The organism is Bradyrhizobium sp. LHD-71 (assembly GCF_031157255.1).
Classification (GTDB): Bacteria; Pseudomonadota; Alphaproteobacteria; order Rhizobiales; family Xanthobacteraceae; genus P52-10.
Window position 1 is genome coordinate 1 of the sequence record NZ_JAVIFX010000003.1, and the last position, 228,090, is coordinate 228,090.

The 228,090-nt window shown below is 63.0% G+C and carries 213 protein-coding genes, 1 other RNA gene and 2 pseudogenes; 126 read left to right on the forward strand and 90 right to left on the reverse strand.

Annotation, left to right across the window (positions count from 1 at the left end):
• Positions 1-569: 569 nt before the first annotated feature.
• The 3 genes from RCO31_RS02730 to RCO31_RS02740 all read right to left on the reverse strand — a co-directional run bounded on the left by RCO31_RS02730 (position 570) and on the right by RCO31_RS02740 (position 3,473).
• Entirely contained in the window at positions 570-1,571 is a 1,002-nt protein-coding gene (locus RCO31_RS02730; RefSeq protein WP_308966684.1) for a DUF808 domain-containing protein, read from the reverse strand.
• Between the two features lie 327 nt (positions 1,572-1,898).
• Positions 1,899-2,672, reverse strand: coding sequence for an acetoacetate decarboxylase (locus RCO31_RS02735; protein WP_308966685.1), 774 nt, complete (start codon positions 2,670-2,672; stop codon positions 1,899-1,901).
• 12 nt (positions 2,673-2,684) lie between these two features.
• The gene (locus RCO31_RS02740; RefSeq protein WP_308966686.1) at positions 2,685-3,473 is read right to left on the reverse strand and encodes a 3-hydroxybutyrate dehydrogenase; all 789 of its coding nucleotides are present in this window, start codon (positions 3,471-3,473) and stop codon (positions 2,685-2,687) included.
• Between the two features lie 271 nt (positions 3,474-3,744).
• Here RCO31_RS02740 and RCO31_RS02745 point away from each other — a divergent pair, with 271 nt between their 5' ends.
• Both RCO31_RS02745 and RCO31_RS02750 read left to right on the forward strand, forming a co-directional pair.
• Entirely contained in the window at positions 3,745-4,917 is a 1,173-nt protein-coding gene (locus RCO31_RS02745) for a patatin-like phospholipase family protein (protein WP_308966688.1), read from the forward strand.
• A gap of 31 nt (positions 4,918-4,948) precedes the next feature.
• Complete coding sequence (locus RCO31_RS02750; protein WP_308966690.1) at positions 4,949-5,953, forward strand: hypothetical protein; 1,005 nt, start codon at positions 4,949-4,951, stop codon at positions 5,951-5,953.
• A gap of 104 nt (positions 5,954-6,057) precedes the next feature.
• On the opposite strand, the gene pstS is transcribed toward RCO31_RS02750, so the two are convergent.
• The 5 genes from pstS to dusA form a co-directional block, all read right to left on the reverse strand.
• On the reverse strand, positions 6,058-7,152 hold the full coding sequence (gene pstS / locus RCO31_RS02755) for a phosphate ABC transporter substrate-binding protein PstS (RefSeq protein WP_308966692.1): 1,095 nt from the start codon (positions 7,150-7,152) through the stop codon (positions 6,058-6,060).
• 58 nt (positions 7,153-7,210) lie between these two features.
• The gene (locus RCO31_RS02760) at positions 7,211-8,314 is read right to left on the reverse strand and encodes a transporter substrate-binding domain-containing protein (RefSeq protein WP_308966693.1); all 1,104 of its coding nucleotides are present in this window, start codon (positions 8,312-8,314) and stop codon (positions 7,211-7,213) included.
• Complete coding sequence (locus tag RCO31_RS02765) at positions 8,311-9,204, reverse strand: phosphate ABC transporter substrate-binding protein (protein ID WP_308966694.1); 894 nt, start codon at positions 9,202-9,204, stop codon at positions 8,311-8,313. Before RCO31_RS02765 ends, RCO31_RS02760 begins: the two co-directional genes overlap by 4 nt.
• A gap of 93 nt (positions 9,205-9,297) precedes the next feature.
• Positions 9,298-11,016, reverse strand: a complete 1,719-nt coding sequence (locus RCO31_RS02770; RefSeq protein WP_308966696.1) for a Na/Pi symporter — start codon at positions 11,014-11,016, stop codon at positions 9,298-9,300.
• Positions 11,017-11,155: 139 nt separating this feature from the next.
• Positions 11,156-12,154 carry a tRNA dihydrouridine(20/20a) synthase DusA gene (gene dusA / locus RCO31_RS02775; RefSeq protein ID WP_308966698.1) on the reverse strand — a complete coding sequence of 333 codons (999 nt, stop codon included), beginning with the start codon at positions 12,152-12,154 and terminating at the stop codon, positions 11,156-11,158.
• Positions 12,155-13,113: 959 nt separating this feature from the next.
• On the opposite strand from dusA, the gene RCO31_RS02780 reads away from it, so the two are divergent.
• Positions 13,114-13,674 carry a hypothetical protein gene (locus RCO31_RS02780; RefSeq protein WP_308966699.1) on the forward strand — a complete coding sequence of 187 codons (561 nt, stop codon included), beginning with the start codon at positions 13,114-13,116 and terminating at the stop codon, positions 13,672-13,674.
• 22 nt (positions 13,675-13,696) lie between these two features.
• A complete protein-coding gene (locus RCO31_RS02785; protein WP_308967049.1) occupies positions 13,697-14,128 on the forward strand; it encodes an SDR family oxidoreductase in 432 nt (143 codons plus the stop codon).
• 139 nt (positions 14,129-14,267) lie between these two features.
• On the opposite strand, the gene RCO31_RS02790 is transcribed toward RCO31_RS02785, so the two are convergent.
• Positions 14,268-15,161, reverse strand: coding sequence for a LysR family transcriptional regulator (locus RCO31_RS02790; protein WP_308966700.1), 894 nt, complete (start codon positions 15,159-15,161; stop codon positions 14,268-14,270).
• 293 nt (positions 15,162-15,454) lie between these two features.
• Between RCO31_RS02790 and paoA the strand changes: the two genes are divergently transcribed.
• The 5 genes from paoA to RCO31_RS02815 all read left to right on the forward strand — a co-directional run bounded on the left by paoA (position 15,455) and on the right by RCO31_RS02815 (position 20,286).
• Positions 15,455-16,117 (forward strand): aldehyde dehydrogenase iron-sulfur subunit PaoA, encoded by a 663-nt coding sequence (paoA, locus tag RCO31_RS02795; protein ID WP_374991413.1) that lies wholly within the window; start codon positions 15,455-15,457, stop codon positions 16,115-16,117.
• Positions 16,114-17,064 carry a xanthine dehydrogenase family protein subunit M gene (locus tag RCO31_RS02800; protein ID WP_308966702.1) on the forward strand — a complete coding sequence of 317 codons (951 nt, stop codon included), beginning with the start codon at positions 16,114-16,116 and terminating at the stop codon, positions 17,062-17,064. Before paoA ends, RCO31_RS02800 begins: the two co-directional genes overlap by 4 nt.
• 4 nt (positions 17,065-17,068) lie before the next feature.
• Positions 17,069-19,333: a xanthine dehydrogenase family protein molybdopterin-binding subunit gene (locus RCO31_RS02805; RefSeq protein WP_308966704.1), complete on the forward strand. Its 2,265-nt coding sequence runs from the start codon at positions 17,069-17,071 to the stop codon at positions 19,331-19,333.
• Positions 19,334-19,420: 87 nt separating this feature from the next.
• Positions 19,421-19,789, forward strand: coding sequence for a carboxymuconolactone decarboxylase family protein (locus RCO31_RS02810; protein ID WP_308967051.1), 369 nt, complete (start codon positions 19,421-19,423; stop codon positions 19,787-19,789).
• Positions 19,790-19,860: 71 nt separating this feature from the next.
• The gene (locus tag RCO31_RS02815) at positions 19,861-20,286 is read left to right on the forward strand and encodes a cupin domain-containing protein (protein WP_308967052.1); all 426 of its coding nucleotides are present in this window, start codon (positions 19,861-19,863) and stop codon (positions 20,284-20,286) included.
• A 120-nt stretch (positions 20,287-20,406) separates the two neighbouring features.
• Here RCO31_RS02815 and RCO31_RS02820 read toward each other — a convergent pair whose 3' ends face one another.
• Together RCO31_RS02820 and RCO31_RS02825 are read right to left on the reverse strand one after the other, a co-directional pair.
• A complete protein-coding gene (locus RCO31_RS02820) occupies positions 20,407-20,838 on the reverse strand; it encodes a DUF1772 domain-containing protein (RefSeq protein ID WP_308966705.1) in 432 nt (143 codons plus the stop codon).
• The gene (locus RCO31_RS02825; RefSeq protein ID WP_374991414.1) at positions 20,835-21,257 is read right to left on the reverse strand and encodes an SDR family oxidoreductase; all 423 of its coding nucleotides are present in this window, start codon (positions 21,255-21,257) and stop codon (positions 20,835-20,837) included. Before RCO31_RS02825 ends, RCO31_RS02820 begins: the two co-directional genes overlap by 4 nt.
• A 55-nt stretch (positions 21,258-21,312) precedes the next feature.
• Between RCO31_RS02825 and RCO31_RS02830 the strand changes: the two genes are divergently transcribed.
• The 15 genes from RCO31_RS02830 to RCO31_RS02900 all read left to right on the forward strand — a co-directional run bounded on the left by RCO31_RS02830 (position 21,313) and on the right by RCO31_RS02900 (position 38,386).
• A complete protein-coding gene (locus RCO31_RS02830) occupies positions 21,313-21,696 on the forward strand; it encodes a DUF2946 family protein (protein WP_308966707.1) in 384 nt (127 codons plus the stop codon).
• A 107-nt stretch (positions 21,697-21,803) separates the two neighbouring features.
• On the forward strand, positions 21,804-24,005 hold the full coding sequence (locus tag RCO31_RS02835) for a TonB-dependent siderophore receptor (protein WP_308966709.1): 2,202 nt from the start codon (positions 21,804-21,806) through the stop codon (positions 24,003-24,005).
• Between the two features lie 71 nt (positions 24,006-24,076).
• Complete coding sequence (locus RCO31_RS02840) at positions 24,077-25,441, forward strand: PepSY domain-containing protein (RefSeq protein ID WP_308966710.1); 1,365 nt, start codon at positions 24,077-24,079, stop codon at positions 25,439-25,441.
• Between the two features lie 399 nt (positions 25,442-25,840).
• A complete protein-coding gene (locus RCO31_RS02845) occupies positions 25,841-27,259 on the forward strand; it encodes an amidase (protein WP_308966711.1) in 1,419 nt (472 codons plus the stop codon).
• Between the two features lie 12 nt (positions 27,260-27,271).
• Positions 27,272-27,496, forward strand: coding sequence for a hypothetical protein (locus RCO31_RS02850; protein ID WP_308966712.1), 225 nt, complete (start codon positions 27,272-27,274; stop codon positions 27,494-27,496).
• A 140-nt stretch (positions 27,497-27,636) separates the two neighbouring features.
• A complete protein-coding gene (locus RCO31_RS02855) occupies positions 27,637-29,262 on the forward strand; it encodes an ABC transporter substrate-binding protein (RefSeq protein WP_308966713.1) in 1,626 nt (541 codons plus the stop codon).
• A gap of 67 nt (positions 29,263-29,329) precedes the next feature.
• Positions 29,330-30,283 carry an ABC transporter permease gene (locus tag RCO31_RS02860; protein WP_308966714.1) on the forward strand — a complete coding sequence of 318 codons (954 nt, stop codon included), beginning with the start codon at positions 29,330-29,332 and terminating at the stop codon, positions 30,281-30,283.
• Between the two features lie 13 nt (positions 30,284-30,296).
• Positions 30,297-31,199 (forward strand): ABC transporter permease, encoded by a 903-nt coding sequence (locus RCO31_RS02865; protein ID WP_308966715.1) that lies wholly within the window; start codon positions 30,297-30,299, stop codon positions 31,197-31,199.
• Between the two features lie 50 nt (positions 31,200-31,249).
• On the forward strand, positions 31,250-32,314 hold the full coding sequence (locus tag RCO31_RS02870) for an ABC transporter ATP-binding protein (protein WP_308966716.1): 1,065 nt from the start codon (positions 31,250-31,252) through the stop codon (positions 32,312-32,314).
• Positions 32,314-33,333, forward strand: coding sequence for an ABC transporter ATP-binding protein (locus RCO31_RS02875; RefSeq protein ID WP_308966717.1), 1,020 nt, complete (start codon positions 32,314-32,316; stop codon positions 33,331-33,333). Before RCO31_RS02870 ends, RCO31_RS02875 begins: the two co-directional genes overlap by 1 nt.
• Before the next feature lie 11 nt (positions 33,334-33,344).
• Positions 33,345-34,784: an amidase gene (locus RCO31_RS02880; RefSeq protein WP_308966718.1), complete on the forward strand. Its 1,440-nt coding sequence runs from the start codon at positions 33,345-33,347 to the stop codon at positions 34,782-34,784.
• Between the two features lie 16 nt (positions 34,785-34,800).
• A complete protein-coding gene (locus RCO31_RS02885; RefSeq protein WP_308966719.1) occupies positions 34,801-34,998 on the forward strand; it encodes a hypothetical protein in 198 nt (65 codons plus the stop codon).
• A gap of 6 nt (positions 34,999-35,004) precedes the next feature.
• Positions 35,005-36,333, forward strand: a complete 1,329-nt coding sequence (locus RCO31_RS02890; RefSeq protein WP_308966720.1) for an amidase — start codon at positions 35,005-35,007, stop codon at positions 36,331-36,333.
• 14 nt (positions 36,334-36,347) lie between these two features.
• On the forward strand, positions 36,348-37,682 hold the full coding sequence (locus RCO31_RS02895; protein WP_308966721.1) for an amidase: 1,335 nt from the start codon (positions 36,348-36,350) through the stop codon (positions 37,680-37,682).
• Positions 37,683-37,696: 14 nt separating this feature from the next.
• On the forward strand, positions 37,697-38,386 hold the full coding sequence (locus RCO31_RS02900) for an isochorismatase family protein (protein ID WP_308966722.1): 690 nt from the start codon (positions 37,697-37,699) through the stop codon (positions 38,384-38,386).
• 749 nt (positions 38,387-39,135) lie between these two features.
• On the opposite strand, the gene RCO31_RS02905 is transcribed toward RCO31_RS02900, so the two are convergent.
• Both RCO31_RS02905 and RCO31_RS02910 read right to left on the reverse strand, forming a co-directional pair.
• The gene (locus tag RCO31_RS02905; RefSeq protein ID WP_308966723.1) at positions 39,136-39,468 is read right to left on the reverse strand and encodes a hypothetical protein; all 333 of its coding nucleotides are present in this window, start codon (positions 39,466-39,468) and stop codon (positions 39,136-39,138) included.
• A gap of 309 nt (positions 39,469-39,777) precedes the next feature.
• Entirely contained in the window at positions 39,778-43,005 is a 3,228-nt protein-coding gene (locus RCO31_RS02910) for a calcium-binding protein (protein WP_308966724.1), read from the reverse strand.
• Positions 43,006-43,541: 536 nt separating this feature from the next.
• On the opposite strand from RCO31_RS02910, the gene RCO31_RS02915 reads away from it, so the two are divergent.
• Positions 43,542-45,833, forward strand: a complete 2,292-nt coding sequence (locus tag RCO31_RS02915) for a mechanosensitive ion channel domain-containing protein (RefSeq protein ID WP_308966725.1) — start codon at positions 43,542-43,544, stop codon at positions 45,831-45,833.
• A gap of 21 nt (positions 45,834-45,854) precedes the next feature.
• Here the strand turns inward: RCO31_RS02915 and RCO31_RS02920 are convergent, their stop codons facing one another.
• From RCO31_RS02920 to RCO31_RS02935, 4 genes are all read right to left on the reverse strand, one after another.
• Positions 45,855-46,766: a cation diffusion facilitator family transporter gene (locus RCO31_RS02920; RefSeq protein WP_308966726.1), complete on the reverse strand. Its 912-nt coding sequence runs from the start codon at positions 46,764-46,766 to the stop codon at positions 45,855-45,857.
• A 59-nt stretch (positions 46,767-46,825) separates the two neighbouring features.
• On the reverse strand, positions 46,826-47,161 hold the full coding sequence (locus tag RCO31_RS02925) for a YnfA family protein (protein ID WP_308966727.1): 336 nt from the start codon (positions 47,159-47,161) through the stop codon (positions 46,826-46,828).
• 25 nt (positions 47,162-47,186) lie between these two features.
• On the reverse strand, positions 47,187-48,029 hold the full coding sequence (locus RCO31_RS02930; protein WP_308966728.1) for a LysM peptidoglycan-binding domain-containing protein: 843 nt from the start codon (positions 48,027-48,029) through the stop codon (positions 47,187-47,189).
• A gap of 125 nt (positions 48,030-48,154) precedes the next feature.
• Entirely contained in the window at positions 48,155-49,078 is a 924-nt protein-coding gene (locus RCO31_RS02935; protein WP_308966729.1) for a LysR family transcriptional regulator, read from the reverse strand.
• Between the two features lie 89 nt (positions 49,079-49,167).
• Between RCO31_RS02935 and RCO31_RS02940 the strand changes: the two genes are divergently transcribed.
• Genes RCO31_RS02940 through RCO31_RS02955 form a run of 4 tightly spaced genes read left to right on the forward strand, consistent with a single transcriptional unit; the run spans position 49,168 to position 54,535 of the window.
• A complete protein-coding gene (locus tag RCO31_RS02940; RefSeq protein WP_308966730.1) occupies positions 49,168-50,142 on the forward strand; it encodes a tripartite tricarboxylate transporter substrate binding protein in 975 nt (324 codons plus the stop codon).
• A gap of 27 nt (positions 50,143-50,169) precedes the next feature.
• The gene (locus RCO31_RS02945; protein ID WP_308966731.1) at positions 50,170-52,167 is read left to right on the forward strand and encodes a hydantoinase/oxoprolinase family protein; all 1,998 of its coding nucleotides are present in this window, start codon (positions 50,170-50,172) and stop codon (positions 52,165-52,167) included.
• Positions 52,167-53,849 (forward strand): hydantoinase B/oxoprolinase family protein, encoded by a 1,683-nt coding sequence (locus RCO31_RS02950; RefSeq protein WP_308966732.1) that lies wholly within the window; start codon positions 52,167-52,169, stop codon positions 53,847-53,849. Before RCO31_RS02945 ends, RCO31_RS02950 begins: the two co-directional genes overlap by 1 nt.
• A gap of 11 nt (positions 53,850-53,860) precedes the next feature.
• Positions 53,861-54,535, forward strand: coding sequence for an FMN-binding negative transcriptional regulator (locus tag RCO31_RS02955; protein ID WP_308966733.1), 675 nt, complete (start codon positions 53,861-53,863; stop codon positions 54,533-54,535).
• A gap of 14 nt (positions 54,536-54,549) precedes the next feature.
• Here RCO31_RS02955 and RCO31_RS02960 read toward each other — a convergent pair whose 3' ends face one another.
• The 5 genes from RCO31_RS02960 to RCO31_RS02980 all read right to left on the reverse strand — a co-directional run bounded on the left by RCO31_RS02960 (position 54,550) and on the right by RCO31_RS02980 (position 60,446).
• Entirely contained in the window at positions 54,550-55,611 is a 1,062-nt protein-coding gene (locus RCO31_RS02960; protein ID WP_308966734.1) for a glycoside hydrolase family 5 protein, read from the reverse strand.
• Positions 55,566-56,768: an O-antigen ligase family protein gene (locus RCO31_RS02965; RefSeq protein WP_308966735.1), complete on the reverse strand. Its 1,203-nt coding sequence runs from the start codon at positions 56,766-56,768 to the stop codon at positions 55,566-55,568. Before RCO31_RS02965 ends, RCO31_RS02960 begins: the two co-directional genes overlap by 46 nt.
• A gap of 246 nt (positions 56,769-57,014) precedes the next feature.
• Positions 57,015-58,304: a lipopolysaccharide biosynthesis protein gene (locus tag RCO31_RS02970; RefSeq protein ID WP_308966736.1), complete on the reverse strand. Its 1,290-nt coding sequence runs from the start codon at positions 58,302-58,304 to the stop codon at positions 57,015-57,017.
• A gap of 75 nt (positions 58,305-58,379) precedes the next feature.
• Positions 58,380-59,495: a GNAT family N-acetyltransferase gene (locus RCO31_RS02975; RefSeq protein ID WP_308966737.1), complete on the reverse strand. Its 1,116-nt coding sequence runs from the start codon at positions 59,493-59,495 to the stop codon at positions 58,380-58,382.
• 9 nt (positions 59,496-59,504) lie between these two features.
• A complete protein-coding gene (locus tag RCO31_RS02980) occupies positions 59,505-60,446 on the reverse strand; it encodes a hypothetical protein (RefSeq protein ID WP_308966738.1) in 942 nt (313 codons plus the stop codon).
• A gap of 310 nt (positions 60,447-60,756) precedes the next feature.
• On the opposite strand from RCO31_RS02980, the gene RCO31_RS02985 reads away from it, so the two are divergent.
• Positions 60,757-61,137: a VanZ family protein gene (locus RCO31_RS02985; protein ID WP_308966739.1), complete on the forward strand. Its 381-nt coding sequence runs from the start codon at positions 60,757-60,759 to the stop codon at positions 61,135-61,137.
• 16 nt (positions 61,138-61,153) lie between these two features.
• On the opposite strand, the gene RCO31_RS02990 is transcribed toward RCO31_RS02985, so the two are convergent.
• The 3 genes from RCO31_RS02990 to RCO31_RS03000 are packed head-to-tail and all read right to left on the reverse strand — an operon-like array spanning position 61,154 to position 65,194.
• Positions 61,154-62,611 carry a hypothetical protein gene (locus RCO31_RS02990; protein WP_308966740.1) on the reverse strand — a complete coding sequence of 486 codons (1,458 nt, stop codon included), beginning with the start codon at positions 62,609-62,611 and terminating at the stop codon, positions 61,154-61,156.
• Positions 62,612-62,633: 22 nt separating this feature from the next.
• Complete coding sequence (locus RCO31_RS02995) at positions 62,634-63,794, reverse strand: glycosyltransferase family 4 protein (protein ID WP_308966741.1); 1,161 nt, start codon at positions 63,792-63,794, stop codon at positions 62,634-62,636.
• On the reverse strand, positions 63,791-65,194 hold the full coding sequence (locus RCO31_RS03000; RefSeq protein WP_308966742.1) for a polysaccharide biosynthesis C-terminal domain-containing protein: 1,404 nt from the start codon (positions 65,192-65,194) through the stop codon (positions 63,791-63,793). The genes RCO31_RS02995 and RCO31_RS03000 overlap by 4 nt, the downstream gene beginning before the upstream one ends.
• A 245-nt stretch (positions 65,195-65,439) precedes the next feature.
• Here RCO31_RS03000 and RCO31_RS03005 point away from each other — a divergent pair, with 245 nt between their 5' ends.
• Complete coding sequence (locus tag RCO31_RS03005) at positions 65,440-67,497, forward strand: GumC family protein (protein ID WP_308966743.1); 2,058 nt, start codon at positions 65,440-65,442, stop codon at positions 67,495-67,497.
• Between the two features lie 76 nt (positions 67,498-67,573).
• On the opposite strand, the gene RCO31_RS03010 is transcribed toward RCO31_RS03005, so the two are convergent.
• The gene (locus RCO31_RS03010; RefSeq protein ID WP_308966744.1) at positions 67,574-68,491 is read right to left on the reverse strand and encodes an AraC family transcriptional regulator; all 918 of its coding nucleotides are present in this window, start codon (positions 68,489-68,491) and stop codon (positions 67,574-67,576) included.
• A gap of 165 nt (positions 68,492-68,656) precedes the next feature.
• On the opposite strand from RCO31_RS03010, the gene RCO31_RS03015 reads away from it, so the two are divergent.
• Positions 68,657-69,502, forward strand: coding sequence for an SDR family oxidoreductase (locus tag RCO31_RS03015; RefSeq protein WP_308966745.1), 846 nt, complete (start codon positions 68,657-68,659; stop codon positions 69,500-69,502).
• Between the two features lie 24 nt (positions 69,503-69,526).
• Positions 69,527-70,270, forward strand: a complete 744-nt coding sequence (locus RCO31_RS03020) for an SDR family oxidoreductase (RefSeq protein WP_308966746.1) — start codon at positions 69,527-69,529, stop codon at positions 70,268-70,270.
• A 167-nt stretch (positions 70,271-70,437) separates the two neighbouring features.
• On the opposite strand, the gene RCO31_RS03025 is transcribed toward RCO31_RS03020, so the two are convergent.
• Entirely contained in the window at positions 70,438-71,361 is a 924-nt protein-coding gene (locus RCO31_RS03025; protein ID WP_308966747.1) for a WecB/TagA/CpsF family glycosyltransferase, read from the reverse strand.
• Positions 71,362-71,562: 201 nt separating this feature from the next.
• The gene (galE, locus tag RCO31_RS03030) at positions 71,563-72,573 is read right to left on the reverse strand and encodes a UDP-glucose 4-epimerase GalE (protein WP_308966748.1); all 1,011 of its coding nucleotides are present in this window, start codon (positions 72,571-72,573) and stop codon (positions 71,563-71,565) included.
• A gap of 52 nt (positions 72,574-72,625) precedes the next feature.
• Between galE and cyoA the strand changes: the two genes are divergently transcribed.
• From cyoA to RCO31_RS03055, 5 genes are read left to right on the forward strand one after another with little or no spacing between them, the layout of a single operon-like run.
• A complete protein-coding gene (gene cyoA, locus RCO31_RS03035) occupies positions 72,626-73,633 on the forward strand; it encodes a ubiquinol oxidase subunit II (protein ID WP_308966749.1) in 1,008 nt (335 codons plus the stop codon).
• 16 nt (positions 73,634-73,649) lie between these two features.
• The gene (cyoB, locus tag RCO31_RS03040; RefSeq protein WP_308966750.1) at positions 73,650-75,683 is read left to right on the forward strand and encodes a cytochrome o ubiquinol oxidase subunit I; all 2,034 of its coding nucleotides are present in this window, start codon (positions 73,650-73,652) and stop codon (positions 75,681-75,683) included.
• Positions 75,680-76,291: a cytochrome o ubiquinol oxidase subunit III gene (cyoC, locus tag RCO31_RS03045; RefSeq protein ID WP_308966751.1), complete on the forward strand. Its 612-nt coding sequence runs from the start codon at positions 75,680-75,682 to the stop codon at positions 76,289-76,291. Before cyoB ends, cyoC begins: the two co-directional genes overlap by 4 nt.
• Complete coding sequence (cyoD, locus tag RCO31_RS03050; protein WP_308966752.1) at positions 76,292-76,630, forward strand: cytochrome o ubiquinol oxidase subunit IV; 339 nt, start codon at positions 76,292-76,294, stop codon at positions 76,628-76,630.
• 33 nt (positions 76,631-76,663) lie between these two features.
• Positions 76,664-78,853: a glycogen debranching N-terminal domain-containing protein gene (locus RCO31_RS03055; protein WP_308966753.1), complete on the forward strand. Its 2,190-nt coding sequence runs from the start codon at positions 76,664-76,666 to the stop codon at positions 78,851-78,853.
• 42 nt (positions 78,854-78,895) lie between these two features.
• Here RCO31_RS03055 and RCO31_RS03060 read toward each other — a convergent pair whose 3' ends face one another.
• Genes RCO31_RS03060 through RCO31_RS03075 form a run of 4 tightly spaced genes read right to left on the reverse strand, consistent with a single transcriptional unit; the run spans position 78,896 to position 83,321 of the window.
• On the reverse strand, positions 78,896-80,446 hold the full coding sequence (locus tag RCO31_RS03060; protein WP_308966754.1) for a GMC family oxidoreductase: 1,551 nt from the start codon (positions 80,444-80,446) through the stop codon (positions 78,896-78,898).
• A gap of 12 nt (positions 80,447-80,458) precedes the next feature.
• A complete protein-coding gene (locus RCO31_RS03065) occupies positions 80,459-81,226 on the reverse strand; it encodes a glucose 1-dehydrogenase (RefSeq protein ID WP_308966755.1) in 768 nt (255 codons plus the stop codon).
• 12 nt (positions 81,227-81,238) lie between these two features.
• Positions 81,239-83,068 (reverse strand): glycoside hydrolase family 15 protein, encoded by a 1,830-nt coding sequence (locus RCO31_RS03070; RefSeq protein ID WP_308966756.1) that lies wholly within the window; start codon positions 83,066-83,068, stop codon positions 81,239-81,241.
• A 28-nt stretch (positions 83,069-83,096) separates the two neighbouring features.
• A complete protein-coding gene (locus RCO31_RS03075) occupies positions 83,097-83,321 on the reverse strand; it encodes a PsiF family protein (RefSeq protein ID WP_308966757.1) in 225 nt (74 codons plus the stop codon).
• A gap of 362 nt (positions 83,322-83,683) precedes the next feature.
• On the opposite strand from RCO31_RS03075, the gene RCO31_RS03080 reads away from it, so the two are divergent.
• From RCO31_RS03080 to RCO31_RS03100, 5 genes are read left to right on the forward strand one after another with little or no spacing between them, the layout of a single operon-like run.
• On the forward strand, positions 83,684-84,250 hold the full coding sequence (locus tag RCO31_RS03080) for a hypothetical protein (RefSeq protein ID WP_308966758.1): 567 nt from the start codon (positions 83,684-83,686) through the stop codon (positions 84,248-84,250).
• A 60-nt stretch (positions 84,251-84,310) separates the two neighbouring features.
• Complete coding sequence (locus RCO31_RS03085; protein WP_308966759.1) at positions 84,311-84,793, forward strand: YidB family protein; 483 nt, start codon at positions 84,311-84,313, stop codon at positions 84,791-84,793.
• An 11-nt stretch (positions 84,794-84,804) separates the two neighbouring features.
• Positions 84,805-85,062, forward strand: a complete 258-nt coding sequence (locus tag RCO31_RS03090) for a GlsB/YeaQ/YmgE family stress response membrane protein (RefSeq protein ID WP_308966760.1) — start codon at positions 84,805-84,807, stop codon at positions 85,060-85,062.
• 25 nt (positions 85,063-85,087) lie between these two features.
• Complete coding sequence (locus RCO31_RS03095; RefSeq protein ID WP_308966761.1) at positions 85,088-86,545, forward strand: OmpA family protein; 1,458 nt, start codon at positions 85,088-85,090, stop codon at positions 86,543-86,545.
• A gap of 33 nt (positions 86,546-86,578) precedes the next feature.
• Complete coding sequence (locus tag RCO31_RS03100) at positions 86,579-87,784, forward strand: lipase family protein (protein WP_308966762.1); 1,206 nt, start codon at positions 86,579-86,581, stop codon at positions 87,782-87,784.
• On the opposite strand, the gene RCO31_RS03105 is transcribed toward RCO31_RS03100, so the two are convergent.
• On the reverse strand, positions 87,785-88,336 hold the full coding sequence (locus RCO31_RS03105) for a hypothetical protein (RefSeq protein WP_308966763.1): 552 nt from the start codon (positions 88,334-88,336) through the stop codon (positions 87,785-87,787).
• Positions 88,337-88,886: 550 nt separating this feature from the next.
• Complete coding sequence (locus RCO31_RS03110; protein WP_308966764.1) at positions 88,887-89,336, reverse strand: hypothetical protein; 450 nt, start codon at positions 89,334-89,336, stop codon at positions 88,887-88,889.
• A gap of 366 nt (positions 89,337-89,702) precedes the next feature.
• Between RCO31_RS03110 and RCO31_RS03115 the strand changes: the two genes are divergently transcribed.
• Together RCO31_RS03115 and RCO31_RS03120 are read left to right on the forward strand one after the other, a co-directional pair.
• A complete protein-coding gene (locus tag RCO31_RS03115; protein WP_308966765.1) occupies positions 89,703-90,041 on the forward strand; it encodes a hypothetical protein in 339 nt (112 codons plus the stop codon).
• A 24-nt stretch (positions 90,042-90,065) separates the two neighbouring features.
• Positions 90,066-92,027: a pyrroloquinoline quinone-dependent dehydrogenase gene (locus RCO31_RS03120; RefSeq protein WP_308966766.1), complete on the forward strand. Its 1,962-nt coding sequence runs from the start codon at positions 90,066-90,068 to the stop codon at positions 92,025-92,027.
• Positions 92,028-92,074: 47 nt separating this feature from the next.
• On the opposite strand, the gene RCO31_RS03125 is transcribed toward RCO31_RS03120, so the two are convergent.
• Positions 92,075-92,848 carry an enoyl-CoA hydratase-related protein gene (locus tag RCO31_RS03125; protein ID WP_308966767.1) on the reverse strand — a complete coding sequence of 258 codons (774 nt, stop codon included), beginning with the start codon at positions 92,846-92,848 and terminating at the stop codon, positions 92,075-92,077.
• 417 nt (positions 92,849-93,265) lie between these two features.
• Here RCO31_RS03125 and RCO31_RS03130 point away from each other — a divergent pair, with 417 nt between their 5' ends.
• Together RCO31_RS03130 and RCO31_RS03135 are read left to right on the forward strand one after the other, a co-directional pair.
• Positions 93,266-94,771: a caspase family protein gene (locus RCO31_RS03130; RefSeq protein WP_308966768.1), complete on the forward strand. Its 1,506-nt coding sequence runs from the start codon at positions 93,266-93,268 to the stop codon at positions 94,769-94,771.
• A 564-nt stretch (positions 94,772-95,335) separates the two neighbouring features.
• Positions 95,336-95,716, forward strand: coding sequence for a hypothetical protein (locus RCO31_RS03135; RefSeq protein WP_308966769.1), 381 nt, complete (start codon positions 95,336-95,338; stop codon positions 95,714-95,716).
• 52 nt (positions 95,717-95,768) lie between these two features.
• Here RCO31_RS03135 and RCO31_RS03140 read toward each other — a convergent pair whose 3' ends face one another.
• On the reverse strand, positions 95,769-95,996 hold the full coding sequence (locus RCO31_RS03140; protein ID WP_308966770.1) for a hypothetical protein: 228 nt from the start codon (positions 95,994-95,996) through the stop codon (positions 95,769-95,771).
• A 264-nt stretch (positions 95,997-96,260) separates the two neighbouring features.
• On the opposite strand from RCO31_RS03140, the gene RCO31_RS03145 reads away from it, so the two are divergent.
• Positions 96,261-96,893 (forward strand): CoA pyrophosphatase, encoded by a 633-nt coding sequence (locus RCO31_RS03145; protein WP_308966771.1) that lies wholly within the window; start codon positions 96,261-96,263, stop codon positions 96,891-96,893.
• 461 nt (positions 96,894-97,354) lie between these two features.
• Here the strand turns inward: RCO31_RS03145 and RCO31_RS03150 are convergent, their stop codons facing one another.
• Positions 97,355-97,717 (reverse strand): hypothetical protein, encoded by a 363-nt coding sequence (locus RCO31_RS03150; RefSeq protein WP_308966772.1) that lies wholly within the window; start codon positions 97,715-97,717, stop codon positions 97,355-97,357.
• A 555-nt stretch (positions 97,718-98,272) separates the two neighbouring features.
• On the opposite strand from RCO31_RS03150, the gene RCO31_RS03155 reads away from it, so the two are divergent.
• Together RCO31_RS03155 and RCO31_RS03160 are read left to right on the forward strand one after the other, a co-directional pair.
• A complete protein-coding gene (locus RCO31_RS03155) occupies positions 98,273-99,253 on the forward strand; it encodes a tripartite tricarboxylate transporter substrate binding protein (protein ID WP_308966773.1) in 981 nt (326 codons plus the stop codon).
• Between the two features lie 31 nt (positions 99,254-99,284).
• Complete coding sequence (locus tag RCO31_RS03160; protein ID WP_308966774.1) at positions 99,285-100,487, forward strand: hypothetical protein; 1,203 nt, start codon at positions 99,285-99,287, stop codon at positions 100,485-100,487.
• Between the two features lie 260 nt (positions 100,488-100,747).
• Here the strand turns inward: RCO31_RS03160 and RCO31_RS03165 are convergent, their stop codons facing one another.
• Positions 100,748-101,578 (reverse strand): TauD/TfdA family dioxygenase, encoded by an 831-nt coding sequence (locus tag RCO31_RS03165; RefSeq protein ID WP_308966775.1) that lies wholly within the window; start codon positions 101,576-101,578, stop codon positions 100,748-100,750.
• Between the two features lie 123 nt (positions 101,579-101,701).
• Between RCO31_RS03165 and RCO31_RS03170 the strand changes: the two genes are divergently transcribed.
• The 4 genes from RCO31_RS03170 to RCO31_RS03185 all read left to right on the forward strand — a co-directional run bounded on the left by RCO31_RS03170 (position 101,702) and on the right by RCO31_RS03185 (position 104,628).
• Complete coding sequence (locus RCO31_RS03170) at positions 101,702-102,532, forward strand: helix-turn-helix domain-containing protein (RefSeq protein ID WP_308966776.1); 831 nt, start codon at positions 101,702-101,704, stop codon at positions 102,530-102,532.
• A gap of 170 nt (positions 102,533-102,702) precedes the next feature.
• On the forward strand, positions 102,703-103,167 hold the full coding sequence (locus tag RCO31_RS03175) for an Lrp/AsnC family transcriptional regulator (RefSeq protein WP_308966777.1): 465 nt from the start codon (positions 102,703-102,705) through the stop codon (positions 103,165-103,167).
• A gap of 114 nt (positions 103,168-103,281) precedes the next feature.
• Positions 103,282-104,223 (forward strand): TAXI family TRAP transporter solute-binding subunit, encoded by a 942-nt coding sequence (locus RCO31_RS03180; protein ID WP_308966778.1) that lies wholly within the window; start codon positions 103,282-103,284, stop codon positions 104,221-104,223.
• A gap of 21 nt (positions 104,224-104,244) precedes the next feature.
• Positions 104,245-104,628 carry a DUF1850 domain-containing protein gene (locus tag RCO31_RS03185; protein ID WP_308966779.1) on the forward strand — a complete coding sequence of 128 codons (384 nt, stop codon included), beginning with the start codon at positions 104,245-104,247 and terminating at the stop codon, positions 104,626-104,628.
• Positions 104,629-104,693: 65 nt separating this feature from the next.
• On the opposite strand, the gene RCO31_RS03190 is transcribed toward RCO31_RS03185, so the two are convergent.
• Entirely contained in the window at positions 104,694-106,055 is a 1,362-nt protein-coding gene (locus RCO31_RS03190; RefSeq protein ID WP_308966780.1) for a hemolysin family protein, read from the reverse strand.
• A gap of 248 nt (positions 106,056-106,303) precedes the next feature.
• Between RCO31_RS03190 and RCO31_RS03195 the strand changes: the two genes are divergently transcribed.
• From RCO31_RS03195 to RCO31_RS03205, 3 genes are all read left to right on the forward strand, one after another.
• Entirely contained in the window at positions 106,304-106,870 is a 567-nt protein-coding gene (locus RCO31_RS03195) for a hypothetical protein (protein WP_308966781.1), read from the forward strand.
• Positions 106,871-107,008: 138 nt separating this feature from the next.
• The gene (locus RCO31_RS03200) at positions 107,009-108,925 is read left to right on the forward strand and encodes a propionyl-CoA synthetase (RefSeq protein WP_308966782.1); all 1,917 of its coding nucleotides are present in this window, start codon (positions 107,009-107,011) and stop codon (positions 108,923-108,925) included.
• An 80-nt stretch (positions 108,926-109,005) separates the two neighbouring features.
• The gene (locus RCO31_RS03205; RefSeq protein WP_308966783.1) at positions 109,006-109,263 is read left to right on the forward strand and encodes a hypothetical protein; all 258 of its coding nucleotides are present in this window, start codon (positions 109,006-109,008) and stop codon (positions 109,261-109,263) included.
• An 82-nt stretch (positions 109,264-109,345) separates the two neighbouring features.
• Here RCO31_RS03205 and RCO31_RS03210 read toward each other — a convergent pair whose 3' ends face one another.
• The gene (locus RCO31_RS03210) at positions 109,346-110,047 is read right to left on the reverse strand and encodes a cell cycle transcriptional regulator TrcR (RefSeq protein WP_308966784.1); all 702 of its coding nucleotides are present in this window, start codon (positions 110,045-110,047) and stop codon (positions 109,346-109,348) included.
• 276 nt (positions 110,048-110,323) lie between these two features.
• Between RCO31_RS03210 and ispH the strand changes: the two genes are divergently transcribed.
• The 4 genes from ispH (at position 110,324) to dapA (ending at position 113,850) form a co-directional block, all read left to right on the forward strand.
• Positions 110,324-111,298 carry a 4-hydroxy-3-methylbut-2-enyl diphosphate reductase gene (gene ispH, locus RCO31_RS03215; RefSeq protein WP_308966785.1) on the forward strand — a complete coding sequence of 325 codons (975 nt, stop codon included), beginning with the start codon at positions 110,324-110,326 and terminating at the stop codon, positions 111,296-111,298.
• Positions 111,299-111,307: 9 nt separating this feature from the next.
• Complete coding sequence (locus tag RCO31_RS03220; protein ID WP_308966786.1) at positions 111,308-112,288, forward strand: homoserine kinase; 981 nt, start codon at positions 111,308-111,310, stop codon at positions 112,286-112,288.
• 17 nt (positions 112,289-112,305) lie between these two features.
• A complete protein-coding gene (gene rnhA / locus RCO31_RS03225) occupies positions 112,306-112,749 on the forward strand; it encodes a ribonuclease HI (RefSeq protein ID WP_308967053.1) in 444 nt (147 codons plus the stop codon).
• Between the two features lie 198 nt (positions 112,750-112,947).
• Complete coding sequence (gene dapA, locus RCO31_RS03230; protein ID WP_308966787.1) at positions 112,948-113,850, forward strand: 4-hydroxy-tetrahydrodipicolinate synthase; 903 nt, start codon at positions 112,948-112,950, stop codon at positions 113,848-113,850.
• An 11-nt stretch (positions 113,851-113,861) separates the two neighbouring features.
• Here dapA and RCO31_RS03235 read toward each other — a convergent pair whose 3' ends face one another.
• Positions 113,862-114,347 carry a peroxiredoxin gene (locus tag RCO31_RS03235; RefSeq protein ID WP_308966788.1) on the reverse strand — a complete coding sequence of 162 codons (486 nt, stop codon included), beginning with the start codon at positions 114,345-114,347 and terminating at the stop codon, positions 113,862-113,864.
• A gap of 21 nt (positions 114,348-114,368) precedes the next feature.
• A complete protein-coding gene (locus RCO31_RS03240) occupies positions 114,369-115,205 on the reverse strand; it encodes a protein-disulfide reductase DsbD domain-containing protein (protein WP_308966789.1) in 837 nt (278 codons plus the stop codon).
• Between the two features lie 124 nt (positions 115,206-115,329).
• Between RCO31_RS03240 and RCO31_RS03245 the strand changes: the two genes are divergently transcribed.
• Positions 115,330-116,022 (forward strand): YqgE/AlgH family protein, encoded by a 693-nt coding sequence (locus tag RCO31_RS03245; protein ID WP_308966790.1) that lies wholly within the window; start codon positions 115,330-115,332, stop codon positions 116,020-116,022.
• Between the two features lie 29 nt (positions 116,023-116,051).
• Here RCO31_RS03245 and RCO31_RS03250 read toward each other — a convergent pair whose 3' ends face one another.
• Positions 116,052-118,925, reverse strand: coding sequence for an EAL domain-containing protein (locus RCO31_RS03250; RefSeq protein WP_374991419.1), 2,874 nt, complete (start codon positions 118,923-118,925; stop codon positions 116,052-116,054).
• 107 nt (positions 118,926-119,032) lie between these two features.
• A complete protein-coding gene (locus tag RCO31_RS03255; RefSeq protein WP_308966792.1) occupies positions 119,033-120,010 on the reverse strand; it encodes an NAD(P)H-quinone oxidoreductase in 978 nt (325 codons plus the stop codon).
• 141 nt (positions 120,011-120,151) lie between these two features.
• On the opposite strand from RCO31_RS03255, the gene RCO31_RS03260 reads away from it, so the two are divergent.
• Entirely contained in the window at positions 120,152-120,343 is a 192-nt protein-coding gene (locus RCO31_RS03260) for a DUF1192 domain-containing protein (protein WP_308966793.1), read from the forward strand.
• A gap of 388 nt (positions 120,344-120,731) precedes the next feature.
• Positions 120,732-121,247 carry a DUF1465 family protein gene (locus RCO31_RS03265; RefSeq protein WP_308966794.1) on the forward strand — a complete coding sequence of 172 codons (516 nt, stop codon included), beginning with the start codon at positions 120,732-120,734 and terminating at the stop codon, positions 121,245-121,247.
• 126 nt (positions 121,248-121,373) lie between these two features.
• On the opposite strand, the gene rpmE is transcribed toward RCO31_RS03265, so the two are convergent.
• The gene (rpmE, locus tag RCO31_RS03270; protein ID WP_308966795.1) at positions 121,374-121,598 is read right to left on the reverse strand and encodes a 50S ribosomal protein L31; all 225 of its coding nucleotides are present in this window, start codon (positions 121,596-121,598) and stop codon (positions 121,374-121,376) included.
• A gap of 223 nt (positions 121,599-121,821) precedes the next feature.
• Here rpmE and RCO31_RS03275 point away from each other — a divergent pair, with 223 nt between their 5' ends.
• Positions 121,822-123,690 (forward strand): ABC transporter transmembrane domain-containing protein, encoded by a 1,869-nt coding sequence (locus tag RCO31_RS03275; protein WP_308966796.1) that lies wholly within the window; start codon positions 121,822-121,824, stop codon positions 123,688-123,690.
• Positions 123,691-123,734: 44 nt separating this feature from the next.
• On the opposite strand, the gene RCO31_RS03280 is transcribed toward RCO31_RS03275, so the two are convergent.
• Both RCO31_RS03280 and RCO31_RS03285 read right to left on the reverse strand, forming a co-directional pair.
• Positions 123,735-124,763, reverse strand: a complete 1,029-nt coding sequence (locus tag RCO31_RS03280) for a peptidoglycan -binding protein (protein WP_308966797.1) — start codon at positions 124,761-124,763, stop codon at positions 123,735-123,737.
• Positions 124,764-124,772: 9 nt separating this feature from the next.
• Positions 124,773-125,777, reverse strand: coding sequence for a flagellar motor protein MotA (locus tag RCO31_RS03285; RefSeq protein WP_308966798.1), 1,005 nt, complete (start codon positions 125,775-125,777; stop codon positions 124,773-124,775).
• Between the two features lie 324 nt (positions 125,778-126,101).
• Between RCO31_RS03285 and RCO31_RS03290 the strand changes: the two genes are divergently transcribed.
• Complete coding sequence (locus RCO31_RS03290; RefSeq protein WP_308966799.1) at positions 126,102-127,487, forward strand: MATE family efflux transporter; 1,386 nt, start codon at positions 126,102-126,104, stop codon at positions 127,485-127,487.
• 14 nt (positions 127,488-127,501) lie between these two features.
• On the opposite strand, the pseudogene RCO31_RS03295 reads toward RCO31_RS03290, so the two are convergent.
• Together RCO31_RS03295 and RCO31_RS03300 are read right to left on the reverse strand one after the other, a co-directional pair.
• Positions 127,502-127,926: pseudogene (locus RCO31_RS03295) on the reverse strand (alpha/beta fold hydrolase); the annotation flags it as partial.
• Between the two features lie 48 nt (positions 127,927-127,974).
• Positions 127,975-128,478: a MarR family transcriptional regulator gene (locus RCO31_RS03300; RefSeq protein WP_308966800.1), complete on the reverse strand. Its 504-nt coding sequence runs from the start codon at positions 128,476-128,478 to the stop codon at positions 127,975-127,977.
• 36 nt (positions 128,479-128,514) lie between these two features.
• Here RCO31_RS03300 and RCO31_RS03305 point away from each other — a divergent pair, with 36 nt between their 5' ends.
• The gene (locus tag RCO31_RS03305; RefSeq protein WP_308966801.1) at positions 128,515-128,949 is read left to right on the forward strand and encodes an ester cyclase; all 435 of its coding nucleotides are present in this window, start codon (positions 128,515-128,517) and stop codon (positions 128,947-128,949) included.
• Between the two features lie 130 nt (positions 128,950-129,079).
• Here the strand turns inward: RCO31_RS03305 and RCO31_RS03310 are convergent, their stop codons facing one another.
• From RCO31_RS03310 to RCO31_RS03320, 3 genes are all read right to left on the reverse strand, one after another.
• Positions 129,080-129,874, reverse strand: coding sequence for an inositol monophosphatase family protein (locus RCO31_RS03310; RefSeq protein ID WP_308966802.1), 795 nt, complete (start codon positions 129,872-129,874; stop codon positions 129,080-129,082).
• 116 nt (positions 129,875-129,990) lie between these two features.
• Positions 129,991-131,034 carry a tetratricopeptide repeat protein gene (locus RCO31_RS03315; RefSeq protein WP_308966803.1) on the reverse strand — a complete coding sequence of 348 codons (1,044 nt, stop codon included), beginning with the start codon at positions 131,032-131,034 and terminating at the stop codon, positions 129,991-129,993.
• Positions 131,035-131,263: 229 nt separating this feature from the next.
• Complete coding sequence (locus RCO31_RS03320; protein ID WP_308966804.1) at positions 131,264-131,947, reverse strand: thiamine phosphate synthase; 684 nt, start codon at positions 131,945-131,947, stop codon at positions 131,264-131,266.
• 48 nt (positions 131,948-131,995) lie between these two features.
• Here RCO31_RS03320 and RCO31_RS03325 point away from each other — a divergent pair, with 48 nt between their 5' ends.
• Positions 131,996-132,427: a GNAT family N-acetyltransferase gene (locus tag RCO31_RS03325; RefSeq protein WP_308966805.1), complete on the forward strand. Its 432-nt coding sequence runs from the start codon at positions 131,996-131,998 to the stop codon at positions 132,425-132,427.
• A gap of 216 nt (positions 132,428-132,643) precedes the next feature.
• Here RCO31_RS03325 and RCO31_RS03330 read toward each other — a convergent pair whose 3' ends face one another.
• From RCO31_RS03330 to tkt, 5 genes are all read right to left on the reverse strand, one after another.
• The gene (locus tag RCO31_RS03330) at positions 132,644-133,669 is read right to left on the reverse strand and encodes a class I fructose-bisphosphate aldolase (RefSeq protein ID WP_308966806.1); all 1,026 of its coding nucleotides are present in this window, start codon (positions 133,667-133,669) and stop codon (positions 132,644-132,646) included.
• 152 nt (positions 133,670-133,821) lie between these two features.
• A complete protein-coding gene (gene fba, locus RCO31_RS03335; protein WP_308966807.1) occupies positions 133,822-134,889 on the reverse strand; it encodes a class II fructose-bisphosphate aldolase in 1,068 nt (355 codons plus the stop codon).
• A gap of 26 nt (positions 134,890-134,915) precedes the next feature.
• Entirely contained in the window at positions 134,916-136,106 is a 1,191-nt protein-coding gene (locus tag RCO31_RS03340; protein ID WP_308966808.1) for a phosphoglycerate kinase, read from the reverse strand.
• A gap of 134 nt (positions 136,107-136,240) precedes the next feature.
• Positions 136,241-137,248 carry a type I glyceraldehyde-3-phosphate dehydrogenase gene (gene gap / locus RCO31_RS03345; protein ID WP_308966809.1) on the reverse strand — a complete coding sequence of 336 codons (1,008 nt, stop codon included), beginning with the start codon at positions 137,246-137,248 and terminating at the stop codon, positions 136,241-136,243.
• A 147-nt stretch (positions 137,249-137,395) separates the two neighbouring features.
• Entirely contained in the window at positions 137,396-139,384 is a 1,989-nt protein-coding gene (gene tkt / locus RCO31_RS03350; protein WP_308966810.1) for a transketolase, read from the reverse strand.
• Between the two features lie 275 nt (positions 139,385-139,659).
• Here tkt and RCO31_RS03355 point away from each other — a divergent pair, with 275 nt between their 5' ends.
• From RCO31_RS03355 to RCO31_RS03405, 11 genes are all read left to right on the forward strand, one after another.
• Positions 139,660-139,971: a DUF4164 domain-containing protein gene (locus RCO31_RS03355; protein WP_308966811.1), complete on the forward strand. Its 312-nt coding sequence runs from the start codon at positions 139,660-139,662 to the stop codon at positions 139,969-139,971.
• Complete coding sequence (locus tag RCO31_RS03360; RefSeq protein ID WP_308966812.1) at positions 139,968-140,351, forward strand: cell division protein ZapA; 384 nt, start codon at positions 139,968-139,970, stop codon at positions 140,349-140,351. Before RCO31_RS03355 ends, RCO31_RS03360 begins: the two co-directional genes overlap by 4 nt.
• 68 nt (positions 140,352-140,419) lie before the next feature.
• Positions 140,420-140,577: non-coding RNA, 6S RNA (gene ssrS, locus RCO31_RS03365), on the forward strand.
• A gap of 133 nt (positions 140,578-140,710) precedes the next feature.
• Entirely contained in the window at positions 140,711-141,304 is a 594-nt protein-coding gene (locus RCO31_RS03370) for a 5-formyltetrahydrofolate cyclo-ligase (protein ID WP_308966813.1), read from the forward strand.
• Complete coding sequence (locus tag RCO31_RS03375) at positions 141,305-142,126, forward strand: TIGR00282 family metallophosphoesterase (protein WP_308966814.1); 822 nt, start codon at positions 141,305-141,307, stop codon at positions 142,124-142,126.
• A 171-nt stretch (positions 142,127-142,297) separates the two neighbouring features.
• Positions 142,298-143,044 (forward strand): YebC/PmpR family DNA-binding transcriptional regulator, encoded by a 747-nt coding sequence (locus RCO31_RS03380; RefSeq protein WP_308966815.1) that lies wholly within the window; start codon positions 142,298-142,300, stop codon positions 143,042-143,044.
• A 6-nt stretch (positions 143,045-143,050) separates the two neighbouring features.
• On the forward strand, positions 143,051-143,512 hold the full coding sequence (locus RCO31_RS03385) for an NUDIX domain-containing protein (RefSeq protein WP_308966816.1): 462 nt from the start codon (positions 143,051-143,053) through the stop codon (positions 143,510-143,512).
• Positions 143,513-143,564: 52 nt separating this feature from the next.
• Positions 143,565-144,089, forward strand: a complete 525-nt coding sequence (gene ruvC / locus RCO31_RS03390) for a crossover junction endodeoxyribonuclease RuvC (RefSeq protein WP_308966817.1) — start codon at positions 143,565-143,567, stop codon at positions 144,087-144,089.
• Between the two features lie 142 nt (positions 144,090-144,231).
• Complete coding sequence (gene ruvA / locus RCO31_RS03395; RefSeq protein WP_308967054.1) at positions 144,232-144,849, forward strand: Holliday junction branch migration protein RuvA; 618 nt, start codon at positions 144,232-144,234, stop codon at positions 144,847-144,849.
• Between the two features lie 13 nt (positions 144,850-144,862).
• On the forward strand, positions 144,863-145,906 hold the full coding sequence (gene ruvB, locus RCO31_RS03400) for a Holliday junction branch migration DNA helicase RuvB (protein ID WP_308966818.1): 1,044 nt from the start codon (positions 144,863-144,865) through the stop codon (positions 145,904-145,906).
• 65 nt (positions 145,907-145,971) lie between these two features.
• The gene (locus tag RCO31_RS03405) at positions 145,972-146,913 is read left to right on the forward strand and encodes a metallophosphoesterase (protein ID WP_308966819.1); all 942 of its coding nucleotides are present in this window, start codon (positions 145,972-145,974) and stop codon (positions 146,911-146,913) included.
• A 119-nt stretch (positions 146,914-147,032) separates the two neighbouring features.
• Here RCO31_RS03405 and RCO31_RS03410 read toward each other — a convergent pair whose 3' ends face one another.
• On the reverse strand, positions 147,033-147,428 hold the full coding sequence (locus tag RCO31_RS03410; protein WP_308966820.1) for a hypothetical protein: 396 nt from the start codon (positions 147,426-147,428) through the stop codon (positions 147,033-147,035).
• 530 nt (positions 147,429-147,958) lie between these two features.
• On the opposite strand from RCO31_RS03410, the gene RCO31_RS03415 reads away from it, so the two are divergent.
• The 5 genes and pseudogenes from RCO31_RS03415 to RCO31_RS03435 all read left to right on the forward strand — a co-directional run bounded on the left by RCO31_RS03415 (position 147,959) and on the right by RCO31_RS03435 (position 152,941).
• Positions 147,959-149,245, forward strand: a complete 1,287-nt coding sequence (locus RCO31_RS03415; protein WP_308966821.1) for a glycosyltransferase — start codon at positions 147,959-147,961, stop codon at positions 149,243-149,245.
• A complete protein-coding gene (locus tag RCO31_RS03420) occupies positions 149,212-150,246 on the forward strand; it encodes a glycosyltransferase family 2 protein (protein WP_308966822.1) in 1,035 nt (344 codons plus the stop codon). Before RCO31_RS03415 ends, RCO31_RS03420 begins: the two co-directional genes overlap by 34 nt.
• Before the next feature lie 4 nt (positions 150,247-150,250).
• On the forward strand, positions 150,251-151,747 hold the full coding sequence (locus RCO31_RS03425) for a lipopolysaccharide biosynthesis protein (protein WP_308967055.1): 1,497 nt from the start codon (positions 150,251-150,253) through the stop codon (positions 151,745-151,747).
• 318 nt (positions 151,748-152,065) lie between these two features.
• Positions 152,066-152,515, forward strand: a complete 450-nt coding sequence (gene ybgC / locus RCO31_RS03430; protein WP_308966823.1) for a tol-pal system-associated acyl-CoA thioesterase — start codon at positions 152,066-152,068, stop codon at positions 152,513-152,515.
• 46 nt (positions 152,516-152,561) lie between these two features.
• A pseudogene (locus tag RCO31_RS03435) lies at positions 152,562-152,941 on the forward strand (YbgC/FadM family acyl-CoA thioesterase).
• Positions 152,942-152,944: 3 nt separating this feature from the next.
• On the opposite strand, the gene RCO31_RS03440 reads toward RCO31_RS03435, so the two are convergent.
• The 3 genes from RCO31_RS03440 to hisS form a co-directional block, all read right to left on the reverse strand.
• The gene (locus tag RCO31_RS03440; RefSeq protein WP_308966824.1) at positions 152,945-153,556 is read right to left on the reverse strand and encodes a hypothetical protein; all 612 of its coding nucleotides are present in this window, start codon (positions 153,554-153,556) and stop codon (positions 152,945-152,947) included.
• A 139-nt stretch (positions 153,557-153,695) separates the two neighbouring features.
• Positions 153,696-153,890, reverse strand: a complete 195-nt coding sequence (locus RCO31_RS03445) for a tautomerase family protein (protein ID WP_308966825.1) — start codon at positions 153,888-153,890, stop codon at positions 153,696-153,698.
• Positions 153,891-153,921: 31 nt separating this feature from the next.
• On the reverse strand, positions 153,922-155,424 hold the full coding sequence (gene hisS, locus RCO31_RS03450; protein WP_308966826.1) for a histidine--tRNA ligase: 1,503 nt from the start codon (positions 155,422-155,424) through the stop codon (positions 153,922-153,924).
• A 220-nt stretch (positions 155,425-155,644) separates the two neighbouring features.
• Between hisS and RCO31_RS03455 the strand changes: the two genes are divergently transcribed.
• From RCO31_RS03455 to RCO31_RS03470, 4 genes are all read left to right on the forward strand, one after another.
• Positions 155,645-156,544, forward strand: coding sequence for a hypothetical protein (locus RCO31_RS03455; protein WP_308966827.1), 900 nt, complete (start codon positions 155,645-155,647; stop codon positions 156,542-156,544).
• Between the two features lie 126 nt (positions 156,545-156,670).
• The gene (locus tag RCO31_RS03460; RefSeq protein ID WP_308966828.1) at positions 156,671-158,017 is read left to right on the forward strand and encodes an aspartate aminotransferase family protein; all 1,347 of its coding nucleotides are present in this window, start codon (positions 156,671-156,673) and stop codon (positions 158,015-158,017) included.
• 208 nt (positions 158,018-158,225) lie between these two features.
• Entirely contained in the window at positions 158,226-159,662 is a 1,437-nt protein-coding gene (locus tag RCO31_RS03465; RefSeq protein ID WP_308966829.1) for an EAL domain-containing protein, read from the forward strand.
• Between the two features lie 33 nt (positions 159,663-159,695).
• On the forward strand, positions 159,696-160,559 hold the full coding sequence (locus RCO31_RS03470; RefSeq protein ID WP_308966830.1) for a TIGR01459 family HAD-type hydrolase: 864 nt from the start codon (positions 159,696-159,698) through the stop codon (positions 160,557-160,559).
• Positions 160,560-160,584: 25 nt separating this feature from the next.
• Here RCO31_RS03470 and RCO31_RS03475 read toward each other — a convergent pair whose 3' ends face one another.
• Complete coding sequence (locus RCO31_RS03475; RefSeq protein ID WP_308966831.1) at positions 160,585-162,243, reverse strand: SGNH family hydrolase; 1,659 nt, start codon at positions 162,241-162,243, stop codon at positions 160,585-160,587.
• A 173-nt stretch (positions 162,244-162,416) separates the two neighbouring features.
• Positions 162,417-163,844 carry a lytic murein transglycosylase gene (locus RCO31_RS03480; RefSeq protein WP_374991415.1) on the reverse strand — a complete coding sequence of 476 codons (1,428 nt, stop codon included), beginning with the start codon at positions 163,842-163,844 and terminating at the stop codon, positions 162,417-162,419.
• Between the two features lie 383 nt (positions 163,845-164,227).
• On the opposite strand from RCO31_RS03480, the gene galU reads away from it, so the two are divergent.
• On the forward strand, positions 164,228-165,103 hold the full coding sequence (gene galU / locus RCO31_RS03485) for a UTP--glucose-1-phosphate uridylyltransferase GalU (RefSeq protein ID WP_308966833.1): 876 nt from the start codon (positions 164,228-164,230) through the stop codon (positions 165,101-165,103).
• A 119-nt stretch (positions 165,104-165,222) separates the two neighbouring features.
• Here galU and RCO31_RS03490 read toward each other — a convergent pair whose 3' ends face one another.
• Entirely contained in the window at positions 165,223-166,083 is an 861-nt protein-coding gene (locus tag RCO31_RS03490) for a DMT family transporter (protein WP_308966834.1), read from the reverse strand.
• Positions 166,084-166,236: 153 nt separating this feature from the next.
• On the opposite strand from RCO31_RS03490, the gene RCO31_RS03495 reads away from it, so the two are divergent.
• The gene (locus RCO31_RS03495; RefSeq protein WP_308966835.1) at positions 166,237-167,583 is read left to right on the forward strand and encodes a PLP-dependent aminotransferase family protein; all 1,347 of its coding nucleotides are present in this window, start codon (positions 166,237-166,239) and stop codon (positions 167,581-167,583) included.
• Between the two features lie 116 nt (positions 167,584-167,699).
• Positions 167,700-167,969 carry a hypothetical protein gene (locus tag RCO31_RS03500; RefSeq protein WP_308966836.1) on the forward strand — a complete coding sequence of 90 codons (270 nt, stop codon included), beginning with the start codon at positions 167,700-167,702 and terminating at the stop codon, positions 167,967-167,969.
• Between the two features lie 6 nt (positions 167,970-167,975).
• Here RCO31_RS03500 and RCO31_RS03505 read toward each other — a convergent pair whose 3' ends face one another.
• The gene (locus RCO31_RS03505) at positions 167,976-169,676 is read right to left on the reverse strand and encodes an outer membrane beta-barrel protein (RefSeq protein WP_308966837.1); all 1,701 of its coding nucleotides are present in this window, start codon (positions 169,674-169,676) and stop codon (positions 167,976-167,978) included.
• Between the two features lie 229 nt (positions 169,677-169,905).
• Here RCO31_RS03505 and RCO31_RS03510 point away from each other — a divergent pair, with 229 nt between their 5' ends.
• Positions 169,906-170,925, forward strand: a complete 1,020-nt coding sequence (locus RCO31_RS03510) for a KpsF/GutQ family sugar-phosphate isomerase (RefSeq protein ID WP_308966838.1) — start codon at positions 169,906-169,908, stop codon at positions 170,923-170,925.
• Between the two features lie 112 nt (positions 170,926-171,037).
• Here the strand turns inward: RCO31_RS03510 and RCO31_RS03515 are convergent, their stop codons facing one another.
• A complete protein-coding gene (locus RCO31_RS03515; protein WP_308966839.1) occupies positions 171,038-171,583 on the reverse strand; it encodes a carboxymuconolactone decarboxylase family protein in 546 nt (181 codons plus the stop codon).
• A gap of 102 nt (positions 171,584-171,685) precedes the next feature.
• Here RCO31_RS03515 and RCO31_RS03520 point away from each other — a divergent pair, with 102 nt between their 5' ends.
• The 6 genes from RCO31_RS03520 (at position 171,686) to glcF (ending at position 177,609) form a co-directional block, all read left to right on the forward strand.
• Positions 171,686-172,030: a helix-turn-helix domain-containing protein gene (locus RCO31_RS03520; RefSeq protein WP_308966840.1), complete on the forward strand. Its 345-nt coding sequence runs from the start codon at positions 171,686-171,688 to the stop codon at positions 172,028-172,030.
• A gap of 103 nt (positions 172,031-172,133) precedes the next feature.
• Positions 172,134-172,835 carry a TetR/AcrR family transcriptional regulator gene (locus tag RCO31_RS03525; RefSeq protein WP_308966841.1) on the forward strand — a complete coding sequence of 234 codons (702 nt, stop codon included), beginning with the start codon at positions 172,134-172,136 and terminating at the stop codon, positions 172,833-172,835.
• A 113-nt stretch (positions 172,836-172,948) separates the two neighbouring features.
• Entirely contained in the window at positions 172,949-174,442 is a 1,494-nt protein-coding gene (locus tag RCO31_RS03530) for an FAD-linked oxidase C-terminal domain-containing protein (RefSeq protein WP_308966842.1), read from the forward strand.
• Between the two features lie 22 nt (positions 174,443-174,464).
• The gene (locus tag RCO31_RS03535; RefSeq protein ID WP_308966843.1) at positions 174,465-175,049 is read left to right on the forward strand and encodes a hypothetical protein; all 585 of its coding nucleotides are present in this window, start codon (positions 174,465-174,467) and stop codon (positions 175,047-175,049) included.
• Positions 175,046-176,272: an FAD-binding protein gene (locus tag RCO31_RS03540; protein WP_308966844.1), complete on the forward strand. Its 1,227-nt coding sequence runs from the start codon at positions 175,046-175,048 to the stop codon at positions 176,270-176,272. Before RCO31_RS03535 ends, RCO31_RS03540 begins: the two co-directional genes overlap by 4 nt.
• Complete coding sequence (gene glcF, locus RCO31_RS03545; protein ID WP_308966845.1) at positions 176,269-177,609, forward strand: glycolate oxidase subunit GlcF; 1,341 nt, start codon at positions 176,269-176,271, stop codon at positions 177,607-177,609. Before RCO31_RS03540 ends, glcF begins: the two co-directional genes overlap by 4 nt.
• 23 nt (positions 177,610-177,632) lie before the next feature.
• Here glcF and RCO31_RS03550 read toward each other — a convergent pair whose 3' ends face one another.
• Complete coding sequence (locus RCO31_RS03550) at positions 177,633-178,019, reverse strand: hypothetical protein (RefSeq protein ID WP_308966846.1); 387 nt, start codon at positions 178,017-178,019, stop codon at positions 177,633-177,635.
• Between the two features lie 498 nt (positions 178,020-178,517).
• Between RCO31_RS03550 and RCO31_RS03555 the strand changes: the two genes are divergently transcribed.
• Positions 178,518-179,534: a TorF family putative porin gene (locus RCO31_RS03555; RefSeq protein WP_308966847.1), complete on the forward strand. Its 1,017-nt coding sequence runs from the start codon at positions 178,518-178,520 to the stop codon at positions 179,532-179,534.
• Positions 179,535-179,714: 180 nt separating this feature from the next.
• Positions 179,715-180,239, forward strand: a complete 525-nt coding sequence (locus RCO31_RS03560; RefSeq protein ID WP_308966848.1) for an HPP family protein — start codon at positions 179,715-179,717, stop codon at positions 180,237-180,239.
• Between the two features lie 30 nt (positions 180,240-180,269).
• Here RCO31_RS03560 and RCO31_RS03565 read toward each other — a convergent pair whose 3' ends face one another.
• Positions 180,270-182,015 (reverse strand): ABC transporter ATP-binding protein/permease, encoded by a 1,746-nt coding sequence (locus RCO31_RS03565; RefSeq protein ID WP_308966849.1) that lies wholly within the window; start codon positions 182,013-182,015, stop codon positions 180,270-180,272.
• A gap of 334 nt (positions 182,016-182,349) precedes the next feature.
• Between RCO31_RS03565 and RCO31_RS03570 the strand changes: the two genes are divergently transcribed.
• A complete protein-coding gene (locus tag RCO31_RS03570) occupies positions 182,350-182,712 on the forward strand; it encodes an META domain-containing protein (RefSeq protein ID WP_308966850.1) in 363 nt (120 codons plus the stop codon).
• Between the two features lie 113 nt (positions 182,713-182,825).
• Here the strand turns inward: RCO31_RS03570 and RCO31_RS03575 are convergent, their stop codons facing one another.
• A complete protein-coding gene (locus RCO31_RS03575) occupies positions 182,826-183,035 on the reverse strand; it encodes a cold-shock protein (RefSeq protein WP_308966851.1) in 210 nt (69 codons plus the stop codon).
• A gap of 256 nt (positions 183,036-183,291) precedes the next feature.
• Here RCO31_RS03575 and RCO31_RS03580 point away from each other — a divergent pair, with 256 nt between their 5' ends.
• Both RCO31_RS03580 and RCO31_RS03585 read left to right on the forward strand, forming a co-directional pair.
• Entirely contained in the window at positions 183,292-183,498 is a 207-nt protein-coding gene (locus RCO31_RS03580) for a hypothetical protein (RefSeq protein ID WP_308966852.1), read from the forward strand.
• 34 nt (positions 183,499-183,532) lie between these two features.
• Entirely contained in the window at positions 183,533-184,675 is a 1,143-nt protein-coding gene (locus tag RCO31_RS03585) for a fatty acid desaturase (protein WP_308966853.1), read from the forward strand.
• Positions 184,676-184,690: 15 nt separating this feature from the next.
• Here RCO31_RS03585 and RCO31_RS03590 read toward each other — a convergent pair whose 3' ends face one another.
• From RCO31_RS03590 to groES, 7 genes are all read right to left on the reverse strand, one after another.
• Positions 184,691-184,837 (reverse strand): hypothetical protein, encoded by a 147-nt coding sequence (locus tag RCO31_RS03590; RefSeq protein ID WP_308966854.1) that lies wholly within the window; start codon positions 184,835-184,837, stop codon positions 184,691-184,693.
• A gap of 83 nt (positions 184,838-184,920) precedes the next feature.
• Entirely contained in the window at positions 184,921-185,118 is a 198-nt protein-coding gene (locus RCO31_RS03595; RefSeq protein ID WP_308966855.1) for a hypothetical protein, read from the reverse strand.
• 77 nt (positions 185,119-185,195) lie between these two features.
• Positions 185,196-185,552: a DUF1488 domain-containing protein gene (locus RCO31_RS03600; RefSeq protein ID WP_308966856.1), complete on the reverse strand. Its 357-nt coding sequence runs from the start codon at positions 185,550-185,552 to the stop codon at positions 185,196-185,198.
• Positions 185,553-185,704: 152 nt separating this feature from the next.
• Positions 185,705-187,246, reverse strand: coding sequence for an FAD-dependent oxidoreductase (locus tag RCO31_RS03605; protein ID WP_308966857.1), 1,542 nt, complete (start codon positions 187,244-187,246; stop codon positions 185,705-185,707).
• A 208-nt stretch (positions 187,247-187,454) separates the two neighbouring features.
• Complete coding sequence (locus tag RCO31_RS03610; protein WP_308966858.1) at positions 187,455-188,660, reverse strand: hypothetical protein; 1,206 nt, start codon at positions 188,658-188,660, stop codon at positions 187,455-187,457.
• Between the two features lie 161 nt (positions 188,661-188,821).
• Complete coding sequence (gene groL / locus RCO31_RS03615; protein WP_308966859.1) at positions 188,822-190,465, reverse strand: chaperonin GroEL; 1,644 nt, start codon at positions 190,463-190,465, stop codon at positions 188,822-188,824.
• A 99-nt stretch (positions 190,466-190,564) separates the two neighbouring features.
• Entirely contained in the window at positions 190,565-190,861 is a 297-nt protein-coding gene (gene groES, locus RCO31_RS03620; protein WP_308966860.1) for a co-chaperone GroES, read from the reverse strand.
• Positions 190,862-191,167: 306 nt separating this feature from the next.
• On the opposite strand from groES, the gene RCO31_RS03625 reads away from it, so the two are divergent.
• Together RCO31_RS03625 and RCO31_RS03630 are read left to right on the forward strand one after the other, a co-directional pair.
• A complete protein-coding gene (locus RCO31_RS03625) occupies positions 191,168-191,692 on the forward strand; it encodes a hypothetical protein (protein WP_308966861.1) in 525 nt (174 codons plus the stop codon).
• Between the two features lie 93 nt (positions 191,693-191,785).
• A complete protein-coding gene (locus RCO31_RS03630) occupies positions 191,786-192,973 on the forward strand; it encodes an MFS transporter (protein ID WP_308966862.1) in 1,188 nt (395 codons plus the stop codon).
• A gap of 42 nt (positions 192,974-193,015) precedes the next feature.
• Here RCO31_RS03630 and RCO31_RS03635 read toward each other — a convergent pair whose 3' ends face one another.
• Positions 193,016-193,771, reverse strand: a complete 756-nt coding sequence (locus RCO31_RS03635; protein WP_308966863.1) for a protein phosphatase CheZ — start codon at positions 193,769-193,771, stop codon at positions 193,016-193,018.
• Between the two features lie 322 nt (positions 193,772-194,093).
• Here RCO31_RS03635 and RCO31_RS03640 point away from each other — a divergent pair, with 322 nt between their 5' ends.
• Positions 194,094-194,837, forward strand: a complete 744-nt coding sequence (locus tag RCO31_RS03640; protein WP_308966864.1) for a L,D-transpeptidase — start codon at positions 194,094-194,096, stop codon at positions 194,835-194,837.
• 162 nt (positions 194,838-194,999) lie between these two features.
• The gene (locus RCO31_RS03645; protein ID WP_308966865.1) at positions 195,000-195,815 is read left to right on the forward strand and encodes a hypothetical protein; all 816 of its coding nucleotides are present in this window, start codon (positions 195,000-195,002) and stop codon (positions 195,813-195,815) included.
• A gap of 116 nt (positions 195,816-195,931) precedes the next feature.
• Here RCO31_RS03645 and RCO31_RS03650 read toward each other — a convergent pair whose 3' ends face one another.
• From RCO31_RS03650 to RCO31_RS03675, 6 genes are all read right to left on the reverse strand, one after another.
• Positions 195,932-196,699, reverse strand: coding sequence for a DUF2076 domain-containing protein (locus tag RCO31_RS03650; RefSeq protein WP_308966866.1), 768 nt, complete (start codon positions 196,697-196,699; stop codon positions 195,932-195,934).
• 274 nt (positions 196,700-196,973) lie between these two features.
• Positions 196,974-197,819, reverse strand: a complete 846-nt coding sequence (locus tag RCO31_RS03655; protein WP_308966867.1) for a ChbG/HpnK family deacetylase — start codon at positions 197,817-197,819, stop codon at positions 196,974-196,976.
• Positions 197,816-198,880 (reverse strand): glycosyltransferase family 2 protein, encoded by a 1,065-nt coding sequence (locus RCO31_RS03660; RefSeq protein ID WP_308966868.1) that lies wholly within the window; start codon positions 198,878-198,880, stop codon positions 197,816-197,818. Before RCO31_RS03660 ends, RCO31_RS03655 begins: the two co-directional genes overlap by 4 nt.
• A 96-nt stretch (positions 198,881-198,976) precedes the next feature.
• On the reverse strand, positions 198,977-199,954 hold the full coding sequence (gene hisG / locus RCO31_RS03665) for an ATP phosphoribosyltransferase (protein ID WP_308966869.1): 978 nt from the start codon (positions 199,952-199,954) through the stop codon (positions 198,977-198,979).
• Complete coding sequence (locus RCO31_RS03670) at positions 199,951-201,096, reverse strand: ATP phosphoribosyltransferase regulatory subunit (RefSeq protein WP_308966870.1); 1,146 nt, start codon at positions 201,094-201,096, stop codon at positions 199,951-199,953. Before RCO31_RS03670 ends, hisG begins: the two co-directional genes overlap by 4 nt.
• 289 nt (positions 201,097-201,385) lie before the next feature.
• The gene (locus RCO31_RS03675) at positions 201,386-202,123 is read right to left on the reverse strand and encodes a 16S rRNA (uracil(1498)-N(3))-methyltransferase (RefSeq protein WP_308966871.1); all 738 of its coding nucleotides are present in this window, start codon (positions 202,121-202,123) and stop codon (positions 201,386-201,388) included.
• Positions 202,124-202,393: 270 nt separating this feature from the next.
• On the opposite strand from RCO31_RS03675, the gene RCO31_RS03680 reads away from it, so the two are divergent.
• Together RCO31_RS03680 and ubiA are read left to right on the forward strand one after the other, a co-directional pair.
• Positions 202,394-203,161, forward strand: a complete 768-nt coding sequence (locus tag RCO31_RS03680) for a hypothetical protein (protein ID WP_308966872.1) — start codon at positions 202,394-202,396, stop codon at positions 203,159-203,161.
• Positions 203,162-203,296: 135 nt separating this feature from the next.
• Positions 203,297-204,229 carry a 4-hydroxybenzoate octaprenyltransferase gene (ubiA, locus tag RCO31_RS03685; protein WP_308966873.1) on the forward strand — a complete coding sequence of 311 codons (933 nt, stop codon included), beginning with the start codon at positions 203,297-203,299 and terminating at the stop codon, positions 204,227-204,229.
• Positions 204,230-204,341: 112 nt separating this feature from the next.
• Here the strand turns inward: ubiA and RCO31_RS03690 are convergent, their stop codons facing one another.
• Positions 204,342-204,866 carry a DUF6101 family protein gene (locus RCO31_RS03690; protein ID WP_308966874.1) on the reverse strand — a complete coding sequence of 175 codons (525 nt, stop codon included), beginning with the start codon at positions 204,864-204,866 and terminating at the stop codon, positions 204,342-204,344.
• A 270-nt stretch (positions 204,867-205,136) separates the two neighbouring features.
• Here RCO31_RS03690 and RCO31_RS03695 point away from each other — a divergent pair, with 270 nt between their 5' ends.
• The 6 genes from RCO31_RS03695 to lpxK all read left to right on the forward strand — a co-directional run bounded on the left by RCO31_RS03695 (position 205,137) and on the right by lpxK (position 210,844).
• Positions 205,137-206,531 (forward strand): TldD/PmbA family protein, encoded by a 1,395-nt coding sequence (locus tag RCO31_RS03695; RefSeq protein WP_308966875.1) that lies wholly within the window; start codon positions 205,137-205,139, stop codon positions 206,529-206,531.
• Positions 206,518-207,309 carry a 3'(2'),5'-bisphosphate nucleotidase CysQ gene (locus RCO31_RS03700; RefSeq protein WP_308966876.1) on the forward strand — a complete coding sequence of 264 codons (792 nt, stop codon included), beginning with the start codon at positions 206,518-206,520 and terminating at the stop codon, positions 207,307-207,309. Before RCO31_RS03695 ends, RCO31_RS03700 begins: the two co-directional genes overlap by 14 nt.
• Positions 207,310-207,576: 267 nt before the next feature.
• Positions 207,577-207,819 carry a DUF4170 domain-containing protein gene (locus RCO31_RS03705; protein ID WP_308966877.1) on the forward strand — a complete coding sequence of 81 codons (243 nt, stop codon included), beginning with the start codon at positions 207,577-207,579 and terminating at the stop codon, positions 207,817-207,819.
• An 8-nt stretch (positions 207,820-207,827) separates the two neighbouring features.
• Positions 207,828-208,529 carry a lysophospholipid acyltransferase family protein gene (locus tag RCO31_RS03710; protein ID WP_308966878.1) on the forward strand — a complete coding sequence of 234 codons (702 nt, stop codon included), beginning with the start codon at positions 207,828-207,830 and terminating at the stop codon, positions 208,527-208,529.
• A complete protein-coding gene (locus tag RCO31_RS03715) occupies positions 208,522-209,826 on the forward strand; it encodes a 3-deoxy-D-manno-octulosonic acid transferase (protein WP_308966879.1) in 1,305 nt (434 codons plus the stop codon). Before RCO31_RS03710 ends, RCO31_RS03715 begins: the two co-directional genes overlap by 8 nt.
• Positions 209,819-210,844 (forward strand): tetraacyldisaccharide 4'-kinase, encoded by a 1,026-nt coding sequence (gene lpxK / locus RCO31_RS03720; RefSeq protein WP_308966880.1) that lies wholly within the window; start codon positions 209,819-209,821, stop codon positions 210,842-210,844. Before RCO31_RS03715 ends, lpxK begins: the two co-directional genes overlap by 8 nt.
• A gap of 272 nt (positions 210,845-211,116) precedes the next feature.
• Here lpxK and RCO31_RS03725 read toward each other — a convergent pair whose 3' ends face one another.
• On the reverse strand, positions 211,117-211,335 hold the full coding sequence (locus RCO31_RS03725; protein WP_308966881.1) for a DUF2093 domain-containing protein: 219 nt from the start codon (positions 211,333-211,335) through the stop codon (positions 211,117-211,119).
• A gap of 120 nt (positions 211,336-211,455) precedes the next feature.
• A complete protein-coding gene (xseA, locus tag RCO31_RS03730) occupies positions 211,456-213,048 on the reverse strand; it encodes an exodeoxyribonuclease VII large subunit (protein WP_308966882.1) in 1,593 nt (530 codons plus the stop codon).
• A 96-nt stretch (positions 213,049-213,144) separates the two neighbouring features.
• On the opposite strand from xseA, the gene purD reads away from it, so the two are divergent.
• Positions 213,145-214,425 (forward strand): phosphoribosylamine--glycine ligase, encoded by a 1,281-nt coding sequence (gene purD, locus RCO31_RS03735; RefSeq protein WP_308966883.1) that lies wholly within the window; start codon positions 213,145-213,147, stop codon positions 214,423-214,425.
• 64 nt (positions 214,426-214,489) lie between these two features.
• Complete coding sequence (locus RCO31_RS03740; protein WP_308966884.1) at positions 214,490-215,899, forward strand: MFS transporter; 1,410 nt, start codon at positions 214,490-214,492, stop codon at positions 215,897-215,899.
• 159 nt (positions 215,900-216,058) lie between these two features.
• Here the strand turns inward: RCO31_RS03740 and RCO31_RS03745 are convergent, their stop codons facing one another.
• Both RCO31_RS03745 and RCO31_RS03750 read right to left on the reverse strand, forming a co-directional pair.
• Positions 216,059-216,616 carry a helix-turn-helix domain-containing protein gene (locus RCO31_RS03745; protein WP_308966885.1) on the reverse strand — a complete coding sequence of 186 codons (558 nt, stop codon included), beginning with the start codon at positions 216,614-216,616 and terminating at the stop codon, positions 216,059-216,061.
• A 132-nt stretch (positions 216,617-216,748) separates the two neighbouring features.
• Complete coding sequence (locus RCO31_RS03750) at positions 216,749-217,489, reverse strand: crotonase/enoyl-CoA hydratase family protein (protein ID WP_308966886.1); 741 nt, start codon at positions 217,487-217,489, stop codon at positions 216,749-216,751.
• A gap of 258 nt (positions 217,490-217,747) precedes the next feature.
• Here RCO31_RS03750 and RCO31_RS03755 point away from each other — a divergent pair, with 258 nt between their 5' ends.
• Positions 217,748-219,379, forward strand: a complete 1,632-nt coding sequence (locus RCO31_RS03755; RefSeq protein ID WP_308966887.1) for a mucoidy inhibitor MuiA family protein — start codon at positions 217,748-217,750, stop codon at positions 219,377-219,379.
• A gap of 118 nt (positions 219,380-219,497) precedes the next feature.
• Here RCO31_RS03755 and RCO31_RS03760 read toward each other — a convergent pair whose 3' ends face one another.
• Positions 219,498-220,118 carry a pyridoxamine 5'-phosphate oxidase family protein gene (locus RCO31_RS03760; protein ID WP_308966888.1) on the reverse strand — a complete coding sequence of 207 codons (621 nt, stop codon included), beginning with the start codon at positions 220,116-220,118 and terminating at the stop codon, positions 219,498-219,500.
• 39 nt (positions 220,119-220,157) lie between these two features.
• Positions 220,158-221,303: an alpha-hydroxy acid oxidase gene (locus RCO31_RS03765; protein ID WP_308966889.1), complete on the reverse strand. Its 1,146-nt coding sequence runs from the start codon at positions 221,301-221,303 to the stop codon at positions 220,158-220,160.
• Between the two features lie 220 nt (positions 221,304-221,523).
• On the opposite strand from RCO31_RS03765, the gene RCO31_RS03770 reads away from it, so the two are divergent.
• The 8 genes from RCO31_RS03770 (at position 221,524) to RCO31_RS03805 (ending at position 228,048) form a co-directional block, all read left to right on the forward strand.
• A complete protein-coding gene (locus tag RCO31_RS03770; protein WP_308966890.1) occupies positions 221,524-221,727 on the forward strand; it encodes a hypothetical protein in 204 nt (67 codons plus the stop codon).
• A gap of 24 nt (positions 221,728-221,751) precedes the next feature.
• Positions 221,752-221,937, forward strand: coding sequence for a hypothetical protein (locus RCO31_RS03775; RefSeq protein WP_374991416.1), 186 nt, complete (start codon positions 221,752-221,754; stop codon positions 221,935-221,937).
• 170 nt (positions 221,938-222,107) lie between these two features.
• Positions 222,108-223,454 carry a phosphoglucosamine mutase gene (glmM, locus tag RCO31_RS03780; RefSeq protein ID WP_308966891.1) on the forward strand — a complete coding sequence of 449 codons (1,347 nt, stop codon included), beginning with the start codon at positions 222,108-222,110 and terminating at the stop codon, positions 223,452-223,454.
• Positions 223,451-223,945, forward strand: a complete 495-nt coding sequence (locus RCO31_RS03785) for a MaoC family dehydratase (protein ID WP_308966892.1) — start codon at positions 223,451-223,453, stop codon at positions 223,943-223,945. The genes glmM and RCO31_RS03785 overlap by 4 nt, the downstream gene beginning before the upstream one ends.
• Before the next feature lie 93 nt (positions 223,946-224,038).
• The gene (locus tag RCO31_RS03790) at positions 224,039-225,295 is read left to right on the forward strand and encodes an MFS transporter (protein WP_308966893.1); all 1,257 of its coding nucleotides are present in this window, start codon (positions 224,039-224,041) and stop codon (positions 225,293-225,295) included.
• Between the two features lie 215 nt (positions 225,296-225,510).
• Positions 225,511-226,341 (forward strand): outer membrane beta-barrel protein, encoded by an 831-nt coding sequence (locus RCO31_RS03795; RefSeq protein WP_308966894.1) that lies wholly within the window; start codon positions 225,511-225,513, stop codon positions 226,339-226,341.
• Positions 226,342-226,483: 142 nt separating this feature from the next.
• A complete protein-coding gene (locus tag RCO31_RS03800; protein WP_308966895.1) occupies positions 226,484-227,380 on the forward strand; it encodes an outer membrane beta-barrel protein in 897 nt (298 codons plus the stop codon).
• 89 nt (positions 227,381-227,469) lie between these two features.
• Positions 227,470-228,048 carry a glutathione S-transferase family protein gene (locus RCO31_RS03805; protein ID WP_308966896.1) on the forward strand — a complete coding sequence of 193 codons (579 nt, stop codon included), beginning with the start codon at positions 227,470-227,472 and terminating at the stop codon, positions 228,046-228,048.
• The last annotated feature ends 42 nt before the right edge of the window (positions 228,049-228,090 follow it).

Sequence of the window (228,090 nt, forward strand, 5' to 3'; positions counted from 1 at the left end):
TGCGGAGCGGGATGCGGTGGCCGTTACGATGCCGGGCCTTGGAAAGCGCCGGAGAAATCCGTGTGATGCCCGAAGGCAATCAAGACGCCGGTACGACGGACGGACGGTCCAAGTGCATGCCCGGGCGACAGTTCGCACGAACCGGGCGAAGCCAGCGAAAGTGGCGAGGCCCGGGGGCATGCAGCAAGCCGTGCAAGAACCATCGCGTGCGGAGCGCAGGCGTTGAGCCTCCTCCGTGGCTTGCCGTGTGCCCCAAAAGGCATACGGCCGCCGTGTGCTTCCCAAAGGCATACGGCTGCCGTGTGGTCCAAAGCCACACGGCGCCGCGGGCGCGGTGAAACGCCCTTGCGTTCCGCACAGCCCTTTCGGGCCAAAGGAAAGCACAAGACGACCGGCAAGCCCCAGGCCGGACATGAACAGGGGGCGATAAGTTACGCCTGTAGCCCGCATGAGCGCAGCGATATGCGGGGCTGACTATCGTTACAGCGAGGCTTCCCCGGATGTCGCTGCGCTCATCCGGGCTACAGGCACAGGTTCTTCGACAATTGAACAGACGACGACGCAGCCACCTACGCCGTCCGCTCCTTTCGCGGCAGGAGGCCCTTGAACGCCTTCCATGCCGGCGCCAGCACGTAGCCGATCAGCGGGATCAGCGCGCCGCCGATCGCGAGTCCGACAACACCCGCGCACGCCGCGGAGACGATCCACTCGACCGCACCGGCTATTGCCGGCAGCGCGCGCGCGGCGGAAAGCGCCGCCTCGTGGATGATGTGCTCCAGCGTGTGCAGGCCGTAAGAGTCGAGGCCGTGTACGATGATGCCGCCGCCGACCCAGATCATCGCCGCGGTGCCGACGATGCTGAGCGCCTTCAACAGCACCGGCATGGCGAGCACCAGGCCGCGGCCGATCGCCCGGCTCGCCATGCCGAGCGCATGCGGGCTCCGGTTGCTGGCGAGCGCAACGCCGAAATCGTCCGCCTTGACGATCAGCGCCACCACGCCATAGACGGCCACCGTAATGCCGATGCCGACCACGGCCAGGATCACCGCCTTGCTGACGAAGCTGCCGTCCGGAATCGCCGCGAGCGCGATCGCCATGATCTCGGCCGAGAGGATGAAGTCGGTCTTGATGGCGCTGGCGATCTTCTCGTCCTCGAGCGTCTTCGGGTCGATCGCCACCGAGCCGAGTTCGGCTTCATGGGCGTGCGCCGCATGCGGCACGATCGCCTCGTACACTTTCTCGGCGCCCTCGTAGCAGAGGTAGGCGCCGCCGATCATCAACAGCGGCGTGACGGCCGCGGGAAGAAAGTAGGCGAGCGCCAGTGCCGCGGGAAGCAGGATCAGAAGCTTGTTGCGCAGCGAGCCGAGCGCGATGCGATAGACGATCGGCAGCTCGCGCGCCGCGGTGAAGCCGACCACATAGCGCGGCGTCACCGCCGCATCGTCGATCACCACGCCCGCAGCCTTCGCCCCGGCCTTGGCGGCCTGGGTCGCCACATCGTCGAGCGACGCCGCCGCCACCTTGGCAATCGCAGCGACATCATCAAGAAGGGCGATCAGTCCAATGCTCAACGAAAAGTCCTCACTCTATCTTGTTGGGCGCCTTTGCGCCTGTCTCCGCCCGCCATAGGGTGTCGCATATCGATTCCTCAGAGATCGCAGCGAACTCGGCGCGCTCCCTCTCCTTGGGGAGAGGGTTGGGATGAGGGGCACAGGCGTCGATGGTGTCGCACAGCTTATCGCCAAACATATCCTCCTCGGGTCGTGGCGAAGCTCGACCTTCGCATCACAACTGCCGAACGCCCTCACCCTAGCCCTCTCCCCCGGGAGAGGGGACACCGCCGAGCGCGTGGTCCTGGTGCACATTCGATAGCCTGCCAGATGCTTGGTCGCGGCTCTCTACTCCGCCGCCAGCGAAAGCGCGTCGGTCTCCTTGTTATAGTCGTACACGACACGCCCATAGGGCAAGGTCAGGTCGGCGAGGAAGTGATGCGCGCCGACAATCCGTCGCACCGGAAAATCGGCGACCGGGGCGTTGACATGCGGAACGAGATGCAGGCGGCCCGGGCCGATCCACGAGCCCTTGACGTGGATGTCGGTGAGATTGATCGCCACCAGCTGGCAGATCTCGGCGCGGCCGTCGACGCCCGGAATGAGCTTCAGGTTGATCTGCGTCTTCGCCAGCGCGGCCCGGGTCAGCTCGCCGTTGCCGGCCATCGCTTCGTGCTTGTAGCCCATCGTGCCCATGGCGACCTGCTGGCCCGCATACTCCAGCGTACCGGTGAGCGTATCCTTCACCACCTCGAGCTTCGGGTGCGCGTACTTCTTCGGAAAGCCCCAGATCTCGCGGCCCGCCGCGATCGGCGGGTCGTCGTCGAGATACATCTGCGAGACGTAGTTCACCTCCTCGCCCTTGAAGCGGGCGGGGACGACGAGGCCAGATTCGGTATAGCTGCCGAAACCGGAGGAGTCCGGCATCTTGATCCACTCGTAGTGCACGAGCGGCCTGTCGATCGGCTCCAGCGGCTCGGGCAATTCCTCCCTGATCAGCTCCGGGTCGGTCTCGAAGGTGATGATGAGGAATTCGCGGTCGATGAATCGGTACGGGCCGGCCGGATAGCAGGGCTGCGTGGCCGGCATCGACGAAAGCTTCAGAACCTCGTCCTTGCGCATCGGTCGGCTCCCTTAATGCGCGGTCCAGCCGCCGTCGACCGGCAGCGCGATGCCGGTGATCGAGCGCGCATCCTCGGTGCACAGGAACGCAACCGTCGCTGCGATCTCCTCGACGGTGACAAAGCGCTTGGTCGGCTGGGCTGCGAGCAGCACGTCGGCGACCACCTGTTGTTCGCTGATGCCGCGCGCCTTCGCCGTCTCCGGGATCTGCTTCTCGACCAGCGGCGTCAGCACGTAGCCGGGACACACGGCGTTGACGGTGATGCCGTGCTCGGCAACTTCGAGCGCCGCCGTCTTGGTCAGTCCGGCGATGCCGTGCTTGGCCGCCACATAGGCCGACTTGAAGGGCGAGGCGACCAGCGCATGCGCCGAGGCGACGTTGACGACGCGACCCCACGCATTGCGCTTCATCGCCGGCAGCGCCAGGCGCGTGGTGTGAAACGCGCTCGAGAGGTTGATGGCAAGAATCGCATCCCACTTCTCGACCGGGAATTCCTCCATCGGCGCGACGTATTGGATGCCGGCATTGTTGACGAGGATGTCGACGCGTCCGAACTCGCGCTCGGCCTCGGTGATCATGGTGGCGATCGCCGTGCTGTCTGCCATGTTCGCGCCGCTGTAGAGCACCTTGACGTTATGCCCGTTCGCGATCTCGCTGCGGACGGTTTCGATCTCGTCCTTGTCGCCAAGCCCGTTGAGCATCACGTTCGCGCCGCTCGCGGCCAGCTTGCGCGCGATGCCAAGCCCGATGCCGCTGGTCGAGCCGGTGACGATGGCGGATTTTCCGGAAAGCGAAGTCATGCAAGCCCCCTTCTGATGCATCGCAAATCTGTAGGTGGCCTGTCTGACGCCGCTGTGACGCGAGCCTCTCACCCGTCATTGCGAGCGATGGACTGTAGCCCGGATGAGCGAAGCGACATCCGGGAGACTGGCCTGCCGAGTCACACCCGGATGTCGCTTCGCTCATCCGGGCTACGCGTCTCGCGCAACGACAATCGCAACGAATCCGTCACATCGGCGTCATTGCCAGCGGGAATCGTAATGGCCGTGCATTCAGGAACAGGGGGCTGACATGGACGCACGGACATCGGACACGCTCGATCGAGGTGTTGCCATCGCCGCACGGCAGTGGCGGCCGGAGCGCTGCGATCGGGTGGCGCTGGTATTGCAGGGTGGCGGCGCGCTCGGCGCCTATCAGGCCGGCGTCTACGAGGCGCTGCACGAGGCGGGCCTCGAGCCGGACTGGCTGTGCGGCGTGTCGATCGGCGCGATCAACAGCGCCATCATCGCCGGCAACCCGCCGGAGCGTCGCCTGGAAAACCTGAAAGCCTTCTGGAACAGGATCACCAGCCGCAAGGTCTGGCACTACACGCCGGATGGCGACGTCTATCGCAAGGCGCGCAACCTGACGAGCTCGATGATGACGGCGACGCTCGGCCAGCCGGGCTTCTTCACGCCGCACCAGGTGACGCCGTGGTTCAGCCCGGCCGGCGCGCAGACCGCGACCAGCTACTACGATACCTCACCGCTGCGGCAGACGCTGCTCGAGCTGGTCGACTTCGACCTGATCAACGCGCGGAAAGTGCACTTCGCGGTCGGTGCGGTGAACGTGCTGACCGGCAACTTCCTTTACTTCGACAACGTCAAGGAAGTGATCGAGCCGGAGCATGTGATGGCGAGCGGCGCGCTGCCGCCGGCATTGCCGATGGTGCGGATCGGCACCGATCATTTCTGGGACGGCGGCATCGTCTCCAACACGCCGCTGCAGCACCTGCTCGATCAGGACGACCGGTTGAACTCGCTGGTGTTTCAGGTTGATCTTTTCAGCGCGCGCGGCGTGCTGCCGCGCGACATCCAGGAGGTGATGGCGCGGCACAAGGACATCGTCTACTCCTCGCGCACGCGCTACAATACCGACGTCTACCGGCGCATGAACGACCTGAAGACCAGCCTCTACCAGGCGCTGGCGAAGGTGCCGGAGGAGTTGCTGACAGAGCAGGAGCGCGCCACGCGCGATCATCTGGCCGATCTGCCCGAGATCGCCATCCTGCAACTGATCTACCAGCAGACCGCCTATGAAGGGCACGCCAAGGACTACGAATTCTCGGCGACGTCGATGCGCGAGCACTGGCAGAGCGGTCTCGACGACACGCGCCGCACCCTGAAGCGGCGGGACTGGCTGGAGATGCCGCCGCAAGGTGGCGGCGTCGTCATCCGCGACGTGCATCGGGAGAGGGACTACTGACTCCATCGGCCATCACGACGATGTATCCGTCATGTGTGTATCGCGTTCGTTCCTGCTCGCCGCCTTCTTTCTCCAGGGTGCCGATGCGCTGGCCGCCGATCGAAGCATCAAGGCGGCGCCGGCCGTCACCATGTTGCCCGCCGTGTGCGTCAGATCCGAGCCATCGCCCGGCACGCCCGAGGTGCCGGGCGGCGACATCTTCGGGATGCTCAGTCCGAGCGACATCGGCGATCCGTGCAGTCTCAGTTATGCGGCTGAAATCACCGGCCGCACCGGCAAGCGCGACGGCCGCTACGTCGCGACGACCAAGAAATCGCAATTGACCTACACGCACTCGCAGCAGCTGTCGTTTGCCGCTTCGCCATTCGTCAGCGCCTTCCAATGGAAGGATGTCGGCGGCAATCACGATGCGCTCAAGGGGGCGGGCGCGGGCGTCGAGCGCAGCAGCCTGAACACGGTCGACTTCGACGGCGTGTCGTTTGAGGCCAGCTGGCGGGTGCTGTCGCGCTCGTTGCAGCAGCCGCTCGCCGTGACGCTGTCGACGGAGCCGCGCTGGTTTCGCCGCGACGCCATCACCGGCTACCGCGCCGATTCCGGGCAGGTCGAGTTGAAGCTGTTCGCCGACATAGCGCTGAGCGAGCACTGGTTCGTGGCGGTGAATGCGAATTACGGCTTCGGCACCCAGCGGCTGAAGATTCCCAGGGCCGAACTGCAGAAGGGATCGGCCTACGGGGTGGCGACCGCGCTGACATTCCAGGCCTGGAAGGACGAGACGGCCGCTGTGCAGGCCGTGTTCATCGGCGTCGAGGCGCGCTACGTGCAGGGGTTCTCGGGGCTGACCCTCAATTTCCGGGTCGGCGAGGCGCTGTTCGCCGGCCCGACGCTGGCGATCGCGTTCAAGGGCGGATCAATGCTGAACCTCGTCTGGTCGCCGCAGCTTGGCGGCCACGCCTGGCCGCCAAGCGCGCCCGGTCCGCTCGATTGCGACAACTTCGAGCGACATCAGTTCAGGATCAAGTTCGCGACGCCGTTGTGATGATCGTCATTGCGAGGAGCTGTAGCCCGCATAAGCGAAGCGCCATGCGGGGCCGACTCTCAACCCGGATGTCGCTTGCGCTCATCCGGGCTACGGTCTTGAGCTCAGCTCGAGAACTTGAAGCTCGTCGCCCAGTACGCCTTGATGTCGGAGACGAGCGACGACGGCAGCGGCACGTAGCCGAGATGCGCTGCGTCGGCTGCGCCACGCTCCAGCGCCCATTGCAGGAAGTTGAGCGTCGCGCGCGAGCGTTGCGATCCGCCGCTCTTCTTCATCTGCGCGAACACCGTCACCACCATCGGATAGGCGGTCTCGCCGGGCGCATCGACCAGCAGCTGGTCGAAATCGGTCGTGCCGCTCCAGGTCGCGCTGCTCGCTGCGGCCTGGAAGGCGAGCGGCTCCGGCTTGATGAACTGGCCGGCGCGGTTCTGGATGCTGGCATAGCTCAGCTTCGCCTGAAGCGCCTGGGCGAACTCCACATAGCCGATGGCATTGGCTGTCTGCTTCACCGTCTGCGCCATGCCGTCGTTGCCCTTGGCGGCGGCGCCGACCGGCCATTTGACGAGGAGATCCGAACCGACCTTGTCCTTCCAGTCCGGGCTGACGCGCGAGAGATAGGCCGTGAAGTTGAACGTGGTGCCCGAGCCGTCGCTGCGCCGGACGACCGCGATCGGCGCATCGGGCAGCTTCAGCGTCGGGTTGATCGCCTTGATCGCCGGGTCGCTCCAGGTCGAAACCTTGCCGAGGAAGATGTCGGCGAGCAGCGGTCCGGTGAACTTGATCTCACCAGGGGCGACGCCGGGGAGATTGACGACCGCGACCACGCCACCGATCACGATCGGAAACTGGCCAAGCCCGAGCTTTGCGAGCTCGGCGGAATTCAGCGGGGCGTCGGACGCGCCGAAATCGACCGCGCCTTCGCGCGCACGCATGGTCCCGGCGAGCGAGCCGCTCGGCTCGTAGTCGAGCACAGGTCCTGCCGGCGGATCCTCAAGTCCGGAGTTCGGCGCCGGATAGTCGCCGCCGCCCGCTTTCCAGCGCTGGTAACCGACCGCCCACTTGGAAATGATCGGAAATGCGAAGGTCGAGCCGGCGCCGGTCACTGCGGCGTTTCCGGCGATCTCCTGCGCACGCACCGGCGCGGTGGCGAGACCGGCGACAAGCGACAGGGCGAGACACGATGCGGCCAGCAATCTCATGGGGAGGCTCCTTCGTTTCGAATTCGATTAGGGACGACGGGTGACACGGGCATGACGCTCACGGCTCGTTGGCTGTTCCGACATATTTCTGAACGACATCCTTCCAAGCTGGCCCATGCACGATCTTCAAGAGCGCGCGGTTGATCGGCTCCGTCAGCGGGCTGCCTTGCGGCAACGCGATGGCGTAGTCGCGCACGGCGAGCGTGTGCGGCAGGATCTGCAGCTCGCGCCAACCATAGGTCTTGATCATATGGCCGAGGATCGCGCGCTCGTGCACCAGCGCTTGCACGTCGCCCCGCTGCAGCGCCTTGCTGGCCTGGATCACAAACGGGTAGTTGCGCACGGTCAGGCCCTGCAGCGACGACCATTCCTCGCCCGTCGTGCCTGCGACGACCGCGACCCGGGCGCGTGGCAGATCGTTCGGACCGGTGACGCCGGTCTTGAGCTGGCCGACGACGAACGACGACGCCAGCGTTGCCGAAAACACCGAAACGAGAAAGATGCTGGAGAACATCCAGAGCAGCGCCAGAGTGCGGCCGCCCCAGCCGATCGGCACCTTGTCGCCGTAGCCGGTCGTGGTCATGGTGACCGCCGCCCACCAGATACCGTCGCCGACGCCTGGCAGGAAGCGCTGATCGAAGTGAGCGCCCTGGCGGCGCTCCAGCAGCCAGATCGATGCGCCGACGGCGACCAGCAGCGCGACCAACCCGCCGACGATGGCGGCCGTGCGAAGCGTCATCAGGTTGCCGATCGTCGCCAGCAGGCCGCCGTCCGGTTCGGTCCGCACCAGGATGCCAAGGCCTGCGGAGAAGTAAGGGTGCGTGAAGTCGAAATGGGTCTCGGCGTCATGGGTGATCGGGATCGCCGCCAGCGCCGCATCGATCTCGCCTCGCTCAAGCGCTTCGAGCAGGCCCGCAGGATCGTAGTCGAACTCGCGCAACTCGATCGGCGCCTTCAATTCGGCGGCGATCTGTTGCCCCAGCTCGATGCTGAGGCCGTGCCACTGGCCATCGTCGCCGCGAAGCACGAACGGCGGCACGCGCATGGTGCCGACGACAATCTTGCCGGCCTCGGTGCCGACACGGGCCTGTGCCAGTGACGGGTCTGCACCGGTGCACAGGATGGCCGCGATCAGGGCGAAGATTCGGGCTAGCGACCTCATTCGCCGTCCTGGGTGATGCTGACATAACCGGCCTTGCGGACCAGCGACTGGCCGGCGGGGCTCAGGCAGAAGGCGACGAACGCGCTCGCCGTATCGGTCGAGCGGCGAGGTCCGATCAGATGCAGCGTGCGCGCCAGCGGATAGCGCTGCGACCGGACCTGCTCCGCCGTGGGCGTCGCCGCCTGCAACTGTTCGTCGACGCGCAGCGCGATCGACTTGACGCCGTTGCGTGCAGACCTCAAAGCGCCGAGGCTGGTGTAGCCGATGGCGCCGGCCCGCGCGCCGACCTCGGCGACGATCGCCTCGTTCGTCGGCAGCTGCGTAACGGATGGCGCATAAGCGGCGTCCTTGAGCACGCGGTCGCCGAACAGCGACGCCGTGCCCGACCCGGCCGCGCGGGCGAAGGCCGTGATCTCCAGGTCCTCGCCGCCGAGTTCGCGCCAATTGCGGATGCTGCCGGCGAAGATGGCTTGAAGCTGCTCGAGGTCGAGCGCGTCGATCGGGCTTGCGCGGTTGACGATGATGGTGACGCCGTCGCGCGCCAGCGCGAATTCCGAAAGTTCGATGCCTTTCGAAGCGGCGTAGTCGCGCTCACGTTGCGACAGGTCACGCGACGCCATGCCGATATCGGCAATGCCGTGCAGAACTGCTGCCACGCCGTCGCCGGAACCTCCGCCCTTGACGATGACATCGGCCTTCGGATTCCGGCTCATGAATTCTTCGGCGCACGCCGACACGACGGGACGCATGGTCTCGGAGCCTGCGACCTGTACCGAGCCTGTAGCGCCGGTCGCTGCCTGCCGTTCGCGGAGAAAAAAGAAAAGCGCTGCAACGGCCGCCAGGACAACGAACGCGGCAAGCGCGATGGTGCGTGAAATGGGCGAGGCCATGGCTGAGGCCTCCTTCGAAAACAGACGCTTAAAAATGAGCGAGTGGTTGGCGGACGCCACAGGCGTCCGCCAGGATTGTCGTCGAGCTTGAGGTCAGGCCGGCGCGACCGCCGCGCTGCCTGGACCTTCGAGCACCGGGCTGGTGCGGCTTGCCTCCGCCGCCGGCAGCACGCGTGCAACCGAACGTCGTTCGGCGTCGATCCGGTCGATCAGGTAGAACGCGCGCTCGGCGCTGCCGAGGATGGCGATGATCGCGCCGCGATCTTCCGCGGGAAGTTCGGACCCGAGCTTCAGGCAGCGTTCGCGCAAGGCGACGAGCTTCGGCATGCGGTCGTCCATGTTGGCCGCTGCCGGCTTGGGCGATCCGCTGGCCGGCTCGATCGACTGAAGGCCTGAGGAAATCTCGTCGATCACGCTGTTCACCAGCTCGCGGCCGGTGGCCGAGAAGGGATGCCGCTCGATACGACGCGCAACCTGATAGAGCGTCTCGCCGAGGCTCGCCGTGAAGTCCTCTTCCTCGATCAGGCTCGCGACAACGTCGGCGCGCGCGTAGGGGAGGTTCGGTGCGAACAGCACCGACGTGTATTGCCGGATTTCGCGGCTGAGCACGTCGATCGCGCCGGCATGCTCCTCCACGTCGTCCGGCGCATTTTCGGCGCCGCGCGCGATGTCGAGGAATTTGGCCGCAGCCCCGACGTAACGCTTTGTCTCGTTCTGGATCGCCGACAGCGCGTGCGCCGGATCACCCGCCAGTCGCGGATCGAGGTAGCGCGGCTGCGAGTAATCCTCCACGTCTTCCGCCGAGGTATGGCCGACCCGCGACAGCACGCGTTCGAACACGCCGACGAATGGGAACAGGAGCACCGTGTTGAAGACGTTGAAGAAGGTCGAGTAGAGGCCGACCGCCACCGGCACCAGCGGGAAGGTCTCCTTGCCGTTGACGATGACCGGAACGCCCGGATCGCCGCCGAAGAAGCCCATGGCCCATGTCAGCACCATCATGGACGGGAAGAACAGCGGGATCGTCACGCAGACGCCGATGATGTTGAAGGATATGTGGGCGTAGGCTGCACGCTTGGCATTCTTCGACAGATTGAGCGAGGCCATCCAAGAGGTGATGGTGGTGCCGAGATCGGCGCCGAGCGAGAACGCGACCGCGGTGGTCCAGTCGAGCACGCCGGCGGCGCCGAGGCCCATGACGATGCCGATCGTCGCCGACGAGGAGTGGATCATGGCCGTCACCAGCGCTGCGATCAGCACGCAGTAGATCAGGCTCAGGAAGTTGTCGGCCTTCAGCGCCGAGAGCACCTGCATCACCTCGGGCATGTTGCGCAATGGCCGGAGGCCACCGGTCATCAGGTTGAGACCGTAGAAGATCAGCGCGAAGCCCATGCAGGCCAGCGCGATGTTGCGGACCTTGTCGCTCTTCGCGAACACGTAGACGAGGGCGAAGATGCCGGCCAGTATCAAGCCGAGCGGTCCGAGCGGCAGCGCGATCAGGCCGTTGCCGAGCGTGGTGCCGATATTCGCGCCCATGATGACGCTGATCGCGGGGCGCAGCCCCATGACGCCCGCGTTCACAAGGCCGACCACCATTACTGTCATGGCGGTGGACGACTGGATGATGCCGGTGATCGCGGTGCCAGCGAGCACGCCCTTGATCGGCGTTCCCGCGATCTTCGCGAGCAACGCCCGCATCTTGTTGACCGCAAGCGACTGGATGCCGTTGCTCATGAATTCCAGCCCGAGCATGAAAATGCCCAAGCCGCCAATAACCGGCACCAGGATGTCCTTGAAGATATCCGACTGCATAACCCACCCCATTTGTGAATGCGACGGAATGTAGCCGCGGCTTCATGACAGGCGCGCGACATCGGCAAGCCCGCTACAAATCATTCGCGAGAGGCGGGCGGTGAGAGCCTTAGGGGCGTTGCTGGAGGTATCCTGGACCTTACGCAGCCACCGAAGCTTCGATGCGTTCCGCGACGAGGTCCATCGCATCGCGCAGCACTGTGGCGATAGCGCCGGGCTTCACCGCGTGCTCGGCAAGATGCCGGCGGAACGCCCGCGCGCCGGGCACCGCGTGGAACGCGCCGACGAGATGACGCGTCATTGCATGCAAGCGGATGCCGCGGGCGAGTTCGCGCTCGACATACGGAATGAAGGCCTCGATCGCATCCTTCATGCTTCGTTGCGGGCCCGGGTCGCCGAACAAGTCACTGTCGGCGTCCAACAGCCGCCATGGCTCCTGATAGGCGGCGCGGCCGAGCATCACACCATCGACATGCTGCAGATGCGCCTTCGCCTCCGCGATCGATCCGATGCCGCCATTGATGATGATCGGGACATCCGGCATCGCCGCCTTCAGCCGATAGACCAAGCCGTAGTCGAGCGGCGGGATATCGCGATTTTCCTTCGGCGACAGTCCCTTGAGCCAGGCTTTCCGGGCATGCACGACGAGCGCGTCGGCGCCGGCCGCGACCACGGCGCGCGAGATCGTCTGAAGCGCGATCTCCGGCTCTTGGTCGTCGATGCCGATCCGGCATTTCACTGTGACCGGCACGCAAACGGCCTGCTTCATCGCCGCGACGCAGTCGGCGACGAGATCCGGCTCGGCCATCAGGCACGCGCCGAAGCGGCCGTCCTGCACGCGGTCGGACGGACAGCCGACGTTCATGTTGATTTCGTCGTAGCCGAAATCCTCGCCGATCTTCGCCGACGTTGCGAGGTCGGCCGGGTCCGAGCCGCCAAGCTGCAGCGCGACCGGATGCTCGCTCGCGTCAAAGCCAAGCAGACGCGCGCGGTCGCCACGGATGATGGCGCCCGTCGTCAGCATCTCCGTATAGAGCCGTGCCCGACGCGACAGCAGTCGATGGAAGACGCGACAGTGTGTGTCGGTCCAGTCCATCATCGGCGCGACGGTAAATCTATATGACTGAAATCGCTGCATTTTTTGTGTGAATTTAAGCGCTGGGCCGGTCGTGTGTACCCGATTTTAGATCACGGCGCGCCCCCAATTTACGGTTCTTCGACGTCAGCGCGCACCCCCTGAATGGTCTCGGTCGCAAGGATGCTGCGGAACCTGTCTCCAAACATGGAAGACGTAAGCATCACTTTGCGCCGCTCCAAGGACTGCAGCCTTCGCGCTCCTCACTCTTGCGGCGAAGCCGGGGCGAACTCTCGACCATGACTCGACCGACACACAAGAGTGCTGCTCCGAGCTCTCCGCGCAGGGTTCTGGAATAGCATCGGACATGGTCTCATTCACTCATCACCACGGATACTCCATGACGAAATGAATGATGATCGCCAGAATCAGCGATGGGAGCATGAGCCCTGCATGTGCGCTATCCACGACGAGCCTTTCTGATGTTGAACCACTTGCCATTCGGTGTGCTTGTGCACGATTGCAGCTTGACTGAAACTGGCCGGGCAGCGCATTCGGACCCCCTGAGTGTTAGCGCTGCGCGTTTGATAAAGGGATCACGTGGTCCGAAATCTGGTCGCACATGACCGAGTGTTTCTGTCGGATCGAATTTTGTATCGAAAGATGTCTAACCGGATTGAAGACAGCCTTCGTTACAAAAATTTCTTCCATCCCTGCGCGGCGAATGGATCGTGATCCTCGCCGCCCGAGTGCGGGGGCTCGGTCCCTCGTTGAATGCTCTCGCCGCTGGACAGCCCACGCGCGGAAGCCAGTCCGGATTCCCGATCTTTGATTCGGTTAGTCGTTGCCTTCGTTCGGTAAACGCAAGTGATCGTCTTGACCGACGCTGCGATCGTTCGTCAAATAGTATCGATATGGTCGCATGGCGTAGCCGTGATTCGATACACACCGAACCGGCCGGACACTGAGTAACGTTGAGAGATGCTCGGCAACGTAGGGAACAATGTTTCCGCACGGTTGCAATGAAGGTTTCCGCTGAGTTCAACAACCGGCCGACGAAGATCGCGCCATCAAGGATCAAGATCATGTTTCGGCATGGAATGTTCGTCTTGCGGCTTCTGGGATTGTCACTCCTGACGGTGGGCGTATCGATTGCGCCGGCTTACGCGCAACAGAGCTTCAATGAACTGGCCGGCTCATGGTCGGGTGTGGGTTCGATGAAGCCGTCGGATGGGCCGCGCGAGCGGATCCGTTGCAAGGTCAATTACGCTGTCAAAAATGAAGGGCGGTCGACGAAAATGAATGTGCGTTGCGCGAGCGATGCTTACAAGCTGGAGCTGACTGCCAATATCGATCAAAGCGGCTCCGCGCTTTCAGGCAATTGGTATGAAAGCCAGTACCGACAGGGAGGCAAGATTTCGGGTCGGAACGTCAATGGTTTGATCGAAGCGAGAATCGAGGGCGATACGGTTGCGGCCTTGCTGACCGTCCGGACAAAAGGGAACCGTCAATCGTTCGCTATGGAATCGCCGGGGGCATGGGTTTCACAAGTCTCGATCGATCTTCTCAGAGATTCTCGATGAAGCCGTCGCGGGCCGATCGGTCATCGGCGCGACGCAAACTGTAGGCCTCCCGACACCCGAAGAGGTGGCGAACATCTTTGTATTTCTCACGTCCGATGGAGCGAGCTTCGTCACCGGCGCCCTCTATCTCGTGGATGGCGGCACCAGGATCGCAAAGGGCGGGCCGGGTGAAGTCGCTCCAAACTTCGTCAAGGAGGAGCCGAAGTCGATACTCGATCTCAAACACAACCGCGACGGCTTTAACAGCAAAGGATCGAAACCCCGCCTGCCGCTAGCGCCTGACTCTAACGTTTGCGTCAGTTGGAGGCAGGTGAGCGATAGGTGCGCGACAGCCAGGCGCTTTCCTTACTCTGATGTGCGAGTCCGCAAAGATCCATCGTCTCCAGGGTCGCCAGACCAAGGAAGATCGCCGCCGGAAGGACGAGGGACAATTTGTTTCGCGAAGCGCGCCTAGTGAGCGATGGCATTACCGAACTTTCTGTCAAGGTTACGGATTCTGCGTCCCAAATAGGCCTACGACACACAATCGATTAGGCTGAAAAATATGAATGGCCTTATGACCTACTCTCACCAATGAGGTCGTCGTCGGCATTTCAGCCGCGGTAGCGAAGCGCTTCAATCAGCAAGGCAAAAGCAGCGGTGGGCTGACGGCGGCTGGGATAGTAGACGTGATATCCCGAGAAAGGTGCGCACCAGTCATCTAATACTCGAAGGAGGGCGCCTTTGTTGAGGTGTTCTACGACGGCATCTTCGGGCAAATACGCGAGCCCAAGCCCAGCCAGTGCTGCGTCGATTCTCAGGGCCAGATTGTTGAATACAAGCGGACCTTCCGTGCGCACTTTCAGCTCGCGCCCGCGCTTCTCAAATTCCCAGGCGTAGATGCCGCCATATGTCGGCAATCTCAGATTGATGCAGCTATGCTCGGTAAGGTCTTGGGGTTTCTTGGGCGGCTTCCGCTGTTTGAAATAAGCAGGTGCGCCCACGACGGCCATGCGCATATCGGGTCCGATGCGCACCGCAATCATATCTTTTGCGAGCTGCTCTCCCAGTCGCACACCAGCGTCATAGCGTTCCGCAACAATGTCGGTGAGGCCATAATCCACCATGATTTCGACGGAGATCTCCGGGTATTTCGGCAAAAAAGTCTTTAGCGCAGGCCACAGTATGCTCGAGGCCGAATGCTCGCCGGCATTGATGCGGATCGTTCCGGACGGACGCTCCCTGAAATCACTTAAGCCTGCCACGGCAGTATCGATGCCGTCGAAATGCGGCTGAAGAATACTGAACAGGCGCTCACCGGCTTCAGTCGCAGACACACTGCGTGTCGTCCGGGTAAGGAGCCTGAGCCCGAGCCTTGCTTCCAGTCCGCTAATCGTATGGCTCAACGCCGATTGCGATACCCCGAGCTGGGCCGCTGCGCGCGTGAAGCTTCGTTCGCGGGCGACGGCAACAAAAGCGACGAGATCATTGATATTCGCGCGGGGCATTCATGAGGCCTCCTCATAACCATATGCGAAAGTCTTACGCTAATCGCAATAGTCCCGCGGTCCTACATTCGCTTTGACGTCAGCCTGGCCGAGGCTCGTTGAACGACTGGGCGAACTGAAAGGGATTAATGAAGTTTCCTCATGACCGTATGTTCGATTTGGTCGTAATGGGTTCTTCTTCCCGAAAATCAACGTGCTCCAGCGCTTCGCAGATCGGGCATCGACCGACTGCGACAAACCGCGTTGGGAACAAATCTAATGACTACAGCGCTGCCTGTTTGCCACCGCCAGGAATGGAATCGATGCAAAAACCAAATCTCGTGCAACTCTCGCGCCGCGCCTGGTTAGGCGGCACCGCAGCCACGCTGGCATTGTCTACGCTGTCATCGCAGGTCTCAAGCCAGCCAGGTTCAACGCCCATCGCTGCGGGTACCGACGCCCCGGTGACAAATAAGGTCTCGCTGACGGTGAATGGCACTCCGCGAGAGCTGTCAATCGACACGCGCACGACCCTTTTGGATGCGCTGCGGGAGCATCTGCATTTAACCGGTTCGAAGAAGGGATGCGATCAGGGGCAGTGCGGCGCTTGCACCGTCATAGTCGGCGGAAGGCGCATCACCTCATGCCTGACGCTGGCGGTCATGCATCAGGGTGACGAGGTCACGACCATCGAAGGTCTCGGGTCGCCGGAGAACATGCATCCGATGCAGGCGGCTTTCGTGAGGCACGATGGCTATCAGTGCGGATACTGCACGCCGGGACAGATTTGTTCGGCAGTAGCGATGCTCTCCGAGATCAAGGCGGGTATCCCAAGCCATGCAAGTGCGGATCTCCTCGCGCCAGCGCAGGCCACAACCAGCGAAATCCGGGAGCGCATGAGCGGCAATATCTGTCGCTGCGGCGCGTATTCCAACATCGTCGATGCCATTGCTGAAGTTGCCGGGAGGCAGGCATGAAACCGTTCTCTTATGAGCGCGCTGAAACTGTAGAGCAGGCGGCAGCGTCGGCCGAGCGCAATCCGAACGCGAGGTTTGTGGCCGGCGGAACTAATCTTCTGGATCTCATGAAGCTTCAGATTGAGACGCCGAGTCATCTCATCGATGTCAACAAACTCGCGCTCTATAAGATCGAGCCCACGCCTGACGGTGCATTGCGCATTGGTGCGTTGGTCCGAAATACGGACCTAGCCGCCAATGAGCGGATCCGCCGGGATTATGCGGTGCTTTCGCGCGCTCTATTGGCCGGTGCGAATGGCCAGTTGAGAAATCAGGCGACAACGGCAGGCAATCTGCTGCAGCGGACGCGCTGCCCATACTTTTACGACACCAATATGCCCTGCAACAAGCGAAAGCCGGGCGGTGGTTGCTCGGCCATTGGCGGCTTTACACGCCACCACGCCATCATAGGTGCGAGCGATGCCTGTATCGCCACGCATCCCAGCGACATGGCCGTGGCGCTGCGGCTTCTCGACGCGACTGTAGAGACCGTGCGCGGAGATGGCACAAAGCGCACCATTCCTGTAGCCGACTTTCACCGCTTGCCAGGAGACACACCGCATATAGAAACCGTGCTGGAGAAGGGCGAACTCATTACAGCAGTGGTGTTGCCCAGGCCGCTGGGCGGCGTCCACGTCTATCGCAAAGTACGCGACCGCGCCTCCTTCGCCTTCGCGCTTATATCGGTGGCAGTTGTAGTTCAACGCGACGGCGCAGGCCGTATCGCGCTGGGCGGCGTCGCGCACAAGCCATGGCGTGTCGAAGCCGCAGAAGCCGAACTTCCGCGCGGTGTGAAATCGGTAATGGAACCGCTGCTGGCGGGCGCCAGAACCACTCAAGACAACGCTTTCAAGCGGCCGCTCGTTCAGCGGACGCTCGCGTCGGTGCTCGCTGAAGCGAAGGGTTGAACACATGCGATTTGATGAGCCAGCAGAAACCAATCCAATCGACCAGCTCAAAGTGATCGGGCAGCCGTTGAGCCGCATTGACGGCCCGCTGAAAACCACCGGCCGGGCGCCCTACGCCTATGAGCGCCACGACGTCGCGCCTAACGCCGCCTATGGCTACGTTGTTGGTTCGGCCATCGCCAAAGGCCGCATCCGCAGTCTGAACGTAGAGGAGGTGCAAAAGGCCTCTGGCGTGCTGACCGTCGTCACGGCGGAAAACGCCGGCGCGCTCGGCCAGGGTAACTTCAACTTTGCTAAGCTTCTCTGTGGACCTGAGATTCAGCACTACCATCAGGCGCTTGCCGTCGTCGTCGCGGAAACTTTTGAGCAGGCCCGTTCCGCCGCATCGCTTCTGCGCATCGACTATGGGCCAGAACGAGGCTCCTATGATCTGGAGGAGGTGAAAGACACAGGCAGGCCTGCACAAATCACCAGCGGTCCCGGCGATTCCAGCGTCGGCGATTTCGCGGGCGCGTTTGCCGCCGCAGCGATGAAGTTCGACGAAACCTATAGGACACCCGACGAAGCACACGCGATGATGGAGCCGCACGCCACGACGGCTGCCTGGGATGGCGATCGGCTGACAGTGTGGACGTCCAATCAGATGGTCGACTGGGGCCGATCTGAACTGGCGCGCACGCTCGGCATGCCAAAGGAGAATGTAAGGCTAGTTTCGCCCTTCATTGGCGGCGGCTTTGGCGCCAAGCTTTTCCTGCGCTCAGACGCGCTGCTCGCGGCGCTCGGAGCGCGCGCGGTGCAGCGCCCGGTCAAGGTCGCGTTGCAGCGGGCACTGGTGATCAACAATACGGTCCACCGGCCGGCGACGATCCAGCGTATCCGCATCGGCACGACCGCTTCTGGCGAAATAACCGCCATCGCGCATGAGAGCTGGTCAGGCAATCTTCCGGGCGGAAAGCCGGAAGCGGCCGTCCAGCAGACGCGCTATCTCTACGCGGGAGAGCACCGGCTGACCGCCACACGCCTTGCGTTGCTGGATCTTCCCGAGGGCAATGCCATGCGCGCGCCGGGAGAAGCGCCTGGCATGATGGCGCTGGAAGTGGCCATCGATGAGATGGCTGAAAAGCTGAAGCTCGACCCTATCGAGTTTCGCTTGAAGAACGATACGCATTACGTGCCCGACAATCCTGTCCGCCCCGTCTCGCCGGATCCGCAATCCATCGCCGACCGGGAGAAACCGGAGCCGAACAAGCGCCCATTCTCGCAGCGTCGGCTGGCCGAGTGCTTCCGTGTGGGTGCGGAACAGTTCGACTGGCAAAAACGCAGCGCAACGCCGCGCCAGGTGCGGGAAGGGCGCTGGTTTATCGGCATCGGTACCGCTGCGGCGTTCCGAAACAATCAGCTTACGAAATCTGCGGCGCGCGTAAGACTCGATGGTCAAGGCGTCATCACTGTCGAAACGGATATGACGGATATCGGCACGGGCAGTTACACGATCATCGCGCAGACCGCAGCGGAGATGATGGGTGTGCCCGTCGAGAAAGTGGTCGTTCGTCTTGGTGATTCGATGTTTCCGGTGTCGGCCGGCTCCGGCGGGCAATGGGGCGGCAATTGCTCGACGGCCGGCGTTTATGCGGCGTGTGTCAAATTACGTGAGCTGCTTGCTCAAAAGTTTGGCGCAAACTCCGCGGATGTGCAGTTTACTGACGGACTGGTCAAAGCCGGAAACCGTTCGGCGTCGCTTGCGCAGCTCGCAGGCGACGCTGGCGTGGTCGCTGAAGACGCTATCGAGTTTGCCAACCTGCGCGATTCCTATCAGCAGTCCACATTCGGCGCGCATTTTGTCGAAGTAGGTGTTGACGTTGCGACCGGCGAAACGCGTATCCGCCGAATGCTCGCTGTGTGCGCGTCAGGCCGGATTCTCAATCCCAAGACGGCGCGGAGCCAGGTTATTGGCGCCATGACCATGGGAGCAGGGGCCGCATTGATGGAGGATCTCGTTGTCGACAAGCGCTTCGGGTTTTTCGTCAATCATGACCTCGCATCATACGAAGTGCCGGTTCACGCCGATATCCCGCATCAGGATGTCGTCTTCCTGGATGAGACAGACCCTGTGTCCTCGCCCATGAAAGCCAAGGGTCTGGCCGAACTGGGCATCTGCGGCGTCGGTGCGGCTGTTGCCAACGCCATCTATAACGCCACGGGCGTGCGCATCCGCGATTATCCAATAACGCTCGACAAGCTCTTGGAAAATTTGCCTGAGCTGAGCTGAGACCGGAACAAAGGAGCTACGGAATTGAATCGCTTGAGGCAATCAGTCGCCGCAACAATTATAATCACGACAGCAGTCGTTCCAACAATGGTGCATGCTCAATCCAATACTCCGGCGACGCCGTCCGCCAGCCCGCGGCAGCCATCGGCTGCACAGCAGCTGATGGGTGACGTTGCTCCCAAGTTGGCGGAGCTTACCGATGGTGTGTTGTTTGGAGATGTCTGGGAGCGGCCACAGCTTTCCAAGCGGGACCGCAGCCTAGTGACGATAGCGGCCCTGATTGCGCTCAATCGTCCGGACCAGCTTCGCTCCCACCTAAATCGAGCGCTTCAGAACGGGGTTACACAGGAAGAAATCGTCGAGGCGATTACCCACCTGGCATTCTATTCGGGATGGCCGAATGGCGTAACTGCGGTCGGCATTGCAAGAGACGTGTTTCAACAGCAGAAGCGTTAGGCCCAGCTATTCGGTCCTCTGCATTTCCTGGATGCGCCATGAGAAGCACTCTATACGCAGGCCTTCTTGCCATGATCATTCCAAATGCGGCCAACGCCGAAATCGTCATCACGCGCGTTGGTACGCAACCCTCCAGCGCAGGTCCCACCGAAAACTTCACCGGCAGCGTCCGTGTCGATTCACGTTTCCAGGCCAAGGCTCCCGCCCGCATTGGGGGCGGCTTGGTGACGTTCTCGCCCGGCGCACGCACCGCATGGCATACGCACCCCTTGGGTCAGACACTCATCGTCACCGCGGGCGCGGGCCTTGTGCAGGAGTGGGGCGGACCGGTGCAGGAATTCCGGCCGGGCGATATCGTTTGGATACCGCCGGGCGTGAAGCACTGGCATGGTGCAACCCCGACGACGGGGATGTCACACATCGCGATTGCGGAAGCGCTCGACGGCAAAGTGGTGGAATGGCTGGAGCACGTTACGGACGATCAGTACCAGCGCTGACGACCGTTTGGTCAGGCACGCGATCGGCTCGGACGGGTTCGCAAAATATCTTCACCGCATACGCGGGCATCATCATCTCTCTGTCGCCGACGGGTCTCGAGTGAATCGGCGGGGCGGGCGTCAGTCTGCTGATGCCCACGCAAAAAGCAGCACCGCGATCGTCCCCAGCGCGCTTCTGACGTTGTGAAGTTTGCCCCACTGGACCAGCATCCTTCGGCTTTCGGTGCCTGCTTGATTTTGATCCATCGCCAGCAGACGCTTGTTAATCGGCATGATCATCAAAAGCGTGAAAGGCCAATTAGCAAGGAGCGCAACGCTCCCTATGATCCAACGCCAGTCCGACGAGAGATAGCCGGCGGCTATTCCGGCCAGACCGCCAATCACAGCCAGTCCGGACTGGATTGGGAGGGCTCGCTTGTAACTCGGCTGCCATTGCCGAAGAAGCGGCGCATCGTCCAGACAAAGCCGAGCAGGATGCTCGACAAGCGTAATGTAGAGCGCGGCCCCAGCGAACAGTGCAGCGCTGATCAGAGCAACCAACGAAAATATCATGACCGTTCCTCGGCTTTGCCGGAGGAGGCGCGGAACCCAAATAACTGCAAATCTATTGGCGCGTCGTCAAGGCTTAAGGACCGCCGCGCTCGCTGGCCGCACCAAACACCTGCCCGGTCGCTTCGTTTGAGGCCAGAACGACAAAGAGCGAGGCGAGCTCGTCCGCCGGCCCGCCCCCCGGCGGCGTCGTGGCGCCGAAGCTCTTCAGATTTTCCTGGGTCCTGACCGCCCGTGACCTGCAACGGCGTCCACACTGGGCTGGGGGCCACCGCGTTCACGCGGATTCCGTTCTTTGCCAGCTGCTTTGCCAGACCCTTCGTGAAGATCAGGAGCGCGCCCTTGGTGGCGGCGTATTGCCGGACATTTCGTTCACCCGAGAACGGATAAGGACGGCGAGGACGTCCTTGCTGGATTTTCAAACGATATCGGACATGCTAGGCATTTTTTGGGATCAACCGAAGGGCAGGGCGGCTCGTGAGCAGGCGAAAGGGGTGGACCGCGTGGATTGCGCTCGTCGCAGCCTATGCGTTCGCAATTCAGTCGCTGTTTGCAGCGTTTGCGATTGGCGCCAGCGCCACTCCATCTCACTCTGAGATTCAAGGCGCGATCTTCTGCATCGCCAATGGTGAAACCGCGCCGACCGGTGATGCGCCGCCGAACAGCAGACACCTGCTTGACTGCTGTACTCTTGCGTGCGGCATGTTCGCGGCCGCGGTCGATGCGCCGCCCGATGCGGCTGCGGTCCCGTTGCCGCCGCGCGCCCAGGCGATCGTCCTTTTTCCCGCCGGCCATGAGTCCGTTCGTTCGAAAGGCGAGGGACGTCTCGGCAATCCCCGCGCTCCACCTCTGATGATCTGATCGGAATCGTCGGCGCACGACTAGCTGTGCCGACATGTATCCGTGCTCGTTGCGGCGGTGACCCGCCTCAACGCCGCATGTTCTGTCATCAGTGATGAGAATCAATCATGTCTGCCCGTCAAGCGCCCGCCCGGGCGACGCGGCGCATGTGCGTCGCCGTGCTGCTCGCGTCCTCCGCTACACCTCCCGCATTCGCGCAAGAAGCGCCGGCGCAATCGACGTCGGCAGCTGTCGAGTTGCCGACGATTGCCGTCGAAGGATCTGCCAGCCCATCGAATCTCGATGTGCCGAATTCCGTGGGCAGCCTGGTCGGGCTGACGCCGCGCGAGACGCCGGCGACCGTCAATATCGTCACGCAGAAGGATATGCAGGAGAAGGGGCTCCGCACTGTCGTGGAAACCCTCAACTCGGTGCCCGGCGTAACCTCTGGAAATCTCCCCGGCGAACCGGCCGTCATTTCCATGCGCGGCTTCTCCCGCGCCGCTACCGGGTATGCGATCGACGGCGTGCGTGCGGTCGATCCGCTGATCGTGGCGCGCGACTACGACACGTTCAGTTTCGAGCGGATCGAGATCCTCAAAGGGCCGGCGTCTGTGATCCAGGGCACTGGCGCGCTGGCCGGCGCTGTGAACCTCGTCACGAAGCAGCCAAGACTGCAGGAAACAAGCGCCGAGGGTCTGATCAGCTACGGCAGTTTCAATTCGCTGCGGACGGGCATCGACGTGAATGCGCCGATCGGGCCGGAGGCGGCCGTGCGATCGACGCTGAGCTACGGGCAGTCCGATGGCTATATCGACGACACTAATTCGAGGAAGGTCGGCCTGACCACAAGCGGTGCCTATGCGCCGACCGACAGACTCTCGTTCTCAGGCTCGGTGAACTATTTTCATGACGAGTTCAAAACGCCCTACCAAGGAATACCGCTGATCCCGCGTTCGGTGGCGCGTGATCCCACAAATCTTGTCTCGGCCCCGAACGGGCTCGTCGTCGACCGGTCCATCCGCGATCAGAACTACAATGTCATCAATGGACTGATGGAGTCCGATACAGTTTGGCTGCGCGGCGGCGCCGAGTACAAGCTGACCGGCAGCTGGACGCTGAAGAACGAACTGAGCTTCTTCAAGGCCGATCGCATCTGGGCGAATTCCGAGGACTTCACATTCAATGCGATGTCGGGCCTGCTTGATCGTACAACGACAAAGATCACCCACGATCACCAGTTCTGGTCCGAGCGCGCGACGGCCGCCCATGATGGCATGATCGGCGGGTTTCGTAACCGCTTTAGCGCCGGTGTCGAATACATCGACACGGCGCTTCAGTCGGACAGAAGGTTTGGGACGACCGGCGCGGTCGACCCATTCAATCCCAGTCGTGGTTATTTTCCCGCTGATACCGCTGCGAACTTTGCGACTCGACAGGACTTCGACAGCGCTCTCAAGACGTTTGCCGTGTTTGCGGAAAACGCGATCAATCTGACGCCGGACTGGCTTGTGCTCGCCAGCATCCGACACGAAAGCATGAAGCTCGATCGCCGGATCGACGACCTGAACACGGGCGCGATGTCACGTTTCGACAAGACGTTCGAAGATCTCTCATGGCGCATTGGAACGGTCTACAACGTGACGCCTGGGACGGCGCTGTTCGCCCAGTACAACGAAGCCGCCATTCCGGTTGCAACGCTGCTGCTCAGCAACACGGCTAACGGGCGCTTCGAGCTCTCCACGGGCCGTTCCGTGGAAGGTGGAATCAAAGCATCTTTCTGGAGCGATCGCGTCGTTGCAACTGCCTCGGTGTATCAGATCGAGCAGGACAATATCCTGACACGTGACCCGATCAACCCGGCGCTGACCGTGCAAGGCGGCAGCCAGCGCTCGCGCGGCATCGAGCTGGATGTCTCGGTCGCGTTGACGGAGCAGTGGAAGGCTGGCGGAAACGCATCGTTTATCGACGCTGAGTTCACCGAGCTGCGCAGTGCCAGTCGCGATCTGCGAGGAAACCGCCCGGTCAATGTCCCGGCTGAGGCATTCATGATCTGGACCAGCTATCGGTTCGCGCAGATTCCGTTGACGATCGGTGCATCGATCCAGCGCGTCGGTTCATTCTATACCGACACCGCCAACACGATCGAGGTCAGCGGCCGCACGCTGCTCGATGCCTGGCTGGCCTACGACATCGCTGGCGGGACGCTCCGGCTGCGTGGTCGCAATCTCACCAATGCTTTCTACGCGGACTGGTCAGGATACAGCTCCACCCAGGTGTATCTTGGTGCGCCGCGCAGTTTCGACGTCTCCTACAACATCAAATTCTGAGCCAACACCGACGTGCCTCGCCTGCTTCGCTGGCGAGGTCACTGTCCGGGCGTCTTCAAATGCATACGGCAATGACTTCTTTCTTCTCGCCCGCAGACCTCTACCGAACCGTCTGGCGCTGGCATTTCTATGCCGGCCTGGTCGTTGCGCCCTTTCTGTTCGTGCTGGCGGTGACGGGCGCGATCTATCTCTTCAACGACGAGATCAACGACGTGCTTCATCGCGACCTGCGCATCGTCGCGCCTGTGTCCCACCCGGTGCCACTCGGCCAAATCGTTGAGGCGGCCGTCGACGCCTATCCGGGAGGGAAAGTCACCCGCATCGACACCCCGCGCGGAGCCGATCGCAGCGCAGAGGTGTTCGTCACGCCAGCATCAGGCGAGCCGCTGCGCGTATTCGTCGATCCCGGAACGGGTCAGGTTTTGGGATCTTACATCTACACGCACACGCTGGTAGGCTTTGCCGACGTCGCACACGGATCGCTGATGCTGGGCGATTTCGGCGATGGTATCGTCGAACTCGCCGCCTGCTGGGGCTTCATTCTGACGGTGACCGGACTCTATCTCTGGTGGCCGCGCGGACGACGATGGTTTGGTGGCGCTCTCTATCCGCGATGGAACAGGCAGGGACGGTCCTTCTGGAAGGAATGGCACTCCGTGCTTGGCATTTGGTGCGCACTCCTCATCATGTTTCTGATTCTGACTGGCCTGCCATGGGCGAGTTTCTGGGGCGACCTGCTGCGCCGGGGCACCGATTTGGTCGGCATCGGCTACCCGGCAAGCCACAGATTGCATGGGACGCCATCGACCTCGACGATCAAGGATGCCACCGGCCAAGCCGCCCCATGGACGTTGGAAAAAGCGGTGATCCCGCACTCGGACCCGCATGCCGGCCATCACGGGCACGGCGTCGCATCCGACCAGTCGACCGCCGACGCATTGGGCGTGAACGACGTTGCCGTGATCCTGGAGCAGCAGGGCATGAAATCCCCGTATCGGTTGAGCCTGCCGAGAGATGCCAGGGGAGTCTTTACGGCCTTCTCCTACCCCGACCAGCCGGAAACACAGCGCACCCTGCACATCGACCAATACTCGGGCCGCGTTCTCGGTGACATCCGCTTTCAGGATTACGGATGGGCAGCAAAAGCGGTCGAGCTCGGTGTTCAGATCCACATGGGCAACTATTTCGGGCAGCTCAATCAGATCGTCATGTTGATTCCCTGTATCGGAATCGTCGTTTTGACGGCGACTGGCCCCATCATGTGGTGGCGACGACGCCCGAAGGCGCAGTTCGGCGCACCACAGCCAACGTCGTCGCTGAGCGCGCGCACCTTGACGATGATTGTGGTGGGACTTTGCGTGGTCTTCCCGCTCGCCGGTGCGTCGTTGGCGATTGTCCTCATTGCGGATAACGTAGGTCGTCATCTGCTGGCGTGAAGCAGATCGTGCGTCCGCTACGTCGCGATGCCTGGGGGCGCCTCGTCATGCCATCTCCGCCTCCACGACAGGCACCGCCGGCCATCTCACCGCGCGTGCAATCCTGCTGCTTATTGGCTTTCAAATAGGCAGACCTATCGACGTCGCGCCTTTTCGGCATCGTCGCTGCCCGACCGCTCGGCGAGACCTCATCGCCGGGGCCTGCGTCGGGATGATCCGAAAAACGCATTCGCGATAGACACTTACGCGCGAGGTTCGCCGTTGCAGTGAGATCATGCCGCGTTTGGCACGGTGATTGCTCTGATCTGATGTGCGCATGATCCGTTGTGCGCATGGATCTGGCGAAGGGTGCGCGACGAGAAGCTGGGCAATCCAGCCGACCGGCGTGGAGGTGCAGGCATGTCGGTGATTGAAAGCGAAACGCTGGAGAGGAGCGAACTCCTGGACTTCAGCATCGCTGACCTTGGGCGGATGATGCGCAACGGCTCGGTTTCGCCCGTCGAGCTGACGACAGCCTGCCTCGAGCGGATTGCGCGTCACGACGCTGCTCTCAACAGTTTCATCACCGTCACGGCTGAAACCGCGCTTTCGCAGGCGCGTCGCGCCGAAGCGGAACTCGCGAGTGGCCGCGATCGTGGGCCTTTCCACGGCATTCCATATGCCTTGAAGGACAATGTGGACACGGCCGGCATTCTGTCTTCTTCCCATTCGAAGATATTCATCGACCGCAAGCCGGCCGAGAGCGCGACCGTCGCGCAAAAGCTCGAGCAGGCCGGCGGCATCCTGATCGGAAAGACATCGACCTTCGAATTCGCAATCGGCGGCCCGTCCTGGGATCTTCCCTGGCCGCCCGCGCGCAACCCCTGGAATCGCAACTACCTGCCCGGAGGTTCGTCGTCCGGCTCCGGCGCTGCTGTCGGGGCGCGTTTTGTGCCGGCTGCGATCGGGACCGACACCGGCGGCTCGATCCGTTGGCCGGCTGCGATGTGCGGCATCACTGGTCTCAAGCCCACCTACGGCCGGGTCAGTCGACGCGGCGTACATCCGAACACCTATTCGCTCGACCATTGCGGGCCGATGACGCGCTCGGCAGAAGACTGCGCGATCATGCTCGCCGCTTGCGCCGGCTATGATCCGCTTGATCCCGGGTCGATCGACGAGCCGGTGCCCGACTATCGGGCTGCCCTCTCCGGCTCGATACAGGGGCTGCGCATCGCTCTCGTGCGACACTGGTACGAGGAGGATGCGACCGAAGAGGTCATTGCCGCCGTCGACGCTGCGGTGAATGTGTTGCGTGAACTCGGCGCTGTTGTCGAGGTGGTGACGCTCGATCCGCTGCGCGACTATGTCGATGCCAAGACGACGATCTCCATCGCCGAGCTCTTCTCTGTACACGAGAAGGATCTGCGAACACGTCCGCAGGATTTCGGAAAGCTGCTGCGCAGCCGTGTGATGGTTGGAGGCCTCGTCCGCGCCGAAGATTATGTCCAGGCCATGCGCTGGCGCGCCGAGCTGTCGACACGGATGATGGCGCAGTTCTCTCGCTTCGACTTGCTCGCCACCGCCGGCTGGCTTGCGCCGGCTGATCCGGCCGATCCCGACGGGGTCGATTTCTTCAAGAAGCGGCAACTCGTGACCATGCCCTTCAGCCTCGCCGGCCTGCCGGCGCTCGTCGTGCCCTGCGGCTTTTCGCAGACCCGTCTGCCGCTTTCGTTGCAGATCGCCGGCCGCCCGTTCGACGAGGCCACGGTGCTCCGCGCGGGCGATGCCTACCAGCGCGTGACGGATTGGCACCGCACGAAGCCGGCGCTCGGCTGAACGGAGACCGACATGGCCAAGCAGACGACTGTTCCACCTTCGCCCGCCACCCGCGAAGACATCGCAGGTCTCGCGAAGAATGCCGGCCTGGATCTGCCACCCGATCTCTTCGAGGAACTGGTGGTCGCTTACGGCAACATCGAGCCGATGCTGATGCGGTTGCGCCGCGGGCGCGATCGCGCCGACGAACCTGCGCATGTCTTCGATCCACGAAAATTCATGCCAACGAGACCATGAACGCAATGTCCGACGTCGATCGATACTTCAGGAGATGGGACTGACCGCTGCTGCATAAGGATCAAGAGCGGTCACGGAAGGCCGCCGTCACGAGGAAGCCCATGGGGGATCGAACAAGAACAAGGAAAAAGGCTCCGTCGATGATCAGACGTTCGTTTCTTTGGCTGCTGTCGGCAGCCTCGCTGACGGCAGTGATGTGCGTAGCCGCCCGTCATGATTCAGCGCTGGCGCAAAGCAAGCCGGGCGTGCTGCGCGTGGCAATGACTGCCGGTGACATTCCACTGACGACGGGCCAGCCGAGCCAGGGCGGCGAAGGCATCCGTTTCATAGGCATTACGCTTTATGACGGGCTGACCCGTTGGGACCTGTCCAAATCGGACAAAGCGGCCGAGGTCATTCCGGACCTTGCGGAAAGCTGGACCGTCAATCCCGGCGATCAGAAGATCTGGACGTTCAAGCTTCGCAAGGGCGTGAAATTCCACGACGGCTCGGAATTCAATGCCGATGCGGTGGTCTGGAATCTCGACAAGCTGATGAACAAGGAGACCCCTCAGTTCGATCAGGCGCAGGCCAACCAGGCCGCCTCGTACAGCGCGCCGATCGCCAGCTGGCGCAAGATCGACGACTGGACCGTCGAGATCACGACCAAACGTGTGGACGCGGTGCTGCCGTACAATCTTGCGAACCTGTTCATGTCGAGCCCCAAACGCTGGGAAGACCTTGGAAGGGACTGGAGCAAGGTTGCCGAGAAGCCCTCGGGCACCGGCCCGTGGATGCTCGAATCCTTCAAGCCTCGCGAGCGCGCCGAGCTCGTGCGCAACCCGGACCACTGGGACAAGACCCGCATCACCAAATCCGAGCGGCTGATCCTGCTGCCGATGCCGGATCCCAACACGCGCGTTGCCGCATTGCTCTCCGGTCAGGTCGACTGGATCGAGGCGCCACCGCCGGACGCGGTGCCTCGCCTCAAGCAGCAGAAGATGCAGATCGTCACAAACCTCTATCCGCATATCTGGCCGTATCAGCTCTCCTTTCTCGACGACTCGCCGTTCAAGGATATCCGCGTCCGCAAGGCGGCCAATCTGGCGATCGACCGCGACGGTCTTGTCAAAATGCTGGGCGGGCTCGCCGTGCCGGCGAAAGGCATGGTCAACGAAACGCATCCCTGGTTCGGCAAGCCGACCTTCGAGATCAAATACGATCCGGAGCAGGCGAAGAAGCTATTGAAGGAAGCCGGCTACGGTCCGGAGAAACCGGCCAAGGTCAAGATCGTCATCTCGCCCTCCGGTTCCGGCCAGATGCAACCGCTGCCGATGAACGAGTTCATCAAGGAGAACTTCGCGGATGTCGGCATCGACATGGAGTTCGAGGTCCTGGACTGGGAGGCGCTGCGCACGCGCCGGCGGCTCGGTGCCGAGGCGCCGGAGAACAAGGGCAGGCACGGCGTCAACAATTCCTGGGGCTACTGGGACCCTGATATCGGCTTGATCGCGGCAGCAGGTTCGTTCGCGCGCGTGCCCGTGGGTTTCAACTGGGGTGACTACAAGAATGAGAAGGCCGATGCACTCGCCCTCAAGGCGAAGGCAACCTTCGATCCCGTCGAGCAGGCCAAGATCCTTGGAGAGCTGCATAGCGTGATCGTGGACGACGCCATGTGGGTGTGGATGGTCCATGACCTCAATCCCCGTGCCATGCGGCCAAACGTCAAAGGCTTCGTCCAGGCGCAGAGCTGGTTTCAGGATCTGACACCAGTCGTCGTCGAATAACCCGCTCGGCGGGCGGCGTCTCCCTCGCCGCCTCGCCGCTCCGCCGTCGGCCGAAGGCAAGGTCTCCATGTTCGTCTACGCACTGCGCCGCATCCTCTATACGATCCCGATCGCGATCGGTGTTTCGTTGGTCTGCTTCGCCCTGATCCATCTCGCGCCCGGCGATCCGCTGAGCTCGGTGATTCCGGAAGGCGCGTCGGCAGAGATGATCGCGCAAATCCGGACGGCCTATGGCTTCGACCGGCCGCTGCCCGTCCAATATCTGAAGTGGCTCGGCCATGTCGTTACCGGCGACTTCGGCACCTCGATCATGACCCGCAGGCCGGTTCTGGCCGAGGTGTTACCCGCCGTCCTCAATACCCTGACGCTTGCATCAGCCGCGGTCCTGTTCGGCTTCGCGCTCGGTTGCCTGTTCGGCGTGATCTCGGGATATGTCGCCGGCACCCCGACCGACCGCTCCGTCGCCGCGTTTTCGATCACCGGCGTATCGATTCCGCATTACTGGCTTGGAATGGTTCTGATCGTCATCTTCGCGGTCAATCTCAACGTGCTGCCCGCAACCGGCATGGGGGAGGGCGGCTCGGGCTCCTTCGGCTTCAACTGGGACAGCCTTCAGTACCTCATCCTGCCGGCGCTGACGCTCTCGGTCATTCCCGCCGGCATCATCGCACGGGCTGTGCGCGGTACGGTTGCCGAGGTGCGCAAGCAGGACTTCATGCAGACCCTCTACGCCAAGGGGCTGCCGGGTCGACGCGTCTTTGTTCATGTCGTCAAGAACGCGCTCCCGGCGGTGCTGGCGGTGATGGGCTTGCAACTCGCGCAATTGCTCGGCGGCTCCATCCTGGTCGAGACCGTGTTCGCCTGGCCGGGGACCGGCTTTCTTTTGAACAACGCCATCTTCACGCGTGATCTGCCGATGCTCCAGGGCACGATCCTCGTGCTGGCCATGTTCTTCGTGCTGATCAACCTGCTTGTGGACATCCTGCAGACCGCAGTCGATCCGCGGATCAAGCGCGCCTGAAACGGAAGCCTTCATGTCCCAGACATCCATCGCCGTCGCAGGTCTAGGTGCTCCGCTGAAGGGCAAGCGGCCCGTCACACGCAGCTTCTGGCAGAACGTTTTTCGCCGCTTGACGCGTGATCCGGTCACGATGATCTGTCTCGCCATCCTGGTGCTGATCATTATCGCCGCGGTCTTTGCGCCGCTGATCGCACCGCACGATCCTTATCGCACCAGCATGGCGCGGCGCCTGATCGCTCCCGGCGACGCTCGTTATTGGCTCGGCACCGACGAGCTTGGCCGTGATCTGCTCTCGCGCCTCATCTATGGAGGCCGGCTCTCGCTCTTCACCGGCTTTACGCCCGTGCTGCTCGCGACCGTGATCGGCGGCACGCTCGGTATCATCGCCGGTTATCTCGGTGGGGCGATCAACATGGCGATCATGCGCGTGATCGACATCTTCTATGCCTTCCCCTCCGTGCTGCTCGCGGTCGCGATCTCCGGCGTGCTCGGAGCCGGCATTGGCAACACGATCCTCTCGCTGACCCTGGTCTTCATTCCGCCGGTCGCGCGTGTCGCCGAAAGCGTTGCGACACAGATACGCGCTCAGGACTTCGTCGAAGCGGCGCGCGCAACCGGCGCGGCGAACTGGCGGATCGTTTCGTCCCATGTCGTGCCGAACGTGACCGGGCCGATCTTAAGCTATGCGTCGAGCCTGATCAGCGTTTCGATCGTGCTGGCCTCGGGCCTGTCGTTCCTGGGGCTCGGCATTACGCCGCCGGAGCCGGAGTGGGGGCTGATGCTGAACACGCTGCGCCAGTCGATCTATGTCGCCCCGCTCAACGCGGTGATGCCCGGGGTCATGATCTTCATCACTTCCATGTGCTTCAACCTGATGAGCGATGGTTTGCGCAGCGCCATGGACGTCAAGCAGTGAGGGCGACCCGCCTGACATCCATCCCTTCAGCCCATGCGCGCGGTCCGATCATGACGCAGGTCCTGAGTGATGCCGACGCGCGTGACCGCGGTGGCCCGGCCCAACCGCTCCTGATCGTCGAAGGTCTCAAGAAGCACTTTCCCATTCGCGGCGGCCTGCTCGGCCGGCCGCAGGCCTGGGTCCAGGCCGTGGACGGCGTCGATCTCGTCGTCAGGAAGGGCGAGACGCTCGGCATCGTCGGTGAATCCGGTTGCGGCAAGTCGACGACCGCGCGACTGCTCATGCACCTGATCGCGCCGGATTCGGGCGAGATCATTTTCGACGGTGAGGCGGTCGGCGCCATGCGCGGGCTGACGGTCCGCGATCTGCGTCGGCAGATGCAGATGATCTTCCAGGATTCGTACTCATCGCTGAACCCGCGCATGACAATCGAGGACTCGATCGCCTTTGGCCTGATCGCACAGGGTACGGCAGCGACGGAAGCGCGGACGCGGGCGGGGACGATGCTGCGCATGGTCGGGCTGACGCCCGACATGTTTGCCCAGCGCTATCCGCACGAACTCTCTGGCGGGCAGCGCCAGCGCGCCAATATCGCCCGAGCGCTGACAATGAGCCCGCGCCTTTTGATCCTCGATGAGGCCGTCTCGGCGCTCGACAAGTCGGTCGAGGCGCAGGTGCTGAACCTGTTGCAGGATTTGAAGCAGAAGCTCGAGTTGACCTACATCTTCATCTCGCACGACCTGAATGTGGTTCAGTACATCAGTGATCGCGTGCTGGTAATGTATCTCGGTAAAGCGGTCGAGATCGGCCCGGTCGAGGCGATCTACCGGGCGCCGAAGCATCCCTATACACGCGCGCTGCTCTCCTCGCGTCCGTCGATGGATCCGCGCCGCCGGATGCAGACGCCGCCGCTCTTCGGCGATCCACCGAACCCGATCAATCCGCCGAGCGGTTGCCGTTTCCGGACACGCTGCCCGATTGCTGAAGCCGTCTGTGCGGAAAAGATGCCCGCGCTGGGCAGCATGACGGACGCAGAGGCGCATGTCGTCGCCTGCCATGCGCATCGTCCAGGCTCCGGGCACAGCAATGCCCCATCGGAAGGAGCGGTGCATTGATGTCCGCTGTGTCGAAACAGGCGCCGCTCGTCGAGGTCGAAGACCTGACGGTTCGCTTCACCGGGCGAGACCTCGACATCCGTGTCGTCAATGGCGTGTCGTTCACGCTCGACCGCGGCTCCTCGATGTGCGTGCTCGGTGAATCAGGTTCCGGCAAGAGTGTGACTCTTCGCGCGCTGATGCGGCTGTTTCCGCCGACAGCGACGCTCGACGGACGCATCCGCGTCGACGGCGTAGATGTGCTCGCGCTCGGTGAAAATCAGCTCCGGCAGATCCGCGGCGGCTTGATCTCGATGATCTTCCAGGAGCCGATGACGGCGCTTGACCCGGTGTTCACCATCGGCCAGCAAATCGCCGAGACGCTGGTCTATCATGAGGGCATTTCCTTCCGCGCGGCACATGCGCGGGCGCTTTCCTTGCTGGAACTGGTGCAGGTCCCCTCGGCCAAGCGCCGCCTCGAGGCCTATCCGCACGAATTATCGGGCGGTTTGCGCCAGCGCGCCATGATCGCGCTGGCGCTCGCCTGCAAGCCGAAGCTGCTGCTCGCCGACGAGCCGACGACGGCGCTCGATGCCACCGTGCAGATCCAGATCCTTTTGCTGTTGCGCGAGCTGCAGCATGAACTCGGGATGGCGACGATTTTCGTGACGCACGATCTCGGCGTCGCCTGCGAGGTCGCAGACAAAATTGCGGTGATGTATGCGGGCAAGTTCGTCGAGGCGGGCTCGGCCGAACAGATCATCGGCGCGCCGCGCCATCCCTACACGCAGGGACTGATGAACTCGACGATCCACGCCGATATGCGCGGCGTCAAGCTGGACCCGATTCCCGGCGCGCCGCCGGACCTGACCGATCTTCCGCCGGGCTGCCCGTTCGCGCCGCGCTGTTCCGTGGCGCGCGAGCCCTGCCTCGGCCTGCAGCCGGAGCTGGTCGCTCTCGAAGGCGGCCAGAAGGCGCGCTGCCTGCAGTACGGCGCCGCGCCGAGTTTTGCGCACGCGCCGCTGCTTCAGGCGAGTTGAAAGGAGGTGTCATGAACAAGCCGAATACCGCTTCGGAATTTACCGATACGACAAGCCCGCTGCACTTTCTCACCGTGACCGAAGCTTCCAGGCTGATCGGCAGCCGGCAGCTTTCGCCTGTCGCTCTGATCGAGGCGTTTCTCGCGCGAATTACGGCGGTCGATGAGACGCTTCGCAGCTATATCACGGTGACGGCCGAGCGTGCGCTTGCCGGTGCCAGACGCGCCGAGCGCGAAATCGCTGCCGGGCGCTGGAAGGGACCGCTGCACGGCATCCCTTTCGCCGTGAAGGACAACTACTACACCAAGGATATCCTCACCACCGCCGGCTCGCGTCTGATGCTGGATCATGTGCCGACGACGACTTCGACCGCCGTCGCCCGGTTGGAGCAGGCCGGCGCCATCCTGCTCGGCAAGCTCAACACGTGGGAGTACGGCACCGGCAACGGCGGCGTCTACCACGACCTTCCCTTCCCAGTTGCCCGCAATCCGTGGGATCTCGCGCGCTTCACCGGGGGCTCCTCGACCGGGGCGGGTGCATCGGTTGCCGCCGGCACGGCGATGTTCGCGCTCGGCTCCGACACCGGCGGTTCGATCCGCCTGCCTGCCGCCGCTTGCGGCCTGCAGGGTTTCAAGGCGACGTTCGGGCGTGTCAGCCGCGCGCACTGCCTGCCGAACTGCTGGACGCTCGACCACACCGGACCGTTGACCTGGACGGTCGAGGACAACGCGATCGTGATGCAGGCGATTGCCGGTTACGATGCCGACGATCCGTCCAGCGCAGACGTGCCGGTCCCCGACTATCGCAAGGCGTTGCACGCCGGCGTGAAGGGGCTCGTCATCGGTTTCGTGCGTGATCTCGGGTCGGAGGGCGCGGCGCTCGACGCCGCCAACGCGCGCGCTCTCGAGCAGGCGGCGTTGCTGCTGGAGCAGCAGGGCGCGATCATTCGCGAGGTCAGGCTGCCGGCGCCGCTGACGCATTATCGAAACGTCACCAAGGTCATCAACTGGGCGGAATCCTTTTCGATTCACGAGAAGGACTTCCTGGAGCGGAGCGCGCTGATGGGCCAGGCGCTGCGCGAGAAGATGATGTCGGGGTTCACCACTCGCGCCGCCGATTATCTCGCGGCGACGCGCCTGCGCCGCACGCTGATCGCCTCAACCGACGCTGTGGTGCGTTCCTGTGATGCGTTGCTGATCGCCGGCGCCTTCCACGTCGCGCCTCGCTTCGAGGACGAAGAGACGATCTCGCCCTTCACCGCGGACACGGCGACGACCGTTTTCAATGTCACCGGCCATCCAGCCCTGTCGATCTGCACTGGTTACGACGACACGGGCCTGCCGCTCAATGCGCAGATCGTCGGACGCTTCTTCGACGAGCCGATGGTGCTGCGCGTGGCTCAGGCCTATGAATCGGCGACGCGCTGGCGCGAGCGCCGCCCCATGCTCTGATCCGGAGGACATTATTATGTCGAACGTCCAATCGACCAGCGAAGCTGAGGTCAGGCTCTATGCCGAACGCTGCGGGCTGAAGGATCTTCCGCAGGAGCAGTTTGCGCGGCTGGCCGAGCTCACGCAGACTGTCCGCGAGACCGGGCTGGCCCTGCCGCGCATGCCCTCGGAAGAAGACGAGCCGGCCCATCTGTTCACCGTACTGCTGAAGTGAGGCGCGATGCTCCAGACCGATCCCTGTTTCCTCACTGCCGCAGAAGCGGCTGCGGCCATCAAGGCCGGCACATTGACCAGCGAACGGCTGGTGCGGTCCTGCCTCGAGCGGATTGCTGTGCGCGACGCTGACGTGAAGGCCTGGCTGCATGTCGATCCGGCGCACGCCATCCGTCAGGCCCGCGAGCTCGACAAGCGTTCGCCCATGGGGCCGCTGCACGGGCTGCCGTTCGGCGTGAAGGACATCATGGATACGGCGGATATGCCGACGACGCAGAACTCCGCCGCGTATCAGGGCCACCGGCCCACGCGCGACGCCGCCTGCGTTGCCATCGTTCGCCACGCCGGTGCGGTGATCCTCGGCAAGACCGACACGGTCGAATTCGCGTTCAACGCCCGCAAGGCGGCGAGCCGCAATCCCTACAATCTCGACCATACGCCGGGCGGTTCGTCGTCAGGATCGGGAGCCGCGGTCGGCGACTACCAGGTCCCGTTTGCGTTCGGCACCCAGACGGCCGGTTCTCACATCCGCCCGGCCTCGTTCAACGGCATCTACGCACTGAAGCCATCGTGGGGCACAATCAGCCGCGAGGGCGTGCACCTGATCTCGGTCATGCTCGATACGGTTGGCTGGTACGGCCGCAGCGTCGACGACCTGACCCTTGCGGCTCAGGCATTCCGTCTGCCAGGCATCGATGACTCCCCGACGAAATCGGTTGCCGACATGAAGATCGGCTATTGCGAGACGCCGTACTGGTCACGCGCAGAAAAGGGCGCGCAGACGGCGATGACGGCCGCGGCTGAACGCCTGCGGCGTGCCGGCGCCTCTGTCGAAGAGATCGTGCTGCCGGCTCACTTTGCTGATCTGGCCGATGCGCACAGCACGATCATGTTCGGCGAGGGCCGTGTCGCCTTCTACAACGAGTATCTTGCCAACGGGCACGTGTTGCATCCCGAACTCCGCAAGACCGTCGAAGGTGGCCGCGGTGCCACGCCGGAGCGGCTGGTGGCGGCCTATGACCTCGCGGATGTCTGCCGCAAGGAGTTCGATGCCATCGCTGCGCGCTACGACGCGGTGCTCGCGCCGGCCGCAACAGGTGAGGCGCCCAAGGGGATCCTCAATGTCGGCGACTGGATTTTCAATGGCCTTTGGACGTTGCTGCACACGCCATGCGTTGCCATTCCGGCTGTCCGCGGCGATCAGGGCCTGCCAGTCGGCATCCAGCTCGTCGGGCCGCGTTTGTCGGATGCGCGTCTCCTCGCCGGCGCACGCGCTGTCCAGCACGTCATTGATGTCGAAGCCGAAGAGCGCCTGCGCGTTCTTCTTGCCGCCTGAGGAAGCCCGCTGTCATGCATACCCGTCTGCAGCCATCTCCGGAGCCCTGTTTTCTGACCGCTGCCGAAGCGGCCACGCGAATCCGTGAGGGCAGGCTCACCAGTGAGACTCTCATTCGCTCCTGCATCGAACGCATCGAGGCACGGGATCCGCTGGTCAAGGCCTGGCTCTATCTCGACAAGGCGCAGGCGATCGCCACGGCGCGAGAGCTCGACAAGCGCCCGTCGCTTGGCGCACTGCACGGCCTGCCCATCGGCGTGAAGGACATGATCGACACGGCCGACATGCCGACGACCTACAACTCGCCGGTTTTTCAGCATCACCGGCCGGCACGTGATGCTGCCTGCGTCGCCGTCGCACGGCTGTCAGGGGCGGTCATTCTCGGCAAGACCGACACGGTTGAATTCGCCGCGGCCGGACGCCGTGCCGCCACGCGCAATCCGAAGAATTTCGCCCACACGCCTGGCGGTTCATCATCCGGCTCAGGCGCAGCCGTCGGCGACCGGCAGGTCCAGCTTGCCTTCGGCACCCAGACCGGCGGGTCGCATATCCGCCCGGCCTCCTTCAACGGCATTTACGGACTGAAGCCGACCTGGGGCTCGGTCAGCCGCGAGGGTGCGAAGCAGTACTCCAACATGCTCGATACGATCGGCTGGTACGGTCGCTCGGTCGATGACCTCGCGCTCGTGGCGTCCGCCTTTCGTCTGCATGCTGTCGGCGAGGTCGCAGTGCCGGAGGCCTCGGCGCTGAGGGTCGCCTACTGCCGCACGCCGTTCTGGGAGAAGATCGAACCGGCGGGAGAGCGCGCCTTTGCCGTTGCCTGCGATCGATTGGCGAGCGCCGGCGTCAAGCTGACCGAGCTGACCCTGCCGAGGCCGTTCGGCGGCATGTTCGAAGCCCAGAACACCATCATGATGGGCGAGGGTCGAGCATCCTTTCTCGATGCGGCGCTGGAGTTTGGCGACCGCCTGCACCAGGATTTTCACGATCGCGTCGAGAACAAGCCCGGTATCACGCCAACGGCCATGATCGCGGCCTACGATCTCGCTGCTGCTTGCCGGCGCGAATTCGAAGCGCTCTTTGCCAATTTCGACGCGGTTCTCGCGCCCGCGTCTCCCGGCGAGGCGCCCGAAGGCAGCTACAATACCGGCGATCACGTTTTCAACGCGATGTGGACACTGTTGCACGTTCCGTGCATCGGCATCCCCTGCATGACGGGGCCGAAAGGCCTGCCCGTTGGCGTGCAGATCGTCGCGCCGCGCTACAGCGACGCGAGGCTGTTGGCCACCGCCGCAGCGCTCGCGCCGATCATCGATCAGGAGACCGCCCGCTACGTTGCCGACGCCTGAGGAGGAGACTGCCTGTGAGTTCATTGCAACAGACGCTCGACACGATCTTCGCGCAGAACTTGTCCCTCTATCATGAACGCGGCTTCAGGCGTCGCGTCGGCTATGGGCGCAAGGCCGCACTGGTCGTCATCGACATGGCCAACGGCTGGACGCGTCCGGGCAGTCCCTTCTCCTGTTCGGGCATGGACACGATCATCCCGGCCAATCAGGAGCTGATCAACGCCTTCCGTGCCAAGGGACTGCCGGTCGTGTTCACCACGACGGCCTATGACGTCACCTCGGGTCCCAACAGCGACATGGGACTATGGTCGCGCAAGGTGCCGATCGAGGCGATGCGCACCGGCAGCTTCGAGGCTGCAATCGATGACCGGCTCGCCCCGAGGGAAGGAGAGTTCGTCATCGCCAAGAAGCGCGCCAGCGCCTTCCACGGCACCAACCTATCAAGCATGCTCAAGGGCATGGACGTCGATACTGTCGTGCTCACCGGCGTCACGGCTTCCGCCTGCGTGCGGCACTCGACGGAAGACGCAATCGCCGAAGGCTTCCGGCCGATCGTCGTGCGCGAGGCGGTCGGCGACCGTATCGCCGGAGCGATCGCGTGGAATCTCTTCGACATCGACGCGAAGTTCGGCGACGTCGAACCGCTCGAAAGCGTGCTCGCCTATCTCGCCCGCAATGACAATTCGGATGCCGGCGTCCGCTAAAGCGTGAGGAGTTTAGGTTCGCCGTCGTGCGCGCCCCCGGTCCGCGCGACGCCGGCGACGGTTACAAGCGACACCGGGCAGCTACTCCGGGACGAACGACGTAGAGGTTGGTTCGCGCATTATAACCGGGATAACGTGCAGCGCAGGCTCGTTGCTGTGGCGTCAGGACGATCACGGACGGCTGCGGACTGCGATGTCGCCGGTCTTGAAAGAGCCTTTGCTGGTGACGCCTGAGATTGTTGTAGCGCTGACTCTCGAGATACGAACCCAGGTACTGGGCGGCAGAGGGCGAGGGCATGATCGTAAGGCCGGTGACAATCATCGCTGCGGCGGCGAGAGCCAAGCGTGTCGCCGATCTGGAAAGGGGCAGCCTGGGCGTGATCCTCATCGGTCGGTTCCTTTCTGGTGTCCAAGGCCTCTGAAGCTGAGACGCTTCCGAGAGCCGGATCCTCGCAAAAAATCGGGGCTGTCGCGCGCCTCTGCTCGACCATGGAGTTAGAGGGGCAGGCCATCATAGCTTCACGTCCCATTTGGGAGGAAGGCGTAAAAGCTTCAGGTGCGAGGCCTGGGAGGGAACAAGCAGTACTGGAACCATATCGAGCAGGTTCTTCATGCTCGCTTGCTCGATGGCTTGGCCGCGAGAGGCATCACGACGGAGATTCAGCTTAAAATCATCACGCTGCGGGGGCGCTGACGCGCAGGGCTCAGACAGTGAAATCTTCCCCGTGCCGGCTCCTGGCAGCAGCCTGCTAGGTCGAGCTCGTCAGCATGAGCCGATCCATGTGCGCGCATAGATGGTCCGCGCCAGCAATATCCGAGACGTCTTTCCTGTGCGGGTTCGAAGCAACGGCCCGCGCAATCGTCTCCAGATGGGCGACATCCCCGGTGCTCACGCTGCGATCGAGCAACACCAGCCGCGTCCACGCCGCCGCGGAATGCTCCACGACGACCTCCATCCAAAGGCTGTCGTCATCGGTTCGGGCAAGAATCCAACTTCCCCTGGAACAGCCGACGATCTCGGCCTGACGGCCCGTGTCGTTGACGAAGACGACGATCGGATCGCCGATCTCAATCCGGCTCACTGCTGCACACCTCCGGCGACCTGAGCACGATAGCCGCTGACGAGGATCTACACGAAATCCGAGACGCGGTTGATGTCGTCGACAAGCTCGCGCATGGCGTATTTCGAGTTTCGGTCCTTATTGCGCGCTCACGTGGCGCAAATTGGTCGGCCCACATACGGTACGCTCGCCCGAACATCAGAGGCCCGCCAACTGAAACCGGTGTTCGACCGCCTCATGCGGCACCTGCCGGCCGATACTCGCGGTTAGCGCCGCGGCGGGCCAGGCGGCGGCACCGGAGGGCGCCGCCGCTGCTTCATGACCTGCCGGTCAGGCGATCGGATCCAGGTTGACGATGGTGTGATCGGCCAGCGTGCCGTTGGTGAGATGGCCGTTCAGGATCGCGAGCGTGGTGAACTGATCACCGCCGCCGTCGAGGTCGACCTGCACCTGGGTCTGGCCGCCGCTTGCGACCGTGCGCAGGAAACCCGAACCGATTAGGTCGAAGGCGTCATCGCCGCTGAAGCCGTCGAACATCGAAGCTGACAGGACGATGTGGTCTTCGGAAGCGCCCGAGGTCTTGAAATCGGTGACGGTGTCGATGCCGTCGCCGATAGCGTCGAAGACGAACTGGTCGAGGCCAGCTCCGCCCGTCAGCGTGTCGGCACCATCGCCGCCCTTGATCACATCGTTGCCGGCGCCGCCCTTCAGCACGTCGTCTCCAAGACCGCCGGCGAGCTGGTCGTCATCGGCGCCGCCGTCAAGATTGTCATTCCCTTCGCCGCCGTCGAGGATGTCGTTGCCGGCTGCGCCCTTGAGAGTATCGTCGCCGGCATTGCCGATAAGCGTGTTGGCGAGCGCGTTGCCGGTGAGCTTGTCGGCGACCGACCCGCCGGTGACATTCTCGATGTTCTCGATGCTGTCCGTGGCGAAGGTCGCCTTGCCGGCGTCCTTCAGTGTCAGGTTGACCGCGGTCGTGACCGCACTGTAGTCGAGCGTATCGATCCCGTCGCCGCCGTCATAGCTGTCGCGACCGTCGGCCGTGGTTGTGATGACAAAGGTGTCGTCGTCGTCATTACCCTTGAGCACGTCATTGCCAAGGCCGCCGATGATGGTGTCACGGCCGGCATCGCCGAAGATCACATCGTCGTCGGCACCGCCGTCGATATGATCGTTGCCGGCGCCGGCCTCGATCAGATCGTCGCCGTCGTTGCCGGAAAGCGTATCGTGATCCAGGCCACCGTCGATGCGGTCTTCGCCCGCGCCGCCATAGATATAGTCGTCTCCGGCGCCGCCGCTGAGGGTGTCATCCCCTCCATAGGTGTAATCCATGGCGATCGTATCGCTGCCATCGCCGCCATCGATCACGAAATCACTGGCCGAGGTCGCGAGCGCCACGTCATCGCCGGCGCCGAGCAGAATGGTGCCGACGACCGCCGCACCGACATACAGGTTGACCTGGTCATTGCCGGCGCCCATGTCGATCGCCGAGCCGCCGGTTGCGGTGATCAGGCCGGAGTTGTTCAGCGTATCCCTGCCGCCGCCCATCGACACGCCGCCGACGATCCGGCCGGTGCTGTTGTTGCCGACAAAATCCTCATAGTCGCCGACCAGATTGATCGCCTCATTGCCGCGCAGATCGAACCGGGCCGCATCCTGCGGATCGACGCCTTCCGGGCCATGACCGTCACCCTGGATCAGGCCGTCATTGACGATTGTGGTTGTGCCCAGCGCATTGTCGTTGCTGGAATTATCGACCTGGATGGCGCGGCCATAGCCGTAGATCTCGCCGGTCGCACTGTTGACGATGGAGCCGCCGCCGACGGCGATGCCTTCCGAGACGTTCGGCTCGCCGTCGTGATAGCCCTCGGCGCCAAGGCCGGCGATGCGGCCGTAGTTCAGGACCTGCACCAGGCCGTCGACGTCCACGGCGTCGCCATCGGAGTCAGACAGTTCAGCCGAGCGGCCTTCCATGGTGCCGTAGTTCCTGACGTAGACCGTCTCTTCGATGGAGCCGCCATTGTCGATATTCACCGCGGAGCCGTTGCGGCCGATCATCGTGCCTTCGTTGTAGACGGTGACGCTGTTGTCGCCGGTCACAGCGTGACGCGACGCCTCCATCCAGCCGCCCTGGTAGTTGTTCACCTTGCCGCCGGTTCCGCTCTGGAAGTCGATCAGATCGCCGCCGCCGACAAAGCCCGGTACAGTCGTGATCGTACCCCAGTTGTTGACGACGGTGTTCTGGCCGGGACGGATCACGTCGGTATCGCTGCTCGTTTGACGGATCGTGCCGCCGGCGAGATTGTTGATCGTCACATGCGCGCCATCGGCCGCCAGATTCTGGAAGTCGATGACACGACCGCCAGCTTCCATCACGCCGGCGTTGTTGATCGTGACCGTCGCCTCGGCATGCGCCCGCTGTTGCGGATTGAGCGTGCCGCGCACGACGCCGCCCGCCTCGTTGTTGAAAGTGAAGGAGCCAGTGGCGCCTGTGGTGGTGTTGAGCACGCGGCTCGACGCTTCGATCAGGCCGGAATTCTCGACCACTGCGGCACCGCCGCCGCTCCAGGTGATGGCCGTGGCGGCAACAAGCCTGCCGCCGCTCTCGATGGTCAGCATGTCGTCGTTGTTGAGGCCGATCGTGCTCGTCACGGTGGCACCGTCCTCGATCGTCACCGAGGCATAGTCGCTGGTTGCGACCGACCACGTGCCCTCTCTGGCGACAAGCTTTTCAAATCCCGACGTTGTGCCAAACGTTCCAACCGCCGCAGCGGTTGAGCCGATCAGGTTCACCGCGTCGGAGCCATTGCCACCCGTGATCGCGCCGGTGATGGTGGAGCCGGTGTGGACATTGAGGGTGTCATCGCCTGCACCGAGGTCGACACTGCCGGCAATGACGCCCTTGTTCGTGAGCGTATCATCCTGATCGCCAACCAGTGCGATCGCCTGGCCGGAAAGGCTTTGGATCATGCCCTCGTTGGTGATCGATGTGCTCTCCGCGGCCGCTGCCCCTGAGGCGATGGCCGCGCCTTGCGCCAGGATGATGCCGCCCGCCCGGTTGTGGATATCGCCGCCGTCGAGCACGATTGCTCTGGCCGGCGTGCTGCCCGTGATGCCGAGGGCCTGAATGTTGCCGGCATTGTCGATGTCGGCCGAGCCTTCAGCGACCACGGCGTCGTCGCCGTCGGTCACCAGCACGCTGCCGCCGGCAGCGACGGTCATCTCGCTTTGATCGGCGAGTCTGAGTTGTGACGTCACCATTGCGCCCGTGTCGATATTCACAGAGTCGTAGGCGTCGCTCTGCAACGTCCAGATACCGCCTTGCACGTCGAGATGCTCGAAGTTCACGTTGGCGTTGAGAGTCCCGAGGCCTGTCCCGACGAGCTTCAGCGTGTCCTCGCCGTCGCCGCCGTCGATCAGGTCGGTGACGGTCGAGCCTGCATGCGCCTCGAAGGTATCGTTGCCGTCGCCGAGGTTCTGGCTCGCATTGAGGTTGGCAAGATCATTCATTTCATCGGTGTCGGCGATGGAAGCGGTGGAGTGCGGGGCGAGGGCCATGAGATAATCTCCGGTGATGCTTATATTGCTCGTTCAGGAAGCGCGGCGCGGGCCGCGATTCGCTGCGTCGAAGATCGGACGTAATGATCGATGGGGATCGGGAAGGAGGGACGTACGAGATAGTTGCGGACTCACACTTGAGTGCGCACGCATCTGCTCATCCGAGTTTTGCAGGTGTGTGACGGGACGATGTCTCGAACAAATTTTTCACCCGCACGGTTTTGCTTCAGCAAGAGGGTGCAAGGACCGGCTGCCGGAGTTCGTCTGCGGCCGTTGTCTTTCGAAAGCGCATACCGGTTTGATGAGGCGCGTCGCAGGGAGCTAAAGCCAGCAACCCGTCCGTTGCGCGGCACGTTTCGGCGTTCACGCGGCTTGCATGGTCGTCCCCTGAGGGTGAATCTCCCGGACGGCGACTTGACGAAGTCGCGCAAATAACAAACGAGCGCCCCCGAATTTGCAAGATTTGGCCGCATCGGAGCAGCGAAAAGACAATGTCCCAACATCCGAGGTCCGCTGTGATTCGCCGATACCTACACGTGGTCCTGGCCCTAGCGTTGGCCGTTCAGGGCCTGGCCCTCAATCCAGCTCTGGCCCAGACGCCGGCCAAGCCGGCGGCATCGGCCGCCTCCGCGGCTCCTGCCGGCGCCGTCACGCCGGACGACGCGCGGCGCGCGCTCGAGGTCTTGCAGAACGAGAGTAAACGCACAGAGCTTATCAGCACACTGCGCGCGCTCGCCAATGCGCAGCCGCCGCAGGCGGCGCCTGGAGCGAAAACGGAGGCTGCGGGCGAAGCAAAGGAGCTGCCGCTGGCGGCGGACAGCCTTGGCGCGCAGCTGCTGCTGCAGGTGTCGGAGCAGTTTGCGACGATTTCAGATGAGATTGCCGCCGCGGCCGGCGCGCTGACGCGCCTTCCGCTGCTGTGGCACTGGCTCAAGCGCTCGGCGACCGATCCGGCGACTTATGACCTGCTGTTCGACATCGCCTGGAAGCTGACCGTGGTCCTCGGTTGTGCGCTTGCGGTGGCATGGCTGATGCGCCGTGTGGTGCGCCGACCGATCGCGCTGCTGGAAGCATGGATGCCAAAATCCGCTCTGCCGGCGGCGCCTCCGATCGCGCCGGCCATGGCGATTGACGGCGCATCCGCCGCGTTTGGCGAAGGACCGCGCGCCGACGCCCAGGTCCGCCAGCGCAACGTCAGACTGGCGCAAGCGTGGAGCACCGTGGTCCGGCTGCCGTTCGTGCTCGGCCGGTTCGTTCTCGAGGTGCTGCCGATCATCGCCTTTGCGGCTGTCGGCAATCTGCTCCTCGGTTCGAGAATTGGCGACAACACCATCTCGAAGCTCGCGATCCTTGCGGTCGTCAATGCCTACGTCCTGCGCGGCATCGTCATCTGCCTGGCGCGGATGCTGGTGTCGTCCGAGCCGTTGAGCCTGTTCACCGTCCGTGGCGAGGCCGCAGCGTATATCCATATCTGGGTCAACCGGATCGCGACCGTCGGGATCTTCGGCGTGACCCTTGCCAACGTGGCGCTGCTGCTTGGCCTCTATCGGCCGGGCTACTTCGCGCTGCTACGGCTCGTGATGCTCATGGTCCATCTCCTAGTGGTGGTCGTGATCCTGCAGGGCCGGCGCACGGTCGCGGACCTGATCCGCACGGATGCCCGCAATGGCGTGATGGCGGCGATGCGCAACCGGCTGGCCAATTTCTGGCACTACATCGCCATCGTCCTGGTGCTCGGATTGTGGGCCGTGTGGGCACTCAACATCAGGAATGGCTACGCGCTGCTGTTCCAATATGTGGTCGGAACGATTGCCGTCGTTCTCGTGTCGCGGCTGCTGTTGATCGTCATTGTCAGCGTGATCGATCGGGTCTTTCGCGTGCCGCCCGAGATCGTCGAGCGTTTCCCCGGGATCGAGGTTCGGGCGAACCGCTACCTGCCGATGGCGCGTCGGATCGTATCGTACTTCGTTGCGATCATCGGCTTTGTCGCCCTGCTTGAAGTGTGGGGCGTCGACGCCATCACCTGGTTCGCCACCGGGCAGATCGGCAGCCGGCTGCTCTCCGCCATCGTCACCGTCGGCATTGCGGTGCTGATCGCGGCGGCCGTCTGGGAGATCAGCAATGCGCTGCTTGATCGACAGCTGTCGCGGTTTTCGCAAGAAGGGCAGTTCGCCAAGGCGGCGCGGCTGCGGACGTTTCTGCCGATGCTGCGCACGACATTGCTGTGCGTGATCGTCGCTGTGGTTGCGCTGACGGCTCTCAGCGAGATCGGCGTCAACGTGGCCCCGCTGCTCGCCGGCGCCGGCATCATCGGCATCGCGATCGGTTTCGGATCGCAGAAGCTGGTGCAGGACGTCATCACCGGGCTTTTCCTGCTGCTGGAGAATGTCGTTCATGTCGGCGACGTCGTCACGGTCTCCGACCTCACCGGAACCGTCGAGAACGTATCGATCCGGACGATCCGGCTGCGTGCGGCCGACGGCGCCGTGCACATCGTCCCGTTCAGCGCGGTCACCAGCGTCACCAACAGGAGCCGCGGCATGGGCAACGCCGCCATCAGCGTCACTATCCCCTCTGGCGAGGACACCGAACAGGTTGAAAAGATCCTGAACGAGATCGCGACCGAGATGCGAGCAGAACCCAAGTATAACCATCTCATCCGCGACGATCTCGAGCTGTGGGGCATCGACAAGCTCAACGGGTCGAAGATTTCGATGGTCGGCCAGATCCGGTGCACTGATGCCGGCCGATGGCCGGTGCAGCGCGAATTCAATCGCCGGATGCTGCGCAGGTTCAAGGAACACGGCGTGGAGATTGCGACCGGTTGAGCCGCGGCGATGTCACACGGCCTAAACGACGCTATCGGGCGCGAGCGCGCAGGCGTTGTTTTCGCTGACCTCGATCTGCATCGTGACATGGTTGATGGCGAACCGATGCCCGAGGTCGTGAGCGACGTCCATCAGGAATCCATCGCCGGGATGGCCGTCGGGCATCACCAGGTGGCACGACAGGGCCGTGTCCATGGTGCTGATCGGCCAGATGTGCAGGTCGTGCAGCTCTTTCACGCCTGGTCGGTTCAGCAGAAAGCTGCGGACGGCTGCGGGATCGATGGAGTCCGGAACGCCGCTTAGCGACATTCGCACCGACTTCTTGAGCAGGCTCCACGTGCTCCAGACGATGACCGCGCAAATGGCCAGACTGGCTGCGGGATCGACCCAGGTCCATCCGGTATAGATATACACAAGCGCGGCCAGCATGACGCCGAAAGAGACGGCGGCGTCGCCGGCGAGGTGCAGAAAGGCGCCTTCGATATTGATGTCACGCTTGCGTCCCGCAGCGAACAGGGCTGCGGTGACGCCGTTGATAACGATGCCGATGCCGGCCACGACCATCACGATGGCGCCCGCGACCGGCTTCGGATCCGCGAAGCGCTGCACGGCCTCCCAGGCGATGGCTCCGACCGCAATAAGCAGAAACGTTGCATTGAAGAGCGCCGCCAGCAACGAGGAGCTGCGCAGGCCGTAAGTAAAGCGCGGCGAGGGCGCGCGCCGCGAGAGCGTCGCCGCGCCCCAGGCGATCAGAAGGCCGAGCACGTCGCTCAGGTTATGACCGGCGTCGGCAAGCAGCGCCGTCGAGTTGCTGATGAGGCCGTAGATCGCCTCGATGACGATAAAGAGCGTGTTGAGGCTGACGCCGATGAGGAATGCACGGCCGAAATCGGCGGGTTCGTGAGAGTGGCTGTGGCCGTGATCATGCGTCATCGCGAAACTCTTCCATCCCGTGAAGTCGAGCGTGAACTGTGATCGACCTTGCGGTGTCTTCAGCGCGGACCGGCAATGATCAGGGCAGCGCCGGCGAGGCACAAGGCTGCTCCGCCGATGTCCCAGCGATCGGGGCTTATGCCCTCGACCGCCCGGAGCCACGCCAGCGAAGCAACGATATAGACGCCGCCATAGGCCGCAAAGGTTCGGCCTGCCGCGGCGCTATCCACCAGCGTCAACAGATAGGCAAACAGAACCAATGAGGCACAGCCGGGCGCGAGCCACCAGATTGGCTTGCCAAGCCGAAGCCAGCCCCAGAACGCGAAGCATCCAACGATTTCTGCGATGGCGGCGCCCACATAGGCGAGAATGGTCTGGGCGGTAACAATCTGCATATCTGCGCGTCACCAGCTCACGCAGCTATGGCCGCGCTTCGCCCGTCGGCAGCACGAAGATCTGGCCCGGATAGATTAGATCGGGATTGCGGATCTGCGCCTGGTTCGCCTTGTAGATGGCAGCGTAGCCGGTACCTGCGCCGTAGGCCTGGCGGCTCAAGCGCCAGAGGCTGTCACCGCGGGAGACTGTGGCCGTTCCGACCTTCGGCAAGCCTGCAGCGGAAGGCGAGCCCTTGTCAGTCAGAACGCCGGTCGCGGCGAACTGCGGTTGTCCTGCAGAGGCGATCTTCCCCGGTCGCTTGGACGCCTGGGCCGGTATGGACGCGGTGGCCATCGTGTCAGAACCATCGGCCTTGGCCGCTGCCCGCACGACCGGCACACTTTGTTTGGACATGACCTGTTTGCCGTCCGCCTGCGTGGCGCGCAACGTCAGGTCGTAGGTGCCGTGCGGGAGCTGCGGCGGAATCATGGTGAACTGTCCGGATTGATCCGCGACTGCGCGATCATGTGGCTCGCCGTTGCGAAGCAGCTCCACAGTTGCGCCGGGTGTCGCCCGGCCTGCGATCACCGCTTCGCCGGTCGGTTCGATGCGAGCGATATCGAAGGCCGGCACGCCATCGTTCGCGGGCGAGGACGATCCGGCCAGCGCGGCCGCGACGGCATTCGCTTCCGCTTGCGCGGCGGGCAGAAGGGCTTGTTTCTGTGCTGCGGCGGCCGGCTTTGAGACCGCGGGCGCGGTCGCCGCGGCCCTGGTCTTAACCGGCGGCTCGCGCCAGACATGCTGAAATGCGACGACAAGCGCGATGCCGCCCGCCACAGCAAGCGCAATGAACGCAACGACCATTCGGTTCGTCGATGTGGCAGTCATGATGTTCGCCCGTCGACTGGAAGTTTTCCTCGCCAGGACTATACCCTGTTTTCCAGTCTGATGGATATCGCTTATTCGCGTCAGAAGTGTCGGTTAATGGACCGTGCCATTACCGTGCCACCAGTTCAAATGGCGTCCTTGGCGTGCTGCCTTACGAGCGAGGGAAGCTCAAACTTGGCCGCGACGATTCCGTTGAAAAACTCCTCGGCGGCCGCCGACAGTGTGCGGCCGCGGCGGCGGATGAGGTGGATCGGGCGAGAAATCTGCGGAGATCTGAGAATCCTGACGCCGAGGGTCGGTCGAATGAACTGGTTCAGGCTGAGCGAGGGAACGATCGTGATTCCCAGGCCGACTTCCGCCATCCCGGCAATCGTCGCCATGTAATTCGTTTCGAGATAGGTCTTGAGCTTCACGCTCTGGAACGCGTTGTCCAGAACGCGTCGAACACTGCTGCTGCGCGGAAGCTGCAAGAAGGGAAATGCAGCGATGTCGGCGGCAGTCACCTTCTTCTTCCGCAGCAGCTCATGGTCCTTGTGGCAGACCAGGTAGAAATGATCGAGGGCCACAAGTCGTTGATCAAGGTCTTCGGTATCATTGTCGCCGACAGTTATGCCGAAATCCACATCACCGTTGCGCACCAGGGACACGCAGGTTTCCGCGATCGCATCTGTCAACGAGAACTGAATATTCGGATGCCGGGCGGCAAATCGCGCCAATAATTTCGGCATCCAGCCTGCGGCCACCGACGGCAGCACGGCTATCGACACGCGGCCGCGCTTGCGGGCTGCCCTGTCGCGAAAGATCTGGACCACGTCGGACAGATCCGCGTGGAGTTGGTGCGCGAAAGGTTCGAACACCTCGCCATCGGGTGTCAGCTCGACGCGACGTGTGGTCCGGTCGAACAGTTTGGCGCCGAGCGCATGTTCGAGCGAGGAGATGCGCGTTGAGAATGCCGATTGGGATAGACCGCAGCGTGCGGCCGCCCGCGTGAAGCTCTTCTCCTGCACCAGCGTCAGAAAGACCAGAAGGTCGTTGCTCGTTATATTCATAGGATCGATCAATCATTATGATCTTTCCATTTATCAGATTTCTGGTCGGACGATAAGGTCCTCGGGTGTTCTCATCGACGAGGTCACCAATGAGCGGACTGACCAGACGAGCCTGGTTGAGTGGGGTAGCCGTTTGCTTGAGCGCGCCCTGGGTGCGCGGAGCCCGGGCGGACGAAAGCTTCCCCTCGCGACCCATCACCTTGATCGTGCCGTTTCCGGCCGGAGGAACTGCCGACACCACGTTTCGCATCCTGGCGAAGGCCGCCACGCGCCATCTCGGTCAGCCGGTCATCGTTGAGAACCGTCCGGGCGCCAGCGCGACCATGGGTGCCGTTGCCATGCTCTCCGTGCCGCCGGACGGCTATCGCATTGCGATCACGCATTCGGCGGTCCTGCGCATGCAGCTCATCGAAAAGACATCCTACGATGCGCTGAAGGATTTCACGCCCATTATTCAGATCAGCGCTTTCAACGTCGGTCTTATCGTCCGTGCTGATTCGCCGTTGAAGAACTGGAGCGACTTCATCTCGCAAGCTCGCGGACGCCCGGAGGAGATCAGCTACGGCACGAACGGCACCGCGACAGCGCAAAACCTTGCGCTTGTTCAGGTCGCCGAGCTGGAGAAGGTGAAATTCACCCACGTTCCGTTCAAGGGCGACGCCGAGGGCACGGCCGCTTTGCTCGGCGGCCACATCGATGCGCACGCAGGTGGCACTGTCCTCGGCGATCTTGTCGACAACGGGCAGGCGCGCTGGCTGGCACTCTTTTCAGATGAGCGCGTCAAGCGATGGCCATCGGTGCCCACGCTTTACGATCTCGGCTACGATGTGACGGCCGCGAGCCCGAACGGCCTGATAGGACCAAAGGGAATGCCGCCGGAGGTCGTCCGGCGCCTTCACGATGCTTTCAAGCTCGCCATGTTCGACCCGGAGCATGTTGCAATTCAGGAGAAGTACGGACAGCCCATCCAACATCGAAATGGCGCCGACTTCGGCGAACTCATCAAGAAGCACTTCGAGCTCGAACGCGAAAAGATTCGCCGCGCCGGTCTTTTGCGATCCTGAGCGCGTCAGCAGTCATCGGGACATAATATGCAAGTCGGTGTTGAAATTGGCGGGACCTTTACGGATCTCGTCTGGGTTGATGACAGAGGCGTCGTGGTCGTTGGCAAGGTTCCATCGACACCGAGCCAGGTTCACAAGGCGGTCGAAAACGCCGTCGACCATGCCGCCGTCCCCTTGCGTCAGGTGACACGCTTCGCACACGGCTCGACCATCGCCACGAACGCGCTGATCACCCGGCGCGGAGCGCGCACCGGTCTGCTGACCACGAAGGGATTTCGCGATATCATCGAGATCGGCTTGCACGATCGCGTCGGCAATATCTACACCGCATTCTATCATAAGCCGCGCGCGCCGGTGGACCGCCGCTTCATCCGCGAGATCCGGGAGCGCGTCGACGGCAGCGGCCACGTCGTGGAGGAGCTCGACGAGGAAGCGGCGCGCCGCGAGGTTCAGTTCCTGCTCGACAACGGCGTCACATCGATCGCGATCTGCCTGATGCACGCGTACCGCAACGGCGCTCACGAGGAGCGTCTCCGCGAGATGGTGCTGGCGATGAGTCCGACGACGCGCGTGGGCTGCTCCAGCCGGGTGTCGCCTGAGTTCCGCGAGTACGAACGCACGGTGACGACCGTGGTGAACTCGTTCGTTTCACCGGTCGTCGTCGATTACATCGATCGGCTGGATCGCGGGTTGACGGAACGCGGATGCCGCAGCGGCCTGCAGATCATGCAGTCGAACGGCGGCATCATGCCGGCGGAAGCCGCAGGCGATAATGCCGTGCGCATGCTGTTGTCAGGGCCTGCCGCCGGCGTTCAGGCTGCGACCTGGTTTGCGCGTCGCAACGGCATCAACGACATCATCACGATCGATATGGGCGGCACCAGCACGGATGTCGCGGTCGCGCCGATGCTCGAGCCGCGCGTGGTGCAGGAGCTCACGGTCGACGACCTGCCGATCCGCACGACCGCGCTCGACATGGTTACAGTAGGGGCGGGCGGCGGCAGCATCGCCACACTCGATTCGGGCGGTTTTCTCAACGTCGGACCGGCCAGCGCCGGCGCCGAGCCCGGGCCCGCCTGCTACGGGCGCGGCGGCACGCTGCCGACGGTGACGGATGCGCAGTTGATTGCCGGCCTGTTGCGGCCTTCGCACTTCTTCGCAGGCCGGATGAAGCTGGATATCGAGGCGGCGAAAGCTGCGTTCGCATCGCTGCCAATGCCGGGGGAACTGGCCGAGAAGGCGGATTCCGTATTGCAGATGGTCAACGGCAATATGGCGGCGGCCGTGCGTCTCGTGTCGACGGCACGTGGCATCGATCCTCGCGACTTCACGCTGGTGGCCTACGGCGGCGGCGGTCCGCTTCACGCCGCGATGGTCGCGGGCGAAGTCGGCATCAACCAGGTTCTTGTTCCCTGGTCGCCCGGTATCACCAGCGCTTTCGGCCTTCTGATCGCCGACCTCAAGGTCGATTTCGTCAAGGCGAGGCTGCAGGCGCTGACGGACGAGACGCTGGCCGAGGTTCGCGCCGCAGATCTTGCTGCAACGTGCGACCGCTATGCCGCAAGTCTCGGTCTGACGAAGGGCAGCTACGACGTCCAGACAGGACTCGATCTGCGCTACGCCGGCCAGGGATTCGAGCTCACGGTCTGGGTCGAACTTGCGCAGACGAGTCCGCAGGCTTTGCGTACCGTGTTCGAGAATCTGCACCGCGAGCGTTACGGCTACGTCCGGTCCAACCTCCCCGTCCAGATCGTCAACGCCCGCGCGCGGCTCACGCGAAAGAATGAGTTGAACGTGATTACACCGAAGGAGAATGTCAGCCCGAGGGCCAGTCGCGAGACATGCGACATTGTCCTTCGGGGCAAGCGCGTCGCAGCCACCTTCATGGCCCGCTCCGATCTCGATTTCGGTGAGACCGTTTCGGGACCTGCCATTCTCGAAGAGCCGACGACAACAACGCTGGTGCCGCCGACATGGACAGCCCGCTGCTGCGACTCCGGCGACCTGTTGCTGGAGAAGAAGTGATGTCCGCAGACCAGACCAAGCTGGCGATTCTCGCCAATGCCATCCGTGCGATTGCAAACGAGATGGGCGCGATCCTGGTTCGCTCCGCGTTTTCGACCATCGTGCGCGAAGCCCGCGATTGCTCGACAGCGATCCTGGACGCTCATGGCAATGTCGTGTCGCAGGCGGAGATGATTCCGATCCACAACGGCGGATTGAGTGAGGCGTTCAGGGCATCGGTTGCGCAGCTCGATCTCACGACGATCGGGCCGACGTCGGCGATCCTGCTCAACGATCCGTATGCCGGCGGACAGCATCTGAACGACTTCATCATCTTTCAACCGGTGTTTGCCGAAAACGTGCTGATAGGCTGGGTCGGCAATACAGCGCATCATCTGGACGTCGGCGGCGGCGGCGCCGGCATCAATATCGACGCGGCCGAGCTGCTGCAGGAAGGCATCGTCATCCCGCCGCTGCTGATCGACGTTGAAAGGGACCTGTTCGGCGGTGCGATCGACCGCCTGATCTTTGCCAACGTCCGCACGCCCGACATCGGTCGCGGCGATTTCTACGCCCAGGTGGCCGCCAACCGAACCGGGATCGAGCGGCTGCAGGACCTGGCCAAGCGGCACGGTCGCGATCTCGTCGTCCATGCCATGGCCGAGACGCTCGACTATACCGAACGTCGCATGCGCGCGGCCATCGCGACGATTCCGAACGGTACATGGACCGGCGAGGCCTGCATCGATGCAGACGTGCGCGGCGATGTCCCGCTCAAGGTCGTGGCGACCGTCACGGTCGCCGATGGAACGATGGTGCTCGATTTCACCGGTACGGCGCCGGAAGTGCGGAGCATGTTCAACAGCTCGAAGTCGTCTTCCCTGGCGGCGGCGATTTCAGCGGTCCGCTGCCTGCTTGCCGACAAGGACATCCCGGCCAACGATGCCTGCAACCGCCTGATCGACATTCGGCTGCCGGAGGGGACGATCGTCAACCCCAGGCGCGGCCGGCCCGTGCGCGCGCGTATCGCCGTGTCGTATCGCGTGCTTGATGCGATTCACGAGGCCTTGGGCCAAGCCGTTCCCGATCGGGTGCCGGCGCAGGGCTTCAACTCGACCACGGGACTTTACCTTGTGCAGGAGCGGCCGAACGGCGGCACGCGGATCTATGCGGACGTTCTCGGCGGGGGCTACGGCGGCGCCCCGCAATATGACGGGGCGCACGCGCTGGCCGGGGTCCTGTCATCGAGCCGCAATACCCCAATCGAGTCGATCGAGCAGATACACCCGCACATCCGCATGTTGCGATATGCCCTTGTGCAGGATTCCTGCGGCGCAGGGAAATGGCGCGGCGGTCTCGGCTTCGCGCGCGCGATCCAGGTGCTCGAGGACAATGTCGTTCTGAGCTACTACTCGGAACATTTCCGTTACCCGCCCCGCGGCAAGGCGGGCGGCCGCGATGCGGCGCGTGCGTCGTTGAAGGTGATCCGAGGCGATGAGGTCATCGACCTGCCCACCACTGCGCTCATGACCTTGCAAAAGGGCGATATCGTCCAGCTGACGGTCGGCGGCGGCGCCGGTTGGGGTGATCCCGCGGAGCGTCTAGCTGAACTGGTCGAGCGTGACCTCGAACAAGGTCTGATCACGCCGGAGTTCGCGAGGGCGCATTACGCGCACGCGTTCAAGAGCGCGCGAGTTGCCTAACGGAGATCTTCATGTTCTATCGCCCCGACCGCACCCTGACGACGGATGAGGCCGCCATCAAGCTGATGTCGGAGCTCCGTTTCGCGCTCCTGGTCTCGACCGAGAACGGTGAGCTTCACTTCTCGCATATTCCGGTTCTCGTCGATGTCGAAGACGGCGCGGTGACGCACATCCGCGGTCATGTCGCCCGCGCCAACGCGCACTGGCAATCGCTTGAGCGCCAATCGAAGGCGGTCATGATCTTCAACGGCCCGAACGCCTACATCTCGGCGCAGTGGTACACGAAGGACTGCCCGGCGGCGCCGACCTGGTCCTATGCGGTGGTCCATATCCACGGCGACGTCCGTCTGCTGGATCAAGCCGGCCTGGACCGGGTCGTGGACGATCTCGTGAAGATCAATGAAAGCGTCCTTCCGACCCAATGGTCCATCGCGGGCTACAGCCCGCAACGCCGCGCCGCCTTGATGCCACACATTGTGGGTTTCTCGATGTCGGTGACGCGGCTCGAGCCGAAGTTCAATATCAAGCGGCACTACAGCGACGCGGACAAGCGCGGCGCCATCGCCGGACTCAGGAGCACCGGGAAAGACGATGCACGACAGATCGCAGAGCTGATGGCGGAGACGCTTTCAGAGGGGGGTGATCGTCCGGCAAGCGATATCCTCAACGGCTATTCGCGGTCGTGAACGCGTCTGCAAGGCTAGCGCTGCGGGATGAGGGCGTTCAGAACGGGCCGCACCCAACTCTCGCTTGTCGTGTCGAACGCCGCAAAATCGTGATCGAATTGCCAATAGGCCCATGACCAGCCCCGACGCTCCGCTTCGCGCACGATCCGGCGGATATACCGCAGCCTGTCCGGCAGCGGCGCGTATTCCAGGACGCCGAACTCACCCAGGTAGATGGGGCGATTCTCACGTTTCGACCATTCACTGATCCGGTCGAAATCTTCGGTCATCCGCTCCCGGTCAGCTCGGCTTCCCCACTTCACGTCCTTCAGCTTGGTGAGGTCTGCCGACCAGGGCGCCCCCTGGTGAGTGAAGGCGAACGGCGCGTAGTAGTGAAATGTAAGAATCAGGTTTCGGTCGTTCTCCGGAAGTGTCGGATGCTCGATCCTGGTCAGATCCTCCGAGTTGATGGCCGCGACGATGATCAATCGATCGGGGTTCTTTTCGCGAATCGTTTTCAGCAGTTCTCCTGCCAGTGCGTTCCAGGCCGCGGCGGTCATGTCGCCGCCAGGCTCGTTCAGCAGCTCGAAGATCAGTGTGGGAAACTTTCCGGCGTATCTGTCGGAGATCTGCTTCCAGAACGATTTCAGCTTCTCGGCGCATTCGAGCGGACGTGATTGACAGGCTCCGTAGTCGTGCTCATCAAGGACGGGGATCAAGCCATTGTGAGCAACCTGCTCGATGACATGATCGAGGCGACGCAAAACGGCTTCATCGACCAGGCCCGCATCGTTCATGAATTTGAAGGCAAAAAAGTTGATGCGCACATGATCGAAGCCCGCGTCGCGAATGCGCTTCAGATACGACATACGAAACGGCGCGTTTATCCCACCTTCCCAAATGCCATCATAGCCAAGGATGTTGATGCCGCGGCCAAGTTTCTTGACGGCTTCAAAGCTGCGGTCGCTTGCGCAGGCAGGGAAAGTGAGACCTGCTAGGACGAGGGCCACAAGCAAGGTCACGTACAAGCCTGGGAGACGACGGAAACGCGTCATGGATTGTAGCTCTTTGACCGGCGCTCCGGGATGGAGTGGCATGAGAGGAACAGGAAGACCACAAATAGAACGGACATGAACGAGGTCGAGCGCAGGAAGAGCGTTTCAGTCATGTTCATCTGAAAGGACAGGGCGACGAAGCAGGTCACGATCGCGCAATATGGCGCGGGGACTGCTTTGCTCGACGTCAAACCACGGATGCGGATGGCAAAGAACAGCGCCACCCCTAGAAAGATGACAAAGCCGATCAGGCCACATTCGACCAGGATGGTCAGGTATCCGCTGTGAAAGTTGTCCAGCACCCAGGTGTGGATGTCCTTGAACCGCTGCAGCCGGCCCGGGTCGGTCCAGAATCCGTTGAGTCCGAACCCGAAGAACGGCCGCTGGTCCACATGGGCGATGCCGTACTGCCAGATGAACGTTCTCTCGGTCAGGTCGATCTTCTCACCGAACAGTGGAAAGTGATCGTATCCAGTGGCGTAGAGATACATGAACAGTGCAAAGGCTACGCACGTGCACACCAGAGGAAGCCAAGCCAGAGCGTTGGCAAACCTCAGCGAGAGGCGGCACAGAAGAAGTGCGCAGCAGGACATCACCATGACGGCGGCGGTTCCTCGCGAGCCCGAAGCGATGAGTGTGCCGGCTGAGATCGCGAAGAGAATGATGAAGACAGTCCAACTGCTGCCCGTCATGCGCCGATAGAGAGCGAAGAACGCTCCGTAAGCCGCGACAAGTCCCAGTGATTGCTTGGACTCGAAAATTCCCTGCCATTGTCCGCCATGCATCCAGCTTTGATCGATTCCGATCTCTGGAAGGAAGATGACGCACAGAACCGACAAGACCAGCAGGAAGAACAAACCCAGCGTTATGGCTGCGACGATATTGGAGAGCGGCAGGCGAGTGGCCAAACGATATGCGCCGAAGGTCGTGACGGCCAACGCCGTGCCTTTCAAGGCTGAATCGACCGACCAGTTTGACCAGGCGACCGACAAGATAGCCCACGCATAGAACGACACGACCAGGACGAAGTCGGTGCCTGAAAGAGTTTGCAGCGGGCGCGCGAAAAGGCTGGCTGCGATGATCGTCAGCCACATGGCCAGCGCAATCACCTGCATGACCGAGGCGTATTGCGCGGGGATCAGCGCCGGGTTGATCGTGCTCGATGTTGCAACGGCGCTGATGACGATGGCCGTCTGCATTATCCGCCGTGCAAGGCGTTCAACGCTCAGCTGCCCCGGCTGCGAGGAGGGCAAGATGTCGTTTCGAGACGAGACGGCATCTCGACGAGCGGGCGATGCTGGAAAGGCGTAGTCCATCGGGGTGCGTCCCGCTGAGTAGGGCATCGCTCGATAAGGGACCCTAGCCGGTGTTAATTGCCGGTTAACTGTGATTGGGAACCCCGATGATTCCTTGCCCGCCCGGGGTTTGCATGATGATGACGAGGATCAATCGGCCATCCTGACTTTGTCGTCTCTGCGAAACTGACCGATGAGCCGCAAGACAGACCCCTCTATGCCGGTCCAGTCTTTGGCCGAATGCCGCAATACCAGCGCCATCGCGAGAAGCGCGGCCGTAGTCGCGATCGCGCCGCCGGTAAGGCCGAAATGCGGGAGGAGCACAAAAAGACCGACGACGCGCAGGAGAACCGATCCGCCGACGACCGCGAGGTAGCGTCCTTCGTGACCGGTGAGCATCAGAAGCGAAGCCGACGGTCCCGCCGCGGCAATCGAAGCCGCACCGAACGATAGAATGAGCAGGGCGCCATGAAACGGGGCATATGCGCCATTGAAGATCGCGAGCAATTGCGATCCGCCAGCGGCGATCGTCAGCAGCCCACCGATGATCACGGCTATCGTCACCCGCGCAACCATGTCCAGCAGCGCATCGAGCTGCGTGAGCTCCCTGTGATAGTAGAGATCCGGGATGTGCCGCGTGGAGAACATGTGGATCGCGTCGGTTGCGACCGACAGGATGTTAGCAACGCGGGTTACGACGAAGTAGGCGCCCGCGGCAGCAGGATCCAGTAGAGCGCCGACGACGAGAACATCGAGATACTGGTTCGAAGCTTCCAGGCCATTGGAAGCCCAGAGCTTGGTTGACCGGGCCAGCCAGCGTGAGAGATCGAATGCCGGCCTGGTGCGCCAGAATCCGGGAAATTTTTCGTTGAGCGAACGACACAGCAGCCGGAGGTGAATAAGGAGACCCGCCGCCCCGCCTGCGGCCATGACACCAAACAGAGCTGCGAGCTCGGCCTCTCTCTGAGCTGCAAGGCAGTATCCAAGATAGCTGATCGCGGGAATTGTCAGCAGAAGGTTGCCAAAGCCGTCGCCAGCTTCGATGCCGACGGCAGTCCTGATCAGATGCGATGTGGTCATCACAAGCGACACCGTCACAAGATACAACGTGACCGCGGCGCCGATCGATGACGAATAGGCCAGCGTACACCAGACGTAGAACGGCAGGCCGACCAGCACGCAGCCGGTCAGGCAGACTGCGCCGCTGAACAGCAGCGAACCCTTGAGCAGGTCGCACCGGCCACCTGCGACGTACTCGCTCCAGAAGCGCATCACCAGCACCTGTTGGCCAAAAGTCGCAACGATGCTGAGAAGTCCGGCTGCACTGAACAGCAGCGAATAGTTGCCGAACACCTCCAGGCCGAGCGTGCGCGCGGCGAGTGTGACCAGCGCAAAGTTCGAGATCGTGAACAGTGCCTTCAGAGCAAATGCGCTCGCCATCCCGCTTCTGACCGAGGTCAGCACCAGCGAGGACAGCCATCGGATGGCGTGACGCGGGTCCAATGCGCTTACCGCTCAGCGGAGCTTCGGGACAAACCGCTTCAAGGCATTCTTGAGCGGCTTGGAACGATGATAGATCAACGAGAATGCAGAGCCCGCAAGCGAGCGCGAGCATGTCAGATTATGCAGCTTCGTCTCTTCCACCCTGAAATGGGACTTGTATCCCGAATTCCCGAGACCCATGTCGATCCTGCGAAACCCCTGTTCGAATCGGAGCTTGATCACGCGGTAGATGATCTGCAGACCGATCGAGTACCTCGCAAAGCGCGCGGCATCGAAGCCGATCAGGACTGCGTGAAACTGCTCTTCACCGGTCAGGCCGAACAGCACTGCGACCGGTTGCCCGTTGAGATAGCTCACATAGGTGATGCAATCACCTGACTTCTGCCCCGCGATGGCGAACTCCAGATAGAAGTCCCAGTACAGTTCACGGTGCAACAGATCCGATTCGAAACGGCCTTCGCGGGCCCTCTTCAGCAACTCGAACGCTTCGCGCACCTCCTGCTCGGACGATGCGGCGCGGTGCTCGTATGTCCCGCGGTCACGTTCGAGTTGCCGGGCGAGCCGGCCGAGTTCCTTGGAGAATTTTCGCCGTACCGTCCGCCGCTGCCAGGCCTCGAAGTCCGTGCCGATATCGCTCCAGAACGCCGAGTTTTCGCAAGGACTCACTTGCGGCCGCGCGAAAAGATCTGCCGGATCGAAGCCGTCGTTCCTGATCTTGCGGAAAAGCAATACGCTTCCGCCTTGCAGCAGTTGGTCAAGGCGTTCCCGCACCGAAGGATCGGCCGCGAACGCTTCGAGAGCAAATCGGTCGCCGACCACGGCATTGTAATCGCAAACGCCGAAATCAGCGGGCTGCACGACATCCAGGCCGGAAGCTCGCTGAATGACAAAAGGAAACACGGCGAGCAGCGCACCATCTTCCGGTTGCCTGATCGTGATCGTGTATTGCCTTGCCGACAGGTTCGGCGTCAGTCGTCGGTGGACGAGATCCATCCACAGCGGGGACTGAAAGGCAGTCCCCCGCTTGAGATTGAAAAACGACTTATATTCCGCGCCGAGGAAGTCGAAGTCTTTCTCGACCCGGATAGCGACATCGAGCCGCAACGAGTGCGTATTGATTGCCAGCATGCTGCAACTCTAGCTCGCAGCAATCAGACTGAGGCCGTTAGGCGAATTGGCATCGATACGGAAGTTGCGGCGTTTCACTACATCGCCGGTCGTCTGTCGTCCCAGCTTCTTCCACAACAGCGCTGATGCGGCTTTCGCATACACCGACAGGCCGTCATGCCTGGTCGATGGTTTCTGAACGCCGAGCGTTCGACGCATCACGCCATTGCCGTAGTGGACCGCATACGAGCGCCAGATATCGTCGGTCCAATGCTCCATCGTCACCGAGATGTTCAAGCAATCGTGGTTCTGCACGCGATGCGGTGCATAGAGTGGCCAGGTCAGCATCTCGCCGGGATGCAAATCGAATGTGGTGGCATAGTCGTCGAACCAGCCCTGATACGGCATGTCCTCGGTCGTTTCACGAAGCAGGATCTTCTCGATGTTTCGCGGCTTCAGAAAGACGTCGCTACGCGGATAGACGTAGACCCGCTTCACGCCGCTGATCTGCCAAAGCGACTGACCCTGAATGTCGGCATGATAGAACACCTTCGCATTGGGCGACGAGATCAGCACGCCGATGTTGTGCTTGAACGTCTTCAGCCCGGGCACGCGAGCTTCGAACTCGGCGAATACACTGTCGAGGAGCTTGCGGTATTCCGGCGCCCAATCCATCACGCGGCGGACATTCATCCACATGCGCCCACGTTCGATTGCGTCGATCGCCTGCATTCCGGTGGCGTCGCCAAGTTCGCCGAACATCCGGTCGGGGCGGTCCGTTTCGACGCACATCGATTCGAGGCCGAGCTCGTGCTTGGGGCAGCGCTCGATCAGTCTGCCCAGCGCTTCTCGCGTGAACAGACCGCTTTCCGCCAATCTGTGCCGCAGCCTGATCGCGTGATGTCCGAACAGCAACTCATGCTGCGGCTGCCAGTCGGTGATCACGTCGTTATTCAAATTCATCGAATTCATTACATCACTCCGCCGTTCTGGAGGCCGCGGCGCGTCCTGCTTTTATGAGCTGCATTGTAACCGGTCGTCGGCGCAGGTGGGCTGCGACCGATCGTTAAACCTCGGATTTAGGTTAAGATAGAACGAGTTGATTAGGCGACTCGCTAACCTACTGATCCGCAAAGGAGCGTGTGATTTGATTAAAATTTGAATCAATTTTTCTGAAAATTGCGCACGGCAGATGCACGATAATCCACACGACACGACGGGGCCGTTCGTGTAGCTCGGGCTCAGCAATCTCACACGACAAGCTGTATCCGTCGGTTTTGACATGACACATCTCAGGGCTATTCAAGTCGCCGCGTGGGCAAGCCTCGCACTGGTTGCTTTTGCCACGCTGGCCTCCATTGGATTCAGGCCGACGAGTTCGTTGCCTCCAACTGTCGAAAGATTCGCTGCGTTCGCGGCCGTCGGCTTCACATTCGCGCTTGCCTATCCGCGCCAGTTCTGGCTCGCCGCGTTCATCGTGATCGGCGCGGCGCTCGCCCTGGAGGTGCTGCAAGTCCTGTCGCCATCGCGACATGGTCGGCTCGTCGATTCACTGGTGAAAATTGTCGGTGGCTCGGCCGGCTTATTCGCGGGTTGGGTGCTGCTGTGGCTGGAATCGCTGCGCGAGCGGATTGGAGGATGCAGGCGCAAGGAGGTGGCATAGCCGCTTCTGCGCGTGTCTAATGAGTCCAGGCAGACGCAAGTGCCGTCAGCTTTGGCTGGATGCGGCTACCGTCGATGACTTCGAGGCGTCCGGCCCGATTCAGCGTGTGCAGTTTTCGTCCGGGCCAGAACCTGTCGGGTTTCAGCGTCTTGCGAACGACCTGCCGGAACGACGAAGGCGTGAGATCGACAATTTCCGCCAGCGCGAGGCCGCTGCCATAGCCTGCGCTACAATCCTGCGCAGGCCGCCAGAGACGGCCGTTGCGCATCACGAGGTTGCCGGCAGGACGAGCGGACGATCGATCGACCAGAACAGGGTTGGCAGCGTGCGGCTGCCAAGGACCGAACAGGTCGGTTGAATAGTAGATCGCCAGCGTATCAGAGTAGCCGCCCGCGCCGTCCCACAACGTGCCGAACAGGTAGTACAGCCCGTTGTGCCGCGTGATCGTCGCGTCCGAGAGCCTGATATCGGACAGAAGCGTTGCAAAGCGCTCCCATCGGTCGGGAAAACCAACGCACTTGTAGATGGCGACTTCCCGATTGCCTATGCTCTCCGGGATCATCCAGAGGCTTCCGCCATGCTCGATCAGGAACGGGTAGGAGAGGTGCCAGTTTTCCTCCAGCGCTGGCCGCGCAGGTCCGGCGGGTCCGTTCTCTCCGAATTCGATGGCACTGATAATTCCCTTGCCGACGCGGTGGTCCAGCTCTTCGACAAAGACGAAGGCGCGGCCCTCCCATGTGATCGGAAAGGGATCTGCATAGAAACGGATTTGCGGATCAGGAACGACATTCCAGGCAGGCCCGGACAGATCGTCGCGATCCCACACGCCGCCGTCGTCGACGTGACGCCAGCCAACGCGCCAGTGCGGCCCATAGCAGCACAGTTTGTAGATTCTGCGCGCGACCGCTGAAGCGAGCCCCGACAGGACGTAAGGTGCGGGGGAGCCTTGCCCTCGCGGAACGCACGTGGCCGTGGCGCCTGCGTGCGAGCATGTGTCGTTCGCCAGAACCCGCGCAAGGAGCGTGACAGTACGCGCCATCACCGCATCCAGTGCGCCGCTCAGGCCCGCGGCATCTTCCGCCGACGGATGTCCTGCGGCGACGATGCCACCGCTTTGGCTGTCGAGAATTTCGATCTCCGGCAGATCACCTGCGACGACGGCAGCGAGAATGGCGTCCTCGCCGGCTGCGCCATTATAAAGAGGTGTCAGTACCCGGCGGCCTTCCGAAATCGCGTTATGTAACTCGTTCGACGCAAAGTCGATGATGATGTCCGCTCGCGCTTTGGCGCCATGGCGTCCAACGATGTCGTCGATCGGCATTGCATCAGCGCCGCTTCCGAGGCCGCGCCGCAGGACCAGCCGCTCAAGCTCGAAAAGGAATTCGAGGCCGCGAGGCTTGTGCGTGGCGCAGTCGACTGCCGCGACCTGAAGCTTTGCCGTGTCGTCGGCGAGGGCTCCGACGGCGCGTTCCATCCAACGTCTGGGTCGTCTCGCATCAAATCGGAGTTCGAGAATCATCTTGGGAAAGACCGAACTGCAGCGTCCGGCGATGAAAAAGCGTTGCGAAGATTCGTTCGTAGTCTTCTACCATCGCGTCGATGGAGTAGCGGGATTTCAGTTGCTGCGCATTTTGTCGCAGCGTTGCCCTGAGCGTCCGATCGGTCAAGACGCGCGATGTTGCGGCGGCGAATTCTTTTGTATCGGCGGCATCGACAAACAGCGCCATTGGTGCGTCATCCGCAGACAGAACCTCTTGCAGCACAGGCAGTTTGTTGGCGACGACGGGAACGCCGGCCTGTGCCGCTTCCACCGCAGCAAGCCCAAAGGTCTCGGCAGCGGACGGGAACACGAAGGCGTCCAACGCAACAAGAAAGTCCCCCGTCCTTTCCGGTGCGACTTCGCCGGCAAAGTGCAGGCGATCCGCCACACCAAGCTCGGTTGCGAGGTCGAGAAGCCGTTGCCGGTCTGGGCCCTGGCCAAGCAGAGCGAGATGCCAGTCCGGTCTCAGGGCCAGCAAGCGAACCGCATGATCCAGACCCTTGAGCGGGTGCAGACGGGCGACGCATCCGAGTATCGCGGCGTCGCGCGGAAGACCAAAGACACTGCGAGCCGCCTCGCGCGTCAGCTGTGACGTCCGTTCCGCAAAGCCGTGGGCGACATGGACGACCCTGTCGCTATAAGCCTTCGGATACGTTGCATAGATCCGCTGAACGTCGATCGAGTTCACCGTCACAACCTTGAAGACGCCGGCGGCGCCCAAGCAGAAGTCGGCCGCGCGGAGCAGCTTGCTCATAGTCGCGAGCGCGGACACCTGATTGGCGACGACCGGCGCAGACGAGACCAACCTGGCCACGGGCGCAGCGATGACGTTGCCGTAATGTTGGAACGTGAGAATGACGTCCGGCTGCAGATGACGGATATGGCGGGCCAGATTGAGGAGCATTCGCATCAACTGCAGCGGCGAGGAGGGCCGCTCAGGAGCGCAATAGAAAGTGTTCACGGGTTCGCTGAACGTCGACGACTTGCGGAAGAAGAAGAGGTTCGAGACCTCATATCCCCTTGCCGCAAAGCCCTCTGCCAGGATGCGGGCGATTTCCTGGGCGCCTGCATTCTCGCCCTGCGTCTGTATCAGAAGAATCCTTTGCGGGCGGGTCATGGCTGCACCCGCTGAGTATCACGCTCGGCGTCGGGGTCCGCTTCAAGGCTCGACGCCAGCTGCGGCCTCACTTTTCGGAAGATACCAATGATTGACGGATCGATACCGGTCCAACGTCGGCAGAGCACATTAAGCGTCAGAGTTGTCGCAAGGAGCGACAGTGTGGCGGCGAGGGCGGCGCCCATGAGACCGAATATTGGAATCAGGATGGCGAAGCCGAGCATCCTGAGCGCGATGTTGGCGACCAGAATCCAGGGATACTGTCCCTCATGTCCTGAGATCAACAACACGGCCGGTGCCGGTCCGCCGGCTGCGGCCAGGGCGGTTCCTGCGACAAGAATGATCAACGCCCATTGCTGGCCCGCGAACGAGGGCCCGAAGAAGCCGAGAATGGCGTCGGCGCCAAAGACGATCAGAAGGATGCCGCCGGTCACGCACAGCAGAATGATCTCTGCCATGCTGCTGAAAACACGATTGATCTCGTCAATCCTGCCCGCGAAGTACAGTTGCGGAATCCGACGGATGGCAAGCACATGTGCCGCCGACAATAGCGTACCGAACGAGTTGGCGATGCGGCTCGCGACGAAGTAGACGCCCGCGGCCGGTGCATCAAGCAGCAGGTAGATCACGATCACGTCGAAATACTGATTCAGAGTTTCGAGCACCGTCGTCAGCCATAGTCGGGTGGAAGCGCGCCACCACGCGCCGCTGTGCTTGATTGGCCGGGCCTTCCAGATGTTCTGCGGGAACGCCCTGACCGTGACGGTGACTTGCGTCGTGATCGCCACGGCGAGCGCGACGCAGGCAATGAGGAAGAACTCGGCCGGATCGATGGTGGCCTTGCCACGGACGATCACGAACAGCGCCGCGGTGGTGAGCGTCTTCCAGAAGATCTCGCGCGTGCCCTCGGCGAGCAGCAGCCCGACCGCATAGCGGGCAACGTGTCCGCCAAAACCGACCACGCTGTTGGCGATGAGGTATAGCGAAGCACCGAGCATCAGTGCGGCGCTTTCCTTCAACACGAAGTGGCCGACCAGAAACATGGCGGCTGCCAGCAGCAATGGCAGCGTCGCAACGATTTGTAGCGAGAAGTTGAGGGCGCCACGCGCGAGTTCGGGCGAGTTTGACACCGTGTATTCGTTCAACGCGCGCAGGATGAACATTTCCTGGCCCAACAGGGCGCACACGCTTCCCATCTGGGTGATGCTAAGCCACGTCGCCAGATGACCAAATTCCGCCGCCGGCATTGCCCGTGCGGCGAGGGAAAGCATCAGAAAGGCAACTAGGCCGGCGCCCAGTTGGACAACGATCGTCCCGGAGAACGCATGCACGATTTCACCGCCCAGGCGGCGCATGAGCGGTTCGGTGACATATCGCAGGCGGCGCAATGGGACCGGCATCGGCTCTTCGATTGGAGTGCGGACGACACGTAGTTATCCGGTCTCCATAAGCACAATATCTGTCGAGTCTCTTGCGATTTGGCTCAAAAGGCGCGCGATCTCTTAAGACATGATTAACCGTGGCTCCCCGTTGAAACGGTTCCAAAATTTGGCTGGCGTAATGCTTAGTTAACTATGAATATTTACGGTTTCGCGCATGGTATGCCGGCTTCGGCATATGCAACGTCGAGCTGGAGTGAGTAACCATGTCGGGCAGGCAGACGGCAGCCGCGCCGAGTGAGCGCCGTGCCCCGCCTGACCGGGATTCGTGGGATAATCCCGACCTCGAGCCGGCAGCGGCCAATACCGACGACCAGTCGCTCCAACGCTTGCTCTCGCCGTCTCAGCTCGCGGCGATTGTGCGTGCGAATCTCAAAAAGATCGCGGCCCTTGCGCTGGCGCTGTTTGTGCTCGGTACTTTGGCCATTCTGATGTTTCCGGCGCGCTACACCGCGACATCGCTGGTCTTTGTCGATCCACGCGAACAGAAGGTCACGAACGAACAGGATGTGCTGCCCGGAATTGGGCAGGATGCCGCAGCGCTGCAGAGCATTATCGAAATCGCCAAATCCGATGGCTTTCTCCGTCCCGTGATCGAAAAACTCGGCGTCGCCAAGGACACGGAAATCTCCGGCGGCGAAACCAACATGGCCCGGTTGTTGGCCCGATTCCGCAGCCGTCTTGATGTTTCACGTGTCGGCCAGACTTATGTCATCGCAATTTCCTTCGCCTCCGCCGATGCCAATCGTGCGGCCTACTATGCGAACGCCTTGGCCGAAGCCTTCGTCGCGGCGCAGGAAAGGACACGCGCGATGGCGACGAAGGAGGCGGCTGACTGGCTCAATGATCGCCTGAAGGACCTGCGCAGCACGTTGACGGCATCGGAGGATGCGATCGCAGCCTTCAAGACCAGGCACAAGATCATCGATGCGGGAAAGGACAGCACCACGCGCCAGCTTCGTGCGACTGAGCTCAGCCAGCAGGTCTCCGCTGCCAGGCTTCGCACGGAGGAAGCGAAGAGCCGTTACGATCAGGTGCAGCGTGATCTGAAGTCTAACGTCGAGACGTCGACCGGATCGCGGTCCGATCTGCTGACCTCGCTTCGCGCGCAGCGGACGCAGTTGGACGACGCGATCGCGCAGAGGCGGGCGGTGCTCGGCGATCGCCATCCCGAGGTCGTCATCGCGCTGGCGCAGCGAGCCACGTTGGAGCGTCAGATCGAAGCCGAGCGCCGGCGGATCATCCAGGCAGCGAGGTCGGATTACGAGGCGCAGCGCGAGCAGCAGAGAGACCTGGAAGCCTCGCTCAACGGCGTCGAAAGGGAGATGCTGACGACGAACGAAGCCTCCGTGAAACTGCAGGAGCTGCAGCTGGAAGCCGATGCCAACCGCAGCATCTACGAGCAGTTCCTTTCGCGCTACAAGACGACCAGCGAGCAGCAGTCGTTGCAGACGTCGCAGACCAGGATCGTCTCATCTGCCACCGCGCCGGCCCGTCCATCGCGCCCCAGTCTGCCGTTGCTGCTGGCTGTCACTGCCCTGGGATCGCTGCTCGCGTCCGCAGCCGCCGTTACGCTTGCGGCCGCCGCAGGTGTTCGACTGCCCGTGGTCGGCCGCGAGACCAAACCGCCGAGCCAGGCCAGTCCGCCTCCCGCGCCGGACCACCCGACCTTCAGGGCGCTGCTCGATCTGCCGGTCTGGGCCGACATGCCTGCGGGCGGCGCGCTCGCGTCTGACGGCAGACCATCACCCGAGGTCAAGCGCCGGCTCGCCGACCTGTTGGAACGGGTTGCGCTGACGCGCGGCCTGCACGGCCGCGTGGTGCTTCTGCTCTCCGGCCACGCGCAGCAGGGCAGGCCAGCTATCGCTGAAGCGCTGAACGCCCTGGCGCTCGATCGCGGCATGCTAAGCGTCCTGATCCAGATCGAGCCGAAAAGCGTCCGCACGTTGCCGTTCCTGGTGCGCGCGCCGGTGCGTGACCATACGGTTATGCGAACGACGTCCTCAGCCTTGCTGAAACTGCTGTCGGGGCGAGGCGGATCGGCCGGCGATCTCCGGTCGAAGTACGACATCATCGTCGTCGACGGCACGTCGCTGCAGGACCCGGCGGAGATCGTCGCCCTGGCGGACCAGATCGATTTCGCAGCATTCCTGGTCGATGAGCAACAGGACGGCGATCTTCTGGTGAAGGCAATGGAGATCCTGTCATCCAAGCCCAACGTCGCCAAAGGCGTGATCATCGATCCGGCCTCTGCCGGATCATGAGGACGTTCTGCCCTTGGTGGCCGACGCTCTCCTGCTTGGCTTCTTCAACTCGTAACTTGTGGCGACGCGACTTCTATCAAAGCGGCCCGAACGGCGCTCGCTGATCGGATGTCTCGCGGGCGCGCAGCGCATCGCGTTTTGGCGGCGCCTGGAACATGCGGCGATACTCGCGGGTGAACTGCGAAATGCTCTCATAGCCAACCTCGAAGGCGGCGCTGCTTGCCGAAAAGCCTTCATCGAGCATGAGCCTGCGCGCTTCAAGGAGGCGCAGCCGCTTCTGATATTGCCCAGGTGTCAGTGACGTCATGTGCTTGAAGTGCTTGTGGAACGCGGTGAGGCTCATCGATGCGGTTTCAGCGAGCCGCTCGATCGGGATGCGCGTTTGGTATTCGGCGCGCAGCATCGCGACTGCCGCGCCAAGGCGCGTCGCGTGGCTGCCCGGATCCGCAAGCGCGCGTAAATCGGCGCCATGGCTGCCGGCAAGAAGCCAGTAGTGGAGCTCGCGCAAGATCCCCGGCCGCAGGACCGGCGTGGCCTCCGGCTGATCGAGAAGGCGCATCAGCCGGGCAACGCAATCCAATGTCGCGGCCTCGGTGTCGTTTGCGAACAGCGTCCGCATTGCGGACGGGCGCTGCGTGCGGACGCCGCTGCCCAGCTGCGCCGCGACCTCCCGCAGGACTGTCATTTCGAGTTCGACGGCAATCGCCAGATAAGGCTGGCTCGGGCTCGCCTGAACGATCCGTCCCACCACCGGCATGTCGGCGCTTACGATCACCGACTTGCCGGCGGAAAAGATCCGCTCTTCGCGTCCGACAATCATGCGCTTGGCACCCTGCAGGACAAGGCAAATCAGCGGCCGGTAGATCGAATGCAGGTCGCCGTGCGGTGTTTCCACGCACATCATCCGCAGCCCTGGCACCGGCGTCACGGCAAGGCCGTCCCGGTTGGCGTGGACGGCGGCATAGGTTCGGACGGCCTGTTTGAGCGAGTCCATGGCGATCTCCTGCGAGGCGGCTGGATGCTAACACAAACGCTGGCGAACATCAGCCAGGCTGCAGAATCCGGCAAGTTTTGCGCATGCCTGGGCAAGCGTCCGATCGCGGCCGGCGGTAATGATGTTCCGAAAGCACGGGTTCATTCGATCAGGAAGGGACTTCCGATGACGGGATACACGGAGATGCGGCGACGAACGCTGTTGGCGGCTGCGGCCATGGCCCCTGCGATGTTTGCGGCGGGCGCAGCCTCTGCTCAATCCGCGTGCCAGATGTCGGCTTCAAACGGCAAAGTTGCGCTGGTGACCGGCTCGTCCCGCGGCATCGGCGCGGCTACCGCCAGGCGCCTTGCCCGCGACGGTTATGCCGTCACTGTCAACTGCGTCGTGAACCGTGATCTCGCCGCGGGCGTCGTGAAAGAGATCGAGGACGCAGGTGGCCGTGCGACCTGGGTGCAGGCCGATGTCAGCGATCCGGCTGCCGTGCGGCGTCTGTTCGAAGCCAACGAGCGGGCGTTTGGTCCGGTCGACGTCGTGGTCAGCAACGCTGGCATCATGCGGCTCGCGACCTTCCGCGATATGACGGATGACGATTTCAATCGCATGGTCGATGTCAACCTGAAAGGCAGTTTCTATGTGCTGCGCGAGGCGGCACGTCGCGTGCGCGACGGCGGCCGGATCATCGCGCTTTCCTCAAGCATCACGCTGCTGCGCAGCCCGTCCTATGGACCTTACGCCGCCACCAAGGCGGCCCAGGAGCTCTACGCAAATATCCTCGGCAAGGAGCTCGAGGGCCGGATGATCTCGGTGAATGCGCTGGCGCCCGGGCTCGTCAACACCACACTTTTCACCGACGGCAAGACGCGTGAGCAGATCGCAGGCTTTGCGGCGCGCACGCCGCACAAGCGGCTCGGCGAGCCGTCCGACATCGCCGACACGATTGCAGCGCTCTGCAGCGCAGACGGCGGCTGGATCAACGGCCAGACCGTGTTCACCAACGGCGGCATCGTCTGACCTCGAATTGGAATGGAGAGAACGATGAGAACGACAGGCAACACCATCCTTATCACCGGTGGAGGTTCCGGCATCGGCCGCGAGCTGGCGCTGCGCTTCAACGCGCTTGGCAACACGGTGATCGTCGCCGGACGCCGCATGGCGGCGCTCGAACAGGTGATCGCCGGCCGCGAGGGAATGCACGCGATGACTCTCGACGTCGAAGATCCGGAGAAGATCGCGACCTTCGCGAAGCAGGTGATCAGCGAGCATCCGCAGCTGAACGTGCTCATCAACAACGCCGGCATCATGCGGCATGAGGATCTGGCCAGAAAGCGTGACCTTGGTGATGCCGAGGAAACGATCGTCACCAATCTGCTTGGGCCGATCCGGCTCACCAATGTGTTGATCGATCACCTGGCTGTCCAACCCGCTGCCGCCATCGTCAACGTCTCGTCAGGTCTTGCGTTCACGCCATTGAGCGCGACGCCGACTTATAGCGCCACCAAGGCGGCGATCCATTCCTACACAGTGTCGCTGCGCGAGCAGCTCAGGGGCAAGGTCGAGTTGATCGAACTGGCACCGCCTGCAGTGCAGACCGAGCTCACGCCCGGCCAATCGACGCGCGAAGGCTACTTGCCACTGGAGCAGTTCATCGACGAAGTGATGACGCTGTTTCAGCAACAGCCGACGCCCAAGGAGATCCTCGTCGAGCGCGTCGGCTTTCTGCGTTGGGCGGAGCGGGAGGGGCGTTTCGATCAGGTGGTCGAGATGCTCAGTGCTCGTTAGTGAGTAGTGAAGGCCCTCGCGAATAGAGCGCGCTTCCTTCATTCGCTATTCACGACTTGCTACCCACTACTTACATTCGTCCTTATCACGCCGCACCTGATCTGAAGGCAGATGGTGGAATGACGGTCGGCCGATGCTATCGGTCGACCGCTTCCGAAGGCCGACTGTCAGTCGGATTTGGTCAGCAGCAGGTACAGCGCCGAAGGGTTGGTCCGTACATAGCGCCAACCGAGTCGCCTCGGCTCTAACGCTGCGCGCCAAAGCCACTCGAGGCCCGCGCGCTGCATCCAGGCCGGCGCGCGGGGTTTTGTGCCCGACACGAAGTCGAATAAACCACCCGACGTCTTGATGACGCCGATCGAGGTCAGCCTGTTCCTGTTCCGTATGACGAACTCCTGCTCGCGCGGAACGCCCATCGACACCCACAGGATATCCGGACAAAGGGCAGCGATCTCCTCGCACACTTGTTTCTCTGCTTCGAGGCTCTCGAAGAAGCCGTTACGCCGACCGACGATGTTCAGTTTTGGAAAGCGCTTCTGCACCACTTCGGCAGCCAAAGCGCTGACCTCCTCCGTCGCGCCAAGCATGTAGATGCTGGCGCCGCGGCGCTCAGCCTCTTCGTTGACGGCGTCGAAAAGATCGGTCGTGGCCACGCGCTCGGGCAGCGCTGCCTTGCACCTCAGTCGCGAGACAAATACGTGCGGCATGCCGTCCGCATGGATCGCATCGGCCTGCATGAACAGCGAGCGCGTGCCGCGGTCGTTGGCGCAGGCGTGGGTGACCTCGCCGTTGGTTGAGGTCAGGTACGCAGGATAGCGCCACAGTCCACGCCGCCGCAGTGCGTGATCGACCATCACCTTTGCCGTGGTCGTTCGATCGACGACGACGACCGGTAGCCCGCCCAGGCGAACGCGCCGCCAGCGACGAAACGGATTGCGTCTGCGATCGGCGTTCTGCCGGCGATCCTCGCCTATTTTCTCCCGTAGCTCCGCCGCAGGCATAAAGGCTGCGCAGCGGCGTTCCGCATCGCGCCGCTCGCGTCTGCGGCCTTGAGCGTTCTCAGCCTTGCTCCTGCTTTGAACCAACGACATCGGGGGCATTCCATGACGGGAGTTACTTCTTTACCGTCCCTTTCAATGGAAAGTTTACGCTGAAATCAATTATATTCAGTGTTTCGTTGTTCGTTAAGGTAAATGCAACTCGCGGTGTCGCTGCGGTGCCCGGTTATGGGACGACAATCCGCGCTCGGTCCCAAAATCGGTCAGTTGCCTGGGCGAAGGTGGCGCAGGCCGTCATGTGCGGCCGGCGCTCAGTCTCTCTGACAATTTCCGTTCCCACGCGAGCGCATCGCGAATGATGACAGGGAGACTGTCGTAGCGCGGCGTCCATTTCAAAAGCGACTGCGCTCGTTCGTTCGATGCCACGAGGACAGCTGGGTCGCCGCTGCGGCGATCCTTGAGACGAACCTCGAAATCGACGCCCGATTCCTTCTTCACGGCCTCGATCACCTCGAGCACTGAAAAGCCGTGGCCGTAGCCGATGTTGCTGACCGCGCTCTCGCCGCCGCCGCGCAGATGGCGCAGCGCGTCGAGATGAGCCTGTGCAAGGTCGCTGACATGCACGTAGTCGCGAACGCAGGAGCCGTCCGGCGTCGGATAGTCGGTACCGAAGACGTCCATTCCCGATCGCTTACCGGTGGCCGCCTGCACCGCCACCTTGATGAGATGGGTTGCGTCGGGCGAGGATTGACCCGAGCGACCGGCTGGATCTGCGCCGGCCACATTGAAGTATCTCAACGCAAAATACTTGAGCGGCCGCGCGTGCGCCGTGTCGGAGAGCATCCATTCAGTCATCAGTTTCGATCGGCCGTATGGATTGATCGGTGACGTGAGGCTGTCCTCGCGGACAGGGACGCTTTCCGGATTGCCGTAGACCGCCGCAGTTGACGAAAAGATGAACGTGGAGACGCCGGCACGTACGGCCCGCTCGATCAACGAACGCGATTTGACCGTGTTGTTCTCATAGTAGGCCAGTGGATCGGCCACCGACACCGGCACGACAATGCTGGCGGCAAAGTGGATGATCGTATCGATGTCTCGTTCGCGAATGATGGATTCCACCAGCGATGGGTCACCGCAATCGCCTTCGTAGAAAGGAACATCGGCAGGAACGGCGAGCCGCGTTCCAGTCGAAAGGTTGTCGAGAACGACGGGTGTCTCTCCTGCATCAAGCAGCGCAAGAACCATATGGCTTCCGATGTAGCCGGCGCCGCCCGTAACCAGGATTTGTTTTCTTGCTGTCATGTTGAACTGCGGGACCCGTCCTGTGTGAGAGCGTCCTGCGACGCTAAGCCAAATGCTTCAGAATTTCCAGAAATCGATAACGCGCATAACCATTAAAAACGCGACGAGAAGACAGTTATTGATTAACGTCAGCTTGCTTCAATGCGAGTCATCGAACGGCATGGACGTAATCGTGAAGCAAGCTGTTGCGCGTAGGTCAGGTCGAGCGGCGATCGCCTTCGGTGCGGCTCTGCTGGTCAGCGGCTGCGACCTGACCGGTATACCGTTCCTCGACCCCAAAGGTCCGATCGCGCAGCACGAACACAATCTTCTTGTGATCGCCAGCCTGGTGATGCTGATCGTGATCATCCCGGTCTTCCTGATGACCTTCCTGTTCGCCTGGCGCTATCGAGCCTCCAACACCAGTGCCCGCTACACGCCCGACTGGTCGTTCTCCGCCATAATCGATGGCGTTATCTGGCTGGTTCCTGCAGTCATCGTCGTTGCGCTCGGCGCTCTCTTGTGGAGCAGCACGCACGGGCTCGATCCCTACAAGCGGATAGACACGTCGGTCCGGCCGCTCGATGTCGAGGTGGTCGCGCAAGACTGGAAGTGGCTCTTTATCTATCCCGAGCATGGAATTGCAACGGTCAATCAGCTCGTGTTTCCGAGCCAGAGGCCGCTCGCCCTGAGGCTCACTTCGGACACGGTGATGAATTCCTTCTTCATCCCGCCGCTCGGAGGACAGATCTACGTGATGGCCGGGATGCAGACGCGGCTACATTTGCTGGCTGATGCCCCCGGGCAGTTCATGGGCAGAAATGCGCAATACAGCGGATCCGGCTTCTCCAACCAGCACTTCCAGGCAATCGCGGAGCAGCCGGAAGCATTCGAGGCGTGGGTGAGCCGGGTCAAACAATCATCGAAGCGGCTGGATGCGGACGCCTATCGCGCGCTCGCCGTGCCCAGCAGCCGTCACCCCGTCACCTACTATTCGACGGTCGAGCCGAACCTGTTCGACAACATCATCGCGAAATACGGCCACGGTCACGCGCACGCCGGGCACGCCGCCGCCAAATAGACCCGGAGCTTTCCAGATGTTCGGCAAACTGACGATCGATGCGCTGCCGTTCTACAGCTGGGTCGCCATGGGCGGTGCGCTGGTCACGGTCGGCGGCGTACTGGCCGTCACCTTCGCCGTCACCTGGTTCGGATGGTGGCGTTACCTGTGGAGCGAATGGCTCACCAGCGTCGATCACAAGAGAATCGGCGTCATGTACATCGTGCTGGCGCTGGTCATGCTGCTGCGCGGCTTTGTCGACGCGATCATGATGCGAGCGCAACAGGCCATTGCACTCAACTCCGAGGGCTACCTGCCGCCGGGACACTTCGATCAGATATTCAGTTCCCACGGCACCATCATGATCTTCTTCATGGCGATGCCCTTCCTGACCGGGCTGATCAATATCGTGGTGCCCCAGCAGATCGGTGCGCGCGACGTTGCATTCCCGTTCATGAACTCCGTCAGCCTCTGGCTCACCGCGGCCGGCGCCGCGCTGGTCATGGTCTCGCTGGTCATCGGCAAGTTCTCGACCGCAGGCTGGAGCGGCTATCCGCCCTATTCGGGCGTACAATACAATCCGGGAGTGGGCGTCGATTACTGGCTTTGGGCGCTGTTGATCAGCGGCATCGGCACGACGCTGGCCGGCATCAATTTCACCGTCACAATCTTCAAGCTGCGCGCTCCCGGGATGAACCTGATGCGGATGCCGCTGTTCACCTGGACGGCGCTCTGCAGCAGCATCCTGATGACCTTCGCGTTTCCTGCCCTGACAGTCGTGTGCGCACTGCTCTGGCTCGACCGCACGTTCGGCATGCACTTCTTCACGAACGACAGCGGCGGCAACATGATGAACTATGCCAACCTGTTCTGGATTTGGGGGCATCCGGAAGTCTACATCCTGATCCTTCCTGCCTTCGGCATCTTTTCGGAAGTAGTCGCGACATTCTCCGCCAAACGCCTGTTCGGCTATACGTCGCTGGTCTATGCGACCGCGTCGATCGCCGTGCTGTCGTTTACGGTCTGGCTGCACCATTTCTTCACGATGGGCGCGAGCCCGAACGTCAATGCCTTCTTTGGCATCGCCACGATGATCATCGCCGTGCCGACCGGAGTGAAGGTCTTCGACTGGCTGCTCACCATGTACCGGGGACGCATCACGTTCCATCCGTCGATGATGTGGACGCTCGGCTTCATCGTCACCTTCGTCATCGGTGGCATGACCGGAGTCCTGCTGGCGCTGCCTCCGGTCAACTACATGGTGCACAACACGACCTTCCTCGTTGCGCACTTCCACAACATGCTGATTCCCGGCGCACTCTTCGGATACTTCGCCGGCTACATGTATTGGTTTCCCAAGGCTTTCGGCTTCACGCTCGACGAGCGCTGGGGCGCCCGGTCGTTCTGGTGCTGGCTGATCGGCTTCTACCTGGCCTTCATGCCGCTCTACATCCTGGGCCTCATGGGCATGCCCCGCCGCTTGGAACACTACAACGTAGCTCTTTGGCAGCCTTACCTGATTGTCGCCGCGCTCGGCGCGCTGCTCATCCTGCTCGGCATCGTCTGTCAGGGCGTTCAGCTTGTCGTCAGCATCCGGCAACGCCAGGAGAGGCTTGATCTCACCGGCGACCCGTGGAACGGACGCACCCTGGAGTGGCTGACATCGTCGCCGCCCCCGCCGTACAATTTCGCGCTGCTGCCCATCGTGCGGGAGATCGACGCCTTCGAAGACATGAAGAAGCGGGGTGTCGCCTATCAGAAGCCTCCCCGCTATCATGACATCCACATCCCGAGAAACACCGATACAGGCGTTGCCGTGGGCGCCTTTGCGTTCCTGCTCGGTTTCGCCGTGGTCTGGCAGATCTGGTGGCTGGTGATCGCCGCGGCCGTCGCCTTGTGGGCGGTGATCATCGCCCGCAGTTTCGAAGATGATACCGAATACCGCCTGCCCGCCGATGAGGTCCAGGAGATCGAACGCCAGCATCGTCAAGCCATGGCGGGCGCTTTGCGCCGTCCGGATGTGGACGCTCCTGTTCCTTCCAATCAACCGCTTCCGGAGGGCCTGGCATGACGATTGATGCTGTTATCGCCTCCGCACCGTCAGCCTCTGAGGCGATAGCCGAGTCGCACGAGCGCAAGGCATTCGGGTTCTGGCTCTATCTGATGAGCGACGCGATCATCTTTGCGCTGCTGTTCGCGACCTATGTGGTGATGTCCGCCGACGCCGAGGGACGCCAAACCGCACGAAGCCTGTTCAGCCTGTCGCATGTTTCAGGTGAAACGCTGCTTCTCTTGTGCAGCAGTCTTACCTTCGGCTTCGCCGCGCTGGCGATGCACTCCGTCAAGCGAGGCGCGGTGCTGTGGTGGCTTCTTGTCACATTCGCCCTGGGCCTGGGATTCCTGGCGATGGAGATCATCGAGTTTCGGGGCATGGCGCAGGTCGGCGCGGGGCCGGACCGTAGCGGATTCCTGTCGGCCTTCTTCGCGCTGGTCGGCACTCATGGGCTGCATGTCGCCTTTGGTCTCGTCTGGATCCTGATCCTGGCGAGCCAGGTGATCATCAAGGGACTGACGCCGCCGGTGACTTCCCGTTTGTTCCGGCTGGGTCTTTTCTGGCACTTCCTCGACATCGTCTGGGTCGGCATCTTTTCGGTCGTGTACCTTCCAGGACTGCTATGAATGAGTGATTCCACCACATCGCCAACCACTGACAACGGCCACGGCCTGAGATCCTATCTCACTGGATTCAAGCTGGCGCTAATTCTCACGGCGATTCCGTTTGTTCTTGTGGCCACGAAGGACCTGACGTCGTTGCCGGCGTCGGCCATACTGGTCGTCATTGCCGTAGCCGCCGTGCTGCAGATTCTGGTGCACCTGCGCTACTTCCTGCATCTGGATTTAAGCGCGACGCCGCGCGAGAACATGATGGCGCTCGTCTTCGCCGCTATTCTCATCTTCATCATGGTTGGCGGCAGCTTCTGGATCATGTTCGACTTGCACCGTCGGATGTCGATCTAATTCCGCCTGGGTGGATGGACAGAGGACATCGCCATGGATCTCGAGATCACGGTCGGTCCGCCACAGCTCGCTCTGCATCAGGGACATACCGTGCTGATCACCGACCGTGACGGCCAGGTGACTTTTCCGAGCGACAAGGGCCTGTACTTCTTCGACACGCGCCTGATCAGCAGCTGGAGCATCTGGGCAAACGGTGAGCCATGGGACCTGCTCAACTCCGGCAACATCACGCACTACGCTTCGCGCGTATTTCTTACCAACCGCAAAATCCCGACTGAAGACGGGGGCATCCCGGAACGTACGCTCGGACTGGTGCTCAGCCGGTCCGTCGACGGCGGTATCCACGAAGATATCGATCTTGTGAACCACGGCAAGAAGCCGGTGCGTTTCAACCTCGAAATCGCGATCCGAAGCGACTTCGCCGATCTGTTCGAGGTGAAGTCAGGCCGCATCGTCCGTCGTGGCCGAATCACCACGGAATGGTCGGATGCTGAGTCGCGGTTGAGCACGGTCTACCGCAACCAAGATTTCTCGCGCGAGTTGACAGTGCTGGCCAAACGAAACCTGGTGCGTCCCGTCTATGCCAATGGCAGGATCAGCTTCGAGGTCAACCTTCCGCCGGGAGGCGTCTGGCACAGCTGCCTGCTCTACGAACTCGGCAACGGGAAAATCCGTTTCGAGGCACCGGCCCCCTGCATAGCGAACAGCGACCAGTCGACGGTCGGCCAGCGCCTCGCGCGATGGCGCCAGGCGGTTCCCAGGATCACGACCGGCAATGAAGAGTTCTATCGCCTCTACCGTCAGGCAATCGAGGACATGGCTGCGCTACGGCTGCCGACCGACAGGACCGACGAGCAGTTCGTTGTGGCTGCGGGCGTGCCCTGGTTCGTCGCGCTCTTTGGCCGCGACAGCCTGATCGCTTCACTGCAGACCGCGCCGGTGTACTCCGGGTTCGCCTGTGCCGCGCTCGATGTCTTGGGAGCACTGCAGGCTACCGAGCGGGACGATTATCGCGACGCAGAGCCGGGCAAGATCATGCACGAGCTGCGTCTCGGCGAGCTCGCACACTTCAAGCTGGTGCCCCACACGCCCTATTACGGTACTGCGGACGCCACGATCCTCTATCTGATCGTACTTCATGTCGCCTGGCGCTGCACCGGCGACGCGGGCCTGCTCGAGCGGCATCTCAAGACCGCCGAGGGCTGCCTGCAATGGATCGACCAATATGGCGACCGAGACGGAGACGGCTTTCAGGAATACGCGACGCGTTCGCCCGTAGGTTACGAGAACCAGGGCTGGAAAGACTCCGGCGATTCGGTCGTTTATCCCGACGGAACGCTGGTGAAGGGGCCGAAGGCGCTTTGCGAACTTCAAGGTTACGTCTACGACGCCTGGCTGCGCATGGCGGAAGTCTATGACGCGCTCGGAAACCCCGGTCGCGCCCAGGAGCTTCGTGCAAAGGCGGAGACACTGTTTCGTCGTTTCAACGATTCGTTCTGGGATGAGGCTTCCGGCTTCTATGCTTACGCCCTGGATGGCGACAAGAAGAAGGTTCTGAGCGTTGTCTCGAATCCGGGCCACTGTCTCTGGTCGGGCATTGTCCCGGCCGACCGCGCTCGTCGCGTCGTCGAACGGCTGATGCGGCCGGACATGTGGAGCGGATGGGGCATCCGGACCCTTTCCGCCAACCATCCGGCCTACAATCCCTACTCCTATCAGAATGGCTCGGTGTGGCCGCACGACAACGGCATCATTGCGATGGGCTTCCGCCGGTACGGCTTCGCCGAGGAGGCAAACCGGGTAGCGCGCGACGTCAGCGGAGCGGCGAGATACTTCATGCTGCACCAGGTGCCGGAGCTCTACTCCGGTGTTCAGCGCGATCCCACCGATTTTCCGGTCCAGTATCTCGGCGCCAACGTACCGCAGGCCTGGGCTGCCGGGTCCGCCTTGATGTTCCTGCAGATAATCCTTGGCTTCCAGCCGGACGCCCCGCAAGACAGGCTGTACATCGATCCCGAATTGCCGGGCTGGCTGCCGGACCTGACGGTGACGAACCTCCGTGTCGGGAAACGAAGTTTTGATCTGCGCTTGTGGCGCGATGGCGAGAAGACCCGTTGGGTCGTGCTCAAAGGGGACCCCAACGCCGTTGTCGCACGCAGTTACGCCAGCGGAAGCAGTCTCGCGATAGAAGATAGCGTGCTCGCAGCGTCAGGCACTTCATAGCGGCGGATCTGCGGATGATACGGATGGCTGTTGCGGAGCAGGTCACGCCAGCCGCTGCAGCAGGTGATCACCGACGCGGATCGCATTGGCGATAGCGGTGAGTGACGGGTTCACCGCGCCGATGCTCACGAAGAAGCTCGTGTCGACGACATAAAGGTTGTCGAGCTCATGCGCCTTGCAGTTGACATCCAGCACCGACGTCGTCGGATCGGTGCCGAACCGGCAGGTTCCGGCCTGGTGGGCGCAGCCGGCGATCGGGATGTCGGTTTTCATGTAGAGATTGCGCGGAATGAGATGCGGATGCATGTCGAGATCACTCAACATTGACTTCAGTTTGTCATACAGCTGCTGTCGCGGCACCTGATTGTTCGGCGTGTAGCTCAACGTCAGTCTGCCCGAGCTGTCCACCGTGACGCGATTGTCAGGATCGGGCAGGTCCTCTGTCGTAAGCCAGAAGTCCACGGAGTGGGATGCGAGCTTGTCGAGCAGACCTGTCGGGAGCAGCGCGGTTTCGAGCGGCTTCTCGCCGCGATACATCGGGCCCAGAGACTTGCCGGTCATCTGAATGTTGCCCATCGGGTAGTCGAAGCCGTCCATGCCGAAATAGAAATCGTTCAGCGCGAGAGTCTTCTGGAACACGGTGGGGTTTGGCTCGCGAGAGATCGCAAGCACGGCCTGGCTGTTGTGGAACATGTAGTTGCGTCCCACCTGGCCGGAGCCGTTGGCGAGTCCGTTCGGGTGCTTGTCGTTGGCGGACATCAATAGCAACTTAGCCGAGTTTGCCGCGCCGCACGAAACGACAATGATGTCGCCGGAGAAGGTTTGTCGTTCTCCGCCCACATCGGCGACGACGGCTGTGACGGCCGTGCCAGCGGCATTCGTCTCCAATGTGAGCGCCGTTGCGTTGCGCAGCAGCGTCACGTTGGGAAACGTGAGCGCTGGACGCACGGCTATGACTTCCGCGTCGGATTTGGCGTGCACCAGGCAAGGAAAGCCGTCGCAGGTCTGACAGCGGATACAGGTGCTGTACGCCATATCCCGCTCGTCCATCATGACCGCGCAGGGGGCCGGGAAGGGACGGTAGCCGGCCGCAGTCAGGTCGTCGACAAGCTGCTGGATGCGCGGTTCGTTGGAGACCGGTGGCCACGGATAGGGGGCGCTCGCGGGAGGCTCCGTGGGATCGTGGCCCCGCAGCCCGTGCACGCAGTACATCTGCTCGGCCTTTGTGTAATACGGCTCGAGCTCGTCGTAGGTCAGCGGCCACGCGGGCGAGATCCCGTCGTAGTGGCGCAGCTCGCCGAAATCCTGCTGGCGGAGGCGATAGAGCGCTGCGCCGAACATTTTGGTCGCGCCGCCGACGAAATAATGCACCTGCGGCTGAAACGGCCGGCTATTGCGATCATACCACGTGTCGGGAGAGACGTAGCGGTTCTGCTCGAAGACCGCAGCTGCGTCCCAGTTCTGTGCCTCGCGGTTGAGCCAGTCGCCGCGCTCGAGAATGAGAATGCTCTTTCCCGACGGTGCAAGATGTCTCGCGAGCGTGCCACCACCCGCACCGCTGCCGACGATGACGACGTCGAAGCGCTTGTCCATGCTTTACTCCGCTCAAAGACCGACGCTTGAGTGCATGATGCCGCCATCCGCGAAAATCGTGGTGGCCGTGAGATAGCTTGCGCCGTCGCCGGCAAGAAAGCCGACGACGTTGGCGATCTCTTCGGGGCGCGCCATGCGCCCGAGCGGGATTGCGGCGTCCAGTTGCTTGAGCTTGGCCGGATCGTTCATCGTGCTGAGATTGATCGGCGTCGCGACCGCACCCGGACCGACACCCACCACGAGGATATTGTGCGGGGCGAGCTCGAGGCCGGCGGTGCGGGTCAGCATGCGCATGCCGCCCTTGGCGAGACAGTAGGCGGTGTTGCCCGGCATCGGCCAGTCCTCATGAACCGACGTGATGTTGATGATGCGTCCGCCGCCACCCTGCTTGATCATCTGCCGTGCCGCGATCTGCGTGCCGAAAAAGGCGCTCTTGAGATTGACGTCCATCACCTTGTTGTACTGGTTCTCGGTCGTGTCGAGGACCGAGGTGCGAGTTTCGATGCCGGCATTGTTCACCATGATGTCGACGCGTCCGAACCTGCTGACGGCCGCATCTACGAGTTTCTGCAGGTCGGCGATCTTGCTCACATCGGCTTCGACGCCGATCGACTGGTCGCCGAGCTCGGCGATCTCTCGTTCGAGCGCCTCGGTCGCCGTCGGATCGACCAGGTAGTCGATGACGATGTTGGCATCCAGCCGGGCCAGCTCCAGCGCGATCGCCTTGCCGATGCCGCTATTGCCACCTGTGACGATCGCGACCTTGTCTTTCAACGTCATGATCATTCCTCCTCAAGCCACGTGGGGCGCCCCCTGGGCCCGCTTTTGTGCGGGACCAATCTGCTCCAGGTTCAAGGCCGTGCCTATCAGGGCGAGATGTGAGAACGCCTGCGGGAAATTGCCGACCTGCCGTTTCGACCGGGGGTCATATTCCTCGGCGAGCAACCCGACGTCGTTCCTCAGCGACAACAGGCGTTCAAACAATGCGCGAGCTTCGCTGTCGCGCTTCTGCAGCGCATAGTTGTCCGCGAGCCAGAAACTGCACGGCAGAAAGGCCCCTTCGCCCGGCGGAAGTCCGTCCAGGTCGGTCTTTGTCCGGTAGCGAAGCACAAGGCCATCCACCAGCAGCTCGCGTTCGATCGCCGCGACCGTGCCGCGCACGCGCGGATCGCCCGCCGGCAGGAAGCCCATTGTCGGAATCAGCAGCAGATTGGCATCGAGATCGCTGCTGCCGAAACTCTGGGTGAACGTATTGCGGTGCGGGTCGAAGCCTTGCGCGCAGATTTTGGCATGCATCTCGTCTCGCAGCTGCCGCCAGCGGTCGAGCGGACCGTCGAGCTTGAACTGCGTTGCATCGCGAAGCGTGCGGTCAAGCGCGACCCACGCCATCACCTTGGAAAAGGTGAAGTGTTGAGCACCGCCTCGCACCTCCCACATGCCTTCATCAGGCTGCATCCAGATTTGTTCGAGGTGCTCGATCAGCTTTTGCTGCAGGGCCCACCCGGAAGGCGCGGTCACCAGTCCGTGCTTGCGCGCCTGGAAAAGAGCGTCGGCGACCTCGCCAAAAACGTCGAGCTGAAGTTGGTCGGATGCTGCATTGCCGATCCGCACCGGGGATGATGCTTCATAGCCGGGTAGCCACGGCACCTCCCATTCGGCAAGCTGGCGTTCGCCGGCGATGCCATACATGATTTGGGCCTGATCGGGGCTGCCGGCGACGCTCCGCAACAGCCAGTCCCGCCAGGCGCGCGCCTCGTCGAGATAGCCTGCGGAGATCATCGCCATCAGCGTCATGGTGGCGTCTCTCAACCAGCAATACCGGTAATCCCAGTTGCGCGGGCCACCCGGCTGCTCCGGCAGCGACGTGGTCGGGGCGGCGATCACGCCACCGGTTTCCGCGCTGGTCATGGTTTTGAGCGTCAGCAGCGAGCGTTGCACCGGCGCTTTCCAGGTCCCGTCGTAGGTGTTGGTTGCAGACCAGTTGCGCCAGAAGGCTGTCGTTCCCTCGAGCGCCGATCGCCAGTCCAAGGGCTCGGGCGCGGGGTGATACGAACGGCCGTAGCTCATCACAAAGGCGACGGATTGTCCGGCAGGCACGCTGAACTCGGTTTTCGTGGCGAGATCTTCGCCACGCAGATCGAGAGGCGTACGCAGGACGACCTTGTTCGGGCCGGCAATGGCGCGGAGACCGGAATTGTCATCGAGCCGTGTAACCCACGGGACCGATCTGCCGTAGTCGAAACGCAGCTTCAACTCCAGTTGCATCGCGACGTTGCCGGCGCGCCCTTCGACGATCCGGATCAACGACGAGTGTGCCTGTCCTGTCGGCATGAAGTCGATCAGTGCAACACTGCCGTCCTGCGTTTCAAAAATAGTCTCCAGCACCATCGTGCCGTCGCGGTAGCTACGGGTGATGCGCGGGGCGGGATCCGCAGGGCAGATCTGCCAGCGCCCGTGGTCGGATGTGCCGAGCAGGGCCGCGAAGCAGGCGCCGCTGTCGAAGCGGGGCCAGCAAAGCCAGTCGATCGACCCGTTGCGGCCAACGAGAGCTGCAGTTCTGCAATCGCCGATCAGGGCGTAGTCTTCAATGGCAAGCGGACCGTCGGCTCTCGTTGCTGTCATCGTCGCGCTACCGGTTTTGCAAGCGCTCTCAGGAGGACTTGCCAGTGGTCGATGTTCCGGACTTGCCGGCCTTCTTGCACTCGGCGCGGAAGTGCTTGCGGTCCTTGCCGTGAAGTCCCTTTGCGTCAGCTTCCTTCGAGCACTCGATCGACAGCGCGCTGCGGGGCTTCGGCGACGCCGCCTGTGCGGCCGCCAGATTCGGCACGAGCGCCAGCGACACCGCGCTAGCAAGGATGATCGTCAATTTCTGCATCCGCAACCTCCATGATGACCCTGCCCGCTGCTAATCTGATAAGGCCGGTCGCCATTCGAGCCAAATTGCGATCAGCATCGTGGTTGTCATTTGCTGTCGGCAGCTCGCTGCAACAAACTAAAAAACGCTCTGAGATTTCTCGTGTGTTTTGACGCGGATATCCACGCTGCATCCGGCTTTGCCGTCGGGTTCCAACGCCGCAGTCTAACGGTCCAATGAAGGCATTTTCTCGATTCAATTTATTGGCTTTGACCATGTCAAATTAACCAGACCACCTTCGTCCTATTTAAACTTTGGGGGCCGATTCTTCTCCTATGCGCCACCGCCCGACTGTCGATAAACGCACGATGCGAGTTGGGGTGATGGCCACGAATGACTCCGACAAAAGGTTTCGTGAGGAGAACATCAATATGTCGATGCGCAGCTATTCGATCTCGATCGGTGCCGTCGCGTTGATCGCGTGCGTGTCTGCGTTGCCCGCGCCAGCAAACGCTCTCAGCATGCAGGAGTGCAGCACAAAGTACCGAGCCGCAAAGTCTGCAGGGAATCTCGGCGGAATGAAATGGAATGATTTCCGGAAAGCGGAATGTGAAGGCAATGCCGCGGCGGCCCCTTCAGCTCCTGCAGCCGCGTCACCTGGCACGACGGGTGCCGCTCCGAGTGCCGGTACCAGCGCAGCTCCTGCTCCGAGCCCAAGCTCCAGATCTTCCTACAACCGCAGCGCGCCGACCTACAGCGGGCCCGCGGTCTTCCCGGCGACCCTCTCGCAGAAGTTCGCCAGCGAATCTGCCGGCAAGGCTCGCATGCACACGTGTCTTGAACAGTACAAGGCCAACAAGGCGACCGGCGGCAATGGCGGTCTCGAATGGATCCAGAAAGGCGGTGGCTATTACAGCGAGTGCAACAAGCGTCTCAGCCAGAACCAGTGAAAGCGCCGATCATCTTCGACTGACGCGTCGCATCTTTTTCAAACAGGATAGGAGATCCAAATGGGACTGTTAGACGATGTCATGGGCAATGCCACGCCCGGTGGCAATATCGCCAAGCCGCTGATGATCGCCCTCGGCACGCTCGTGCTCAGCAAGATGATGAGCGGTGGTGCCGCGGCGCAGAAATCGGATCCGACGCTCGTGCCCGAGCAGGGCGCCGGCACGCCGGCCAACGCCGACGGCGGGCTCCTTGGTGGTCTCGAGGGCATGCTCAACAAGCTGCAGACCGCAGGCCACGGCGAAACCGTGAACTCCTGGGTCGGATCGGGACAGAACAAGCCGATCCAGCCGAACCAGCTCGGCCAGGCGCTTGGACCAAAGGCTGTCAGCACGGCGGCGCAGCAGGCCGGCATGAGCGAGCAGCAGCTTCTGTCGCAGCTCGCCGCGGCGCTCCCCGGTGTCGTCGACAAGCTGACTGCCAACGGCAAGATCCCAACTCTGCAGGAGCTTGCCAGCGCGTTCACGCAGCAGCAGCAGAAGTAGAGGAGTTCGCGATGTCAATTCTGGGATGGATCGTACTTGGTCTGATCGCCGGCTTCCTCGGCAGCAAGATCGTCAACAGCAGCGGACAAGGCATGTTGCTTGACATCGTTCTTGGCATCATCGGAGCGATCGTCGGAGGCTTCCTGTTCAGCCTCTTCGGTGCGACCGGAGTGACCGGGCTGAACATCTGGAGCCTGATCGTTGCCGTGATCGGCTCGGTGGTGGTGCTGTGGCTCTACCACATGACGATCGGCAAGCGCACGATCTGATCCAACGAAGCAAAAGGAATATTCAATGTCGCTGTTCGACAATATCATTGACGATGCCGCGGCCCGGTTTGGGCTCGGCGCCAAAGCAGCCCCGCTGTTGCGGGAGCTCTTGCAGGTCATGACGACCTCGCCGGGCGGACTGAGCGGCTTCATCGGCAGGCTCAAGTCGATGGGCCTCTCCCAGGTGAGTGGATGGCTCGGCAACCCCAATGCCGCTCCGCTGAGCTCAGCGCAGGTGGAGCAGGCTCTCGGTAGCAACACCATCAACGCGATCGCGCAGAAGGTCGGGCTCAGCGGTCCGGCTGCGACCGCAGCGATGGGCTATCTGATCCCGAAGGTGGTCGGCCAGCTGACGCCAGGGGGGACCGTCGGGCAGAGCGTTCCGAGCTCGGTCTCGGACTTCCTGAGCACGCCGAGGCGGGCGGACGATTACAGCCCGGCCTATGCCGACCAGACCCCCGGCGGCTCATGGCGTTGGGCGGCTCCGCTGCTGGCCCTGCTCGCGCTGGCCGGCGTCGGCGGGTACCTTTACAACCATCATTGGACGCAGACGCCGATCACGACGGGCGCTGCACCGTCCGGTCAAACCACCGTGCCGTCGCGGCTGGCGCTCAGCAACGACAACGGCGTCATCACCTACTCCGGCACGGTCCGGGACCAGGCGACCAAGACGTCGATTCTCGACGCGCTGAAGGGCGTGTTCGGCGCCAATGCCATCAAAGGCGATATCACCGTCGATCCCAACGCTGCGCCGTCGCCCTGGCTTGCCAATCTGCGCAATGCGCTTTCGCAGTTGAACATGCCGGGTCTCCACGCAATGTTCGAGGGCAACTCGGTCAATCTCGGCGGGTCGGTGGCTGCCGCTGACCGCGACCGCATCCTCAACGCGTTGAAATCGATCTTTGGATCTTCCGGTCTCACGTTTGCGTCCGCGGATCCGATGTCGAGCCTCGTCTCCGAATCCACGAACAAGGCGGCCGCCGCTCTCGCCGCGTTGGGCACCGGATTTCAACCGAACGACCTGATGGGTATTCTCAACAAGTCGATCATCAACTTCCCAACGGGAAGTGCAGAAGTTCCGGCGATGAGCCGCTCGCTGCTGCAACAGGCGGCAAACGCGTTCAAACAGCTCCCCGCCAACACGGTGGTCGAGATCAGCGGCTATACCGACAACACGGGCGATCCGAACGCCAATCAGCAGCTGTCGCAGCGGCGCGCCGAGGCGGTCAAGGCCGTGTTGGTTCAGTCCGGTGTGACCTCGAACATGCTGAGCACAAAGGGCTACGGCAGCTCCAACCCGGTCGCGAGCAATGACACGGCGGATGGTCGCTTCCAGAATCGGCGCATCGAGTATCAGGTCGCGAGCAGCGGTGGTACGACCCAGGGGTCCACTCAAGGGTCAACCCAAGGATCGACGTCGGGCACCACTCAGGGCTCGACCCCAGGGACCACGCCAGGCACGACCCCGGGACAGACCAAGTGACGTGATCGGCGCGGAGTTCGCGCCGATCACGAGATGAAACGCTTCGCGATCCTCGCTTCTATCGCGGTGCTGCTGGCAGTTTGCTGCGTGGCTCTCCTCCTCCGGGCCGCCGGCAAGCTGCCAGATCAATTTTACGATGCATCAGGAGCGGAGCTGAAAGGTCCCCCCGGGAGCATCATCCGCTCAGAGCCGATGCAGGCCTTCGATGGCGCAGTGGCTTGGCGTATCCTCTACCGCTCGACTGGATTGAATGGTGAGCCCATCGCCGTTTCGGGCGTTGTGGTCGCCCCCGAGACATGGATGGCGAAAGGCGGTGCTCCGGTCGTGGCCTGGGCGCATCCGACGACCGGCATCGCGCGCAAATGCGCCCCGTCTCTGGATGCCGACGCCTTCAGGCCCGGAAAGTACATTCCCGGTCAGTCGACACCCGGTCTTGCGGACATGATCAAACGAGGGTTCGTGATCGCGGCGACAGACTATGTCGGTCTCGGAACTGCAGGGCCTCATCCCTACCTGGTCGGTCTCAGTGCAGGCCGGTCCGTTCTCGACTCGGTCCGCGCGGCGCGTGCGCTGACCGGGGCCGGCGAGCAGTTCGTTGTATGGGGACATTCGCAGGGCGCGCACGCCGCCCTTTGGGTCGGTCAAATTGCTGCCGATTATGCGCCGGATCTAAAAGCTGCAGGTGTGGCCGCCGCCGCCGCGCCGACCGATCTCGCCTCCTTGTTCGAGGACGACAAGGATACGCTGGCCGGAGAGGCCTTTGGCGCGCTGATCTTGCTGTCCTGGTCGCGCGTCTACGACACACCGCTCGACAGGATCGTCGATTCAAGAGCGATCGTGCCGATGGATTGGATCGGCGCGGAGTGCATGACCACTCGCCTGGGCCTGATGATCGACGGCGTTGCTCTTCGCTTCCTCAAGCAGCACTTTTTGAAGGCGGATCCGGTGACCACCGAGCCGTGGAGGGACTACGTGATCCGCAATACGCCCACGCACCTGCCACCGTATCTGCCACTGTTCATCGCGCAGGGGAACCAGGACACGGTGGTGCTGCCGGCGGTGACGAACATCTTCGTCAGCAGGTTCTGTAAGCGGGGCGGCGTGGCGAAAGTTGACGAAATGAACGCGGACCATCTGTCCGTTGCCTCGCTCAGCGCCCGCGCAGCGATCGAGTGGATTGCCGATCGATTCGAGAGGCGCCCGATGCCGAACGACTGTGAGAAGGTCGCCGCGGGGTGATCAGCTCGACGAAAGCTTGGAAGAAGAGGGTTTGGCCTGAAAGCTTTTGTGCATCTGGCCGCCCCGCCAGGAATAGGTCGCCCAGCAGGCCTTCTGCCGATCGGTGATGTTGCAGTTCGAGCGGTCCACCCACAGGTCGAGAGTGCCGCCTGACAGCTTTGGCTGGCCGCCAATGATCGTGCTTGGGTCGCGATACCCCTTGCGGGAGATCGCGACTGTGATCTCGCATCCGGCGGTGGCGCAGAACGCCGTCGCCGCGGCGTTGCATCGCAGATTCTCGGGGTTCAGGACGTAGTCGGGTCTGCCGTCACGGTCCAGGTCGCCGGTGAGGATCAGCGGACGGCTCTCGCCGGTGGCGAGTTCGCCGCTCAATTGGCGGCACCGGTCGGCATAGGTTTTGATGAATGTTTCGACGGGGGCAGGCAACGGCGATGCGGACGGGGCGGAAGGCGCCGTGTCGCTTTGCAAGACGCTCTCGTCGCTGGCAGTGCTCTTCACTCTAGCGATATCATCTCTCAACGCCTTGATCTGAGCGTTGTAGGCAAAGCGCAAGCAGGGTTCAGCGCAACTGCACGCCGCGCGCCTTTGCGAGAATTCATCTTCATCGTTCTGCCGGATGCCGGTCGCTCCCGTCGCCGATACCAGGCGACGATAGTCGGACCAGAGCGAGCGAAGTTCGGCGTCCAGCTTCGATAGACCGGGATGTTTGCAGACTTGACCGGTACCAATTGACCGATCGGCGCCGCTATCGATCGAGGCCATCGATCGACGATGGGCGCGCAGCCTGGATGTTCGCTGCGGCCTGGATGTTCGCTTGTGCGCCGATACTGTTCGCTTGTGAGAGAGTCGAAGTATAGGCCTTCGCCATCCATCCGTTGCGATGACCTGAGCGTCCAGCGCGCGTGGCTGGATGCAAGTGCAATTGCAACTGCAACCGCCAGTCTGGGCCGGCGATGTCGCGCTCACAAGCAGGAGCGCCGAAACCAGCGCCAGCAGAGCGGCACGACAGGTCGCGCGGATCATCTGTCTTCCTCAACCCTCGCAGCAAGTGATGACGGTCGTCCGGCCCCCGCCAGCGGCGGAAGGCCGGATAGTCGAAAAACTACTGTTTGCTGCTGCCGGGGGGTGTCCCCTGGGGGGTGCCCATCCCCGTCGTCGAGGCATCGCTTGCAGTGATGAGGCCGACGATCTGACCGGTGGTCGGATCGACGATCATGATCGTCTGGTCATCGGTCTTGAGGACGTGATGATCCTTGGCCTGCGGCAGAGCCTGCGCGGCGTCTGCCGGCATCGGCTGCGTCTTGGCGGCCGGCGGAACCTTGGCGCCAACCGAGGGCTGATAGCCGGGCAGTGATTGCGTCACGAGATCCTCGAGGCTCTTGATGAAGGCCGTCGTCTGGTCAGGCGTCGTCGGCGTGACCTGACCCTGTGTGCTGGCGGTCGAGCCTTGCGTTGTGCTGGGACTGGTGGTCTGAGCGGATGCGACGGTCGCAAGCCCGATACCGCCGAGGAGCGCTAGCGCCGCGGCGACGGTTCGTGTCGTCTTATGCATAAATTTCTCCGATTTGCTCGCGTGATTCGAGGCTTTCCTCAACAACTGGACAGATTGATCGTTTCACCAAATCAGCACGCGTTGAATCGGTGTGCACACGCTTTTGGCAGCGTGTTGAACGTTTGTTTGCAGCGGCGTCTCTCATTGTAGAAGTTCAGTAGAAGTTCAAATGAAAGCCTTTTCTGGAAGCGCCGAACCACTCGCGCGTCCTTCCTTCATATCAGTCGGAAAAATTGCCGAAAAAGGAGTGGGCGGACTCCAGTAATTCTTGAGCAAGAGGCAAATCCGGATCGGCATCTGCGGAAATCTGCCGACGCTGCTGCATAGATATGAATTGGCCGAGGATATGCGGGCACGGAGATCGCTATGGAATACGGCGCGCGACTTGTTTCACTCGCAGCTCTTCTCGGTACTGCGGTCTCCCTCTACAACTACTTCGATCCGCTCAGCGGGATTGCTGGAACACCCGGTGCCATCCTCGTCATTGCATCAACGCTGATCCTGTTCGTATTCGGCCTGATCATGGCTGCGCGCCCGTACAGCCTGGGGCTTCGGGTGTTTCTCGCGGCTTCTTCTCTTCTCGCCATCGTCGGTACGGCGTTCGCTGCGCATCTTCTCAACAGTCGCGCCCTGCTGGGGTTGATGGCCGTGTGCCTGCTCGGCTGGCTTATGCATCTGTTCGCGCCCCGACGCGCGCTCGCCTGACAAAGGCATGCAAAGGTGGATCTCATGAAGTCGACGACCATTGCCGGACCGCTGCTCTCGCTTGTCATGATCGTGCTGCCGGCCGCTGTTGCGCAGCCGCAGGAAAAGACATGGTCGCATTTCAATGGTGATCTCCGCGCGCAGAAATACTCGCCGCTCGGTCAGATCACGCCGGAGAACGTCAAGAATCTGACCGCCGTCTGGCGCGTTCATACCGGCGACAAATACTCGGGCATCGGAACGCCACCGAGAACCGGCGCGCATATGCGAGGCACACCGCCCGGTGCGGACAAGCTGCCGCCGACCGTCTGGTCCGCAACGCCGCTGTTCGTCAACGACACGCTCTATCTCGGAACTCCGTTTTACCGGATCTTCGCGCTCGAACCTGACACCGGAAAAATAAAATGGACCTATGACACCAAAGCGGTGCTCGAGGCACTCACGCAGCCCGATCTGAAGAACCGCGGCGTTGCCTACTGGCAGGCTGAGGCCATCACTCCTGGCGCACCGTGCCAGAAGCGGATCTATATCGGCACGATGGACGCGAAGCTGCACGCGGTCGATGCGGATACTGGCAAGGCCTGCGCGGATTTCGGCGGAGGCGGCATTGTCGATATCAACCAATGGAATACGGAGAAGAACAAGTGGCCGCTTTCGATCCTGCAGCCGCCCACCATGTTCAAGGATTTCCTGTTCGTCGGTTGGGCCGGCAAGGACTGGGCCGATGCCGAAGCGCCGGCCGGCAACCTGTTTGCGCTTGACGCCAGGACGGGCGCGTTGCGCTGGACCTTTAACGCGCTTCCAAAGGAGGTCGCCGCCAAGACCGGCACTGCCAATGTCTGGGCCAGCATGTCGGTCGATACGGAACGAGACATTCTCTACATCCCCGTGAGTTCGCCGAGCCCCAACTTTTTCGGCGGCAACCGGCTCGACCCGATCCCACTCGGAACGTCCGTGACCGCACTTAAGATCGCGACGGGTGAGGTGCTCTGGAGCCGGCAGCTTGTTCATCACGACATCTGGGATTTCGACACTAACGCTGCGCCCACGCTCGTCGACATCACCAAGGACGGACGGAGTATCCCCGCGCTGGTGCAAACGTCGAAGCAGGGCTTTCTCTACGTCCTCAATCGCGAGACCGGTGAGCCGATCTATCCGATCGAGGAGCGCCCAGTCCCGAAGTCGACAGTGCCGGGCGAGGTCGCCGCGCCGACCCAGCCCTATGTGCCTCTGCCAAAGCCCGTCGTCGACGATACCTGGCCCGGCATCTTTCCTCTCGCCGATATCACGAGCTTCGGCTACTGCACGCGAAAGCTGAAGGAGCTGAAGTACGAGGGACGCTTCACGCCGCCGAGCCTCGAAGGATCGCTGATCTATCCGGGCACCATCGGCGGGGTGGAATGGGGTGGTGGCTCCGTCGATCCCAACAAGCAGATTTTCGTCGTGAACAGCAACAGCGTCGTGCAGATCTACAAGCTGCTCACGCGCGCAGACTATGACAAGGCGACGGCCGCGCCCGGTGCCACCGAAACCGGTGGCTATTTCCCGATGACAGGCGCGCCGTATGGTTTCCAGTTGTCGACGTTCCTGAATCCGTTTGGCATGCCGTGTTGGAAGCCGCCCTATGGCTCGATTGCCGCCTTCGATCTCAAGACCGGGCAGCAGCTCTGGAAGAAGCCGTTTGGACAGGTTCAGCAATGGGGTTTCTATATGCCGGAGTCCTGGGGAACGGTCACGATCGGCGGTCCGGTGATCACCGCCAGTGGACTGATCTTCATCGGCGGCTCGATGGATTCGCGGGTGCGCGCGCTCGATCTGCGAACCGGTGAGGTTCTCTGGCAGGGGCAGGTCGCGGCACCTGCCGTCGCGCTACCCGCGATTTACGAGTACAAGGGCAAGCAATACGTGACCTTTGCTGCGGGCGGAAACTCGATCCTGACGCCGCAAGTCAGCGATGAGATTGTGACCTTCGCGCTGCCGAACTGAAGGCGGTTTGCGGTTTCAGCCCGCAAACCGGTGGTAGCCGGGCTGCTTCAGCGACCGCTAAATCGTGCCGGTCGCTTTTCGAGGAATGCTGCACGTCCTTCCAGTGCATCCTCGCTCTTGCGGATATCGGCCTGCACCTCGATTTCCCGGCGAAATTGCTCGGCATAGCTCGCATGTTCGCTCTCTTCGAGCAAGCGACGTGTAGCGACCAATGTGCGCGTTGGCCCTTCCGCGAGCCTGCGCGCAAGCTTCATCGCGCCGTCAAGCAAGACGCCGTCGTCGAAGACCTCTCGCACCAGACCCCACTCTTTGGCCCGTTCCGCTGAGAGGGGCTCATTGAGCAACATGAGCTCGAGCGACCGTTGACGGCCAATCAGGCGCGGCAGCAGCCATGTGGAGCCGAGGTCCGGCACCAGTCCGATGCGGCTGAACACCTGGATGAAGCTTGCGGAGCGGGCGGCGAGGATGATGTCTCCGGACATCGCGAGGCTGAAGCCGCCGCCGGCCGCGACACCGTTGACCGCCATCACGATCGGCACCTGGCACTCTCGCAGCGCCTGAAGTGCCGGCCAGTAGTGATGCATGACGCCGGCAACGATATCGTCGCCGAGGGCCTGAAATGCCTTGAGGTTCTGGCCTGAACAGAAGCCTCGGCCGGCGCCGGTCAGAACCAGGGCCCGAAGTCCTGCATCGTCCGCCATCTCGCGGACAGCGCGGGCAAGGTCGCCCAGTAGATCGGGGGTCATCGCATTCAGGCTTGCCGGCTCGTCGAGCGTTAGTAAGCCGACGGCACCATCGCGATCCCGCTTGACGCCTCCCATCCTCGCCTCCCTTTGTTCTGGCCGTACCTTTATGTCGCCAGCCGGTGACCTGCGCAATGCGCGGTGCGATGCGGCTCGGGGCCGGTTCCGCCGGTCACGCTTGCGCGATGGCCTGAACGCTCCCGGGCAGGTGCGCGACGAAGACTTGGATGGGCCGCAGAATCGACTGTGAGCTGCATCACAGTTTTCGGGAGCCAGATCCGCGCATCTTGGTGCGGACGTTGGAAATCCAGGAGGATGTCATGCGCGGCATGACCGGTTACGACCTCATAGCCAATCGCTTCCTGCTCGTCGGCTGCGCGGGCATCGTCACGCTGATCGTAACGCTGCTGATCGCGGCACTGCGATGACCACTGTCGCTGCGAACGCAAATTGAATCTGATAAGTACTGAACGTGGCCTGAGGGGAAGAACTTCCATGCTGCGACATTTCAAGGCGGCGGCCGTTGCAAGCCTGTTCGCCATCATTGCCTGCAATCCCGCCTTCGCTGAGAATCGCCTCGCGCTGGTGATCGGCAATTCCGCTTATCGGACGGTGTCCCCACTTCCGAACGCGGAAAGCGACGCGAAGCGAATGGGCGAGCTGCTCGGCTCTGCCGGCTTCGAGGTGATGAACACGCCCGATCTGTCGCAAGACGACTTGCGCAAGACGATTGCCGAATTCGCCGGCAAGCTCGCCGCCAGCGGGCCCGACACGGTGGCGCTGGTGTTCTATGCCGGTCATGGCATCCAGGTCGATGGCGAGAATTTCCTCGTCCCGGTCGATATCGATCCGAAGCGCGAGGCTGATATTCCGCTGCAAGCGGTGCGGCTGAATGACCTGCTGAACACCCTCAACTCGGTGCCTAACAAGATGCGCATCGTCATGCTCGATGCGTGCCGCAACAATCCGTTCCCGACGATCAGCCAGACAACCGGCCGCGGGCTTGCCATGGTTGATACCAGGTCCGGTGCGCCGGGCACGTTCATCTCCTATTCCACTTCGCCGGGAGCGGAGGCGGAGGATGGCACCGGCGCGAACAGTCCGTACACGACGGCGCTGCTGAACGTTGCGCGCGAACGCGGTCTGCCCATTGAGGAAGCGTTCAAACGTGTGCGCGTGGCTGTCAACGATGCAACGCAGGGCCGTCAGGTTCCGTGGGAAAGCTCATCGCTGACGTCGGACTTCCGCTTCTTTGCTGGCGATCATCCGACCCAGCCGGACGGCCAGGCTGCGTCGGGCACCACCCCGGCCAAGGCATCCTCGGCGCGCTCGACCGACGATTGGCGCCGCGAACTGCAGGGAAAGGATCCGGAGGTGGCTTACCGGCTTGTGATCGCCGAAGATTCGATCGAGGGTTATGAGGCGTTCGTAGTGGTGTTTCCTCAATCGCCGCATGCCGTGCGCACACGGCACCTCGCCGATCGCCGCAAGGAAATGATAGCCTGGAACACCGCGGTGATCGTCAACGCCGCCGCGTCCTACCGCTCTTTCGTCGTCAGCTATCCCGGCAGCGACTTGGCTCCGACGGCGCGCAAACTCGAGGACCGAGTTCGCAATCGTTCGCTGACTGCGAACGCTGCGGTCGTGCCGGCTGCAGGTGCCGCAACGCCGGCGGCAACGCCAACACCGGTGAGCCTTCCGTCCAAAGCTGCGGGCGCGCCTGCGACCTGTCCCTGCACCGTCGCCCCACCGCCGGCGAAGAGGAAGGTCGACACCCGGCCGCCGATGAAGAAGGCGGAGACCCCGCCGCCGCGGCGCGTACGTCCGCCGATTGACGACGACATCGTCATCTACACCAGTCCACCGCCGCCTCCGCGGGTATACATTCCGCCGCGGGTCATTGGCGATGGCATCAGTATCGGAGGCGTTTTCGGACGTCCGTCAGGCCGATATCCATCAGGCGGATATAGGCCACCGCGCTATTCGCCGAATGACCGTTAGTGTTGTGGACCAGAAATTGCTCCATCGTTGCCGCGAGTCCATCGTGCGAATTTCTGATCCATAACCGACACTAGAATCATAAACTTGCTGGTGTCCTGATCGAATCCGAAGTTCACTCTGAGCTCGCTGCAAAGTAAAGCGAACTTCGGATCCGGGACACTAGCGTCATCGCTGCCATGGCGAGGGTCGCATGGCCCTTACGGGTGGGGCCATCAGGCCTGATCGAGGAAGGAGCGTCGCGAGCTTTCGATTGAGCGACCGTACGATCGATGGCTTCGCAGCGAGGTTACGGCAGCCGCCTTATGACTCTTTCGCGCCCGCCGGGCCTTCGGCTCCGCGCAACTGGGTTGGCGAGGCTCCGAAGCGGCGACGAAAGCACTGATTGATACCTGTGATGTGCGGGCCAAGCTCGAGCGCCTCGCATTTTCGACAAACAATCATTCAAATTGAATGGAATTCGGTACCGAACCGGTATCTGATTTCCGGAATGCTCAGCGCGCAATTTTACAGTGTCGTCGTTGCACGCAGGCCGTGTGACGAACCCTCGGCGCGGAGAGTCATGAGATGAGCAGCCTTCGTGTTCTCGTTCCGATGACAGACGGCGAGATCGAAACACTCTTCGCCCGGTTCGGCCATGTCGTTCGTTTTGACGACCTCGTCTTCACTGCAGAAACCGTCGACGACTTCTGGTTTGCACGCTACGAGGCTTGGGACGACCCCGGTCTCGTCACGCGCCGTGAACCGGGCCTGCTGATGGTCACGGGCGCGCGACCGCGCCCGTCGTCCGCGCCACGCGACGTGGTCGTTGTGGGATTCGGGACAGTACGCGTGGTGCTCGGCGCCGACCGGCAGGAAAGCGACTTGTTCGCCGACCTACCCGAAATTCCGGTTGCCCGAACGATGCTGGCCACGGCTCCGCAAAAGGAGCTGATGCGCGGAATCTGATGCCCTCTCTAACGGTGCGAACATAGGCACGCGCTTGGAGGAGCCGCGAACGTTACCAGACGATCCTTGAATAGCTCGCGCCGCGATGGTCGAGCTCGCTTGCAATCTCGTCCGACCACCTGCGCCAATCGGAGTTCTCACGCACCTGAAACAGCCGATCGTTCGGGTTGGTATCGTCTTCGTCGAGCGCAAGCCTGACTGCCTGATACAGCATAAGCAGGCCGTAAGTCGAAAGCTGTTGAATGTCCATCGTGCCCCGGTCGAGAGTAGCGTCTGACATGACTGCGTCTCAATGCAAGTTGTTGCACTTCATCCTGCCCACCAAACATTCAACAGGCGTATTTGGCATCGGCATGCGCGGATGGCGGCAAAATCTGGGCAGATTAGCTGCTTTCAATCGTCCTGCATGGCAGTTTGTCACGCGGCTAAGGATCGCTCAGTCGCATAGCTGCGGGGCATACCGGCGGCCGTCCATCGATTTTCGCAATGGGAGGTGCTGTACCGCCTAGTTCCCTTGGCGCGAGCGCTGCGCTAGGTCAATTTCATGACCTTCGCCTTTGACGATGCCTGCCGGACGAAAGTGGCTGGGCTTTGTGCGGCCTTCGAGCGGCTGCCGCCAACCGAAACCGGACGTGCGCTGAAACGCGCGGCGGTTGCAATCGCACTGATCGAATCCGACGAGACGCCGGGTGAGGCTGCGTTCCTCCTGACGAAACGAACCAGCAAGCTGCGCGCTCATGGCGGTCAATGGGCGCTGCCCGGCGGCCGCTGCGACGAAGGCGAGACGGTCGCGGAGGCCGCGCTGCGGGAGCTCGACGAGGAGCTCGGATTGCGCCTTTCTGCTGACGCGGTGCTCGGTACGCTCGATGACTATCCGACCCGCTCAGGCTATCTCATCACGCCGGTGGTGATGTGGGCGGGCACGGATGTGCGCGTCCGTGCCAATCCGGACGAGGTCGCTTCCGTGCATCGGATTGCGCTGAGGGACATCGCGCCGATCGATGTCGTCAGCTTCGTCTCGATTCTCGAAAGCGACCGGCCGATCGTTCGCATCCTGATCAACGGCAATCACGTCAACGCACCGACGGCCGCGTTGATCTATCAATTCCGGGAGATGCTGGCGGGGCGCCTGACGCGCGTCGTCGAATATGAGCAACCGGTGTTTGCCTGGCGCTAAGCGCGTGCTGCGTTTCGGAGGCTCGCGTCACGTCGGCGCATGCTCGCAGCCTGCCAGTATCAGGAAACAGGAATCGGGAGCAGGCGCGGTTGCCGGCGTGCGGGGCGCAATTGACGTCGCCGCGAATGATCTGCGGTGACGAGAACGAGCGCCAGTTGTTGTCGGCCGATCCGCGAAGCCATCAGGCCTCCGCTACGCCGAAACGAAATCACGACGTAGGCAATGCAACCGGTTGCGATTATTGAAGCTGTTGCGGCGAGAAGGGCGACGACCAGCAGAAAGGACATGGCGGGAGCCTACGCTTGGCGTTTGACATTTGACTCGCTGGACCAACATCGGGTTCAAACGATGGTTCCCGCATCTATCCCCGACGCGTCCCAAGCCTATCGCAATACGAAAAAAGAGCGCCATCATGTCGGATGGCGCTCTTGATTGTGGCAACGAAACCTGAAGGGTGGATGTCAGATCCGTGTCGCGGTCCACGTGCCGGAGCAGGGGCCGCCCCGCCACGTCCCTGAGCCCGAGGCTTCGGCCAGCTTGCCGCGGCCGAACGCGCGCTTGAGACCCTGGATAACGGTGACGGTAATGCCGCCACCCTGCGCGACACGACCGGACACGCCGACCTGCGAATGGCCTGAGGCGACGCGCCCATCGCTGATCTGGATTGGCAACGCCATGCCCGGCTCGCAGACACCCCTTGTGGTGACGATGCTGACCGTCCACGTCCCGTCGTACGACGCGGAAGCAGGTGCGATGCCGGCGGTGATGATGACAGATACTGCGAACGCGCCGATGATGACGCGGCTTCTGAAGACGTTCAGCACAATGACGTTCCCCGTTGGTGCGTCGATGCGCGTATCGACATTGCGCACAATGGAATGCGCGTGTTGAAAATAAAGTGTCGTCGATTTGGCTTCGCGCGCCCAGCAAAAAGCTGCAAATATTCGACGGAATTCACCGCTGCGTTTTGATGCTAAATAAGGCAACTTGAAGGCGAATGGTGAATGGCGAATAGTAAGTAGTGACGTAGGAGACGGCTCGCGCCGTCTTTTCTATTCACTACTCACTATTCGCCACTTGCGACTCCCAATTTGAAGAAAGGCCGCCGAGCGCAGTATACCGCCGGCGGCCTCCCCAGACGCCGGACAATTGAAATCAAGTCCAAGACGCGTAACTTACATGGACTTCTGTCCGGTCTGCGTCTTGTCCTCTCGTCGATGCGGGCCGTCAAAGCGAACCGCTCCTTAACCTGAATTATCAAGATTAACCGGGGCGCCGTGCGGTTCGACACACGCCGGGTTCCGCGATATGACCTGCACCGGTGCGATGCCTTTTTTGATCCCCATTCGCCCAAAAATTGTCTGGAGGACCGCCGGGATATGTCGAAATCGAGGTTCCTGCTGCTTGCTGCGGCCATTTTTGCCGCCGCGCCGCTTCTGCTGCAGCCGGCAGGCGCGCAGAACTATCCTGCTCGTCCCATCACGCTGGTCGTGCCGTTTGCACCCGGCGGTTCCACTTCGATTGTCGCACGCGCCATCGCGGACAAGATGGGCGAGACGCTGGGCCAGAAGGTCATTGTCGACAACCGCCCGGGCGCGGGCGGAACGATCGGCACCAAGGCCGTCGCCAACAGCGAGCCCGACGGCTACACCATCGTGCTCGGCTACACTGGCACCCTTGCGATCGGCCCCTCGCTTTATCCGAATGCCGGCTACGATCCGCGCAAGGATCTCACCGCGATCGGCCTGATCGGCCACGCGCCGAATTCCCTTGTCGTTCACCCGTCATTTCCCGCCAAGACGCTCAGCGAACTGATCGCCTATGCCAAGGCCAATCCGGGCAAGGTGAATTACGGTTCAGCTGGAGTCGGCACGGTCAGTCACGTGTCCGGCGAGTATTTCGCGAACGCGGCGGGCATTCGACTCGTACACGTGCCCTACAAAGGCACCGGCCCTGCACTGACCGATTTGCTCGGAGGCCACATTCCGATGGCGTTCGCGCCGGTGCCAGCGACACACAGCAGCGTTGCGGGCGGCCAGCTGCGTGCGCTCGCGGTAACCAGCACGACCCGCACCAGCCTGATGCCGGAGGTGCCGACCATTGCCGAAGCCGGCATCGCCGGTTTCGACGCATCGCTGTACTATGGCTTGGCGGCGCCTCCCGGTACGCCGCGCCCGGTCATCGACAAGCTCAACAAGGAGCTGCGTGCGGCGCTGGCGTCCGAGGACGTGAAGAAACGGCTGCTTGCCGACGGAACGGAGCCGACACCGGGCTCCCCGGAGGAATACGCGGCTTTCATCGACAAGGATGAGGCCAAATGGTCGAAGATTGTCAAGGCGAGCGGCACTAAGGCGGAGTGACGCTGAACGGCGAGCGTATCGTTTCAAATCGATGCCGAACCTGAAGTTCTTGCATCTCGCGCTGATCCCGGCCGCCTCCGTCGCGCTGGCGACGATGAGCCACGCGCAGCAACCGGCGCTGTCGAACGATGCGTCACCTGCTGTTGCGCCGGCAGCGAGCCCGCAGGCGATGGCCGAGTATCGCCGCAAGCTGCGCGATTACACACTTGCCTGGCAAAGTTTCGATTCCGCGGCCACGGCTTATTGGAACGCGGTCACAGAGAAACGGCGCTTGCGAATGGCGAAACGCCGCCACGGACAGGAGGTCGCTCTCGACGATTATGTGCTGACTCAGCCGCCCGTCTATGACGGTCCGCCGCGTCCGATTGATCCGTCGGCGCCCGATAAACCGGCGCCGGTACCGCGCGATGTCAAATACGTGCCGACGATTCCTGAGATGCTGGCGTCGGCGCAGAAGTATTTCCATTTCGTGCCGCAGCGTCCTGCAAGCGAGATCGAATTCAAGCGTGCCTATGCCCGGGCCGTCGCCGCCGAGGGCGTCCCCGCCGACCTTGCCGTCAGGCTTTATGCCTTCGAGACGGGCGGGATCGGCACGTACGACGTACAATCGGGGCTGTTGAACGCGCGGCCCGGCGCGAAGCCATTGTCGCCGGCCATCGGCTACAATCAATTGCTCATTACGTACACCATGCATCTCCTCGCGGATCACGGCGATGATTTCGTGCGCGCATTGACGGCAAAGGCGGCCGCTCTGACTGGAGCGCGCCACAACGCGATGACGGCGAAAATGGCCGCTCTGCGGCGCATGATCGCATTCAGCCGCACGGTGCCATCCGACTGGAATTCGCAGGAGAAGCTCGGCGAGACGCAGCAAGGCTGGGGTGTCCACGCCGTATTGCTCGATATCGACATCGGGCCGTTGCTGCAGGCGCGTAAACTCGTCGGCTCGATCCGTTTCGCGCGGATGCGCGGTTATCGCGACCGACTGACGGCGGCTGAGCTGCAGATGATGAACCTGACGGGTGACGGCTCGGGGCTCGACATCATCATGATGCCGCAGGTAATGCGCGAGCGGGTGCCGACGTCGAACTTCTTTCAGCGGCGCGGCTATGAGCGCAATACCGTCGCCAGCCGCAACAACACGGTCGCAAAGCTCTTGAGCGTGACCGATGCGCGCATGGACGCCGCCGTTCAGCAGCCAGGCGCGAGGGATCTGGCAGCGAGCTTTCAATAGAACGGGGCGATTTCAGGCGGAATCTCCGTCGCCATGCCCATAGCCGTTCGAAGAACGGCGTCGCTTCGCTCGCCTATAGCCGTTCGAAGAACGGCGTCGCTTCGCTCGCCCGTAGCCGTTGGAAGAACTGCGTCGCTTCGCTCACCTATGGGAGGCGGGCATCCAGTACACCGCAGCGCTCATTCTATTACAGGCGCTTGAGGTTTACTGGGTCCGCGCTTTCGCGAGAACGACGCTGAGATAGTGGCAGCGGCGTTACCTCATCTGAGGAATGGCTTGTCGCCGCACACCGTGACCCTGTGGGCGTAACGGCGGTTTGGCCAGTAGTCGAACATCGCCTGATGCTGGCAGCTGCGATTGTCCCAGAACGCCATGGAATGCTTCTGCCATTTGAAGCGGCAGTGAAATTCCGGCGTCTCGACGTGACGGAACAGCATCTCCAGCAGCGCGTCGCTCTCGTTGCGCTTGAGCTGCGCGATCTTGGTCGTGAAACCGCGGTTGACGAACAGGAGCTTGCGCTGAGTGACAGGATGCGTGCGAATGACGGGGTGCTCGGCCTGTGGAAACTGCTGGTCGGTCGCGCCGTCGCGACGGCGGTGCGTATGCGCCTTGGTGCTGTCGTGGATCGCGGTGAGGCCTTCGAGGTAGTGCTTCATCGAATCCGACAGCGCATTGTAGGCGGCATACATGTTGGCGAACATGGTGTCGCCGCCGCCGTTGACGGCAGGTTCGTGCATGTAGAGGATCGAGCCCATCGGCGGCTCGACGTCGCATGAGACGTCGGAATGCCATTCCTCGCCGGCGACGTGCTTGCTCTTCTCGTCGGCCTTGATGACGAGGATCTCCGGATGTCCCTCGATCAGCTTCGGCGCGTTCGGATGGAAGTGCAGCTTGCCGAAGCGTTGGCCGAACGCCTTGTGCTGCTCGACGGTGAGATTCTGGTCGCGGAAGAAGATCACCAGATTGTCCATCAGCGCATCGTGGACCTCCTGGAACTGCTGATTGCCCAAGGGTTGCGACAGGTCGACGCCATGAACTTCTGCGCCGATGGTCGGAGTCAGCTTGCGAACCTCGATGGTCTGGTAGCTCATGGCGTTCTCCCGATGCTCCGCGGCATTCGATGTCGCCGCGAAATTTCGCCAAGCTTAGCAAGCCGGATCGCGCGCGAGCCCCGCTAAATCGACAAATTCCGTATTACGGAATAAGCTTTCGGCATGCCACTCGCCGCACCGTCAGCCATCGAACCGGTCGAGCGCGCCTTCAGAGTGCTGGAGGCGCTCAACCGGCATCGCACCTCGACGCTCACTGCACTCGCAGCTGCGACCGCGCTGCCGAAGTCGACGACGGCGCGACTGCTCGAAACCCTGGTCGCGCTAGGCTACGTCACGCACGTGTCGCGCAGCATGGGTTATCGGATCACTGATCGGGTGCTGACGCTCGCAGCCGGTGTCCGTTTCGTCGACAATCTAGTGAACGCTGCCGCCGGTCCGATGAGCGAATTTACGGCAAGCACCGGCTGGCCCCTCTATCTCGGAACCGTCAGCGACGCGCTTGTGCTGATCCGTCACAGCACGGCGCCGGAGAGTCCGATGTCGTTCGAGACTGTCGGTTACGACTTGAAATTCCGGATCTATGAAAGCGCGCTTGGACTTGCGTATCTTTCGTTTTGCGCCGCCGATGAACGTCGGTCGATCATCGACGCCATCGGGACTGATGGAGGGCGATTCAGTATCGCCCAGCGAACTGCGCTGGAGCGGCATCTGGCGCTCGTTCGTGAACGCGGTTACGCATTCACCAGGTCGGCCCGGTCCCGCCGCGTCAACGGAATGGCGGTTCCAATTGTGCGCGGGCAACAGGTGCTCGGCGCCCTGACGTTGCGGTATCCAAAGCGCGTGATGACAGAAGACCAGGTGGCCGCTCGGTTCGCGGCGCAACTCACCACAACTGCAAGAGACATCGCCGCGCGTGCGTTTGAGCGGCGCTGGCCGGAACAAGTTCGTGGGCCGGGCGCTCGCCGCGAGCGCAGCAGAAAGAACCGGCACTGAGCTGGTGTAGGCGCGTTCTGCAACTCCGCTGCCCGATTTGGCAGGCTTGTTCCGAAAAAACTCTGCGTTTTTCAACGTATTGGCTTTTGCAGGTTCCGTCGTCGGGCGATAGGCATCGATCGTCGAGCCGCGTATAAGCCTTCGGGGGCGCGCGTGGGAATGACGGCGACATGCGTGATACGTTCGATGAAATCGATCGCAAGCTGATTGCGCTCTTGCAGGACAACGATCGCCTGTCGCTCGCCGAACTTAGCAGTGCGACAGGAAGCGCATCGTCCACGGTCAACGACCGCATCAAGCGGCTCGTGCGCAACGGAATCATCACCGGCTTTCATGCGCGGCTGTCGAGCGAGGCGCTGGGCCTCGAACTGCTCGCCTTCGTGCTCGTCGGCTGGAGCGATCCGAAAGTCGAAACGAAATTCATCGAGTGCATCAAACAATCGCCGGATGTGCTCGAGTGTCATCATATTACCGGTGCGTGGAATTATCTTCTCAAGGTGCGAGTGCGCACGACCCGCGATCTCGAACGGTTTCTGGCCAATACAGTGAAGGGCATCGAGGGCGTGCAACGCACCGACACCATGATCGTGCTGTCGTCCGCGAAAGAGACATGGACGATGCCTGTTCCTGAATGATGCGCGTTTCCAGGTAGTGGAGTCATATCTTATTCAGTTGGTGTCGTGAATCTGTCGGGCCGGAGATGCCCTGCGACTGCTCTCACTCACAGCAACGGATTCGGAGGAACTTCGATGCGAAGTCTGCTCGCCCTCGTTGCGGCGGCCTTTATGCTAGCTGCGCCGCCGGCCGAGGCTCAGCAGTCCATCACCATCCTCACCGGCGGCACGTCGGGCATCTACTATCCGCTCGGCGTTGCCCTCGGCGAAATCTACGAAAAGGAAATCCCGAACGTGAAGACGCAGGTGCAAGCCACCAAGGCGTCCGTCGAAAACCTGATCCTGCTGCAACAGCGCCGGGGCGACATCGCCTTCACGCTCGGCGACGCGCTGAAGGCTGCCTGGGATGGCGATGAGGACGCGGGTTTTAAATCGAAGCTCGCCGACTTGCGCGCGATCGCGGCGATCTATCCCAACTACATCCAGCTCATGGCCGTGAAGGACAGCAACATCAGGACGGTCACCGACTTGAGGGGCAAGAGCCTCTCGGTCGGCGCGCCGAAATCCGGTACCGAACTCAACACCCGCGCGATCCTGAGAGCAGCGCGTATGACCTATGCCGACATCGGCAAGATCGACTATCTGCCGTTCGCCGAGTCGGTCGACCTGATGAAGAGCGGCCGGTTGAGCGCGACGCTGCAGTCGGCCGGCCTCGGCGTGGCCAGTTTGCGCGATCTGTCCAATGCGATGGAGGTGACCGTCGTGGCGGTGCCGAAGGCCATCGTCGACCGGATGGGATCACCTTTCATCCCGGCGACGATTCCGGCAAACACGTACGAGGGCCAGGACAGCGATGTCGAAACGGCCGCGGTCCCGAATTATCTGGTCACCCATTCAGGCGTATCCGAACAGCTGGTGTACGAGATGACCAAGCTGCTGTTCGAGTCGTTGCCGGCGCTTGCCAGCGCCCATGCCGCAGGCGGGCACATCAAGCTCGAGAATGCGCTGACCGGCGTGCCGATCCCGCTGCATCCCGGCGCGGAACGCTATTACAGGGAGAAGGGGCTGAAGAATTAGGTCCGACCGACTGGTGATCCCATGAGCGTGTGTTTCATCGCGGGCACGATCGTCAAGGCACTTCAGGTCTCGGCCTTCACGCTTGCCTGGACGCATTCGGTCGAGAAGACGGACTGGCAGGAGGATTGGCGGGTCACACGCAACGGCCTGATGTTGGTCGAAGCGCGCGTCAAAGGTTCCGGCGCAGGCATCGACCCGCCGGCGCACGCACGCCTTGTCGATGGTTGGTGGCGCTGGCGCCCGCCGACCGTCAGCCGCAGTGAGGTTACGCTCGCCAATTCAGGCGCGGTCCCCGACTGGCGGATCTGCGTCGGCGGCAGATGCGCACCACTGCACGCGACGATCGGGCTTGCAGCAGGAACGGGGCCTGTCGTCATGCAGCGCTGCCCGGAGAATGCCTCTTAGGCCTTCGTCAACCTCGTTACCGGGCCGGTAGGCAAGTCGCCCTGTGTCGTTTTGAACGGCGACAGCTATTTCGCCTGCGCGCTCTTTTTCGAGCGACCGTTGCGGAGCGCGGCCTCCTGCTGCTGCGCCTGACGCGCGGCCTTCGGCTCAAGTCGCGACGCAAGGATTTTGTCGATGCGCCGCCCATCCATGTCCATCACTTCGAACCGCCAGCCGTTGCGCTCGAAACTGCCGCCGACCTCCGGCAGCGTTCCGAAGCCTTGCAGCATGAAGCCTGCGACGGTGTGGAAGCTGCGGATTTCCGGCACCTGAATCGAAAGCAGGTCAGCGAATTCGTCGACCGGCATCCAGCCCGAGATCAGATACGAGCCGTCGTCACGCGGCACGGCCGCAGGCTCGGCGGGCCCTTCTTCCGTCTTGAAGCTGCCGACAATCGATTCGAGAATGTCTGCGCTGGTGACAACGCCCTGGAAACCACCGTACTCGTCATAGACGAGGCCCATATGCACCGGGGAATCCTTCAGGATCGCAACCACGTCGCGTGCGTCGGCGGACTCAGGGATCACCGGCGCCTGGCGGACCAGGCTGCTGACGTCGGGCGTGCCGCCGGACATGCAGGCGTCCAGCAGGTCCTTGGCCTGAACAATGCCGACCGGGTGATCGGGGTCGCCTTCATGCGCCGGCAATCGGGAGTGCGGGCTCTCGGTGAAAGTTACGCGGATCGTGTCGAAATCATCCGTCAGGTCGATCATGTTGACGTCGCGCCGCGGCGTCATGACGGCACCGACCGGCCTGTCGCCAAGCCGCATCACGCCTGCAATCATTTCCTTCTCGCCGGGTTCGAGTACGCCGGCGTTCTCGGCCTCGAGGATCAGCGTGCGGATTTCATCCTCGGTGACTCTTTCCTCCTTCTTGCCGCGATGGCCGAGCAGCCAGAGCAAGGCCCTTCCGGACAGATCAAGCAGGGTGACCACTGGCGAGCAGAGTTTTGCCAGCAGCGTCATTGCCGGCGCGACTTTCAGCGCCACAGCTTCCGGATTGCGAAGCGCAATCTGCTTCGGCACGAGCTCGCCGACAATCAGCGAAGCGTAAGTGATCAACGTGACCACCACGCCGACGCCGGCAATGTCGGCCGCGCGCTGCGGCATGCCGAGCTCTGCCATCCAGTCGGTCAGGCGCAGGCCGAGCGTGGCGCCCGATACGGCGCCAGACAGCACGCCGACCAGCGTAATGCCGATCTGCACAGTGGAGAGAAATTTGCCGGGATCCGACGCCAGCACCAGCGCGCGCCGCGAGCCGGACGCGCCCTTTTCGACAAGTGCCGCCAGCCGCGCGGGCCGGGACGACACGATGGCGAGCTCCGACATCGCGAGCAGGCCATTGATGACGATCAGGACCGTGATGATCCCGAGTTCCAGAATTAACATTTTGCCTTTTGGCGACCACCTTTCGCCCGACACGATATAGGAATTTGGCAACCGCTGCGCCGGGGGAGACGAGAATTTGTCGAGCGAAGTGTCGCCATCAAAAATTTACAAGTAAAAACAAATGATTAGGTGCGAAAAGTGCGTGTGCATGGCTGGTTTGAAGCTGCATTTTCACGCGCGATGCCTGCTATCGTGCCGAGGAATCAGACGGAACCGGACCTGAGAGTTTCGATGCACGAGGCCCCTCCATGCGGCAGGCGCTTCTCATCTTCGCCTTCAGCCTCGGGTTGAGCGCGGCGGATGCCACAGCTGCCGACCTGCCAGGTGCGGACTGTATCCAGGGTAGCGCGGCGACGCCGGAACGCGCGATCGAGGACTGCGACGCTCTCTTGATGGAGAAGGCGACGGCAGAGGCGCGCGCGCCGGACATCCTTCTTGCCCGCGCCGAGGCATTCGTTCGTCAGGGCCGGCTGAGGCCTGCGGTCGAGGATCTCGGTCATGTCGTCACCCTGCGTCCGGACTACACGCAGGCTTTTCTCAGGCGTGCTGAACTTCACCGGACGCTTGCCGAAGCCGATGCGGCGATCCGCGATTTCAGTGCGGCCATCCGACTCGACCCGACGAACACGAACGCGTTGTTTGCACGCGCAGAGCTTTATCGCGCGAAGATCGACCGGCGGCGGGCGCTTGCCGACTACGCAACAGTGCTGCGCTTGGACCCGACGCATGAAGCTGCCCGCGCTGGTCACAAGTCGCTGGCGCTGGAAATCGAACGGCTCGGCGCGACCATGCCGACGCAGCCGTCCGGCCGCTAGACATGGCGTGAACAGCGACGTTTGCGAGGCGCCAGGGGTTCGCACACAAGGTTGCTGCAGCGGGGTGCGGACGTTAGAACCAGGACACGAGGCCGTGACAAACCGTTGAAGTCTGCGACCCGTGCGGGAGAAACGCCAATGAACGCTCGGAAAAAAAGCCGCTACCACGACGTCTATGCGCGCGCGATGAGTGACCCGGAGGGCTTTTGGGCGGAAGCCGCAACGGAAATCGACTGGATCAAGCCTGCGGACAAGGTCTTCGACGCTTCGCAGGGCGTTTATGGGCGCTGGTTTGCCGGCGCCGTCGTCAACACCTGCTACAACGCGCTCGATCGCCATGTGGCGAACGGGCGCGCAGATCAGGTCGCACTGATCCACGACTCGCCGCTGACCGGCAGCATCGCGAAGTTCACCTACCGCCAGATGCTGGACGAAGTGAAGACGCTCGCGGCGATCATGCAGGAGTTCGGCGTTACCAAGGGCGATCGCGTCATCATCTACATGCCGCTCGTGCCGGAAGCCGTGATCGGCATGCTGGCCTGCGCGCGCATAGGCGCCGTGCACTCGGTGGTGTTCGGCGGCTTTGCAGCCAAGGAGCTGGCGACGCGGATCGACGACGCCGAGCCGAAACTCATTCTCTCGGCAAGCTGTGGAATCGAGCCCGGACGGATCGTCAAGTACAAGCCGTTGCTCGACGAGGCGATCGATCTGTCGAAGACAAAGCCGTCCGCCTGCATCGTGCTGCAGCGGCCGCAGGAAATCTGTGCGCTCACTCCGGGGCGCGATCACGACTGGGCCGAGCTGCGCGGCAAGGCTGTTGCGGCAGGCAAGGCCGCCGATTGCGTGCCGGTGGCCGCCACCGATCCGCTGTATATCCTCTACACGTCGGGCACCACCGGCATTCCGAAGGGCGTGGTGCGCGACAATGGCGGGCACCTGGTTGCGCTGAAGTGGTCGATGTTCAACCTCTACGGCGTGAAGCCCGGCGAGGTGTGGTGGTGCGGCTCCGACATCGGCTGGGTGGTCGGCCATTCCTACATCGTCTATGGCCCGCTGATACACGGTGCGACCTCGATCATGTACGAAGGCAAGCCGGTTGGGACGCCGGATGCGGGCGCCTATTGGCGCGTGATCGCCCAACATGGCGCGGTGGCGCTGTTCACGGCCCCGACCGCGTTCCGCGCGATCAAGAAGGAAGATCCCGACGGCAAGCTGCTCGCGCAATACGACCTGTCGAAATTCCGGACGCTGTTTCTCGCCGGCGAGCGCGCCGATCCGCCGACGGTGGAATGGGCGGAGCAGCAGTTGAAAGTGCCGGTGATCGATCACTGGTGGCAGACGGAGACCGGCTGGTGCATTGCCGGCAATCCGGTCGGCCTTGGGCAACTGCCGGTGAAGCACGGCTCACCGACGGTGCCGATGCCGGGCTATCAGGTCGACGTGGTCGACGAGGCGGCAAGGCCCGTTGCCGCGAATACCATGGGTTCGATCGTCATCAAGCTGCCGATGCCGCCGGCGTGCCTGCCGACGCTGTGGAATAACGATGCGCGTTTCAAGGACGCCTATCTCACGGAGTTCCCCGGCTATTACAAGACGTCCGACGCCGGCTTCAAGGACGAGGACGGCTATGTGTTTGTGATGGGCCGGACCGACGACATCATCAACGTGGCCGGCCACCGCCTGTCGACCGGCGGCATGGAAGAGGTGCTGGCGTCGCATCCCGATGTCGCCGAATGCGCGGTGCTCGGCATCAAGGACGAGCTGAAGGGCGAAGTGCCGTGCGGCTTTCTCGTGCTGAAGGCGGGCGTCACCCGGTCGCAGGGCGATATCGAGCGCGAGGTGGTGGCGCTGGTGCGCGAGAAGATCGGTCCGGTGGCCGCCTTCAAGCTGGCGATCACCGTCGGCCGCCTGCCGAAGACGCGATCGGGGAAGATCCTGCGCGGCACCATGAAGAAGATCGCCGACGGCGACAGCTGGAGCATGCCCGCCACCATCGATGATCCGGCGATCCTCGACGAGATCGGCGGCGCGCTGAAGGAGCGCGGCGTGGGGTGAGCAGTTTGCATCTACCTGCCGCCATCGATAGGCCACATGCGTCCTATTCAACGAGGCCGGACACCGATCGGACGAGGCTTATGCGCGCAACGACATCACGATTCCTGCTGACGATCGTCGTTGGCCTCTCGCTTGCCGGCTGTTTGCAGACGAGCCGCCAGTCGCCGACGGCGAGTGCGACGGATGACGACACGTTTTGCCAACGCAACGCCGGCACGCCCGGCTCGAACACCTATGCCGCGTGCATGAAGGACCGTGACATCGCGCGCGAGCAGAGCCAGGCGCGAGTCGATCGCGCTCATCGGCGCGTGACCGAGGACATGCTGAACGCGAGGTAGTACGCGTCCTCGCCGCGAACGAAGCCCGACGCTCATCGCTGCCGGGCAGGGCGGCACGAGGTATGGACGAACTCGGCGGCCGTTATTCCTCGTCCTTCTTGCCGCCGCCAAGCTGCTTGAGCTTTGCGAATACTCTGGCCTCGTCCATCTCTTCGTCGGATGTCGCCGGCTGGGTCGGCGCCTCGTCGTCCTCGACCTTCTTCGTGGTCTCGGACGCCGGCAGCAGCGTCGCGCCGCCGTAGGCGGTTGCGGCCGGCTTCTCCTTCGCCGCACGCTGGACCTCGAAGTCGAGGTCGATCTGCGAGCACAGGCCGAGCGTTACCGGGTCCATCGGCGTGAGCTGCGCCGTATTCCAGTGGGTGCGGTCGCGGATCGAGGCGATCGTCGTCTTGGTGGTGCCGACGAGGCGCATGATCTGCGCGTCCTTCAGTTCGGGGTGATTGCGCACCAGCCACAGGATCGCGCTTGGACGCTCGTGGCGGCGCGACACCGGCGTGTAGCGCGGGCCCTTCTTGCGCTTCGGCTCCGGCAAGCGAACCTTGGTCTCGCTGAGCTTCAGCCGGTGGGCCGGATCTGCCTCGCCGCGCGCGATCTCCTCGCGGGTCAGTTGTCCGTTCGAGATCGGGTCGGAGCCCTTGATGCCCTGGGCCGCATCTCCGTCGGCGATGGCACGCACCTCGAGCGGGTGCATCTTGCAGAAATCGGCCACCTGGTCGAAGGAGAGGGCGGTATTATCGACCAGCCAGACGGCGGTCGCTTTGGGCATGAGGGGGGCGGTGCTCACGGGCAAATCTCCTTTGCGCTTCGTCCGCCTTTTGGAGGCGAAGCCGGGTCATCTCTGATGACGGGAATTGCGCCCTATATAGGCGTTTCGGGGGTCTTCGCGCAATGGTTTACGGGCCGTTCCGATACCCCTTTGAACCGCCCCGCTTGACTTCCCGACCCATGAGGGCCAAGTCGTTGTGCAACGTGCCGCTGACCGCCGATTCAACTTCTAAATGCCCGGCGGAATGGGCCAAAACCGTCCGTTTCGGACCGCATTGTCGCTAGAGACCAGCCCATGACGGCACCTCGCAAGCCAGAGCTTCATATTGTCCTTTGTTCCCCTCGCGGTTTTTGCGCCGGCGTGGTCCGCGCCATCGATACGGTGGAACGGGCACTGAAACTGTACGGTCCGCCGGTCTATGTCCGGCACGAAATCGTCCATAACCGCCATGTGGTGGAAAGCCTTCGCACCAAGGGTGCGATCTTCGTCGAGGAGCTGGACGAGATTCCGGACACCGACGCGCCGGTGGTGTTCTCCGCGCATGGCGTGCCGAAGTCGATCCCGGCTGAAGCCGAGCGTCGCAATTTCTTCGCGCTGGACGCAACCTGCCCGCTGGTGACCAAGGTCCATCGCGAGGCGGAAATCCATTTCAAGCGCGGGCGTGAGATCGCGATGATCGGTCACGCGGGTCACCCGGAGGTCGTCGGTACGCTGGGACAGCTGCCGCCGGGCGCGGTGATCCTGATCGAGACCGTTGAGCAGGCGAAGAAATTTCAGCCGAACGATGCGTCGAAGCTCGCCTTCGTGACGCAGACCACGCTCTCCATCGATGACACCGCGGCGATCGTTGCGACGTTGAAGGCACGCTTCCCGGACATCATCGGTCCACACAAGGAAGACATTTGCTACGCGACCACCAACCGCCAGCTCGCGGTGAAAAAGGTTGCTCCGGTGGTCGACGCGATGATCGTGGTCGGCTCGCCGAACTCCTCGAACTCGCAACGCTTGCGCGAGGTTGCCGAACACGAGGGTTGCCCCCGCGCGGTGCTGGTCAACGGCGCGGCCGATCTCGACTGGTCGATGTTCGAGGGCGTCAGCCGGCTCGGCATCACCGCAGGCGCCTCGGCGCCGGAGGTGCTCGTCGAGGAAATCCTCGACGCGTTCGCGGAGAAATACACGCTGCGCGTGGACTCGGTGTCTGCGGCGTCTGAAGACGGAATCTTCTTCCCGCTGCCACGGCCGCTGCGGCCTGCCACCGCCGCCGAATAGGACCGCCCAATGGCGGTCTATACCGACGTCTCCGTCGAAGAACTGACGGCCTTTCTGAAAGATTACGACATCGGCGAACTGCTCTCCTACAAGGGCATCGCCGAAGGCGTCGAGAACTCCAATTTTCTTTTGCACACCAGCAAGGGCGCGTTCATCCTCACGCTTTATGAAAAGCGGGTGGCGGCGGCCGATCTGCCGTTCTTCCTGTCGCTGATGGCGCACCTCGCGGCGCACGGCGTGAGCTGCCCGCAGCCGGCCAAAAACCGCAGGGGCGAAGTCTATTCGCCGCTCGCCGGACGGCCCGCGGCGATCATCGATTTCCTTGAAGGCATGTGGCCGCGACGGCCCAACGCTGTGCATTGCGCGGGCGTCGGCGAGGTGCTCGCGAAGTTGCATCTCGCCGGTCATGACTTTCCGCTTGTGCGAAAGAACCCGCTGTCGGTCACGGGCTGGCGGCCGCTGTTCGAACAGGCCGCGCAGCGTGCGAACGAGGTGCAGCACGGGCTTTACGAACTCCTGAGCGCCGAACTCGATCATCTGGAGCGAAGCTGGCCTGAGGGCCTGCCGCAGGGGGTGATCCACGCCGACCTGTTTCCCGACAATGTGCTTTTCCTCGGCGACAAGGTGTCGGGCGTGATCGATTTCCCGTTCGCCTGCAACGATTTCCTCGCTTACGATGTCGCCATCTGCCTCAACGCCTGGTGTTTCGAGGCCGATCACGCGTTCAACGTCACCAAGGCGCGCGCGCTTCTGAGTGGCTATTCGCGTTGCCGTCCGCTGTCGACCGCGGAACAGGATGCCTTGCCGTTGCTGGCGCGGGGCGCGGCATTGCGTTTCCTTTTGACGCGGCTGGTCGACTGGCTCAACGTCCCGCCGGGAGCGCTTGTGCGGCCGAAAGATCCGGTCGAATACGTGCGGAAGCTGCGCTTCCATCAGGCTGTCAGCAGCGTGCGCGACTATGGCCTTGCACAATCAGGTTACGCAGCGTGAACAAGCAGAATTCCGATCTGCCGCACGTCGTCATTCACACCGACGGCGCCTGCTCGGGGAATCCGGGGCCCGGCGGCTGGGGAGCGATCTTGAAATTCGGCGACGTTGAAAAAGAGCTCAAGGGCGGCGAGCCGAATACGACCAACAACCGCATGGAACTGCTGGCGGCGATCTCGGCACTGGAAGCCATGAAACGGCCGGTGACGGCCGATATCTACACCGACAGCCAGTATGTGCGTGGCGGCATCACCGCGTGGATTCACAACTGGAAGCGGAATGGTTGGCGAACTGCGGAGAAGAAGCCGGTTAAGAACGCCGACCTCTGGCAGCGCCTGGATGCAGCCTTGAAGCAGCATGACGTGCGCTGGCACTGGGTGCGAGGCCATGCCGGTCACGCGGAAAACGAACGCGCCGATCAGCTGGCCCGCGACGGGCTCAGGGAGAGCAGGTCAGCGGGTTGACAGTGTCCGACTTGCGGTCGCATATTTCTGTCATGATCGTCTCTCTCGCTCGCGCCGTTTCGAAAAAAGCGCCCCATTCCGGGGCCGCGGATCCTTGCGTCAGTTAAGCAAAAGCGCAGAGAGGATCATGTTCAGGACCCCGCCGGTTTCGACGGGGTTTTTTGTTGCTCCGTCTCCGGCTCAACAGGAGACACTTCGATGCAAACCGCCAATTCGGTTCCACAAGGCATCTGGCTGCCGCTGGTCACTCCGTTCAGGGACGGAATGTTCGATGAAAAGTCAGCGCGACGCCTTGCCGGACACTACGCGTCTGCGCCTGTCGACGGCTTCATCCTTGCCGCAACCACCGGCGAAGGACTCACGGTCGATGAGGATGAGATCGAGCGCTACACCGAAATTTGTCGCGACGCGATCGAAAGCGCCGGTCGACGTCTGCAGTTCTTTCTGGGGTTGTCGGGCAGCGACACGCGCAAGCTGATCAAGGCACTCGATCTGACCTCTGCCTGGCCGGTCGACGGCTATCTGATCGCCTGTCCATACTACACGCGGCCGTCGCAGCTCGGTCTCTATCGGCACTTTTGCGCGCTGGCCGAGAGCACGTCAAAGCCGATCATGATCTACAACATCCCGTACCGGACCGGCGTCAATCTCGGCAACGTGGAGATGCTGCGGCTCGCCGAACATCGGAACATTGTCGGTGTCAAGGACTGCTGCGCGGATGCAGCGCAGTCGTTCGACCTGCTGCGGATGAGGCCGAAGGGTTTTTCGGTGCTGACCGGGGAGGATGCGCTGTTTCACAACGCCCTCACTCAGGGCGCCGACGGCGGCGTTCTCGCTTCCGCGCATATTGCGACGGACGCGTTCGCCACGGTGCGCAATCTGATGCGCGACGGCGACCACTCGGGAGCGCTTGCAAGCTGGCGGGCGCTGATCGACCTGCCCCGCCTGTTGTTTGCCGAACCGAGTCCGGCGCCGATCAAGCACTGGCTCTGGCGCACCGGCCTCATCGACAGCCCGGAGGTCCGGCTGCCGATGAGTACAGTCAGCGATGCGCTGGCAAAGCGGATCGATCAGGAGATTCAGCGCCGAAGAATGCTTTGATCCAAGCGATCTCAGAGCTGGCCGAGCAGCGTGTCGCCGCCGGAGACTTCGACGGCGCCGGGCTTCTCCTCGATGTTCAGCTTCGTCACCACACCGTCCTCGACCAGCATCGAGTAGCGGCGTGAGCGGACGCCCATGCCGCCGCCGCTGAAGTCGGCGTCGAGGCCGATCGACTTGGCGAAATCAGCACTGCCGTCGGCAAGGAACTCGACCTGATCCTTCTGGTCGGTATCGCGCTTCCAGGCCTGCATCACGAAGATGTCGTTGACCGCGGTGACCGCGATGCTGTCGACGCCCTTTGCCTTGATGGCGTTGGCGTTCAACGTGATGCTCGGCATGTGCATTTTGTGACAGGTGCCGGTGAAGGCGCCCGGAACAGCGAACAGTGCGACCTTCTTGCCCTTGAACACCTCGTCGGTGCTCTTCCAGCCTGGGCCTTCAGCGGTCATCACTCGGAATTTTCCCTCTGGAATCTTGTCGCCCACGTTGATCGTCATGTTGCGCTCCCTAAGCTGCCGTCAATTCAGTCTCACATTGTATTCGAAGGCACCTTCCTCGCCAACAAGGGTCAGCTTCAGGATTGCACCTTCCGGCCGCGCGTTTGCCGGCAAACCGTCAAGCTTGAATTCATAGCGTATCAGGCCCTTCTGTGGCGCGCCGGTCCGTTTCGGCACCGGCAGGGCCCAGTCGGGCGAGGGACCTTCGGCGAAGAGCTCGACGTGAGCGCCGGCAGGCGCAGCGACATCGACGACGGCGCGGTCGTCGACGCGCTTGAACGATTGAATGGCGATCGGCATTGCCTCCGAGGTGCCGACGGGTTTCGGCACCTTGTTGAGTGCGGTCGTCACAAGGCTGTCGAGTGTGCTGGCTGTGCTCGTGAAGGACAGCTCGGCCTCGGCCTCGACCGGCAGACAAAGTTTCTCGCAGACGGCGTAATTGATCAAAGCGCGGAGCTGCACCGGCTCATTCGGATTCTTCGGCACGATGCGCAGCGGAAAAACCACGCTTTTCCCGTAACCATACGAAACGCCGCCGGCACCATCATCGAACTTCTTCGGTGCCGGAAACAGCGGTGTCACACTTTCTACATTGACGGATTTGGAGAAGTCGAAGCGCGGCGGCACACCGGAATCACCGGGTGTACGCCAGTATGTCTTCCAGCCGGGTTGCAACTGGATTTCGACACCGCCCATCAGCACCGCTCCCGTTCGCGAGCCGGCAAGCAGGCGCAGCGTGGAATGTGCGTCGTTCACCCAGGGGGAGGCGTCCTCCGCGCACGCAATACGCCCACCGGCGCTGACGCTTGCCAGCGCGATGAATGCAATGAGCGCACGGAACGGAACCATTGCAACCATGTGAAGCGTTTACCCGGCCGAACTGTGACAAGCCACTGAATTGGCTGTGATAGCGGCGTGGCCTTGATTGACACCCTGGCCACCCAATATCAGGATGGTAGGCAAAAGCGAAGGTGGCCTCTCGATGAAAGCGTCGCGCAAGGGCTCTGAAAAAGGCTTGGAAACCGGCCAACCGACACCGTCAGAGCGCGAAAAGGCCAGCGCTGCGCGGATACGGTCCAACAATCAGAACGATACCGCCGAATATCTCGACGGCCAGATGCTGATCGCCATGCCGGTGATGGACGACGAGCGTTTTCAGCGCTCGGTGATCTACGTTTGCGCGCACTCGTCGGAGGGCGCGATGGGCATCATCGTTAACCGGCCTGCGGGTAGCATAGATTTCCCGGGCCTGTTGATGCAGCTCGACATCATCAAGAAGGGCGACCGCATCATGCTGCCGCAGGATGCAGAGGCGATGAAGGTCCTGCGCGGTGGTCCGGTCGAGACCGGGCGTGGCTTCGTGCTGCATTCGAGCGATTTCTTTATCAAGGATTCAACGCTGCCGATCGACGACGAGATTTCGCTCACCGCCACGCTCGACATCCTGAAAGCGATCGCAAGCGGTGCGGGCCCGAAACGCGCCATCCTCGCGCTCGGCTATGCCGGCTGGGCGCCGGGCCAGCTCGAGAACGAAATCCAGCACAACGGCTGGCTGCACTGTCCCGCGGACTCGGACCTCGTGTTCGACAAGGACGTCGACAGCAAATACGAACGCGCGTTGAAGAAGATCGGCATCAACCTCGCCATGCTGTCGAACGAGGCCGGCCACGCCTGACGATCACTGCTGACGATCGCTGTCGGCGATCACTGCGCCGCTTCGAGCCGCTCTTCGTTCAGCAGCCGCCGCGCAGCATCGGCACTCATCGGCTCGCCAAACGCGAAGCCTTGCGCATATTCGCAACCCAGCTGGTAAAGCTCGATCGCATCGGAGTCTGACTCCGCGCCCTCGGCGACAACGTCCATGCCGAGGTCGTGCGCCATCGCGACGATGGATTTCAACAGCACCGGCCGCGTGCCGCGGTTGGTGGTGCGCACGAACGACTGGTCGATCTTGATCGTGTCGAACGGAAAGCGTTGCAGGTAGGCGAGCGAGGAGTGGCCGGTGCCGAAGTCGTCGAGCGACAGGCCCGCACCAAGCTCGCGGATCCGCTGCAGCATCTGCGCCGCGTGCTCGGGATTTTCCATCACCAGCGATTCGGTCAGTTCGAGCTTGAGCGTGCCGCGGGCGACTGCCGAGCGCGACAGCACCGTGCGCAGGTCGTGAATCAGGTCGTGCCGCAGCAATTGCCGCGACGACACGTTGACGCTGGCGAAGATCGAGTTGCGCTGACGGACCGACTGCTGCCACAGCGCAAGCTGGCGGGCGGTGCGATCCATGACGAACAGGCCGAGATCGACGATCAGGCCGGTTTCTTCGGCGATATTGATGAACTCTGACGGTCCCATGCGGCCGAGCTTCGGATGGTCCCAGCGCGCGAGCGCCTCGAAGCCGGCCACCGCGCGGTCTTCCAGCCGTACGATCGGCTGATAGAGGATGGTGATCTCCTCGCGCTCCAGCGCGCGGCGCAATTCGGACTCGATCGTCAGGCGGTCCTGTTTGCGGGCGCGCATCGCCGGCTTGTACACGTCGATGCGGTCGCCGCCGATCCGCTTGGAGTGATACATCGCGAGTTCAGCATCCTTGATGATCTCGTCCGACACCGTGGCCGACGGATCGGCGAGCGCCAGGCCAATCGACGCAGTGAGGAAGATCTCACGGTCATTGAACGCGATCGGCGCGCGGATCGTCTTGCGGATCGTCTCGGCCAGCGCCGTCACCTTCGCCGCGTCGGTTTCCGACATCAGGATCAGGCCGAACTGATCGCCGGCGAGCCGTGCCAGCGTATCCTGCGGCTTCAGGATGCGCGTCAGCCGCCGCGCCAGCGTCAGCAGGATCGAGTCGCCGACCGCGATGCCGACCGAATCGTTGACCTGCTTGAAGCGGTCGAGGTCGATCACCATTACTGTCGGCCGCAGCGTCGGCACGGTCTTCGACAGAGAGGCCAGGGCGTTGATGCGGTCGATGAACAGCTTGCGGTTCGGCAGGCCCGTGAGGTTGTCGTGCACCGAGTCGTGCAGCATCCGTTCTTCGGAATTCTTGAACTCGGTGACATCGGAGAGGGTGCCGATCACGCGGGCCACCTCGCCGTCGGATCCGACCACGGGCCGGGCCTTGAGCGAGAACCACATGAAATGGCCGTCCGGCGTGCGCAGGCGGAAGTCCTGCACCAGACGGCCGCGGCGCTGGTCGAGCACGCTGTCGAGCGCTGCGCGGAAACGGTCCTGGTCGAGCGGGTGCAGCACTTCGAGCCATTTGGCGGCGGGCCCTTCCAGGGTGCCGCGGCGCAGCCCGAGCATGCTTTCGGTCTCCGCGCTGGTGAACACCTTGTCGGCGGAGACGTCCCAGTCCCAGATCAGGTCACCTGCGCCGGTCAAGGCCAGCGCCCGCCGTTCCACGTCGGTAACGGCGCCCTGGCCGGAGCCACCGCCAGCGAAGGCGTGCTGCATGACCGTAAAGCCGATCAGCATGACGATCAGCACGAGGCCGCCGAGCAGGGCCGGCCCCACGATGTCGTTGGTGACGCTGCCCTGGATCGTCATGCCGGCGGCGACCACCCAGACCGTGAGCAGGAACCAGCTCGGGATCAACAGCACCGCGCGATCAAATCCGTGGGTTGAGAGGTAGACGATCAGTGCGAAGCCGAAAACGGCGATCAAAGCGATCGACAGCCGTGCGATGCCGGAGGCGACCGGCGGGTCGAACAGCGCAAGCGCGACGAGCGAACCAAGGAAGGCGAGCCAGCCGAGGGTGATGTGTGAATAGCGTACGTGCCAGCGGCTGAGATTCAGATAGGCGAACAGGAACACGAGCAGCGTCGCCGCCAGGATCGCTTCGCCGGACGCGCGCCAGACGCGCTCGGCGCCGGACGACATGTCCAGCACCTTGCCCCAGAAGCCAAAGTCGATGCCGATGTAGACGAGCACCGCCCAGGCGAGGCCCGCCGCGGCGGGAAACATGATGCTGCCCTTGACGACGAACAGGATCGTCAGCACCAGCGAGAGCAATCCGGCGATACCGATGACGATGCCCTGGTACAGCGTGAACGAGTTGACCTTGTCCTTGTAGGCTTCCGGCTCCCACAGATAGAGCTGCGGCAGCTTGTCGGTGCGAAGCTCGACAACAAAGGTGACCACGGAGCCCGGGTCGAGCGTGACGCGGAAGATATCGGTGATCGGGTTGTCCTGACGCTCCGGGCGGTCGCCCGTTGATGGTGTGATCGTTGCGATGCGCGACAGGCCAAGGTCGGGCCAGAACAGGCCGGAAGAGACGATGCGGTAGTGCGGCGCCACGATCAGACGATCGAGCTGATCGTCGGTGTTGTTGGCAAGCGAGAACACCACCCAGTTGGTTCCACCTTCACGGGCGCGAACCTCGATGCGGCGGACAATGCCGTCGTTTCCCGGCGCGGTCGAAACCTGGATACGATCGGTGTCGCTCTTCTGGAACTCAAGGATACCGGTGAGGTCGATCGCGGGCGAATCGCTGCGAACGCTGACCGCATCAACTGCGTGCGCGGCGCCGACGCTCACAAGGAGTGCCAGCGCAAACACCGCAATGCCGCGCGCGATATGCGCCATGCAGCTTGAGAACCGCAATGTCTGCTCCGCCTCGAAACCCGTCACGAACTTCGTGTGATGCCACGAAACGTCTGGAAAACCAAGGGTTTCCGCCCGGCTCCCACCGCTCAGGTGGTCAGCACAATCTTGCCAATATGATGGCTGGACTCCATCCGCGCGTGGGCCTCGGAGGCCTTGGCCAACGGATAAGTGCTGTCCATCAAGGGCTTGACCTTGCCGTTGCGCAACAGCGGCATCACCTTCGCCTCCAGAGCACGGGCGATGGCGGCTTTATCCTCGATCGCCCGGGCGCGCAACGTCGACCCGGTATGGGTCAGCCGTTTCAGCATGAGGCGCCGGAAATCGACGTTCGCGCGGGGCGAGCCGAGAAAGGCAATCTGCACGATGCGGCCTTCGATGGCCGCCGCCTCATAATTGCGTTCGATGTAGTCGCCCCCGACCATGTCGAGAATGACGTTCGCGCCCGCGCCACTGGTTGCGGCTTTCGTCTGCGCGACGAAATCTTCGGTCTTGTAGTCGATTGCGTGATCCGCGCCCAGCTTGAGGCAGGCGTCGCATTTCTCCTTCGATCCCGCAGAGACGATCACCTTGGCGCCGAACGCCTTGGCAAGCTGAATAGCTGTTGTGCCGATGCCGGATGAGCCGCCATGGATCAGCAGCGTCTCGCCCGCCTCAAGCCGGCCGCGCTCGAATACGTTGTGCCAGACCGTGAAGAAGGTCTCGGGTATTGCAGCCGCCTCGCTCATCGACAGCGGTGCGGGGACGGCGAGCGCATGCAATTCATGCGCTGTGCAGTACTGCGCATAACCGCCGCCCGCGACCAGCGCCATCACCTTGTCGCCGGGCTTGAATTTCGTTGCGCCATCGCCGAGCGCGACCACTTCGCCGGCGATCTCGAGTCCAGGAATGTCGCTTGCGCCAGGCGGTGGCGGATAGTTTCCGGTGCGCTGGGCAACGTCAGGTCGATTGACGCCCGCAGCAGCGACCTTGATCAGGATCTCATGTTTGCGAGGAGTGGGGACGGGCCGCTGTTCCGGAACGAGGACGTCTGGTCCTCCGGGTTTTGCAATTCCGATCGCGGTCATTTGTGTAGGGAGGTTGCTGCCCATGATGCTGAGACCCCGTTTCGACGCCGGGCTTTCCGGCTGACGCCGAAGATGGTTTAACCGGGCCAGACTGGCAATACGCCGCTATCGCCGACTGCTCGCATTTGCGATGAGGATTGCATGGCAGCTGATGACGAAGACCGTCCGCGCAAGAAGGTCACCCATGAGATCGGCCAGGATCTGTCGCTGCTTTCGGTAGGGGAGCTTGCTGAGCGCATTGCCCTGCTGCAAGGCGAGATCGAAAGGTTGCAGGCGGCCTCGGCATCAAAACAGAAAAGCCGCAGCGCCGCGGACAAATTCTTCAAGTCATGAGGAGCGCGGAAGTCGGCATTTCAGCCGACTGGCAGCTCCTGCCAATTTGCAAAAAAACTCTGAAGGAAATCATTCATTTACTAAAGATTAAGCTTTCTCGTCCATTACTGAAATCGTCCAGGTTTGGACACCGAGTGGCTCCTGTCCACTCTGTTTGACGCCTCCCTGTTATCAACTTTTTAGCCGCCGGAAACGGCGGCTTTTTTTTGCCGCGATCGGGCTTTCACATCTTCTTCATAAATCCACCGATCGGGTAACGGTCACGGAAACCATAACCATCCTTATCGCTGGACTCCGTGGGCGCTTGGCGCGATGATTTGCCAGCGCAAGGATTTGTTCATCATAATTGCGCGGGGCGTTAATTAGTAAGTTGCGTGAGGCGTTAACCATGTCCGAGAATTCGGCGCGTGAGGCGGATCTGGTTCTTTTCAGTGAGCGACTGGCCGGTTCCGCCGTGTTCTCCACCTTGTTTCGCGAGGGGATGAATCTCGTGGAAGAGACGGCCGCCTACCTGGACGGCGTCGGCCGGAAGGATGCCAAGGCGCTCGATCGGAGCGCGAGCCTCACCTACGCCACCGAGAGCATGCGCCTCACGACGCGGCTGATGCAACTCGCCTCTTGGCTCCTGCTGCATCGCGCGGTGAAGGAAGGCGAGATGTCGCTCGCCCAGGCCAATCGCGAAAAGGTCAAGGTGAAGCTCACTGCGGCCGAGCCGGGCGCCGCCGATGCGATCGCAAAGCTCCCCGGGAGGCTGCAGGACTTGATCGAGCGGTCAATGGCGTTGCAGGCGCAAGTGAAACGACTCGACGTCTCGATTCATGCGCCGGCGCCTGAGGCCGCCGTCATCGGCAACCCGCTAGTGCCGCAGCTCGATCGGCTGAAAGCCGCGTTCGAGCGGCAATAAGATCAACGCGACTTGCCGCGCGGGTACTTGCCGCGCGGGTATACGAGGCCTAACGCGAGCAGATGAAACAAAAACGCCCCGGCACTGCCGGGGCGTTTTGCACGAATATCGTGGGCTTGCGCCGAATTATTTCTTCAGGAAGCCCGAGAACTTCTTCTGGAACCGGGACACGCGGCCACCGCGATCAAGGATCTGCTGGGTGCCACCGGTCCAGGCCGGATGCGACTTCGAGTCGATGTCGAGGTTCAATGTGTCGCCTTCCTTGCCGTAGGTCGAACGCGTCAGGTACTCGGTGCCGTCCGTCATGACGACCTTAATCGTATGATAATTCGGGTGAATTTCGCTTTTCATAACGGATCCTTTGAGCGCCGGGCGCCTTTGGCTTAGGTCTCGGGTGTTAGGAGTTGGCGGCTCTATATCGTAGCTACCTCGATGAGACAAGGCGCGGCCGGGCCATTCCGCGCCCGGAGCGCGGCAATGGTACGCGAGGCTTGCTGCGAATGACGGGACGCCACATTGCCATCGCACCCGCCTTGGCCTATCCCCGCGCCGACGAACGGGCACCTGAGGTTGCATGAGCGCGTTGGAGCAGATCGACGGCGGCGGGCGTGGCGGCAAGCCGGCGCGCACCGCAGGTTCCCTGCAGAGGATACCCGGTGAGGCCACGGCCGAGGGCGATGTGGCCGTCACACCTGCGGGCCGCGCAAAACTTCGCCCCTTGATGGCGCTCCTGCCTTACGTGGCGCGCTACCGGGGTCGGGCACTGGCCGCACTGGTTGCGCTGATCGTCGCCGCGCTGACGACGCTGATCGTGCCGATCGCCGTGCGCCGGATGATCGACTTCGGCTTCACCGCCGACGGCATCGCGATGATCAACAACTATTTCGCGGTGATGATCGCTGTCGTGGCTGTGCTCGCGGTCGCCAGCGCATCGCGCTACTACCTGGTCATGACGATCGGCGAGCGGATCGTCGCCGACATCCGCCGCGAAGTATTTGCGCACCTGACGGCGCTTTCGCCGTCATTCTTTGATTCCGCTCGCAGCGGCGAATTGATCTCGCGGCTGACCGCAGATACCACCCAGATCAAGTCAGCGGTCGGGGCTTCCGTCTCGATCGCGCTGCGCAACTTGGTGCTGTTTTTCGGCGCGGCGACGATGATGGTGGTGACGAGCCCGCGACTGTCGGGATTCGTGCTTCTGATGATCCCGCTTGTGGTGCTGCCACTCGTCGCGTTCGGTCGCTGGGTGCGGCGGTTGTCACGTGATGCGCAGGATACGCTCGCCGATGCCTCCGCCTATGCCTCCGAACTGATCGGCGCAAATCGTACCGTGCAGGCATTCACCAACGAGCGCCTTGCTACGGAACGCTTTGGCGGAGAGGTCGAGCGCGCCTACGTGGCGGCGCGCGGGTCCACCAAGGCGCGCGCAGTGCTCACGGCCATCATCATCTTCATCATCTTTACCAGCGTCGTCGGCATTCTTTGGGTCGGGTCGCACGATGTGCTCAGTGGACAGATGACGGCAGGCACGCTCGGCCAGTTCATTCTTTATGCCGTGTTTGCCGCTGGAGGTTTGGGTGAGCTGAGCCAGGTCTGGGGCGAGGTATCTGCAGCCTCCGGCGCCGCGGAACGCCTGTTCGAGATCCTGCGCGTGAGACCAGAGATTGCAGCGCCAGCGCAGCCGCGCGCGATGCCTGTGCCGCCGCGCGGTAACGTCGCATTCAGCAACGTACGTTTCGCCTATCCGGCGCGACCGGAAACGTTCGTGATCAATGGCGTCTCGCTGAACGTGCGGCAAGGCGAAAAGGTCGCGATCGTCGGTCCGTCGGGCGCGGGCAAGAGCACGCTGTTTCACCTCTTGTTGCGGTTTTATGATCCGGCAAGTGGCACAATCACGTTCGACGGCGTGCCCGTGTGCGATGCCGACCCGCAGGAGGTCCGCAAGCGCATTGCGCTGGTACCGCAGGATTCGGTCATCTTCGCCGCCAGCGCGCGCGACAACATCCGCTTCGGCCGGCCCGAGGCGAGCGATGCCGAGATCGAGCGTGCGGCGCAACTTGCGCACGCGACCGAGTTCATTCGCCTGCTGCCCCAAGGCTTCGATACGCCGCTCGGCGAACGTGGCGTCACGCTGTCCGGCGGACAGCGCCAGCGTATCGCGATTGCGCGGGCGATCCTGCGCGACGCACCGCTTCTGTTGCTGGACGAGGCGACCTCGTCGCTGGATGCCGAAAGCGAGACTCTGGTGCAGACTGCGCTCGAGGATCTGATGCGAAGTCGTACCACGCTGGTCATCGCGCACCGCCTCGCGACCGTGCTGTCCTGTGACCGCATCGTGGTGATGGAGCAGGGCCGCGTCGTCGAAGAAGGGACGCATGCCGCGCTGGCGGCCGCGGGCGGCCTCTACGCGCGGCTGGCAAAGCTGCAGTTTCAGGGCGTCTGACGCCGCGAGAGTTGTGCGCGCCGCTGCGACCGCAACAAAAGAAATCACCGCTCCGTCAGTTTCAGCTCGATACGGCGGTTGCGGCGATAGGCGTCCTCGGTTTTCTCCGGATCGAGCGGCTGGAATTCGCCGAAGCCGGCGGCAACCAGTCGTTGCGGCGAGATGCCGCGCGAGATCAGATACTGCACCACCGAGATCGCGCGCGACGAAGACAGCTCCCAGTTCGATGGAAACTGCGCGCTGGCAATCGGCCGGATGTCCGTATGGCCATCGACCCGGAGCACCCAGGGAATCTCCGCCGGAATCTGCTGTTCGAGTTCGGTCAGTGCAGTGGCGAGGCGGTCGAGTTCGGTGCGCCCCTCCGGTCTGAGCGCAGCCTGGCCGGCATCGAAGAACACCTCCGACTGGAACACGAAGCGGTCGCCGACGATGCGGATGTCGGAACGGTTGCCAAGGATCGCCCGCAACCGGCCGAAGAATTCGGAACGATAGCGCGCAAGCTCCTGCACGCGCTGTGCGAGGGCGACGTTGAGCCGCTGCCCGAGCTCGGCAATGCGCGTCTGCGAATCCTTGTCGCGCCTTTCCGAGGCGTCGAGCGCGGCTTCCAGTGCCGCGAGTTGGCGGCGCAAGGCGCTGATCTGCTGGTTCAGCACCTCGATCATCGCCTGCGCGCGTGAAGAGATCTGCCGTTCGGAATCCAGCGCCTTCGACAGTTCACCGGCACGGCCGGCGGCGTCGCTGCCCTGAGCGGCAAGGCCCTCATAAAGGCCCTTGATGCGGTCGCGTTCGCCTTCAGCGGCCGCAAGACCGGCCCGCATCTGCGACAGCTGTTCGTCGAGGTTCAGCTTGCCGAGCTTCTCCAGCGACAGGAGCTCGTTGAGCTGCGCGATCTGCGCATTCAGCCGCTCAAGCGCCTTGTCCTTGCCGGTGACCTCCTGTGACAGGAAGAACTGCACGACCACGAAGACGGACAAAAGGAAGATGATCGCCAGGATCAGCGTCGACAGCGCGTCGACGAAGCCCGGCCAATAGTTGAATCCGCTGTCGCCCCTGCGTGTGCGTGCAAGCGCCATGGCGGTCCTCTAACTTTTCTCGGGCTGGCGTGCGAGGCGTTCGAGCAGTCGCTTGATCTCACGGTTCTGTTCGCCTTGGCCGTCGGCCCACTCACGGATCAATTGTTGCTCGCTACGCATGTGTTGCACAAGGCCTTGAATGGCGTCGGCGAGGTTCGCCATCGCCGACGTCGCGGCCCGGCCGGAACCCATGTCCTCGACCGCTGCCCGCAGCCGATCGACAACGGTGGAGAGATCGGTGTGCGTCGTGAGGTTGGCTGCGGGCTGCTCGGCGGAATATTCGTGCACGATCGTCACCAGCCAGTCCTCGAGGTCCGTGTAGAAGCGGTTCTGCGCCTGGCTTGATTGAAGGTCGAGAAAGCCTAGCACCAGCGAGCCGGCGAGACCGAACAGCGATGACGAGAACGAAATGCCCATGCCGCCGAGTGGCGCGGCAAGGCCTTCCTTCAGCGTGTCGAAGATCGAACCCGCATCGCCACCAACCTGCAACCCTTCGATCACCTTGCCGACCGAGCCGACGGTTTCGATCAGGCCCCAGAACGTGCCGAGCAGGCCGAGGAAGACCAAAAGGCCGGTCATGTAGCGCGACAGATCGCGAGCTTCGTCGAGGCGGGTGGCGATCGAGTCCAGCAGATGCCGCATTGTCTGCTGGGTAATCGCCGTCCGGCCGGTGCGGTCACCGAGCAGCACCGCCATCGGCGCCAACAGCGTCGGTCGTCGGTCGAGCGCGAGCCCTGGATCGGAAACGCGGAAGCTGTTGACCCAGCGGATTTCCGGATAGAGACGGATCACCTGCCGGAACGACAGGATGATGCCGATTGCCAGCACGCCGAGGATCACGCCGTTCAGCCCCGGATTGGCGAGGAAGGCTGTCCAGATCTGCTTGTAGAGAACGATCATCAGTAGCGCGCAGAGCGTGAGGAACACCAGCATCCGGAACAGGAAGATGCGCGGCGAGGAAAGCTTCGCCGGTTCGATGGAGGCCGTGTAGCTGTGCATCGGGTCGCGTGCCATCGTTGGAGCTCGGGTCCGCCGCGGACGTGTGCGTGTCGATTTCGGGCTTCAATATGGCATAGGGACTTCAGGAATACAGATGAATTGGCGGAAATCGACAACTTCCGCAGCGCGCTGTGGGGAACCGGCGCGTGCCGGCTTTCTGCCGAGGGACGAAAGCGTGCCTCCTTCGTGACGACCTGCTTTCAGGACGGATCGCCGCGCATTCCGTGCTCATCGGCAAATATGCATGCCCGTCAACATGCCTTCACTGCTTGATGGCGACGCGCCTTTTTATATGATAGTCATCATTTTTACGCGAAGCTCGCTGACCGGATTTTGCAGATGGACGCCCTCTCGCCTAAAGTCCCGGTTGCTGAGCCGACTGCGATCAATCCGCTGACGCGTCGCCTGCTCGAGGCGCCGATCATCCCGTTGATCCTGAAGCTGTCCTGGCCGAACATGATGATCATGCTGGCGCAAGCAGGCGCCGCATTGATCGATACCTGGTGGCTGGCAAAGCTCGGAAACGATGCACTTGCGGGCATGGTGCTGGTGTTTCCGTTCGTGCTCCTGGTCGGCACGGTGTCCGGCGGGTCGATTGGTGCGGGCATCTCAGCCGCGGTGGCGCGGGCGCTGGGGGCGCAGCAGCAGCAGGAGGCCGACGCGGTTCTCGTGCACGGTCTGATCATCAACGCCTCGATCGGCGCGGCGCTTTCCGCTGTGATGCTCATCTTCGGCCGGTCGATCTATCAGGCGACCGGCGGTCAGGGCGGCGATCTCGAAGCGGCTCTCGTCTATTCGAACGTCATTTTTGCCGGAAACGTCGTGTTCTGGATCATGAACGCCCTGATGAGCGTCATCCGCGGCACCGGCAACATGTTCGTGCCTGCGCTCGTGACCTGCGGCGGCGTACTGTTGATGGTCCCGCTGTCGCCGTGCCTGATCTTCGGCGTCGGCCCGTTTCCGGCGCTCGGCATCGCCGGCAGCGCGATCTCGCTGCTGACCTATTATGTTGCAGGTTCGATCATCCTCGCCTGGTACATTCTTGCCGGCCGATGCGTCGTCAAGTTTACGCACGCAGCGTTGCGGGCGAAGACCTTCGTCACCATTCTGAGGATCGGCGCCGCAGGCACGATGGTCTCGCTGCTGATCAACGCCACGGCAGCCGTCAACAATGCGCTGGTGTCGCTGCTAGGTGGGGCAAGCGCCGTGGCGGGTTATGGTACTGCCGCCCGCCTCGAATTTCTGCTGATTCCGCTTGCGTTCGGCTTTGGCGCACCGCTGGTCGCGATGGTCGGTACCAACATCGGCGCGGGCAAGCGCGAGCGCGCGCTCAAGATCGTGATGATTGGCGGGGCCGTCGCCTTCGCCGTTACCGAACTGATCGGCCTTTGCGCTGCGCTCTTCCCCGAAGCCTGGCTCGGACTGTTCACCGGTGATGTAACTGCAGTCGCGGTCGGCAGCGACTATCTCCGTATTGTCGGTCCCGCCTTCGGATTCTTCGGGCTCGGCATCGGCATGTATTTCGCGCTGCTGGGCGCCAACATGCTCTTCTGGCCGATCGTCGGCGCGGTCCTTCGCAGCGCCATCGCCATCTCGGGCGGCGCGTTTGCGGCCCTCCACCTCGGCTCGCTGCACGCAATGTTCGTCGTGCTCGCGCTGGCGCTGTTCGTTTCGGGCACAATTCCGCTCTTGAGCGTGCGGAGGAAGGCTTGGAAACTGGGGTGAGAAACGGCGCCGGCTCATTTCAGGCGTGAGAGGAAATCTCGCGTCAGTGCGACGACCTCGGAGAGATTCGTCTCCAGCAACCAGTGGCCTCCGTCGAGCAGATGCAACTCGGCCTCGGGCAAGTCGCGCAGATAAGCGCGCGCCGCGCCTTCGGGCATGTAACCGTCCTGAGGGCCCCAGACGATCAGTGTGGGCGGACGGTGCTTGCGCAGATGGGCCTGATAGCGCGGAAACCAGGCGCGGTTCTCGCGCAGACCGGCGATGATGCCGGTCGCTATCTGTCGCCGCCGGGGTTGGTCAGCGACCAGTGAAGCTTCCAGAGATCGGGCGGGATCCTTTCGGCGAGTTCAGGACGGACATCGTTGAGGAACTCGTCCCGATAACCGTCCTCGCTCACCGCCTCGCCAAGCTGTGCGAGACCTTCGGGCGTGGGGTTGCGGTTCGCGTTATTGGAAGACGGTTCGAATGCGGCGTCCTCGCAGCACGGTCAGTTTCGTGCGGCGGCAGGCTTGCCCTCGGCCAGTTTCGATAACCGGCCACCGACTTCGTGGAGTATCCGGCGAAACGTGCTCAGTTCGCCCTCGGACATGCCGCCGAACAGCAATTCGGCAAAACGAGCCATGTCTGACTGAAGCCTCGCCACGGTCTTCTGTCCCTTGTCCGTCAATACAATCAAGACGGCGCGCCTGTCGGTTGGATGCGTCGTGCGGCGAACGAAGCCGGTCGTTTCAAGGGCGTCGATGAGCGCGGTCACATTGCGGGGTGTAACTTTCAACGCCTCGGCGAGCTCCCGCTGCGTCAGACGTTCTGATGCCCCCAATTCCCACATCACATGTGCCCTGGCTTCAGTGAGACCATACTCGGCGAGCCCACTCTGCATGTCCGCGGACATGAGCGAGGTGACCCACAGAAGCTGTGACAGCGTGTCGCGACTACTTGATGAACAATTGTAATTATGTATCATATTCACTAAATCGTGGCTGCCAGCCAATCGTCGAGAAGCCGATCATCAACAAGGAGTCCAACCGTGCCTGCGAACATTGCCTATCACGAACCGAATTTGGAGCTGATGCGGAGCGCCTTTGACGCCATGGGGCGCAAAGACCTGGAGGCCTGTGTCAAGTTACTGACCCCGGATTTCAGAATAAACTTGGCAGGGGCGCCGTACCAGATGCGTGGTGTCGACGCCTGGCGAAAGAACGCAGAAACCCTGTTGCTCGCTTTCCCCGATATCCGGATTCAGGTGGAAGACATATTCGCGTCGGATGACAAGGTGGCTGTACGTGCGCGCCTTTCCGGGACCCACACTGGGGAATTCCTAGGAACGCGGCCCAGCGGGAAACGCATCGAGTATCAAAGCAACGAGATCTATCGCGTCGCCGACGGCAAGATCGCCGAGGAATGGATCTGCTCCGACATGCTGACGCTGATGACCCAGATCGGGGCGATCCCGGCAAAATAAGCCTTGGCCATGTTGGCGCGGCGGGCTTGCGGAGATGGGTCGCCTGGATGAAGCGCAGCGAAAATCCAGGTCGCTGAGTCTGCCCCGGATCGCGCTGCAGTCCATCCGGGCTACGGCGCCGAAGTGAACGTCACTTGCCGATCGGCTTCAGGATTTTCACCAGTTCGCGATGGATGTCTTCATTGCCGGCGATGATGTCGCGCGTCTCGAAGATCTTGTCGCTGCCGTCGATGTCGCTGACGAATCCGCCGGCCTCGCGCACCAGCACGATGCCTGCGGCCATGTCCCATGAGGACAGATTGCGCTCCCAGTAGCCGTCCAGCCGTCCAGCCGCGACCCAGGCGAGGTCGAGTGCGGCCGCGCCGAAGCGTCGAAGACCGGCGACCCGCGGCTGAATTGCCGCAAGTTCCGCGCTCGCGATGGCGAAATCGCCGCGGCCGATGTGCGGCAGTCCGCAGGCAACGACCGAGTCGCTAAGGTTCTTGCGCGCGGCGACGCGGATGCGCTGGTCGTTCAGGTAGGCGCCCTTGCCCTTCTCGGCCACGAACAGGTCATCGTTGGCGGGATTGTAGACGAGACCTGCAATCATCGCGCCCTCGCGCTGAAGCCCGATGGATACGGCGAAGTGCGGCATGCCATGCAGAAAGTTGGTGGTACCGTCGAGTGGGTCGACGATCCAGACATTGGCCTTGTCGGTGCCTTCGCGTATGCCGCCTTCCTCGCCGATGAAGCCGTAACCAGGCCGTGCCCTGGTCAACTCGTCATAAAGCGTCTCCTCGGCGCGCTTGTCGGCCAGGGAGACAAAATTCGCAGGCCCCTTCAGCGAAACCTGCAAATGCTCGATCTCGCCGAGATCGCGCTTCAGCGTGCGGCCAGCGCGGCGCGCGGCTTTCACCATGACGTTAAGAAGTGCGGAATGCAGCATGGATGGATATCGCCACGGAATTCGGAAGGTGCGGTCTGCCCGCTCACTCAATCTGCGTCAAGGGCGGTGCGCCCGTGCGCCGGTCTCATTTCAATCCCATAGAGCCATTTGAAGGCCTATTTGCTGGATTTGCCGCCGAACCAGTGTTGCGCCGCCTCTTCGGCCTTTGCCTTGGTTTCAGCGGCAATCGACGCGAATACCTCATCGAGCATGGGATCGCCCTTACCGCCCGCCTTGGCGATCAGATGCCATTTCATCGCTTCCGCCATGTCCTTGGGCGTGCCGGTTCCGGTCGCCAGCACACGCGCGAGCCGGTTCTGTGCGATCGGGCTGCCGCGCCGCGCTGCTTTCCATAACAGCGCCACTGCGGCGACCTCGTCCTTCGGTGTGCCCGTGCCGTTGAATAATGCGATCGCATACTCGACCTGGGCATCGAGATGATCGGCGAGAGCGGCAGCCTTCAACAGACGGGCGGCCTCGGACGGGTTCTTTTCGACGCCGCGTCCATCCTTGTAGAAGGTTGCGAGCGCGTACTGCGCCTCCGTGTTCCCTGCGTCCGCGGCCTGCCGGAACAACTCGGCGGCGCGACCGAGATCCCGCGGAAAAAGCTGTCCTTCGATGTTCAGCAGCGCGAGGTTATAGGCTGCCGGCGCGCTGCCGAGGCGTGCCGCAAAGGCGAGCAGCTTCGCTGCTTCCTCGCGGTTCGCCGGCCCGCCGCGGCCCGCCATGCGCATCATCGCCAACGCGAAGGTCGCTTCGCGATCGCCCCGATCGGCGGCCTGCTTGTACCAGTCGAGCGCTTTTTGTTCGTCGCGGTCGACGCCCTGACCGCTGGCGTAGAGCTCGCCGAGCAGGGTCATCGCCTTGGGATCGGCTTTTTCCTGCGCGCGTTTCAACGCGATGCGGAACGCCTCGCCATATGCGCCACGTTGATACGCGCCATACGCCGTGTCGACATGCGGATCGTCGGCGACCTCCGGCTCGCTTTTTGCCGGAGCTTTGGGCGTGCTCGGCGTGCTTGGCGTGGTCGTGGTCTTCTGCGGGTTCTTCTTCGTTGCCGCCTTTTTCGCGTCCTGTCGCTTCTTGACGCCGCTCTCCGACTTCTTCGCAGGCGGCTGCGGCGCGAGTTGCAGCTGCGCCGAGGCCGCCGTCGCAAGCATCGAAAGCCCAACCGCCGCTAGTGCGGCGAATTTGAAGTTCCTGCCAACCTCGCGGCTGGTCCTGCGCAGGAGTTTCAAACTCAAAAACCGCACTGGAAATATAAAGTTGCCAGCGCTCCTAACGTCTCCGAAGTTCGCATGAGAGTCAGCGGCGAAGCGATGCGGACTTCGGAAACGGAGCGCTGGCGCAATACGGAAGAGCGGAGCCGCTGGCGTCATCTCGACTGCATCATCCTTGCCTGGCCGCGGCTTTCTCAAGGTTCGCCGCATGACCTTGTCCCATCCGATTCGCCACGTCTGTGAGCGCGGCCTCTGGACCTCGCGCATCGGACCAGACGACCTCGTCCACCATGATGAAATCCGCGCCGGCTGCGGCGAACCGCTCCACTTCATCGAGGCTCTGCGCATAACCCACGCACGGCAGCTCAAACAGCTCCGCCCACCATTCGAGCCGCTCCGCGATCGCCTCGGTGGAGGGTCTGTGGCCGTTCGCGTCCGGCTCGCCGAACAGGAGATAGTCGGCACCGGCTTCGCCAGCAACCATCGAATCGTGGCGCGAATGTAGCCCGCCGACGCCGACAATACGGTCCGGTTTCAGCTGTTCCAGAGCTTCGTTCATCGGCGCCAGGCCGCTCACATGGGCGCCGTCGGCGCCCGCGCGCGCGACCAGCGCGAGATGACTATCGAGCAACAGGGCCGCGCCGGGGGTCTGGATCGTCGGCGCGAGCGCCTTGATGCGATTGATGTTGGTGCGGTCGTCGGCATCCGCGAGCCGAACCAGCACTGCGGCGATATCGGCGGCCGCGAGGAGGCTCTCAAGCACCGGTGACAGCCCTGCAGCGTCGGCTGCCGGCGGCGTCGCGAGATAGAGCCGCGGTGTGGGCGGAGCAGGGGACGGCTTCTTTGCAGACATGTGCTATTTGCGTTTCGAGATAAACCAACGCGCGAGAGTTATTGCAACATGGCCGTCCGGACAATCGCCGATTCCGATATTGCCGCCGCAACCGTCCTGATCGCGCAGCTTGGTTATGAGATGCCGCAGGCGGAACTGGTGCGCCGGCTGACGGCAGTGCTCGGGCAGGCGGATCATCGCGTCTGGGTTTACGACGACGGTGGCATCGTGATCGGGTTGCTGCATGCCTTCTTTCGTCCGGCGCTCGACAAGCCGCCGGAAGTGATGGTGCAGGCGCTGGTGATCGAGGCGTCGCAGCGCTCCAGAGGGGTCGGTGAGGCGCTGATGCAGGCGGCTGAAGCATGGGCGCGCGAGAAGGACTGCACGTCCGTCGCGCTCTACAGCCACGTCGATCGCGACCGTGCGCATCGATTTTACGAACGACTTGGCTACGAGAAAAAGGCCACGGCGGCACAGCTCAGGAAGGAGTGGGGCAGATAGCGCTGCCGTGCGTCGGAGCATCCACGTAGCCCGGGTGGAGCGAAGCGCAGCCCCGGGGTGACGCCTCGACACGGATCGACTCTATGATGTGCCGAGAGGCTGCCCATAGGCGAGCGAAGCGACGCCGTTCTTCGAACGGCTATGGCTTCGCTTCGCTCCACCCGGGCTACGGCGCCTTCACTCCTCGCAATGGCGACCGGAACGGCAACGCGTACCTTACGCCGCCTTCTTTTCCAGGTCCTGCTTCCATTCGCCCTTGCTGGCGAGACCGTTCATCGCTGCGCGATGGATGAAGGCACGTTGTGCGGCGGCGACGTTCTCTGCCTTGCCCGACCATGCCTTCTGCGGCGCCGCCTGCAGCGCGCGGCCGTAGGAGAATGTAAGCTTCCACGGCAGCCCGCCGATCTTGTTCATGGCGTCGAGGTGCGCGGTTGCTTCCTCGTCGGATTGGCCGCCGGACAGGAAAGCGATGCCGGGCACTGCGGCAGGCACACACTCCTTCAACATCTTCACGGTCTTCTCGGCGACTTCCGTCACGCTGGATTTCTTGGCGCTCTTCTTGCCGGCGATCGCCATGTTCGGCTTCAGCACCATGCCTTCCAGTGCGACCTTCTGGTAGTAGAGCTCCTGGAAGGTTTCCTTCAGCACAAACTCGGTGACCTCGTAGCATCGGTTGATGTCGTGGTCGCCGTCCATCAACACTTCCGGCTCAACGATCGGCACGATCTGCGCCGCCTGGCAAAGCGCGGCGTAGCGCGCCAGCGCGTGCGCATTGGTATGGACCGCCGTATAGCTCGGAATTCCCGGTGCGATGTCGATCACCGCACGCCACTTCGCAAAGCGTGCGCCCTGCTCGTAATATTTCTTCAAGCGCTCAGCGAGCTTGTCGAGGCCGACGGTAATGAGTTCGTTCGGGCAGCCGGGCAGCGGCTGTGTGCCCTCGTCGACCTTGATACCGGGAATCGAGCCTGCCTGTTCGATCAGCTTGACCAGCGGCGTACCATCCTTCGCCTTCTGCCAGATCGTCTCGTCGTAGAGGATCACGCCGGAGATGTTCTTCGACATCGCGTCCTTCGAACGGAACAGCAACTCGCGATAATCGCGACGGTTCTCCTCGGTCGACTCGACGCCGATCGCATCGAAGCGCTTCTTGATGGTGCCCGACGATTCATCGGCGGCAAGGATTCCACGGCCCGGCGCGACCATGGCGTTGGCGACTTTGTTGAGATCGGCGAGGTTCATGGTGGTCTCCTTCAAGCGGGGCGCTTCCTGGCAGTTGAATACGAAAACTTGTGAACACGAAGCCTTTGTGAACACGAAGCCTTTGAACACGAAGATCTGGGCGAATTTTTACAAGGCCAATCGCTCTGGGAAAAGCTTGGAACCTCACATGGTCAGGCGATTTTCGGCGCAAGCTCTCCCTTTGCATAACGCTTGGCCATTTCTGACGGCGGCAGCACCTTCTTGATCTTCGACGCTTGCCCGGCGGTACTGAATTCCTCAAAACGCTGCCTGCAGAGCTTCGTCATCGCCTCCATTGCCGGCTTGAGGTACTTGCGTGGATCAAACTCGCCCGGATTCTCGCTCAGCACTTTGCGGATTTGACCGGTCATCGCCATGCGGTTGTCCGTGTCGATATTGATCTTGCGCACACCGTGCTTGATGCCGCGCTGGATTTCTTTGACCGGAACGCCCCAGGTCTGCGGCATCTTGCCGCCATACGTGTTGATCACGTCCTGCAGGTCCTGCGGCACGGAAGACGATCCGTGCATGACGAGGTGGGTGTTCGGCAGCTTGCGATGAATCTCCTCGATGACGTTCATGGCAAGGATCGCCCCGTCAGGCTTGCGCGTGAACTTGTAGGCGCCGTGCGAGGTGCCCATGGCGATCGCCAGCGCATCGACCTGCGTCTCTCTGACGAACTTCACGGCTTCGTCCGGATTTGTCAGCAACTGGTCGTGACTGAGCTTGCCCTCGGCGCCGTGCCCATCTTCCTTGTCGCCCATCCCCGTTTCCAGCGAGCCGAGCACACCGAGCTCGCCTTCCACTGATATTCCTCCGAGATGCGCCATCTCAGCGACCGCCTTTGTCACGCCGACATTGTAGTCCCAGTCGCCCGGCGTTTTGCCGTCGGCCTTGAGCGAGCCGTCCATCATCACCGAGGTGAAACCTGCCTGGATCGCCGTCATGCAGGTGGCGGGCTCATTGCCGTGATCGAGGTGCACGCAGACCGGGATGTGGGGATAGATCTCCGTCACCGCGTCCATCATGTGCTTCAGCATGATGTCGTTGGCGTATGTGCGGGCCCCGCGCGAGGCCTGAATGATCACTGGCGCATCGACCGCGCTGGCCGCGTCCATGATCGCCAGCGCCTGCTCCATGTTGTTGATGTTGAATGCAGGCACGCCGTAGTCGTTCGCGGCGGCATGATCGAGCAGTTGGCGAAGCGTGATCCTAGCCATTGATCGATCCGAGCTCCTTCGTTCTGCTAGCGCCGCAGCACCTCAACGCCTGGCAGAGGTTTTCCTTCCATCCACTCGAGGAATGCTCCACCTGCCGTGGAAACATAGGAAAAATCGTCGGCAACCCTGGCTGCGTTGAGGGCGGCCACGGTATCGCCGCCGCCGGCGACCGAGATCAGCTTCTTCGCCTTCGTGCGCGCGGCGGCATGCTTCGCTGCCGCCATGGTCCCCTTGTCGAACGGGCTCAATTCGAAGGCGCCGACCGGACCGTTCCAGACCAGCGTCGCCGCATCGTCGATCGCAGACGTGATGCGTTCGATCGACAGCGGGCCGACGTCGAGAATCATGCCGTCTGACGGGATCGCATCGAGGCCATAGGCGTGCGACGGCGCGTTGGCTTCGAAATGAAAGGCGACGACGGCATCGACAGGAAGGATAATGGCGCAGTTGGCCTTTGCCGCCTTGTCGAGAATGCGCAGGGCTGTGCTGGCCAGGTCCTTCTCGGCCAGCGATTTGCCGATGGCGATCCCTTGCGCGTGCAGGAACGTGTTGGCCATGCCGCCACCGATCACGAGCGCATCGACTTTGCCGACGAGATTTTCCAGAAGGGCAAGCTTGGTGGAGACCTTGGCGCCGCCGACGATAGCGATCACCGGCTTCTTCGGTGCTCCGAGAGCCTTGTCGAGCGCTTCGAGTTCGGCCTGCATGGTGCGGCCGGCGATCGCGGGCAGCTTGTGACCGAGGCCTTCGGTCGAGGCGTGCGCACGATGCGCTGCGGAGAAGGCATCATTGACCCAGATGTCGCCGAGCTTGGCGAGGGCTGCGACGAACGCCGGATCGTTCTCCTCCTCCTCCTTGTGAAAACGTGTGTTCTCGAGGCAGAGCACGTCGCCATCCTTCATGGCGGCGATCGCCTTTTCGGCAACATCGCCGATGCAATCATCGGCGAACGCCACCGGGCGCTTGATCACCTGCGAGACCGCGGCCGCAACCGGCTTCAGCGAATCCTTCGGGTCGCGGCCCTTCGGCCGCCCGAAATGCGCAAGCAGGATCACCTTGCCGCCTTTGTCGGCAATCTCCGCGATTGTCGGCGCGACGCGCTCGATCCGCGTGCGGTCGGTGATCCTTCCGGCTTCCATCGGAACGTTGAGGTCGACGCGTAGCAGGACGCGCTTGCCCTTCAGATCGACGTCGTCGAGGGTGCGGAATGCCTTCATGCTTAACTCCACTGTCCTGGCCGGGCATAGCCGTTCAAGGAACGGCGTCGCGTCGCTTGCCCGATCAGGGGCGCAGTGCCTTCCTAAGCGAAATCGCCGGGGCAAGCCCCCGGCGATGACGTACGAAACGAACGTTAGATAAGCTTGCCCATCGCCACGGCGGTGTCCGCCATGCGATTGGAGAAGCCCCACTCGTTGTCATACCAGGACAGCACGCGCACGAGGTTGCCACCTTGCACCTTGGTCTGATCGATTGCGACGGTAGACGAGTGGGCGTCGTGGTTGAAGTCGATCGAGACGTTCGGAAACGTCGTGTAGCCGAGGATGCCCTTGAGCTCCTGCTCGGCCGCGCGCTTCATGACTTCGTTAATCTCCTTCACGTCGGTCTTCTTTTTCGCGACGATCTTCAGATCGACGACCGAGACGTTCGGCGTCGGCACGCGGATCGAGGTGCCGTCGAGCTTGCCGTTCAACTCCGGCAGCACGAGGCCGATCGCCTTCGCCGCACCGGTTGAGGTCGGGATCATCGACATCGCTGCGGCGCGCGCGCGATAGAGATCCTTGTGCATCGTGTCGAGGGTCGGCTGGTCGCCGGTGTAGGCGTGGATCGTCGTCATGAAGCCGGTCTCGATGCCGACGCTGTCGTTCAGCACCTTGGCGACCGGCGCGAGGCAGTTGGTGGTGCAGGAGCCGTTGGAGACGACCAGGTGGTCCTTGGTCAGCTTGTCATGATTGACGCCATAGACGACCGTGAGGTCGGCGCCGTCGGCCGGAGCCGAGACCAGGACGCGCTTGGCGCCGGCGGTGAGGTGTGCCGAGGCTTTGTCCTTGGAGGTGAAGATGCCGGTGGATTCGATGGCGATGTCGATGCCCATGGCTTTCCAGGGCAATTTTGACGGATCCCGTTCGGCCGTGACCTTGATGGCGCCGTTGCCGAGGCTGATCTCGTCGCCTTTGACGGTAACTTCGCCCGGGAAGCGACCGTGCACGCTGTCGAAGCGAAGGAGATGGGCGTTGGTCTCGACCGGACCGAGATCGTTGACGGCGACGACTTCGATGTCCGTGCGCTTGGCCTCGTAAATCGCGCGGAGGATGTTGCGGCCGATGCGGCCGAACCCGTTAATGGCGACCCGGATAGCCATATCTTCTTCTCCTTCAATAGCTTAAGCCCCGCCCGCGGCGACCGAGGTCACTCCGAGGTGGCTGTGCTGCAGATCCGTCCGGTTCTGCCGGACGTGGTCGGACGATATGGGGGAACAGGTAGCCCTTTTTGGGGGCGACCTCAACCATCAGGGACGGTGCTTCTGCACTGCGTTAACGACAGCCTCAGGCGTAATGCCGAAGTGCTTGAACAGTTCCTTTGCCGGCGCGCTGGCGCCGAAGCCGGTCATGCCGATGAAAATGCCGTCATGGCCGATAATTGCGTCCCACCCCTGCCGTACGGCGGCCTCGATTGCGACCTTGATGGGCGCCCGGCCGACAATCGCCTCGAACTCCGCGCGCGATAGTTCGAGCAGGATGTCCATGCAGGGGACGGACACCACGCGGGCGGCGATGCCTTTGGCCGCAAGCTGCTTCTGCGCTTCAACGGCGATCTGCACCTCCGAGCCCGAGGCGAAGATCGAGACTTTAGCTTCGCCGTTTGCCGGGACCAGTTCATAGGCGCCCTTGGCGCAGCGGTTCGTCGTGTCGTCGGTCAGTCGAAGCTGTGGCAGGTTCTGTCGTGTCAGCGCGAGCACGCTCGGGCGGGTCTTCACCTCTAGCGCAAGTTGCCAGCACTCCAGTGTCTCAACCGCATCGCACGGCCGAAACACGTTCAGGTTCGGGATCGCGCGAAGCGCGGCGAGGTGCTCCACCGGCTGATGGGTCGGACCGTCCTCGCCAAGACCGATCGAATCATGCGTCAGCACGTGGATCACGCGCTCTTCCATCAGCGCGGCGAGCCGCAGTGCGGGGCGCAGGTAGTCGGAGAAGACCAGGAACGTACCCGAATAAGGGATCACGCCGCCGTGCAGCGCCATGCCGTTCATCGCCGCCGCCATGCCGTGCTCGCGGATGCCGTAATGCACGAAGCGCGCGCCGTAGTTGTTGGCGGACAGGGCGGCCATGCCCTTGGCCCGCGTGTTGTTGGAGCCGGTGAGGTCCGCCGAGCCGCCGACCATTTCCGGCACCGCCGCGGTCAGCACCTGCAAAGCCTCTTCCGAGGCGGCGCGGGTCGCCATCTCTTTCGGGGTCGCAGCAAGCTTCTCCTTCATCGTGCGCACGGCCGCAGCGAGTTGCCCGGTGGGCAACTCGCCTTCCATGCGACGGCTGAACTCGGCGAGTGTTGCGACGTCCTGTTTCGCGAGCCTTGCCGTCCAGGCCTCGCGAAGAGCCTTGCCGCGCGAACCTGCTGTTCGCCACGCATTCAAAATATCCGCAGGAATTTCGAATGGTGCCGCGGTCCAGCCCAGCTTCTTACGGGTGCCGGCGATTTCGTCCGCGCCCAGTGGCGAGCCGTGCGACTTTTCCGAGCCCGCCTTGGTTGGCGCGCCGAACGCGATGACCGTCTTGCAGGCGATCATGGCCGGGCGGTCGGCCTTCTGTGCCCGCGCAATGGCCTCGGCAATCGCCTTCGGGTCATGTCCGTCGATCCGTTCGGCCAGCCAGCCGGCTGCCTCGAAGCGCTTCACCTGGTCGACCGAGTCGGCGAGGGAGAGCGGGCCATCGATCGAAATGCCGTTGTCGTCGAACAGCACAATCAGCTTGTTCAGCTTCAGGTGTCCGGCCAAAGCGATGGCTTCCTGGCTGACACCTTCCATCAGATCGCCGTCGGAAGCGAGCACGTAAGTGAAATGGTCGACCAGGTCGCCGCCGAAGGTCGCAGCCAGGTGCCGCTCGGCCATCGCCATGCCGACGGCGGTGGCGATACCCTGGCCGAGGGGGCCGGTGGTCGTCTCGATGCCGGGGGTGACGAAATTCTCCGGATGTCCCGGCGTAAGCGATCCGAGCTGGCGGAAGCGCTTGATCTCGTCGATCGTCATCGCCTCATTACCGGTCAGGTAGAGGAGCGCGTAGATCAGCATCGAGCCGTGGCCCGCGGAAAGCACGAAGCGATCGCGGTCCGGCCACGCCGGGTCAGCGGCGTCGAAGTTGAGGAACTGGGTGAACAGCACCGTCGCCACATCTGCCGCCCCCATGGGCAGGCCGGGATGTCCTGATTTCGCCTGCTCAACCGCGTCCATTGCCAGTGCGCGGATCGCGTTGGCCATCGCGGAATGATCGACGCGCGTATTCATGGACGCCTGTTCCTGTGCCATTTTGGAGGGGTCGCGGCGCGTCGGAACCGCGCTTTTTTGGGGCTGCATCATGGCCGGGGCTTATCACCTGGCAACGAAGAGTCCAAGATCGCGCCGTGCTAGCGCCCAACTGAAATGGTGCATATCGGTGCATAGATCGCCGCAAGTGCCCTGCATGGCCTTGGCGTAGCGTTGATTCGCATGCGACATACGGTACTTAAATGTCTGCGGGGGCGTGTCTTTTGCCTGTCTTGGCACCAGCAAGGGAGGTCGGCGTGACGGATCTTCCCCTTGAGGAAGCTGCGATCGAACAGCGGTCTGTCGAGGCCGCGATTCGCAGGCTTGTCGCTGCCCTGGATGAACTCGAGGCTGTCGTCGAGCGACGGCAAGAAAACGATCGCAGCCAGGACAATCTCGCTGCGACGATGCAGGCGCTTGGTGCAGATCGCTCGCGTCTCGCCGACGAACTCGATCATTCGATCGCCCGATCGCGTTCGCTCGAGGATGCCAACCGCAACATCGCCGAGCGCATCGATGGTGCTATCGAGACCATTCGCGCCGTGCTGAAGTCGGAACAGCAGCCATGAGCAGCGTCAATATTTCCATCAACGGCAAGCAATTCCGCGTCGCCTGTGAACCGGGTCAGGAGCATCGTGTCACGGCGCTCGCGGAGGATTTCGATCAGCGCATCTCGTCAATGCGTTCGCGGTTCGGCGAGGTCGGCGATGCGCGGCTCACGGTGATGGCTGCGATGATGATCGGCGACGAGCTGCTCGATGCGAACGCAAAGATTGCCAAGCTCGAAGCGGAGATCGGCGCCCTCAATGCTGCACATGCGGGTGAGAGCGATCGTGCGAGTCGAACCGAGGCCGCCATCATCACCGCGCTCGATGCTGCAGCCGATCGTATCGAGCGCATGGCGCATGCGCTCAGCCGTCCGGCGGGTGGAGGCATGGCGGTCGGCTAGCTTGCAACAGCGAGCCGCCATTCGTCATGGCCATGGCGCGAGAGCGCATTCGTCGCTACATTACGCCTGCGAAGCTGCGGGGTGCGTCAGGAGCATTATTCCCCGGGGCCTTATCGATCCTTAAGGGAGCTGTCCCTGGCCGGACCCGTGGGTCCGGACACACGGTGCCCACCTACTTTCGTAGGGAACCCGGGATCGAGCCTCCAACGGCCACTGCGGCTTCGCGCTTTGCCTTCCTCGCCCCAGCCGGTCTAATGCTGATGTCATGTCCGCGGAGGCGGGCATCCAGTACGCGTGCCAAAGATGAATTCGAGCGCCTTCGTTTACTGGGATCATTCGCTTTCGCGAATGATGATGGAGTGCGGGTAATCATTGTGTCGGATATTGCGTCCAAGAAAGATCTTCGCATCGCCGCGCTTGCCGCGCGCGACGCGCTGCCCGTTGCCGAACGGCGCCGCGCTGCGCAGGCGATCGCGATGCGCCGCTTTCCCGTTCCGCTCGGCGAAGGCACCATCGTCGCCGGCTACTCACCGATCCGCAGCGAATGCGATCCGGTGCCGTTGATGCGCAGCCTCGCGGCAAACGGCGCTGCACTCGCGCTGCCGATCGTTCATGCGAATGAAAAGTCGCTGACGTTTGCCGAATGGCGACAGGGCGAGCGGCTGATCGTCGGCCCCTACGGCATCCTGCAGCCACGCGTCGAGGCGATCTCCCTCGAGCCCGATATCATCCTGGTTCCACTAGCCGCCTTCGACCGCCGCTGCCGCCGCATCGGTTACGGTGTCGGCTATTACGATCGTACGCTTTCAATTTTACGGAAGCAGAGGCCGGTGATCGCCGTCGGAATCGCCTTTGCGGCGCAAGAAGTCGAGACGGTTCCCACCGGCGAACACGACGAACACCTCGATCTTGTGCTAACGGAGCGCGAGATAATCGATTTCAGGAGCAATTAGTTGCGTATTCTTTTCGTCGGTGATGTCGTGGGCCGTTCGGGCCGCAATGCCATCGCTGAACATTTGCCGGGCCTGAAGCGCGACTGGAAGCTCGATCTGGTCGTGGTCAATGGCGAGAATGCTGCCGGCGGCTTCGGCATCACCGAGGCGATCTATCACGAGTTCATCGACGCCGGCGCCGATGTCGTGACGCTCGGCAACCATGCCTGGCGGCAGAAGGAGGCGCTGGTGTTCATCGAGCGCGTCGGCGCGCTGATTCGTCCGCTGAATTTTCCCAAGCGCAATCCCGGCCGCGGCGCCGCCATCATCGAGGCAAAGAACGGCGCGCGCGTGCTGGTCATCAATGCGCAAGGACGCGTGTTCATGGAGCCGTTGAACGATCCGTTCACTGCAATCGATTTTGAACTGGAGGCCTGCAAGCTGCGCGAAGGCGCGGACGCCATCATCGTCGATTTTCACGCCGAAGCGACCAGTGAGAAGCAGGCGATGGGGCATTTCTGCGACGGCCGCGCTTCGCTCGTGGTCGGCACGCACACGCATATTCCGACCGGCGACTATCGGATCCTTGCCGGAGGCACCGCCTACATGACCGACGCCGGCATGACCGGCGACTATGATTCGGTGATCGGCATGGAGAAGGAGGAGCCGCTGTCGCGCTTTGTGACGGGCCTATCGACCGGCCGTTACGAGCCGGCCGCCGGGGCGGGGACGTTGAGCGGTGTCGCGGTCGAGATCAACGATGCGACGGGGCTTGCGATGAAAATTGCACCGGTGCGGATCGGTGGAAGGTTGGAAGAGACGAAACCAGGGTTTTGGCCTTGAGTCGGCGTTCAAGTTCGCGCGTTTCGCTCGAGCCGCGGAAGCCTCGCGCCTACCGTCCTGATTCCGTGCAAATCTGCGGTTAACCAAGCCAGGCATTGGGGCGCCACTTCAATTTCGTTTGCGCGGGGCCTATAAGGCCGCGCGATTAGGACTTCGACGGACGAGGGACAAATGGCCGGCCATTCCCAATTCAAGAACATCATGCATCGCAAGGGGCGGCAGGACGCGCAGAAGTCCAAGCTGTTCTCCAAGCTGGCGCGGGAAATCACGGTCTCCGCCAAGATGGGGATGCCGGATCCGGCCATGAATCCGCGGCTGCGCGCTGCGGTGATCGCTGCGCGTCAGGAGAACATGCCGAAGGACAACATCGAACGCGCGATCAAGAAGGCGCTCGGCAACGACGGCGAGAACTATGACGAGATCCGCTATGAGGGCTATGGGCCGGGCGGCGTTGCAGTGATCGTTGAGGCGCTGACCGACAATCGCAATCGCGCTGCGTCCGACGTGCGATCCTATTTCACCAAGGCCGGAGGCAACCTCGCCGAGACCGGTGCTGTGTCGTTCATGTTCGACCGGCTCGGCGTGATCGAGTACGACGCCGCGGTCGCATCCGAGGACGCGATGATGGAGGCGGCGATCGAGGCCGGCGCCGATGACGTCGCCTCGGGCGAAGGCGGCCACGAGGTCTATGCGTCGCAGGAAACCTTCCGCGACGTTGCGAAGGCGCTGGAAGCGAAATTCGGCGAGCCGCGCAAGGTCGCGCTGACCTGGAAGCCGCAGAACACGATCGCCGTCGACGACGAGACCGGCGAGAAGCTGTTGAAGCTGATCGACACGCTCAACGAGCACGACGACGTACAGAACGTCTACGCCAACTTCGAGGTTTCCGACGCGCTGATGGCAAAGATGGGGGCCTGAGGCCGCGTGCCCTGTGACAGCCCGCTGCGGATACGCGCCTCTGCAAGACTGCTTGTTCTCGATCCCTCCGGCCGGCTCCTTCTCTTTCGTTTCGTGCACGACAAGGGGGCGCTCGCGGGACGCAGCTACTGGGCCACCCCTGGTGGTGAGGTCGATCCCGGCGAGACGTTCGAGCAGGCGGCCATTCGCGAGCTGTTCGAAGAAACCGGCCTGCGCGTAGAGGATGTCGGCGCGCCGGTCGGCCAGGGGACGTTCGTGCTGCAACTCGCGGATGGCGAGCATGTCCTGGCCGACGAACGTTTCTTCATCGTCAAGACCGAGAACGGTGTGGTGTCCCGCGAGCACTGGACGGCGCTCGAGCGGGAGGTCATGAGCGAGCATCGATGGTGGTCGCGCGCGGAGCTGGCGCAAACCAAAGACGTGATTTTTCCGGAGAATATATTGGAAATGCTGGCGCCGCTCGGCTGAGCGCCGGTGCGTCCAGCTAGGATTGCCGGCCGCGCGACGCTATCACTATCCCATGCCAGCCGCCCCGATTCGCAACACCGTCCGCATCCTCGGCATCGACCCCGGCCTCCGCCGAACCGGCTGGGGCGTGATCGATGTCGAAGGCAACCGCTTGATGTTCATCGCCTGCGGATCGGTGGAGACCCGCGAGACCTTGCCGCTGGCGGGACGCCTCGTTGCCATCCACGAAGGGCTTTCCCGGGTGCTCGGCGAGTTCAACCCGATCGAGGCCGCGGTCGAACAGACCTTCGTCAACAAGGATGGCGTGGCAACGCTGAAACTCGGCCAGGCCCGCGGCGTCGCCATGCTCGCGCCGGCCATGTGCGGGATTTCGGTCGCCGAATATGCGCCCAACCAGGTGAAGAAGACCGTGGTCGGTGCCGGCCATGCCGACAAGAACCAGATCCGCGTGATGCTCGGCGTGTTGTTGCCAAAGGCCGATCCGAAGAGCGCGGACGCCGCCGATGCACTGGCGATCGCCATCACCCACGCGCACCATCGCCAGAGCGCGAACCTGAAGATCGCGGTGGCCCGATGAGCTGCATCGCTCGAAGGCAAAATGGCGAGGTCGATTGGCTTCTGATCCGCCCCGTGCATGGCGTGCTCTCTCCCCCACAAGGGGGGAGGGAACAGTCATTATGCGTTGCGCCATCAAGGCCAACACACCTGGGGCCAGCGCGATGATCGGCAAGCTCAAGGGGCTGATCGATTCCTACGGCGAGGACTATGTGATCCTCGATGTGCAGGGCGTCGGCTATCAGGTGCATTGCTCCGCGCGCACGTTGCAGGCGCTGCCGGCCGCAGGCGAAGCCGCCGTGCTGTCGATCGAGACCTATGTGCGCGAGGACCAGATCAAGCTGTTCGGCTTTCGCACCGACGGCGAGCGGGAATGGTTCCGCTTGCTGCAGACCGTCCAGGGCGTCGGCGCCAAGGTGGCGCTCGCGATCCTCGGCACGCTTGCGCCGCCTGATCTCGCCAACGCGATCGCGCTACGCGACAAGGCGGCGGTGGCGCGCACGCCGGGTGTCGGCCCGAAGGTTGCCGAGCGCATCGTCACCGAACTGAGGGACAAGGCGCCGGCATTCTCCAATGTCGATCCCGCGCTGGTGCAACTCTCTGGAGCGGTGGACGAGAAGCGCGCGCCGCAACCGGTGGCGGATGCGATCTCCGCGCTTGTCAATCTCGGCTACGGCCAGCCGCAGGCGGCCGCCGCGATCGCCGCGGCTTCGCGCAGCGCAGGCGAAAAGGCGGAAACAGCGCAATTGATTCGCCTGGGTTTGAAGGAGCTGGCGAAGTGATAGGCTTGCGACGATGACGACGACGCCCCGCCTGCTCACTCCCGAACGCCGCGACGACGACGCGAGCGACACCTCGCTGCGTCCGCAGACGCTGGGTGACTTCGTCGGCCAGCAGCAGGCGCGCGAGAACCTGTCGATCTTCATCAGCGCGGCGAAGAAGCGCGGCGAGGCGCTCGACCACGTGCTGTTCGTCGGCCCTCCGGGCCTCGGCAAGACGACGCTGGCACAGATCGTTGCGCGCGAACTCGGCGTCGGCTTCCGCGCCACCTCGGGGCCGGTGATCGCCAAGGCCGGCGATCTCGCAGCGCTGCTGACCAATCTCGAAGAGCGTGACGTGCTGTTCATCGACGAGATCCATCGCCTCAATCCTGCGGTGGAAGAGGTGCTCTATCCGGCGATGGAGGATTTCCAGCTCGACCTGATCATCGGCGAGGGGCCGGCAGCCCGCTCGGTGAAGATCGATCTCGCCAAGTTCACGCTGGTCGGGGCGACGACGCGCGCAGGTCTCCTGACCAATCCGTTGCGCGACCGCTTTGGCATTCCGGTGCGCCTCAATTTCTACACCGAGGCCGAACTCGAGCTGATCGTGTCGAGGGGCGCGCGCGTGCTTGGCGTCGGCATGACGGCGGACGGTGCGAACGAGATCGCCCGCCGTGCGCGCGGCACGCCGCGCATCGCCGGGCGGCTGCTCAGACGCGTGCGCGACTTTGCATCAGTGGCCAACGCGCCGGCCATCGATCGCGCGATCGCAGACAGGGCGCTGGGCGCGCTCGAAGTGGATGCCGCAGGCCTCGACGCGATGGACCGCCGTTACCTGACGACGATCGCGCTGAACTACGGCGGCGGGCCGGTCGGCGTCGAAACGATGGCGGCCGCGTTGTCGGAGCCGCGCGATGCCATCGAGGACATCATCGAGCCGTATCTGATCCAGTGCGGCTACCTCCAACGCACCCCGCGCGGGCGGCTTTTGACGTCACATGCCTTCCGGCACCTCGGGCTTGCGGAGCCGTCGCGCGATCCCGCGCAATTCGGGCTGTTTGACCCGGACGCGGATTAACTTTTGACCACAATTCCGCTCGATTAACCTGTCGTTCATGCTGCACCGCCAAAAATCGGTGCCGCATGGTCTCACGCCGCCGCCTTCTGCAATTGATTGCCGGTTCCGCCCTGTCCGGAATCGCGACTGCCGCCTATGGCGCCGGTATCGGGGCACGGGAGCTGCGGGTCACACGCTACGACCTGCGCCCGCCGCAATGGACGCCCGGCCTTTCCGTCAAAATCGCCGCCGTGGCCGACCTGCATGCCTGTGATCCCTGGATGGATCTCGATCGGATCGCCGGGATCGTGGACCGGACCAATACACTGGGAGCCGACCTGATCGTCCTTCTGGGTGACTACCTCACTGCCATGCCGCGACTGGCCCGGAAAATTCCCCCTTCGGCATGGGCGTCGGTGCTCGCCGGCCTGAAGGCGCCGCTCGGGGTGCACGCGATCCTCGGCAATCACGACTGGTGGGATGACCAAGCGGTGCAGCGGAGCGGGCACGGGATGCCGGAAGCCGGGCGCGCGCTCGAGGCGGCAGGTATTCCCGTGTACGAGAACGATGCCGTGAGGCTGGTGAAATCCGGTCATCCGTTCTGGCTGGTGGGGCTTGGCGACCAGATTGCATATGTTCCGGCACGGCGCTTCGGGTGGCGCACCAGCCGTGCCGGTGTCGATGATCTGACTGCAACCCTGGCAAAGGTCACAGACGACGCGCCGGTGGTCCTGATGGCGCACGAGCCGGATATCGCCATGCAGGTGCCGGAGCGTGTTTCATTGATGCTCGCCGGGCACATGCACGCCGGCCAGGTTCGCCTGTTCGGGTGGGCGCCGGTGACGCCATCCCGTTATGGCTCACGCTTTCTCTACGGTTATCGCCGCGAGAAGTGCGACGTGATCGTGTCGGGCGGTCTCGGCTGCACGAACTTGCCGGTTCGCATCGGTGCGCCGCCGGAAATCGTGCTGGTGACGCTGGGCGCAGCTGAGGCTGTCGTCGCAGGCGACGCGAACAACCGAGTTTGATCGACCACCGTCTGGTTTGCCGCGCATGACAACAGCACCTGCAGCTTCTGCGCTCGACGGCTTCATCCGCGATGGCCGGCATCAGATGCAGGTGTGTGTCTGCTACGAGGACACGGACTTCACAGATTCGCTTTTACCATCGGAGGCAAACATACCGATTTCCTCTGCCTTGCGGCGGCATTCGGGGAAAGCTTCATGCCGAAAAGGGCGGCGCTGTTCAGGTAGGGCGTATATTCGTAGGGCATCCGCTTACGACCCGGATGCACCACAATGCAGTCAATCAAGTTGCGGAAGGCGACGCGGGTCCCGATCGCTTTCGGATTGATCTTGAGCGCGAAGACGAGTTTCTTAACCTCCGACCGGTAAAGCTCACCGAACTTCGGATGGTCGAACGGGATCACATTCTCGCTGCCGTCGCCCAGCAGTCGCAAGCGCGCATCAACATTCTCCCGCTTCAGGTCGCATTCATACGCTTGAGCCGCTCGTCGGGTTTGCGGAAAGCCTGCTAACGTCAAGCACCGCGCGCGCATCCCTGGCTAGGGCCGGAGGGGCGTTACCCGAAAATGCCAGCCCCGTTCATTGCTGGAGTCGTTCACGCCGTCGGAGAACTTATAAAGAAGGTCATCGATATCCGACCCGCTTAAACCGCAAGGGTTCTTTAGGACGCGTTGGGCGAATCCAACAAGCCACAACGTGAGCACCGCGTGCACCGGCATGACGGACGTGACAGGATCAGTGAGGTTGCCTGAGAAATTAATCTCAACACGTGGCTTTTAATTTCAATATGTTCGGTTGCCGTGCGACATTTAATCACGCGCGCGCAGATTTAATATTTGATTAATTGAGCTTGACCGGTTGCTGCGCGTTGCAGAAAGTTCTGCAGTCCATTTCCTCGTGCAGTGTTCGAAGCATTGCGCGAGCGTTTGCCACCCATTGCGCGGCCTTTCTGCCCGGCTGGAGCCGGGTCACACTGGATGCCTTTCCATCGGGGATATCAGAAGGCCGCGTGATCGCGGGGACCTTGTCAATGCGAGTGGCGCTCTTCATGAACCAGTTTCCCATCGCCTCGGAAACTTTCATCATGAACACTGCCGCAGGTTTGATCGACGCCGGTCACGATGTCGACCTCTATGGCCTGTTTGGAAAGTCCTCATCGACGGTCGGCCATAACCTCGTTGAGCAACGCGGCCTGGCATCGCGCGCCTTTCTGCCGCACTTTTCCGAAAGCAAGGTCGTACGTCGCTGGCTGGAAGCTCCTGGCGCATTCGCTCGCATTGCGCAAGCATCGGGAATTCGGGCAGCGACAAGCGGGCTCAACCTTCGTGCCCATCGGCGCCGCGGTCTGGCGATGCGCGCCATCCATGAAGTCGAATCGTTCCAGGCCCGCGGGCAGTACGATGCCTTGCATTGTCAGTTCGGGACGCTGGCCAAGCCAGTGTTGCGGCATCGCCGTGCGGGCGGCCTGAGCGGTCCGGTTATCGTCCATTTTCGCGGTTATGACATCAGTTCACATATCGTCAAAGCCGGCCCGCACTACTATGACCAGGCCTTCGGCGAGGCCGAAGCCTTCATCGCCAACTCGGCCTTTTTCCGCGATCGTGCGATTGCACTTGGCTGCCCGGCGGACAAGATTACGGTGGTCGAATCCCCGATCAATATGGAAATTTTCCCGTTCGCGCCACGCATGCTCCAGCCCGGACAACCCATCCGTATTCTGACGGTGGGCAGGTTGGTCGAGAAAAAAGGAATTGCCTACGCGATCGAAGCCATCGGACTGCTGCGCGCGCGAGGCTTTTCGATCGAGCACAGGATTGTCGGCGAAGGCCCGCAGCGACAAGAGCTCGAAGCGCTGATCGGCGCGCTCGATCTCGGTCAGATCGTCACCTTGTTGGGCGAGCGGTCGCAGGAAGCGATCGCCGCTGAGCTCGCGCAAGCGCACCTGTTCCTTGCTCCCTCGGTCCACGCGGCCAATGGCGCAGCCGATGCTGCGATCAACACGATCAAGGAGGCGATGGCGAGCGGCCTGCCCGTCGTCTCGACTCGGCACGGCGGCATTCCCGAGCTTGTCGAGCATGGGGTCTCAGGGCTGCTTGCGCCCGAGCGCGACGCCGCAGCCCTTGCCGACCATCTTCATGCGCTCATCCGTGCACCTGAGAGCTGGCCCCGCTTTGCTGCGGCCGGGAGAACCGCGGTCGAGAGCCGTTTCGACACCGCTTTCATCGCGCGGAAGATCCTCGATATCTACGCGATCGCCGCAGAGCGCTATCGATCGCGAAGCGCAACATTGGGAGTGCCACGATGGACGTACTGGATGAAGCCAAGGTCACCCTGATTGTGACCCCGCGCGAGCGTTTCGGCGTGGCGCGCGAATCACTGACCAGCATCTTCGACCACACGACGGGCCCGTTTGACCTGGTCTATGTGGATGCAGCCGGTCCCAAGGACCTGTCGGCCTGGGTCGCGGAGCAAGCCAGGGTCCGCGGTTTCCAGCATCTCAACTTCTCCCACGTTCTGACGCCTAACGAGGCGCGGAACGCCGGGCTGCGGCGTGCAACCACGCCCTATGTCGTCTTCATCGACAATGACGTGATCTGCTCGCCCAACTGGCTTGAGCCACTGATCGCGAGCGCAGAGAGCACGGGCGCCGATGTGGTCGCACCGCTCACCTGCCAGGGCCTGCCCGTGCACACCGAAGTCCACCAGGCAGGCGGCCTTTTCACGACCGATCTCGCTCGCTTCTTTGCGACGCCGCACGGTGAGAGGATCATCGAGGAGGTGATGCATTATCAAGGGCAGAAGGTCGACGAAATCCCGAAGGAGCCGGTCGCCACGCAATGCTGCGAATTCCATTGCGTGCTCGTTCGCCGATCAGTTTTTGACCGGATCGGCGGGCTCGACACTCAAATGCTGGCCACCAAGGAGCATATCGACTTTTGCATGAGCGTTCTTGCGAATGGCGGAACGGTGATGTTCGAGCCGCGCTCGGTGGTGACCTATCTCTATCCCGGCCGATCGCGGCCGATCGCTGCGAGCGACTGGTCATTCTTCCTCGTTCGCTGGTCGGATGCCTGGCAGCGCCGCAGTTTTGATCGGTTCAAGGACAAATGGGGATTGAAATCCGATCAGCCCTATTTCGCCAAGCGCGCTCGCATGCTGAGCTGGCGATACAAGGAAGGTGTGGTCAAGCCGATTGTCATGAAACTGCCAGGGATTAACCGAAGTCCGCTGCTCCGCAAAGCGACGGGCAAACTTGTCGCTCCGTTTGTTTCAGCGGCCGGTGCAGCGATGACCGCGCGCGCTGACCGCCAACGACGCCTGCATCCAGAGCGTTGACGTGATGGACCAAACTTCGCTGGCCGATCGCGCAATCGCCAGCGTTCTATGGCTGCTGGTCGGGCGGTGGGGCCAGTTGGCGCTTGGCCTTGTCACGCTCACTGTCATGGCGCGGTATGTGGGCCCCGAAGTCTATGGCCTGTTTGCGCTGTGCTATGTGGTGATCGGATTGAGCCACGCACTGGGCGGCGCCTTTGCCGAAGCGCTGATTCAACGCAGGACCCTTGATCGCCATCACGAGGACGCGGTCCTTGCAATGTCGCTCGTTCCTGCCGTGATGCTTGCTGCTGTCATGGTCTTCGGCGCGAAGCCGCTTGCCGATCTGTTCGGTGCCGCCGAACTGGTAATGGTTTTTCCGGTGATGAGTGTTGTCGTCGTTCTGCAGGCGCTCGGCGCCGTGCCGGCGGCGCTGCTCCAGCGCGATATGCGCCACCGCAAGCTCGTAGCGATCGACAATGGGGCGGGATTGATCGGGAGTTTGACAGGCATTGGGCTTGCGATCGCCGGTTTCGGTATCTGGAGCCTGGTAGCGTCCGAGACCATTCGTGCCTTCACGCGCACCTGCGCATCGATGCGCGTTGCGCGCTGGGTGCCAAGGCTTGCCACGAGCCGATCGGCCATCGTCGATATCTGGCCTTTTGGGCGCAAGGTCGTGGCGATCAGGCTGCTTCAGTATGTCGACAGAATGACACCGCGCGTGGTGCTTGGCCTCGTGCTCGGCGAAGCTGCGGTTGGCTATTATGCGCTGGGCTGGCGAATCTATGAGCAGATTCAAAACGCTTTGGTCACACCGATGGCGAGTGTCGCGATGCCGGTGGCCGCTCGCGCCCAGGATGACATGCCAACGCTCCGTGCGATCCTGAAAGGCGCAACGACGGCGACGAGCTCGATCGCCTATCCGGCCTTTATCGGTGCTGCCGCCATCGCGCCCGTCGCCATCCCGTTCTTGCTCGGAAACCGATGGGGGCCTGCCGTTCCCGTGGTGCAGGTCCTGTTGCTGATTGGTATCCGGAGCGCGATCTCTGCATTCAACGGCGGTGTGCTGCGGGGGCTCGGCCGGCCGGATCTCCAGCTCGGCATGCTTGCGATCGGCGCCACAGCGACGCTGGTGATGGTTCCGATTGCCGCGCCTTATGGTGTTGCCGCTGTCGGCGGAGCAATCCTGGCACGCAGCTTTTTGACCTGGCCTATCGGCGCAGCCCATATTCAGCGATTGACCGGTCTCCCGTTGCGGACGCAAGCCCGCCTGGGGCTCGAGGCCCTCATTGCGGCATCCGTCATGGGGGCATTCATCCTCACTCTTCAGCAGCTCTTTGCATGGACGCCATGGGTGATGATCGCCATCTCGCTGTCGGCGGGTCCGCTGGTTTATCTCGGTTGCTTCGCAGCTCTCGCGCCCGTCACGGCAAGCGCAGCTTTCCGCGCAAGCAAAGCATTTGCGGCAGGCGATCGCCCCCGGGCCAAAACCATCCTTCGAGAACTATCGCGCTCCCGGCTCTAAGAGCGTGATGAGTTTAAGTCGAATCTCTGCTGTCATACCCGCGGAAGCGGGCATGCAGTACGCCGTGCGGCTCGCGATTGAATCTCTAGCGCTCTGGAATACTGGGTCCCCGCGTTCCATAGGCGAGCGAAGCGACGCCGTTCTTTGAACGGCTACGGGGACAAGGCCGAGAGTAGGATGCAGCCTGCTAACCTCAATTCATCACGCTCTAGCTCCGCGGCGTCGTCCACTTCAAGTCCAAAGCGATTAGCGCTTGCTGAGGAACGTGCCTCTGTGCAAGTCGATTAGTCCCCGAGGTGCGATAAGAGGAATCTCCCCGTGACAGACACTCTTGATGGCGAAATCCGCGACGGTCGTCATCATATGCGGGTTCGCGTTTACTTCGAAGATACTGACTCCGGCCAGATTGTTTATCACGCGAATTTTTTGCGCTTCATGGAACGCGGCAGAACAAATTACTTGCGTTTGCTCGGAACGAATCAGCAAGAACTCCTCAACGAAGCGCGGAAAGATGCGCCGGGCCTCGCCTTCGTTGTCCGTTCGATGAAAATCGACTTTCTAAAACCCGCAATCTTGGACGACCTGCTTGAGGTTGTCACGGTTCCAGAAGAGGTGAGGGGGGCGTCGATTGCCCTGCTGCAGGAATGTAGGCGCGGAGACGATCTTTTAGTCACGGCCCACGTACGCGTGGCGCTTATCTCAGGCGGAAAAGCACAGCGCATCCCGAAGTCCCTACGGCTCGCTATGGAAGGGGATAGACAAGTTTAGCCCTCGTTCACGCTGTGGCCTTCCAACGCCCCAATCCTGTTGCGATATGGTCAAACCAGCGTTCTCCGGCATCGTCTATCACGCCAACTACCTGCGCTTCATGGAACGCGGGTGCACGAACGACTTGCGCCTGCTCGGCGCGGATCAGCGCGCGTTCAAGAAGCCGAAAGCGAGGCGCCGGGCTTTGCGTTCGTCGTCCGCTCGATGGGAATCGAGTTTCTGAAGCCAGCGCGGATGGACGACCTGCTCGACGTCGTCACCCGGCCGGTCGAGATGAAGGGCGCATCGATCGTGCTCGCTCAGGAGGTGCTGCGCGGCAGCGGGTCTTTGATCGAGGCGACGGTTCGCGTTGCGTTCATTTCCGGCGGCCGCGCGCGGCCGACCCCGAAGCCGCTGCGTTTGGCGATGAAGGCGGACCAGCAATAGTGCTTATCGCTCCGCGGTCGGATGCCAGCGCGGCACATAGCCGCGCGACAGCACGCGCGCAATCGATGGTGGCGTCAGCATCTGCACCGTGATGCCTGTCGGCCGCTCCCGCGCGTCGGCGTAGCCCGATGGTGTCCAGCGCAACAGCCGCGCGCCCTTCACCGCGAAGGCATCATCGCCCGACAGCGTGATAAATGCGCCGTCCGGCAACTCGTCGAGCTTTCGGTCGTGCCGTCGCTTGGCGCGGCCGTGTAAGCGCTCGGCATGAAGGACGTCGTCCATCTCGGGCGCGCCGGCGCGCACGCCGCGACCGGCAAATCTGAGTGCAAAGTCGTTTGCGTCTGCGCGCCGGCATTCGAAGCAAGGGCGGTGGCCGGCGGCCAGCGCCGTCGGCTCGTCGAGAAAGAAGAGCTCGGTATAGTACCTGCCCCAGACGTTGCGCTGCCGGCCCTTGAAGCTCAGCACGCAGCAGATCCATTGCCGGCTCGCGTGGCGTCGTAGGGACAAGGTCCGGTCATCGCGATGGAACTTGCCGCCGCGGTTGCCGAACAGCATCCCGCGCGCCGTCGTCGCGAACAATTCGCCAAACGGATCGACGCGATTCTGCAGCGGCATTGTCGGCTCACCGTATCTGCCGGCAGAGCATCTGCCGGGAGGGCATCTATCCGGCGCGTCTGCTCAGCGTGTGCTGGCTGGCCAGGTTACCCCGGCCATCCGCAAACTTGCGTCAGCAGTCAGAAAGCGGCCGGTGAGCCTATTTCTTCAGCCGCTCTTCGAACGTCACGCCGCCCTTCATCTTGTCGATCAGCGGCGCCTCGATGATCTGCACCGTGACCGCGTCGATCGGCGCATTGGCGTTCTTCACCACCGCGTCGGTGATGTCCTTCATGAGGCCCTTCTTCTGCTCCACCGTGCGGCCGGCGGCGAGGTACACGATCACTTCAGGCATTTGTCGCTCCCTTGAACGTTGGTCCCAAATTTTAATCCCACGTCACATCATGCCGGCCAAGCACCAGGCGGACTTCGTCGATCAGCTTATCCTCGTCGACAAGCACCTGAGCCTCGCTCTGCTTCTTCAAGTATTCCTCGCGGTCCTCGATCGCGGTCAGTCCTGCGCCGAGGATCAGGTCCTTGATCTGCACCTTGCCGCTCGCCCGCTCGTCCGAACCCTGGATGATCGCGCAAGGCGAGTTGCGCTTGTCGGCATATTTCATCTGCTGGCCGAGGCTGTGCTTCGGATTGCCGAGGTAGAGTTCGGCGCGGATGCCGGCATTGCGCAGGCGTGCGACCATCTTCTGGTAGGCGGCGATCTCGCCGCCGAACACGGTGACGACGACCGGGCCAGGCTGTGGTTTGGTTTCGAGCTTGCCCAGCAAGGTGAGCGCCGCCTGCAGCCGCGAGACGCCGATCGAAAAACCTGTCGCCGGCACCGGCTCGCCGCGGAAGCGCGAGACGAGGCCGTCATAACGTCCACCGCCGCCGACCGAGCCGAAACGCACCGGACGTCCCTTCTCGTCCTTGGTGTCGAGCAGCAGTTCGACCTCATAGACCGGGCCCGTGTAGTATTCGAGGCCGCGGACGACGGACGGGTCGATGCGGATGCGATCGGAATAGTCTGAGGCGTCGACGAGTTGGGCGATCGAGCTCAGCTCCTGCGTCCCTTCCGCGCCGATGGCGGAATTACTCAGTTGCACCAGTTGGGCGATGATCTGATCGTTTGGACCTGATTGCGGGCTGGTCGACGCGATCACGCGATGGATCGAATCCGCATCGAGCCCCGCGCCCTTGGTGAAGTCGCCGCTTTCGTCCTTGCGGCCCTCGCCGAGGAGAGCCTTGACGCCGGCCTCACCCAGTCGATCGAACTTGTCGATCGCGCGCAGCACCGTCAGCCTTTGTCCGGCCTTCGCCTCGCCGCCGAGTCCGATGCTTTCCAGGACGCCATCGAGCACCTTACGGTTATTTACCTTCACGACATACGCGCCGCGGGGAATGCCGAGCGCTTCCATCGTGTCCGCCGCCATCATGCAGATCTCCGCATCTGCCGCCGGGGAGCCTGAGCCCACCGTGTCGGCGTCGAACTGCATGAACTGGCGGAAGCGTCCCGGACCCGGCTTCTCGTTGCGATAGACATAGCCGTAGCGGTAGCTGCGGTAGGGCAGGGCGAGGTTCTGGAAATTCTCCGCGACGTAGCGCGCGAGCGGTGCCGTGAGATCGTAGCGCAGGCTCAGCCACTGCTCGTCATCGTCCTGGAACGAGAATACGCCTTCGTTCGGCCGGTCCTGGTCGGGCAGGAATTTACCGAGCGCGTCGGTGTATTCGATCGCCGGTGTCTCCACCGGTTCGAAGCCGTAGCGCTCATAAACCTGGCGGATCTTCTCCACCATCGCCCGCGTGGCGGCGATGGCGGCGGGGCCGCGGTCTTCCAGCCCACGCGGCAATCGCGCACGCAGCTTCTGGGGTTTCTTCTGCTTCTTGTCGGACATGGTGCGGTGTTATCAGCCGGGTCTGGGGACGGCAAATAGGATGTCGCGAACCCTTCAGCGAAGCGACGGTTCGCAATTGTTGCGTCTGTTCAGGTGCTTAACCTGTGTGTCGTTGCTTAACAATCTCTTCAATCTATCGCCAGCCCGACGCACGTTGACTTGGCTTTAGAATTTTCCGTCACTGTCAAAGTCTCCGCCGTGCCAAATAGCGAGAGAGACGATGAAGCGTCCGCGTTCGTCGCCCTATGCAGAGCACAGCCGCTGGAGCGACCCCGGGTCGCTCGGCGAACGCGGATTCGATACGTTGCCCGCGCGGGCCGAGCTGCTGCCGACTGTCGTTAGCGGCCTGGTGTTGCACCCGCTGGAGGCCGCCGCACGTGGCATTGCGGTGCCCGAGACCTCGCAGGGCGACGCCCAATTGCGCTCGGTGGCCGAATTTCTGCAAGTGTTGATAGCCCGCGACCGCCGCTCGCTGCAGATACCGCGCAAATCGGAGCACCGGCTGTTCGGCGTTCGTCGCGACTATGCGCTGATTGCCTGCTCGATCCTGCGCGCGCACCGCGTTCCGGCACGTCTGCGCGCAGGCTTTGCCGATTACTTCACGCCAAACGTGCTTGAAGATCACTGGCTCTGCGAATATCGCGACGGCCACATCTGGCGGTTGCTCGATGCGGAGCTCGCGCCCGACGTTCGCAGCCGCTACGGCATCGCCTTCGAGGCGCATGATGTGCCGCGTCAGCGATTTGTTGCCGCGGGCGCCGTCTGGCAGGCAGCGCGACGCGGCGCCATCGATCCGCAGCGGATCGCCGTGCACGGTCTTGGAGGTGGCGGACTCCGGTTTGCGGCTGCGAGCCTGCTGCGCGATCTGGCAGCGCTGACGATGAACGAGGTGATGCCGTCGGATCAGTGGGGGCCAGCGCGTTCCTTCGGGCCGGGAACCGAAATCTCGGACGAATGGCTCGAACGCTTCGACGCGCTGGCGAAAGCGCTCGCCGCGGAACCGACCGACTATCAGGATGCCAAGGCGATCCTGGACGACCATCCCTGGGCGGCACTGACTGATACGGTCGTCAGTTATCCGCTCGGTGAGCCTGTCGAGGTGGTCGTTGCGCAGCCTTAGCCATGCAGCCTTAGCCAAAGAGGCCCCTTGCTGGTCTTATAGAAGATCCGCGACCGCCATTTCGCGGATGCGGCGTTAGCTGATACACTTCAGCGCAACACCCAAGCCTTCGTGGGATTACACAACATGAACGTCAAAACCGATATCCGTCCCGCCGCCGTGGTGCCGAACGACTTGTCGGCCTTCTGGATGCCGTTCACTGCCAATCGCGCCTTCAAGAAGACGCCGCGCATGCTGGCCGCCGCCAAGGACATGCACTATTTCACCACCGATGGCCGGAAGCTGATTGATGCCGCGGCCGGCATGTGGTGCACCAACGCCGGTCATGGACGCGAGACCATCGCTGCCGCGCTGCAGAAGCAGGCGAGCACAGTGGATTACGTGCCGCCGTTCCAGTTCGGCTACCCGCCGGCCTTCGAACTTGCCAGCCGCGTCGCAGCGCTTGCACCGGACGAACTCAATCATGTCTTCTTCTGCAATTCCGGCTCGGAGGCGGTCGATACCGCGCTGAAGATCTCGCTCGCCTATCAGCAACTGCGGGGTGAAGGGACGCGTACCCGCCTGATCGGACGTGAGCGCGGCTATCATGGTGTCGGCTTCGGCGGCATCTCGGTCGGCGGCATCGTCACCAACCGCCGCATGTTCGGCACGCTGCTCACCGGCGTCGATCACCTGCCATCCACCTACGATCGCGAAAAGCAAGCCTTCACCAAGGGTGAGCCCGAGTTCGGCGCGCATTTCGCCGACGAACTTGAGCGGATCGTCGGCCTGCATGGGCCGTCGACCGTGGCCGCCGTCATCGTCGAGCCGATGGCAGGCTCGACCGGCGTCTTGCCGCCGCCGAAGGGTTACCTTCAGCGCCTGCGGGAGATCACGAAGAAGCACGGCATCCTTCTGATCTTCGACGAGGTCATCACTGGTTTCGGCCGTCTCGGCTCGGCGTTCGCGGCTGAGCGCTATGGCGTCACGCCCGACTTGATCACCTTCGCCAAGGGCGTCACCAACGGCGCAGCTCCCATGGGTGGCGTGCTGGTGCGTGACGAGATTCACGACGCGTTCATGACCGGGCCGGAGCACATCATCGAGCTGTTCCACGGCTACACTTACTCGGCGCATCCGCTCGCCTGCGCCGCGGGTCTTGCGACGCTTGACATCTACCGCGACGAGAACCTGTTCGATCGTGCCAAGAAGCTGGAGCCGAAGTTCGCGGATGCGGTGATGACCCTGCGCAAGGAGCCGAACGTGCTCGATATCCGCACCGTTGGCCTGACCGCGGCGATCGACCTCGCCTCACGCGACGGCGCGCCCGGCAAGCGCGGCATGGACGCACTTGGCGCCTCGTTCCACGACTGCGACATCGTGCTGCGGGTGACCGGCGATACGCTGGCGCTCACCCCGCCGCTGATCGTCTCGGAAGACCAGATCGGCGAGATCGTCGACAAGGTCGCGAAAACCATCCGCGCAGTGGCGTGAGGTTCCTTCGCGCCGCTAACCGCGGCGGCGGGCGGGAGCGCGCCGGTCCGGCGCTCGGGCGAGGTGTCGCAGCGGCGGCGAACCCGTTCAGGGTTTGCCGCTGGCATTTCGGGCTTTGCTGTCGCTATGGGCTTTGTGCAAAGAGAGTAGCGCGCCGAATCAGCGGCGATGCTAGAACTGTGGCCGAGGGCAGGGCGCTAACCATTCCATGATCCGCATCTCGACGATTTTTATCGCCGTCTGCATGGTGCTGATCGCGTCGTCGCTCGGCTTCGCGCTTTACGCGCTGGCCGACCTGGAGCCGATGCATGCCGCGCTTGTCGCGCTCGCCGCCTTAACCGTTCTGATCCTTTACAACGCCGCCACAATGCGGCTGCGGGAGCGGCCCGACCTCAGCGGCCAGATCGCTGATTTGTCGCGCGGCACCGCCGATCTCGCGCGGCAGGTTGGCGAATTCGGGCGCCGGTTGCACGCCGTCGAGGGCAAGATTGCGTCGACCAGCGGCAACGTGGAACGCCGGGTCGACCCGCTGCGCGAGGAGATCGCCGAACTTGGAAATCTCTTGAAGCAGCTCGCAGTGTCCGTCGCCGCACACGAAGAGCTTTTGAAGCCGGAGTTGAGCGGCCTCGGATCGCCGGTGGCGAAGGCGGCGCCGGCCGAGCCCACCCCGCCGGTCGTCCCGGAAAAGGTCGAGCGCTCGGCGCCGACCGAGCGCGCCGAGATCAAGGCGGAATCCCGATCGGCGGCGACGGCAGGTCAGGACAGGCCCGCCACTGTGTCGGCCGACGACGCGCGCATTGTCACTGCGGTCAAGCAGGCGGCTGACGCCAATCGCATCGATCTGCATCTGCAGCCGCTGGTCACGCTACCGCAGCGCAAGGTGCGCTACTACGAGGCAATGTCGCGGATCCGCGACGCTGACGACAACGTCATCGCAGCAGGCGACTTCATCGAGGCCGCCGAGAGAACCGGCGCAATGGCGCGCATTGACGAGGCCGTGCTGCTGCGCTGTGTGCAGGTGCTGCGCCGGCTCCTGGCGCGCAGCAAGGATGTCGGGTTGTTCTGCAATATCTCGGGCGTCACATTGCGCGACACCGAGGTGTTCCGTCGCTGCATCGATTTTCTCGACGCCAACCGCGCGCTGGCGCCATCTTTCGTGCTGGAAATGAAGCAAAGCACGCTGCGCAGCCTCGGACCTGCCGAGAGCGAGCATCTTGCGGCGCTCGCCGAGCGCGGCTTTCGTTTCTCCATCGACAACGTGACGGATCTGCGTTTCGAGCCGCGCGAGCTTGCCGACCGCAGCGTCCGGTTCATCAAGGTGCCGGCGGCGCTGCTGCTCGATCCGAAGCGCGCCTCCGATATTCACCCTTCCGATCTTGCCGACATGCTCGGCCGGTTCGGCATCGATCTGATCGCCGAGCGGATCGAGGATGAGCGAACAGTGGTCGATCTCCTGGACTATGACGTCCGTTTCGGCCAGGGATTTCTGTTCTCGCCGCCGCGTCCGTTGCGCACGGAGAGTCCAACCCCGAGCGGCACCGCCGCACCTGAAAATCAGCCCGCCCCAGCCGTGCCTTCGCCCTCTGTGCATGCACGCGCGCAAGGGATCGCCGCGCTTGCACGCCGCGCGGCCGGTCCGACCTGACGCGAAACACTCTTGACGCAAACATCTTTGGAAATGACCAACACGACATTCACCCGTCATTTGCGCGACGTTCTCGATGGCGTCGATGTGATCCTGTCCGATATCTGGGGAGTCGTTCACAACGGCCTCGAAGCGTCGCCGGATGCCTGCGCGGCGCTGGCGGAATTCCGCAAGCGCGGCGGCAAGGTCGTGCTGATCACCAACGCACCGCGGCCTGCGGACGCGGTGCAGCGGATGCTGCGGCGGCTCCACGTGGCGGATGACGTCTATGACGCCATCGTCTCATCCGGCGACCTGACGCGCGGCTACATCGCCGAGCATCGTGCTGAGCACGTGTTCCACATCGGGCCCGAGCGCGATCACTCCCTGTTCGATGGCTTCGGCGTCGCGTTTGGCGACGTCGAAGACGCCGACTACATCGTCTGCAGCGGCTTGTTCGATGACGAGACCGAGACTGCGGAGGATTACCGCGCGACGCTGACGCGCGCGCGCGAGCGCGATCTGTTCTTCGTCTGCGCCAACCCGGATATCGTCGTCGAACGCGGCGAGAAACTGGTCTTCTGCGCCGGCGCGCTGGCGGAGCTTTATACGACGCTCGGTGGCAAAGTCCTGTTTGCGGGCAAGCCGCATCCGCCGATCTACCAGCGCGCTCTGGCGCTGGCGGCCGAGGCCGGCGCGGCGAGCCTGTCACCGGCGCGGGTGCTTGCGATCGGCGATTCGGTCCGCACCGATCTCGAAGGCGCCAATGGCAGCGGGTTTCGCTGCCTGTTCGTGACCTCAGGCATTCACGCAGCCGAACTCGGTGAGCGTGGCAACCCCGACGCGGCCTCCGTGGCGAAACTGTTCAAGGGCGCGAGCAAGCCGCCTATCGCGGTGACGCCGAAGCTGATGTGGTGACGGCGCGCGCTCAAATACCGAAGCTTCAGCGCATGAATCCGCCAAAGCCGAACCGCTCAGGCGCGAACGCAGAACGTCCGACCGGCGCCGACGGCCGGTAAGCCGGTCGCTGCTGCGCAGGCGCAGCCTGCCGCGGTGTGTAGCCGGGCCAGTTGCCCTGTTCGGTATTTGTGACGGCGGGGCGCGGGCGCCGCTTGGTCGGTTTCGGCGGCTCCGCGGGCGCCGCGGCGGTCGGCGCGGCCGCACCGACGGCTGGAGCCTCAGCGGTTGGCGGAGCCTCGTCCTTTCCATCGATCTTGCCGATTTCGCGCCGTGGCCAGGTGGAATCGTCCGCACGGCCGCCGGGGGCGCTCAGCGGTTCGCCCTTGATCAGCGCCCGCGCAGCGAGCGCATCGATCGCGGCCGGCCGGGTGCCGGCGCCTCCGAGCAGTTCATTGGTGCCGAGCGAGGAGGCTACAAGCGGCACGATCGGCCCTGCGAGGGGACGCGGCGCCGGTGCGCCAGGCTTGATGTTGGTGTCGGGCGTGCCCGGGTCGCTCGGCAGCGCAACCGGCAGCGTGCGGTTGGCCAGCAGACGCTTGATCTCGCGGTCGACATAGTGGGCGAGCTTGCGGGCGCCGGCCCTGGTAAAGAACACGCCATCGCCTGTTCGCAGGCGGCGGGTCTGGCCTTCGAAATCCGGACCATGCAGCATGAAGCGGCCGGCCTCGTCGACGAAGCCGTCCCAGACGTCGACGTAGGTGATGCCGGCCTTCGACGCGCTTTCGCGGTACAGCTGGTCGAGGAACAGCATGTCGGACGTCGCCCTCTGCCCGCGCAGCGCAGGCAGGCCGACCCACAACACCGGAACGCCCTTTGTCTTCAGGACGCCGATCATGTCGTCGATCTTCTTCTTATAGAGTTCGATCCAGCGTTCGGAGCGAAACTCATTCAGGCCGTTGGCCGACGGCGTTGTGCGTCCCGGCGTGGCGAGCGACGGCGTATCGGAATTGTCGGCCTGATCCTCGTCCGGCGGCGCCTCGGCATCCTCCGGCTTGTCGTCCGGCTTCTTCGCGGCGCTCGCAGGGTCCTGTTTCGCGCCGGTCTTGCTGTCGGCCTTCTTCTTGTCGTCCTTTTTCGGGTCGGGCTTCTCGGCGACCTCGCGGATGGTCGTGCGGTCATGCAAGCCGAGCATCACGACGATGACGTCGGCCTTCTCCTGCGCGATGATGCCCTTCGCCGCGGTCGCCCAATCGGACGGCTCGCCGCGCGGCTGATAGCGGATCAGACCGGACACCGTGCGATGCTTGCGGATCACGCCCATATCGGGCTGCTCGGCGAACGCGTCTTCCAGACCATAGGCAAGCCAGTCGGCCATCGCGTCGCCAAGCACCAGCACCTGGCGTTCCGGCACGACATCGCCCTTGTCCGTCTTCGGTGGCGGCGCGCGGGAATAGTCGACGCGCGGGGCCGGCGCTTGCTCCGGCCGCGGTTGTTGCTGCTGCTGGAACGGTGCGAAGAAATCACCGAACGGTGAGCGTTGCTGATAGTGCTGGCGCGATGGAGGCCGCTCGCCGAAGCCGAACGGAAAGAACTGCGCCGATGCCGGCACCACGACTGCGACCAGCATGGCGAGCGCGACGGCGACTGCGATCAGAGGCCCGCTCTCGGTCGAAAGGCGCGATGGGAGTTTCGGATCCGACATGCGTCCGGCTTCAGGTTCGGCGCCTCGTGGCAAATTTGGCCGCGAATTCAACGCTGCGATACGACCATAAGCCGCCTCGCGGCGTTCCGCGTCAAGTACACACGGAAAATGTCAACCTGAAGGTTACCGGCCGGTTCCAGCGGGCGGGTGTCCCGGTTCGTCGATGCGGCCGCCTAGCGTCGGCGCAGCCGGTCCAGGACGCCGGAACTGGCGAATCCGTCCGCCGGCGCGCCGATCGAGGCCTGGAAGCTGCGCACCGCATCGCGCGTACCGGTGCCCAGATTGCCGTCCGGCTCGCCGCGATAGAACCCGCGCTGGCTCAGAAGCTGTTGCAATTCAAGGCGTTCCGCCCGGGTGAGGACCCTTTCCTCACGCGGCCAGTTCTGCACCAGCGGTGCGCCGCCGCGCAAACGGTCGGCGAAGTGGCCGATGGCCAGCGCGTAGGCCTCCGCCGGATTGTAGCGCATGATCGCCCGGAAATTGGGGAGCATCAGGAAGCCGGGCCCTTCGGCGCCGCCCGGCGCCAGCAGGAAGGCCTTGTCGCCTGCCCGGGGGAACGCCTTGTCGCCGGCGCGGCGAATCCCAAGCCGCTCCCACTGGGCGATCGTCATGCTCTTGGAACGATCCGCGAGCGCATAGTTGAAGCCGCGCGGCACCTCGACCTCGTAGCCCCAGGTCTCGCCGGCGCGCCAGCCGTCCTTTTTGAACTTGTTGGCCGTGGAGGCAACGATATCGGCGACCGAGTCGACCACGTCGCGCCGTCCGTCGCCATCGAAGTCGATGGCCGAACGCTTGAAGGCGGTCGGCATGAACTGTGTCGCGCCGAAGGCGCCGGCCCAGGAGCCCTTTAGTTGCCCGGGCGAAAGGTCGCCGCGATGCAGGATCTCCAGCGCGCTCAGGAATTCGTCCTTGAAGTAGGCCTGTCTGCGACCGATGCAGGCGAGCGTCGCGGTCGAGCGAAGCACGCTGCGGTCGCCGCCTTGCGTGGAATAGTTCGATTCGATGCCCCAGATTGCGGCCACGATGTAGCGATCGACGCCATAGGCCTTCTCGACCGCGTCGAACGTCGCGCGATGGGTTGCGAGCATCTCGCGGCCGCGCGCAAGGCGCGCGTCGGTGACGAGAATATCGAGATAGTCCCACACCGCCTTGGTGAATTCCGGCTGCGCGTCGACGAAATCCATGATGCGCAGGTCGGGTGTCAGGCCTGCGGTGTAGCGCTCGAAACTGTCGCGCGAAATGTTGCGCTTTGCGGCGTCCGGCCAAAGGTTCGCCACGCAATACGGGAAATTCGCAGCCGCCTGGCGGATCGCGGCTGCGGTCATCAGCGGGTGACCGGAGGCGCCGTCCTCACCGCTCCATTCCTTCACCGGTGCCGTCTGCGGCTGGCCGGATTGGATCGCGGCCGGTTTCGCCGCGGGCTGCGGGATCGAACCGGTGATCGGCAGCGGCGGCGCGATGCCTTGACGGGTGAGCACGAGCGGGCCGCGGGTCGGGGCGGCCTGCGCCGCGACGTCGCTTGCGAACGCGATAAATCCAACCGCAGCGAGAGCTGCGGCTGGCACGCGCCATCCGTTCGTCACTTTTGCACTCGATGTCATATCGTCCCTACCCGATGGATTTTCCCCGCAAGACAAGATAGGAGCCTAGTTTTCGGTTTCCAACAGCTTAACAAAGGGACTTTTTAGCGTCACGAAACGTTAAGCTATCGTAAGGTGGAGTTCGTGGGGCGGATGCTGGACGTCCGTGCGACCCTGCGGTGAGCGCCAAATCCAAAAAGGCCACTAGCATCATGACGTTGCTAGATTCTTTGCTGGCTCAAACGTTCGCAGAAGGGAACTGCCGCGAGGTGAGGCGACGTTAGAACCGGAACACCCGGCCGCTATTTCCCGCCATGCCTGCTGCTGCAAAAACTGCTACTTAACCTTAACCCGCCCGCGGAACTGTCCCGCATCAGATCACTGACCTATCCAAAAGAGACCTCATGAAAGTCCGCAAAGCTGTGTTTCCGGTCGCCGGTCTCGGCACCCGCGTTCTTCCCGCGACCAAGGCCATGCCGAAGGAGATGCTGACGATCGTCGACCGGCCGTTGATCCAGTATGTGGTGGATGAGGCGCGCGAGGCGGGCATCGAGCATTTCGTATTCGTCACCGGACGCAACAAGGGCGTGATCGAAGATCATTTCGATCGGATGTTCGAGCTCGATACGACGCTGCGCGAGCGCTCAAAACAAGCCGAGATGGAGCTGCTCGAACGCGACCAGCCGGCTGCCGGTGCAATGAGCTTCACGCGCCAGCAGGCGCCGCTTGGCCTTGGCCATGCAGTCTGGTGTGCGCGCGACGTCGTCGGCGATGAGCCCTTCGCTGTGCTGCTGCCAGATGAACTCGTGCTCAATACGCCGGGCTGCCTCAAGCAGATGATCGACGTGGCCCACGACCTGGGCCCGAAGGCCAACCTGCTCGCGGTGGAAGAGGTGCCGATGGAGCGCGTGCATCAGTACGGCGTGGTGGGTGTCGGCGCGAGCAAGGGCAAGGCGTTCGAGGTTTCGAGCATGGTCGAAAAGCCGCCGCGCGAGAAGGCGCCGTCCAATCTGTCGATCACCGGGCGCTACATCCTGCAGCCCGAAATCTTCAAGATCCTCGAGACCCAGGAGCGTGGCGCCGGCGGTGAGATCCAGCTGACCGACGGCATGGTCGGCTTGGCGAAATCGCAGAAGTTCTACGGTTTGCGGTTCGAGGGCGAACGGCATGACTGCGGCTCGAAGGCCGGTTTCCTGCGGGCCAACATCGCTTACGGCCTGCGCCGGCCGGAGCTTGCGGACGGCCTGCGCGAGGAGATGCGTCGCTATTTGAAGGCCTAGTTCATCTCCGGTCCGCCGCCTAACGAAACCGGCAGAGCTAATGATGGCGGGAGGCTCGAGGCTGCTCGGCGTCAGCGCTGAGTTCTGGCCGCTGAGCCACCCGGCGGTCGGATGTGCGCTCAGGCGAAACGCTTTGCGCCGGCGACGCAAAGAACGACGAGCCCGGTCACTGCGATCATTGTCCAGGCGATCGGTTCGCCAAGCAGCAGTCCCGCAAGCGCCAGTCCGAAGAACGGTTGGAGCAGTTGAAGCTGGCCGACGCCGGCGATGCCGCCGAGGGCCAGGCCCCGGTACCAGAACACGAAGCCGACAAGCATGCTGAAGACCGAGACGTAGGCGAGGCCGAGCCAGGCCGGGCCGCCGATTCCGGTCCAGACATCCGGCAAGCTTGTAATTGCAAGCAGAGCCATCATCGGAAGCGCGACGACGAGCGCCCATGAGATCACCTGCCATCCGCCGAGACGGCGCGAGAGGCGGGCGCCCTCCGCGTAACCAAGACCGCAGAGGACGATGGCGGCGATCATCAGCAGGTCGCTGGCCAGCGAGCCGAAGCTGCTGTTCGCAAGAGCAAAGCCCGCGACCGATGCGGCGCCGCCGACCGAGAACAGCCAGAAGGCCGGCTTCGGCCGCTCGCCGTCCCGGATGACGCCGAAAATCGCGGTCGCGAGCGGCAGAAGGCCGATGAACACGATCGAACGGGCCGCAGTGATGTGCTGAAGCGCTAAGGCGGTCAGCAGCGGAAAGCCGATCACGACGCCAAGCGCCACAACCGCGAGCGGCACGAGATCTTGCCGCGAAGGACGCCTCTCGCGGAGCGCCACGAGCAACGCTGCGCCGAGCAGAGCCGCGATGACCGCCCGCGCGGAGGTCAGGAACAGCGGTGTGAATTCGCCGACTGCGACCCTGGTCGCCGGGAGCGAGCCGCTGAAGATGATGACGCCGAGGAGGCCGCTGCCCCACCCTTCGGTCGTGCGCTGCATGATGGTGTCCGCCTAGGCTGGATGCGATAGCGCAGGAGGGATTGCGGCGACAGCGACACACCAATACGCTGAGAGCAAACAGTATGGATCAAAGGAGCCATACAGTTGTCGAACCGTCAGACTGAAAACGGCGCGCCGCGCACGGAGCAGATCATGACCGCGATCCGTCGGCGCGTTGCAAACCGCGCACTGACGGCCGGCGAGAAGCTGCCCTCGATCCGCAAACTCGCCCGCGACATGCACGTCTCGCCGTCAACCGTCGTGGACGCCTACGATCGCCTCGCAGCCGAAGGGCTGATCCGGTCCCGTCCGGGCTCCGGCTTCTATGTCGCAGGTCACCTGCCGCCAGCCACGCTGACCGAAGTCGAGCCTCAGTTCGACCGCGCGATCGATCCGTTCTGGGTGTCTCGGCAGTCGCTCGATGCCGGCCCCGAGATGCTACGGCCGGGCTGCGGCTGGCTGCCTCCCGACTGGATGCCCAACGCTGCGATCCGACGGGCGATCCGCGCGCTGGCCAGAGCCGACGATTCCGTGCTCGCGGATTATGGCGCTACGCGCGGGTCGCTCGCCTTGCGTCGCCTGCTTGTCCGCCAGTTTGCGGCGGAAGGGATCGAAGCCGGAGCCGACCAGATCCTCCTGACCACGTCAGGCACACGGGCGATCGATCTTCTCTGCCGTTTCCTGCTGAATCCCGGCGACACGGTTCTGGTCGACGACCCCTGCTATTTCAATTTCCAGGCGCTGCTGCGCGTTCATCGCGCCAGGATCGTCAGCGTCCCCTACACGCAGACCGGGCCGGACATCGCGCTTTTCAACGAGCAGCTCGCGACCCATCGTCCGCGCCTCTACATCACCAACGCGGCGCTTCACAACCCGACCGGAGCGACGCTCGCGCCGCGGACCGCTCATCGCATCCTGACCGCGGCGGCGGCCCACGACCTCATCATCGTCGAGGATGAAATCTTCGCCGACTTCGAGCCGGAGCCGTCCCCGCGTCTCGCCTCGCTCGACGGACTTTCTCGCGTGATCCGGATCGGAAGCTTCTCCAAGACGCTCTCGGCCTCCATACGCTGCGGCTACATCGTCGCCCGCCCGGACTGGATCGAAGGTCTCGTCGATCTCCAGGTCGCGACGAACTTCGGAGGACCGAGCCCCGTCGCGGCCGAGCTGGTTTTCGGCACGCTCAGCGACGGCAGCTATCGCAAGCACCTGACCGGACTCCGCAGCCGTCTGGCGAAACGGCGCCGAGAAATTGTCGGCCAGCTCGAAGAGATCAATGTCCACCCCTGGACGCTTCCACGCGGCGGTTTTTATCTGTGGTGTCATCTGCCCGATGGACGGGATGCCGCCGAGGTCGCGAAGGCCGCACTCCGGGAAGGGGTCGTCCTCGCACCGGGCAACGTCTTCAGCGTGACGCAGTCGGCCACTGATCTGATGCGCTTCAATGTGGCGCAGATGAATCCACGCGTGCTGAGCGTTCTCGAACAGTCGCTCCGATGACGCTGGTCTCGCCGGCTTTGTGAGACGCGTCACGGTGTTTTCCCCGCAAGCGAGGCATTCTCCTGTCCATGAACACGGCGGCTCTCACATGAGCGCCAGACACCAGGAGAACGGCCATGAACACGTTCATCAAGACCTTGCGTGTCCTCAGCGTCGCCGGCGCGGTTGCAACGTCGCTCACGTCCTTCGCGGCACATGCCGTCGAGGCGACTGCCGAACAGCGCCGGGCCTGTACGCCGGATGCTTTCCGCCTCTGCTCGAGCCACATCCCGAACGTGGACGCGATCATTGGCTGCATGCGCGCCAACAAGTCGAAGCTCAGCCCTGCTTGCAAGCTGGTGTTCGACAAACCGGCGACGACTGCGGTCGCAAGCCGCAGCCGGTAAGGATCTTCACCGCTGCAGTCGTACGCCGAGCATGAACATCGTGGCCTGATAGTTGGCGTCTGAGATCGTGCTCTCCAGCCAGTCGTGGCGGACCTGCGCCTTGAGGTGCACCTCACGGTTGAACTTGTAAACGAGGTCGCCTCCGACCGAATAGATCTTGTCGAAGCGGTCGCTGCCGTCATAGTCGGCGGTGCTGAAGCCGGCCGTCAACTTGGCGATCAGGTAGCGGCGGAAGGCGTGCTCGACTTCCGCGTTGTAGCTGCGGGTGAGAACGCCGGAGACGCCGGGCAGGGTGGATTCGCCGACGCCCGAATCCGCGATGAGCCTCACTGTGGTCAGCCCCGTCGGTCGCCAGATCAGCGATGCCGCGACCAGCACCCCGTTTGCGTCGGGCAGCCTTAAATCCTCATAGGTGCGTGTGGTGTAGCCGACGGAGGCCTCGCCGGTGATCAGCCGGCCGAGTTCGAACGACGACCCGACGCGCGCGATGCGGCCGCGTGAGGAACGCGCGAAGCCGTTGCTGTCGAACTCGAGATCGCGTTCGCGCCGGTCGATCGTAACTTCTCCGAACGGTTTCACGTGCGGCATCAGTTCGTAGGAGGCGCGTAGCGTACCGCCATAGGCGTTGAAGTTGCGGTCGGAATTGCTTCCGCGCGATCCGTCGCTGAACGTCGAGTCCTGATAGACGGTGCGGTCGACCGTGGCTTTCGCCGCGATCTCGAACCGGTTGTAGCTGTGGACGCCGCCGAGTGTGGCGCCGACCTGGCCAAACAGTGGAAGACGCTTGAGGTTGGCCTCGATGTTCGGGCTGCCCGGATTATCGGTACCGACGATGAAGCGCGTCTCGGTGAGGATGCGCGTATCGCGCGAGACGTCGATCCGGCCATTCACCCTGCCGGTGAATTCCGGCCGGTCCATGTCGATCGGCAGCGGCTGTGGAATACCGGGGGCCGCGGCCTCGTTCCTCAGCGAATAGCCGGTGAACGAGCCGCGCAGGTCGGCGAGCAACTCGTGGCGCTCCCAGTCGGAGGTGACCAGAAGCTCCGGCTTGACCATGTACAGCCATGAGCTCGGACCATTGTTGATGCGGCCAGGGTTGGTGTCGTAGCCGGCCCACAGCTCGACTGCGGGCTTCACCAGCATGCTGCCGCGATAGAAGCCGACCGGGCCGAAGGGGTCCTCGTCGACCTTGAGCGCGCGCCGATATGGCTGACCATTGACGCCACCGATCGCCGACGGTGCAATCGGTGGCCTGTGCGCGTTGGCCGAGGGCCGCGGCGGAGGCGGCACCACGGGAACGACCACCGGCAGGATCTGCGTCGGCGCCGCGCCGTTCACCGTCGGCGAAACGCCTGGCTTGCGTGCGGCGCGCTTCCTCTTGCGGTTGAATGCGTCATAGCCGGTCGATGTGTAGCCGGTCGATCCGGTGCCGGATTCAACCGTATAGGTCGGGATCTGGCCGATGCGTGACGGCGCAGCCGCGGTGCGTTGCGCGGCATTGGCGCCGGTAGGATCAATTGGCCGCAGGGGACGGATGTTGCCGGAAAAGCCGTCGATCTCGTTCCGCAACAGATCCGAGGTCAGGGTCTGCGCATTCGCTTCGGCCGCCAACAGGGCGAGCAGCAACAGGCTGACCGAGGGGCCGCGCGCGGCACGTCCGTGCCAGCGCCGGCTGACTTGCGGCCCCTGTTCCTGCCGACCTGACACGCGTGGACTCCCAGTCCCCTGGACGCAACGCTGTGCGACCGAAAACTTAAACATTTCAGAACGTTGGGACGTTCACGCACGCGCGCGCACGTCCCGCCGGCCTGGCGAAAGGCGTTAAATGGAGTTAAACAATTATGGTTAATGAGCCGTTGAGGTCGGTAGGTACCGCGTCGCCTCACGTGATTCGCCGTGCTAAGAGGAGCAGTTCTCCATCTTTCCAGGTCAAAGCATGCCGACGCCAAAACCGCGGACCACCGCCTCGTCCGCGCAAAATTCACTCAATCCAGCGATCGCGTCCGGCCTGCGCACGTTTGAGACCGAAGCAAACGGCATCAACGCATTGAAAGCCGCTCTGCAGGGCGAGTTGGGGCCCGCATTTGCCGCCGCCGTCGACCTGATCCGCGCGGCCAAGGGGCGAGTGATCGTCACCGGGCTCGGGAAGTCGGGTCACATCGCCCGCAAGATTGCTGCCACCTTCGCGTCGACAGGGACGCCTGCTTTCTTCGTGCATACGGCGGAGGCGAGCCATGGCGACCTTGGCATGATTACCGCCGACGACGTCATTATTGCACTGTCGTGGTCCGGTGAGACGGTCGAACTGAAAAACCTCATCAACTATTCGCGCCGCTTTCGTATCGGCCTGATCGCGATGACAGCGGATGGTTGCTCGACGCTGGCGAAGGCAGCCGACGTGGTGCTGACCCTGCCCAAGGCGCTCGAAGCTTGTCCGCATAACCTTGCACCCACGACCTCCACACTGATGCAGGCCGCACTCGGCGATGCGTTGGCGGTGGCGCTGCTCGAGAGCCGTGGCTTCACGGCGCTCGAATTTGCGAAATTCCATCCCGGCGGCAAGCTCGGTGCGATGCTGAAGGCGGTGCGCGACATCATGCACACCGGCGACGAGATTCCGATGAAACCGGTTGGCACGACAATGTCGGACGCGCTAGTCGAAATGTCCAAGAAGGGCTTCGGTTGCGTCGTGATCGTCGACAGCGGCGGCGCGCTCGCAGGCATCATTACCGACGGCGACCTGCGCCGTCATATGCATGACGGGCTGCTGCTGGAGCCGGTCGAGCAGGTGATGACGAAGAACCCCCGCACCGTCGCTGCCGGTATGCTCGCGAGCGAGCTTCTGGATATGATGAATGCGATGAAGCCGGCGGTGACCGTGCTGATCGTCGCCGAGGGCAATAAACCGGTCGGCATCGTTCACGTGCACGACGTGCTGCGTGCCGGGATCGCCTGAGCGGACGCGAACGCCGTAGCCCGGGTGGAGCGTAGCCCGGGCCGGCTTCTCAGTACACCACAGAGTCAATGCGTGCTGAGGCGCCACGCATCGCTCCGCCCGGGCTACGATCTTACCCCTTCGGAAAACGCGCCGCCGTCCTCTCCAGCGGCAGGTCCAGGCCGTTCGCCAGATACGATACCGTCCGGTAGAACCCACACAGCAGCAGGATCTCGAGAATCTGCGCCTCGGAGTAGTGCCTGGCGAGTGCAGCGAATTCGTCGTCGCTGAGCGTCGCGCGCTCATGCAGCGCGTCGGCGGTTGCGATCAGCGTTCGCTCGGCTTCGGTCCAGCAGGCCGCATCCGGCCCGTCGATCACCGTGGCGCGGACCTGCGCATCGCTGAGCCGCGCATGCGCGGCGAAGGCTGTAACGTGCACGCCCCACTCGTATTCGCAACCGGTCCGCGCGCAGGTCCGGTCGATCACGATCTCGCGGTCACGCAGTGATAGCGGCCCACGGTCGAGCAAGCCGGCCGCGGTGAATTTCTTCCAGGCGCGCTCCGCAGTAGCGATCGTTCGGAACAGCACCAGGGGCGGGCGGTCGGGGCCCATGATCCGTTCGAAATCCTGTTGAATGGCGGCCGGATAGGGGGCCTGCAGCGGAGTGATACGCGACATGGGGCTGGTCCTCGTGTTGTCGGCGATGCTACTGTTTTTGTAGCAAGGCTATGCTACATTTTTGGTAGCAGGTCGCAAGTGGCGACAATGCGAGGGCGGTCGATGGCGAAGCGTGCTGCCGCCAGTGTTACGGTGCGAGGATCGAAGACCGGTCGGCCGATCATGGTGCTGCTCGATCTGCTCGGGCGGCGCTGGACACTGCGGATCCTGTGGGAGTTGCGCGACGGCGTGCTGACATCGCGGGGTTTGCGAGCAGCGTGTGGCGATGCCTCGCCGACAGTGGTGCAGCAGCGCGTTTCGGAGCTGCGCAAGGCAGGTTTCGTCGAAAAGCACGACAAGGGCGGTTACGCGCTGACTGTGACGGGCAGGGAACTGCTACAGACGTTTTGGCCGCTGCATGAATTTGCCGCCCGCTGGCAGGGCGGCAAGAAAGATGTCGCACAATGACCATCTTGCCAACTTATTTGAACTAGTGTTCATTTCTTAACCGTCGCGCGGCATGTGCGCCAAAGAAGAATTCGGCGGACCTTTCCGGGGGAGAAGACGTTCAGTGGTGTATCGGCGTACCCAGCAGGTGATGCGCAGGCTTGCGGCCCGTCGCCGCGCCATCCTTGCGGCCGCGCGCGACACTGCTGCCGAGCAGGGTATGACCGCGGTGCAGATTGCGCCGATCGCCACCCGGGCAAACGTCGCCGCCGGTACCGTCTATCGATACTTCCCGTCGAAGGCGGAGCTTATCTCCGAACTGATTTCGGATGTCTCGCGCGAGCAACTCGAGTCGGTCCGCCGCGCTGCGGACGCAGCGCCCGGTCCGCTATCGGCGCTGGCTGCCGCCGTGACGCGAATAGCGGTCGACGTGCTGTCGCAGCGCAAGCTCGCTTGGGGTATTCTCGCCGAGCCGATCGACGTCGACGTAACGGCCTCGCGCATTGACAGCCGCAAGGCGATCGTCGCCGAGATCGAAACGCGTATCGCTGCGGCGGCGCGCGCCGGCCATCTGCCGGCGCAGGATGCCTCACTCACCGCGGCAGCCCTGATCGGTGCGCTGCATGAGGCGCTGGTCGGTCCGCTCGCACCGGACAATCTCGACGATCCGGCCAAGCTTCGTGAAGCGGTGCAGACGCTGACGTTGATGGCTCTGCGCGCAGTCGGAGTGATGGACGCTCGTGCGCGGGGCCTCGTGGTGCAGGCGGTGCTGCCGGTGACGCCCGAGCCGAAACCCGCAGCGCCAGCGGCGTCCCTGTCCGCATAAGCGCCAGGACGTGTTCAGTCTGCGGTGAGACGCTTACAGAATTGTTCTTTGTGCGTATTCCGATTGCAGATGCGGTGCCTGTTTTGTGGAATGCGCGGTTTGGGAGCCTGAAGATGGCACTGAAAATGCCCGATGCGGATGAGGGCGTCCTGGCTCGGCGCGCCGAGATTGTCTCGGCGTTGCGTGCGATCGTGCCGGGCGAGGGCGTGATCGACAAGGCCGCCGAGATGTTGCCGTACGAATCGGACGGGCTGACTGCGTACCGCCAGCCGCCCATGGTCGTAGTGCTGCCGGAGACCACCGAGCAGGTCAGCCGCGTGCTGCGCTATTGTCACGAGCATCGCATCAAGGTGGTGCCGCGCGGCGCCGGTACCTCGCTTTCGGGCGGCGCTCTGCCGCTCAAGGACGGCGTGCTGCTCGGGCTCGGCAAGTTCAAGCGCATCCGCGAGATCGATTTCGACAACCGCTGCGCCATCGTCGAGCCGGGCGTCACCAATCTGGCGATCAGTGAGGCGGTGGCGAATCGCGGCTTCTATTACGCGCCTGACCCGTCCTCGCAGATCGCCTGCACCATCGGCGGCAATGTCGCAGAGAATTCCGGTGGTGTGCATTGCCTCAAATACGGCATGACCACCAACAACGTGCTCGGCTGCGAGATGGTGCTGATGACGGGAGAAATCCTGCGGATCGGCGGCAAGGCGGCAGAGAGCGCAGGCTATGACCTGATGGGTATCGTCACTGGCTCCGAGGGCTTGCTCGGCGTCATCACCGAAGTGACCGTGCGTATCCTGCGCAGGCCGGAGACGGCACGGGCGATGATGGTCGGCTTCGGCGAGGTCGAGGAGGCGGGACGTTGCGTTGCGCAGATCATCGGCGCGGGGATCATCCCGGGCGGCATGGAGATGATGGACAAGCCCGCGATCCACGCGGCCGAGGCGTTCGTGCATGCAGGCTATCCGCTCGACGTCGAGGCGCTGCTGATCATCGAGCTGGACGGCCCCGGGGTTGAGGTGGACGAGTTGATCCAGCGCGTCGAACGGATCGCCCGCACCTGTGGAGCGACGACATTGCAGATTTCGAACTCAGAGGATGAACGGCTTCTGTTCTGGGCCGGGCGCAAGGCGGCGTTCCCAGCGGTCGGGCGTATTTCGCCGGACTATCTCTGCATGGATGGCACTATTCCGCGCGCCAAACTGCCCGAGGCGCTGGCACGCATCCGCTCGCTGTCGGAAACCTACGGGCTCGGTGTTGCCAACGTCTTTCACGCCGGCGACGGCAACCTGCATCCGCTCATCCTCTACGATGCCAACAAGCCGGGTGAAATGGAGCGTGCCGAAAAATTTGGGGCCGACATCCTGCGTGTCTGCGTCGAGCTCGGCGGCGTGCTCACCGGCGAGCATGGCGTCGGCGTCGAGAAGCGCGATCTGATGGGCGACATGTTCACCGAAGTGGACCTCAATCAGCAGCAGCGGTTGAAATGTGCGTTCGACGAGGAAGGGCTGCTCAATCCCGGAAAGGTGTTTCCGACGCTTTGCCGCTGCGCCGAGCTTGGCCGCGTCCATGTTCACGGCGGCAGGCTGGCGTTTCCGGATATCCCGCGGTTTTGACGATAGCGAATCTTGCGCCCTCATGCTGTTCAAACGGTCAATTCTCGACGGTATCGCCGCGGGCAGGGTGGCGCTGGCGTTTCGCCGCTGGAAGCGACCTGCGGTGAAAGTGGGCGGAACGCTCCGAACTCCGGTCGGCATCCTGAAGTTCGATCACGTCGAGCAGATTGTCTGCGCCGCGATCACAGAGCGCGATGCGAAACTGGCCGGCTTCGACACCGTGCAGGCGCTGATCCGCGAACTCGGACCTGAAGATGAGCGGGCCCTCTACAGGATCGCCTTCGTCAGGATCGGCGATGATCCACGCTTGGCGCTGCGCGGCAAACGGCACCTCGCCGCCTCGGCAATCGCCGAATTGCGGCAACGTCTGTCGCGCTTCGATGCTGCGGCCGCCAAGCCATGGACCGTGCGCACGCTCAAGGTGATAGCAGCATCTCCTGCCGTTCGCGCGGCGGATCTGGCGAAAAGGCTGCAGCTCGACAAGGACAAGTTCAAGATCAATGTCCGAAAACTGAAGGATCTGGGTTTGACCGAAAGTCTCGAGGTCGGATATCGGCTGTCGCCGCGAGGCAAAGCCTTTCTCGAACAAACGGAGCGGCGGCGGTGAAAGCCCGTGACGCAAAGGACGTCGAAACCGCCGTGCGCGATGCGATCGGCGCCGGTCAGCCGCTGGAGATCGTCGGCCACGGTACCAAGCGTGCGATCGGCCACCGCGCGGCGACCAACGCCCTGCTGGATATCAGCGGCCTGGACAGCGTTACCTCGTACGAGCCGAACGAGCTCATCCTCACGGTTCAGGCGGGCGCCTCATTACGCGACATTGCGCAACTGACCGCCGGCAAGAATCAGGAGTTCGCGTTCGAGCCGATGGACACATCGGCACTGCTGGGGACGCCGGCGGACCAGGGCACGATCGGCGGCATGATTGCGGCCGGCCTTGCCGGTCCTCGCCGTATCAGGGCGGGGGGCGCGCGCGATCATCTCTTGGGCCTCGCGGCAGTATCCGGCTTCGGCGAAAGCTTCAAGGCTGGCGGACGCGTGGTGAAGAACGTCACCGGCTATGACCTCTGCAAGCTGATCGCCGGATCCTGGGGGACGCTGTCGGTGATGACCGAGGTGACGCTCAAGGTCATGCCGAAGGCCGAAAGCGAGCGTACGCTCGTGCTGCGGGCACTGGACGATGCCGCGGCGGGGCGGGCGATGACCGCAGCCCTTGGCTCGCCGTTTGACGTCTCGGGCGCTGCGCATGTTCCGATGTCATCATGGCGGCCCAGGCGCGCGCCGGGGGTCCTCGCAACGGGAGATGCCGTGACGTTGATCCGCCTGGAAGGCATCGCAGCTTCGGCTGCCCATCGCGCGCGTTCGCTCGCCATCGAACTCGGATCGTTCTCTCCGGTCAGCGAGATCGATGGAGAGGCCTCGCGCGAACTCTGGCGCGCCGTCCGTGATGTCGAGCCATTTGCGGCCGGCGGGCCGCTCGGTGCTTGGCCGGTGTGGCGCATTATCTGTCCGCCGGCGGCCGGTCCGGCCCTCGGGGAGCAGCTGAAACGCGAGACCGGTGGCGACATGATCTATGACTGGGGCGGGGGATTGCTCTGGGCGGCACTGCCGCCGGCGCAGGATGCCCATGCTGGGACTGTGCGCGAGCGCGCGCGCGCTCTCGGAGGCCACGCGACGCTGATCCGGGCATTAGAGACCACGCGCGAGACCGTCGATGTTTTCCATCCGTTGGGACCGGCCATGGCGACGCTGACCGCGCGCGTCAAGGCGGCGTTCGACCCATCCGACATCTTCAATCGCGGGCGACTTACACGCGGTGGGAGCAGATGAAGACCGAATTCACCCTTGAGCAACTCGCCGACCCGGATATCCGGGAGGCCGACAAGATCCTGCGCGCCTGCGTGCATTGCGGGTTCTGCACCGCGACGTGCCCGACCTACGTGCTGCTGGGCGACGAGCTCGACAGCCCGCGCGGCCGCATCTACCTGATCAAGGAGATGCTGGAGAAGAACCAGCAGCCGACACCCGAGGTGGTCAAGCACATCGACCGCTGCCTTTCCTGCCTCGCCTGCATGACGACCTGCCCCTCAGGGGTGAACTACATGCATCTGGTTGATCAGGCGCGCGTCAAGATCGAGGAGAACTACGCGCGGCCGATCGGCGAACGCCTGTTGCGCTGGGTGCTCGCGCAGATCTTGCCGCGCCCGGCGCTGTTCCGGTCGAGTCTGAAGCTGGCGCGCCTCGCGCGGGCATTTTCAGGCTTGCTGCCGACCTCGCAAACGGCTCAGGCCGTTCCATCTTTCTTCAGGCGGATCAAGGCGATGCTTGCGCTTGCGCCGGCGCGCCTGCCGCCGGCTGCGCTTGCTGCCGGCGCTGTGTTCCCTGCCGAAGGCGAGCCGCGTGCGCGCGTCGCCTTGCTGCAGGGTTGCGCGCAGCAGGTGCTGTCGCCGGGCATCAATGAGGCGGCGGTAAGGCTATTGACGCGCCATGGAGTCGAAGTCGTGCTGGCTTCGGGCGAGCAGTGCTGTGGTGCGCTTACCCATCACCTCGGCAACGATCATGATGCGCTTAAGGGCGCGCGGACGAACATCGATGTTTGGAGCGGCGAGGCGGATCGCAACGGCCTCGACGCGATCCTGGTCACCACGTCCGGCTGCGGAACCGTGATCAAGGACTATGGCTATCTGTTGCGCGAAGACGCCGCCTATGCGGCGAAGGCGCAGCGCGTCTCCGCGCTTGCGAAAGATATCAGCGAGTATGTCGCGGAACTCGACTTGTCCTTTCCCAAGACACGCAGCGATCTCGTCGTCGCGTATCACGCCGCCTGCTCATTGCAGCATGGACAAAAGATTCTACGTGCGCCGAAAGAATTGCTTTTCAAAAGTGGTTTCGTGGTGAAAGATGTGCCTGAGGGTCATTTGTGTTGCGGGTCCGCAGGCACTTACAACATCCTGCAGCCTGACATTGCGGAGAGACTGCGCAAGCGGAAGATCTCCAACATCGCAAGCTTGAAGCCGGATGTGATTGCTGCCGGCAACATCGGATGCATGGTGCAGATCGCCGGTGCGACGGACGAGCAGGGACGACAGCTCCCAGTGCTGCACACGATCGAGCTTGTGGACTGGGCAACAGGAGGACCGAAGCCGAACATCGACAGACCAGCTTGAAGGCGAATTGACGTCGCGCGCGATCATGAGGGCTTCAGCACGAGGGTGATTGCGCGGAAGTTGAAGGGGCAAAGCGCGATCACGGATGCCTCAGGCGAATCCGGATCTGCGGCAACAGGAGGATGTTGAATGGCTAAGAAGTCGAAGAAAGCGAAGAAGACCAAGAAATCGAAGAAGGCGAAAAAGGTCGTCGGCGCCCGGAAGAAGATGGGCGCAAGGAGCGTCGCAAAGAAGAAGACGGCAAAGAAAGCGGCGAAGACATCCGCCAAGAAGAAATCTGCCAAGAAAAAATCTGCCAAAAAATCTGCCAAGAAATCTGCGAAGAAGGCCGCTCCTGCGCGGAAGGCTGCGAAAAAGAGGGCTGCGCCGCGCAAGCGCGCGTCAGCGCCCGTGCCGCCTGCCCCCAGCATGGAAGAACCGGCTCCCGCGGCGATGCCGAGCTGGAGTGCGCCCGCGATGGGCAGCACGGAGGCAGACGAGGAGGCACGCTGAAGACGGTTCGCCAGCCGGCGATCCGGACTTGGTCAGCGACATTCGATTTCGGACCGCGCGATCGAACGCTCGCGCGGTCCGCGCCTTTTTTGAGGGGGAGTCTCGTCCCGGGTCGGCGAATCGGCGTTCGGCGCAGTAGAGAACCTCGAGCCCTGATCGCATTTGGCGCCTGTTGGAAGCGTCGTCCGGCTCAATTTGTGTCCGAGATGCCACACTCCCCGACAACATGTTCCTGAAACGCCTCTAAAAGATCAAAACGCCTAAAAAGGCGGCAGTTGCTCCCGTTTTTGGCTTCACCCCACAGTCCCGCGGCCGCAGATTGCAACCATTGCAGGGTCGTTTCGCGACGAAAAATTATCGGATGCCTTGGGGTTCCGAAAATTCAGTCGCTCAAAGTGGGATCAATGGGGATCGCAATGAGGAAAGTTGGTTTGACAATCGCCGCAGCGCTGGCGCTCGGCAGCTCGGCTTACGCGGCTGACATCAGGATGCCGGTCAAAGCCGTGGCGCCGCCGGTGGTCGTGTCGCCGTGGGATTTCGCGTTCGGTGCGTCGATCTCCAGCGATTATCGTTTCCGCGGTATTTCGCAGTCGAACCGTCATCCGTCGGTCGCCGCCTATTTCGAGCCCCGCTACAACATCAATGACACGCTGCAACTCTATGTGGGCGTCGGCGGCGCCAGCATCTCGTTCCCGAACCGCGCAGCGGCGGAGATCGACGTCTACGGCGGTATCCGCCCGACCTTCGGTCCGGTCGCTTTCGACTTCGGTGTGTTCGGCTACCTGTATCCGGGCGGGCGGTGCCACTATGGCGCAGCGGTCGATACCGCGGGCAACGCTCTCGATCTGGAGTGCCTCACCAACTTCATCGCTCCGAGCGGTAACGTCATCAAGAAGGATCTCGACTTCTTCGAAGTGTATGGCAAGGTTCTGTGGACCGTCACGGACCAGTGGGCGCTGGGCGCGAACTACTACTACACGCCGTCTTATCTGAACTCGGGAGCGGACGGCCACTACGTGTCCGGTACAGCGAAATGGACGGCGCCTGGGGCGCTGTTGCCGATGGGCCTCGGCATGTACGTTTCAGGTGAATTCGGCCGGCAGTTCCTCGGCACGTCGGATTCATTCTACGGAACGGGTATCGTCGACCCGGTGTCCGGCCTCGGACCGTTTCCGTTCGGCATCGACTACAAGGACTACAACACCTGGAACGTCGGTATCGGCTTCACGTACAAGGTGTTCACACTTGATCTGCGCTATTCGGGCACGGACCTGAAAAAGGGTGATTGCAACGCCTTCACAAGCGATCAGACTGCCTCGTTCTCGGGATCGTTCACGCCGATCAATCCGGGTGGCTACGGCTCCAAGTGGTGTGGCGATGCGTTCATCGCCAAGTTCTCGGCGGATCTCGTGGCCTCGCAACATCTGAAGTAACGGTCTGCTTAAGGACCAAGATTATGGGCGGCAGGTCATCTGCCGCCCTTTTTCTTGCCCTCATGCCATGCCATGTCACGAGCCGCAGGTGGATCCGGAGCGGGCGCGCCTTAGCCAATCCGTCGATCGCCCCGAAGACTGTCGCACGCTCTGGTCCGCCGTTTGCTTTCCGCGTGTATGATGTTGGATACGCAGCAGACCAAACACGACCCCGGCGCAGGCTTCGCAAGCAAGAAGGCACTTGGCGTCGCTGCGGTCCCCGCCATCCTGTGCGCCGCCGGTTGCACGCTCGCGATATATGTCATGGAAAGCTCGTCGGCGCTTGCGGCTTATCCGATGGCCGCGATCCCATTCGCAACCTCGATCGTACTCGTCATCAGCCAGCCTCATGCGATTCCGGCGCAGCCGCGGGCGCTGATCGGCGGTCACCTGATATCGGCGCTGGTCGGTCTCGTCATGCTGGCAGTGGCCGGTTCCGGATCGGTTGCAGCCGCGGTTGCGGTCGGACTCGCGGTGCTGGCGATGCTGATGACGGATACGCTGCATCCACCAGCGGGAATCAATCCGTTGCTGGTCGTCACGGGCAATCTCTCATGGTCGTTCATCATCGCGCCGGTTCTGGTCGGCGCGCTGATGCTCGCTGTGTTCGCGCTTGCGTGGCACCGCCTGGTCCTGCGCAACGCGTGGCCGGAGCGCTGGCTGTAGCAGCGCGATGAGCGATTTGGACCGGAGCAATTACGCCCCGAGATCCGCCTTCGCCGCGTTCGCAACGACAAAGTGATCGCCCTCGCGCTCGAACACGACATTGCGGCCGTGGAACGCGTGCAGCGTCGCCCGATGTCCGATCGAGACGAAGGTCGTTGCCGGCAATTGCTTGTACAGCAGCTGGTACAGCGCCGCCTCCGACGGTTCGTCGAGCGAAGCGGTGGCCTCGTCGAGAAACAGATACTGCGGCTTGTGCAGCAACGCTCGCGCGACGCCGAGCCGCTGCTGCTCGCCGAGTGAGAGCAGCCGGTTCCAGTGATTGTGCTCGTCGAGGCGCCCGGCAAGCGCCGGCAGGCCGACCGCCCGCAGCACATCGGTCAGCTCCGCCGTGCTGAACGCATCCTCGGCAGCCGGATAGACGATGGCGCCTTTCAACGAACCGACGGGGAAGTAAGGCCGCTGTGGCAGCATCATCAGCGTGGCGTCAGCCGGCACGGCGATTTCGCCCTTGCCGAACGGCCAGATGCCGGCGATGGCACGGAACAGGGTCGACTTGCCCGAGCCGGACGGGCCTGTCACCAGCACCCGTTCACCATCCCGGACAGAGAATCCGTTCGCGGCAACGAGCGGTCTTCCATCAGGAAGCTGTACGGCGAGTTCCTTGATGTGGATCGCTTCACCGGATGATGGCGTCATACGCACCATGTCCTTGCGGGTCGCAAGGTCGGTCGCGTTTGCAATCGATGCCTCGAAGCCGTCGAGACGGGCAACGACCGCGCGCCATTCGGCCAGGCTCCGATAGGCGGTAACGAAGAATGACAGTGCACCCTGCACGCTGCCGAAGGCGGACGCCGTCTGCATCATGCCGCCGAGCTGGACCTTGTCCGCGAAATAGGCGGGCGCGATCAGCACCAGCGGAAAGACCTGCGACGCCTGCGAGTAACCGGTGGTGAACGCTGTCAGCCACTTGGTGCGGATCATGATCTGCAGCCAGTTGCCGACGACGCGGTTGAACCGGTCCAGCAGCCGTCCCCGCTCGGCCTCGTCGCCGCGCAACAACGCGATCTGTTCGGAGTTTTCGCGAACCCGGACCAGATTGAATCGGAAATCGGCCTCGTAGCGCTGTTTGGTGAAGTTCAGCGCGATCAGCGGTCGGCCGATCCAGTGCGTCAGCAATGTGCCGAGGATCGCATAGAGCAGCGCGGCCCAGACCAGGTACCCAGGAATAGTCAAATCAGCGCCGGCAATGACCAGAGGCGCTGCCTGGGAAAGGCCCCAGAGGATGACCACGAACGAAGCCAGCGTCACGATCGAGCTTAGCAGGCCGAGTCCGATCGACAGCGTGTTCGCGACAAACTGCTCGACATCCTCGGTCAGCCGCTGATCCGGATTATCTGCCGCATCGCCGAGAAGTTGCATGCGGTAGTGATTGGCGCCACCCAGCCATTCGCCGAGGTAATGCTGCGTCAGCCATTTTCGCCAGCGGATCTGCAGCCACTGGTTCAGGTAAAGCTGGTAGACCGCCAGCACGATGAACAGCGTGACGATGACCGAAAAGTAGCCGAGTTCATAGAGGAAGCTGTCCCAGTTGCGGTCCTGTAGGGCGTCGTAGAAGCGGGCGCGCCACCAGTTCAGAAGGACGTCGATAGCCACCAGCGCAAGTTCGATCGCGATGATCGCGGCAAGCAATCCGCGTCCCGCCCACTTGTCCTCCGAACGGAAGTAGGGCGCTGCAATCCGCCACACGATTGCAAGCGTCGAGCCAATATTCCTCACCGGCGCCTTCTCCTGAAAAATTGCCGGCGCGAACGGCCGGCGGGAACAATGAAATCGGCGGAAACTCGCAGATTTGTCCCACTGCGTCATCTCACTGGCGGATGAAAAGCCCGCAAGGTTGCAAGGATTTCATGATGGCGGAAATGAGACGTCTCCGGCCTGAGGCGGTTCAGCGGCCGCTCGAACGCAGCCCTCAAGGCGGTTCTCGTACGCCCGCAAACAGGTTGCTGCCTGTCAAGACTGTTCAGTTTCGCTTGGCCGAACTAGAAACCCCGCCATCGATAGCGCGGAGGCAAACTTGCAGCGACTTCTGTTTGCGGCTTTGGCTGTGTTCATGACAGCTTTCAACGGGCTTTCGTCATTCGCGCAGGAAGGATTCCCGTTCGAATCCGAATTGACACTCGATGCGGCACCGATGCGCGGCTCGAAGCGAATTCCCAACCTCGAGATCGGCCGCAGCGGCGACGTGATCATCGAACTGTGGTGCAAGGGGGCGCGAGGCCAGTTCGCCGTCGCAAATGAGACTGTGATTTTCGTGCCCGGTCCGGTCGACGATCGCGGCTGCCCGGCAGATCGCGCTGCGGCGGACGATCAACTACTGGCGGCACTCGCGGATGTCGCGACCTGGCGACGGGAAGGCGATGTTCTGGTGCTCGCGGGCCCGCGGCAGCTTCGCTTCAGGTTGAATGCGAATTGACCGAAGCGCGATCTGCAATCGCGCGACATGCCAAAGAACCCCGCCGTTTCCAGCGAGGCTCTCTTCATCGACAAGCGTTTCAGTACATCCGTGAAACCGCCGGCGAAGGCGGCTTAAACCAGTGCGAGGTTTTCGGCGCTGGTCTTGCCGCGCATTTTGTCGGTCTTCAGGTCGTAGGAGACCTTCTGGCCTTCAGCCAATCCGGAAAGTCCGGCGCGTTCGACAGCGCTAATGTGAACGAACACGTCGTTGCTTCCGTCGGACGGCTGAATGAAACCGAACCCCTTCTGACCGTTGAACCACTTCACCACACCTGTGGCCATTTTTAGCCTCTCCAGAACGCACATGCGTCAAAACGCCCGCACGACCTCCGTGGGGGCTCAGATCCAATCTTCAGCGATGTCTCGGGAAGGGCCGTCTGGCGCCGATCAACAAGGCAATTGCCACAAATCGAATATAGCCTATGTAGGCCGTTCCCCCGCGAATACAAGCGCATTCTCGGCGGCATGAGCGATAATGCGTTTGTGTCGCAGAGGCCAATAGCCTAGACACGATGATCATCAGCTCTTCGGAGGCACAATGGCTCATTTCTACGCAATTGATGACGAAGTTCATCATCAGCGTCAGGGCCCGCAACAGGGCAGCGCGCCCGGCGAGCGCCTAGTCTACACCATCACGAAATGTCTGCCCGTCGAAGGCGACGGACGCGTCCGATATCGCATCAAGAGCGAGGCGGAGAATTTCGAGCGCGTGGTCTCGGAAGATCAGCTCAGTCGACTCGATTAGCGACATTCTCGATTAGCGACATCCAAGGAGACACATGTCCCGCAACGACGCACATGACGACATCATGTATCCGTCCGCAGTTCCCTTCGTGCTCGTGCATGTGGGATGTCTGGCCGCCGTCTGGACCGGCGTCACCTGGGAGGCGCTGGCGATCTGCGTCAGCCTGTATTGGCTCCGAATATTTGCGATCGGCGCCGGATATCACCGGTACTTTTCACATCGCTCCTACGCGACCAGCAGGGCGTTCCAGTTCATGCTGGCCGTACTGGCGCAGACGACTGCTCAAAAAAGCGTTCTCTGGTGGGCCGCAAAACACCGGCACCATCATCTTCATTCGGATACCGAAGAGGATGTTCACTCGCCGGTGCAGAGTGGATTTCTTTACAGCCACGTCGGCTGGATTTTCGCCAAACGCCATGACAGCACGGACCTGACCAAGGTTGGCGACCTGACGCGGTTTCCGGAACTGGTGTGGCTGCACAAATACGAACTGCTGCCCGCAGTCGTCCTGGGCGTCCTCTGCTTCCTCGTCGGCGGGTCGTCGGGACTCGTCGTCGGCTTCCTGTGGAGCACGGTGCTGGTCTACCACGCCACCTTCTGCATCAACTCACTTGCTCATGTTCATGGCAGCCGTCGCTACGTGACCGGCGACGATTCCCGGAACAACTGGCTCCTCGCGTTCATGACGATGGGCGAGGGATGGCACAACAATCATCACGCCTATCAAAGCAGCGTGCGGCAAGGCTTTCGCTGGTGGGAGATCGATCCGACCTACTACATCCTGAAGGCGCTTTCCTGGCTCGGCGTGGTCTGGGATCTCAAGACCCCGCCGCAACCGGTGCTGCGCAATGAGCAGCGGCTCGGCTCGAAGGTGATCAACCGCGCGGCAGCACGTCTTGCCGCACGCTTCGATGCGGAGCGAATTGCCGCCGCCCTGAAGTCCTCGCTGCAGGGGCACGAGCTCTTGGCGCTGCGCGAAGGCATCGCCAAGGCGCGCGATGGTGCGACCGAGGCTCTTGCCGGCATGCACCTGCCGCATTTGCCGAGCCGTGACGAGTTCCTGAATTACGCGCGCGCCATGCTCGCGTCGTCGCCTTCGCTCGAGGAGATCGTCGACCGCGCGTACGAACTGCTGCTCGCGTCGGTCGGTACACACTTGGCTGCGCCCGCGCGGTGAGCGGGCCCAGCGTCGTCAAGTCTTCCACGGCGCCTGGGCGACCTCGCGCATGTCGTTGTGGTGGTAGAAGCTCGTCTTGCCATTGTCCCAGCTGATTCTGACACCGCTCCAGTCCCGCTCAACGATGACGCCGCGATCCTGATCGTCTCCCTGCCAAGACACTCGCTGGCCGATTCTCAGGTTCCTTGATTGATCAGGTGTCACGCGCAGGATCGCCGACTGTGGAAGTTGCTTGCATTCGAGGCTCACACAGTCAGGGAAAGACTGGCTTCGTCGGCGACACGCTCGAAGCTTTCAGCCTCGCTCTTGATGCGGTAACGAATTTCGCCATTGCGTTCGATCGGCAGCGCCCGAATGATCTTGAAAGAGCCCGTGCCTGTCGGCATCGCGCTGTGGCCGGCGCGATAACGGACTCGCTGGCCTTCGGAAAATCTGTGGGTCATCGCTGATCTCCAAGCGTGAAGTGGCTCACAATTCTGTAGTGTTCACTCGAGTAGGACCGGCAAGTGCAGCCGCCGCGCTAAAGACGGAAATCAATGCTGCGAAGCACCACCCCGCGCGGGGTTCCCTCGAGTTCCGATACGAGGATCTTTCGCATCGCCGCAGCTTCGATCCGCTGGCGCAGGCGTATGAACTGAGCTTCGCGCTGACTCGCGCTCACCCCGGCGCGGCCTTCGAGAGCGTCCATCGCCGCGGTGCTGATCGAGCACGGCACCTCGACGTCGTCCTGCATCAGCGTGAAGCGAACGATCATACGATCGTAGTCGTAATTCTGGTACTCACCCTGGGTGATCGCCATGGGATCACTCGATTGGAGATCGAGCCTCCGTCCTTTCCGGTCGAGACTGATGAGAGCGCAGCGGGTGGATAATCGCATTCATGGCGCTCCTCCTATGGCAGGCGGGAGCGCGATCGCGTCTCTCAGCCACCGGCGCCTAGAGCAGATTCAGCCGGTGATGGAACTTCATGTAGGCCCCGGCCGACCAAATAGCCAGAGCAACGCCGAAAGAAAGGGGTTCTGGCGGGCCGCTAACCGGCGCCGATGATGGTGTCGGCGCAGGCTTGCCCCGCCTGAATCGCGCCGTTGTAGCCGCCGTACCCGGCATAGGACGACGCAAGATAGAGGCGGTCGATGACCGTTTGCGGCGATCGCGATTGAGTGTGAGATGCATCCGGCGGGTTGGGCGCAAAGCCGTAGGCCGCGCCGTCCGGCGCATTCAGGTAGCTCACCATCGAGCTTGCGGTGTTGAAGGAGGAGGCGACCGCAGCCGCTTGCAGGCCCGGATAGATGCCGTCGAGGTGGGCGACGATGGCATCGCGCCAGCGTCCGCGCTTGGCGGTATAGACGGATCGTTCCATGCCTTCCCAGTTGGCAAGGCGGTCGGTCCCGACGACCGAGACGATGAAGGGTGAAACCGGCACGCCGGAATCGATTGCCGAATAGTTGACGATCGAGAAGGGCGGCATCCGGGCCGCAGGCTCGTCGGCAAACAGTGCCGAGCCCTTCGCGTAATCGGCCAGGCTGGCCATCCATTCCGGCAGCAACTGAGTTGAATAGCTCGTCAGCCCGATCGCATCCGGCTTGCACGACAGGCCGAGCGTCAGCGCGAACAGCGACACCGATGACTTGCGGCCGGCATAGCTCGCCGACAACCGCGAGCCCTCGGCCTCCGGCAGGAGTGCTGCCGCCACGCCCGGCGCGGCGTTGCTGACGATGCAATCCGCCTCGTCCGTCTGCGGATCGCCACCCGCCTTGGCGATATGGGTGACCGAGTTGGCGCGACCTTGCGCATCAACGCCGATGCCGGTGGCGACGCGGCGGAGCGCGATCGCGCAGCCTTCGCTACGCAGGATCGTCCGGGCCAGCGCGCTCGAGAGCCGCTGCGAGCCGGTCTTCACGTAGCGTCCGCCGCTTTGCAGGTAGCCGCCCTGGGCCGTTGCAAAGAAGATCCACCACAGTGACGCTGGGTCGTCGTGATAGTGCCAGAGGTTGCCGGCCAGCGCGCATTTCACGGCTTCATTGCCGCCGAACGCGGCGTCGAATTTCTGCGCAAGCGACAGATCCCAGTCGTGGATTTCCGGCAAGGCCGCCTTCAAGGCGTCGAGGTTCTCGAGCGTGTTCCGGAAGCGCCCCTCGCGCGCCAGGGTGCCGGCGGCGTCCGCCAGACGCTCCATCTCGTGCAGGATCGAGGCGATCCCGTCGCGGGCGTCGGGAAAGCGCTGCGTCAACGCTTCGCGCGCTGCGGCGAAGTTCGCCGGCAGCATAAACGGCTCGCGCAACGGGCCGCCGCGCACCTCAAAAACCGATCCGGTCGAGACCCACTCGACCTTGTCGAGCACGCCGGCGCGGGTCAGCGCGAGATGCTTGAGGTCGCGTGCGTCTTCAGGGCCAGAAGTCTTGTGCAGCGAGGCTTCGATGAACAGGTCGCCGGCCTTGTAGCTGGACGCGGCGCCGCCGACCGAGTTGCCGCGCTCGATGAGCAGCACCTTGCGGCCTTCGCGCGCAAGGATTGCGCCGGCCGTCAGTCCGCCGAGACCGGCTCCGATCACCACCACATCATAGCGGGCCATTGACCTCTCCGTTTCAGCGGGCTCGTTCTTTGCCGCCGCGTCGGGTCAAGTCAATGGCTGCGGGTGTCCCCGTTCTAACGTTCGCGTCACCTTGCGGCACCCTCGCAGGCGTGCGTGAGAACCAGGAAGATGACTGGCAAGTTTATGAAACTAGCGCGCTTTTTTGGATTTGACGTTCGTGCGCAGGTCGAATTCAGCGCGCGAGTCGCTATTTCCAGGCCGAGGTCTCCGAATCCCAGCGTTGCCCGCGGAACTGCTTTGCCAATGCCGCGAGCATCTGCTCGTCGTTGAGCGTCAGGGTCTCTTCGTCGTTGCCGCTGGAGTTCTCGACCAGGTTGAGCTTCGGTCCCGCACTCTCGTCCACCGTCTCGATCGACGCACTGCCGGTCCAGAGCAGCAGGTGATCCGACGCGCCGGGCCTGTCGGGGGACACCAGTGCGGTGATTTCGATGCTTTCAACCAGGCCAAGCGCAGGGAGGATGGTGCTCGGCCGTTTCAAATGGATCTTGAGCTCGCCACTCATCGGGTTCCAGTTTGACGACACCACCTTGGCCGGCAGCGATGTGGCCAGCGCATTCGAGACAGCGGCGGCAAGCTTATCGCGGCTGATTTTGCCGGCCTCGCGCCATTCGGCGGCGGGGAAGCGGATGGTTCGCTCCATGTCCATGTTGCCGTCAGTCCAGCCGGCAGTGATCACCTCCGGCTGGGCACGCAGCTTTTCGATCAGCGCCGGCGCCCGCTCGGGATCCACCGTGAAACGCAATACCTGCTCGTCGGATCGCAGCTCGGCGCAGGACGCCAGCAGGCCATAGAGCGCCACCTGGATGTTCTCGCCGCGCAGGCGGCGCACGAAATCGACCACGCTGTCGCGCCTGACCTTCACGGCGATCGCCTCGGGTGACACTTCTGTGAAATCCTCCGGCGTGGCCGAGATCGCGTCCTCGGTCGCCTGCTGTTCCCTGAATTCTCTCTCGCTGACGTCGCTGTTGTCGGTCGATTCGATCTCCGAGACCTGACCGCCGATGGTGATCTTGCCCGTGAAATCGAAGCTGGACCCGTTGCGCTTGCGGATGAGATTGACCGTAACGGGAACCTTGCCCTCGCGGCTTTGCGCCGTCCCCGAGAGCTTGTCGCCGGAGACCGCAAGATCCACCACGAAGCGGTCGGTCCGGTTGGCGTCTGTCAGTGTGGGGAAGCAGACGTCCAGCTGTGCCGCCGTCGTTTCTCCGTTCTGGCGCACGTCCCTCAGGACCACGTCGGCGCGATCCTCCATCAGGCCTTCGAGATGCGTGAAGTAGCGCGCCTCGTTTGCCGGCGCGGCTTTTGTGGCCTTGCCTGCCTGCGCGAAGATTGCGGACGCCGCCGGAGGGATTCCAGTGAGCAGAAGAATCGAAAACAGGATTGTCGCGCGCATCGGCACCCCTCGAAGCAGGCGTTTAGTTCGAACCGGCTATCTATAGATCAGGCGCCGATGGCGATACGAAGGAAATCGCTCGCTATTCTTGCCAAAAAACACGACTGCCAAAAAAGAAGGCCGCCCGGAGGCGGCCTTCGATTTCGGCGTTGCAGTCGGGCTCAGAAGCCCATGCCGCCCATGCCACCCATGCCGCCGCCGGCCGGCATCGCCGGCGCCGGCTCCTTCGGCAGCTCGGCGACCATCGCTTCGGTGGTGACGAGCAGACCTGCGACCGACGCTGCGTCCTGCAGCGCGGTGCGCACGACCTTGGCAGGATCGATGATGCCCTTGGCGACGAGGTCGACATATTCCTCGTTCTGGGCGTCGAAGCCGTAGGTGTCGTCCTTGTTGTCGAGGATCTTGCCGACGACAATCGAGCCTTCCACGCCGGCATTCTCCGCGATCTGCCGGATCGGAGCTTCCAGCGCCTTCAGCACGATGTTGATGCCGGCCTGCACGTCGGCGTTGTCATTGGCGAGCTTGCCGACTGCCTTCTTGGCCCGCAGCAGCGCCGTGCCGCCGCCGGGGACGATGCCTTCCTGCACCGCCGCGCGGGTGGCATTGAGCGCGTCCTCGACGCGGTCCTTCTTCTCCTTCACCTCGACCTCGGTCGCACCGCCGACCTTGATCACGGCGACGCCGCCGGCGAGCTTGGCAAGCCGCTCCTGCAGCTTCTCGCGGTCGTAATCCGAGGTGGTCTCCTCGATCTGCGCCTTGATCTGGGCGACGCGCGCTTCGATGTCCTTCTTCTTGCCGGCGCCGTTGACGATTGTGGTGTTCTCCTTGTCGATCACCACCTTCTTGGCGCGGCCGAGCATCTGGACGGTCACGCTCTCGAGCTTGATGCCGAGTTCCTCGGAGATGAGCTGGCCGCCGGTCAGGATCGCGATGTCTTCCAGCATCGCCTTGCGACGGTCGCCGAAGCCCGGCGCCTTGACCGCTGCGACCTTCAAACCGCCGCGCAGGCGGTTGACGACGAGGGTTGCGAGCGCCTCGCCTTCGACGTCTTCAGCGACGATCAGCAGCGGACGACCCGACTGCACTACCGCTTCCAGCACCGGCAGCATCGCCTGCAGGCCCGACAGCTTCTTCTCGTGCAGCAGGATGTAGGCGTCTTCGAGCTCCGCCGTCATCTTCTCGGCATTGGTGATGAAATACGGCGACAGGTAGCCGCGGTCGAACTTCATGCCTTCGACGATGTCGACGTCGGTCTCCAGCGACTTTGCTTCCTCGACGGTGATCACGCCCTCGTTGCCGACTTTCTGCATCGCCTGCGCGATCATCTTGCCGATGGTGGTGTCGCCGTTCGACGAGATTGTGCCGACCTGTGCCACTTCCGACGAGGCGGCGACCGGCTTGGCGCGCTTCTCGATGTCCTTGACGACGGCGGCGACGGCGATGTCGATGCCGCGCTTCAGGTCCATCGGGTTCATGCCGGCGGCGACCGACTTGGCGCCTTCGCGCACGATCGCCTGTGCCAGCACGGTGGCGGTGGTGGTGCCGTCACCCGCGGTGTCGTTGGTCTTGCTTGCGACCTCGCGCACCATCTGCGCGCCCATGTTCTCGAACTTGTCGTCGAGCTCGATCTCCTTGGCGACGGTGACGCCGTCCTTGGTGATGCGTGGTGCGCCGAAGCTCTTGTCGATCACGACATTGCGGCCCTTCGGACCAAGCGTGACCTTGACTGCGTTGGCGAGGGTGTCGACGCCGCGCAGCATGCGTTCGCGCGCGTCGCCTGCGAATTTGACGTCCTTGGCTGCCATATCTGTTACTCCTGATGCTGGTCTTTCATCTCATCCTGTTGAGGTAGTGCGAGCCGTGCAAAGGATGGACTGATGATTGGAAAATCGGGCGTTCAGCGCTTACGACAGCACGCCCATGATGTCGGACTCCTTCATGATCAGGAGTTCCTCGTTGTCCAGCTTGACCTCGGTGCCGGACCACTTTCCGAACAGCACCTTGTCGCCGACCTTGATATCGATCGGAATGAGCTTGCCGGTTTCGTCGCGGCCGCCCGGACCGACGGCGATCACCTGCCCTTGCGAGGGCTTTTCCTTGGCTGTGTCGGGAATGATGATCCCGCCCGAGGACTTTTCTTCGGCGTCGATGCGCTTGACGACGACACGATCGTGGAGCGGACGGAATTTCGTCTTGGCCATGGGGATCCTCACTGTACGTTAGGTAGGGTAGGTTAGGCTGGGCGATGGCGCTCAAGCGCGCGGCGGAATGGGAAATTTAGCAATCTGTCCCGAAGAGTGCTAAACCGGCAGCGGACATATGGCCTTTAGCCCGTTCCTGTCAAGCAAACGCACTTTAAGGCCTTGGTGAGGCCGATATTGCATGATTTGGAAACTGGATGTGCCGGACGCGATTTCGGGGATCTCGCCTGCGGTGCTTGTTTGTTGGGGTTCGCGCTTGCCAGAAAGAGCCGGCGCGTCCAGAATCTGCGCGGGGATGTCTTAGAGATGGTCAGTTCAAAATTTGCGCGTGCAATCGCCCGTACGGCAATGGCTGGTGCTTGTGCCAGCCTGCTGTCGGCCTGTGGTGGCGGCACGAGCTTGAGCGGCATGTTTGGAGGCTCGTCGTCTCCGCCTCCGCCTGATACGCCTGCGGTGGCGGAACTGCCGGCGAGCATTCGCGCCGACGAGATCGTCGGCCGATGGGGGCTCGCCGCCTATCACAAGCCGGAAGATCGCGCGCGCACCGAGGCTGCCGCACGCAACCAGTGCCGCCAGCCCTATGTCATCAATGCCGGTGCCGGCGGCGGCGTGATCATGCACCTTGCCGACGAAGCGCAGCCGCAGGAATTGCGGCTCAAAGGAGGGCCTGCCGGCAAGAACTATATTGGGCCGCCGGGTCCTGGCGGTGGCGAGAAGGATCGCGAGATCGTCTCCTTCGACGGGCGCGTGATGCAGACGCGTTTCCTCGACCCCGATGCGTCCAATCGCTACGGCACCATGGTCTATGTGCGCTGCGCGCCCCGCGCTTGAGCTGAACAGCACGCTGGGCATCCTCGTGCCGATTTGCTAGCGGTGGACCCGTCATTGCCGCTTTGAGAGCATGGCAAGCTTGCAATATCAGCCATGTTCCGCAGCATCGTCACAGCTCCAACGCGCGCGATCACCGTTCTGTCGGTGACGCAAATCCTCGGCTGGGGCGCACTTTACTATCCACCCGCGCTGGCCGCGCCACTGATCGCTGCTGAAACCGGCTGGTCGTTCACCCTGGCGATGTTCGGCTTCTCCATCGGTCTCGGCGTGTCCGGCCTCGCGTCGCCGTTTGCCTGCGGCATGGTGGACCGCCGCGGCGGCAATCTGGTGATGTCGGTCGGCGCGCTGGTTGGCGCTTGCGGGCTGATCGCGATCGCGCTTGCCGGTAACCCGATCGTCTACCTGCTCGCCTGGGTCCTGATCGGCATCGCCATGGCCTCGACGCTTTACGACGCCTCGTTCTCGACCCTGACCTACCTCTTCGGCACGGCTGCGCGTAGGCCGATCACCATCGTCACTTTTGCGGGTGGGCTGGCAGGAACCGTGGCCTGGCCTGCCACGCATGGCCTGATCGAAGTCGTCGGTTGGCGCGGCGCCTATCTGGTGTTCGCAGCCATCCTCGCGCTGGTGGTCGCGCCGCTGCATGCCTTCGCGCTGCCGCGGGAGAAAATCGTCGCACCTGCCACCCCGCACGCGCCCTCTGCGGCGCCGCCGGCAAAATTTCTTGCGCCGCGCGGCCTGCCGTTCGTGCTGATTGCCGCTGGCTTTTCCGTGCACGCGTTCGTCATGTCGGGCATTGCCGCCCACCTGCTCGGCATGCTGCAGCGGGGCGGCATCGATGCCGGCAGCGCGGTCATGGTCGGCGCGCTGATCGGCCCGGCGCAGGTCGTCTCGCGTTTTGCTGATTTCGCAACCAGGGGCAGGGCGCATCCCTTGTGGATCGCGCGCATGGGCATGGCGCTGATGGCCGCGGCGTTCGTGCTGCTGCTGCTCGGCGGCATCTCGTTCGAGCATGCCGCGCTGTTTGCAATCGTCTACGGCACGGCCAACGGCATCATGACCATCGCCCGCGGCGCGCTGACGCTGCTGCTGTTCGGTCCGGTCGGCTACGGTCAGGTGCTCGGGCGCATCGCCCGTCCCGCGCAGATCCTGCAGGCGACCGCGCCATTTGTGCTGGCCTTTGTCATCGACTGGTCGAGCGACGCGGCTGTGCTCGCCATATCGGCAGTGGCCACCCTCGTGGCGATGAGCTGCTTCTGGATGCTGAAGCGGCCGGCATAGCGCCTGTTCCCGCAAGTGTGGCCATACGGAGAGGCGAGCCGCTCAGCCGAACAATGCGTCGATGTCGTTCTGGGAGGCGTGGCCTTCCTCGCCGACCGCCTTGGGGCCGTTGAGCAGGCGCTCGTCGCCGACGCGCTCGTCGACCAATGGCGGCGCATGCGCCTTGATCGCGTCGACGCCGCCCCAGATGTCCATCATGACGTTGATGTGATGCTCGATGAACTTCATCGTCGTCATCACCTTATTGATACGCTGACCTGTCAGGTCCTGGAAATTGCACGCCTCGAAGATGGTGATGACGCGCTCTTGAATGTCCTGGTTGAGACGGGCCTGCTGATCCGCCGACAGCGGCTTGCCCATGGCGCTCGCCGCTTCGTCGATCGCTTCCGCGGCCTCGAGGATCTGCTGGGTTGCCTCCTCGGTGCCGCCGACCACTGCGCCCAGTTCCCCGGTGACCTTGGTCATCTCCTCGCCGTTGAAGCTTTTGCCGTGCAATACCGCGATCTCGCGCTTGGTGCGATTGATGGCTTCATGGATCAGGTCGAGCTCGACCTTCAGCTTGTCGCACTGCTCGATCTGCGCGCGATAGGCTTCGAGCGTGGCCTGCATGCTGTCGGTTCGGATCGAAGCCGGCTTGTCCAGGCCGTCATGCGTCGCAGCCATCTGTGCACGGATCGCCCGTAGCTCGCTCATGATCTCGTTGTGATAAGGCGTCGGGCTCGCGTCGAGCATTTCCGGCATCGGCATCGTCTCAAAGCCGACTTCTTCGATACGAAAACGCTTTCGCTGAACAGGCATCAGATTTCCCCCACCGATTTTCAGTCGCGCGTTCTAGCGGATGTCTTTTAACGTGGAGTTCACATCGAGTTCGTCGTCCCGCCTGCGAACGGCGCGCGCGATCACTCGCGATTAACCATGCGCATTCGCCGTTCATGGAAAATAAACGCTACGCCGAAGAACAGCCTGTGTGTCGTGTCGTGGTGAATCGAAACTCCGATCGCGTTTACCAAAGCGAATTCGATTTCGCTTTTAGTGACCTCGCGGCGAGTTCGCCGACCTCAATGTCTCGCGGGGCCAACGGCGAGACGATCGTCAACGACGAGCAGTGCAGAGTACGTCGATGTTCGGAAAAAAAGCTTCGGCGCTGGCGCTCAGCGCTTTGTTTCTGGCCGCCTGCGTCACCGATGAGGCGGCCGCACAGTCCAGAGGACGGACCAACCAGGGATCCAACATGGGCGGTGGCTTCATCGAGCTCCTGTTTGGTGGACATCAGCGAGAGACGTCGCCCTACCACCAGCCTTATCGGGCGCCGCAAGCGGCGTACTATCAGCAGCCGCAGTATTACGACCAGTATCAGCAGCAGCCGATGTATGAGGACCGGCAGGCCTATGCGCCCGCCAGCCCCGCGGAGACGTCGGTCGATCCGAAATTCTTCAAGCAGGTGGTCAGTTACCCGGGCCGCGAAGGCGCGGGCACCATCGTCATCGATACACCGAGCAAGTTTCTGTATCTGGTGCAGGGCGACGGTACGGCGCTGCGCTACGGGATCGGCGTCGGGCGGCCGGGCTTCACCTGGTCCGGCATGAAGACGGTATCGATGAAGAAGGAGTGGCCGTCGTGGACGCCGCCAGCGGAGATGCTGAAGCGCCGTCCCGATTTGCCGCGCTTCATGGATGGCGGCCCCGACAATCCACTAGGCGCGCGGGCCCTGTATCTCGGCTCATCACTGTATCGCATTCACGGCTCGAACGAGCCCTGGACCATCGGCACGTCGGTATCGTCCGGCTGCATCCGAATGCGGAACGAGGACGTCATCGACCTTTACAACCGCGTCAAGGTCGGCACCCGCGTCGTGGTGATCTGACTTCGTCTTGATCTGACCTTGCTTGGCTTCTCACAGCCGCGGCCGCCAGCTCCGCGTCACCGGAGTGGCGGCCGTATGATTTCGCGGGGACGACGCGGTTGCCAATCCGGTCCCGTCGCGCTCTAAAATCCCCTTCAACGCAGAAGAGTGAAGGGAACGACGATGAGCGCGGTCGAGAACATCCAGGAGATCGCCCCGTACAAGGGCCTTCGCTACAAGAAGCGCGTGATGGTCGTGGATGCGGCCAACGAAGCACGGTTGATGGCGCATTGCGGCATTGATCCGGCGACCTTCCGCGGCTGCGCCGACCCGTCGGCGTTCATCAGCTTTGCGATCCAGGAGGGCGTACGCAACGGCATCTCGTCGAACGGCGGCGTGAACATGGTGCAGGGGCTGGTGCAGAGCCGGCCGCTCCGGCTCGATGAAAAGATCACGGTCACCGGCGAAATCCTCGATGTGCAGTCCTCGCCGCGGGGGCGGGTGACCACCAGCGAAACCTGGTATCACGGCGAGAACGGCGAGAACGGCATCACCTCGAAGCGCAAGTCGCTGAAGACCGACCCGACCAAATATGCCGATCCCAACCTGCGCGGCGCAGGCGAGCGGCCGGCTCCCGTCATCGCCGATCTCTCGGCGCTGACGAAGCTCTGCCAGTTCACGCTGACGCCTGAGGATGTGAAGGGCTACGGTCTCAACACCACCAACGCCATTCATTTCGATGAAGACGCCGCCCGGCGCGCAGGCTACCGCGCGCCGATCATCGGTGGCGGCCATGGCGTGCGTTTCCTCACCGAGGCGATCTGGAAGGAGTTTGCGCCAAAGGCCATCGACGTCGACATCTACTTCCGCCGACCGCTGTTCTGGGACGACACCTTCGACATTATGGTCGATGCCGCCGGCGGTAAATGGAATGCGATGTGCCTCGCCAAGGACGGCAAGGTCGCGACGGAGATGCGCATCAATTCGATAGGGGGGTAAGGCACTATCAACGGAGTGTAGCCCGGATGAGCGAGCGACATCCGGGGATCCTTGCCGCAGAGTCTGGCCCGCATGTCGCTTCGCTCATGCGGGCTACAGACTAGGCTCGTCGCCGCTTAGGCGAAGTCGCCGTCGCCGGAATCGAAGTCGTCCGAGCCGTAGTCGTCTTCGCCGCCGTCGTCGTGGTGCTCGCTGCTAGCCTGGTCGAAACTGCTCTGTCGCGAGTCCGCCGCATCGGCATTGCGGTCATCGCGGCCGACATCGCCGGCGCCGGCCTCGCGCGCGAGGTCACCCTTCGACTGGTCATTCGACCACGGGCTTGCGCCCTCGCTGTCTTTGCCCGCAGCGGTATCGCCGAAGCCATGCTTGGCGCCACCCATCAGTCCGCCGATGCTGTTCATGAGAAGCGAGCCACCGATCACGCCGGCCGCTGCGGCTGCTGCTGTACCGAGAAACGAGCCGCCGCCAGGTCCTCCGCCTTGCTGCATACGGGGGTCGCCCTGAGGCATCGGCGCGTTGCGCGGATCGTTTTGAAGGACGGCGCCAGTATTCCACGCCGGACGATCGGCGCTGCCGGCGCGTACGTTCGGCACCGAGCCGCGGTTCTGCTGCTGGCCGAAGATCGCATCGCGCATGCTGTCAAGAAAGCCGCCCTGCTGTTCCTGTGCGGGGGCTCCGCCCTCGAGCTCTTCGATGCGTGCGGCGGCGCGCTTCAGCGCCTCCTCCTGCAACAGCACCGTCTGCACCAGCGGATAGATCGCGTGCGGTGCACGCGTGAGACCCTGGCTGATAGCAGCCATGGCGTCCGCATCGCGCGGGGCGCCTTCGAGGCTGGCAAGACGGTCGAACAGTTCATCGAGCAGCTGACGCTCTTGGGGATTCATTTTCGCCTCCTCCATGAAGACATGGCCCGATGTAGGTAATGTCTGTGGCGGCCCAAAGCCGCCTTACGAAAATAAATTTTTGGACATGTGCGACAATTTCGACCGGCCCCAGCGGCTAGTGCGGTGAATTCGAAATTCCTGCCAACCTTGCGGCAATCTCATCGCAGGAATCTAGAATTCAAAACCGCACTAGAATCATGAAGTTGCTAGTGCTCCTTATGTTTCCGAAGTTCGCATGAGAGTGTGCCGCAAAGTGATGCGAACGGAGCACTAGTCATGCCAAAGTCACATTCTGCGCCGCGAGCAGTTTGGGAAAGTTGTCGCTTATCAGCCAGTCGTACTCGTTCTTGCGCTGGTCCGTGAACGGGTCGAGTGCCACCAGCGTCGCGTCCACGAAGCCCGGATGGCACATGATCAGGCCGCCATCGGGCAGGCGCATCAGGAAGCGTTCGAACAGCTTGGCGAAGTCGGGCTTCTTGGAAAAGTTGTAGGCGCCGGCGAACGCCGGATTGAAGCGAAGGCCAGCGCGTGTAGCGTCATCGCGGAAACCCTTGCTGAGCACGTCGAGCATCAGCGTCTTGGCGTCGCGGAATCGGCCGGTGCGTGGTCCGCCGCGGCCGCACTGCCGCACCCACGCGTTCGGCACCTGGTCCTTCACCGCCGCGACAAACGCCTCGCGCACCTGCGGAAAGAGCTGAACGTGCTGGTGTCCGTCCACATAGTCCGGCGTCTTGCCGGTCATGTCGATGAACGCCTTGATCTGTGCGGCGATCTCCGCGCGCAGGATCTCTGTGTCGAGCCGGCGCAGCACCCCTGCCTGCAGGAGCTTGCCGAGCTTGGGAAACTCGCCGTCTTTCTGCGGCCGGACGTGAATCGTCAGCGGGTGAAACGGCGCCGTCAGCGTCACGTGCAGTCCGATCGCGAATCCCGGCACATCCGCGGCCACGCTCTTCAGCGCGTCGATCTCGGTCCGTGTGAAGGCGGGGGTCACCACCATCACCGACGTTGCGCTTAGTCGTCGCCGTGCGATCAGGTCGCGGATCGCACGGTTGATTCCTTCCGACAGGCCGTAGTCATCCGCGCAAAGCGAGATCCGGCGCGGTGCGGGCGCCTCGCTCATTCGGCCGCGGTCCGCGACGAATCGGCAAGCGGGATGTCGGTCTGCATCTCGTCGCTACCTGCGCGCCGGGTGGTCTTCTCCGCCACGAAATAGACCGGCCGGGCTTTCAGCTCGTAGATGATCTTGCCGATATACTCGCCGACGACGCCGAGCATCACGAGCTGCATTCCGCCGAGCACCATCACGCCGACGATCACTGAGGCGTAGCCGGGCACTGATTTGCCGTCCACGAACGTTTCCCACAGGATCATCAGGCCGACGACGAAGGCGGCGAGCGCGATCAGTGCGCCAAGCATGATCGCGGCCCGCAGCGGGGCGACGGAAAACGAAGTCAGGCCGTCGATCGACAGGCCGATCAGCCGGCCCGGGCTGAACGACGTCTGGCCGTGCGCACGCGGCTCGGGATCGTAATCGACGCGCTTCTGGCGGAAGCCGATCCAGCTCGACAACCCCTTGAAGAACCGGTTGCGCTCGGGAAACTGGCGCAATGCCGCGGCCGCCCGCGGTGACAGCAGACGGAAGTCGCCGGCATCCGGTGGAATCTTGTGCCGGGCGCGAAAGTTCATCAGCGCATAAAAGCCTCTCACTGCGAGCCGCAGCAGCATGGCTTCATTCTTGCGATGCGCCTTTGCCGTATAGACGACATCGTAGCTGTCTTCGATCCAGTGTCTGACCAGTGTTTCGACCAGCACTGGCGGATGCTGGCCGTCGCCATCCATGAACAGCACTGCGCCACCGCGCCGCGCATGGTCGAGGCCGGCCATCAGCGCCGCTTCCTTGCCGAAATTGCGCGACAGCGAAATCACGCTCACGTCCAGCGTCGTCGCTTTCAGTCCGCGCGCGACGGCGAGCGTATCGTCGCGGCTGCCGTCGTCGACGTAAATGACTTCGCTGGCAAGGCCGTAAGTCTGCTTCAGCTTTGCAGCAAGTGCGGCGATGCGCTCATGCAGGTGCGTGAGGCCCGCGCCTTCATTGTAGGCCGGTACGACGATCGACAGGCCTTTGCTGGCACTCGATCGTGCGTCGGCGGACAGATCGGAAATGTCGGCGCCCAGTGTCATGCTCCTATCCTGAAACGTCGCCGCCCTCTGCAAATATGGCCATCGTGTCACAGCGCCGCTATCCCCTGCAACGCTCTGGGAAAGCTTGCGGCGTGTTTAAGATCGCAGGAACACCTGAAGTCGCTCGAACAGCGGGTCGGCGCGGTCGAAGACATAGTCCAGTGAAGCGACGGAAACCGCCTCCGCCCCGTGATCACGCAGGAAGCTCGCGAGCGCATAGAGTTTCGCCGGTGGGCAGTGCAGCGTCACCATTCCGGATGATGTCGGGCCGCCGAACGGCGACACTGCGCCGAATTTCGTCTGCGCGTCGGCGAGCAATGCCGCGTCGCAACCCGGAAAGCGCGTTCGCACCTCCTTGAAGGACCTCGCACGCGCACCGGCAGAAATGTGATCGAAGATGACGCGGGCCGTCTCAAGCGCGTGCGGCGACCAGTCGGCGTCGCGTGCGGCAACGAGATTGGCCTGGCTCTTCAGGATCGTGCCGTCGTCCAGCACTTTCAGGCCGTTGGCGGCGAGCGTCGCGCCGGTGGTGGTGATGTCGACGATCAGCTCAGCCGTCCCCGAGGCTGGTGCTCCTTCAGTGGCGCCGGCGCTTTCGACGATCCGATAGTCCACGACGCCGTGCTTCGCGAAAAACCCTCGCGTCAGGTTGATGTACTTGGTTGCAACGCGCATCCGCCGGTTGTGACGGGTGCGAAACTCGGTCGACACGTCGTCGAGATCGGCCATGCTGCGCACGTCGATCCAGGCCTGCGGCACCGCGACAACGACGTTTGCGTAACCGAAGCCGAGGCCCTCGATCAGCTTAACCTTGCGGTCGGCCTGGACGATGCTCTCGCGCACCAGGTCCTCACCGGTGACGCCAAGATGGATGGCGCCGCGCGCAAGTTGTGCGGCGATCTCGCTCGCCGACAGATAGGCAACCTCGACATTCTCGAAGCCGGAAATGGTGCCGCGATAGTCGCGTGCACCGCCGGGTTTCGCCATGTTGAGGCCGGCATTTGCGAAGAACGCGTCGGTGTTCTCCTGCAGGCGTCCCTTGGAGGGAACGGCGATGACGAAGGGCTGGGTCATGCCGCATCTCCCGCCTGCGCGAGCGCATCGATCCACACGGAGAAGCCGACGGCAGGAATTGGGTGTGCGGCGCCGAGCCGCGTCAGAAGACCGTCATAGCGTCCGCCAGCGACGAGTGGCTCGCTGCCGTTGCCCTTGGCGTGCAGTTCGAACTCGAAGCCGGTGTAGTAATCGAGCCCGCGACCGAACGACGTGGCAAAGCGGATGGTGGGAATATCGAGGCCACGCGCGGCCATGAAGCCGATGCGCGTCTCGAGCAGATCGATCGCGGCCGAAATCTCCAGCTTTGCGTCGGCGGCAAGCCGGCGCAATTGCGCCACCGCGTCGTCCGGCTCGCCGGAAATCGTCAGGAAGCGCTCGATGGCCGCAACGGTTTCCTTCGGCAGCGCGCCGCCGGCCATGGTCGATTGCTCCAAAAAACGATCGGCGATCTCGGCATTGGTGCGGCCGCTCAGGTTCGTCGCCCCCGCGATCGAGATCAGGTCGGTGATGAGTGCCAGCGCCGCCTTGCGGTCCGAGCCGGCCAGCGCGGCAAGCACGCCTTGATAGTCGCTGCGGCTCGCGCTGGTGGCGAGAGTCATTCGCTGCAGGTCCTGTGCAAGGCTGATCTTGCGGTTGAAATCCTTCATCAGCCGCCGCTTCCAGACGGGCGCGAGATCGAGCGCGCCGATCAGCGCCGCGAACAGACCGACATCGCCGGTGCGAATCTCGACGTCGGTGATGCTGAACGCTGCAGTGGCCTCCAACCCAAGCGCCAACATCTCGGCGTCGGCCGCGGCGAGGTCATTGCGCCCGAACGATTCGACGCCGGCCTGGAGGAACTCGCTTGGTCTTTCGCCGCGATAGCGGAACACGGGGCCAAGATAGGAGAAGCCCTTCGGCTTGCCGGCGCTGGGCGAAGCGAGATAATCGCGTGCCACCGGGATGGTCAGGTCGGGGCGCAGGCAGAGATCGTCGCCGCTCGCGTCTGTGGTTAGGTATAGGCTCTTGCGGATGTCCTCGCCGGACAGATCGAGGAATGGTTCCGCCGGCTGCAGGATCGACGGTTGCGCGGGCATGTAGCCTGACGCCGCGAACGACGCCAGCAGCGCTGCCGCGCGGGACGCGGAGCCGGTCGCAGATGGCGCGGCGGGATCGGTCATTGAAACGGTTCCGAAAGCTTCGAAGTGGCGGGGCGTTTAGCACGGGCGACGGCAACTTTCGACCCGCAATCGCCAACTGAATTAACGGCTTATGTCGGTGCGGTGCCTTCGGATTCACGTCATGAATGTTCCCTCCCTCCCGGGGCCGGGGTTCGGACGGGGGCCGCGAACTCCGAGCTTGTGGCTACCCCTGTCCAGCTCCCCACGAGGGGTAGAGAGCAGGCCTCGCGCGGGGCAAGTCAGACGGATTTCGCTGCGGCGCCGGCAAGTCGCGTGACGCGGCGATCGCTTAACCAAGCACCGTCTGCACCAGCGCCAGCGCGGCGACAGCGGCGGTGTCGGCTCTCAGAATGCGATGGCCGAGCGACAGCCGCACGACGTGAAGCTGTCGCGTCAGCAGCGCGCGCTCGTGCTCGGCAAATCCACCCTCCGGCCCGATCAGCACGTCGATGCCGCCGGCCGCCTGATCGCGTACGGCTTCGAGCGCGGCGACTGCGTTCTGAACTTCGGCATCCTCGTCGCAGAACACCAGGAGCCGGTCGGCCTCGCGCGCCTGCAGGAAGCGTTCGAGCGACAGCGGCTCCTCGACCGTGGCGACACTGAGGATGCCGCATTGTTCAGCCGCCTCGATGACATTGGCGCGCATGCGTTCGAGATTGACGCGCGAGACTTGCGTGTGCTGCGTCAGCACCGGGCAAAGCGCGGACGCGCCCATCTCGACGGCCTTCTGCACCATGTAATCGAGCCGCGCATGTTTCAGCGGCGCAAACGCGTAGCGCACACGTGTCGGATCTTCCTGAGGCCGCGTTTGCGCCTCGACGGTGAGGTGCGCGGGCCGCTTGCGGCCCGCGATGGCGCCGCGCCATTCGCCGTCTCTGCCATTGAAGACGAGAACCTTGTCACCGCTCTTCAGCCGCAGCACGTTGCCGAGATAGTTGCCTTGTTCCGGACTGAGGGAGACTGTGCCGCCGGATGTAAGCGCGGCGTCGACGTAGAGGCGAGGTGTGCGGAAGTCGGCGCGGGGCATTCAGGCGTAACCGGTCGGTTGTATTGGCCTTGTTCAGGTTGCATGCGTTGTAGCGGATGTGACCGTCAAGAACAGTGGGAAAGCGTACGGTTCTGGTGGCAGGACCGGTGCGTTGAGAGACGTACGAACATTAAATCCGGCGTACCAGCCGGCATTGCGCCGCGTTAATGCCGGAATCATCGGGTTGTTAACCGGATTGGGTAATCGTAAAAGCCACTTGCTTGAGCTCTCACGAAGTTCGTGACCGGACCTTGTCCTTGAGGAGAGACTGTGACCGTCCGCCGCCTTCTGATGCCGCTTGCCTTTTCCGCGATGGCTGCCTTTTGCGTGCAGGCCTCCGCGCAAGGCGCGTTTCCCGCTCCTTTGCCGAATCAATCCGGCGGCAGCGCTTCGCCGTTCCCGCCGGTCAACCAGTCGGGTGCGGCGCCTGCGAATAACGCTGCCGCCTCGCCATTTCCTCCGGTGAATGGCGCGCAAAGATCGGCGTCGTCGTCGCCGTTTCCGAATCCGCCCGCGGCTAATGCCGCGGCGCCTCAGGGCGTATTTTCGCAAGGGGCGAGGCCGCTTGGTGGTGGGCTGGCCTCTGGCGGCTTCGGTGCACCGCCGCCTCAGGGCGGCGAGGGAACCGCCGAGCAGGAAGAGTGCATGGCCAAGTTCGCGCCGCTGCGACAGGATGCGGAAAAGCGCGCCGGCATGATCAAGGCGGCCAGCGAACGCAAGGCGCCGCCTCAGGAGGCCTGCGGCCTGATCAAGGCGTATGTCCAGGCCGAAACGAAGCTTGTGAATTATGTCACGACCAAGCAAACCGCCTGCGGCATTCCGGCCGACGTCCCGAAGCAGCTGAAAGCCAACCAGGCGCGGTCGCAGCAGATGATGAAGGCTGTCTGCCAGGCGGCTGCCCAGCCGCAAGGCGGCGGTCCGGCTGCGGCGCCGTCGCTGAGCGAGGTGCTCGGGTCGAGCTCCGCGCCTGATGTGCGCACTGTCCGAAGCGGCGGAAGCACCTTCGATACCATCAACGGCAACGTCCTTGCGCGCTGAGCTGCACGCTGGAGCCTTTTCCGGAAAGGTGGATACCGGCTTTCCGCAAGAAAATGCGACCACTGAAATGAATCTGGAGTGTATTCCGTTCAACCTGAACGGAATACACTCCAGGGCTTCGACATCGCGCTCACGATGAGTGACCTGAGCGGCCGCGTCGCTGATTCGACCGGCAACTGGGTCGACTCGCACGCGCCATCATGGGCGCGGCCCTACCTCCGTCTCGCCCGTTACGACCGTCCGATCGGATCGTGGCTGCTACTGCTGCCGTGCTGGTGGTCGGCGGCGCTGGCTTCTGGCATCGCCGGCGATGTGGGCAGCTTGCCGCTCATGCTGACGCTGTTCTTCATCGGCGCGTTCACCATGCGCGGTGCAGGCTGCACCTGGAACGACATCACCGACCGCGATCTGGACGCGAGCGTCGAGCGCACGCGGTCGCGGCCGCTTCCTGCGGGCCAGGTCAGCCTCGCGGGCGCGTTGACGTTCCTCGTGGCGCAGGCGCTCGTCGGACTGATCGTGCTGTTGCAGTTCAACAGCTTCGCGATCGTAACCGGCATCGCCTCGCTCGTCATCGTGGCGGTCTATCCCTTCATGAAGCGAATTACCTACTGGCCGCAGGTCGTGCTGGGGCTCGCCTTCTCATGGGGCGCCTTGATGGGGTTCGCTGCGACGCTCGGCGCGCTGGGGCCGGCTGCGTTCACGCTCTATGCGGGTGCGATTTCCTGGGTGATCGGCTACGACACGATCTACGCTCATCAGGATCGTGAGGACGATGCGCTGATCGGCGTGAAGTCGACCGCGCTGTTGTTCGGCGAAAACACTCGCACGATGCTGGCGCTCTTCTATGCGCTGGCCGTCGTGCTGATCGGCGTGTCGATCTACCTGTCCGGCGCCGGCGCGACTGCCTGCGTCGGATTGCTTGCCTTCGCCGTGCACCTTGCCTGGCAGATTCGCTCGATCCGCATCGACGATGCGGCGCTCTGCCTGCGTCTGTTCAAGTCGAACCGCGATGCGGGGCTGTTGCTGTTTGCAGGCCTCGTGGCGGACGCCGCGATGCGGGCGGGTTGAAGGGCACCGTCGTTGCGAGCGAAGCGAAGCAATCCGGTCTGAGGTTGTGGTGAATGCCGCGCTGGATTGCTTCGTCGCTTCGCTTCTCGCAATGACGAAGGTGTCTTTGATCTCAATCCCGGGCGATGATCTCGCGCTCGCCGTGGTGCACCTTCATCGTGTCGACATCGCCACCGCCCTTGCGGCGCATCAGGATCGATGGGCGTCGCGCCTTGATCACGTTGCGTCTGCGGCGGCGCGGAGCCGCTTCGCCGGCGGACTGATCCTCGCCTCCGGCCAGTTGCGGTAGCGCGAGTGTTTCCGACCAGGTCTGCCAGTCGTTCTCCATGTTGTCGTGGCCAGTCGCGAGCGGTACGGACAACGACGGATCGCGATGCTTGAGGATCAACGTCGGTGCGCCTTCGATCGTGCGCAGCGCGACGCCGAGGAATTCAGAAATACGGATGCTTATTGCCATGCTCATGCCGCGCACGGCGCGACGCACGGTCACGCGATCACGACGGATTTCGACGCGACGCACGCCGCCGTCGGCGCGGGTGTCACGCGCCTCGAAGCTCGCTGGAAGTGAGAGGGGGTCGAGCCGCGCAATACGGCTCGACCCGGCGGGATTGACCCCGGTTGTAGTTTGACGCCTCACGGCTTTGGTCTCCCCGCCGGGATTATTTCCCGGTCGATGGGGTCACCTTGCCAGAGGCGCGGCCGAATCTGCTTAAGAAGGCTGGTTAAAAGACTCTACCTTGATCGCATACTTGACGAGTCCTTGCCGATTTCCTGAAAAAGCCTTTATGTGGAAGGTGAATCGTGCTTGAAGCGCTGATCACGCGCGCACATTTCTTGCTGACCCGTCTTCCGCCGACGTTCGCTGTGTCGTCGCGTTGCGCGGGAAGCCCGTTTTCAGGATTGCTCAGTGTCCCAACCCACTGTCGCCGCCGCCAAACATTCATCTGAGAAAAGCGCCGACCTGCTCGATCAGTCTGCGCTGATCGATCTCGCCCAGCGTCTGGTCGAAGCCGCAAAACGCGCCGGTGCGGATACTGCCGATGCGGTTGCCGTGCGGGGTGTGTCGCAGGGCGTCGAAATTCGCGACGGCAAGGTTGAAGAGTCGGAACGGGCCGAGGGCGACGATGTGGGCCTGCGCGTGCTGATCGGACGTAAGCAGGCAGTGGTCTCGACCAACGACATCGCTGCCGATGTGGCGACGCTCGCCGAGCGTGCGGTGGCGATGGCGCGTATCGCGCCCGAGGACAAGTACGCCGGTCTTGCCGACCCGTCGCTGCTGGCAAAAGAGTTCCCGAATCTTGATCTGCTCGATGCAGTTGCGCCCTCGGTCGAGGAGCTGGAGGCTCGTGCGCAAGCAGCGGAGGCTGCCGGCCTCGCAGTGAAGGGCGTCAGCAAGTCGGGCGGCGCCTCGGCTTCCGCCGGCATCGGCGGCATGGTGCTGGTGACCAGCACAGGCTTCTGCGGCGCTTACCTGCGTTCGAGCCAGGGGATCTCGATGACGGCGATCGCAGGCAGCGGCACCGGCATGGAGCGCGACTACGATTTCTCGTCCGCGATCCACGCGGCGGATCTCGCTTCGCCCGACAGCATCGGCAAGACAGCGGCGACGCGTGCGGTGGCGCGGGTCAATCCGCGCAAGGTCGCGACTTGCAAGGTTCCCGTCGTGTTCGATCCACGCGTTGCCGGCTCTCTGATCGGTCATCTGGTCGGGGCGATCAACGGCGCGTCCGTCGCGCGCAAAACCAGCTTTCTGAAGGACCGGATGGGCGAGCGCCTGTTCGCCGCCGGCGTCGGTATCATCGACGATCCGCTGCGCGTCAGGGGACTGCGGTCGCAGCCGTTCGATGCGGAAGGGGTCGCGGTGAAGCCGTTGTCGTTCATCGACGATGGTGTGCTGACGTCCTGGATTCTCGATTCATCGACCGCCCGCGAGCTTGGCCTCGTCACCAACGGTCGTGCGCATCGGGGTGTCTCTTCGTCGCCGTCGCCTGGCGCCTACAACCTGCACATGACCGCCGGTAAATCGACGCCGGCCGAGTTGATCGCCGATATCAAGCAAGGCTTCTACGTCACTGACCTGATCGGCTCGGGCGTCAACGGTGTGACCGGCGATTATAGCCGTGGCGCCAGCGGCTTTTGGATCGAGAACGGCAAGATCGGTTTTGCGGTGAGCGAGATGACCATAGCCGGGCATCTGTTGGACATCTTCAAGTCGCTGACGCCGGCGAACGACCTCGAATTCAAGTACGGCGTCAATGCGCCGACAGTACGTATCGAAGGACTGACGGTTGCTGGCCGCTGATACCGACACTGCAAGCGACGCCGCGCTGCTGAAGCGAACGGTCCGCGAAGCGGGTGCGCTGGCGCTGCGAATGTTCCGCACCGACATCAGGCAATGGACCAAGGGCGCGTCGTCGCCGGTCTCCGAGGCCGATATTGCGGTCGACGAACTGATCCGGCAGCGGCTGCAGTCGGCGACGCCCGACTATGGCTGGTTGTCGGAAGAAAGCGCTGACGATCGCGTGCGGCTCGACAAGCGCCGGGTCTGGATTGTCGATCCGATTGACGGTACGCGCGCCTATCTCTCCGGACGCGAGGACTGGTCTGTCAGCGCAGCGCTCGTCGAAGACGGAACCCCACGGCTTGGCGCGGTGTTCGCGCCAGCGACGGACGAGTTTTTCTTTGCAGGTGAAGGCTGCGGCGCTACTCGAAACGATGCGGCGATCAAGGTGTCGCCGGGGACGGGCTTCGACATCGATCGGATGGCCGGGCCGCACTTCCTCCTCAACCGCGTGCGGGGCGCGACCTCGCCGGAACTGCGCAATTTCAAGATCGGCTCGCTGGCGCTTCGCATCAGCCGCGTCGCAGAAGGCGCGCTCGATGCCGCTTTCGTCGGCGGCAACAGCCGCGACTGGGATCTCGCGGCGGCCGACCTTTTGCTGCGCGAAGCTGGCGGACGATTGACGACCGTGGAGGGCGCCGCGCCCACGTATAATCGCGTCGAGGTGACGCATGGAGTCCTGGTTGCGGCGGGGCGCGAACGGCACACGGAGCTTGTGAGGCATCTCGCTCAGCATTGAAGGGCGAGACGTCCGAGCTGGGGCGCCGCTAGCGCGTCCCGCGAACGCGGGGAGCCATGACCACCAAATTCAAGAGTGCGCACCGAGGGCGACGCGACCTCTTTCTGGTCCGGTCGGTTAAGGAAATTTCGCCGCGCTCGTCTTTGTGACAATTCTCGTTCGCAACTCATGTTGCCTCGCCGCTCAAAGCCGCCTTTTGCTTGACGGAAGTGCGCAATTTTCCGATTGTGTTTTTGACGATTGCCGGGCAAACGCAGGACCGAAATGATGCCCGATCAAATGCAACCCCAACTGCTTCATCTCGTGATCGGTGGCGAGCTCACCGATCTCGAACACGTGACTTTCAAGGACCTCGATAAAGTGGATATCGTCGGCGTGTATCCGAACTATGCGTCTGCCTATGCAGCCTGGCGGGCCAAGGCGCAACAGACGGTCGATAACGCGCACGTACGATACTTTATCGTCCATCTGCACCGGCTGCTCGATCCTGCCGCCGATTCGAAACGCTAAAGCCCACGATGAGACTGAGGGACCTGACAAGTGCGCCGCGCTTTCAGCGTGCCGCAGGAATTCTTGCTGCAGAGTATCTGCGCCTTGTCTGGTCGACCAATCGCTTCAGCTACGATCCGCCCGACTTCTACGAACGGTTCGATCCGCACCTGCCGGCGATCATTGCATTCTGGCACGGCCAGCATTTCATGGTGCCGTTCCTCAAGCGCGACTACCATCGCGCCAAGGTGCTGATTTCGCGCCACCGCGACGGTGAGATCAACGCGATCGCCGCGGAGCGGCTCGGGATCGGCACGGTTCGCGGTTCCGGCGATCACGGCGTGGAGTTTCAGCGCAAGGGTGGAGTGACAGCGTTCAAAAGCATGCTGCAGACGCTTGCCGAAGGGTCGAATATGGCTACCACGGCGGATGTGCCGAAGGTGTCGCGCGTGGCCGGCCGTGGCGTTATCATGCTTGCACGCGAATCCGGTCGGCCGATCTTCCCGTTTGCGCTGGCGACGAGTCGCTTCAAGCGCTTCAACAACTGGGATCGTTCGGTGATCAGTCTTCCGTTTGGTCGCGGCGTGATGGTGGCGAGCGACCCGATCTATGTGCCGCGTGATGCGGATGATGCGACGGTGGAGGCCTATCGTGCCCGCCTTGAGGTGGAGCTGAAGGAGGTGACACGACGCGCCTATGCGACGGTCGGAGCTAAGGACTCCCATGGCTAGCGATCTGCCACTGACCTTGCGCATGTATCGCGGACTTTCGACAGTCGCTGGTCCGCTGGCCGGCGCGCTGGTCAGGCATCGGCTGAAACGCGGCAAGGAGGACGAGGCGCGGGTCGGCGAACGCAAGGGCCTGACCGTCGCCGCGCGGCCGGCGGGGCCGCTGGTGTGGATTCATGGCGCCAGCGTCGGCGAAGTGCTTGCCGTCGCGGGCCTCGTCGAGCGGATGCGCGCGATGAACATCTGCATCCTCTTGACCTCGGGTACAGTGACGTCGGCGGCGATCGTCGCCAAGCGCTTTCCGCGCGACGTCATTCATCAGTTCGTCCCCTACGATTCGCCGCGGTTCGTGGCGCGCTTCCTCGATCACTGGCAGCCGAGCTTCGCCATGTTCGTGGAATCGGATCTCTGGCCCAATCTGATCCTCTCCAGCGCAGCGCGCCGCATCCCGATGATCTTGGTCAATGGCCGGATGTCGCCACGCTCGTTTCGACGCTGGCAAAGTGCGCCGGCGACCATGGCGGCGCTGCTCGGACAGTTCGAGATGTGTCTCGTCCAATCGCCGGGCGATGCCGAGCGTTTCTCGGCACTGGGCGGTCCGCATGTCTTCAATACGGGTAATCTGAAGTTTGACGTGCCTGCGCCGCCGGCCGATCCGCAAAAGCTCGCCCTGTTGCGGCGTGTGATGCAGGGCCGGCCGATCCTGCTGGCTTCATCGACGCATGCGGGCGAAGAAGAGTTCGTTCTCGACGCGCATCGCCGTCTCGTGGTGCACTTTCCGGAGCTGCTCACCATCATCGTGCCACGACATCCCGATCGCGGCCCGCAGGTCGCGCAACTGACAGAGGCGGCAGGCCTGCGGGTTGCGGTCCGTTCGAGGGGCGAACTGCCGTCGCCTGATGCCGACATCTACCTCGCCGATACGCTGGGAGAGCTCGGCCTGTTCTACAGACTGTCGCCGATCGTCTTCGTCGGCGGCTCCCTGGTCAATCACGGCGGGCAGAATCCGATCGAGCCGATCAAGCTCGGCGCTGCCGTTCTGCACGGCCCCCATGTGGCGAACTTTGCGGACATCTACCGCGCGCTCGACGAAGCCGGCGGCGCCCGGCTTGCCGCCGACCGCGAAGCGCTGGTGAAGCAGATGGGCGGGTGGCTCGACGACGGCGGCGCGCGACAGCGCGCGAGCGTCGCGGGGCGCGCCGTGGTCGACCGACTCGGCGGCGCATTGGACAAGACAATGGCGGCCCTCGAACCCTATCTGCTGCAACTGCGGCTCGAGAGCGGGTCGATGCATGCGTGACCCGGCATTCTGGTGGCGATCGCCGTCATGGATGTCGTGGCTGTTGGCGCCTGCGGGTCTTCTTTACGGCACGATCTCCGGTCGCCGCATGTTGCAGGCCGGTCGCCGCGCCCGACTGCCGGTGATCTGTGTCGGCAACTATTCACTCGGCGGTGCCGGCAAGACGCCGACCGTCATTGCACTGCTGCGGTTGCTGCGGGCTGCCGGCGAAACGCCCGTCGTGGTGAGCAGAGGATATGGCGGACGACTCACGGGTCCCGTTAATGTGGACGCCGCGCGGCACACCGCCGAAGATGTTGGTGATGAACCGCTGCTGCTGGCGCGCCTCGCGCCCGTGATCGTATCGAGCGATCGGGTGCAGGGCAGCGGTGCTGCAGTTAGCGTCGGTGCAAGCGTGGTCGTCTTGGACGATGGCTTCCAGAATCCATCACTCGTCAAGGACCTTTCCCTGATCGTGATCGACGCCAATCGCGGCATCGGCAACGGCGCGGTCTTTCCCTCGGGCCCGTTGCGAGCGCCGCTCGCCGCGCAAGTGGACCGCACGGATGCTCTCCTGGTCGTCGGCGACGGCACAGCCGCCGCCGACATCACGGCTCAGGTCGAGGGAAGAGGCAGGCCTGTGCTGAGAGCGCACATCGTCCCGGATTCGCAAGCGATCGCCGCCCTGCGTGAAAGGCGCGTCAGTGCCTTCGCCGGTATCGGCGATCCGCAACGCTTCTTTGCAACGTTGCGCGCGAGCGGCATCGACGTTCAGTCAACGCGTGTGTTCGCGGATCATCATCGCTTTACGGCGCCTGAGATCAGGCGGCTGGGCGACGAGGCGCGCGCAGACGGCTTGACGCTGGTGACGACGGAGAAGGATTTCGTCCGCTTGAGCGGGCTTGAGAAGGCGGACACAGCGATCATCCACCCGTTCCCGATCACGCTTGTCTTTGATGACGAAGCCCGCGTGCGGGATTTCATCACAACGCGGCTTGCGGAGGCGCGCAAGCAGATCGCCGCAACTACGGTCCTGTAGCCATCCGGATTACAGGCCCTATGAAGATCTCGCGTCGTCCCGGTCAAGCGAAGCGCCGAGCCGGGACCCATACGCCGTGTCGTTCATGAGGTGACGGGCGTTTGTTACCTTCGTGAACGGCGGCTTGCGAACACGATTGGCTCGGCGCTCATGGGTCCCTGCTCGGCGCTTCACTTGGCAGGGACGACTTTGAGAGGGTGAGAGGCAGAGTGAACAAGCCAGCACGGCGGCTGTGGCAGAGCTCAGACTGGATCGCTTCGCTGCGCCCGCGATCACGGCGCCGCCGTCAGATGATGCCGCTCAAGCACGGCTTCCGGCGTGGCGTAGGCTTCCTGCCGGTCAACGCTCCAGTACTTCAAATCCTCCAGCGGGATCCGTGCGCCGGTGACGGCGCACCGCACATAGGCGCCGGGCGAGATGACACGGAAGTCACCGTCGAGATACTGCACCTTGGCTTCGCCCTGGCCGGACGATCCGAACTTATTGAGCACGAAGAAATCTCCAGTCCATCCGCGCCCCGGTAGATCCGGCGGCTCGGCCGCGTAACCCCAGGGCCAATTAACCGCATGGCGGCGTTGCTGACAACTGGAGCAGTTGCAGCAAAAACTTCGCTAAAAAAGCTTCCCTTGAGCGGGTTCGGAGGGACGACTGCGTGTCGAGGGCTGCTTCGGTTTTGCGGCGCTGGTTCCCTCGCCATCCGCGGTCGCGCCAACCGTTCCGTCGGAGAACTCCAGCGCCAGGTGCGCGCCAGGCGTCACGGCCGCGGCGCTCCGCACCGGCGCCCCGTCGGCGTCGCGCACAAGCGCATAGCCGCGCTGCAGCACGCTCTTATACGACAGCGCGCTGAGCAACTGGCCCGCACGTTCGAGCCGCGCCGTGCGCGCGGCAAGCAGAACCCTGATCGCGCGCGTCGTGCGCTCCGTTAGCCGGTGCGTACGCTCGAGATCACGGGCAAGACGATGGCGATGCGCCTCGGCATTTGCGCGCAGCGACGCGCCAAGCCGTGCCGTCAGCCCTGCAAAGCGGTCCTGTCGGCGTGCGGCCTGGACCTGGATGCACTGCGCCGCGCGGCCGCCGAGGCTGCGCAGGTTCTCGGTCGCACGTTCGATCTGCACCTTCAGCGTACGCGGCGTCAGCCTGGCGGCGGCCGACGCAAAGCGGCGATGGTGGATGTGCGTGGAGGCCTTCAGCGCGCGTGGCAAGGCTGCGCCCGCATGGTCGAGGCGTTGGCGCGGGATCGCCAACAAGTCCTCGCGCGAGGGGAGTGCGCGCATTGCGGCGCGCAACTCGGTGCGCCGCGCCTCGTGTCCGCGCTGCCAACAGGCGAAGGCACGCCGCGCCAGGCTCGCGACCTCGATCACAAGCTCGGCTCGAACCGGGACCGCCATTTCGGCCGCAGCCGTCGGCGTTGGCGCGCGCCGGTCGGCGGCGAAATCGATCAGCGTCACGTCGGTCTCGTGACCAACCGCCGAGATCAGCGGAATGGCGCTCTCGGCCGCCGCGCGCACCACGATCTCCTCGTTGAACGACCAGAGGTCTTCCAAGGAGCCGCCGCCGCGGGCGACGATCAGCAGATCCGGCCGGGGGATTCGTCCCCCCTCCCGGAGCGTGTTGAAGCCGCGGATCGCCGCCGCCACCTGTTCCGCCGAGCCTTCGCCTTGCACGCGCACAGGCCACACCAGCACGCGCCGCGGGAAACGATCGTCGAGCCGGTGCAGGATGTCGCGGATCACCGCGCCGGTCGGCGAGGTGACGATGCCGATGGTCTCGGGCAGCCACGGCAGCTGTCGTTTGCGCTGATCGTCGAACAAGCCTTCGGCGGCGAGCTTGCGCTTGCGCTCTTCCATCAGCGCCATCAGCGCTCCGACGCCTGCGGGCTCGAGCGCGTCGATGACGATCTGGTATTTCGAGGAGCCCGGGTAGGTGGTCAACCGCCCGGTGGCGATCACCTCGAGCCCTTCCTGGGGCTTGAACCGCAGGCGGGCGTGCGTACCCTTCCAGATCACCGCCTCGATCTTGGCCGTCTTGTCCTTCAGGGCGAAGTAGCAGTGGCCGGACGAGTGGGGCCCGCGAAAGCCGGAGATCTCGCCGCGTACGCGCACGTGGCCGTAGGCGTCCTCAACTGTCCGCCGCAGGGCGGCGGACAGTTCCGAGACGGTGAATTCGGCCGCGTTTGGCCGCATTTCCGAAGCGAGCGCGGTCATGACTCTCGAATCTTTAGCCTGCAAATCTTTAGCCTGTCAGGGTCATATGGTACATGCTTTGCGCTCTTATAACCCCAGCGATTCCAAGCCTTTTGCATGAAGATTCTGGTTCTCGGTTCCGGTGGGCGCGAACATGCGCTGTGCTGGAAGATCTCAGCGTCCCCCCTGGTGACGAAGCTCTGGTGCATGCCCGGCAATGCCGGCATCGCCAGCGACGCCGAATGTGTCCCGATCGACATTTCTGACCATCCGGCGGTGATCGCCTTCTGCAAGGCGAACCAGGTGGATTTCGTGGTCGTGGGTCCGGACGCGGCAGTCGCCGCCGGCGTGGTCGACGACCTCGATGCGGCGGGTTTCAAGGCGTTCGGCCCGACAAAGTCGGCCGGCCGGCTGGAAAGTTCGAAAAGCTTCACCAAGCAGCTTTGCCGCGACCACAACATTCCGACCGCAGCCTACGCGCACTTCGCCGACGCTGAGGCGGCGAAAGCGTATATTCGCGAAAAGGGCGCGCCGATCGTCGTCAAGGCCGATGGCCTTGCCGCCGGCAAGGGCGTGGTCGTGGCGATGACGCTCGATGAAGCGCTGAGCGCAGTGGACATGATGTTCGGCGGCGCGTTCGGCGACTCCGGCGCCGAGGTCGTGATCGAGGAATTCATGACCGGCGAGGAGGCATCGTTCTTCGCGCTCTGCGACGGCGAGCACGCGTTGCCGCTTGCCACCGCGCAGGATCACAAGCGCGCCTATGACGGCGACACCGGGCCGAACACCGGCGGCATGGGCGCCTATTCACCGGCCTCGATCATGACCGACGCGCTCTGCCGCCGTGTGATGGATGAGATGATCTATCCGACGCTGCGGGCAATGAAGGCGATGGGCGCGCCCTACAAGGGCGTGCTGTATGCAGGCATCATGCTGACGGAGCAGGGACCGAAGCTCGTGGAGTACAACGCCCGCTTTGGCGATCCGGAGTGCCAGGTCCTGATGCTGAGGATGATGTCCGACGTGGTGCCGGCGCTGCTCGCCTGCGCCGACGGCCAGCTCAAGAACCTGTCGCTGCGCTGGTACGATGACGCGGCGATCACCGTCATCATGGCGACCAACGGCTACCCTGGCGACTACGGCAAAGGCTCGCGCATCGACGGGCTGGAGGAAGCCAAGAAGGTCGAGGGCGTCGAGATTTTTCACGCCGGCACGAAACTGCAGGACGGCCACATCACCGCCTATGGCGGCCGCGTGCTGAACGTCTCGGCGCTTGGCAAGACCGTGAGCGAAGCGCGCGACCGCGCCTATGCCGCGATCGACAAGATCAATTGGCCTGAAGGCTTTTATCGCCGTGACATCGCCGGGCGCGAAGTCAGGCGGGAGAGGGGCGAATAGTCCGCAAATTCGGCTGTAGCCCACGGAAGACTTTATTTGTCGGAACTGATTAGAAGCAGACAAGATGCCGTCCGACGATACGTGCACAGGCGCGGCGCGCTGGAGCGAACTCTTCACGCAGCGTCACTGGGCGGCGACCGTGACACTTTGCCTTGGCGTCGCCCTGTTCGCGTTCAACGCCTTCCTGGTCTCAACGGCGCTGCCGACGGCTGTGCGAGAAATCGGCGGCGTCGCCGTGATCGCATGGGCGACAAGCATCTATCTCGCACTCTCGATCGTCGGTGGTGCGGCAGCGGCTCGTCTGAAGGTCCGCTATGGTGCACGGGCGGCGCTCATCGCTTCGGCCGCTCTGTTTCTGGCCGGCACGCTGCTCGCCGCCACCGCGTCGTCAATGACCGAAATTCTCATCGGCCGTGCGCTGCAGGGTATTGGCGAAGGCATCATCTCGGCGCTCTGCTATGCGCTGATCCCAGAGCTGTTTCCGGGACGACTGATCGCTAAAGTCTTCGGCGCCGAAGCCGTGGTGTGGGCGACCGCCGCGTTCGGAGGACCGCTACTGGCCGGTTTTGTCACTGAAACTGTGTCGTGGCGCGCCGCCTTCCTGATCAACGTGCCTGTGATCGTGATCTTTATTGTGCTGGTGTTGATGGTCGTTCCGCGCGCGTCGGCGGCCGGTGCGCGCGTGCCGTTGCCATTCCTGCGTCTGGCCGCGATCGGGGGCGGCATCCTGCTGGTGACCTTCAGCGCGGTCGCACCGTCGATCTTTGCGACGAGCACGCTGGTGCTGCTCGCCGCGGCGCTGTTGTTCGTGGCGGTGATCCGCGACCGGGCAAGCGCGTCGCCGCTGTTCCCGACGGATGCATTCTCGCCGCGCACGGTCGTCGGCGCAGGCCTGTGGATCGTGTTCCTCATGCCGCTCGCCCAGGCTTCGACCACCGTCTACCTCGTGCTGACCCTGCAGACCCTCTGGGGGCTCGGCGCGACGCTCGCGGGCGCCTTCAACGCGTGTCTTGCGCTTGCATGGAGTTTCGTCGCTATCGGCGTCGCAAGTCTCGGGCCCGCAACCAACCGCTCGGGCTTCATCGCGCTCGGTCCGCTGCTCCTCGTCGGCGGGCTCGCCAGCATCGTGGCGGGGGTTATGATCGACCGCGCTGCGATCGCCTTGATCGGTCAGATTGCGATCGGCGCGGGCTTCGGCGTCGCCTGGGGGTTTCTCAGCCAGGCGGTGATGGAGAATGCACGTACGGGCGAGCGGGATCGCGCAGCAGCCTCGCTGCCGACGCTGCAGTCAGCAGGCTACGCGGTGGGCGCGGCGATTGCGGGCCTCGTGGCCAATGCCGCGGGGTACACCGTGACCGACAACGACGCCCTGCGATCAGCTGCGATGACGGTCTACGCGACGTCGGCCGCGATCGGCCTTCTGGCGGTGGGCGCCGGATTCCTGCTTCGGCGGAAGCTGATGCGTGCGGCATGAAACGCACAGCGGGCGCTAACGAGCTCTCAGTCGTAAATCCGCTAGTGTGACGGAAGGGCAGGCGGCGCGGGCCTGCTCTGCCGCCGCGACATCGCCTGGCGGGAAGTCGAGCGGGAGAAGCCGGAAAATGAGCCCTAAAATGCGCTGACGTGTCGGCTGCTACCGCCCTGCCGTCATTGCTGCGAGTTCCGCCACCAGGGCGTCTTCGCTCGGCAGGTCAAGAATGCCGGCGGTGTATTGCGTGATGCCGCCGAAATGGATGATGAACACCTTCATCATCGCCCGCCGGCGTTCAGCGGATGTTTGATCGGAGGTCGTGAACAGCCGCATGCCTTCGGTGATCACTTGATGCACAGCGCTCTGCAGCGGCGGATTGAGCTTCATCGTCGCGTGCGGCCGGCTGGTCATCAACGCGTAGAGCTTCCGGTTGGCGAGCGCAAAGCGCACGTATCTTGCCGTGTAGTCCTCTTTTGATTCAGCGCTCTTCAGGATCTCGCCGAGGCGCGCGAACGCTTCCGTCGCCACCGCATCCAGCACCGCCTCGCGGTCCGCGAAGTGGTTGTAGAGCGAGCGATGGGCGACGCCGATGGCATCGGCCACCTGCCGCACACTCAGCGCCTCATGCCCGGTCCTGGCAATCAACCGCGCGGCCGCGGTAATCGCCTCGGCCTTGACGTTGCCGTGGCGGTAGGTCTTGCGGCGCGGTTTGGTCGGCATGCGCCTGTTTAACCAAGTCACGCAGGTTAACCAAGTCACGCAGGCTTCGCCGCCTATGCACTCGGCAGGCAGTGAACGTCTTGATCGGCGCGACCGGATCCGGCTTACGCCCTCAGCGACGTTACGAGGCGCTCATGTTGCGGCTCGGGCGCTCGCCGTGCGGGCCGCCACGCGATCCTTACCGTATTTCGGCGTGATGTCGGCGTCGATCGCACGACGGATCGTGGCGATCACCTCGCCGCGTGCCCGCGCCTTGGCCGCGGCATGATGGTTCAGGTGGATGTTGCTGAGTTCGACCGCTGTATCTTCCGCATCCCGTTCGAGGTCGATTGCCGGCACGAGCCGGTCGAAGAAACCGGCGACCACAGCCTCGGCGGGGCCGAACATTTCGCCCGTGACGACGGTGCGGTTGAAGTAGGCAGGCGTGAGCCGCTGCCGGGCCAGTTCGATGGCGAACCGCGGCGGTGTTAGGCCGATGGCAACCTCGTTCATGCCGATACGATAATCGCCCTCCGCCGCGATGCGGTGATCGGACGCCATGATCAGGAAGGCCCCCATCGGGAAGGCGTTGCCGTGGCAGGCCGCGACCACCGGCGTTGGAAACGACAGGATGCGCAGCGCCAGCTCGGCGCCGGCCTTCACCATTTGATACTGCTCGTCCGCGCCGCCGCTTGCGAACACGTTGAGGTCGAAGCCGCCGGAAAAATGCTTGCCGCGCGCTGACAACGTGACGACGGCCTTGTCGCGTTGGGCTTCGTCGAACGCCGCGTGCAGCGCATTCAACATTGCGAGCGACATGACATTGGCCTTGCCGTCGTCCATGACGATGCGGCTGATCGGACCGGAACGGCTGTAGCTGACGGGCGACGACATGCTTCTCTTCTCCGCTGAATGAATGAATGTTAATGTATCCTCCGGATGCTTATTCAATAGAGAACCGAAAGGCAAAGCCGAAGGCCGCTTGTCCGCTGCAACCGAGATATGCATCCGTTGGATATATTCCGCGGAGCGAAAGATCTGGTCTGTGAAGCCGGCGACGGCGCATCCGGCTCCGCCGGTAAAACGCCATCAAGCAGTTACTTAAATCCAAGCTTGCGCCGTTACACCGTTCACCTCTGAGGGGAGGCTACCTTGCGCGTTCTGCTGCTCACATGTCTGATTGCCATGAGCTCGGCTGCGGCTGCTGCTGAGATCAAGGCGACGTCTGCGATTGACAGCGTCACCGTCTATCCGGACGGTGCGGCTGTGACGCGCGTTTTGCGGGTCGATCTGCCGGCAGGCGAAAGCGTCGTGCTGGCGCGCGACTTCCCGCTTGGCCTCGATCCGGCGTCATTGCGGGTGGAGGGCGAGAGCGGCGGACGCATCCAGGTCGGCTCGATCGACGCGCGGCCGCCCGGACCGCAGCCTGTTCAGGGTACGCCGGAGCGCGAGAAGAAGATCCAGGCGCTCGAGGATGACCGCGCGGCGCTTGACGATCGGATATCGGCTGCGGGTGTGCGCAAGGCTTTCGCCCGCCGCTTTGCCACCGACGCGCCGCTCGGGCTCGGTGAGGAGAGCAATGCGCGCCCGCTCTCCGAATGGCGCGAGGCATTCAAGGCGATCGAGGAGGAGATCAGCCGCGCCGACGAAACGATCCGCGCTCTGCAGGTCAAGAAGCGCGAGATCGAGGCGGAGCTTGCGATCCTCCACGCCGGCCAGCGCGCCGATCCGCCGAACAAAATGGAGGTGCGCATCGAGCTCGCCGCGCAGACTGCGGCGCCGGCGACTTTGCGCGTCAGCTATTCGGTGCGCGACGCCCGCTGGCGGCCGCTTTATGACGCCCGGCTCGACACCGGCGGCAAGGATCGCAAACCATCGCTCGAGCTTGTGCGCCGCGCCGAGATCGTGCAGCGCAGTGGTGAGGACTGGGCCAATGTCGCGCTTGCCGTCTCAACCGTCCGCACCGGACGCGGCGGCAGCGCGCCGAATCTGAGCACGGTGATCGTGCGCTACCCGCAGCCGGTACCGCCACCGGTGCGGCCGCAGGCGATGGCGCCGGCCTCGCGCGCCGTAGACTCCGCACTTGACGCAGGTCAGGAAAAGGCGATGGAGGCGGTCGAAGAGCGCTCAGCGACGGTCGAGACTGGCGGCTTTCAGGCGCTGTTCCGGATTCCGGGGCGTGTCAGTCTTGGAGCCGGTGAGGGCGCGCGCTCCTTGCGTATTGCGTCGACGACAGTTGCGGCAGACCTGCTTGTTCGTGCGGCGCCCGTGGTCGACGATACCGCTTGGCTGGAGGCGACGTTCAAGCAGGCCGAGGAGGCGCCGCTGTTGCCCGGTCAGGTCGGTCTCTACCGCGACGGCATCTTCGTCGGTCGCGGAAAAATGGTGCTGACCCAGAAGGACGAGACCGTTCGCTTGGGCTTCGGCGCCGACGAACAGGTTAAGGTCGCCCGCGCGGTCGTCCGTAAGAACGACGGCACCGCCGGCCTCATCACCGCCTCGAAGACCGACGAGCGCGAGTTCAAGATCGTCGTTCGCAACGCCCATGTGTGGCCCATGAAGGTGACGATCGAGGAGCAGCTTCCGGTCGCGGAAAATTCCGAGATCCAGGTCGAGATGCTGCCGTCATCCACCCAGCCGACGCACCGCGACGTGCGCGATCAGCGTGGCGTGATGGCCTGGACGCTGGACATGCCCGCCGGCGAAACCCGCGAGGTCAAGTTCGGCTGGCGCGTGCGCTGGCCGAGCGAGAAGTCCGTGGTGTTCATCGGGAGGGGCGGATAGTGTGCGTGACACCGTCCGCAGCCGCGCGAAGCGCGTAGGCGGACGCACTCACCGTCTGAGTCTGCTGCGAGCGCAGTGCTGGATTGCTTCGGGTTGCGCCCTCGCAATGACGAGATTGTCACTTCGGTCGCAATGACGATGTCGGCGCGCGTGGCGGTACGACGTCCTTGAAGCTGTCGAAGCTTTTCCATGCCGGCTCGACCGGCACAGCGTCCGGTTGCGGCGTGTAGGCCGACGGCGCGGCCATCGTCAGTGAGGGAATGTAGCGCGGGCAGTTTGGGAAGATCGCGGCGACCTTGACGCGGACGATCAGTTGTGCACCGGCAATTTCGTGCAGCAAGGGATCGTTGCGCACGATCTCGGCGCCGCCATTCACCCGCAGCCGCTTCGGCTTGCCATGCATGGCGATGAACAGCAACCCGACATGCGGGTTGACGGCAAGGTTGCCGAGACTCTTGAACATGCCGTTGCCGTCGTAATCCGCAAACGCCAGCTCCGATGGTCCCGTCACGCGCACGAATCCTGGCGCGCCGCCCTTGAACGAGCAATCGGGGCGGCCGGCCGCATCGGCTGTCGCCAGGAAGAAGTAGATGCAGGATTCGATATAGGCTTTGTCGTCGGCCGTGAACTCGGTGCGCGTGAGCTTCTCTTCCAGCCGGTCGGCGAGTGGCCTCGAGCCGAATTCATCCTGCAGCGCGCGGTTGCCGTCGTGATAGAGCAGGCTTGTGCCGTCAGTCATCACCCGGGCTCCCGCTGGCTTTTTGAGAATTGCTTGCCGCTATTGATCCCACACGAGCACGTGCGGGCCGATGTCCTCGATCTTGTTGACGCCGCACAGACCCATGGTCACGCTGAGCTCGTTGCCGATCACCTCGAGGGCCTTGGCGACGCCAGCCTGCCCGCCTGCACCGAGGCCATAGATATACGCGCGGCCGATCATGCAGGATTTCGCGCCGAGTGCCAGCGCGCGCATGACGTCCTGCCCGGAGCGGATGCCGCTGTCGAAGATCACCTCGGTCTGCGAGCCCACCGCATCGACGACCTTCGGCAGGACCGAGATCGACGACGGCGCGCCATCGAGCTGTCGTCCGCCGTGGTTGGAGACGACGATCGCATGTGCGCCGGTCTTTACCGCCTGTCGTGCGTCCTCGACATCATGGATGCCTTTCAGGATGATCTTGCCGGGCCAGATCGAACGGATCCACTCGACATCCTTCCAGTTTAGGGAAGGGTCGAACTGCTGCGAGACGCGCGTGGCGGTGGAATTGAGGTCCTTGGCGCCCTGCAGATGACCGACGACGTTGCCGAAGTCGCGCCGCTTGGCGCGGGCGATGCTCATCAGCCAGCGCGGCTTGGAGGCGAAATCGATGATGTTCTTCAGCCGCATCAGGTTCGGCGGCACCGACAGGCCGTTCTTGATGTCCATGTGCCGCTGCCCGAGGATCTGCAGATCGACGGTGAGGACCAGCGCGCTGCACTTGGCGGCGATGGCCCGCTCGATCAGCGATTTGCAGAAGCCGCGGTCCTTCATCACGTAGAGCTGAAACCAGAACGGCTTGTCGACGTTGGCGGCGACATCCTCGATCGAGCAGATCGACATGGTCGAAAGCGTGTAGGGGATGCCGGCGGCCTGTGCGGCGCGGCAGGCCAGGATCTCGCCGTCACCGATCTGCATGCCGGTGGAGCCGACCGGCGCGAGGATCAGCGGCATGCTCGCCGGCTCGCCGAGGATCGTCGTCTTCTGGTCGCGGACTGAAATGTCGACGAGCACGCGCTGGCGGAATTTCAGCGCCTCGAGGTCGGCGCGGTTGGCGTGCAGCGTCTGCTCGGCATAGGAGCCGTGGTCGACATAATCGAAGAATGCCTTCGGCACCTTGCGCCGGTGCAGGTCACGCAAATCCTCGATGCAGGTTATGTCTTTCACTGTTGCCTCCGCCCCACGCTCATTCTGTCCCGCCGCACTTTAGCTCCGAAAGAGCGAAAGCGGGTTCCCACTTTGAACCATGCTCTAGCATGCCGCGCCTGCGCGCTAAATCACTTCGAAAGCAGCAAATGGGGATTTCGGTCGAAGGTCTCGCCCGCGCGGGAACCGCACGCCTGGCAGGACCGTTATCCAGGGCAAGTTCGCCCGAGAGGATTTTACCATGAGCAAGTTCGATCCGGCGCCGAAGGATGTGCATGCTGACAAGATCCGCAAGCCCCACAAGGGCAAGCAGGAGCCGCAGGAGGACGCGTCGCTGGAGCAGGGGCTAGAGGATACATTTCCGGGCTCCGATCCGGTGGCGGCAACCCAGCCCGCTCCGTCGAAGCCGGACAAGGATATCAAGCGCAAGGAGAACGCCGGCTGACGCGTCTGAACGCTGGAGTGGCTCGTGGTGATAGAAAAATCGACCGAACGGGTTCATCGCGCTGAGGCTGATCGAAGGCGAAAGCTCGATCAGGCGCTGGATGAAGGTTTGCGCGAGACCTTTCCCGGCTCCGATCCGGTCAGCGTGACTCAGCCCGCCCCTTCCAAATACGACAAGGTGATCAAACGGGAACAGCAAAAGGATGATTGAGGCCGCGTTTCGTTAACTATCTGATATCTTTAAAAAATTGCTGGCGAGCTGTACGGCCGGCGGTAACTTTCCAATATATATTTTGAGTTCAAGTAGGACGGAAAGCTTTTATAAGCCCCTAGGGATGGGGGTACTCGCTCCCGTTTCGGCGGCGAGGCTGAGGTTATCGGATGGCTCGCAAGTACTTCGGAACCGATGGAATTCGCGGACGCGCCAACGGCGTGATCACGCCGGAGCTCGCGCTGCGCGTGGGCCAGGCGGCTGGTCTCGTGTTCCTGCGTGGTGATCATCGTCATCGTGTCGTGATCGGCAAGGATACCCGTCTGTCTGGCTATATGATCGAGTCCGCGCTGCAGGCTGGCTTCACGTCCGTAGGCATGGACGTGCTGCTGCTCGGGCCAATGCCGACGCCTGCGGTGGCGATGCTGACGCGCTCGATGCGTGCCGACCTCGGCGTAATGATCTCAGCCTCGCACAATCCGTTCGACGACAACGGCATCAAGCTGTTCGGCCCCGATGGCTACAAGCTTTCCGACGATGTCGAGATGCGCATCGAACAACTGCTTGACGAAGATCTGACCCGCAAGCTTGCCAACGGTGCCAATATCGGTCGCGCACGCCGCATCGAGGGCGAGCGCGCCCGCTACATCGAATTCGCCAAGCGAACGCTGTCGCGGACGCTCAGCCTGGAAGGCCTGCGCATCGTCGTCGATTGCGCGCATGGTGCGGCCTACAAGGTCGTGCCGGAAGCGCTGTGGGAGCTCGGCGCGGACGTGATCGCCATCGGCGTCGAGCCTGACGGCTTCAATATCAACAAGGAGTGCGGCTCGACTGCGCCGGAGGCGCTCGGCCGCAAGGTGCGTGAAATGCGCGCCGATATCGGCATTGCGCTCGATGGCGACGCTGACCGCGTGATCATCACCGACGAGCGTGGCCACGTCGTCGACGGCGATCAACTGCTCGCCGTGATCGCCGAGAGCTGGAAAGACGATAGCCGCCTGTCGCAGCCGGCCGTCGTTGCAACGGTGATGTCGAACCTCGGTCTTGAACGCTATCTCGCCGGCATCGGGCTGAAGCTGATCCGCACCCAGGTGGGCGACCGCTATGTGCTGGAACAGATGCTGGCGCAGCGCTGTAACGTTGGCGGCGAGGCGTCCGGCCACATCATCCTGTCCGACTTCAACACCACCGGTGACGGCTTCGTGGCAGCGCTGCAGGTGCTTTCGGTGGTGCGCAAGCTCAACCGTCCGGTCTCCGAAGTCTGCCACCGCTTCGACCCACTGCCGCAGGTTCTGAAAAACGTCCGATATCGCAGCGGCAAACCGCTCGACGATCCGTCGGTCAAGTCCGTTATCGCAACCGCCGAAGGCAAGCTGAACGGCCACGGCCGTCTGCTCGTGCGCGCATCAGGCACCGAGCCGGTGATCCGTGTCATGGGCGAAGGTGATGACCGCGCGCTGGTCGAGGACATCGTCGATTCGATCGTGGCGGCGGTGGGCGAGGCTGCAGCCGCGTGACCGACCGAAGCGCGGCGTTCGATCCGGCAGCCCACCGGCTCGTTTCCGAACAACGTTGGTTCGAGGACTTCAAGCTCGGCGAGCGCTTCGTGCTGCCGAGCCGCACCATGACGGAAGCGATCTTCCTGGCGTTCCAGGCGGCGAGCGGCGATAACCATCCGGTGCATTACGACGTCGAATATTGCCGCCGCCACGGCATGCCGCACATGCTGGCGCACGGCTTTCAGGTGCTGATCCAGACTGCCGCCGGCGCCGGCCTGTTTCCGCATCTGGTCGAGCAGTCGCTGAAAGGTTTCATCGAGCAGTCGAGCAAGTTTCTCGCGCCGGTGTTCGTCGGCGACACGCTCTATCCGGCGCTGGAAGTCGACGAGCTCACGCCGAACCGCTCCACAGGCGTGATCGGGTTGCGCAGCACCGTGCACAACCAGAACGGCGTCCTGGTGATGGAAGGCCGCCACCGTTACCTGCTGCGCAAGCGGATGCCTTCTTGACGTCGCAAGGCAGCCATCACCGTTTGATGCTGGCCAAACCGTGCGCGCGCACTTAACCAAACAAGAGGGATTAACCGCAGCCGGAAAGTCGCCGTGAACAGGCCCGCCATCGTCACCGAGGAAGCGCTCAGCGCGCCGGTCGTGTCGCCGGACCTGCCCGCCGGAGCCAGGGCGACCACGAGCGGCCCAGCCTATGCGGTGATCGGCGGCTTGAGCTTCTCGCACTTCCTCAACGACACGATGCAGTCGTTGATCCCGTCGGTCTATCCGATCCTGAAAGCAAGCTACGCGCTCGACTTCAGCCAGATCGGTCTTATCACGCTGGCCTTCCAGTTTACGACCTCGCTGTTGCAGCCGGTGGTCGGCGTCGTCACCGACCGCAGGCCGCAGCCCTATTCGCTGGCGATCGGCATGTTCTTCACCTTCGCCGGATTGATCATGCTGAGCGTCGCCAGCCAGTTCGCGATCATCCTGCTGGCCGCTGCGACCGTCGGCTTCGGCTCGGCGGTGTTTCATCCCGAATCTTCGCGCATTGTGCGCCTTGCGTCCGGCGGACGCTACGGTTTCGCGCAGGCGGTGTTTCAGGTAGGCGGCAACATCGGCACGGCCGTCGGTCCGCTACTCGCGGCGGCGATCATCGTGCCATTCGGCCAGCCGAGCATCGCGTGGTTTTCCTCGATCGCCTTCGTCGCGATCGTTGTGCTGTGGAATATCGGTCGCTGGTACAAGCCGCGCATCGTCTCCAAGAAGGATGCGATCGCGCAGATCCCGGCCGGAATGCCGGCGTCGCGGAAGATCATCGTCGGTCTCGTGGTGCTGGCGCTTCTATCGTTCTCGAAGGCGCTCTACACAGTCAGCCTGTCGAGCTACTACACGTTCTATCTGATGGAGAAGTTCGGCGTCTCGACTCAGGCCGCGCAGATCTATCTGTTCGTATTCCTGGCGGCCAACGCCGCAGGCGTGTTCTTCGGCGGACCGATCGGCGATCGCATCGGCCGCAAATACGTGATCTGGCTGTCGATCCTCGGCGCGCTTCCGTTTGCGCTCGCGATGCCTCACCTGGGGTTGATCGGCGGCACCATGGCGGCTGCTGCGGCAGGCTTCATCATCTCGTCGGCAACGGCTGCGATCATCGTCTTCGCGCAGGAGCTGATGCCCCACCGTGTCGGCATGATCTCGGGTATCTTCTTCGGCTTCTCGTTCGGCGTCGGCGGCCTCGGTGCCGCGGCGCTGGGCAAGGTCGCCGACATCCGCGGCATCGAATTCGTCTTCGCTGTCTGCTCGTTCCTGCCGGCGATGGGATTGATCGGCTTTCTGCTGCCGAACATTCCGAAGCCCGCGAAGGCGTAAGCGCGCGTCCGATTTCAACACTCCGTTAGCAACTATGGCTGCGAACGCGCTCGTTCGCCACATTCACGCGCGCTCGCAGCTTTTTTGATTAAAAATCACGGTAAAGAATTAGGGTTAAGCCCCGTTTAAGACTTTGCTGCCATCGTCCACCCGTGGGTTTCAAAAAAGCGCGGCCGCATTTTGTTTTGGCCGTAGGGGACAAAAGGACGAAGCCGATGCGTAGCGTTAAATCATTTGTTGTTGCGGCGGTCGCATTGCTGCCTACCACCGTGTTTGCCGCCGACGTGCCGATCGCGCCGCCGCCCTATGCTCCGCCTCCGGCCTACGCGCCGCCAGTCGAGGATTTCGGCGGCTGGTATCTGCGCGGCGACATCGGCGTGTCCCAGCAGAAGGTGAAGAGCCTCTACAACGTGCTTTACGACGAGCCCGGAGTCGGCGTGCAGACGGTCGGCAAGGGCTTCGGCGGCGCGGCGTTTTTCGGAGTCGGCGTCGGCTATCAATTCAACTCATGGCTGCGCGCCGATGTGACCGGTGAGTATCGCATGAAAAGCAGCATCCATGGTCTCGACATCGTCAGCTTCAACGGTGGGGTGATCGGCACCGACGAGTATCGCGGCAACAAGGAAGAGTGGGTCGCGCTCGTCAACCTCTATGCCGATCTCGGCACCTGGTGGTGCATTACTCCGTTCGTCGGCGTCGGCGTCGGCGGCGCGCGGACGACCATCTCGAGCTTCGTCGACGTCAACACGCCTAATCTCGGCGTCGCCTTCGCTCACGACGAATCCAAATGGGGCTTTGCCTACGCGCTGCATGCGGGTCTCGGCTACAAGGTCACGAACAACCTGACGATGGAACTCGCCTACCGCTACCTGCATCTCGGCGATGCTCACTCCGGCGATTTGCGCACCTTCGACGGCACCAACAATGTCAACAACCCGATGCACTTCAGGGACATTTCGTCTCACGACATCAAGCTCGGCGTGCGCTGGACCTGCTGCGAGCCAGAAGCGCCACCGCCGCCGCCGGTGTTGATGCGCCGCGGCTGATTGCACCCACGATTTCCCGACATGAAGCGGCGCGGACGCAGGTCCGCGCCGCTTTCTTTTCGCCCGGCTCACGCGCGACAACGATTGGTTAAGGTTAACAGGTGATGATCGGCCCGGGGAAAGTTGGGGTTGGGGGTTCATCATGCGTCGGTTGGGAATTGCCTTGGCCATTCTGGTCACGGCGCAATGCGCGTACGCGGCCGATCCTCCCATCCTGCGCGGATCGTATGTAGAACCCATCGTGCGCTCGCGTCCGCTGTGGCAGGGCTTCTACATCGGCGGGCATGCCGGTTACTCGAGCCATGATTTCGACTTCAGCAAGACGACGACAGGACTGCAGCAGTTCCTCGTGCGGGAATCCGTTCTTGCCGCGAGCGTCGGCGAATGGCAACTGCTCGATTCGTCCAACGTGCGCACGTCGGGCTTCGGCGGATTCGCCGGCTACAACTGGCAGTGGGACGATGCCGTGATCGGCATCGAGGCGAACTACACGCATTTCTCCGGCAAGCGCGGAAGCTCCAGCGCTTCGTTGTCGAGGACCGTGGCAAATCCGGAAGGATCGAACCCGCCAGCGGGACATTCGTATGAGTACGACGTGACGCTCAGCGGCAATGCGTCTGCGCGGGTCAACGACTTGCTGACGCTACGAGCAAGGGGCGGTTATGCGATGGGTTCCTTCATGCCCTATGCATTTGCGGGTCTTGCAATGGCCCTGGTCGATATCGATCGCTCGGCCACCGCGCGCATCAGAACCTGGGATCTGTACAACGAGACTATCGTCATCGGCACCACGTCCGGCGGAGACCCGATCACGACAACGATCCCGCGCAGCGATCTGATCGGCGACAGCACGCAATCCAAGGCCGAGAGCCAGAAGAACCTGCTGACATTCGGTTTCAGCGCCGGCATCGGCTTCGAATACATGCTGATGCAGAACATCTTCGTTCGGGCCGAATACGAGTACGTTCAGCTGCCGCTGGCGAAGGATACGATCATTCAACTCAACACCGGCCGCGTTGGTCTCGGTGCGAGGTTCTGAGCGAAGCGGTCTCGCTGCCCGCTTTCGCTTGACAGGCAAAGCCCGCCCTGTTCGGCTGACGAGGATGTCAGCCAGCCTGGGAGCGAGCCATGAAGATCTACGGCGATACCAAGTCAGGTAACTGCCTGAAGGTTAAATGGATGTGCGACAAGCTCGCGCTCGCCTATCGCTGGGTCGACATCGACATCATGAAGGGCCAGTCGCGCACCAACGAGTTTCTGAAGCTCAACGGTGCGGGCCAGGTGCCGGTGGTCGAGTTTGATGACGGGCGGACGCTGGCGCAGTCCAACGCGATCATCCGCTACCTGGCGCGCGATACGGACCTGATTCCGACGGTCGCCTGGGACGCAGCGAAAATGGACGAGTGGATGTTCTGGGAGCAGTACAGCCACGAGCCCTATATCGCCGTTTGCCGCTTTCAGATGGCCTATCTCGGCAAGTCGGTTGGCGACCTCGATGCCGACAAGGTCAAACGCGGCTATGCGGCGCTGGCACGGATGGAGCACCAGCTCGCGCTGACGCGTTTTCTCGTTGGCGAACGCTTCTCACTCGCGGACGTGGCCTTGCTCGCCTATACGCGCGTTGCGCCCGAAGGCGGCTTTCACCTGGAAGGCTACAACGCGCTGCGGCGCTGGATTGCCGAAAGCGAGGAAGCGCTGGGGCTGTAAGGTCCGCGAGGCGTAGCGTCGTGTCGACGGTTGGCTTTGTTT

Bases quoted from the DNA above. Each gene is read 5' to 3' on its own strand.
- RCO31_RS02735 (WP_308966685.1), bottom strand. From the start codon at position 2,672: ATGCGCAAGGACGAGGTTCTGAAGCTTTCGTCGATGCCGGCCACGCAG.
- RCO31_RS02740 (WP_308966686.1), bottom strand. From the start codon at position 3,473: ATGACTTCGCTTTCCGGAAAATCCGCCATCGTCACCGGCTCGACCAGC.
- RCO31_RS02745 (WP_308966688.1), top strand. From the start codon at position 3,745: ATGGACGCACGGACATCGGACACGCTCGATCGAGGTGTTGCCATCGCC.
- RCO31_RS02750 (WP_308966690.1), top strand. From the start codon at position 4,949: ATGTGTGTATCGCGTTCGTTCCTGCTCGCCGCCTTCTTTCTCCAGGGT.
- pstS (WP_308966692.1), bottom strand. From the start codon at position 7,152: ATGAGATTGCTGGCCGCATCGTGTCTCGCCCTGTCGCTTGTCGCCGGT.
- RCO31_RS02760 (WP_308966693.1), bottom strand. From the start codon at position 8,314: ATGAGGTCGCTAGCCCGAATCTTCGCCCTGATCGCGGCCATCCTGTGC.
- RCO31_RS02765 (WP_308966694.1), bottom strand. From the start codon at position 9,204: ATGGCCTCGCCCATTTCACGCACCATCGCGCTTGCCGCGTTCGTTGTC.
- RCO31_RS02770 (WP_308966696.1), bottom strand. From the start codon at position 11,016: ATGCAGTCGGATATCTTCAAGGACATCCTGGTGCCGGTTATTGGCGGC.
- dusA (WP_308966698.1), bottom strand. From the start codon at position 12,154: ATGCAGCGATTTCAGTCATATAGATTTACCGTCGCGCCGATGATGGAC.
- RCO31_RS02780 (WP_308966699.1), top strand. From the start codon at position 13,114: ATGAAGGTTTCCGCTGAGTTCAACAACCGGCCGACGAAGATCGCGCCA.
- RCO31_RS02790 (WP_308966700.1), bottom strand. From the start codon at position 15,161: ATGCCCCGCGCGAATATCAATGATCTCGTCGCTTTTGTTGCCGTCGCC.
- paoA (WP_374991413.1), top strand. From the start codon at position 15,455: ATGGAATCGATGCAAAAACCAAATCTCGTGCAACTCTCGCGCCGCGCC.
- RCO31_RS02800 (WP_308966702.1), top strand. From the start codon at position 16,114: ATGAAACCGTTCTCTTATGAGCGCGCTGAAACTGTAGAGCAGGCGGCA.
- RCO31_RS02805 (WP_308966704.1), top strand. From the start codon at position 17,069: ATGCGATTTGATGAGCCAGCAGAAACCAATCCAATCGACCAGCTCAAA.
- RCO31_RS02810 (WP_308967051.1), top strand. From the start codon at position 19,421: ATGGTGCATGCTCAATCCAATACTCCGGCGACGCCGTCCGCCAGCCCG.
- RCO31_RS02815 (WP_308967052.1), top strand. From the start codon at position 19,861: ATGATCATTCCAAATGCGGCCAACGCCGAAATCGTCATCACGCGCGTT.
- RCO31_RS02820 (WP_308966705.1), bottom strand. From the start codon at position 20,838: ATGATATTTTCGTTGGTTGCTCTGATCAGCGCTGCACTGTTCGCTGGG.
- RCO31_RS02835 (WP_308966709.1), top strand. From the start codon at position 21,804: ATGTCTGCCCGTCAAGCGCCCGCCCGGGCGACGCGGCGCATGTGCGTC.
- RCO31_RS02840 (WP_308966710.1), top strand. From the start codon at position 24,077: ATGACTTCTTTCTTCTCGCCCGCAGACCTCTACCGAACCGTCTGGCGC.
- RCO31_RS02845 (WP_308966711.1), top strand. From the start codon at position 25,841: ATGTCGGTGATTGAAAGCGAAACGCTGGAGAGGAGCGAACTCCTGGAC.
- RCO31_RS02850 (WP_308966712.1), top strand. From the start codon at position 27,272: ATGGCCAAGCAGACGACTGTTCCACCTTCGCCCGCCACCCGCGAAGAC.
- RCO31_RS02855 (WP_308966713.1), top strand. From the start codon at position 27,637: ATGATCAGACGTTCGTTTCTTTGGCTGCTGTCGGCAGCCTCGCTGACG.
- RCO31_RS02860 (WP_308966714.1), top strand. From the start codon at position 29,330: ATGTTCGTCTACGCACTGCGCCGCATCCTCTATACGATCCCGATCGCG.
- RCO31_RS02865 (WP_308966715.1), top strand. From the start codon at position 30,297: ATGTCCCAGACATCCATCGCCGTCGCAGGTCTAGGTGCTCCGCTGAAG.
- RCO31_RS02870 (WP_308966716.1), top strand. From the start codon at position 31,250: ATGACGCAGGTCCTGAGTGATGCCGACGCGCGTGACCGCGGTGGCCCG.
- RCO31_RS02875 (WP_308966717.1), top strand. From the start codon at position 32,314: ATGTCCGCTGTGTCGAAACAGGCGCCGCTCGTCGAGGTCGAAGACCTG.
- RCO31_RS02880 (WP_308966718.1), top strand. From the start codon at position 33,345: ATGAACAAGCCGAATACCGCTTCGGAATTTACCGATACGACAAGCCCG.
- RCO31_RS02885 (WP_308966719.1), top strand. From the start codon at position 34,801: ATGTCGAACGTCCAATCGACCAGCGAAGCTGAGGTCAGGCTCTATGCC.
- RCO31_RS02890 (WP_308966720.1), top strand. From the start codon at position 35,005: ATGCTCCAGACCGATCCCTGTTTCCTCACTGCCGCAGAAGCGGCTGCG.
- RCO31_RS02895 (WP_308966721.1), top strand. From the start codon at position 36,348: ATGCATACCCGTCTGCAGCCATCTCCGGAGCCCTGTTTTCTGACCGCT.
- RCO31_RS02910 (WP_308966724.1), bottom strand. From the start codon at position 43,005: ATGGCCCTCGCCCCGCACTCCACCGCTTCCATCGCCGACACCGATGAA.
- RCO31_RS02920 (WP_308966726.1), bottom strand. From the start codon at position 46,766: ATGACGCATGATCACGGCCACAGCCACTCTCACGAACCCGCCGATTTC.
- RCO31_RS02925 (WP_308966727.1), bottom strand. From the start codon at position 47,161: ATGCAGATTGTTACCGCCCAGACCATTCTCGCCTATGTGGGCGCCGCC.
- RCO31_RS02930 (WP_308966728.1), bottom strand. From the start codon at position 48,029: ATGACTGCCACATCGACGAACCGAATGGTCGTTGCGTTCATTGCGCTT.
- RCO31_RS02935 (WP_308966729.1), bottom strand. From the start codon at position 49,078: ATGAATATAACGAGCAACGACCTTCTGGTCTTTCTGACGCTGGTGCAG.
- RCO31_RS02940 (WP_308966730.1), top strand. From the start codon at position 49,168: ATGAGCGGACTGACCAGACGAGCCTGGTTGAGTGGGGTAGCCGTTTGC.
- RCO31_RS02945 (WP_308966731.1), top strand. From the start codon at position 50,170: ATGCAAGTCGGTGTTGAAATTGGCGGGACCTTTACGGATCTCGTCTGG.
- RCO31_RS02950 (WP_308966732.1), top strand. From the start codon at position 52,167: ATGTCCGCAGACCAGACCAAGCTGGCGATTCTCGCCAATGCCATCCGT.
- RCO31_RS02955 (WP_308966733.1), top strand. From the start codon at position 53,861: ATGTTCTATCGCCCCGACCGCACCCTGACGACGGATGAGGCCGCCATC.
- RCO31_RS02960 (WP_308966734.1), bottom strand. From the start codon at position 55,611: ATGCCACTCCATCCCGGAGCGCCGGTCAAAGAGCTACAATCCATGACG.
- RCO31_RS02965 (WP_308966735.1), bottom strand. From the start codon at position 56,768: ATGCAGACGGCCATCGTCATCAGCGCCGTTGCAACATCGAGCACGATC.
- RCO31_RS02970 (WP_308966736.1), bottom strand. From the start codon at position 58,304: ATGGCGAGCGCATTTGCTCTGAAGGCACTGTTCACGATCTCGAACTTT.
- RCO31_RS02975 (WP_308966737.1), bottom strand. From the start codon at position 59,495: ATGCTGGCAATCAATACGCACTCGTTGCGGCTCGATGTCGCTATCCGG.
- RCO31_RS02980 (WP_308966738.1), bottom strand. From the start codon at position 60,446: ATGAATTCGATGAATTTGAATAACGACGTGATCACCGACTGGCAGCCG.
- RCO31_RS02985 (WP_308966739.1), top strand. From the start codon at position 60,757: ATGACACATCTCAGGGCTATTCAAGTCGCCGCGTGGGCAAGCCTCGCA.
- RCO31_RS02990 (WP_308966740.1), bottom strand. From the start codon at position 62,611: ATGGAACGCGCCGTCGGAGCCCTCGCCGACGACACGGCAAAGCTTCAG.
- RCO31_RS02995 (WP_308966741.1), bottom strand. From the start codon at position 63,794: ATGACCCGCCCGCAAAGGATTCTTCTGATACAGACGCAGGGCGAGAAT.
- RCO31_RS03000 (WP_308966742.1), bottom strand. From the start codon at position 65,194: ATGCCGGTCCCATTGCGCCGCCTGCGATATGTCACCGAACCGCTCATG.
- RCO31_RS03005 (WP_308966743.1), top strand. From the start codon at position 65,440: ATGTCGGGCAGGCAGACGGCAGCCGCGCCGAGTGAGCGCCGTGCCCCG.
- RCO31_RS03010 (WP_308966744.1), bottom strand. From the start codon at position 68,491: ATGGACTCGCTCAAACAGGCCGTCCGAACCTATGCCGCCGTCCACGCC.
- RCO31_RS03015 (WP_308966745.1), top strand. From the start codon at position 68,657: ATGACGGGATACACGGAGATGCGGCGACGAACGCTGTTGGCGGCTGCG.
- RCO31_RS03020 (WP_308966746.1), top strand. From the start codon at position 69,527: ATGAGAACGACAGGCAACACCATCCTTATCACCGGTGGAGGTTCCGGC.
- RCO31_RS03025 (WP_308966747.1), bottom strand. From the start codon at position 71,361: ATGTCGTTGGTTCAAAGCAGGAGCAAGGCTGAGAACGCTCAAGGCCGC.
- galE (WP_308966748.1), bottom strand. From the start codon at position 72,573: ATGACAGCAAGAAAACAAATCCTGGTTACGGGCGGCGCCGGCTACATC.
- cyoA (WP_308966749.1), top strand. From the start codon at position 72,626: ATGCTTCAGAATTTCCAGAAATCGATAACGCGCATAACCATTAAAAAC.
- cyoB (WP_308966750.1), top strand. From the start codon at position 73,650: ATGTTCGGCAAACTGACGATCGATGCGCTGCCGTTCTACAGCTGGGTC.
- cyoC (WP_308966751.1), top strand. From the start codon at position 75,680: ATGACGATTGATGCTGTTATCGCCTCCGCACCGTCAGCCTCTGAGGCG.
- cyoD (WP_308966752.1), top strand. From the start codon at position 76,292: ATGAGTGATTCCACCACATCGCCAACCACTGACAACGGCCACGGCCTG.
- RCO31_RS03055 (WP_308966753.1), top strand. From the start codon at position 76,664: ATGGATCTCGAGATCACGGTCGGTCCGCCACAGCTCGCTCTGCATCAG.
- RCO31_RS03060 (WP_308966754.1), bottom strand. From the start codon at position 80,446: ATGGACAAGCGCTTCGACGTCGTCATCGTCGGCAGCGGTGCGGGTGGT.
- RCO31_RS03065 (WP_308966755.1), bottom strand. From the start codon at position 81,226: ATGACGTTGAAAGACAAGGTCGCGATCGTCACAGGTGGCAATAGCGGC.
- RCO31_RS03070 (WP_308966756.1), bottom strand. From the start codon at position 83,068: ATGACAGCAACGAGAGCCGACGGTCCGCTTGCCATTGAAGACTACGCC.
- RCO31_RS03075 (WP_308966757.1), bottom strand. From the start codon at position 83,321: ATGCAGAAATTGACGATCATCCTTGCTAGCGCGGTGTCGCTGGCGCTC.
- RCO31_RS03080 (WP_308966758.1), top strand. From the start codon at position 83,684: ATGGCCACGAATGACTCCGACAAAAGGTTTCGTGAGGAGAACATCAAT.
- RCO31_RS03085 (WP_308966759.1), top strand. From the start codon at position 84,311: ATGGGACTGTTAGACGATGTCATGGGCAATGCCACGCCCGGTGGCAAT.
- RCO31_RS03090 (WP_308966760.1), top strand. From the start codon at position 84,805: ATGTCAATTCTGGGATGGATCGTACTTGGTCTGATCGCCGGCTTCCTC.
- RCO31_RS03095 (WP_308966761.1), top strand. From the start codon at position 85,088: ATGTCGCTGTTCGACAATATCATTGACGATGCCGCGGCCCGGTTTGGG.
- RCO31_RS03100 (WP_308966762.1), top strand. From the start codon at position 86,579: ATGAAACGCTTCGCGATCCTCGCTTCTATCGCGGTGCTGCTGGCAGTT.
- RCO31_RS03110 (WP_308966764.1), bottom strand. From the start codon at position 89,336: ATGCATAAGACGACACGAACCGTCGCCGCGGCGCTAGCGCTCCTCGGC.
- RCO31_RS03115 (WP_308966765.1), top strand. From the start codon at position 89,703: ATGGAATACGGCGCGCGACTTGTTTCACTCGCAGCTCTTCTCGGTACT.
- RCO31_RS03120 (WP_308966766.1), top strand. From the start codon at position 90,066: ATGAAGTCGACGACCATTGCCGGACCGCTGCTCTCGCTTGTCATGATC.
- RCO31_RS03125 (WP_308966767.1), bottom strand. From the start codon at position 92,848: ATGGGAGGCGTCAAGCGGGATCGCGATGGTGCCGTCGGCTTACTAACG.
- RCO31_RS03130 (WP_308966768.1), top strand. From the start codon at position 93,266: ATGCTGCGACATTTCAAGGCGGCGGCCGTTGCAAGCCTGTTCGCCATC.
- RCO31_RS03135 (WP_308966769.1), top strand. From the start codon at position 95,336: ATGAGCAGCCTTCGTGTTCTCGTTCCGATGACAGACGGCGAGATCGAA.
- RCO31_RS03140 (WP_308966770.1), bottom strand. From the start codon at position 95,996: ATGTCAGACGCTACTCTCGACCGGGGCACGATGGACATTCAACAGCTT.
- RCO31_RS03145 (WP_308966771.1), top strand. From the start codon at position 96,261: ATGACCTTCGCCTTTGACGATGCCTGCCGGACGAAAGTGGCTGGGCTT.
- RCO31_RS03155 (WP_308966773.1), top strand. From the start codon at position 98,273: ATGTCGAAATCGAGGTTCCTGCTGCTTGCTGCGGCCATTTTTGCCGCC.
- RCO31_RS03160 (WP_308966774.1), top strand. From the start codon at position 99,285: ATGCCGAACCTGAAGTTCTTGCATCTCGCGCTGATCCCGGCCGCCTCC.
- RCO31_RS03165 (WP_308966775.1), bottom strand. From the start codon at position 101,578: ATGAGCTACCAGACCATCGAGGTTCGCAAGCTGACTCCGACCATCGGC.
- RCO31_RS03170 (WP_308966776.1), top strand. From the start codon at position 101,702: ATGCCACTCGCCGCACCGTCAGCCATCGAACCGGTCGAGCGCGCCTTC.
- RCO31_RS03175 (WP_308966777.1), top strand. From the start codon at position 102,703: ATGCGTGATACGTTCGATGAAATCGATCGCAAGCTGATTGCGCTCTTG.
- RCO31_RS03180 (WP_308966778.1), top strand. From the start codon at position 103,282: ATGCGAAGTCTGCTCGCCCTCGTTGCGGCGGCCTTTATGCTAGCTGCG.
- RCO31_RS03185 (WP_308966779.1), top strand. From the start codon at position 104,245: ATGAGCGTGTGTTTCATCGCGGGCACGATCGTCAAGGCACTTCAGGTC.
- RCO31_RS03190 (WP_308966780.1), bottom strand. From the start codon at position 106,055: ATGTTAATTCTGGAACTCGGGATCATCACGGTCCTGATCGTCATCAAT.
- RCO31_RS03195 (WP_308966781.1), top strand. From the start codon at position 106,304: ATGCGGCAGGCGCTTCTCATCTTCGCCTTCAGCCTCGGGTTGAGCGCG.
- RCO31_RS03200 (WP_308966782.1), top strand. From the start codon at position 107,009: ATGAACGCTCGGAAAAAAAGCCGCTACCACGACGTCTATGCGCGCGCG.
- RCO31_RS03205 (WP_308966783.1), top strand. From the start codon at position 109,006: ATGCGCGCAACGACATCACGATTCCTGCTGACGATCGTCGTTGGCCTC.
- ispH (WP_308966785.1), top strand. From the start codon at position 110,324: ATGACGGCACCTCGCAAGCCAGAGCTTCATATTGTCCTTTGTTCCCCT.
- RCO31_RS03220 (WP_308966786.1), top strand. From the start codon at position 111,308: ATGGCGGTCTATACCGACGTCTCCGTCGAAGAACTGACGGCCTTTCTG.
- dapA (WP_308966787.1), top strand. From the start codon at position 112,948: ATGCAAACCGCCAATTCGGTTCCACAAGGCATCTGGCTGCCGCTGGTC.
- RCO31_RS03235 (WP_308966788.1), bottom strand. From the start codon at position 114,347: ATGACGATCAACGTGGGCGACAAGATTCCAGAGGGAAAATTCCGAGTG.
- RCO31_RS03240 (WP_308966789.1), bottom strand. From the start codon at position 115,205: ATGGTTGCAATGGTTCCGTTCCGTGCGCTCATTGCATTCATCGCGCTG.
- RCO31_RS03245 (WP_308966790.1), top strand. From the start codon at position 115,330: ATGAAAGCGTCGCGCAAGGGCTCTGAAAAAGGCTTGGAAACCGGCCAA.
- RCO31_RS03250 (WP_374991419.1), bottom strand. From the start codon at position 118,925: ATGGCGCATATCGCGCGCGGCATTGCGGTGTTTGCGCTGGCACTCCTT.
- RCO31_RS03255 (WP_308966792.1), bottom strand. From the start codon at position 120,010: ATGACCGCGATCGGAATTGCAAAACCCGGAGGACCAGACGTCCTCGTT.
- RCO31_RS03260 (WP_308966793.1), top strand. From the start codon at position 120,152: ATGGCAGCTGATGACGAAGACCGTCCGCGCAAGAAGGTCACCCATGAG.
- RCO31_RS03265 (WP_308966794.1), top strand. From the start codon at position 120,732: ATGTCCGAGAATTCGGCGCGTGAGGCGGATCTGGTTCTTTTCAGTGAG.
- rpmE (WP_308966795.1), bottom strand. From the start codon at position 121,598: ATGAAAAGCGAAATTCACCCGAATTATCATACGATTAAGGTCGTCATG.
- RCO31_RS03275 (WP_308966796.1), top strand. From the start codon at position 121,822: ATGAGCGCGTTGGAGCAGATCGACGGCGGCGGGCGTGGCGGCAAGCCG.
- RCO31_RS03280 (WP_308966797.1), bottom strand. From the start codon at position 124,763: ATGGCGCTTGCACGCACACGCAGGGGCGACAGCGGATTCAACTATTGG.
- RCO31_RS03285 (WP_308966798.1), bottom strand. From the start codon at position 125,777: ATGGCACGCGACCCGATGCACAGCTACACGGCCTCCATCGAACCGGCG.
- RCO31_RS03290 (WP_308966799.1), top strand. From the start codon at position 126,102: ATGGACGCCCTCTCGCCTAAAGTCCCGGTTGCTGAGCCGACTGCGATC.
- RCO31_RS03310 (WP_308966802.1), bottom strand. From the start codon at position 129,874: ATGCTGCATTCCGCACTTCTTAACGTCATGGTGAAAGCCGCGCGCCGC.
- RCO31_RS03315 (WP_308966803.1), bottom strand. From the start codon at position 131,034: ATGCTTGCGACGGCGGCCTCGGCGCAGCTGCAACTCGCGCCGCAGCCG.
- RCO31_RS03320 (WP_308966804.1), bottom strand. From the start codon at position 131,947: ATGTCTGCAAAGAAGCCGTCCCCTGCTCCGCCCACACCGCGGCTCTAT.
- RCO31_RS03325 (WP_308966805.1), top strand. From the start codon at position 131,996: ATGGCCGTCCGGACAATCGCCGATTCCGATATTGCCGCCGCAACCGTC.
- RCO31_RS03330 (WP_308966806.1), bottom strand. From the start codon at position 133,669: ATGAACCTCGCCGATCTCAACAAAGTCGCCAACGCCATGGTCGCGCCG.
- fba (WP_308966807.1), bottom strand. From the start codon at position 134,889: ATGGCTAGGATCACGCTTCGCCAACTGCTCGATCATGCCGCCGCGAAC.
- RCO31_RS03340 (WP_308966808.1), bottom strand. From the start codon at position 136,106: ATGAAGGCATTCCGCACCCTCGACGACGTCGATCTGAAGGGCAAGCGC.
- gap (WP_308966809.1), bottom strand. From the start codon at position 137,248: ATGGCTATCCGGGTCGCCATTAACGGGTTCGGCCGCATCGGCCGCAAC.
- tkt (WP_308966810.1), bottom strand. From the start codon at position 139,384: ATGAATACGCGCGTCGATCATTCCGCGATGGCCAACGCGATCCGCGCA.
- RCO31_RS03360 (WP_308966812.1), top strand. From the start codon at position 139,968: ATGAGCAGCGTCAATATTTCCATCAACGGCAAGCAATTCCGCGTCGCC.
- RCO31_RS03380 (WP_308966815.1), top strand. From the start codon at position 142,298: ATGGCCGGCCATTCCCAATTCAAGAACATCATGCATCGCAAGGGGCGG.
- ruvC (WP_308966817.1), top strand. From the start codon at position 143,565: ATGCCAGCCGCCCCGATTCGCAACACCGTCCGCATCCTCGGCATCGAC.
- ruvA (WP_308967054.1), top strand. From the start codon at position 144,232: ATGATCGGCAAGCTCAAGGGGCTGATCGATTCCTACGGCGAGGACTAT.
- ruvB (WP_308966818.1), top strand. From the start codon at position 144,863: ATGACGACGACGCCCCGCCTGCTCACTCCCGAACGCCGCGACGACGAC.
- RCO31_RS03405 (WP_308966819.1), top strand. From the start codon at position 145,972: ATGGTCTCACGCCGCCGCCTTCTGCAATTGATTGCCGGTTCCGCCCTG.
- RCO31_RS03415 (WP_308966821.1), top strand. From the start codon at position 147,959: ATGAACCAGTTTCCCATCGCCTCGGAAACTTTCATCATGAACACTGCC.
- RCO31_RS03420 (WP_308966822.1), top strand. From the start codon at position 149,212: ATGGACGTACTGGATGAAGCCAAGGTCACCCTGATTGTGACCCCGCGC.
- RCO31_RS03425 (WP_308967055.1), top strand. From the start codon at position 150,251: ATGGACCAAACTTCGCTGGCCGATCGCGCAATCGCCAGCGTTCTATGG.
- RCO31_RS03440 (WP_308966824.1), bottom strand. From the start codon at position 153,556: ATGCCGCTGCAGAATCGCGTCGATCCGTTTGGCGAATTGTTCGCGACG.
- RCO31_RS03445 (WP_308966825.1), bottom strand. From the start codon at position 153,890: ATGCCTGAAGTGATCGTGTACCTCGCCGCCGGCCGCACGGTGGAGCAG.
- hisS (WP_308966826.1), bottom strand. From the start codon at position 155,424: ATGTCCGACAAGAAGCAGAAGAAACCCCAGAAGCTGCGTGCGCGATTG.
- RCO31_RS03455 (WP_308966827.1), top strand. From the start codon at position 155,645: ATGAAGCGTCCGCGTTCGTCGCCCTATGCAGAGCACAGCCGCTGGAGC.
- RCO31_RS03460 (WP_308966828.1), top strand. From the start codon at position 156,671: ATGAACGTCAAAACCGATATCCGTCCCGCCGCCGTGGTGCCGAACGAC.
- RCO31_RS03465 (WP_308966829.1), top strand. From the start codon at position 158,226: ATGATCCGCATCTCGACGATTTTTATCGCCGTCTGCATGGTGCTGATC.
- RCO31_RS03470 (WP_308966830.1), top strand. From the start codon at position 159,696: ATGACCAACACGACATTCACCCGTCATTTGCGCGACGTTCTCGATGGC.
- RCO31_RS03475 (WP_308966831.1), bottom strand. From the start codon at position 162,243: ATGTCGGATCCGAAACTCCCATCGCGCCTTTCGACCGAGAGCGGGCCT.
- RCO31_RS03480 (WP_374991415.1), bottom strand. From the start codon at position 163,844: ATGACATCGAGTGCAAAAGTGACGAACGGATGGCGCGTGCCAGCCGCA.
- galU (WP_308966833.1), top strand. From the start codon at position 164,228: ATGAAAGTCCGCAAAGCTGTGTTTCCGGTCGCCGGTCTCGGCACCCGC.
- RCO31_RS03490 (WP_308966834.1), bottom strand. From the start codon at position 166,083: ATGCAGCGCACGACCGAAGGGTGGGGCAGCGGCCTCCTCGGCGTCATC.
- RCO31_RS03495 (WP_308966835.1), top strand. From the start codon at position 166,237: ATGACCGCGATCCGTCGGCGCGTTGCAAACCGCGCACTGACGGCCGGC.
- RCO31_RS03500 (WP_308966836.1), top strand. From the start codon at position 167,700: ATGAACACGTTCATCAAGACCTTGCGTGTCCTCAGCGTCGCCGGCGCG.
- RCO31_RS03510 (WP_308966838.1), top strand. From the start codon at position 169,906: ATGCCGACGCCAAAACCGCGGACCACCGCCTCGTCCGCGCAAAATTCA.
- RCO31_RS03515 (WP_308966839.1), bottom strand. From the start codon at position 171,583: ATGTCGCGTATCACTCCGCTGCAGGCCCCCTATCCGGCCGCCATTCAA.
- RCO31_RS03520 (WP_308966840.1), top strand. From the start codon at position 171,686: ATGGCGAAGCGTGCTGCCGCCAGTGTTACGGTGCGAGGATCGAAGACC.
- RCO31_RS03530 (WP_308966842.1), top strand. From the start codon at position 172,949: ATGGCACTGAAAATGCCCGATGCGGATGAGGGCGTCCTGGCTCGGCGC.
- RCO31_RS03535 (WP_308966843.1), top strand. From the start codon at position 174,465: ATGCTGTTCAAACGGTCAATTCTCGACGGTATCGCCGCGGGCAGGGTG.
- glcF (WP_308966845.1), top strand. From the start codon at position 176,269: ATGAAGACCGAATTCACCCTTGAGCAACTCGCCGACCCGGATATCCGG.
- RCO31_RS03550 (WP_308966846.1), bottom strand. From the start codon at position 178,019: ATGCTGGGGGCAGGCGGCACGGGCGCTGACGCGCGCTTGCGCGGCGCA.
- RCO31_RS03555 (WP_308966847.1), top strand. From the start codon at position 178,518: ATGAGGAAAGTTGGTTTGACAATCGCCGCAGCGCTGGCGCTCGGCAGC.
- RCO31_RS03560 (WP_308966848.1), top strand. From the start codon at position 179,715: ATGTTGGATACGCAGCAGACCAAACACGACCCCGGCGCAGGCTTCGCA.
- RCO31_RS03570 (WP_308966850.1), top strand. From the start codon at position 182,350: ATGACAGCTTTCAACGGGCTTTCGTCATTCGCGCAGGAAGGATTCCCG.
- RCO31_RS03575 (WP_308966851.1), bottom strand. From the start codon at position 183,035: ATGGCCACAGGTGTGGTGAAGTGGTTCAACGGTCAGAAGGGGTTCGGT.
- RCO31_RS03580 (WP_308966852.1), top strand. From the start codon at position 183,292: ATGGCTCATTTCTACGCAATTGATGACGAAGTTCATCATCAGCGTCAG.
- RCO31_RS03585 (WP_308966853.1), top strand. From the start codon at position 183,533: ATGTCCCGCAACGACGCACATGACGACATCATGTATCCGTCCGCAGTT.
- RCO31_RS03595 (WP_308966855.1), bottom strand. From the start codon at position 185,118: ATGACCCACAGATTTTCCGAAGGCCAGCGAGTCCGTTATCGCGCCGGC.
- RCO31_RS03600 (WP_308966856.1), bottom strand. From the start codon at position 185,552: ATGCGATTATCCACCCGCTGCGCTCTCATCAGTCTCGACCGGAAAGGA.
- RCO31_RS03605 (WP_308966857.1), bottom strand. From the start codon at position 187,246: ATGGCCCGCTATGATGTGGTGGTGATCGGAGCCGGTCTCGGCGGACTG.
- RCO31_RS03610 (WP_308966858.1), bottom strand. From the start codon at position 188,660: ATGCGCGCGACAATCCTGTTTTCGATTCTTCTGCTCACTGGAATCCCT.
- groL (WP_308966859.1), bottom strand. From the start codon at position 190,465: ATGGCAGCCAAGGACGTCAAATTCGCAGGCGACGCGCGCGAACGCATG.
- groES (WP_308966860.1), bottom strand. From the start codon at position 190,861: ATGGCCAAGACGAAATTCCGTCCGCTCCACGATCGTGTCGTCGTCAAG.
- RCO31_RS03625 (WP_308966861.1), top strand. From the start codon at position 191,168: ATGGTCAGTTCAAAATTTGCGCGTGCAATCGCCCGTACGGCAATGGCT.
- RCO31_RS03630 (WP_308966862.1), top strand. From the start codon at position 191,786: ATGTTCCGCAGCATCGTCACAGCTCCAACGCGCGCGATCACCGTTCTG.
- RCO31_RS03635 (WP_308966863.1), bottom strand. From the start codon at position 193,771: ATGCCTGTTCAGCGAAAGCGTTTTCGTATCGAAGAAGTCGGCTTTGAG.
- RCO31_RS03640 (WP_308966864.1), top strand. From the start codon at position 194,094: ATGTTCGGAAAAAAAGCTTCGGCGCTGGCGCTCAGCGCTTTGTTTCTG.
- RCO31_RS03645 (WP_308966865.1), top strand. From the start codon at position 195,000: ATGAGCGCGGTCGAGAACATCCAGGAGATCGCCCCGTACAAGGGCCTT.
- RCO31_RS03650 (WP_308966866.1), bottom strand. From the start codon at position 196,699: ATGAATCCCCAAGAGCGTCAGCTGCTCGATGAACTGTTCGACCGTCTT.
- RCO31_RS03655 (WP_308966867.1), bottom strand. From the start codon at position 197,819: ATGAGCGAGGCGCCCGCACCGCGCCGGATCTCGCTTTGCGCGGATGAC.
- RCO31_RS03660 (WP_308966868.1), bottom strand. From the start codon at position 198,880: ATGACACTGGGCGCCGACATTTCCGATCTGTCCGCCGACGCACGATCG.
- hisG (WP_308966869.1), bottom strand. From the start codon at position 199,954: ATGACCCAGCCCTTCGTCATCGCCGTTCCCTCCAAGGGACGCCTGCAG.
- RCO31_RS03670 (WP_308966870.1), bottom strand. From the start codon at position 201,096: ATGACCGATCCCGCCGCGCCATCTGCGACCGGCTCCGCGTCCCGCGCG.
- RCO31_RS03675 (WP_308966871.1), bottom strand. From the start codon at position 202,123: ATGCCCCGCGCCGACTTCCGCACACCTCGCCTCTACGTCGACGCCGCG.
- ubiA (WP_308966873.1), top strand. From the start codon at position 203,297: ATGAGTGACCTGAGCGGCCGCGTCGCTGATTCGACCGGCAACTGGGTC.
- RCO31_RS03705 (WP_308966877.1), top strand. From the start codon at position 207,577: ATGCCCGATCAAATGCAACCCCAACTGCTTCATCTCGTGATCGGTGGC.
- RCO31_RS03710 (WP_308966878.1), top strand. From the start codon at position 207,828: ATGAGACTGAGGGACCTGACAAGTGCGCCGCGCTTTCAGCGTGCCGCA.
- RCO31_RS03715 (WP_308966879.1), top strand. From the start codon at position 208,522: ATGGCTAGCGATCTGCCACTGACCTTGCGCATGTATCGCGGACTTTCG.
- lpxK (WP_308966880.1), top strand. From the start codon at position 209,819: ATGCGTGACCCGGCATTCTGGTGGCGATCGCCGTCATGGATGTCGTGG.
- xseA (WP_308966882.1), bottom strand. From the start codon at position 213,048: ATGACCGCGCTCGCTTCGGAAATGCGGCCAAACGCGGCCGAATTCACC.
- purD (WP_308966883.1), top strand. From the start codon at position 213,145: ATGAAGATTCTGGTTCTCGGTTCCGGTGGGCGCGAACATGCGCTGTGC.
- RCO31_RS03740 (WP_308966884.1), top strand. From the start codon at position 214,490: ATGCCGTCCGACGATACGTGCACAGGCGCGGCGCGCTGGAGCGAACTC.
- RCO31_RS03745 (WP_308966885.1), bottom strand. From the start codon at position 216,616: ATGCCGACCAAACCGCGCCGCAAGACCTACCGCCACGGCAACGTCAAG.
- RCO31_RS03750 (WP_308966886.1), bottom strand. From the start codon at position 217,489: ATGTCGTCGCCCGTCAGCTACAGCCGTTCCGGTCCGATCAGCCGCATC.
- RCO31_RS03760 (WP_308966888.1), bottom strand. From the start codon at position 220,118: ATGACTGACGGCACAAGCCTGCTCTATCACGACGGCAACCGCGCGCTG.
- RCO31_RS03770 (WP_308966890.1), top strand. From the start codon at position 221,524: ATGAGCAAGTTCGATCCGGCGCCGAAGGATGTGCATGCTGACAAGATC.
- glmM (WP_308966891.1), top strand. From the start codon at position 222,108: ATGGCTCGCAAGTACTTCGGAACCGATGGAATTCGCGGACGCGCCAAC.
- RCO31_RS03795 (WP_308966894.1), top strand. From the start codon at position 225,511: ATGCGTAGCGTTAAATCATTTGTTGTTGCGGCGGTCGCATTGCTGCCT.
- RCO31_RS03800 (WP_308966895.1), top strand. From the start codon at position 226,484: ATGCGTCGGTTGGGAATTGCCTTGGCCATTCTGGTCACGGCGCAATGC.
- RCO31_RS03805 (WP_308966896.1), top strand. From the start codon at position 227,470: ATGAAGATCTACGGCGATACCAAGTCAGGTAACTGCCTGAAGGTTAAA.